Origin of the sequence: Microbacterium lacticum (assembly GCF_006716815.1) — a bacterium.
Classification (GTDB): Bacteria; Actinomycetota; Actinomycetes; order Actinomycetales; family Microbacteriaceae; genus Microbacterium; species Microbacterium lacticum.
Window position 1 is genome coordinate 115344 of record NZ_VFPS01000003.1, and the last position, 230686, is coordinate 346029.

The following is a 230686-nucleotide window of genomic DNA, read 5'->3' on the forward strand; positions in this document are numbered from 1 at the left end:
AGATCCTCGGGTACCTGTCCCTCCACGGTGACGGCATCACCGTGGAGACGACCGACGAGCAGACGGTGATCGGCTATGCGGATTCCGGTGGCGCGCCCCGCCGCGTCCGGATGAACAGAGCACTGGTGAGGCGAGCATGAGGACCCCCGACGAGCAGGCGGTCGCGAGCGCGATCATCCACCTGATGCGCGACGTCGTGTATCGCGAGGCTTCGGCGCACGAGACCGTGTGGGCGACTTTGCAGCGTCATCGAGGTCGCGTCGCCGACCACTTCGCCGCGATCGGCATCGACGTCGTCGTCGACGAGACCGAGGGCTACGCCTATCTGTTGACACGCGAGACCGAAGACGGCGAGGAGTCGCTGCCGCGCCTTGTCCGCCGGCGGAGCCTCACATACAACGTCAGCCTTCTCCTCGTGCTGCTGCGTCGCCGCATGGTCGAGTTCGAGTCGGCCGGCGGGGACGGCAAGCTCGTGCTCACGCGCGACCAGCTTGTCGAGATGCTGCGGGTGCTCCAGCAGTCGTCGAGCAACGAGGCGCGCATCATCGACCAGGCCGACCGGACCATCGCCCAGGTCGCCGAACTCGGCTTTCTCCGCGAACTCCGCGGCCAGGCCGGCGCATGGGAGGTGCGCCGCATCCTCAAGGCGTACGTCGACGCGCAGACCCTGTCTGACTTCGCCGGCCGATTGAGCGTCTACGCCGGGGCGACGGCCGAGGCATCCGGCACCGCCGAAGGAGATGGCGCGTGACCAGCACCCTCTTCTCGGCCCTCGACGCGCCCGCCGAGTCCCATCAGCGCACCGGCTACCGGCTGCAGACCGTGGAGGTCTTCAACTGGGGCACGTTCGACAAACACGTGTGGAACCTGCGCCTCGACTCTCAGACATCGCTGCTGACCGGCGACATCGGCAGCGGCAAGTCGACGCTCGTGGATGCCGTGACGACACTCCTCCTGCCGGCGCACCGTATCGCCTACAACAAGGCCGCCGGCGCCGATGTCAAAGAGCGGACGCTCCGCAGCTATGTCGAAGGCCACTACAAGTCGGAGCGCAATGAGGCGACCGGCGCTTCGAGGCCGGTCGGGCTGCGTGACCACCGGTCATACTCCGTGATCCTCGGGGTCTTCGCGAACGAAGGCTACGGCGAGCAGATCACCATTGCGCAGGTGTTCCATCAGAAGGACCGCACCGGTCAGCCGGATCGGTTCTTCGTGACCGCGTCGGCGGCGCTGTCGATCGATCCCGACTTCACCGCCTTCGGGAGCGACCTGAAGGCGCTGCGTTCACGGCTGCGCGCCGGCGGCGCCGACATCGACAACACGTTCCCCGACTACCACCGGCGGGTCCGCCGGCTGCTCGGCATCCGCTCCGAGCAGGCGATGGAGCTGTTCCACCAGACTGTGTCGATGAAGTCGGTCGGCAACCTCAACGACTTCGTCCGTGACCACATGCTCGAACCGGTCGACGCCGCACCGAAGGTCAAGGCGATCGTCGACCATTTCGAGAACCTCGTGAAGGCGCATGAAGCCGTTCGCACGGCGATTGATCAGCTCGCCGTGCTCGCACCGCTCGTGGCCGCCGGGGATCGATATGACGACGCCGCGGCACGCCATGCGGGACTCACCGACCAGCGCAGCGCCGTGGTGCCCTATCTTGCCGAGCGGGTGCGCGAGCTGCTCGACGGCGAGATCGGCGTGCGCGAGGGTGAGGTCACGGCACTCGAGTCCCAGCGGGCCGACGTCGATCGCCGTCGTGCCGATCTCGTGCCGATACGCGACCGACTCAAACTCGAGCGGGCCGGCGTGGGCGGCGATCGGCTGAAGGAGCTCGACGTCGAGATCCCCCGCGCCGGTCTCGAACGCGACAGCCGCGCCGATCGGCGGCGAAAGTACGACGCGCTGCTTCAGGGGGCTCAGCTCGCGCCGGTGGAGGATGCCGCGGACTTCCTCTCTCGCAGCGAAGAGGCGCAGTTGCTCCGGGGGCGACTCGACGAACGCCTGGGCGCTTTGAAGGACCGGCGTGACCCCCTCTTCGTGCAGCGCACCGACCTCCGCCGGTCACGAACGGCTGCGCAGGAGGAGATCGATCGCCTGCGCGACGGACGCAGCAACGTCGGGCGTGATCTCGATCGAGTGCGCGCAGCATTGTGTGACGCGTTGGATCTGGATACCGACGAACTTCCGTTCGCCGGTGAGCTGCTCGATGTCCGCGAGACTCATGCACAGTGGCGTGGCGCCGCGGAGCGCGTTCTGCGCGGCTTCGCGCTGTCGCTCCTCGTGTCGCAGGAGCATTACGCGGCCGTGTCGGAGTGGGTGAACGATCACCGGCTCGGCGCACGTCTGGTGTACCTGCGCGTGCCCGAGCGGCGCGTGCGCAGCATCCCCACCGCGCGGTCCGGGAGGCGACTCATCGACGTGATCGACGTGGAGTCGGGAGCGTTCGCGGATTACCTCGTCGCGGAACTCGCCTCGCGTGCTGATCATGTGCTCGCGGAGTCCGTCGAGGAGCTCCGGCGCGAGGAGCGCGCCGTGACGCGCGAGGGACTCGTGCGCGATCGCGATCGCCACGAGAAGGACGACCGCCGCAGCGCTCTGGACCCGCGTGCATGGGTGCTCGGCCGCGCCACCGAGCAGAAGATCGCGGCACTCACCGAAGAGCGCGACCGGCACGACGACGACCTGGCGCGCATTGACCGGGAGTTCGAGGTCGTGGATGCCGATGCCGCCGCCCTTGCCGGTCTCGGCCGTGCCCTGACCGGTCTCGAGCAGTACGGGGCCTGGCGCGAGATCGACACGGCCGAGGCTTCCGCCCAGCTGACCGCGCTGGAGACAGAGCGCGAGCGCCTCGTCGCCGGGTCATCCGCGCTCGTCGAGATCGATCGTCAGCTCGCGGAGATCGACGAGCAGGATGCCGGGCTGCGCGCAGAAGCCGACGCGGCGACCCAGCGACTCGGTGCTGCGCGCGCTGACGTTGTCGCGATGCGCGCGCGTGATGACGCCGAACGGACAGCACTCGAGGCCCTGGGCCCCGACATCGTCGCGCGAGCGCGTGAGCACTATCCCGCGCTCGCCGATCGCGTCACCCGCGCAGAGGTGCGCACCGTCGAGGACTGCGACCGGCTTCGGGCGAGCCTCACCGGCGCGCTGACGGCGGCGATCGAGGCGGCGCAGCGAGAGATGAACGGTTACACCACGGGCATCCAGCAACAGATGAGCGAGTTCCTGCGGCGGTGGCCCGACCAGCGGTCCGAGCTCGACGCGAGTGTGCGTGCGATCGCTGGCTTCCGCGAGCTCCACACGCGCGTGCTTCGGGACGATCTGCCGCGCTACGAGGAGGAGTTCCGTCACCAGCTCAACACGAATGCCGTACGCGAACTCGCTCAGTTCAACGCATGGCTGCGGCGCCAGGCCGACGAGATCCGCGGGCGCGTCGACGTCATCAACGAGGCGCTTGCCGCGATCGACTACAACCCTGGTCGCATCATCGTGCTCGTCGCCGAGCCGACCGTGAACCAGGAGGTTCGGCAGTTCCGCGCCGACCTGCGCGACGCGACGGCAGACCTCCTCGCCGAGGCGGGAGACGGCACCGCGGAGGCGCGGTTCGAGCAGATCCGGCTGCTCATCGAGCGGTTACAGGGGCGTGTCGGCCACGCCGACAGCGACCGCGCGTGGATCCGGCGGGTCACCGACGTGCGCAATTGGTTCACGTTCGCAGCGAGTGAGCAGGACCGGCAGACGGGCGAGGAGTTCGAGCACTACACCGATTCCGACGGCAAGTCCGGCGGGCAGAAGGAGAAGCTCGCTTACACGATCCTCGCGGCCTCCCTCGCGTACCAGTTCGGGTTGGAGTGGGGTGTGGAGAAGTCCCGTGACTTCCGCTTCGCCGTCATCGACGAGGCGTTCGGTCGTGGATCGGATGCCTCGACGCGCTACGCCCTCGAGCTGTTCGCCAAACTCGGGCTGCAGTTGCTGATCGTCACGCCACTGCAGAAGGTGCACGTCATCGAGCGGTACGTCAGCGCGATCGCATTCGTCGACAACCCGACCGGGGCGGCCTCCCGCGTGCAGACGCTGACGATCGAGGAGTTCCGCGAACGACAGCGCAGCCGCGGATGAGCGACCCTTCGCGCTGGACGACGCCGGCCGGGATCGCTGCGAAGGTGCGTCGAGGGTGGGACGACGGATCGCTGCTGCGCGCTTTCGTGTCGGGAGATCCGTGCCCAGTGATCGAGGTGCCGCTGCGTGGACCGGTGGCAGCCGACCTCGGCGAGCATTTCGACCGCGCGCGGGCGTGGGCCGACGGCATCCGCGCAGCTTCGCAGGGCGGTCGCGCCTATGAGGTGGTGTCGGGCCGGATCGGCGGAAGACTGGCAGGGGCGACCGAACTGCCCGCGCGCGCCGTCGTCGAGACGTATGACCGAGCGTGGCGTCTGCTCGGAGCGGCGACCGAGGCGGCTGCCTTCCGGTCACTCGTCGAGGCGGCCCATACCGAGCCGCGGGCGCGCGAGTGGGCGCTTCGGGCGCCCATCGCGGCCATCGCGCTCGCTGACGAGTGGCTGACGGTGCTGGCGGCGCTGCGCTGGTTGGATGCCCGTCGAGACTCTGGCCTGTACTTGCGACAGGTCACCGCGCCGGGGGTCGACACGAAGTTCATCGAGCGTCACCGCGGCGTCCTCGCCGCGATGCTGGGAGTGCCCGCCCGTGGGTTTACCGCTGCGCTCGGGTACGCGACGAAACCATCGACGGTGCGAATGCGGTTCGCGCCAGGCGTGCTGGCGATGCCCTCTGGGCTCTCCGAGGCGGTCCTGCGCACCGACGAACTGCGCAGACTCCGCGTGCGTCCGCGGCGCGCGCTGATCGTGGAGAACGAGATCACCTACCTGAGCGTCCCCGTCCCCGACGACGGCGTCGTGCTGTGGGGCAAGGGGTACGACGCGGATGAACCGGCCTCCCTGGATTGGTTGGCCGGGATCGACGTGGACTACTGGGGTGATCTGGACACGCACGGATTCGGCATCCTGCATCGCGTGCGCGCGTGGCTGCCGCACGCGCGGTCGGTGCTGATGGATCGCGAGACGCTGCTCGCCCACGAGGACCGCTGGGGCGAGGAGCCTTCCCCGACTGCCGCGGCGCTGACAACCCTGGATGCTGCGGAGACGGCTCTCTACACGGATCTCGTCACAGACCGGTACGGCGTCCGGGTCCGGCTGGAGCAGGAGCGCATCGACTGGGACTGGGCGCTATCGCACCTGGTCACAGGCGACTGACAGTCGCCGGTAGTGGACAAGTCGCGTAACTAAGCGCAAGCAAGAGCGTGGACATTTCGCATCGGCTTCGCGAATGAATCCGGAGTCCTCGTGGACATCTCCGAGCGGTTCCTACAAGAAGGACGGATCTCTGACCCTGACCGCGGGCGGCGATGCGCTGAAGAGCGATCAGACCGACGATGCGGCGAAGGGGTACGTGTGGATCGCCGGGGGCACGATCACCGCGTCGGCGGGCGACGACGGCGTCGACGCGCAGACCGATGCCGTCATCAGCGGAGGCGCGATCAGTCTCGCGACCGACGACGACGGCATCCATTCGGAGACGATCCTGGTCATCGCCGGAGGCGAGATCGACATCACCCGTTCGAACGAAGGCATCGAGTCGGCCGACATCCGCATCGCCGGCGGCCGGTCGAACGTCGTCTCGTCGGATGACGGGGTGAACGCGTCGGGCAACAGCACATCGGACATGGGCGGCGGCATGCAGGACACCGGTGAGAAGCTCACGATCTCGGACGGGGTGCTGACGATCGATGCGCAGGGCGACGGTCTGGACTCGAACGGGACGATCCAGATGACCGGGGGCGAGGTGACGGTGTTCGGCCCCACCGCGAACGACAACGGGGCGCTCGACTCGAACGGCGGGATCACCGTGTCGGGCGGCACCCTCGTCGCGATCGGCAGCAGCGGGATGGCCGAGACGCCGGACGAGTCTTCCGCCCAGGGCTGGCTGGCCGCCACGGTGAGCGGCTCCGCGGGCTCGACGGTGCAGATCACGGATGCCTCGGGGGCGGTGATCGCCTCGTACGCCGCGACCAAGACCTTCGCGTCGGTCGTCTTCTCGTCGCCGGCGATCGCGACCTCGCAGTCGTACACCGTGACCGTCGACGGCGTCGCGACGACGGTCACGGCCGGCGAGGCGGCGGGCGGAATGGGTGGCGGCATGGGCGGCGGCCCGCGCTGACGGCCGCGGGTCGGAGTTCGGGATCGCCGGCCGGACCGGGGACGGGTGGTGCGGCGAGGCATCCCTGTTCGCGACGCGTCGGCGGTTCCGCAGGCGGCGCCGTGCGGCTACCCTCGAGGCAACATCGACGGAGAGGCTCGAGATGAGGCCGCTGCGGTATTCGATAGGCGTCACACTCGACGGCTGCGTGCACCACGAGGCGGGCGTCGCGCCCGACGAAGAGCTGATGGGGTTCTGGACCGACGAGATCGCGCGCGCCGACGCGCAGCTCTACGGCCGCGTCACCTACGAGATGATGCAGTCCGCCTGGCGGCGATCCGAGACCGGCGTGTGGCCGGAATGGATGGATGCCTGGGAGGTGCCTTTCGCCGAGGCGCTCGACGCGGCGAAGAAATACGTCGTGTCGAGCACCCTCGCGGAGGTCGACTGGAACGCCGAGCTCGTCGTCGGAGACCTCGGTGACGCCGTGCGCCGGCTGAAGTCGGAGCCCGGCGGCGCCCTCTCGGTCGGCGGGGTGACGCTTCCTCTCGCTCTCGCCGACCTGGGGCTCATCGACGAGTACCTGTTCGTCGTGCATCCGCTGATCGCCGGTCACGGCCCGCGGCTGCTCGACGGGCTGCATGAGCGGATGAGGCTCGACCTCGTCGCGCGCCGTGAGTTCGGCTCCGGCGCCGTCGCGCAGCTCTACCGTCCGCGCCCGCCACGCTGACGTCGCCCCCGCCGCCTTCCCCCCTTCTGGGCGGGCGTTGTCCCAGTTTGGGCGGGGCTTGTCCCAGTTATGGCTGCTTCTGAGAGTGAGAAACAGCCACAAGTGGGACATGGGTGCGGGGGCCGGGGTGGATGCCAGTGCGTCCCGCCGCACCCACCGGCGCCCGCCGCACAGCCCACCCGCACCCACCCGCCGCCCGCCGCCGCGGTCAGGCGGGGAAACGGGACTCGACGGGCGGGCGCCAGACCAGAACGGCGACGATCACGATCATGATGAGCCACACGCTGAAGACGAAGACCGCGACGGGAACCGTGTAGGTGAAGGCGGCCCACGGCTCGTGCAGCTCGCTCTTGCCGGTGAGCACGTCGATCTCGACCTCGATGCCGGCTGAGAACGCGGCGGCCGCGGCGAACACGAAGTAGTGGCCGTACCCGTAGCCGATCGAGGCGCGGAGCCCGCCGATCTCGGTGTGGTGCGGCGGCCAGAAGTAGATCCACCAGAGCGCCGCAGTGACGACGAGGGTGAGCGCCGCCATGCCGACCAGCGGCGCCAGGATGTCGGACTCGTGCAGCGCCTCGATGATCGCGTTCGCCGACGCCAGCAGGCTCTCGCCCAGAACGATGAGGGTGAACAGTCCGTACCGTTCGGTGATGTGATGCGGATGCCAGGGCGTCGCCCGGTGCGTTCGTCGATGAGCGGGATGGAGAGCTCGGCGACGATGAGCACGACGATCGCGAAGGGGAGGGCCCGGGCGGGCAGCAGCAGCGCCAGCAGCCGCAGCACGTGCCCCGCCGAGAGCGCGTGGTGCAGCTGCACCGACGCGTTGCTCACGGCCACGACGAAGACGAGATCGAAGAACAGCTCGAGGCTGGATGCGGCTCGTGCGGCTCGTGCGGATCGCGCGGCCGCATCGGCGTGAGGCGCAGCCGCGGGCGCGGAGAGGTCGACGTGCTCATGCGCGTCAGGGTAGCGGGTGGTGTGGTGCCCCGGCGGGCGGTAGAGGTGTCAGCGGGCGCCGAGGTCGCGGGAGATCGCGCGCGCGGCGTCGCGCAGCTCGCGCAGGATCGCGTCGGGCAGGGGGAAGGCGTCGGCGGCGGCGAGCACGCCGAGCGCCGCGATGACGCGTCCGTCCTGGTCGGCGACGGGCACGGCGGCGGCGGCATCGCCGAGCACGGCCTCCTCGATCGAGGTCGCCAGCCCCGTGCGGCGCACGTCGCTCAGCTGATCGCGCAGCATCGTGGCATCCGTCACCGTCGCATCGGTCAGATCCGCCAGCTCGCCCGCGAGCACCTGCCCGCGCACGTCGTCGTCGTGGGCGAGCAGCACCTTGCCGAGGGCCGACGCGTGCGCCGGCAGGGTGAGCCCGGTCTCGGGCATCTGCTCCGATCCGTCGGGGCGACGGTCGTGATGGATGACGAGGACGTCGGTGCCGAGCAGCACGCCCAGGTGCGACGCGAGCCCCGTGCGCTGGGAGAGCTCGTACATGCGCCGCAGCGACCGCGCGTGCACGTCGAGCGTGTCGAGGTACACGCTCGACAGCCTCAGCAGCGCCGGGCCGAGGACGTAGCGATTGCCGCCCGGCTCCTGCGCGACGAGGCCGTGCGCCTGCAGCGACTTGACGAGTCCGTGCACGGTCGACGGCGGCAGCTCGAGCGCCGCGGCCAGCTCGCTGATGCCCAGCCGCCGGGCGCCCTGCAGCAGATTCATGATGCGCGCGGCGCGATCGATCGACTGGATCATCGGTGGCCTCCTCGCATCACACGGGCATCCCTCTTGCGTCTGCGTCGCGATCGTCGCGACCATTGACAGCGTAGCGGCGGCGCGGGAGGATTCGATATAGACGAATGGCAATCGACAATGTCGAATGCGCGTCGGTGCGAAGCCGCGCACGATCACGACTCGAAGAGGAGAACCGCGCATGAAGAAGCTCATCAATTCCCCGGACACGGTGCTCGCCGATGCGCTGCGCGGTGTCGCCGCCGCTCACCCTGAGCTGTCCGTCGATCTCGAGAATCGCCTCGTCGTCTCGACGGCGCCCCGCGAGGGTCGCGTCGCGGTGATCTCGGGCGGCGGCTCGGGTCACGAACCGCTCCACAGCGGCTTCGTCGGCGCGGGTATGCTCGACGCGGCATGTGCCGGAGAGGTGTTCACCTCGCCCACCCCCGACCAGATGCTCGCCGCGGCCCAGCAGGTCGATTCGGGCGCCGGCGTGCTCTTCATCGTGAAGAACTACACCGGCGACGTGCTGAACTTCGAGATGGCGGCCGAGCTCGCCGGCGACGATAACATCCAGACGGCCTCGGTCGTCGTCGCCGACGACGTCGCCGTGCAGGATTCGACATATACCGCCGGACGCCGCGGCGTCGGCACCACCGTGATTGTCGAGAAGATCGCCGGCGCGGCCGCCGCCGAGGGCAAAAGCCTCGCCGAGGTCGCCGCCATCGCCGAGAAGGTGTCGTCGGCCGGCCGGTCGATGGGCGTCGCACTGACCAGCTGCACGGTGCCCGCCGTCGGGCATCCGAGCTTCGACCTGCCCGATGACGAGATGGAGGTCGGCGTCGGCATCCACGGCGAGCCCGGCCGCAAGCGCGTGCCCCTCGAGAACGCGCACGACATCGCCCACGACCTCGTCACTGCGATCGCCGACGACGCCGACTTCACCGGCGCACCCGTGATCGCCCTCCTCAGCGGCCTCGGCGGAACGCCCCTGATCGAGCTGTACGTCATCTACGCCGACATCGCGGCGGCGCTGGCGGAGCGCGGCATCGAGGTCGCGCGCGTGCTCGTCGGCGACTACATCACGAGCCTCGACATGGCCGGCTGCTCGCTCACCCTCGTGCGAGCCGACGACGAGATGCTGCGCCTGTGGGATGCCCCGGTCAACACCACGGCGCTCCGGTGGGGAGTGTGACGATGGCCGACGAGATCACCTCCGCCGAGCTCGAGACGTGGCTGCGCGCCAGCGCCGCCGAGCTGAAGGCGCACGCCGACGAGCTGACCGCCCTCGATTCCGCGATCGGCGACGCCGACCACGGCACCAACATGGCGCGCGGTTTCGTGGCCGTGCTCGACAAGCTCGACGCGGCGGGCGACGACGTTCCCGGCATCCAACCGCTGCTGAAGTCGGTCGGGATGACGCTGATCTCCAAGGTCGGCGGCGCGAGCGGTTCGCTGTACGGCACGCTCTTCCTCGACATGGGGAAGGCCGCCCCGGCCGCGACCGAGGTGAGCGTCACCGACTTCGCGGCGATCGTGGCGGCGGGCGTGGCCGGCGTCGTCGGTCGCGGGCACGCGGTGGTCGGCGACAAGACCATGATCGACGCGCTCGACCCGGCGGTGACGGCGCTGACGGATGCCGCGGCCTCGGGCGCCTCGGCGGCGGAGGCGACGCGGGCGGCGGCCGAGGCGGCGACCCTCGGTCGCGACTCGACCGAGCCGCTCGTCGCGCGCAAGGGCCGGGCGTCGTACCTCGGTGAGCGCAGCGCCGGACACCTCGACCCCGGGGCGGCATCGTCGGCGATCCTTCTGCAGACCCTCGCCGACACGCTCGCGGGCGGGGCGGGGGATGCGGCCGACGCGGGGGATGCCGCGTGATCGGGTTCGTCGTCGTCTCGCACAGCGAGCCCCTCGCCGTCGCAGCGGTCGATCTGGCGATGCAGATGATCCACGGCGACGCGCCGCCCGTGCGGGTCGCCGCGGGTGCCGACGGCGGGTTCGGGACGGATGCCGTCGCCATCGCCGCGGCGATCGACGAGCTGGCGGAGATCGACGGCGTGCTGATCCTGACCGACCTCGGGTCGGCGGTGCTGAGCTCGGAGCTCGCGCTCGAGCTCCGCGAGAGCACGCAGCCCGTGCGCATCAGCGGGGGCCCGTTCGTCGAGGGGGCGACCGCGGGGATCGTGCGCGCGGCCACCGGGGGAACCCTCGACGAGGTCGCCGCGGAGGCGGCCGGGGCGCTCGCCGCGAAGCAGCCGCACGGGGAGGAGCCGCGCGGAGAGGAGCCGCCCAGGGGCGATGCGCCCGCACCCGACGCTTCCGGGGCCGGGGCGCCCGCGCCCGAGGCATCCCCCACCGGCGACGTCGTCGAGCGGGACGTGACCGTCGTCAACCCGGTCGGGCTGCACTCGCGCCCGGCGTCGGTCATCGTGAAGGCCGCGAGCGGGTGGGGCACCGTGCCGACCGTCACCGACCTGACGAACGGCAAGGGCCCGGCGCCGGCGAACAGCATGATCGCGCTGCTCGCGCTCGGCGCGACGAAGGACCACGTGCTGCGCCTGCGCGCCGAAGGGCCGGATGCCGCCGCCGCCGTCGACGCGCTCGCCGCTCTCATCGAGGACGGCTTCGGCGAGACCTGAACGGACGAGCGCGAGCGGTCGCTCACGTAGCATCGGCACCATGACCACACCCGACCGCTCGACGTTCCGATCGCGCCGACCCCGCGTCAACGCGATCGTCGCCCTCATCATCGCCGTGGCAGGGCTGGCGCTCGGCGCGCTGTTTCTCGGCGTGACGGAGCGAGACGATGCGGTGCTGTGGCCCGCCGTCGTATTCCTGGTGCTCAGTCTGGTGAGCGCGGTGATCGGCATTCTCGGCTTCCGCGTCGCGCGCGGTGGGGAGGGGGCCGCGGCGCTCGCCGCGCCGATCCGAGTGCTCTCGGTGCTCGCTTTCGTCATCGGTGCGGGCGGGGCCGTGCTCGGCGTCGCCTCGGGCGTCTCGCAGGGTTCTTTCGCCGCGGTCAGCGTCGGGTTCCTGCCGTTCCTGCTGAGCCTCAGCATCATGCTGCAGGGCGCGCTGCTCTACGGCGCCGCCGAGCACAGCGCCTGACCCCGCACGCCCCGCGCCCGCCCCAGGGGCCTGCACGGCCCGGCGTCCGTTCAGGCCCGCTCGGTACACTCTCCTGTGCCCGAAATCCCCTCCATCGACCCCGCCGAGCTCGAGATCGCGCTGCGCGTGATCGCCGCGACCGCCGACCTCGACCCGGAGGACCCGGACTACATCGCCCTCCGCCGCGCCACGGGCAAGATGTACAAGGACGTCAAGCGGATGGCGCGCAAGGACAAGCGCCAGCGCATCGCCGACGCCGACCGCGCCGTCGTCGCCGCGACCGCGACGGGCGCTCCCGACCGCATCGACGACGAGACGCGGGGCATCCCGCTCGCCACCCGGGCCACGACTCCGCACGCCGGCGAGCTCATCAAGCCGCGCGCCTGCTACATATGCAAGCAGCCGTATACGCTCGTCGACGCCTTCTATCATCAACTCTGCCCCGAGTGCGCGGCGATGAGCCACGAGAAGCGGGACGCGCGCACCGACCTGACTGGCAAGCGCGCGCTGCTGACCGGAGGACGCGCCAAGATCGGCATGTACATCGCCCTGCGGCTCCTCCGCGACGGCGCGCACACGACGATCACGACGCGCTTCCCCCGCGATGCGGTCCGCCGCTTCTCCGCGCTGCCCGACTCGGCCGACTGGATCCACCGGCTGAAGATCGTCGGCATCGACCTGCGCGATCCGGCGCAGGTCATCGGACTCGCCGACGCGGTGGCGGCCGACGGCCCGCTCGACATCCTCATCAACAACGCCGCGCAGACGGTGCGGCGTTCGACCGGCGCCTACAAGCCGCTGGTGGATGCCGAGCTGGCGCCGCTCCCGCAGGGCCCGCTCCCCGAGCTCCTCACCTTCGGGCACACGAACGACGCGCACCCGCTGGCCCTCGCGCAGTCGGTGTCTTCGCACCCGATTCTGGCTGAGGCCGCTCGCGACGCAGACACGCTCACCGCCGAGGCGATGGCCGCCGGATCGTCGTCGCTCGAGCGACTCGCCGCGGGCACGGCGATCGACGCGGGCGGGCTCGTGCCCGACGAGAACCACATCAACAGCTGGACGCAGCACGTCGATCAGGTCGAGCCGCTCGAGATGCTCGAAGTGCAGCTCGCGAACATGACCGCGCCCTTCCTGCTCGTGAGCCGGCTGCGGCCGGCGATGGCCGCGTCGCCCGCGCGACGGAAGTACATCGTCAACGTCTCGGCGATGGAGGGCGTCTTCGGCCGTGGGTACAAGGGCCCGGGGCATCCGCACACCAATATGGCGAAGGCCGCGCTGAACATGCTGACGCGCACGAGCGCGCGCGAGATGTTCGAGACCGACGGCATCCTCATGACCGCCGTCGACACCGGCTGGATCACCGACGAGCGCCCGCACTTCACGAAGGTGCGCCTCGCGGAGGAGGGGTTCCACGCGCCGCTCGACCTCGTCGACGGCGCCGCGCGCGTCTACGACCCGATCGTGCGCGGTGAGGCCGGTGAAGACCTGTTCGGCATCTTCCTGAAGGACTACCGCAAGAGCTCCTGGTGACGCCGGCGTCACTCCCCTTCGACCAGGGGTGATGCGAGGATCTCGGCGACCTCGGTGATCGCCCGAGAACGGCGTCGCGGTGCCGACCCGTGCGCCTCAACTGAGCCGTCGCCGACCAACCTCGGATCCTCACGAGGCTCCTCCGCGGGCAGGAAGTAGGCGGCGGCCAACGGGGCGACCTCGAGGGTGGATGCCTCGGCGCGGGTGACCCAGCGGAGCTCCTCGATCTCGGCGGCCGTCACCGGCGTCTGTGCGCCGATGTCGACCCGGAAGACGTCGGCGACGACCGCGAAGCCGGGCTCGTTGGCCGCCGCGGCGGTGAACTCGCCGAGCGGCGTCAGGTCGCCCGGTTCGACCTCGAGACCCAGCTCTTCCGCGAGCTCGCGGATGAGCGTCTCTGCGGGAGTCTCGCCCGGTTCGGGTTTGCCGCCCGGCTGCATGAACGCCGTCGTGCCGGTCTTGCGCACGAGGAGCAGACGCTCCGCGCCGCCGGCAGGCCCCGCGCCGTCGGCATCGGCCGCCGCGGCGACCGAGGTGATGACCGAGGCGGAGACGCGGATCTCCCGCGGCCCGTCAGTGGATCGAGGCATCCGCGGCCGTCACCCGCCAGGCGTGGAATCGCACCGCGAGACCCTCGCGGGTGGGCGCCGCGAGAAACGGACCGCGGAGTCATCGACGGCGACGGGCGCGTGGGTCCACGCGCCGGCGCTCCACGGAATGTCGTGGGGAGTCGTTGAGGTCATGACTTCATCGTGGCATCCCGCCCCGCCCGGCCGCGCCGTCCGGACCGGTGCGTAGGGTGGAGAGCATGCCCGCATCGCTTTCGCGGCCGCTCGTCCGCCGCGCGCCCGAAGAGGTCGGCATCCCGTCGGCCGCCCTCCTCGCCCTCGCCGCGCGCCTGCAGGACGAGGGCCTCGACCCTCATGCGCTGCTCGTCGCACGCGCCGGCGACGTGGTGTTCGAGACGGCGTGGGCGCCGTACGCGCTCGACCGCCCGGCGCTCGTCTACTCGGCATCCAAGACCTATACGTCGCTTGCGATCGGCTTCCTCGCCGACGAGGGGCGGCTCGGTCTCGACGACTCCGCCGGCGACCTGCTCGGCGAGCCCAACCCGCACGGCATCACGGTGCGCCACCTGCTCACGATGAACACGGGGCACGACTCCGCGCAGATCGGCTCCGTCGGCGCCGACCCGCGGAACCTTCTGCGCATCGCGCCGGCCCACGAGCCGGGCACGTTCTTCGCGTACAACTCGCCCGCCACCCACGCGCTGTCGGCGATCGTCACCGCCGTCACGGGCGAGCCGCTCACCGCGTACCTGCGGCCGCGGCTGCTCGACCCGCTGGGCATCGGCGACCGGTGGATGAGCGCCGTCGGCGGCATGGAGCACGGGACATCCGGCTACCACCTCACCGTCGACGACCTCGCCCGCACCGCCACCATGCTCGGCGCGGGCGGCGTGTGGCAGGGCCGGCAGGTCGCGCCGGCCTGGTACGTCGAGGAGATGAGCCGTCCGTGGTCGACGACGGCCGCCTTCGACGGGCCGCCCGCCGGTGAGGGCGAAGTGAACGACTGGAGCCTCGGCTACGGCTACCAGGTGTGGCGCGGGCGGCACGGATTCCGCCTCGACGGCGCCGCCGGGCAGTTCGGCCTCGTGCTGCCCGAGCACGATCTCGTCATCGCCTACCAGGGCGCGACGCTCGACACGCAGGCGACGCTGCGCGCGTTCTGGGCGTTCGTCGACGCCGTCGAGGTCGCGGCAGCGGCCGGTGGTGCCGACGGGATCGGTGAGGCGGTCGACGGGGCGCCGGCGCTGTCGGCGCCGCACGACACGTGGGATGCCCGTGACCTGCTCACGATCATGGCCGAGGCCCCGTTCGACGCGGCCGGTCTCGCCCTCGTCGACGCGGGCGACGGCTGGACGCTGACGTTGCCGACCGTGGGTGAGCTCCCCGTCGGCACCGCGTGGCAGGAGGTCGCGGTCGACGCGGATGCCGATGTGGTTGCCGGTGCTCCCGGCGTCGGCGACCCGGCGACCCGGCTGGCGCTCGCGACGCGTGGAGAGGCCCGCGGCGACGGGTCGGTGCTCGTGCACGTCGTCGACACGACGTCGCCGCACCGCGCGATCGTCGTGCGGGAGGCGGATGGCACGCTCCGTGCGGGCTGGCACATCCCACCGCTCGGCGGCGGCTGGGCTGCGCTGCGCGTGCCGGCATCCGTCATCGCTGAGGACGACGCCAACACCGCCGCCGCACGAGGAGAACCTCGCAGAGAACCGTGAGCTGCTCGCCGCCGAGACGGCCCAGACGGACGGCGTCGTCGCGATCGCCGGCGCCGCGCGGCTGCTCGCCGACCTGGCCGACTGCATCGTCGTCGAGGACTCCGCCAACGGCATCGCCGCGGGGCTCGCCGCGGGCATGCGCGTGATCGGCGTCGGTCCGCACGCCGCCGAGGGCGAGCCGACGTGGCTCGTGACTGATGCCTCAGGCATCCACGTCGCCCCCGCCGCGGACGGACGGATCGCGGTCACGATCGGCTGATGCCGGGCGCCGGGTGGGCGCGCCGTCTGCCGCAGGCGCCGGGCGAACCCGCCGGCGCTCAGTGCTCCGCGGCGGCCGCGTGGCCCTCGGAGAAGCTGAGGTTCTTGCCGAACGCCTTGCCGATGACGAGGACGATCCCGACGATCACGAGCCCGAGCGCGAGGCCGGCGATCGCCGAGACGAGGGTGTCGCCGATCCAGACGACGACGGGCCCGGCGGGCTCGAGGAAGTGCTCCACGGCGTGCAGCACGTCGAGCGGCGCGTGCCAGCCGACCTCGGTGAGGTTCGCAATCACGAGGTGACCGCCGACCCACAGCATCGCGATGGTGCCGATGATCGAGATCACCCGGAAGACGCCCGGCATCGAGCGCACGATGCGCATGCCGGTGTGGCGCACCCGCGGCGAGTCGCCGCGCGCCATCCGCAGGCCGATGTCGTCGAGCTTGACGAGCAGCGCGACCGTGCCGTAGACGAGAGCGGTCATCGCCAGGGCGATCACCGCGAGCACGGCCAGCCGCGACCAGAAGTCGAGTTCCGGGTCGATGTTCGACAGCCCGATCAGCATGATCTCGGTCGAGAGGATGAGGTCGGTGCGCACGGCGCCGAGCACGAGGCGCTTCTCGTCGCGTCCGCCCTCGTCGTGACCGCCGTGATGGAAGCCGAACCACTCGAGCACCTTCTCGGCGCCCTCGAAGCACAGGTAGGCGCCGCCGACGATGAGCAGCCACGGCAGCACCCACGGCGCGAACGCGGTGAGCAGCATCGCGAGCGGAATGATGATGAGGAACTTGTTCGCGAGCGAGCCGAGGGCGATCCGGCCGACGACGGGCAGCTCTCGGGCGGGGGACAGCCCCTGCACGTACTGCGGCGAGACCGCGGCGTCGTCGATGACCACCCCCGCCGATTTGGCGGATGCCTTGAGCGCGGCGCTCAGGATGTCGTCGACAACGGCGAGCAGACCCACAGACATAGGAGCCACAGTACTACCGGGCGTGCCGGCGGTCTCGATTCGACTCCGTTCGAATCGATTCGATACAGTGGTGTCGCAGCGCCCTGTCCGGGGCGCTTTCGTCGTTCCCCCGAAGAGTCCCCCATGCCCCGCACCCTCACCACCGGCAGCCCGTGGCGCGTCATCCTGGCGTTCTCGGTCCCGCTGCTGATCGGCAACGTCGTGCAACAGCTCTACCAGTTCGTCGACGCGATCGTGGTCGGGCGGCTGCTCGGCGTCGACGCCCTCGCCGCCGTCGGCGCCACGGGCGCGCTGCTGTTCCTGCTGCTCGGGTTCACCTGGGGTCTGACGAGCGGTTTCGCGATTCCGACGGCGCAGGCCTACGGGGCGAGAGACTTCGCCGCGGTGCGCCGCTCCGTCGCGACGGGCGCCGTGCTGTCCGCCGCGACGACCGTCGTGCTGACGGTGTTCGCGCCGATGCTCGCCGGCCCGCTGCTGGCACTGCTCCAGACCCCCACCGAGCTCCTGCCGGGGGCGACCGTGTTCGCGCAGATCAGCTTCCTCGGCACGGGCGCGATCGTGGCCTTCAACTTCCTCGCGTCGATCATCCGCGCGATCGGCGACTCGCGCACGCCGCTCATCTTCCTGACGATCTCATGCCTGCTCAACGCCGGTCTCGTCATCGTCATGGTCGGCCCGCTCGGCTGGGGCATCGCCGGCGCCGCCCTCGCGACCGTCGTCGCCCAGGCCGTCTCGGTGCTGCTGTGCCTCGAGTACGTCCGCCGCCGCGTGCCCGTGCTGCACGTGCGCCGCTTCGACTGGCGCGTCACGCGCGCCGACCTCGCCGAGCACCTGCGCCTCGGCCTGCCGATGGGGTTCCAGGCATCCATCATCGCGATCGGCACGCTCACCGTGCAGGTCGCGCTGAACACCCTCGGCGCCGAGGCGGTCGCCGCCTACACCACCGCGTCGCGCGTCGACGGCCTTGCGGTGGCGCTGCTGCAGTCGCTCGGCCTCGCGGCATCCATGTACGCGGCGCAGAACCTCGGCGCGCGCCGGCCCGATCGCATCCGCCGCGGCGTCCGCCAGGCGCTGCTCATGGCGACGGTCGCGGGGCTCGTGCTCGGCGCGCTGCTGATCACGTTCGGCGGCGATCTGGTGCGGCTGTTCGTCGGCGACGGCTCGGAGCGGGTCGTCGACCTCGCGACGCTCATGCTGCACATCAACGGACTCTTCTACTGGGTGCTCGCGGTGCTGTTCATCCTGCGCGGTTCGCTGCAGGGGCTCGGATCGACCGTCATCCCGACCGTCACGGGGCTCATCGAGCTCGTCATGCGCGTCGGTGCGGCGCTCATCCTCGGACACCTCATCGGGTTCGAGGGCGTCGTGTGGTCGAACCCGCTCGCCTGGATCGGCGCGTGCGTCGTGCTCGTCCCCGCGTTCCTGCGCGCGAACCGCCGGCTCGCCGCGCTGCCGGTAGACCCGATCGAGGTCACCGAGACGACCGCGATCCCGATCGTCGGCCCCACCGACGGGTCGATGGTGGTGGATGCCGTGGTCACGGCCTCGATGCCGATCATCGCGCCGCAGGACACCGGTCGCGGCCGCGGGCGACGCCGCGGCGAGTCCGCGCGCGGGACGGGGCGGAGCCGGAAGGTCGGGACGCGGGAGTAGCCTCTCGTACAGGCGAAAGGGGCTCCCATGAAAGCCGTTCTGAACGACACCGTCATCGCCGAGGCTCCCCGACCGCGCCTGGAGCTATCCGCACCCGTACCCGTCCGGAATAGATCGGGTCGGCAAGGACTTCTCCGACTATGTCGCGTTCTGGAAGGAGATCCGTGTCATCGAATGAGCAGGCGCCCACCGCTCTCGCCGGGCTGACGCAGCTGCCCGACCCGAAATTCATCATGGTCGGCGACGGCCTGCGCATCGCGACCTATTCGTGGGGCGATGAGGCAGACCCCGTGGTCGTCGTCGTGCACGGGTTCGCCTCGAGCACGAAGGACAACTGGGTCGCGACCGGATGGGTGCGCGACCTGCTCCGCGCCGGCTATCGGGTGATCGGTCTCGACCAGCGCGGGCACGGAGCGAGCGACAAGCCGCACGAGCCGGGCGACTACTCGATCCCTCAGCTCGCCGGCGACGTCGAGTCGGTGCTCGACACGTACCTCGTCGACGACGCGCGCTACGTCGGGTACTCGCTCGGCGCGCGGGTCGGCTGGGAGGTCGTGCAGGACATCCCCGTGCGCATCCCGCGCGCCGTGCTCGGGGGTGTGCCCGACGGCATCCCGCTCGCACGCCTCGACATGGACCAGGTGGTCGCGCTCATCGAACACGGCACGCCGGTGACCGACCCCGTGACGCAGAACTACATCCGGCTGGCCGAGCGGGTGGCGGGCAACGACCTGCGCGCCCTGCTCGCGATCGCCGGGGGCATGCGCGAGTCGAAGACCGTCGATCCCGATGCCCGGCACGCCCCGCAGCAGCCCGTGCTGTTCGCGACCGGATCCCTCGACGCGATCATCGACGGCTCGCGGGCGCTCGCCGCCGCGACCCCGCAGGCGCGCTTCCTCGAGATCCCCGACCGCCACCACTTCAATGCCCCCGGATCGCGGGTCTTCCGCCAGGCCGCGATCGAGTTCCTCGGGGAGTGACTCCCGCCGGCCCGCGCCCTAGGCTGACGGCATGATCCGGGTCGCGACCATCGGCACGAGCAGTATCACGGAGCGCTTCGCCGGCGCCGTGGCGGAGGTCGACGGCATCCGCGTCGACGTCGTCTTCTCGCGGAGCGCCGAGCGGGGCGCCGCCTTCGCCGACCGCATCGGCGCGCCGCGGGCGAGCGACGACCTCGATGCCCTGCTGCGCTCGGGCGAGATCGACGCCGTGTACGTCGGGTCGCCCAACGGCGCGCACGCGGCGCAGGCGCAGGATGCCATCGACGCGGGCGTCCACGTCTTCCTCGAGAAGCCCGCGACGCCCGGCTCCGCCGAGTTCGCCGACCTCGTCGCCGCGGCCCGCGCGCGCGGCGTCGTCGTGTTCGAGGGCATGCGCAACGTGTACGACCCCGGCATGGCCCGGGTCGCCGAGCTGCTGCCGCACATCGGGCCGGTGCGGCTCGTGTCGTTCGGGCAGTCGCAGTATTCCGCACGCTACGACCTCGTGCTCGCGGGCGAGACGCCGAACATCTTCGACCCCTCGCTCGCCGGCGGCGCCCTGTTCGACCTCGGCGTCTATCCGCTCAGCGCACTCATCCACCTGTTCGGCGCTCCGACGTCGGTCAGCGGGTCGACCGTCACGATCGCGACCGGCGCCGACGGGGCGGGGGCCGCGGTGCTCGCCTACCCCGACATGGTCGGGCAGGTCTCGTTCTCGAAGATCGGGGTCTCACACCGGCCGAACGAGATCCAGGGCGAGTGGGGCACGATCGAGATCGACGAGATCACCGCGCCGCGCGAGATCGCCCTGAGCCTGCGCGCCCGCGGCGGGGAGCCCGGATCGCACACCGCCGACCGTGTCGAGGGCGCCGCGAACAACATGGTCTACGAGGTCGCGCGGTTCGCGGCGCTCGTGCGGGGAGAGGCCGATCCGACCCCCGACCAGGAGCGCACGCTCGCCGTGCTCCGCGCGGTCGAGGCGATCCGCGGCAGCGGGTGAGAAGGCGGCGCGTGGCATCCGGTCAAGACCTCGACACCCTCGCGCGTCTCCGGCGTGTGCGCGACCGGATGGACCGCGACGACGCTCGCCCGCTCGACATCGAATCGCTGGCTCGGTCGGTGCACCTGTCGGCCGGTCACCTCTCGCGTCAGTTCCGCCTCGCCTACGGCGAATCGCCGTACTCCTATCTCATGACGCGGCGCATCGAACGGGCGATGACGCTGCTGCGCTCGACGCCGGCGACGGTCACCGAGGTATGCTTCGCGGTGGGATGCCAGTCGCTCGGATTCGAGGTGCGACGCGATGTCGGCTACGACGACATGCGGTGGATCACCGTCGGACCGGCGGGTCAGCCCGATACCGCGATCGTGCTGCATCCGGTCAGTGTCGGCTACGACGTGTCGGATGACGAGAAGCAGACGCTCCTCGAACTCGTCGCCAGGACTATGGACTGCGCGACGCCGCCGTCCGCGACCCCGCGGGAAACCTCCTGCGCATCCAGCAGCGCACGACGCACGAACAGAGGGAGAGCTGACATGGCCGACACCGAGAGCGGATTCAGCGCCGACGAGCGCGCCGCGATGAAGCAGCGCGCCGAAGAGCTGCGCACGACCAAAGGTCTCAAGGGCGCGGCCAAGCTCGCCAAGGAGTTCGAGGCGTGCGTCGCCGCGATCGACGCGCTCGAGGGCACCGACAAGGCCGTCGCCACCGCCCTCCACCGCATCGTCCTCGAGGTCGCGCCGCAGCTCGAGCCGAAGACCTGGTACGGGTTCCCGTCCTATGCGCAGGGCGGCAAGGTCGTCGTGTTCTACCAGCCCGCCTCGAAGTTCGACTCCCGCTACGGCACGGTCGGCTTCCAGGAGGACGCGCACCTCGACGACGGGCCGATGTGGCCCACCTCGTTCGCCGTGATCGAGGTGACGGATGACGTGGAGAAGGGCCTCCGCGACCTCGTCGCCCGCGCTGCGGGCTGAGCGGGCCCCGCGCCGGGGGCTGAGCGCCGCGGGCTGAGCGCCGCCCACGCGACCCCCTCCGCCGCGGCCGATTCGGGATCACGACCTAGACTGGAGGGGTTCCCTTCCGCCTGCCTGGATGAGCCCCACGTGACCGACGCGCCGACCCGCACCTTCGAGGTACGCCATCTGCAGCTCGCGCGCGCGTTCCTCGCCGCGATGGCGGCGATCATGATCACCTTCTCGGCCGACCACTCCGCGGCGGTCGGGCTCGCCGTCTTCAGCGGGTTCGCGATCGCGACCTCGCTCGTCTTCTTCGCCGCCGCGTGGCTCGTCTTCGCCGCGGGAGAGCGCGCCCCGGCGGTGCTGCTCGGCGTCGTCACCCTCGTGACCGGCATGATCACGGGCCTGCCGCCGCTCCGCACCACGACGATGTTCTTCGTCGTCGTCATCGTGTGGGCCGCGGCGTCAGGGCTCATCGAGCTGATCGCCGGCCTCCGCGCCCGGCGCACCGGCGACCCGTACGCGCGCGACGCGATCCTGATCGGCGCGGTGACCCTCGCCCTCGCGGTCGCGCTGCTGCTCGTCAACCCGGCCTACAGCCTGGAGTACTTCATCAAGGAGGCCGGCGCGAGCTTCACCCTCACCGGCATCACGATCGGGGTGGGGCTGTTCGGCGGCTACGCCGCGATCGTCGCGGTGTTCCTCGGCATCGCCGGATTCTCGCAGCGGCGCACCGCCCCCGCGGGCCCGGCGCAGCCGGCATCCACCCCGACCACACCGACAGCGGAGCCCGGCGACGCGCCGGTGCGCCCCGCAGGAGAGACCCGCATGACCGACCCCCGCCCCACCCGTCGCGACCTGATGAAGCCGGTGCAGCTGCTCGGCTTCGGCTTCGCCGCGGCGGCGTTCGGCGGGCTCATCACGCTCGTGTCGATGGGGTTCTTCCAAGACCTCGACGGCGACGAGCGCATGCACGTCATCGTCGTCTCGCTCATCGTCGCGGGCATCGCGTTCATCGCGACGCTCGTGATCATCGCCCTGCTGATGCTCGCGGTCGATCCCGCACAGGTCGTGAAGCCCGTCGACCGGGCCGTGCTGCTGCCCGAGTCGGAGGATGCCGGCGACGCGGGCGACGCGGATGCCGAGGCATCCGACCCCCGCCCCTGACCCGGCCGCCTCAGCGTTCGGCGACGGCCGCCCCTCCGCGACTCGCGCCCCAACTGCAAGGCCGTCGAAGCGACACGCCGCTGAAAGGGCCGCCGCCGCGGCGTGTCGCTCACGATCCCTTGCAGTTGCGGCGCGCGCGGGCCACGGTGGACCGGCGGGTCAGAGCTCGTAGACGAGGCGGTCGGCGAGGCCCGTGTAGGTCGCGGGCGTCAGCGCGACCAGGCGCGCCTTGGCATCCGCGCCGATGTCGAGGCCCTCGACGAACTCGGCCAGCTCCGGCCCGCCCACGCGCCGGCCACGGGTGAGGTCCTTGAGCAGCGCGTAGGGGTCGGTGATCTGCGAGCGCCCGGCGACGATCTCGGCGCGCACGACGGTCTGGATCGCCTCGGCGAGCACCTCCCAGTTCGCGTCGAGGTCGGCCAGCAGCACGTCGCGTGCGAGCAGGATCTCGGTGAGGCCCCGCTGCAGGTTGTCGAGCGCGAGCAGCGAGTGCCCGAACGCGACGCCGATGTTGCGCTGCGTGGTCGAGTCGGTGAGGTCGCGCTGCAGGCGCGAGGTCACGAGGGTGGATGCCAGGGTCGCGAACAGTCCGCCCGCGATCTCGAGGTTCGCCTCGGCGTTCTCGAACCGGATCGGGTTGATCTTGTGCGGCATCGTCGACGATCCGGTCGCGCCCGCGACGGGGATCTGCGCGAAGAAGCCCATCGAGATGTAGGTCCAGACATCCGTCGCGAGGTTGTGCAGGATGCCCCCCGCGTGCCGCGCCCGGTCGTACAGCTCGACCTGCCAGTCATGCGACTCGATCTGCGTCGTGAGCACGTTGAAGTGGATGCCGAGGCCCTCGATGAACGTGCGGGAGAGCTCGGGCCAGTCGACGTCGGGAGCGGCGACGACGTGCGCCGACCAGGTGCCGGTGGCGCCGGAGAACTTCGCGAGATATTCGCCGGCCTCGATCTGATCGGCGACGCGGCCGAGGCGCCACGCGAACACGGCGAGCTCCTTGCCCATCGTCGACGGGGTCGCGGGCTGACCGTGCGTGCGGGAGAGCATCGCGGCGTCGCGGTGCTCGCGGGCGAGGTCTGAGAGCGCGGCGATCACGGCGCGCAGCTTCGGCAGCCAGACGTTCTCGACGGCGCGCTTGACGGTGAGGGCGTACGAGGCGGAGTTGATATCCTCGCTCGTGCAGGCGAAGTGGGTGAGCTCGGCGATCGCGTCGAGACCGAGGGATGCCAGTCGGTCGCGCACGAGGTATTCGACGGCCTTGACGTCGTGGCGGGTGACCGCCTCCTTCTCGGCGAGCCAGTCGATCTCGGCCTGACCGAAGTCGCGGTACAGGGCGCGCAGGCTCTCCTTCTGGGCATCCGTCAGCGCCGTCGCCCCGAACAGACCGCGGTCGGCGAGGAGGATGATCCACTCGACCTCCACCTCGACGCGCGCCCGGTTGAGGCCCGCCTCGGAGAGGTAGTCGGCCAGGCCCGAGACGGCGGCGCGGTAGCGCCCGTCGAGCGGGCTCAGCGGCTGCGGCGGCAGGGAAGGAGTGGTCACGAGGCTCCGATCGTGGCGGGTGCGCGGGTCGCGCAGCGGGTGCGTCGCCGTCGTCAGATGTTCGGGCGGATCGCGGGTTCGAGCTGCCGGAAGAGCGCCCGGCTGGCACTCTCGATCATAGCGAGCACGTCGTCGAACATCCCCGGGCCGGCGTAGTACGGGTCGGGCACGTCGACGGTGCCGCCCGCGGTCTCGTCGAACGCCATCAGCAGCGCCAGCTTGTCGGCATCGTCGGGTGTGCGCGCCCAACTGGAGAGGATCCGCTCGTGCGAGCGGTCGAGGGCGACGATGAGGTCGTTGCGGTCGAAGTCTTCGAGGGTGAACTGGCGCGCGCGGTGCCGTTCGCCGTCGTACCCGCGGCGGTGGAGCGCCTCGATCGTGCGCACGTCCGCGCGCTCGCCGACGTGCCAGTCGCCGGTGCCCGAGCTCGTCGAGACGACGTGCGAGCCGAGCCCGGCGCGCTCGGCGAAGTCGCGGAAGACGATCTCCGCCATCGGCGAGCGGCAGATGTTGCCCGTGCACACGAAAGCGACGCGATAGGGCGAGTCGCTGCGGGGCACCACCCCATTGTGTCGCTCCCACGCCGTCACCGCCTCCTCCCCAGACGGGTTCTCGCGCGATCCCTCCACCGATCGGCCCTCCCGGCGCCCGCGCACGCCCCCGGCCGGGCAGGGTCGAGACATGGATGCCACCTCGCCCGCCCCCTCCGTCGACTCACCCGACGTCGCGCAGCGCCAGGTCGCCCTCGGCGCGGCGCGGCGCATCGTGCAGAACGCGCTCGCCGATGCGATCGCGCTGCGCGGGCGCGTGATGATGCTCGCGGATGCCACCGACTGGCGCGCCCGCGGCGCCGAGGGCTACCGGGCCGGAGTCGCCGCGCTGCAGAGCGACCTCGATCGCCTGGTGCAGGCCGTCGCGGCATCCGACGACGACCTCGCCGCCGCGCAGCGCGAGACGTGGTCGGCCGCGCCCTTCACCCCGATGGGGTGGTGACGCGTGGCATCCGACGACCTCGACATCCGCAGCGGCGGCATCGTCGCGGTCGACACCGAGACCCTGCGCGCCGCCGCCGCGCGGCTCGTGGCCGAAGGCGTCGCGTGCGAGGAGCTGCGCGCGAGCCTCGACCGGGCGCGCCGGCTCGTGAGCGCGGAGGGGGTGTGGTTCGCACCGCCCACGGGGGCGGCCATCGACGCGGGCGAGCGCAGTCGCCGCCTCGCGCACGATCTGCAGGCGATGGCGAACACCTACGAGGTCGCCGAGCTGGCCTCGGCGGCGGCGATCGCCGAGGCGGCGGGCGACGCCGACCTCGCCGCGAGCCTGCGCGGACGGGCGGCGGAGATCCTCGTCGCCGATCCCGCGGCGATCGCGAAGCTCGCGGCCCTGGCGGTGCACTGGCGCGGCCAGAACGTGACCGCCCTCATCGGGCAGTACTCGGCGCCGGGCATCCCAGGCGCGCCCTCCCCGTTCGACGCGGGCGGGTTGATGGTCGTGGCGACGACGCTCATCTCGATCATCGGCCGCGGCACGGTGGAGCAGGGTGCGCGGCTCGGCGGCGCAGGCGATCCGGTGCGCATCGCGCGACGGGGTGAGGGGCGCACGACGGCGCCGACGTCGCTGACGCAGGTCGTCGACCGCATCCCGCAGGGCGAGAACCGGGTGCGGGTCGAGCGGTACACGCTGCCGAGCGGCGAGCGGCAGTTCATGGTCTACGCGACCGGAACGGCGGGCCTCGGCGTGCGCGAGGTCGCGAACTGGCGCGCCAACACCGACCTCTACCTGGGTCGCGGACGCGCCGCCTCGTTCGAGGCGACGATGGCCGCGCTCGCCGACGCCGGCGCGCGGCCGGGTGACACGGTGAACGTGGCCGGCTATTCGCAGGGCGCGGCGGTGGCCTCGTTCATCGCCCTCGACGACACCTACGACGTGCCGATGCTGATCACGTTCGGCGACCCCGTGCAGGCCGACGTCGGCGCCGACACGCTGAGCGTGGCCGTGCGTCACAACGACGACCCGGTATCGGCGCTCGCCGACGGCGGGTTCGCCGCGGGCGTCGGGGCGGAGGGCAGTTTCGTCGCGTCGCGCGAGACGCCGGGGACGGCGTGGACCGGCCAGGGTCCGATCGGCTCGCACCTGCTCGACACCTACCGCGAGACCGCGGGGATGCTCGACACCTCCTCCGACCCCCGTATGGACGGGGTGCGCGAGCGGTGGCAGGCGCTCGCGCAGGCGACCTCGGTGGAGGTATTCGTCTACGAGGCGACCCGCGGCACGGGCGAGTCGGTCGACGTGGGCGCGCCGACCGTGCCGGGGGCGCCCGCGGTGCCGGGCGTCGGTGGTGCGCCGGCGGCGCCCTGGCCGCGGAGCGGGGGCGGTGTCAGCTCCGGCGCGTCTGCGGACGCAGGATGATGCCGAACACCCAGTTGATGAGCGAGATGATCAGCGCCGCCACCACGCCGAGCCAGAAGCTGCCGAGCGAGAGGCCCCAGCCCCACCACTGCGTGAACCACGCGGTGATCCACTTGGTGGTTCAGTCTTCCACGGCGGAGGCGTCGTCGGCAGGAGGAATGCGAACGTCAGGGAGAGCGAGAGGCGCTTGTTTCCGTCGAACGGGGGATGATTCTGCGCGAGAGAGCTACCGATCCGGTATCACCCGGGTGGATGCTTCGCCCTCGTAGACTGCTCGCGTGAGTGACCTCCCCGTGCGCATCCGTCCCGAGATCGCGGCGCTGCCCGCCTACAAGCAGGGCAGGCAGGCCGGCGCCGACGCGTTCAAGCTCTCGAGCAACGAGAACCCGTTCGATCCGCTCCCGGGTGTCGTGCAGGCGGTGCAGGCGGCACACGGCTTCAATCGCTATCCGGATGCCACGGCCGCGCGCCTGCGCGCGCGCCTCGCCGAGCGGTTCGGCACGACCGACGACCACGTGCACGTCGCGGCGGGCTCGGTGTCGATCCTGTTCCAGCTCGCTCAGGCGACGAGCGGCGCGGGCGACGAGATCCTCTTCTCGTGGCGGTCATTCGAGGCGTACCCGAGCCTCGCCACCGTCGCCGGATCGACCGCGGTCACCGTGCCGAACGACGCCGACGGCCGGCACGACCTCGACGCGATGGCGGACGCCGTCACCGACCGTACCCGCATGATCATCGTCTGCACGCCGAACAATCCGACCGGGCCCGTGGTCACGCAGGCGGGGTTCGACGCGTTCCTCGCCCGTGTCCCCGCCGACGTGCTGATCGTGCTCGACGAGGCGTACGCCGAGTTCGTCACCGACCCCGACGCCGTCGACGGTGCGCGCGTGCTGGCGGCCGGGCATCCGAACGTCGTCGTGCTGCGCACGTTCTCGAAGGCGTACGGGCTCGCCGGGCTGCGGGTGGGCTACGCCGTCGGCGACCCGCGCGTGCTCGCCGCGGCGCGGTCGACGGGCATCCCGCTGTCGGTGACGGCCGCCGCCGAAGAGGCCGCCCTCGCGAGCCTCGACGCCGAGGATGAGCTGCGGGAGCGCGTCGCCGAGCTCGCCGTGCGTCGTGATGAGCTGGCCGCGCGGCTGCGCGAGACCGGCTGGGATGTCCCCGAGGCGCAGGGCAACTTCGTGTGGCTGCCCGCGGGCGACCGCGCCCTCGAGGTGGCGGAGGCCTTCGAGGCGGCGGGGCTCATCGTGCGCCCCTTCGCCGGCGACGGCGTGCGCATCTCGATCGGCGAGGCCGAATCGCTGGGGCACATCGTCCGCGTCGCAGCATCCGTCGCCCCGCGCTGACCCCCGCGCACCCCCAAAACGACCCACCCCGGTTGTGCCGGGTCGACGGCGGTTCGAGGCATCCGTTGTGCTCGTCATGCAGACCCGCGCATACCTGCGGGTCTACCGTGGATACATGACCCCGCCTGACGACCCGGCACTCGTGCGCGTTCTGGCCTCCGACGGGACGTTCGCGCCGACGCCCGAAGCGGAGCGCTACCTCCCCCTGATCGACGCGCTCACCGACAGCGACCTCGAGACGTTCTACCGCGACATGGTGACCGTGCGCGCGTTCGACCGGCAGGCCACCAACCTGCAGCGCCAGGGCCAGCTCGCCCTCTGGCCGCCCTCCTTCGGCCAGGAGGCCGCGCAGGTCGGCTCGGTGCGCGCGACGCGCCCGCAGGACCACATCTTCCCGAGCTACCGCGAACACGTCGTGGCGACCACCCGCGGCGTCGACCCGATCGACATCATCCGCGTGATGCGCGGGCTCACGCACGGCGGCTGGGACCCGACCGACCCGAAGAACGGCAACACGCACATCTACACCCTCGTGCTCGGCTCGCAGACCCTGCACGCCACCGGCTACGCGATGGGCCTCGCCTTCGACGGCAAGTGCGGCACCGGCGATCCCGAGCGCGACACCGCCGTCATCGTCTACTACGGCGACGGCGCCTCGAGCCAGGGCGACGTGCACGAGGCGATGGTGTTCGCGAACACCTACCGCACGCCCGAGGTGTTCTTCCTGCAGAACAACCAGTGGGCGATCTCGGTGCCCGTCGCCATCCAGTCGCGCGCCCCGCTCTACCGGCGCGCCGAAGGCTACGGCATGCCCTCGACCCTCGTCGACGGCAACGACGTGCTCGCCAGCTACGCCGTCTCGAAGCTCGCCCTCGACGAGGCGCGCACGGGCGAGGGCCCCCGTGCCATCGAGGCGATGACCTACCGCATGGGCGCCCACACCACGAGCGACGACCCCACGAAGTACCGCACCTCCGACGAGGAGCAGTCGTGGGCCCGACGCGACCCGATCGTGCGGATGCGCGTCTACCTCGAAGGACGGGGCGCCTCGGGCGCGTTCTTCGACGACGTGGATGCCCAGGCCGCCGCCGCTGCCGACGACGTGCGCGTCCGCACCAACGAGCTTGGCGGGCTCGAGGCATCCACGATGTTCGCGCACGTCTACAGCGATCCGCACCCGCTCATGCAGGAGCAGGAGCGCTGGCTCGCCGATTACGAGGCCTCGTTCGAAGGGGGTGCCGCGTGAGCATTTCGACCAGCGACACGACGAGCGCGTCGACCAGCGGCGCGACCGGCGGCGCGACGCAGACCGCCCCCGCCGCGGAGGCCGCGGTCGTGGCCATGCCCTTCGCGAAGGCCCTCAACGCGGGCCTGCGCGCGGCGATGGCCGCCGACGATCACGTGCTCATGATGGGCGAGGACATCGGCAAGCTCGGCGGCGTCTTCCGCGTCACCGAGGGGCTGCAGGCCGAGTTCGGCGACCGCCGCGTGCTCGACACGCCGCTCGCGGAGTCGGGCATCGTCGGCACAGCGATCGGCCTCGCGATGGCGGGCTTCCGCCCCGTCGTCGAGATCCAGTTCGACGGGTTCGTGTTCCCCGCGTTCGACCAGATCACCACGCAGCTGGCGAAGATGACGAACCGGCTCGAGGGCGCGGCATCCCTGCCCGTCGTCATCCGCATTCCCTATGGCGGCCACATCGGCGCGATCGAGCACCACCAGGAGAGCCCCGAGACCTACTTCGCGCACACGCCCGGCCTGCGGGTGGTCAGCCCGTCGACGCCGAACGACGCGTACTGGATGATCCAGGATGCCATCGCGTCGAACGATCCCGTGATCTTCCTCGAGCCCAAGGCCAAGTACTGGATGAAAGGCGAGGTCGACCCGAGCCAGCGCGCCCTGCCGCTGCACGCGTCGCGGATCGTGCGTCGCGGCACCGACGTGACCCTCGTCGGTCACGGCGCGATGGTCGCGACGCTGCTGCAGGCGGCCGCGCTCGCCGAGAGCGAGGGCACCTCGTGCGAGGTCGTCGACGTGCGCTCGCTGTCGCCGATCGACTACGCGCCGATCCTCGACTCGGTGCGCCGCACCGGGCGGATGGTCTACGCGCAGGAGGCCCCGGGCAACGTGTCGGTGGGCTCGGAGGTCGCCGCGACGGTCATGGAGCGCGCCTTCTTCGCCCTCGAATCGCCCGTCATCCGGGTGTCGGGCTTCGACGTGCCCTTCCCGCCCGCGAAGCTCGAGGGCACGTACCTGCCCGACGCCGACCGCATCCTCGAGGCCGTCGACCGCTCCCTCGCCTACTGACCGTCCCACCCCGACCATGCCCCCACGCGCCCCCGCCTCTTCGGCGAGAACAGGGTGGCGGCGTGGCATCCCTGAGGAGAGCGCCATGAGCACGCAGACCTTCCACCTGCCCGACGTCGGCGAGGGCCTGACCGAGGCCGAGATCGTCCAGTGGCGGGTCGCTCCGGGCGACGCCGTCGAGGTCAACGACGTGCTCGTCGAGATCGAGACCGCCAAGTCGCTCGTCGAGCTGCCGTCGCCGTTCGCGGGCACGGTCGGCGAGCTGCTCGCCCCCGAGGGCGACACGGTCACCGTGGGCGCCCCGATCATCACGATCGCGGGCGGTGCCGGTGCGCCAGGCGGCGCGGGCGGCGCGGGCGACGCGGCCGGCGGAGCCGCGCAGCAGGATGCCTCGGTGGGCCTGTCGGCGCACGGCGAGCCGGCCTCCCCGCCCGAGCCCGAGGGCGAAGGTGCGGTGCTCGTCGGCTACGGCACGGGCGGCGCGGTCGCCTCGCGCCGCACCCCGCGCGCGGCGCGCGGCGCCGCCGGCCGGAGCGCCGCCGTCAAGGCGTCGGTAGGCGTGGTCGCCAAGCCCCCGGTGCGCAAGCTCGCGCGCGACCTGGGCGTCGATCTGGCGCAGGTGACCCCGAGCGGACCGGCGGGCGAGGTCACGCGCGACGACGTCGTGACGCACGCCGAGCAGGCGAGCGTCTTCCGCAACATCGCGACCCCGGCGGCCCCCGCCGTGCGCGAGCACACGATCCCCGTCTCGCACGCCCCGGCATCCGTGTCGGCGCCGTCCGCACCGCCCGCCGGAGATCGCGAGGAGACGATCCCGGTCAAGGGCGTGCGCAAGGCGACCTCGTCGGCCATGGTGCGCTCGGCGTACACCGCGCCGCACGTGTCGGTGTGGACCGACGTGGATGCCACGCGCACGATGGAGCTCGTCAAGCGGCTCAAGGCGTCGCCCGACTTCGCCGACATCAAGGTGTCGCCGCTGCTGATCGTGGCGCGCGCGGTGATCTGGGCGGCGCGCCGCACGCCGCTGGTCGGCGCCGCGTGGATCGACAACGAGGACGGCTCGGCCGAGATCCGTGTGCGCAACTACGTGAACCTCGGCATCGCCGCGGCCACCCCGCGGGGGCTCCTCGTGCCGAACATCAAGGACGCGCAGGACCTCAGCCTGCGCGAGCTGGCGCGCGCGCTCGAGAAGCTCACGCTCACGGCGCGCGAGGGCAAGACCTCGCCCGCCGACCAGCAGGGCGGCACGATCACGATCACCAACATCGGCGTCTTCGGCATGGATGCCGGCACCCCGATCATCAACCCGGGGGAGTCGGGGATCGTCGCGATGGGCACGATCCGGCAGAAGCCGTGGGTCGTCGACGGCGAGGTGCGCCCGCGCTACGTGACGACGGTGTCGGGCTCCTTCGATCACCGCGTCATCGACGGCGACGGCATGAGCCGGTTCATCGCCGACGTGGCATCCATTCTCGAAGAGCCGGCGCTGCTGCTCGACTGATCACCGGGCCCGATCAGGGCGCCTGGAAGCTCGCGGGCTGAGCGCCGCGCGCGGGCGACCGCCCTGTACCAGCGGCGCGGACGCCCCGGATCAGGCGGTCAGGTGCTCGATGAGGATCTGCGTGCCGAGGCCGATCAGCACCAGGCCGCCGAGGATCTCGGCGGGGCGGCGGAACCGCGTGCCGATGCGGTAGCCGATCAGCACCGCGACGAACGAGAGCACGAAGGTCACGAGGCCGATCGCGGTGATCGCGACCCACACATCGATGTCGAGGAACGCGAACGAGACCCCGACGGCGAGGGCGTCGATGCTCGTCGCGATCGCGAGCAGCACCACCTCGCGCGCGCTGTACGCCTCGGTGTCGTGCACGTGGCCCGGGTGCTCCGCGTCGGCCGGCGGGTCGGGCGTGAGCGCCTCCCAGATCATCTTGCCGCCGACGAGGGCGAGCAGGCCGAACGAGATCCAGTGGTCGAACGGGGCGATCGCCTCGGCGAACGTCGAACCGAGCAGCCAGCCGAGGAGCGGCATGACCGCCTGCGCGACACCGAACGCCAGGCCGAACACGAGCGCGGTGCGCAGCACGTGCGAACGCAGCTGCAGCCCCTTGCCGAGGGCGACGGCGAACGCGTCGGCCGACACTCCGAGCGCGAGCAGCAGCAGGGTCCAGGGGGATATGGCGGATCCTTCATCGATGGGGGTGGGGGTGGTCCACGACGTCGTCGAGCGTGGGATGCCGCAGATCAGCCTGCTGCTTCGCGCGCCCCGATCTCAAGCGGAGAGCGGGATTGTCAGCATTTCGGGCATCCGAACAGCGGCGCGGCCACGGTCGCGCGGCCGCGGTCGTCGGCCGGTGTCGGCGGTCGAGGATGCGACGGGTGGAGGCCTCGGGGGAGAGGTCCAGGCGTCGCAGCAGCTGCGCGTTGAGCGCCACGACCACCGTCGACAGCGACATCAGCACCGCGCCGACCGCCATCGGCAGCACGAACCCGACGGGAGCGAGGACGCCCGCCGCGAGCGGCACCGAGATCAGGTTGTACCCCGCCGCCCACCACAGGTTCTGCCGCATCTTGCGGTACGTCGCCCGCGACAGCTCGATCACCGACAGCACCGAGCGCGGGTCGGAGCTCGCCAGGATGATCCCCGCCGACGCGATCGCGACGTCGGTGCCCGCCCCGATCGCGATCCCGACGTCCGCCTGGGCGAGCGCGGGCGCATCGTTCACGCCATCTCCGACCATCGCGACCCGCCGGCCCTCGTGCTGCAGCTCGGCGATGCGCGCCGACTTGTCCTCGGGGCGCACGCCGGCGAACACCCGGTCGATGCCCAGCGCGCCTGCGACCGTCCGGGCGACGGCCTCGGCGTCGCCCGTGATCATGACGACCTCGATCCCGAGCGCGTGCAGGGCCTCCACCGCCTCGTGCGACTCCGGCCGCACCGCGTCGGCGAGGGCGAGCGCCCCCACCACGTCGCCGTCGACCGCGACGTGCAGGATGATCGCGCCGTCGCGCCGCCACGCGTCCGCGGCATCCATCTCCACAGCTCCGATGTCGGACAGCAGACGCGGCCCGCCGACCCGCACCTCGCGCCCGTCGACCGTCGCGGTGACGCCGACCGCCGGTGCCGAGCGGAAGTCCGAGGCATCCGGCACGGCCAGGACGCGATCGTCCGCAGCGCGCACGATCGCGCGGGCGAGGGGATGCTCGCTGTCGGTCTCGGCCGCCGCGGCGAGGGCGAGCACCTCGTTGGCGGTGCGACCGGCGGCCGGTGCGATCTCGGTCACGGCGGGCGTCCCGGTCGTGAGGGTGCCGGTCTTGTCGAAGACGACGACGTCGACGGTGCGCATGCTCTCCAGGGCGCCGCGGTCCTTCACGAGCACGCCGCCGCGCGCCGCGCGCTCGGTCGCGATCGAGACGACGAGCGGGATCGCCAGGCCGAGCGCATGCGGGCAGGCGATCACCAGCACGGTGATCGTGCGGACGACCGCCGCGTCGGGGTCTCCGACGAGGGTCCAGACGGCGGCGGTGATCGCCGCCGCACCGAGCGCGAACCAGAACAGCCACGCCGCGGCGCGGTCGGCGATCAGCTGCGCGCGCGAGGTGGAGTTCTGCGCCTCGCTGACGAGCCGGCGGATGCCTGCGAGCGTCGTGTCATCGCCCGTCGCGGTGACCTCGACGCGGAGCCCCGAGTCGGTGGCGACCGTCCCCGCCGTGACCGCGTCGCCGACACCGCGGGAGACCGGGCGCGACTCGCCCGTGACCATCGACTCGTCGACATCGGCCCGCCCGTCGACGACGCGCCCGTCGGCGGGCACGCTGCCGCCCGGGCGGACGACGACCACGTCTCCGACACGGAGGTCCGACGGGGCGACGCGCACGACCGTATCGCCCTCCACGCGCTCGGCCTCGTCGGGCAGCAGCGCCGCGAGCGAATCGAGCGCCGACATCGTCTGCGCGAGGGAGCGCATCTCGATCCAGTGTCCGAGCAGCATGATGACGATGAGGAGTGCGAGCTCCCACCAGAACTCGAGCTCGTGATGCAGGATGCCGAGGGTCGCGCCCCACGACGAGAGGAACGCCACGGTGGTCGCGAGCGCGATGAGCATCATCATCCCGGGGCGCCGCGTGCGCAGCTCGGCGGCGGCGCCGGTGAGGAACGGCCACCCGCCCCACACGTACATCACGGTGCCGAGGACGGGCGAGACCCACAGCAGGCCCGCCGGGACGGTGTAGCCGAGGATCATCGCGAACATCGGCGAGAGCGCCACGACGGGCACGGCGAGGATCAGGTTGATCCAGAAGAGCTTGCGGAAGCGGGCGACGTGCCCCGCGTGGTCGTGGCCGCCGTGGCCGCCGTGGCCGGCGTGCCCGGCGTGGCTCGCGTCGTGCTGCCCAGCGTGGCCGCCGTGCCCGGTCTGGCCGCCGTGGTCCATCGGCGCGTCGTGGTCGTGGTCGTGTGTCGGCATCGTCATCGTCTCTCCTGCAGGGTTGTCGAGGCCCGATGCAAGCAACGGTATACCCCCGGGGAGTATTCCGCTGCGCGACCCGACGTCGACTCCGCGCTCACTCCTGCCGTGCGATTTGAGAACGATTATCAATAACGTCTAGACTGTCTTCATGACCTCGCGATTCCTCCCCGCCGCCGCGCTGGTCGCGGCCTCCGTGCTCGCACTCGCCGGCTGCGCCGGTGGCGCCACAGGCGAGCAGACCGGCGACGGCAAGCTGCAGGTCGTGGCCTCGACCAACGTCTACGGCGACATCGCCGCGGCGATCGCCGGCGACCTCGTCGAGGTGCAGTCGATCATCACGTCGGTGGCCCAGGATCCGCACTCCTACGAGGCATCCGCCCGCGATCAGCTCACCGTCTCGCGCGCCTCCCTCATCATCGAGAACGGCGGCGGTTACGACGCATTCATGGACGCGATGATCGAGGGGACGGGCACGGAGGCCCCCGTCATCACGGCGGTCGAGTTCTCGCACGACTGGCCCGGCAACGCCGGCCACGGCGCGGCCGACCACGACGACGCCACCGACGACGCCACCCCCGAATCCGACGCCACCGACGATCACGATCACGACGGCCACGACCACATCGAGGGCTTCAACGAGCACGTCTGGTACGACCCGCACACCATCGCGCACGTCGCGGAGGACATCGCGCACGAGCTCGGCGAGCTGGATGCCGCGAACGCGGCCACCTACCAGGCGAACTACGAGACGTTCGCCGCGGGGATCGACGGCATCGAGACGAGCCTCGACGAGCTCAAGACGCGGGTCGGCGGCCAGAAGGTGTTCGTCACCGAACCCGTGCCGCTGTACCTCACCGCCGCCGCGGGCCTCGAGAACGCGACGCCCGCCGCCTTCAGCCAAGCGGTCGAGGAGGGGCAGGATGTCCCGCCCGCGACCCTGCTCGAGGCGGTGCGCATCCTGACCTCGGGCGAGGTGCGCGTGCTCATCGTCAACGCGCAGACCGGCGGGGCCGAGACCGACGAGGTCGTGGCCAGGGCCAAGGGCGCAGGCATCCCGGTGCTCGAGTTCACCGAGCTCGTGCCCGACGGCGACACCTACCTGACCTGGATGCAGGCGAACGTGGCCGCGCTCGCGGATACGCTGTCCCGGTGACCATCGACGCCGCCCCCGAAGGCCCCAGCGCCGCGTCGCAGGGGAGCCCGGCGACCCCGCCGGTGCTGCAGATCAGTGGTGCCGCACTCCGCCGCGGCGACCGCACCCTGTGGGAGGGCCTCGACCTCACCGTCGCGCCGGGCGAGCTGATCGCCGTCCTCGGGCCGAGCGGCTCGGGCAAGACGACGCTGCTCCGCGCCATCCTCGGGCTCGAGCCGCTCAGCGCGGGCACGATCACCGCGCTCGGCGAACCCGTGCGACCCGGCGGCCACGGCCGCAAGGGCAACCGTCACATCGGGTACCTGCCGCAGGCCCGCCCGCTGCCCCGCGACACCGCGATGCGCGGCCGCGACCTCGTCGCCCTCGGCGTCGACGGGCACCGGTTCGGCCTGCCGATCACCCGACGCGCCGACCGCGAGCGCATCGACGCCCTCATCGACGCCGTCGGAGCGCGCAGCTTCGCGAACGAGCCGGTCGGGGTGCTCTCGGGCGGCGAGCAGCAGCGGCTGCGCGTCGGGCAGGCGCTCGCCGACGATCCGCGCCTGCTGCTGTGCGACGAACCGCTCACGAGCCTCGACCTCGCCAACCAGCAGGCCGTCGTACGCCTCATCGACCAGCACCGCCGCACGGGCGCCGGCGTGCTCCTGGTGACCCACGACATCAACCCGGTGCTCGACAAGGTCGACCGCATCCTCTACATCGCGAACGGCCGGTTCATGCTCGGCACCCCGAAAGATGTGCTCACCTCGCCGGTGCTCACCGACCTCTACGGGGCGCCCGTGTTCGTGCTGCGCGCCGGCGACCGGCTGGTCGTCGTGGGTGCGCCCGACGCCGAGGCATCCCACCACCACCACGACAACGAGGAGCACGCGTGAACTGGTCGGACATCGGCGACGCGATGTTCGGCGGACTGCCGGACTACGCCGAGATCCTCGCGCTCGTATCGAACTCGGTCTGGGCGGGGGCCGTGCTCGGCCTCGTCGGCGGGCTCATCGGCGTGTTCGTGATGCAGCGCGACATGGCGTTCGCGGTGCACGGCATCAGCGAGCTGTCGTTCGCCGGTGCCGCGGCGGCGCTCCTCGTCGGCGTCGACGTCGTCACCGGCTCGATCGTGGGCTCGCTCATCGCCGCCGCGCTCATCGGCGTGCTCGGCGCGAAGGCGCGCGACCGCAACTCGATCATCGGGGTGCTCATGCCGTTCGGCCTGGGCCTCGGCATCCTCTTCCTCTCCCTCTACAACGGGCGCAGCGCCAACCGGTTCAGCCTGCTCACCGGGCAGGTCGTGTCGGTGCAGAACGTGCAGCTGGGCTGGCTGATCGTGATCTGCGCGTTCGTGCTGGTCGCCCTGCTGCTGATCTGGCGCCCCCTCGCCTTCGACTCGCTCGACCCGCAGTCGGCGGCCGCGCGGGGCGTTCCCACCGTCGCGGTCTCGCTCGGGTTCATGCTGCTGCTCGGACTCGTCGTCGCCGTCGCGGTGCACATCATCGGGGCGCTCCTGGTCATGTCGCTCGTCGTCACCACGGCGGCCGCCGCCGCGCGCATCACGAGCGGCACCATCGCGCTGCCGCTCCTCTCGGCCGCCTTCGGTCTGGTCTCGGCGGTCGGAGGCATCCTGCTCGCCGTCATGGGCACCCTGCCGGTGAGCCCGTACATCACGACCCTCTCGTTCCTCGTCTATCTCGTCTGCCGCATCGCCGGCTCGCGGCGCGGCCGCGTGTCGCGCGCATGAGCCGGGGCGCCCAGCCCGCTCCAAGACGGTCTCGCTAGGATCTCGGCATGGCCCAGCGCAACACCTGGCAGCGCGATCGCGTGCGCGAGGCCCTCGGCGACGCCGCAGGGTTCGTCAGCGCGCAGGACCTGCACGCGACGCTGCGCCAGGGAGGCAGCGGCATCGGTCTCGCGACCGTCTACCGCACCCTCGCGACCCTCGCCGCCAGCGGCGAGGCCGACCAGCTGCAGAGCCCCGAGGGCGAGGCCATCTACCGGGCCTGCTCGAGCACCGGCCACCACCACCACCTGATCTGCCGTTCGTGCGGCCGCGCCGTCGAGATCGAGGCGCGCGAGGTCGAGGCCTGGGCGCAGCGCACCGCCGCCGCGCACGGCTTCACCCAGGCCGAGCACGTCGTCGACATCTTCGGCCTGTGCGAGACGTGCACCGCCGCGCAGGCCGCGCCCGCCACGACCGCCGCCGCCGTCACTGCCGCTGCCGCTGCCGACCCGCAGGGCGCCGCCGCGACGGCCGCCGCCCCCGCAGAGATCCGTGACTGAGCAGAGCCTCGCCCCGCGCACCGCGCGGCTGGAGCGCGACCCTCGCCTGCGGCGGGGCGGGCTCCTCGTCGCCGGCGCGCTCGTGGTGGTCGCGCTCGTCGTGCTCGCCCTCGTCTCGCCCGGGCCGGCGCTCCCGACCCGCCTGCAGGACGGCCTGACCCTCTCGATCAGCGTGCTGATCGAGTCGATGCCGTTCGTGATCCTCGGCGTGCTGCTCTCGATCGTCGTGCAGGTGTGGGTGCCGCCGGGGATGATCGAGCGGTGGATGCCCCGCCGCGCGTGGGCCCGCCGCATGGCGCTGTCGCTGCTCGGCATGTTCGTGCCGGTGTGCGAGTGCGGCAACGTGCCGTTCGCGCGCGGCCTCATGATGCGCGGATTCACCGTGCCCGAGACCCTCACCTTCCTGATCGCCGCCCCGATCGTGAATCCCATCGTCATCATCACGACGCACCAGGCGTTCGGCTTCGACGACGGCATCCTCGTCGTACGACTGCTGGGCGGCTTCGCGGTCGCGAACCTCATCGGCTGGCTCTACAGCAAGCACCCCGACCCCGACGCGCTCGTCACCGAGCGCTTCGCCGCCACCTGCGCGATCGCGAACGACCCGGATGCCACGGCGCACACCGACCGCGGTCGCCGCAGCCTCGCCCAGTTCGTCGTCGAACTGCGCGCCGTGATGCCGGCCCTCATCATCGGTTCGGCGCTCGCCGGCGCCGTGCAGGTGCTGGTGCCGCGCTCGGCGCTGCTCGCGATCGGCTCGAACCCGGCGCTGTCGATCGTCGCGATGATCGCGCTCGCGATGATCGTCTCGATCTGCTCGAACGTCGACTCGTTCTTCGCGCTCTCGTTCGCCTCGACGTTCACGCCCGGCTCGATCGTGGCGTTCCTCCTCGTCGGGCCCCTCGTCGACGTGAAGATGCTGGCGCTCTTGCGCACCACCTTCCGCACCAAGGTGCTCGTGGGCCTCGTCGTGATCGTCGTGCTGTTCGCCGTCGCCGTCGGATCGGTGGTGAACCTCTTTGTCTGAGTCGGTGCTGTCGGAGTCGCGTTCGTCTCGGTCGTCCGCCTCCGCGGTCACGTGGGGCGGCGCGCACCGCGACGCCCCACGTGTCACGGGGGCGCGCCTGCTCGGCGTGGGTCTCGCGGCGGGGCTCTCGGCCGTCACGATCGCGCTGTGGCTGAGCGGCAGCCTCGGCCTCTACATCAACCCGGATTCGACGTGGTTCGCGGTGTCGATGGCGCTCATCGCGCTGGTCGGCTGCGCCGCGAGCTTCGCCCTCCCGCGCGGCGCCGAGAACGACCACGGGCACGATCACGGCCACGCGCCCGCGCCGGGCGGCGCGGACGGACTCGGCGGTCACGACCACGGCGACGCGCACGCGCACGACCACGGCGCGGCGCACGACCACGATCACGGCGCGCCGCACGACCACGATCACGGCGCGCCGCGCGGGTTCTGGGGCGGTGCCGCGACCCTCACCGGAGGCATCCTCGCCACCGGCGTCGTGGCCGCGATCGTGCTGACCCCGCCCGCGACGCTGTCGGCGGAGTTGGCGATGCAGCGCGACATCGGCACGCCGCCGCTGTTCCAGGGTGCCGACACGGTCGCGCTCGCCGCGACCGGCGACACCGCGAGCTTCGGCGTCGGCGAGTGGGCGAGCGTGTTCGCGACGGCGACCAACCCCGAGGCGTTCGACGGCAACGAGGTCACCCTCACCGGATTCGCGACGCCGGCCGACGGGGGATTCGCGCTCACCCGGCTCGTCATCACGCACTGCGTCATCGACGCGCAGCCGGCGAGCGTGACGATCGCCTCCTCCGACGGCGTCGAGACGGGCCAGTGGGTCACCGTGACCGGCACGATCCGCGACGACGACGGGCGGCTCGCCGTGCATCCGTCGTCGATCGAGGCGATCGACCCGCCGAAGGACCCGTATGAGTACTGACGCGGGAACCCGGCGCGCGCGCACCCGCCGCCGGCGCTCGCGGGCGTTTCTCGTCGCGTTCGCCGCGGTGATCGCGGTGCTCGGGATCGTCGGCCTCGCCGGCGCCGCGGTGACGACGGCGCAGGGCCCGCGCGTGACGCGCGTGAGCGTCGATCCGGATGCCGCGGTCAGCGCCGCCGGGTCGCGGCTGATCTTCACCACGACGCAGTCGCTCGCCGAGGTCTCGCCCGACCAGGTGTCCGTGAGCCCCGCGACCGCGTTCACCGTGGACACGTCGGGGCGGAGCGTCGGCGTGCGCTTCGCGATGCCGCTGTGGGACGACACCGAGTACACCGTGACGATCGCCGACGTGACCGGTGTCGGCGGCGGGGCATCCACGACCATCACGAAGAGCTTTCTGACGCCACCGCTGCAGTCGTACATCCTGCAGCGAGGCTCGGACGGCGACACGATCTTCCGCACCGACCTCGCCGGCGACGCCGCGGTGCCGGTGTTCACCGACGCGCAGATCGAGGACTTCCGGGCGACCGCCGGCTATCTCGTCGTCTCGACGATGGATGCCGACGGGCATTCGCACCTGGTCGTCACCGACCTCGACGGGCAGAACCAGCGTGAGCTGACGCTCCCCGGTGAGGGCATTCTGTCGAATCTGCAGAGCGCCGACCGCGGCAACCTCGTCGGGTACACGTTCAGCGATGCCGACGTCGGCGCGCCGGGCGCCCGGGCGAGCATCCTCTTCACGGCGTCGCTGGCCGAAGCGCAGCAGGGTGACGAGCCCACGCAGGTCACGCGCACCGGCGGCGACTCGCGCGTCGACGACTGGCGGTTCGTGCCGGGCACCGACAGCCTCCTCACGCTGACGTACGACGGCGCGCTGACTCTCGTCTCGCCCTCGGGCGGCGCCCCCGTCGCGCTGGGCAACGCGGTCGCGATCACGGGCATCGCCCGTGGCTCGACCACGGTCGTCGTAGAGCGGGTCGACGGCCCCGTCGCGATCGACCTCGCGACGGCGCAGGAGGCGGCGCTGGCGCCGACCGACAAGGCACTCGGTCGGGTCAACAGCGTCATCCCCCTCGCCGACGGGCAGACGCTGCGGGTGCTCGCGCAGCTCGACGGCTTCACCGTGCGCTCGACGACGGTGCACCTCGTCGACGAGCAGGGCGCGGCCCGCCCGGTGTTCTCGGTCGAGCCGGGCGACACCCTCATCGAGACCTGCGTGTCGCCGAGCGGGCGCTACGCCGCGTTCCTCGTCGCGCCCGAAGCGGCCGACAACCCCTACGACGGTCACCAGCTGCCGCTGCCCGAGAAGCTCCAGACCCACGTGGTGTCGCTCGCCGACGGCCGCGAGCAGGTCGCGCTCGCCGGCTTCGACATCTCGTGGTGCCAGACCCCGCCGCGCCTGTGACCGGGCGGGTGGGGGGCGGCCCGGACGGGGCTGCCGGTCGGGGCGGCGCTGCCAGGGGGTCCGCCGCCAGCGGTCGGAGCAGTGGGGCGGGTGTTGACCCGGCGGTCGCACCCGACAACACAGGCACCACCGGTCCGACGGTTGGTGAGCCGCTCGTGCCGGCGACCCGCGAGGCGCTCGCCGGTCTGCCGGTCGACGTCGCGCCGCGCCTGCTCGGCGGGGTGCTCGAGGTGACCTCCGGCGGCGAGACCGTGGCCGTGCGGCTCACCGAGGTGGAGGCCTACCACGGAGCCGGCACCGGCGACCGGCCCGACCCCGGGTCGCACGCCCGGATGGGCCCGACCGCCCGGAACGCCACCATGTGGGGTGAGCCCGGGCATCTGTACGTGTACCTCAGCCACGGCATCCACTCGTGCGTCAACGTGGTGTGCGGACCCGAGGGGACGGCGGGCGGAATCCTGCTGCGCGCCGGCGAGGTGATCGACGGCGTGGATGCTGCGGAGCGCCGCCGCCCCGCCGCGCGCGTGCGCCGAGATCTCGCCCGCGGCCCCGGCCGGCTGGGCGATGCGGTGGGCCTTCGCCATCCCGTGCACGACGGCATCGACGCGGTGACCGGGGTCGAGCAGGCGCGCGCCGTCGCGCGGCTGTGGCTGCCGGCATCCGTCGACCCGCGCGTCGTCAGCGGACCGCGCGTGGGTGTCGCCGGCGTCGCGGGGACGGATGCCTTCCCCTGGCGCTTCTGGATCGACGGCGACCCCACGGTGTCGCCTTTCCGCTGGGGCCGCGGCGCCGGCCCGGCGGCCGATGCGCAGCCCGGGGCTCAGCCCGGCGCCCGCAGGGCGGGCGGGGCATCCGTGCTAGACTGACTCTTTGTCTGCGCGCAGAAGACTCTCCCTCGAGTGCGCAGTTCGTATCCCACCACCGAAATCCACCGGTGATCGGGGTGCAGACAAGGGATCTTGGGTGGGGCCGTCCGGCCTCACGGTACAGAAGGAGTAACCACCATGGCAGCAGTGTGCCAGGTGACTGGAGCGGTTCCCGGCTTCGGTCACAACATCTCGCACTCGCACCGCCGGACGAAGCGCCGCTTCGACCCGAACGTGCAGAAGAAGACCTACTACGTTCCTTCGCTTGGTCGCAAGATCACGCTGAACGTCTCGGCTAAGGGCATCAAGGTCATCGACGCCCGCGGCATCGAGTCGGTCGTGAAGGACCTCATCGCGAAGGGTGTGAAGCTCTAATGGCGAAGAAGGCTCAGGACGTCCGTCCGATCATCAAGCTCCGTTCGACCGCCGGCACGGGGTACACCTACGTGACGCGCAAGAACCGTCGCAACAACCCCGACCGCATCGTGCTGAAGAAGTACGACCCGATGATCCGCAAGCACGTCGAATTCCGAGAGGAGCGCTGATCTCATGGCCAAGAAGAGCAAGATCGCGCGCAACCACCAGCGCGAAGAGGTCGTCGCCCGCTACGCCGAGAAGCGTGCCGAGCTGAAGAAGACCCTCGTCGACCCGAACGCGACCGACGAGGCCCGCGAGGCCGCCCGCGTCGGCCTGCAGAAGCTGCCCCGCAACGCGTCGCCCGTGCGCCTGCGTGGCCGCGACGCCATCGACGGTCGCCCCCGCGGCTACCTGTCGAAGTTCGGCATCTCGCGTGTCCGCTTCCGCGACATGGCGCACAAGGGCGAGCTGCCCGGCGTCACCAAGTCGAGCTGGTAAGCACCACAGCACACAGAGGCCCGTCCCCGCGAGGGGGCGGGCCTCTCTGCATGCGCCGGCCCGAGCCGCGATGCCAGGGCCACAGACGTCACACAAACCACACCAGACACGCGACACGCCGGTGAACATGACGGGAGAAGGCCGGAAATCCGCGGATTTCCGCGGTTCGTGGGTATATTCGGGACCGGTCCATCCGACCGACCCGGGCGATCGCCCGGTCCGATGTAACTGAAGTCGGCACACGCTGCCGTCTGGAGGAAACCCCATGGCTATCACCAAGACCGAGCTCGTCGCCAGCATCGCCAGCGCGACGGGCGAGAGCCAGGCCACCGTCGGCCGCGTCGTAGACGGTCTGTTCTCGGCTGTCGCCGAGGCCGTCGCCAAGGGCGAGAAGGTCACCATCCCCGGCTTCCTCTCGTTCGAGACGGTCAACACCGCCGCTCGCACGGGCCGGAACCCCCAGACCGGCGCCGAGATCGCCATCCCGGCCGGCAAGCGCGTCAAGGTGACCGCCGGCTCGAAGCTCAAGGCTGCCGCGAAGTAACCCGCACCAGCTGACGAAGGGGGATGCCACGTGGCATCCCCCCTTCGTCGTCTCTGGCTGTCCGCCCGAGCAGGCCCGCGTAGGCTGGACGGGTGCCCACCCGTGCCTACCGGGTCGCAGGTCTTGCGATCCTCCTGATCGCCGCGCTCGCCGCGATGATCATCGGGCTCCTCTACGGCGGGGGCGCGGATGCCCCGCTGATCGCCGATCCCGGGCCGCTCGTGCGCTGGGGGCTTCCGACCGCGACGCTCGCGGTGAACCTCTCCGCCGCCGGCATGGTCGGCTCGCTCGTGCTCGCCCTCTTCGCACTGCGCGCCGGCAGCCGCCCGTTCGACACGGCGCTCGATGTGGCCTCGGCCGCCGCGGCGATCTTCACCGTCTCGAGCGCCGTCGTCGCCTTCCTGACCTTCGTCAACATCTTCAACGCCGCCCCCAGCGCGGGCGCCGAGTTCGGGCAGCAGCTCGGCCGCTTCCTCGTCGACACCGAGGTCGGTCGCGCCTGGGCGCTGACGACGATCGCCGGCGCCGTCCTCACGGTGCTCACCTTCGCCGTGCGCGGCTGGACGCCGACGCTCCTCGTCACCGCGCTCGCGGTGGCCGCCCTCATCCCGATGGCCACGCAGGGCCACGCGGGCGACGAGGCCGGCCACAACACGGCCGTCGTCTCGCTCTCGCTGCACATCATCGGCGCGGCGGTCTGGCTCGGCGGGGTGGTGCTGCTCGTGGCGCTCCGCCCGCGCCTCGACCGCGCCGAGCTCGCCGACGTGCTCGCCCGCTACTCGTCGATCGCCCTCGCCGCGTTCGTCGTGGTCGCCCTCTCCGGCGTCGCGCGCGCGATCGTCGGCGTCGTCGCGTGGCAGAACCTGTTCTCGCCGTACGGCGCGATCCTCGCCGTGAAGGTCATCGCCCTGATCGCGATCGGCGTGCTCGGCGCCGCGTACCGCCTGCGACTCATCGCCCGCATCAGAACGGATGCCGAACCGTCCAGCGCCCGCGCCGCCGGACGGTTCTGGGGGCTCATCGCGCTCGAGCTGGCCTTCATGGGCATCGCGTCGGGCGCCGCCGTCGCCCTCTCGCGGACGCCCCCGCCGGTGGACACGAAACTGCCCGCCGTGCCGAGCCCCGCCGAGGTGCTCACCGGGGCGCCGCTGCCGCCCGAGCTCACCCCGATCCGCTGGATCACGAGCTGGGACATCGACGTGCTGTGGGCCTTCGCCGTCGGGTTCGGCGTGTTCTTCTACCTGGCCGGGGTGTGGCGGCTGCGTCGCCGCGGCGACCGCTGGCCGCTCCACCGCACCGTGCTGTGGCTCGGCGGCCTGGCGCTGCTCCTCTGGGTCACGAGCGGCTCGGTCAACGCGTACCAGGACTACCTGTTCAGCATGCACATGGTCGGGCACATGCTGCTGTCGATGGCGATCCCGATGATGCTCGTCTTCGGGGCTCCGGTGACCCTGGCATCCCGCGCCATCGTCAAGCGTTCGGACGGCACCCGCGGCGGTCGGGAGTGGATCCTCTGGGCCGTGCACACGCCGTTCTCGCGCGTCATCACGCACCCACTGTTCGCCGCGGCGATGTTCATCGGCTCGCTCTGGGCGTTCTACTACACCGACCTCTTCCGCTGGAGCCTCTACGACCACCTCGGGCACGAGTGGATGGTCGCGCACTTCCTCATCTCGGGATACCTGTTCGTGCAGTCGCTCGTCGGCATCGACCCGGTGCCGTATCGCCTGCCGTATCCGTTCCGCCTGCTGACCCTCATCGGCGTCATGGCGATGCACGCGTTCTTCGGCATCTCCATCATGATGTCGACCGGCCTGTTCGTCGCGGAGTGGTTCGGGTCGATGGGGCGCACGTGGGGCGATCCGCCGCTCGTCGATCAGTACGCCGGCGGCGGCGTGGCGTGGTCGATCGGCGAGATCCCGACGCTGATCCTCGCGATCACGGTCGCGATCCAGTGGAGCCGGTCGGATGACCGTGCCCAGCGCCGCTCCGACCGTCAGGCCGAGCGCACCGGCGACGCCGAGCTCGAGGAGTACAACGCGCGCCTGCAGGCGCTCGCCGACCGCGACGCCCGCGCGCGGCGCTGACCCGCGGGAGTGGGCGGCGGGGGGCCCGGGCGGCGGGCGGGGCGCGGGCGGCCGCCGGGTCAGCTGCCGTCGGTGATCGTGATGGCTGCCGTGCCGTCGGGCAGGATCGTCACGGTGCCCGCCACGTAGAAGGGCACGGCCTCGTCGAGGTGACGCACGCTGCCGTCGAAGATCGACTGGATGTCGACCTGGATCTGCGCGACGGCCTGCACGCGCTGGATGGCCCAGTTCGCGCCGTCCGGTACGAGCGAGACGACGGGCTGCTGCACCATCGCCCACACGGGCGCCTCTTCGATGCGGTTGCGGACCACCAGGCCGAACGGGCATCCCGTCGGCTGCAGCACCTGCTGCGTCGCGCACGCGGTGAGGAAGTCTTCGACCTGCTGCTGCACCGCCGCCTCGAACTCGGGCGTCGGCTCGGTCTGCAGGTCGACCGGGATGCTCGCCTGCGGCTTGTCGGAGAGCACGGCGACCCCGCGCGAGGTCGACACCGGGGTATCGACCTCGATCGAGTACAGCCCCGGCGAGAAGACGAGAAGCGACACCGGCTCGAGCGGGTCGGCGTCGACACCGGCGACCTGCCGGGTGTCGAGGTCGAAGCCGTTCACCGTGAACCGGGTCGCGCCGCGCAGCGTCAGTTCGATCGCGGCGAGCGGGCTGGTCGAGAAGCGCCAGGTGGGGGCGACGCCGACCCAGCCGGCGCGCTCGACGCGGAACGCGGTCGTTCCCTCGTGCGGACCGGCCTGGTAGTGCACCGTCACCGTCGTGACGCCGTCGGCACCCTCGTCGGTGCCGACGACCGTGGCGTCGGTGAGCGGGGCGAGGGCCGCGGCGCGCAGGAGCGCCTGATTCGACTCGGAGGGCAGGCCCGCTGCCAACAGCTGCGCCGAATCCACGGCGACGCCGGGCAGGGCGAGGGCGTCGGCGGCCTGCTTGCCGGCGAGCAGGTCGAGGTAGCGGGTGACGAACGCCGACGGGCTGTAGAGATCGCGGTAGAGCACCGCCCCGGTCGCGCCCAGCGCGCCGACGAGCAGCACCCCGACCACCGCGAGTGCGGTCAGGTCGCGCCCGAGTGTGCGGCGCCGCCGCGAACCGCCGCGCGTGCGCGTGCCCGTGGCCGGAGCCTGTGCCCGTGCCCGTGCCCGTGCCCGTGCCTGTGCCCGTGCCGGAGGCCGTGGCTGTGGCGACCGCGACGTGCGCCGAGGCGCCCAGGCGCGGCGAGGCATCCACCTGCCCGTGCTCTGCGCCGCTCTCCACCCGCCCAGTCTAGGAAAGCCGGCCTGAGAGGACGCGGCATTTCCCTCTACCATGGAACGAATGAGCCTGCCGCCCCTCTCTGCCGAGCAGGAGGAGCTGTTCCGGCTCATCGAAGACACCCGCGAGCACGTGTTCGTCACGGGGCGCGCCGGGACCGGCAAGTCGACGCTGCTGCAGCACCTGGCCTGGAACACCGAGAAGCAGATCGCGGTGTGCGCGCCGACCGGCGTCGCGGCGCTCAACGTCGAGGGGCAGACGATCCACTCGCTGTTCCGACTGCCGATCGGGCTGATCGCCGACAGCGAGCTCGAGCAGTCGGAGCCCGCCCGCAAGATCCTGAACGCGATCGACACGCTCGTCATCGACGAGATCTCGATGGTGAACGCCGACGTGATGGATGCCATCGACCGCTCGCTCCGTCAGGCGCGGCGCCGGCGCTCCGAGCCGTTCGGCGGGGTGCAGATCGTCATGTTCGGCGACCCGTACCAGCTGGCCCCGGTGCCGCCGCGCGGCGACGAGCGCAAGTACGTCGACGACCACTACCGCTCGTTCTGGTTCTTCGACGCCCAGGTGTGGGCGGGGCCGCGGCCCGACGCCGCCGGGTCGCTGGGCGGAGCCATCCGCTCCGACGGGCTGCTCGACCTCGGGCGGGTGGGGGCGCCGCTGAACATCCGCGAGCTGCGCGAGATCCACCGCCAGGCCGACGACGGGTTCAAGGCGATGCTCAACGCCGTGCGCTACGGCGTCGTGACGGCCGACATCGCCGGTCAGCTGAACGCCGCGGGTGCGCGGCCGGTGCCCGAGCCGGTCGAGGGGGAGCACCCGATCATCACGCTCGCGACGCGCAACGACATCGTGAACCGCATCAACCAGCGGCACCTCGACGCCCTGACCGGGCCCGTGCAGACGGCGCGGGCGGAGGTGTCGGGCGACTTCGGCCGCGGCGAGAGCGGCTACCCCGCCGACGCCGAGCTGCAGCTAAAGGTCGGGGCGCAGGTGATGTTCCTGCGCAACGACATCGCCGGGTACGGCGCGCCCGGCGGCGGCGGCCCGCGCTGGGTCAACGGCTCGATCGGCACGGTGACGCGTATCGCCGGGGGCACCGTGCGCGTCGAGCTCGACGGCGAGGAGCACGACGTCGAGCCGGCGGTGTGGGAGAGGTTCCGCTACGCGTACGATCCCGCGACCCGCAAGCTCACCCGCGACATCGTCGCCGAGTTCACCCAGTTTCCGCTGCGGCTCGCGTGGGCGGTCACGATCCACAAGTCGCAGGGCAAGACGTACGACCGCGCCGTGATCGACCTCGGCTCGGGCGCGTTCGCGCCGGGTCAGACCTACGTCGCGCTGTCACGGCTGACCTCGCTGGACGGCCTCTACCTGACGCGTCCGCTGCGCCCGAGCGACATCCTCGTCGACGCCGACGTCCGCCGCTTCATGGCCGGCGTGCGCGCGTCGGGGTTCTGACCCGGGGCATCCCCCGCGTGGGCGCGGGTCAGGCGACGGTGGCGGTGGATGCCTCGGCCTTGGCCGCGGCGAGGTCGACGAACAGGTCGGTGTTGAACTGGTACGCCAGGAGCACCTCGTCGATGACGCGCTCGGCCTCGACGGCATCCCACGGCGCGGCGTCGAGCTGCTCGCGGTAGACGTCCTTGAACGCGGCCGGGTCGGCGATCTCGTCGAAGACGTAGAACCCGATGCCGTTGGAGCCGAGCTCGAACTGGCGCGCCATGATCTTGCCGATGAACTGGCCGCCCGAGAGGTCGCCGAGGTAGCGGGTGTAGTGGTGTGCGACGAAGCCCCCGGGCCAGGTCGAGGCGACCTCCTCGATGCGCGCGACGTAGCGCTCGGTGGTCGGCAGCGGGGTGATGCGGCTGCGCCAGTCGTCGCCGATCAGGTAGGCGAGGTCGGCCTCGAGGGCCGGGAGGCGCGTCAGCTTCTCGGTGATGAACGGGGCCGCGATTGGGTCATCCCGCATCGCGTCGGCCGCCGCCTCGAGCGTCTCGTAGATGAACCAGTGCTGCGCGACGAGGGCGACGTAGTCGTCGCGGGTGCCGTTTCCGCGCATGAGATCGCTCATGAAACCGGCGCCTTCGCTGCCGGAATGGGCGTTGCGCGAGCGCTCGCGCAGGGCGGTCGAGAACGGGACGAGCTCAGCCATGACCGTCAGCATAGCTGAAACTAAGGCTCAACTAACCTGAAGGTTTCGAAGGAGAACGCCCAGGGTCGCCGAGGGGCCCGGGGTCGGCGGCCGGGGCGGCCCCCGGCGCACGGATCAGCGCACGAGGTCAGTCGTGCGGACGGGGCTCCACGCCGAGCCGCGCGCAGGCGGCGTCGTAAAGGGCGACGATCTCTCGGCGCACCTCGCGGCGTTCGGTGATCTCGCCGCCGGGCCACGGCACGCGGATGACGTCTTCGGCGCCGTCGGCGGTGATCACATGCCACTGGCCGGCGGCGCCGTCGAAGGTCGTCATCGTCGAGGAGATCACGTCGGGCAGCGGCGAGAAGGCGCGGGCGATCAGCAGGTTGTCGTCGGTGTGGTCATCGTTCATGTGGACGAGCACGCCCGCGAGGGCGGCGTCGTCGAAAGTGTGCGGCATCCGCTCAGCCTATGCACCCCGCCGGCGGCGGGACCGCGCCGGGCACCCCGGATGCACGGTCGCGGCGCGGGCATGATCTACGCTGGTGAGGACTATCGGGGGTGAGGATGGCGGGCTCTTTGCGCGTGCGGCGGTGGACCGCTGCGGCGTGTGCGGCGATCGTCGTTCTGTCGTTGGTGGCGTGTGCGCCCGAGGCATCCGAAGGTCTCGATCTGCCGACTCAGGTCGACGCCTCCTTCTCCGACGAGGCGCAGGCGCAGCTGCAGGGAGCGGTCGATCTCGCGGTCGCCGCATCGGGCTCGACGGGCGCGATCGTCGGCGTCTGGGCGCCGTGGGCGGGCACGTGGCTGAAGGGCGTCGGCACGGTTGCGCCCGAGGGCAAGGACACGAGCACGAGCAACACGTTCAAGGCGGGCGCGGTCACGCGCGCGATGACCTGCGATGTGCTCTACGGCCTGGTCGAGCAGGGCACGGTCGCCCTCTCCGACAGCGTCACCAAGTACGTTCCGGGGCTGCCTGGCCACGAGGCGGTCACCCTCGGCCAGCTGTGCGATTCGACGAGCGGATTCGGGACGTACAGCGACCGCCTGAACGGCCGCTTCATGGCGAACCCGACGCGCACATGGAGCCCGCGCGAGCTCGTCGCCTACGGCACGGGGTCGTCTGCGGCGACGCAGCCGGGCGCGGCGTTCGCCGACTCCGACACCGGGTACGTGCTGCTCGGCCTCGCGCTGGAGCACGCCAGTCGCAAGTCGGCCGCGGAGCTGCTCGACGCGTTCGTCTTCACGCCGACCGAGATGGATGCCACGGCGCTGCCCGCACCCGACGCGAGCGCGTCGTCGGCCGGCGTCCAGCTCTCCGGCCTCTGGTCTCCGAACGCCGAGGACGGCAGCGTCGCGTGCGCCGCGCCGGTCGACATCACCGACCTGTCGCCGAGCGCCGGGTTCACCGCGTGGGGTGTCGTCTCCGACCTCACCGACCTCGGCCGGTACACGCAGGCGCTCGCCACCGGCGCGCGGCCCTACGACACCGACGCGCGGTTCGAGAACCCGATGCCGGCGGCGGCGGATGCCCCGTCGTGGTTCACCGCCAAGGGCGGCACCTACCAGGCGGGGAGCCTCGTCGGCCAGTACGGCTCGATCCCCGGCTACCTCACGGCGGCATTCGCCGATCGCAACACCGGCATGACCGTCGTCGCCGTGCTCAACAACTCGCGCGCATCGAACACGCTGGTGCGGAGCCTCGCCTGGCAGCTGGCGGCGATCGCGTCGAAGCTGCCGGCGGCGCCCGGCGAGACCGCGCCCGACGCCGGTCTGCCCTGGACGGCCGAGGACATGGGCGCTCAGGTCGCCGCGGCCGCCGTCTGCCCGCTGCCGTGATGACCGGCCCCCGCGCGGGGGCGAGCGCGTCGCCGGCGCCCGCGGTGATGCTCGTCGTCGCGGGGCTCGTGTGTCAGGAGGTCGGCGCCTCGATCGCCGTGCTGCTGTTCCCCGAGGCGGGGCCGCTCGGGATGGTGCTGCTGCGGCTCGGCTTCTCGGCGCTGATCCTGCTCGCCGTGACGCGCCCGCGTCTGGGCGGGCACTCGCGGCGTGACTGGGGTGCCGTGGGCGTGTTCGGATTCGTGCTGGCGGCGATGAACGGCCTGTTTTACCTCGCGCTCGAGCGGCTGCCGCTCGGCGTGACGGTCACTATCGAGGTGCTCGGCCCGCTCGCCCTCGCGATCGCGACGGGGCGGCGCGTGTGGTCGCTCGTCTGGGCCGCGCTCGCGCGCGATCAGCTCGCCAATGCGCTGATCGAAGCAACTCTCCCCGAGCTTCCTGAGGCATATCGTCCGGCGGCATACACGGTCGCGTTCGACGCAACACCGCTTCCCGAATTCGCTCGTGGAGTCGGAAGGAGCCGAAAGAACGCTCTCGGCCCGAACGAGAAGCTCTCGAGCGAACCTGAAGCCGGGTTCTACGTGCGGCACACGGAGGATCACGCGGACGATGGGTCGCAGCCCATGACGAAGGTGAAGTACGCCTTCGAGCTCGACATCCTCGTCGGTATGCACCCCGACCCGCATCGCACAAAAGAGACGCCGATGCTGGCACTCGGGATCGCGCATCACAAGCCGGGGGAGATGCCCGGGGCAAATGCCCTCAAGGTGCTGGAGGGAACGCTGAAGCGAGGGCACGTGATCAAGGAGTACATCGCCGACCGCGCGTACCTCCCCGGCGCGAAGGTCGAGGATCTTCATCGGCACCTGTTCGACCACGGCATCGCAGTCGTCATGGACTACAAGAGGAACGAGTTCGGTATCCAGGCGCAGCACGAAGGCATGATTCTGGTCGATGGCCGCTGGTACTCGCCGTCGATGCTGGAGGAGCTCCGCAACCTCGGCGCCGAATGGGCGGCAGCACGGGAGCGACACGACAGCCTCATCAGCCGCGGTAAGCCCAGCACGATGCCCGACTTCACCGACCGTTTCGAGCTCCGCGCGATGTACGAGTTCCGCCCGAAGGAGAAGCCTGACAAGTTGGGCAACACGCCCATGGTGTGCCCGGCCGCGCGCCCGAACTCCACAGTGTGGTGTCCGCTGAAGGCCTTCCTTCCGGCCGGCGCCAAGTTTCCGATCCAGGGCGTCCCGGTCAGCCCAGGAAAAGCCTGCACGAACAAGAGCAGCATCGCTCTGCCGCGTGACGCCGACGGCGGAAGGGCACTGAAGTACCGGCAGGACTTCGCCTACGGCACCAGGGAGTGGCAGCTCCACTACGGTCGCCGCAATCTCGTCGAGTCGTTCAACTGGAGCATCAAGGGCGAGAGCGGGATCAACCTGCACGTCGCGAGCAATCGTCGCGTCCGCGGCGCGACCTCGAAGTACCTCTTCGCTGCGGTCGGCGTGGCGGTCGCCAACCTCGGCAAGATCCAGAAGTTCGTCCACCAGAAGGAGCGTGACGAGATCGACGAGGTGCTGGAAAAGGTAGGCATGGCTCCTATGGTCCGCAGCGGAAAGTCCGGGAGGTACCACCAGCTGGTGCACCGGCGGCGGGTGGAGGCCCAGATCCGGGAAGCCCATGAGCTGGCTTCCTGATCCAAATGCATGCACGGCGCGGCGGCGAACCGCGTCGTGCATGTGAGGATCGTGCGATGAAGGTGTTCGAGTCAGTCGCAACGATGGCGCTACCCGACCCGCGTGTCTGGGTGTGCGGCGACTTCCACGGGAAACGTCGGCTGGCTGCAGACCCTCCTGCCGGCCCTGCACCGCTACGACCGCGGCATCACCACGATCCTCCACGCAGGCGATTGGTGGATGGATTCGCGCGCCGTCGACTATTGGAGCCGCCGCAGCGGTATCGAGAGGATTCTCGTGACGCTCGGGAATCACGAGCCCTACAACGAGTACACGCCGCTGTTGGAGGCTCACCCCGGTCGGGCCATCCGCGTATCCCAGTTCGTGTGGCTACTCCCGCGGCCGTGGCGACTCGAGATTCACGGCCGGGAAATCCTGAGCCTCGGAGGAGCGGCCTCCGTCGACCGCAAGTGGCGCACGCCGGGCAAAGACTGGTGGGATGACGAACGGATCCTCGACGAGCACGTAGTCGCCGCGTCCGCGCGATCGGCCGACGTGATGGTCACGCACGAGAGCCCCGATGACACACCAGTTGCGCAAGTTGCCGCACTTCTGCGTTGCAACCCCAACGGCTTTCCCGACGATGCGCTCGAGGAATCAGCAGCGTCGCGCGCCCAGGTGGACAAGGTCTGGACTGCGGTAAACCCGAAGCTTCTCTTCCACGGACACATGCACGTCGCGGGGTCCGGAACGACTGCCGACGGGCACACGGTCGTAAGCCTTGGCCGAGATGCGGCGGAGGGGAACGCCGCGCTGCTCGATCTCGTCGATATGTCGGTGGACATCCCGTCGCTGCGCGTGTTGCGCGGATGGTGACTGTGGGCTCCGGGACCCTGCACTCCGGCCTTGATAACGCCGCTCGATCCTGCTTCGTCACGGGCGTTACGACGAAGAAGCAGGTGCACGCCATCGGGAGCCGTTGCGTGCGATTTGCGCGAAGGTGGTGGCGTTCGCGCGTATCGCGGCCTCCTCATCGAGGAACCGCCCTGAGACACGTCAGTCCCCTTACGGGTGTGTGAATAAGGCTCCCGGGCCAAAGAACGCGGCGCTGCATCACTCGAAGTCGATGAGTCTCATCGGCGCGCGAACTCAATCGAGGCCGAAAGTTGACAAGAACGAGGGGATGTACGTACCCTGTGTGTACAAGAAGGAGATTCCGATGTCTGAGTCTGCAGTCGATACTCGACTCGCCAAAAATCAAAGAATCAACCTGCGCGCCACGGACCGTCAAGAGTCGTTGCTCCGTCGTGCCGCCGAGGCTACTGATCACACGTTGACCGAGTTCATCCTTGGAAGCGCCGTGGAACATGCGGAGAGAGTCATGGCTGATCGCCGTTGGTTCATCGCAACCGAAGACCAGTTCGAGGAGTTTAAGCGGCTCCTTGATGCACCCCTGCCGTCGACGACGAAGTTCGAGAAGTTGTTTGCTCGACCGTCTGTGTTCTCGGACAAGGCGTGACGAGTTTCTCCGCGCCCCGCAAGCTTGAGAAGAGCGACGACCGAAGCGCGTTTCACAGCGGCGCGAACGAGCTCGACGACTGGTTCACACGCTTCGCTTGGGAGAACCAAGCGGCAAACAATGCGACAACATACGTTGCGCGCCATGGTGATCGGGTGGCTGGATTTTATTCGATCACCATGGCTGCCGTTGCCGTCGGCGACGCTCCCGCACGACTTGCTGAGCGTCGACCGTCCCAAATCCCGTGCATCCTCCTAGCGCGGCTCGCTGTGGACGAGGAATTCAAGGGAGCCGGCCTAGGGTGGGGGCTGCTCCGCGACGCGCTCATACGGTCTTTTCACATCAGCGGAAGTATTGGCGCGGCCGCCGTCCTGATCCACTGTCGTGACGAAAGCGCGAAGAGCTTCTACCTCCACCATGGCGACTTCCTTCAGTCCCCGATCGAGGACTTGCACCTCATGATCCCGATGAAGGAACTTCGGCGGTTCGCGGAGTGATCATTGACTTCGCCACCGTGAACTGTTCCGCCCATTCTTCGATGTGCCAATAACGGACCAGTGGTTCACCGGCTCTTCGGACTTTAGGTGGGGGTGGGTGATGTGCGGGGCCGCGTGGTGACGGGGTGGGGCGGGTCGAGGCCCCGAGGATCGGTAGCGATCAAGCTTCCTTTCCGTTCGGAGACCTCGACCCGTGCCCGATGCTACGGGGTGCGCCGCTGCGTGCCCGTCTTCTGCTGTCTACTGTGATCGCTGCGATGTGCTCGTCGGCCTCGGCGGGCTGCACGTGGTGGCTGTCGAGCGCTGCCGCGACGGCGTGCTCCTGATCGACGTCGAGTCCCCGCCGGGGCCGGTCGGGTGCCCGGGGTGCGGGCAGGTCGCCGAGTCGCGGGGCCGGAAGGCGCTCGTGCTGGTCGATGCGCCGATGAGCGCCGCTGCGGTGCGGGTCCGGTGGCGCAAGCGCAGGTTCCGGTGCGCTGATGAGGCGTGCCCGAGGGAGTCGTTCACCGAGCAGAACGCTCTGGTCGCCGCGCCTCGCGCCAAGCTCACGGCCCGAGCGGTGATCTGGGCGGTGGGGCAGATGCGGAGGGAGAACGCGTCGGTGCAGGGCGTCGCCCGCCAGCTCGGGGTGTCGTGGCGCACGGTCTGGCGACACGTCAGGCCGGTGCTCGAGACGCGCGCCGCGGACGGGTCCCGCTTCGACGGGGTCACCACGCTCGGCGTCGACGAGCACCTCTGGCACCACGTGTCCACCAGACCCGTCGCCGATGGCGGGCGGGGTCCGAAGGAACTGACCGGGATGGTCGACCTGTCGCGCGATGCGTCCGGGCGGGTGAGGGCCCGCCTGCTGGACCTCGTGCCCGGGCGCAGCGCGAAGGCCTACGCCGACTGGCTGCAAGAGCGCGGGCAGGAGTTCCGCGACGGGGTGCAGGTCGCGACGCTGGACCCGTTCGCCGGCTACAAGAAGGCCCTCGACGACGAGCTCGACGATACCGTCGCGGTGCTCGACGCGTTCCACGTCGTCAAGCTCGGCACCACCGCGGTCGATGAGGTCCGCCGCCGCGTCCAGCAAGACACCCTCGGGCACCGCGGACGCAGAGGTGATGCGCTCTACGGGATCCGCAACATCCTCCGCGCCGGGCAGGAACGACTCACCGACCGGCAGAAGGCCCGGCTCGATGCCGCGTTCACGCAGCGCGAGGAGCACGTCGAGGTCGACGTCGCCTGGCAGGCCGCGCAGCAACTCCGCGACGCCTACCGGCATGCCGACCTCGCCACCGGGCGCAAGATCGCCGAGCACGTGCTCGAATCGCTCCCGACCTGCCCGATCCCCGAGATCGCCCGACTCGGCCGCACCCTGCGTCAGTGGCGGGCCGCGTTCCTGTCCTACTGGGATACCGACCGGTCATCCAACGGCGGCACCGAGGCCGTGAACGGCCTCATCGAACTCGCCCGCCGCGTCGCCCGCGGCTTCCGCAACTACGACAACTACCGACTCCGCATGCTCCTCATCGCCGGCGGCCTCGACCCCACCACCCCCACCTAAAGTCCGAAGAGCCGGTTCACCTAGGACCAAACTGACTGGATCCCACAGCCAGGCTGCACTGTCTGATTCGGTGACGATGCTGGCGACGTGCTCAGCCGCCTTGTCGAGGTTTCGATCGATCAGCGCGCAGCTCGCCAGATTGATTTCACGTATCGTCGCTCCGATGCTGCCCTCCGAAGGCTGGAAGTTCTCGAGGCTTGAACGGGCGCGGGCGGCGTTGATGGGAATCAGGCAGAACGCGTAGGCCATCGCGAAGTGCGTCGCCTGCGGTTGGGCCTCGTGGAATCTCTGCGCCATCTGTAGGGCGGTTTCGTATTGCCGCCCCTCCAGGAGTCGTGCAAGAGCGGCGATCGAAGAGTCACCCAACTCGCGCTGCTCGAATTCTTCGTCCACACGCCCGATTAGCTTGGCTCGCAGAGCGCTATTCAGCATCTCGGCCGTGACGGCTCGCTCCTGCAGCAGCGCAAGGGGCACGCCAGCCGCGCTTGCTGTTTCGCTGGGATTGGAGTTCAACATCTGCTCCCATTGGAGCGAGGTCGCGCGCCACTCGGGCACGTAGGTCAGAGTGAACCTTTCCGTGACCCAGTGCGTGACATCCTTCCCGCCGGGCAAGACCAAGTCCCTCGGTTCGCGTTCGACGTGGAGATAATCGGCTCTTCGGACTTTAGGTGGGGGTGGTGGGGTCGAGGCCGCCGGCGATGAGGAGCATGCGGAGTCGGTAGTTGTCGTAGTTGCGGAAGCCGCGGGCGACGCGGCGGGCGAGTTCGATGAGGCCGTTCACGGCCTCGGTGCCGCCGTTGGATGACCGGTCGGTATCCCAGTAGGACAGGAACGCGGCCCGCCACTGACGCAGGGTGCGGCCGAGTCGGGCGATCTCGGGGATCGGGCAGGTCGGGAGCGATTCGAGCACGTGCTCGGCGATCTTGCGCCCGGTGGCGAGGTCGGCATGCCGGTAGGCGTCGCGGAGTTGCTGCGCGGCCTGCCAGGCGACGTCGACCTCGACGTGCTCCTCGCGCTGCGTGAACGCGGCATCGAGCCGGGCCTTCTGCCGGTCGGTGAGTCGTTCCTGCCCGGCGCGGAGGATGTTGCGGATCCCGTAGAGCGCATCACCTCTGCGTCCGCGGTGCCCGAGGGTGTCTTGCTGGACGCGGCGGCGGACCTCATCGACCGCGGTGGTGCCGAGCTTGACGACGTGGAACGCGTCGAGCACCGCGACGGTATCGTCGAGCTCGTCGTCGAGGGCCTTCTTGTAGCCGGCGAACGGGTCCAGCGTCGCGACCTGCACCCCGTCGCGGAACTCCTGCCCGCGCTCTTGCAGCCAGTCGGCGTAGGCCTTCGCGCTGCGCCCGGGCACGAGGTCCAGCAGGCGGGCCCTCACCCGCCCGGACGCATCGCGCGACAGGTCGACCATCCCGGTCAGTTCCTTCGGACCCCGCCCGCCATCGGCGACGGGTCTGGTGGACACGTGGTGCCAGAGGTGCTCGTCGACGCCGAGCGTGGTGACCCCGTCGAAGCGGGACCCGTCCGCGGCGCGCGTCTCGAGCACCGGCCTGACGTGTCGCCAGACCGTGCGCCACGACACCCCGAGCTGGCGGGCGACGCCCTGCACCGACGCGTTCTCCCTCCGCATCTGCCCCACCGCCCAGATCACCGCTCGGGCCGTGAGCTTGGCGCGAGGCGCGGCGACCAGAGCGTTCTGCTCGGTGAACGACTCCCTCGGGCACGCCTCATCAGCGCACCGGAACCTGCGCTTGCGCCACCGGACCCGCACCGCAGCGGCGCTCATCGGCGCATCGACCAGCACGAGCGCCTTCCGGCCCCGCGACTCGGCGACCTGCCCGCACCCCGGGCACCCGACCGGCCCCGGCGGGGACTCGACGTCGATCAGGAGCACGCCGTCGCGGCAGCGCTCGACAGCCACCACGTGCAGCCCGCCGAGGCCGACGAGCACATCGCAGCGATCACAGTAGACAGCAGAAGACGGGCACGCAGCGGCGCACCCCGTAGCATCGGGCACGGGTCGAGGTCTCCGAACGGAAAGGAAGCTTGATCGCTACCGATCCTCGGGGCCTCGACCCGCCCCACCCCGTCACCACGCGGCCCCGCACATCACCCACCCCCACCTAAAGTCCGAAGAGCCAGATAATCATCCACTCGCCAGCTCACGATGTGTGCAATGGCGGCGTTGCGGATCCACTTCTCCGCTGTCGCGCCTAAATCTCCGGCTAGAGCGACGGAGGCGATGTGCGGAGGAAGCTCGTTCTTGTGACGCGCAAGGGAGGGGTCCGCTTGCAACAGGGCGACCCACGGTGCAAGGACATCTGGGACCTCCACTCGTTCGATGTCCTCAGCCACAGATGCGGCCCAGAACATGGCAGCGTCACGCACAATCAACTTCACGAGGTCGCGGGCCAGGCCTGTACGAACGACCGCGTCTGCGCTGAGCCCACGCTCACCGAGCCGTGCCAACGAGGTTGTGATTGAGATTGATCTCCACCACGGATCTGACGTCGGTGGTGTGAGCAGGAGGTCCCGTGCCGTCCGAAGAAGCGCACTAGTTGACCATGTCTCACTCGGCTGTTCGAACTGAAGGCTAAGCCGTTCCCGGCCCGCGTCAAACTTCGCCGCCATCTCGCGGGAGTTCTTCGCGGCTACCATTTCGTCAAGCGCTAGGTGTACTGACCCAGATCGTTGTTGACGTAGGAGAGACCTCCGGGGTCGAGTTGGAGCTGTCTAAGTTCTTCAGCTCAAACGCACGGAGGTCTCTCTTGTCTCACGCTAATGCCCGGCTGACTCCGGCCGGCCGGTTGATCATGGTTCAGCGCATCCAGTCGGGGCGTGCGGTCGCGCATGTTGCCGCGGAAATGGGGATCTCCCGCACGACCGCGTGGCGGTGGTGGCGCAGGTTCCGGGAGTGCGGCCCGGCGGGCCTGATCGATCGTTCCAGCGTCGCCCGCTCCCACCCTCGCCAGACCAAAGCGTGCGTGGAGGCGAGGGTGCGGATCATGCGGCACCTCACTCGGCGTGGGCCGGTGTTCATCGCTGACAAGCTCGGCTTGCAGGCCTCAACGGTCGGTAGGGTGTTGCGCCGCCACCACGTGCCGTTGCTGCGGGAGCTGGACCCGGTCACGGGGTCCGTGATCCGCGCGACCCGCCGATCCGCGCAGCGTTACGAGCATGATCATCCCGGGTCCCTGATCCACGTTGATGTGAAGAAACTCGGCCGTATCCCCGACGGCGGCGGATGGCGTCTGCATGGCCGCGGGCAACGTCCTGCGCGCAAGCGGGGCCTGGGTTACGACTACGTGCACACCGTCATCGACGACCATTCCCGAGTTGCTTACGCGGAGATCCACGACGACGAGAAAGGCACCACCGCGGCGGGCGTCCTCGACCGCGCGATCGCGTTCTACGCGCGCCTCGGCGTCACAGTCGAACGCGTCATCAGCGACAACGCGTTCGCTTACCGCCACTCGGCCGCGTTCAAGGCCGTGGTCGACGCGCACGGCATCCGACAGCGGTTCATCAAACCGCACTGCCCCTGGACCAACGGGAAAGTCGAACGCCTCAACCGCACCCTCGCCACCGAGTGGGCCTACGCCCGCCCCTGGAGCTCGAACGACGACCGAAAAGCAGGGTTGACGACCTGGCTCGACTACTACAACCTAGACAGGCACCACCTCGGCATCGGAGGCAAAACCCCCATCGACCGAATCAACAACGGTCGAGGTCAGTACACCTAGGCTCAAAAGGTGCACACGAGGCGTGCGGCGGTTGTCTACAACCCGGTCAAGGTCCCGCTTGATCGGGCCCGACGCGCCGTGCAGGAACAGGAGCGTGTGCACGGGTGGGGCGAGTCACGCTGGTACGAGACCAGCAGCGATGACTCCGGGCGGCGGGCGGCCGAGGAGGCGCTTGCGGGCGATCCGACGGTGGTGATCGTCGCGGGCGGTGACGGCACCGTTCGCACGGTCGCCGAAGCTGTCTACGAGACGGGCACGCCGCTGGCGTTGCTGCCCGCGGGCACCGGGAACCTCCTGGCTCGCAACCTCGGTCTGCCGCTGAATGATGTCGAGGGCTCTGTCGCCGCCGCGTTCACCGGGGAGACCCGGGGCGTCGATGTCGCGGTCGCCGAGCTCGAGGACGAGGACGGGACGCGGCGCACCCGGACGTTCCTGGTGATGGCCGGCATCGGGCTGGATGCGGAGATGGCGGAGAACACCAACGCGCTGGCGAAGAAGCGCCTCGGCTGGATGGCCTACGTGGCCCCGATCGCCCGGTCCGTGATCGCGAATCAGCTGTTCCACCTGGATTACCGGGTCGATGGCGGTCGGACCCGGTCGGCGCATGCGCACACGGTCATCGTCGGCAACTGCGGCACCTTGACCGGCAACATGCTGCTGATCCCCACCGCGAAGGTCGACGACGGGCTGCTGGACGTGGTCATGCTGCGCCCCAAGGGCAGGTTCGGGTGGGCCGGGATCGGCACCCGTCTCACTCTCCAAGGAGTCGCGCATCGCTCCCGGCTCGGCCGCCGCATGATCCGTCTCGCCCCGGACCTCCAGGCGCTCGCGTACGCGCAGGGGCGGCGGTTTGAGGCCCACTTCGAGACCCCGCACGGAATCGAACTCGACGGCGACAGCTTCGGCCTGGTCGTGCGGGCGCGAATCACTGTCCGGCCCGGCGCACTCCAGATCTGCATCGGCGACGGCGGGGATTGAACGACTCGCTTCGGTTCGGGTGCTACTTCGTCTTGTCCTCGTCGCGGCCGACGGCGCCCTGGATCTTCTGCCCTGCGTCGTGCAGGGCATCCTGCACGGTGTCGGTGACGTCGCTGACCTTCGTCTCCACCGCATCGACGGCCTTCTCGGTCACGTTTTTCGTGCCTTCCGCAGCACGCTTGATGCTGTCTCCGACGGTCATCTTGACCTGCTTTCTCCTGGCCCGCTCAACACGAGCGGGTAAACGTTCGTTGCGGCGGTGGTCTCGCCCCGGTTGCCCTCGAACGCATGGACCTCCAGCGGGAACCCCACCTGATCGACCAGCAGGCCGACGAGGATCTGCGGATCGACGCGCCGCTCCTTGCTCATCCCGACCTTGCGGAGCGCGTCCTCGTGCTCCGCCTCGAAATACAGCGTGGTCACGTCATACATCACCACCTGCAGCGCCCCGGCCGCCGTCACCTTCCGCAGCGCCGCGTCCGCGAGCTGCGATCGCCAGTCCTCCTCGACGCAACGCGCGAGGGTCCGCCAGATCGTGCGCAACGACGGCGACTTCACACCGATCTCCGCGAGCACCCGGATCGTGTCAGCCTTGCTGGTCGGCTCGATGATCCGCGCCAGCACGAGACGCTTGAAGCTGTCGGTCCCGACCGAGTCGAACCCGACCTCGCGGTAAGCGTGCTCGAGAACATCCCAGAGGACACGGGCCTGGGAGCCGACGATCTCCGGTGTCGCGGTCACCTTCTGCGGCGCGAGCCGGTCCAGATCGAACGCGAGCTGCCCGGCCTGGATCTTCGTGCGGGCGACCTCGAGGAGGAACTCGAGATCCTCGGGCGTGTGAGCGGAGCCGATGTGCTCGACGATCTTCTGCACGCCGTACTGCTTCGACGCGATCTGCACCGCTGTCGCGCCCGACGCGGTGCGCACCTTCCGGATGAACAGGCCCACGCAACACGAGTCTAGAACCCCGGTTTAGTGCGCCAGGCGGGCACTAAGGCAGCGCGAGATCCGCGGAAAATCAAGGATCTCAGGCCGTCCGGGAACCAAGTCGAGCAAAGATGGCACGAGTCAGGTCTGAGGGTGTTTCGGGGCTGAGGACGCCGGGGTGGGATACTCGGGAGCGCCAGAACGCGACAGAAAGGCCCCCGTGGGAACCGCCAGCTTCGAACCGACCGTGCACTACACCTCGAGCACCGTGGCGCAGATCCACGTCTCCGGTGAGATCGACGAGGTCTTCGCGTCGACCGAGGAGGGGCTGCGCGGCCGCGTCGTCGAGGCGATCCGCCTGCTGGCGGCCTCGGCCGGCGAGCCCGTGACCGCGATGGTCGTCGACGGCGAGGTGCGCTGGCCCCTGATCGTGCACCCCGACGGCAGCTTCATCGAGGCGACCGCGCTCGCCGAGACCGAAGACGGCGAGCCCGCCTCGGCCCCGCGCCCGCTCCGCACCGGCGAGGTGCCCGTGGTGACCGGTGGCCCGGCGCCCGAACCCGCCGCAGAGCCCGAGGGTGATCTCACCGCAGATGTCGCCGGGTCGGACGAGACCCGCGATGAGGCGGCGGTGGTGATGGATGCCCCCGAGGCACCCGAGCCCGAAGCCGTCGCCGCCGAGGCGCCGGCGGCGCAGCTCGCGCAGGTTCCTGCCGTGCCCGCGCCCGAGGCGCCCGCCGTCGAGGCCCCCGCCGCCGGCACTCCCGGCGTCGAGACGCCCGTCCCCGAGGCATCCACCCCCGCCGCGCCCCTGCGCAGCACCACGCCGCGCACCGCGACGGCCCGCCGCGACACCGTCCGCGAGGGCGTGCGCCGCGACCCCGTGCAGCGGGCGACGCCGACCGTCGAGGACCTCCTCGGTTCGCGCGCCGACCGCGTGAAGCCGCGCGCCACGGAGGGCTGGCAGGGCGCGATCCGGCGGGCGACCGGCGGCGCCGTCTCGCCGCGACCCGGCAAGGCAGAGCAGTCCCGCATCGACCGCGAGCGGCTCGTGCAGCGCCGGCTCGACGGTCCGCGCACGATCGTGATCCTGAACCCCAAGGGCGGGGCGCACAAGACGACCTCGACGCTGCTGCTCGCGGCGACGTTCGGCACGCAGCGCGGCGGCGCGACCCTCGCGTGGGACAACAACGAGACCCGTGGCACGCTCGGCTGGCGGGCGCAGAACGCGCCGCACCACCGCACCGCGGTCGACCTCCTCGAGCACCTCGACTCGTTCGCCGAGCCGAGCCAGGCGAGCCTCGCCGCGCTCGACACCTACGTGCGCACGCAGGTCGACGCGCGCTTCGATGTGCTCGCCTCCGATGAGGATGCCGCGGCGTCGTCGTCCATCGACGCGGCCGCCTTCGACCGGCTGCACGGTGTGCTCTCGCGGTACTACCGGCTGCTGATCGTCGACACCGGCAACAACATGCGCGCCTCGAACTGGGTCGCCGCGGTGTCGGCCGCCGACCAGCTCGTGATCGTCTCGACCGTGCGTGAGGACACCGCCGCCTCGGCGGCGTGGCTGCTCGACGGACTGCGCGAGAAGGGCTTCGACCAGAAGATCGCCGAGGCCGTCACGATCCTCGCGGCGCCCTCGGCCAAGCCCGACCGCAAGCTCGCGGAGCGCCTCGAGCGCCACTTCGCGCAGGTGACCGCCGACGTCGTGCACGTGCCCTTCGACGCCGCGCTCGTCGACGGCGGCCCGATCGACTTCGACGCGCTGTCGCCCGAGACGCGCGATGCCTGGCTCACGGTCGCGGCATCCATCGCCCAGCGCCTCTGACGGGCGCGCCCGGCGCCCGGCCGCGCGCGTCAGGTGCGGATGACGATGTTCTCGGACTCTTCGCCCGCGAGCAGGTGGTCGATCTGACGGCGGACGAGCGCGGCGATCCGCGGGTGCATGGCGCTCGAGGCGCCGCCGACGTGCGGCGAGATCAGCACGCCCGGCGATGACCAGAGCGGATGCCCCGCCGGCAGCGGCTCCGGGTCGGTGACGTCCAGCGCCGCACGGATGCGGCCGGCCGCGGTGTGCCGCACGAGTGCGTCGGTGTCGATGAGCGGGCCGCGCCCGACGTTGACGACGAGGGCGCCGTCGGGAAGTGCGGCGAGCTCGGCCTCGCCGATGATGTGCCGCGTGGCATCCCCGCCGGGGAGGGTGAGGATCACGATCTCGGCGCTCGGCAGCAGCTCCGCCAGCTCGTCGATGCCGTGCACGGACACGCCGTCCTCGACGCGCGCGTGCGAGGCGACGGGCACGAGGTCGACCTCGAACGGGGCGAGCCGGCGGGCGACGGCCTTGCCCACGCCGCCGTAGCCGAGCAGCAGCACGCGCCGGTCGGCGAGGCTCTGCGCGTAGGTCGGCGCCCAGCGTCCCGCGGCGGTGTCGCGGGCGAAGTCGTCGAGGTGCCGCTGCACCGCGAGGGTGAGGCCGACGGCGAGCTCGGCGGTCGAGGTCTCGTGCACGGTGGCGGCGTTGGCGAACACGACGCCGGGCGGCAGCTTCGCCTCGATGCCCTCGTATCCGATCGACTCGCCCTGCACGAGCCGGGTCTCGACGCCGGCGAGGTGCCCGAACCCGCTCGTGCCGGACATGTACGGCGGCACGACGATGTCGAGGTGCGCGCGCGGCGCCGGGGCATCCATCTCCCACACGATCACCTCGACGCCGTCGGGGAGCGGTTCGAGGTCGCGGGCGAGCTCGGCGGTGGGCACGGAGACGGCGAGGGTCATGCTCTCGACCGTACCCGCCCGGCCAGTGCGGGGCTCGGTCCCGCACCCCTGCGCCCCTGCGGAGATCTGCACAACTGCGGATGCCTGTGCGTGAGGGATCCGCAGAACGGCAGATCTCCGCGGTTGCGCGGTCCCGCGTTACGCGAGAGGCCGCGGGTCAGGCCGCGGCGGCGAGCGACGCGATCGCGGAGGTGAAGAAGGCCAGGCCGTCGACGCCCGAGCGCATGGCGGCGGGGGTGTTCGGGCCGAAACCGGGCTCGACGGCGTGCTCAGGGTGCGGCATGAGGCCGACCACGTTGCCGCGCGCGTTCGTGAGACCGGCGATGTCGTCGAGCGAGCCGTTCGGGTTGACGCCGACGTAGCGGAAGGCCACGAGCCCGTCGCCCTCGATGCGGGCGAGCGTCTCGGCCGAGCAGATGTAGCCGCCGTCGGCGTTCTTCAGCGGGATCGTGATCTCCTGCCCGGGCGTGAACTGCGAGGTCCAGGCGGTCGACGCGTTCTCGACGCGCAGCCGCTGGTCGCGGCGGATGAACTGCTGGTGGGCGTTGCGGATCAGCCCACCGGGCAGCAGGTGCGCCTCGACGAGCATCTGGAAGCCGTTGCAGATGCCGAGGACGGGCATGCCCTTGTGCGCGGCATCCTTCACCTCGGTCATGATCGGCGCGAGCGCGGCGATCGCGCCGGCGCGCAGGTAGTCGCCGTAGCTGAACCCGCCCGGCAGCACGAGGGCATCGACCCCTTCGAGGTCGTGCGCGCCGTGCCAGAGGGCGACCGGCTCGGCTCCGGCGAGGCGGATCGCGCGGCGGGCGTCGCCGTCGTCGAGCGACCCGGGGAAGGTGATGACCCCGATCCGGGCGGTCACCGCGCGGCCCCGCTGGATGCCTCGGAGGAGGCCTCGCCGGCGGCCTCGTCCGCGACCTCGATGCCGACGACGTCCTCGATCACGGCGTTGGAGAGGATCTCCTCGGCGATGGTCTTCACCGCGGCGAGGGTCTCGTCGGAGGCATCCGCCACCGTCAGCTCGAACCGCTTGCCGATGCGGACACCCTCGAACCCGTCGTATCCGAGCCGGGCGAGCGCCCCGGCGACGGCCTTTCCCTGCGGATCGAGCAGCTCGGCCTTGGGCATGACGTCGACGACGATGGTGGGCATTCGAGGCTCCAGGAGTCGCGGGATGAGGGTGCGGCCAGTCTATCCGCCTCGGCCTGTGACCGAATCGTGACCACCTGTCATGGGAGCGCTCCCTTGCCATTTTGGGAGCGATCCCATAGCGTGTTGGTCATCTGGTGAGAGCGCTCCCAAACCGCTGGACGAACAGCGGCAGGCGCCACCGCCGGACGAAGCACTCTCGCACCCACACACGGGCGGCAACTTCTTCTCCAACGCGGCGAAGGTGATCAACGACCCGGCGGTGAACTTCTGGGTCGCCCTGTGGAACTCGATCATCAGCTCGGGTCTCATCGCGCTGTCGGTCGTGTTCTTCTCCACCCTCGCCGGGTGGGCGTTCGCGAAGCTGAAGTTCCGCGGATCGAGCTGGCTGCTCGTGTTCGTCATCGCGACCATGGCGGTGCCCACGCAGCTCGGCGTCGTGCCGCTGTACATCCTCTTCAGCGACCTCGGCTGGACCGGCCAGCTCGGCGCGATCATCGTGCCCGCCCTGGTCAGCGCGTTCGGCGTGTTCTGGATGACCCAGTACCTGCGCCAGGCGGTGCCCGACGAGCTCATCGAGGCCGCGCGCGTCGACGGGGCGACCTCGTTCCGCACCTTCCTCACGGTGGGGCTGCCCGCCGCGCGGCCCGCCGCCGCGATGCTGGCGCTGTTCACCTTCGTGTCGGCGTGGAACAACTTCTTCTGGCCGTTCATCGTGCTCGACCGGCAGAACCCGACGCTCCCCGTCGCGCTGTCGCTCCTCCAGTCGAACTACTTCGTCGACTACTCGATCGTGCTCGCCGGCGTGCTGCTGGCGACGATCCCGCTGCTGATCCTGTTCGTCTTCGCCGGCCGCCAGCTGGTCAGTGGCATCATGCAAGGTGCGGTCAAGGGCTGACGCCCGACCGCTCCCGGAAGGACCATCATGAGTGAGAACCCCCGCGCCTTCGCGCCCGGATTCCTGTTCGGCGCCGCCACCGCGGCCTACCAGATCGAGGGCGCCGCCTTCGAAGACGGGCGCACCGCCTCGATCTGGGACACGTTCAGCCGCGAGCCCGGCGCCGTGCTCCACGGCGACAACGGCGACGTGGCGTGCGACCACTACCACCACTACCCGGCCGACGTCGCGCTGATGAAGGAGCTCGGGCTCGACACCTACCGCTTCTCGGTGTCGTGGGCGCGCGTGCGCCCCGACGGCGGGGCCGTCAACCAGAAGGGCCTCGACTTCTACAAGCGGCTCGTCGACGAGCTGCGCGCGGCGGACATCCTGCCCTGGCTGACCCTGTACCACTGGGATCTGCCGCAGGCGATCGAGGACCGCGGCGGCTGGACGGTGCGCTCCACCGCCGAGCAGTTCACCGAGTACGCCCTGTCGGTGCACGACGCGCTCGGCGACCGCGTGCAGAACTGGACGACCCTCAACGAGCCGTGGTGCTCGTCGTTCCTGAGCTACACCGCCGGCATCCACGCCCCCGGACGCACGAGCGTCACCGACGGCGTGCTCGCCGCCCACCACCTGCTGCTCGGCCACGGGCAGACGGTGGGCGAACTGCGCGCGCGCGACGCGTCGCTCGATCTCGGCATCACCCTGAACCTCACGGTCGCCGAGCCCGTCGACCCCGCCGTTCCGGGCGACGTCGACGCCGCCCGCCGCATCGACGGTCAGTTCAACCGCTGGTTCCTCGACCCGATCTTCCGCGGCGCCTACCCGACCGACATCGTCGAAGACATCCGCGCCGTCTCGCCCGCCGCGATCGCCGCTCTCGACGAGGCGACCCTCCCCGGCGACCTCGAGGCCATCGCCACGCCGCTCGATGCGCTCGGCGTTAACTACTACCACGGGGAGTTCGTCGGCGGATCACCCGACCCGCACGCGCCCGCCTCGGGCGACGCGCCCACGACGCGCGAGATCACCTCGCCGTTCCCCTCGCACGAGCGGATCTTCTGGCACGACCGGGGTCTGCCGCGCACCAACATGAACTGGGAGGTCGACCCCGCCGGCCTCACCACGCTGCTCGAGCGGGTGTGGCGCGAGTACGCGCAGCCCGCCGGCACCGTGCTGTACGTCACCGAGAACGGCGCGTCGTACGACGATGTGGTGGATGCCTCGGGATCGGATGCTGCCGACGGGTCGGGCGCCGCGGCGCGGCGCGTGCACGACGTCGAGCGCACCGTGTTCCTGCGGGCGCACCTCGGCGCGATCCGCGACGCGCAGGACGCCGGCGTCGACGTGCGCGGCTACTTCTACTGGTCGCTCATGGACAACTTCGAGTGGGCGTGGGGTTACGGCAAGCGGTTCGGCATCGTGCACGTCGACTACGACACCCAGGAGCGGACGCTGAAGGACAGCGCGCTGGAGTATCGTCGGGTGATCGCCGCGCGCGCCATCGATGTGGCCCCGGCATCCCCCGTCGGCGAAGCCGCCGCCGCTCAGAGATAGGCCTGCCTACGTGACCATCGAGACGCCGCGTGCGGCAGCGACGATCGAAGAGGTCGCGGCGGCCGCCGGAGTGTCGCGCTCGACGGTGTCGCGGGTCGTGAACGGGTCGACGGCGGTCAGCCCGGCTGCGCTCGAGGCCGTGCAGCGGGCGATCGCCGAGCTCAGCTACGTGCCCAACCGGGCGGCGCGTTCGCTCGCCTCGCGGGCGACGATGGCGATCGCGCTGGTCGTGCCCGAAGACACCACCCGGTTCTTCGGCGATCCGTTTTTCGCGGCGGTGGTCTCGGGCATCAACGCGCGGCTCAGCCGGTCGGACTACGTGCTGAACCTCATCATCGCGAGCGACGATCCCCGCGACAAGACGGCGGCGTATGTGCGCAGCGGCGCGGTCGACGGGGCGATCGTCGTGTCGCACCACACGAGTGACACTTTCATCGACCGCATCGCCACGTCGGTGCCGGTGGTCTACGGCGGTCGGCCCGCGCGGGCGCGCGAGAACGACTACTACGTCGACGTCGACAACACCGCCGGGGCTTACGACGCGACGAAGTACCTGATCGACAAGGGTTTCCGGCGGATCGCGCACATCTCTGGACCGGTCTCGATGCCCGCCGGGATCGACCGTCTCGCCGGGTTCCGCTCGGCCCTCGCCGACGCCGGCATGGTGCCCGTCGCCGTCGAGGACGGCAACTTCACCGCCGACGGCGGGTCGGCGGCGATGGCGCGGATTCTCGAGTCCGCGGCCTCCTTCGACGCGCTCTTCATCGCGAGCGACCTCATGGCGCGCGGCGCTCTGGCCGTGCTCGGCCGGGCGGGCATCCGCGTGCCCACCGACGTCGCGATCATCGGGTTCTACGATTCGCCGGTCGCCACGGCGGTGCAGCCGAACCTCACGACCGTGCGCCAGCCCTCGCACCAGCAGGGCCAGCAGATGGCCGAGGTGCTGCTGCGGCTGCTCGCCGGAGGCACGCCCGAGCACGTGACCGTGCTCGACACCGAGCTCGTGGTGCGCGCCTCGGCCTGAGGGGCGGGGCGGGCTGGGAGGGCGCGCGGCGCGGACTGTTCGCCATTCAGTCTCCCGGGGCGGGTGTTACGGAACGTTCCGCGGAAACACGCGGTTCGTGCGGCGCGCCGCGGCCGCGGAGACTGAATTGTGCACGGGTTCCGCCCGGAACCGACCCGGATGCCTCAGGCGAGGGCCGCGCGCAGCTCGTTGTTCCAGGGGTCGACGAACGTCACGGCGCGGCCGTCGTCGCGCACGGCGACGCCGTGGTCGCGGAGGCGCTCGGTGAGGGCGCCGAGGCCATCGGCATCCGGCAGCGCCAGTTCGACGCGACCGAGGCCGAGCGCGGGCATCCGCGGCCCCGCACCGCGGGAGTTCCAGACGTTCATCGCCATGTGATGGTGGTAGCCGCCGGCGCTGACGAACAGGGCCGATCCGGGCATGGAGGCCGTGGTCTCGAACCCGAGCGCGTCGACGTAGAACGCGCGGGCGGTGGCCACGTCGCCGACCGACAGGTGCACGTGGGCGATCGCCGCGGCGTCGCCGGCCGTCGCGCCGTCGGCGGCCGCTTCGCTGAGGTGCCGGCGGCCGGCTCCCGCTACAGAAACCAGCATCCGCGCTAGAAGAATCCTGTCGCGGATGCTGGTTGTTGTCGCGCCTCCGGCGAGGGGCCGCGGAGTCGCAGCAAGGTCGGGTCCCACGGTGCATCTGACCCAGGGATGCCTCGCGCGCGAGCGGCTCGCGCGCGAGGCATCCGGGTCGGTTCTGGCGGGTTACTCCGGGTCGCCGCCGAGCTGGCCGATGGGCACGATGGGGCCGCCGTCGTCGGCGCCGGTCTTGCGCCAGCGGGCGATCGCGTTGCCGCCGTGGTAGATCACGAGCGCGGCGACCGTGCCGAGGACGATGGCCGAGAACGTGAGCGAGCCGATGCCCATCGTGAACCCGGCGATCGCGATCACGAACGACACGGCGACCGTGTACTGGTTGACCGGGCGCGAGAAGTCGACCTGGTTGTCGACCCAGATCTTGATGCCGATCACGCCGATGAGGCCGTACAGCGCGGTCGTCGCACCGCCGATGACGCCCGCCGGGATCGTGTTGATCACGGCGCCGATGGCGGGGGAGAACGACAGCAGCACGGCGATCGCGCCGGCCACCCAGTACGCCGCCGTCGAGTAGACGCGGGTCGCCGCCATGACGCCGATGTTCTCGCCGTACGTGGTCGTCGCCGAGCCGCCGAACAGGCCCGCGAGGGTGCTCGCGACGCCGTCGGCGGTGAGCGCGCGGCCGGTGCTCGCGTTGATGGTGGGGTCGCCGGTCATCGTGGCGACGCCGCGCACGTGCCCGACGTTCTCGGCGACGAGCACGAGGATCACCGGGAGGAAGATCGGCAGCAGGCTCCACGAGGTCGGATCGCCGAAGGCGGGCAGGTGGAACTCCGGGAGCCCGAGCAGGGGCGCCGCGGCGACCGCGTCGAAGTTCACCGCGCCGGTGATCGCGGCGAATACGTATCCGACGACGACGCCGAGGAAGATCGAGATGCGCCCGAGGAATCCGCGGAACAGCACGCTGAACAGGATGATCGCGACGAGGGTGACCGTGGCCACGAGCGGCTGGAGCGTGAAGTTGTTCCACGCGGCGGGGGCGAGGTTCAGACCGATCAGGGCGACGATGGCGCCGGCGACGACCGGCGGCATGAGCTTCTCGATCCAGCGGGTGCCGACCTTCTGCACGAGCAGGCCGACGAGCGCGAGCAGCACGCCGGTGACCGCGACGCTGACCATCGCCTGCGTGATCTGTTCGGTCGTCTCGAGCGTCTTGCCGCCGTTGTAGGCCTGGATCGGGGCGATGAACGCGAACGACGACCCGAGGTAGCTCGGCAGCTTGTTGCGCGTGATCACCAGGAACAGAATCGTGCCGACGCCCGAGAAGAACAGCGTCGTCGAGACGGGGAATCCCGTCAGGATCGGCACGAGGAACGTGGCGCCGAACATCGCGACCACGTGCTGCGCGCCGATCGCGATGGTACCGGGCCAGCTCAGGCGCTCGTTGGGCTTGACGACGGCGCCGGGTTCGACGGTGCGGCCGTCGCCGTGCAGGGTCCAGATGGGCATGCGGGTGCTCCTCGATCTGACAGGTTTGTTGCGGGATGCCGGTGGTGCCGGATGCCGGGGCGCTGCCGGGCGCCGACGATGAACGCGACGCCGACAGCGACGGTGGATGCCTGCGCTCAGATTAGCGCTGACGACACGCTACCTGGGAGATCGCTGGGTGCCGTCGGGTAGGTGTTGTGGACGTACGGCGTCTCGGGTGGCATCCAGCGCGGCGTCGAGGTTGTCGAAACGGAGCTGCCCGACCCGCAGGAAAAGAAAGTCGACGACGGCGAGCTGCGCCATCCTGCTCGCGAGGGCAGCCGCGCGCAGTGTCGTTTCGCGTGCGGGCGTGCGCAGGAACAGATCGCACGCACCGGCGAGTGCTGATTCACCATCGCCAGTGACAGCCACTGTGAGGGCTCCAGTGCGAGTGGCGACCTCCACAGCGTGCACGACATCGCGTGTGCCGCCGCTGAACGAGAACGCGACGACGACGGTATGTTCATCGGCGAGGGCTGCGTGGACGAGCTGCATGTGGATGTCGGGTGATGTCAGGCAGTTGAGGCCGATGCGCTGCAATTTTTGAGCGAGGTCGCTGGCGGCGAGGGCCGACGCGCCGACGCCGAAGGCGACCACTCGTGCTCCCGCAGAGATGCGCTGTGCGGTCTGTTCCAGGGCCTCGAGATCGAGCAGCCGCGCGGTCTGCTCGATCGTGCGCGCCTCATGGAAGGCGACCTTCGACACCATGTCGGCCAGGGAGTCCGAAGGATTCAGACGGCCTTCGGCGATATCGGACCGTTCGAGATCGGCGGCGTGCCGCGAGAGTTCCTGCGCCAACTGCAGGCGGAGGGCGGGAAAGCCGGTGTAGCCGAGCGTCTTCGCGAAGCGCACGACGGATGCCTGTGACACGCCCGCGCGCTCAGCCAGCTCGACGACCGTGGTGTCGACCACGGAATCGGGGTCACGGAGCACGACGGTGGCCACCGCCGCTTCGGCGGGCCGTAGCCGAGCGATCACGGTGTGGATCGCCTCAATGACGTCGCCGTCCATATCGCCTCCCGGATAGCGTCAGCTTCTCACGGTGACTGAAAAAGTTCTTCACAAATACCCTAGCTTGTGAAAGAGTAATTCTTGCCGAGGTCGGCTTCGCTCTCGGTAACGCGGCGACGACATCACAAGGAGGAACGCGTGTCCGCTTCGCGCCCGATATCGATCACCGAACAGCAGAACCCGCGCACACGACGCCTCGATGCGATGGGAATCGACGAGTTCCTCACGACGATGAACGACGAAGACGCCGGCGTCGCCGATGCCGTGCGCGCTCAGATTCCGCAGATCGCTCGTGCGGTCGAACTGGTGGTGAGCGCCTTGCATGGCGGCGGGCGCTTGATCTACCAGGGAGCCGGCACGAGTGGGCGTCTCGGCGTGCTCGACGCCTCTGAGTGCCCGCCGACGTTCGGCACCGACCCTGCACAGATCATCGGGGTGCTCGCAGGCGGACGGGAGGCGATGTTCGCGGCCGTGGAGCGGGCAGAGGACTCCGACGAGCTCGCCGTCGCCGACCTCGTCGCGCTCGGTCTCGACGAGCGCGACGTCGTGGTCGGCATCGCCGCTTCGGGTCGCACGCCTTATGTCCTCGGCGGACTCGATTACGCGCGACGGGTGGGCGCGGCGACTGTATCGCTCGCCTGCAACACCGGCGCCGAGATCAGCCGGCATGCCGACGTGGCGATCGAGATCGACAACGGCCCCGAGGTGCTCACGGGCTCGACCCGGCTCAAAGCGGGCACGAGCCAGAAGCTCGTGCTCAATATGATCTCCACGGCCGCCATGGTGCGGCTCGGCAAGGTCTACGGCAACCTCATGGTCGATGTGCGCCCGACCAACGAGAAGCTCGTTGACCGCGCCGCCCGCATCGTGCAGGCCGCTACGGACTGCGACAGGGCCACCGCCGAACGAGCGCTCGCCGCCGCGGGCAATCACGCCAAGACGGCGATCGTCTCGATCCTGTGCGGCATAGACGCGGCCGCCGCGCGCGAACGCCTCTCGGTTGCGCAGGGGTTCGTACGCGACGCCATCGACGGAGAGCGCCCGAGCCCCCTCTCCTCAACTGCTCATCACTGACCCGCATCCCGAAAATCGAAGGAAATCACTGTGGATTACCCCCAACTCAGTCGCGACATCCTCCCGCTCGTCGGGGGCACCGCGAACATCTCCTCGTTCACCAACTGCATGACGCGTCTTCGTCTCGAGGTCATCGACCCCGAAAGCGTCGACCTTGATGCTCTCAAGGCCCTCGACGGGGTCATGGGGGTCGTTTCCGGCGACCAGCTGCAGGTCGTCGTCGGTCCGGGTCATGCACAGCGGCTGCGCGACGCCTTCGCGGTGGAGAGCGGAATGTCGGGCTCGGCACCACTGGATGACGACGAGGCGCCGCTGAGCGCGGCCGACGACCTCCGCCAGCTGCAGACGAAGAACAACCAGAAAGTGAAGTCTCGGCAGAAGACCGGCGTGCACTCGCTGTTCCGGCACATCGGCAACATCTTCATCCCGATCATCCCCGGTTTCATCGCGTGCGGACTCATCGTCGCGATCGCGAACGTCTGGAAAATCATCGATCCCGGAGTCGTCCAGAACCCGTGGTTCCTCGCGTTCGCCGCTCTCGGCTCGATCGTCGTGGGGTCGCTGAACCTGCTCGTCGGCTACAACACCGCGAAGGAGTTCGGCGGCACCCCCGTGCTCGGTCTCATCGCGGGTGGGATCTCGTACATGCCCGCGCTTGCAGGAATCGCGGCGACGACGGCTGCCGACGGCACGGTGATCCCCGCACAACCGCTCGTGCTGCCACTGTTCGGCGAACTGAAGCCGGCGCTCGGCGGCATCGTCGGCGTGATCGTCACGGCCTGGCTCTTCACCGTGATCGAGAAGTGGGTGCGCAAGCGAGTCCCCGCGTGGGCTGACCTGTTCGTCGTGCCCGTCGTCACGGTCCTCGTCGGCGCAGCGGTCTGCATCTTCGTCATCATGCCCATTGCGGGGCTTCTCATGCAGGGCATCAACTGGCTGCTCATCGACTTCGCCCTCGAACGGGGCGGAGTGATCGGCGGATACCTGCTGTCGTCGCTGTTCCTGCCGCTGGTCATGCTCGGCATTCATCAGGGACTCACCCCGATCCATGCTCAGCTGATCGCCGACCACGGCTACACCCAGCTGCTCCCCGTGCTCGCGATGGCCGGCGCGGGCGAGGTCGGTATGGCGATCGCGATCTACATCAAGACGAAGAGCACGCGCTTGAAGAGCATCATCCGAGCGGCACTGCCCATCGGCGTGCTCGGGGTGGGCGAGCCGCTCATCTACGGAGTGTCGTTGCCGCTCTTCTATCCGCTCATCACGGCCTGTCTCGGTGGAGGTTTCGGCGGCGCCTTCGTGGCCTACGGCATCCAAGCCACTGGCGGCTTCGGAGCCGGAGCCCTCGGGCTCTCGGGGGTGCTCATGACAGCGGTCATCACGAACGGGCAATGGCTCTGGTACGTGGGAGGGTTGCTGATCGCATACACCATGGGGTTCCTCCTGACCTACCTTTTCGGGTTCAAGGAGCACATGGTCGCAAGGCTGAGCTGATGCTGTTCTCGCTCTACCCGACGGATACACCCGAGGTGCGCCGCGCGGTCGTCTCGCAGGCCGTCGCACTCGCGGACCGGCCCTTGCTGTTCACCTCCCTACACCTTCCGGAAAGTGCCGATCTCGACGGGTACGGCGCCGAGCTCACCGCGCTGCACCGTGAACACGGGGTGAGTTTCTGCGCCGACATCTCCCCACTCGCGCTCGAGCGTCTGGGGTCGGGAGTCGGCGGCACGGCGCGCCTGCGCGAGTGGGGAGTGACGACGCTGCGCATCGACTTCGGCTTCGCGCCGCATGAGATCCGCGAGATTGCGGCCGCGTCGCGGTGTGCCATCGCGGTGAATGCGAGCACAGCGACCGCGTCGCTGCTCGACGAGCTCGAAAGTGTGCGGCCCATCGGCTGGCACAACTTCTACCCTCGGCCCGAAACGGGCATCACCACGGCCTTCTATGTGAGCCAGAACGAGTTGTTTCGTGAGAGAGGGCTGCCGCTCTACGCTTTCGTGCCGGGCGAGGTGTCGTTCAGGGCGCCGCTCCACCTAGGCCTGCCGATGCTCGAAGAGCACCGGCACCGCACGGCGTGGCGCAATTACCTGCACCTCCGTCGGCTCGATCCGCATGTCGAGATTGTCTGCGCCGAGGCCACACTGCTGCCCGAACACCTGCGATGGATCGCGCGAGTCGAGCAGTCGGGAGAGATTACGGTCCCCCTCGCAGGGCTCGACGACGCAGGTGCATTCCTGCGCGAGAGCGTCTGGCGCCTGCGGATCGAGGACGCCGCCGCTTCGTTCCGCCTCGAAGGGACGCGCGGCGAGATCCCTCCCTCAGCCCCGCGCAACGCTGACCGGCGCGAGGTGGGGTCGCTGCAGATGGACCTCGATCGTCTCGGACGCTACCGCGGAGAAGTGCACCTCATGCGGCAGAATCTGCCGCTCACCGGCATGCAGGGGCACGTCGGAGAGATCGCGGCGCCCTACCGCGGCATTGTCGCCGACCTGCGCCCTGGCGATGTCCTGCGCTTCGAGTGAAGCCCACCTACCGTCAGGCCGTCAGGCGCTCGAGCAGCTCGCGGTAATTGTCGGCGGTGCGCTCGACGATCTCGGTGGGCAGCTCGGGCGGGGTGCCGGCGCCGTCCCAGTGCGCCGCGAGCCAATCGCGCACGATCTGCTTATCGAAGCTCGCCATGCGCTCGGCCGGGGTGGTGCCCGTTGCCCACGCCTCGGCATCCCAGTACCGCGATGAGTCGCTCGTGAGCACTTCGTCGGCGAGCGTGAGCACGCCGTCGGCGTCGAGCCCGAACTCGAACTTCGTGTCGGCGAGGATCAGGCCGTGGGCCTCGGCGGTCGCCGCCGCGCGGCGGTAGATCGCGAGCGAGGCGTCGCGCAGCTGCGCGGCGCGCTCGGGCCCGACGAGCTCCTCGGTCTGTGCGAACGAGATGTTCTCGTCGTGCTCGCCGAGCGGCGCCTTGTAGGCGGGCGTGAAGATCGGCTCGGGCAGACGGTCGCCGTCGCCGAGCCCGGCGGGCAGTGCGATGCCGCAGACGGTGCCGGATGCCTGGTATTCCTTCCAGCCCGACCCGGTGAGGTACCCGCGCACGACGCACTCGATCGGCAGCATGTCGAGGGTGCGGGCCACCATCGCGCGGCCCGCGACGGCCTGCGGGATGAGGTCGACCAGGTCGTCGGCGGTGTTCGCCTGCCCGTCGGGGCCGAGGGTCAGCGCGTGCGTCGCGGCGAGGTGGTTGGGAATGCGCGGGCCGCCGTCGGCGCCCGAGAGCTGGTCGAACCACCACAGGCTCAGCGTCGTCAGCAGTTCGCCCTTGCCGGGGATGCCGGGGGAGAGCACGTGGTCGAACGCGCTCACGCGGTCGCTGGCCACCACCAGTATCCGCCCCTCTGTCGTGGCCGATGCCGCTGCCGCCGAATCGGCCGGGCGGTAAAGGTCGCGCACCTTTCCCGAGTACACGTGGGTCCAGCCGGGCAGGTCCGAGGCATCCGTCACCGCTCCATTATCGCGGGCGGCGCGACGCCGCGCCGGCACATCACAGACGCATAGGTGGCCCACAGTGCGGTGAGGGGATTCGGCGTCATGCTGGCCCCATGATCCCCGAGCCCGAGAACACGCCCGACGGCCCGCGTTATGTGGGCCGCACCCTTCCCCGCCCCGATGACGAGGTCGTCGATCAGGGGGCGGGTTTCGATCTAACCACCCTCGTCTCACGCCGCGCGATGTTCAGCATCGCGGGGCTCGGGGTGGGCGCCGCGGCCCTGGCCGACTGCAGTGCGGTCACCGCAGCGGATGCCTCGCCTTCCGCCACGGCGAGCGCGACACCGCTCTCGACGCCGAGGCCGACGGCCACGCCGACCCCCACCCCCACGGTGTCGTACGCCCTGCCCGCGGCCGAGATCCCCGACGAGACCGCCGGGCCCTACCCCGGCGACGGCTCGAACGGACCCGATGTGCTCGAGCAGTCGGGCATCGTCCGCTCCGATCTGCGCAGCTCGATCGGCGGCGGCACGACCGCCGAGGGTGCGCCGCTGCAGTTCACCCTGCGCATCACCGACATGGCGAACGGCGACGCGCCCTTCGCCGGGGTGGCCGTGTACGCCTGGCACTGCAACGCGCAGGGCGAGTACTCGATGTACTCCTCGGGCATCGAGAACGAGACCTACCTGCGCGGCGTGCAGGTGACCGACGCCGACGGGCAGGTGACGTTCACCTCGATCGTGCCGGCCTGCTATTCCGGCCGGTGGCCGCACATCCACTTCGAGGTCTACCCGTCGGTCGACACGATCACCGACTCGGCGAACGCCATCGCCACCTCGCAGATCGCGATGCCCGAGAGCATGCTCGCGAGCGTCTACGCCCTGCCCGCCTACGACGGATCGACCCGCAACCTGTCGCAGATCACGCTCGCGAGCGACAACGTGTTCGGCGACGACGGCGGCGCCCTGCAGGTCGCGACCGTCACCGGCGACGCGACGAACGGCTACACCGCGATGCTCGTGGCGCGGGTCGACACGACCACGGCACCCACCGGCGGATCCGCCCCCGGCGGCGGGGGCCCCGGCGGTCGCTGAGCGCCGCCTTCACGCAGCCCCCGACGCCCGCAGCCCCACCCGCATTCCCCCGCGGGTGGGGCTGTTGCGTGGCATCCGTCGCCGTGTATAGTCCATCTGGACTAATCGACACGGAGTAATCATGACGGATGCCGCACGCCTCACCCCGCTGGGGGTCATGGTGCTCGCCATGCTGCGCGAAGACGAGATGCACCCGTACGAGATGATCCGGCTCATGCGGCAGCGTCACGACGACCGCATCGTGCCGCTGACGAACGGCACGATGTACCACACCGTCGGCCGGCTCGAGCGCTGCGGCCTGCTGACCGAGGTCGGCGTCGACCGCGACGGCAACCGTCCCGAACGCACCACGTATGCGCTGACGGATGCCGGGGAGCGCGCCATCGTCGACTGGGTGCGCCGCGAACTGCCCGTGCTCGGCCACCCCGTCGAGTACCGCGTCGCACTCTCCGAGGCGCACAACCTCGACCGCGATGAGACGGTCGCGCTGCTGCGCCGCCGACTCGAGGCGCTCGATGACTCGCTCGAGATGCACCGGAAGGGTCTCGCGAAGGCGCGGACCACCGGCATCGTCGAGCAGTACCTCGTCGAGGTCGACCGCGAACACGCGCTGCTGCGCGCCGACCGTGACTGGCTCTCGGCGTTCATCGATCGACTCGTCCACCCCGATTTCGTCTGGGGCACCCACGTCACAGACGACCGTTATCTGGCACAGAGAGAGGCCGCACGGCAATGACCGATCCTTCCCGCACTCCCGCGACCGACGCGGGCGCCCCCGCGGGCGCGCACACCGCCGCCGGCGCGCCCGGCACCGCCCACAACCCGTGGCCTGCCCTGTGGGCGCTCGTCATCGGGTTCTTCATGATCCTGGTCGACACGACCATCGTCTCGGTGGCGAACCCCGCCATCAAGGCGGCCCTCGACCCCGACACCGCCAACCTCGACAACGTCGTGTGGGTCACCTCGGCGTATCTCCTCGCCTACGCCGTGCCGCTGCTGATCACCGGACGCCTGGGCGACCGTTTCGGCCCGAAGAAGATCTACCTCATCGGGCTCGCGATCTTCACCCTCGCCTCCCTCGGCTGCGGACTGTCGTCGACGCTCGAGATGCTCATCGTGTTCCGCGCGGTGCAGGGCTTCGGGGCATCCCTCATGACGCCGCAGACGATGGCCGTCATCACCCGCACCTTCCCGCCGAACCAGCGCGGCGCGGCGATGGGCCTCTGGGGCGCGACCTCGGGCGTCGCGATGCTCGTCGGCCCGCTCGCGGGCGGCCTGCTCGTCGACGGGCTCGGCTGGGAGTGGATCTTCTTCGTCAACCTGCCCGTCGGGATCATCGGCTTCGTGCTGGCCTGGATGCTCGTGCCGAACCTCGAGACGCACCGCCACCGCTTCGACATGGTCGGCGTGTTGCTGAGCGCAGTGGGACTCTTCCTCGTCGTGTTCGGTCTGCAGGAGGGCGAGCACTACGACTGGGCGCCGTGGGTGTGGGCGATGATCGTGGGCGGCGTGCTCGTCATGGCGCTGTTCATCTGGCAGCAGTCGCGCACGAAGAGCGAACCGCTCGTGCCGCTCGCGCTCTTCCGCGACCGCAACTTCTCGGTCGCGAACATCGGCATCGCGACCGTCGGCTTCGCCGTGACCGCCATGTCGCTGCCGATGATGTTCTTCTACCAGCTCGCCCGCGGGCTCACCCCGACCGAGTCGGCGCTGCTGCTGATCCCGATGGCCGTGTTCGCCGGTGTGCTCGCCCCGATCGCCGGACGCGTGCTCGACCGCGTCGACCCGCGGCTGCTGCTCGTGCCCGGGCTGCTGCTGAGCGCGATCTCGATCTTCTGGTACTCCGCGCTGATGCACCCCGACACCCCGATCTGGATGTTCCTCCTGCCCTCGGCGCTCATGGGCATCGCGCAGGCCGGGATGTGGGGGCCGCTCGCGACCACCGCGACCCGCAACCTGCAGCCGCGCCAGGCCGGCGCCGGCTCGGGCATCTACAACACGACCCGCACGATCGGGTCGGTGCTCGGCTCGGCCGCCATCGCCGCGCTCATGCAGGGCCGGCTCGAGGCGAACCTGCCCGGTGCCGCCGAGGCCGGAGGCGACTTCGCCGCCGGTCAGCTGCCCGACATGGTCGTCGGAGGATTCTCGGATGCCATGGCGCAGACCATGCTCCTCCCCGGCATCGTGCTCCTGGTCGGCGTCGTCGCGGTGCTGTTCATGCAGCGGCCCGCGCACCTCGGGGAGCGCTGAGGGGCGCTGGCAGGGGCTCGCGCCGGCCGCGTCTCGCGGGTGCCGCCGGCGGCCGGCTGGTGTGGCCGCCGGCGGGCTCGCTGGATTCGCAAAATCGCCACAGAATCGGATGCCTCGGCATCCATTCTCCGAATCTGTTGCTGATCTCCGATTCTGGTGAGGGCCGGCGCGGGGCTTACTCGGCGGCGGTGCGGGCGACGACGGCGGCGATGTCGGTCCGGAAGTGCGCGCCGTCGAGGGTGATCTCGTCGAGCGCGGCGTACGCGCGCTCGCGCGCCTGCGCGAAGGTGTCGCCCGTCGCGATGACGTTGAGCACGCGGCCGCCGGTCGAGATGAGGTCGCCGCCGGGGGCATCCGGCCCCGCGGTCGCCGCGTGCGCGAGGTGCACGCCGGGGGTGGCGGCCGCGGCATCCAAGCCGCCGATCGTGCGGCCCGTCACGGGCGCCTCGGGGTAGCCCTCGCTCGCGAGCACGACCGTGATCGCGGCGATGTCGGCGAAGGTCGGCTCGGGCTCGTCTTCGAGGGTGCCGGATGCCGCGGACATCAGGAGTCGCGACAGCGGGCTCGTCAGGCGGGCGAGCACGACCTGCGTCTCGGGATCGCCGAAGCGCGCGTTGAACTCGATGACCTTGATCTCGGTCGCCTCGCCCTCGCCGGTGAGGATGAGGCCGGCGTAGAGCAGTCCGATGAAGGGGGTGCCCTCGGCATCCAGCTGTCGGATGACGGGTTCGGCCACCTCTGCGGTGACGCGCTCGATGAACGCGCGTTCGCTGCCGAATCGCTCGGCGAGCCACGGCAGCGGCGAGTATGCGCCCATGCCGCCGGTGTTGGGGCCGGCGTCGCCGTCGTAGGCGCGCTTGAAGTCCTGCGCCGGCGACAGCGCGCGGACGGTGTCGCCGTCGCTCACGAAGAAGAGCGAGACCTCGGGGCCGGAGAGGAACTCCTCGACGAGCACGGGGCCCGTGGGGAGGAACGCGTCGGCGTGGGCGAGCGCGGCGGTGCGGTCGTCGGTCACGATGACGCCCTTGCCCGCCGCGAGCCCGTCGGCCTTGACGACGTAGGGCGCGCCGTAGGCGTCGATCGCCGCCTCGACCTCGGGGCGGGTGGCGGCGCGGGTCGCCCGCCCGGTGGGCACGCCCGCGGCATCCATGATGCGCTTCGCGAAGGCCTTCGATCCCTCGAGCGCCGCGGCGGCCTTGCCTGGGCCGAAGACCGGGATGCCGCGCTCGCGGAGCGCGTCAGCGACCCCCGCGACCAGCGGCGCCTCGGGGCCGATGATGACGAGGTCGATCTGCTCGTCGTTCGCGTACTCGGTGACGGCCGCGGGAGAGTTCGCGTCGAGCGTCGACACGAGCGTCGCGTCGGCGGCGATGCCGGCATTGCCCGGCGCCGCGAAGAGCTCGTGGCCGCCCTCGGCCTTCAGAGCGAGGAGCAGGGCGTGCTCGCGGGCACCGGAACCGAGGACGAGAATGCGCACGCCGCCAGCCTACCGAGCGGCCGGGGGCGGGCGTCGGGGTGTTCGGGCGTCGGGCGGCTCGGTTGCCGGGGTCGGGCGGTGGGGGCATCGCCCCGATCTGTACCGTTTGCAGGATCGATCGACGAGTCGGCGGGGCGGACCTGCGGAATTCCGCGGATCGAGGCGCGTGGGAGGGACAGCGATCCTGCAAACGGTACGCGCGGGGCGGGGGAAGGCGGTTCGCCATTCAGTCTGCGCGCGGGTGAGGGGGACGCGACGTCGCGGAATGACGGGGCGCGGCGGGCGCGCGCGGTGCGGGGAGACTGGATTGCGGACGCACTACCGTGGATGCCATGGCGCGGAAGATCTCCACCGAGGACGGGCGCGCGGCGCTCGCCGCGGTGGCGGCGGCGCGCGAAGCCGCGGGCGGCAGCGGTGACGGCGGGCTGGCCCTGCCCCGCGCCCAGACGGCGACGGCGGTGCGGTATCTCCTGCAGCTGCTCGCCGAGAAGGCCCCGGGCAACACGGTCGAGGTGCGTGTGCCGCCGTTCGGCGCCGTGCAGGTGATCGAGGGGCCCCGCCACACCCGCGGCACCCCGCCGAACGTGGTCGAGACCGATGCGGCCACCTGGATCGACCTCGCCACGGGCGCCGAGGCCTGGCCGGATGCCGTCGCCGCGGGCCGCATCGCGGCATCGGGCACCCGCGCCGACCTCGCCGCCCTGCTGCCGCTCCGTCCCTAGGTGTACTGACCCGGATCGTTGTTGACGTAGGAGAGACCTCCGTAGTCGAGTTGGAGCTGTCTAGGTTCCCTCGAGTCCACGGAGGTCTCTCGTGTCCCACGCTAACGCCCGGCTGACTCCGGCCGGCAGGTTGATCATGGTCCAGCGCATCGGGTCGGGGCGTGCGGTCGCGCACGTCGCGGCGGAGATGGGGATCTCCCGCACGACCGCGTGGCGGTGGTGGCGTCGGTTCCGGGAGCACGGCACAGCGGGGTTGGTGGATCGTTCCAGCGTCGCCCACGGGCATCCGCGGCGGACGGGGGCGTGCGTGGAGGCGCGGGTGCGGATCATGCGTCACCTCACGCGCCGCGGCCCGGTGTTCATCGCAGACAAGCTCGGCTTGCAGGCCTCGACGGTCGGTCGGGTGCTGCGCAGACACGGGGTGTCGCTGCTGAGGGGGCTGGACCCGGTCACCGGGACCGTGATCCGCGCGTCTCGACGGTCGGCGAAGCGTTACGAGCACGACCATCCCGGATCGCTGATCCATGTCGATGTGAAGAAGCTCGGCCGGATCCCCGATGGCGGTGGGTGGCGCCTCCACGGCCGCGGGCAGTGCCCTGCGAAGGCGTCACCGCGGCCGGGGTCCTCGAACGCGTGATCACGTTCTACGCGCGCCTGGGCGTGAGGGTCGAACGGGTCATCAGCGACAACGCGTTCGCCTACCGCCACTCCGCCGCGTTCAAAGCCGTGATCGACACGCACGCCATCAAGCAGCGCTTCATCAAGCCGCACTGCCCCTGGACCAACGGGAAAGTGGAACGCCTGAACCGCACTCTCGCCACCGAGTGGGCCTATGCCCGCCCCTGGACCTCCAACGACGACCGCAGAGCAGGCTTGACGACCTGGCTCGACCACTACAACCTAGACAGAGCCCACCTCGGCATCGGCGGCAAGACCCCCATCGACCGAATCAACAACGGTCGAGGCCAGTACACCTCGGCCCCGCGAACACGCCGATCACCGCGCAGCCGCAGCGCGCGGGCCTGGTGCCGAACGCCACGAACGGCGTGCCGCCGATCGTGCCGCCGCTGCTGGCGTCGGCCGCGGCCCTCAGTATCGTGATCGTGTCGGTGCTGAGCATGATGCGCGTGCTGCCGTGGCAGCGCCGGCTGGGCTGATCGCGCGAGACGGGCGGCCGCCGAGGTGACCGGCCGGTGGGACAATGGAGGGATGACCGAGCGCGCTCAGCACCAGATCGAGACCGCGCACGTGCGCCGGAGCCCCCGGTACGCGATCTTCTTCGTGCTCGGCGCGATCCTCGGCATCCTCGCCGCGCTCATCCTCACATTCGCCTTCGACGGCACCGAGGAGAAGAGCGCGTCGACACAGGTCATCTACTCGACCTCGCAGGTCTTCGGATTCCTGTGCCTCGTGTGCATCCCGATCGGCATGGCCGTGCTCGGCGCGGTCGCGCTCATCCTCGACCGCCGGCTGTCGCGCCGCCAGCACGAGGTGCGCCTCGACCACGAGCGCGTCGAGGTCGACTACCCCGACGACGACACGACGGTCTGACGCCGGAAGACCGGGCACCGAAACACCCGGGCGCCGAAAGACCGCCCGTCAGGCGATGTCGGCGATGACCGGCGCGATCGCCGCGTCGAAGGCCACCACGTCGCTGCGCAGCGAATCGGTGACGGCGACGGTGAGGGCGCCGATCCACCACACGCCGCGCTGCGTCAGCGGCAGCACCTGCACGTTCAGCTCGAACGAGTGCGCCCGGCGGCCCGCGTGCCGCTCGTGCTGGGCGATCGTGCTCGCGTACGCGCGGTAGGCCGACCCGCCCGACCGGGCGTCGGCGTGCGCGCGGGCGTGATAGCGCTCCGACGCCGCGCGGGCGTAGGCCACGGCATCCTCGCCGTACGGCGTAATCGCGGCGATCAGCGGGTCGAAGCCCTCGGTGGGCAGTGCCACCAGCATCTCGAAGCCGGGCACCAGCTCGAGCGGCACCGGCGACGTGTGCGCCTGCGGCTCGACCGTCATCTCCCAGTACGTGCGCCAGAGGCGATCGAGCGTCGCGGTGTCGTCGTACTCGCTGGATGCCGCGGGCGGCATATTCCGCAGATGCGGCAGCTCCTCGGGCGAGCGGATCCCGAGCACCTGCCGCAGGTACAGCGCGACGAGCACCGGCATGCCGGCGTCTTCGCGCACGACCCATTCCGGTGTCTCCGCTGCCATGCCGCCATCCTAGGCACCGCGCTCCTCGCGCCGCCCCTGCTCGCCCGCGCCGGCGCCCCGTCCCCCCACCCGGAGACGGCCGGCGGCACCCGCGCGGGCCGGTAGGCTGTTCGCGTGGCCCCGTCCCCACAGAACCCCTACACCGCAGCCGGCGTCGATACGGCGGCGGGCGACCTCGCCGTCGAACTGATGAAGTCGGCTGTGCGCCGCACGCACGGCCCCGAGGTCATCGGTGGCGTCGGTGGCTTCGCAGGCCTCTTCGACGCCTCCGCGCTGCGCGCCTACACGAAGCCTCTGCTCGCCACCTCGACCGACGGCGTCGGCACGAAGGTCGCGATCGCGCAGACGATCGACAAGCACGACACGATCGGGCAAGACCTCGTCGGCATGGTCGTCGATGACATCGTCGTCGTGGGCGCGAAGCCCTTCTTCATGACCGACTACATCGCCTGCGGCAAGGTCTTCCCCGAGCGCATCGCCGACATTGTGCGCGGCATCGCGACCGGCTGCGAGCTCACCGGCACCGCCCTCCTCGGCGGCGAGACGGCCGAGCACCCGGGCCTCCTCGGCATCAACGACTACGACGTCGCGGGCGCCGCGACCGGGGTGGTCGAGGCGGATCACGTGCTCGGCGCCGAGCGCGTCGAATCGGGCGATGTCGTGCTGGCCCTGGCATCCAGCGGTCCGCACTCCAACGGCTACTCGCTCATCCGGCACATCGTGAGCGGAAACGGCATCACCTACGGGGCGGATGCCGCGGACTTCGGCCGCACGTGGGGCGAGGAGCTCCTCGAGCCCACGCGCCTGTACACGCTGCCCCTGCTGCGTCTGCTCTCGCAGGTGCCCGGCGCCGTGCACGCGCTCAGCCACGTCACCGGCGGGGGCATCGCGGCGAACCTCGCGCGCGTGCTCCCGGTCGGCACCTGGGTCGACGTCGACCGGTCGACCTGGTCGCCGCCGCCCGTCTTCCGCGTGCTCGCCGACCTCGGCTCGCTCGAGCTCGCGCAGACCGAAGGCACCTGGAACCTCGGGGTCGGCTTCGTCGCGGTGGTCTCGGCAGATCAGGCAGATGCCGCCGCGGCGGCCCTGAACGCCGACGGCATCGCCACCTGGCAGGTCGGGGTCGTCCGCACCGGGCCGGTGCCGCAGGACTCCCACGGAGATTTCGAGCAGGGCGCGAAGGGCGTCGACGGGGGCGCCGTGCGCCTCGTCGGGGCTTACGCAGAAACGGACTGAGCAACAACACATGTGCGGAATCGTCGGCGTCGCCTCACAGGGGAACGTCAACCAGGAGATCTACGACGCCCTCCTTCTGCTGCAGCACCGCGGGCAGGACTCGACCGGCATCGCCACGGCGGAGCCGAACGGCGTGTTCCACCTGTTCAAGGCGAAGGGGCAGGTGCGCGAGGCGTTCCGCACCCGCGACATGCGGGCGCTCCTCGGCAGCATCGGCCTCGGCCACGTACGCTACGCCACGAAGGGCACCGCGTCGAGCGAAGAAGAGGCGCAGCCCTTCTACGTGAACGCGCCGTACGGCATCGTGCTCGTGCACAACGGCAACCTCACGAACACGCGCGAGCTCACCGACGAGCTCTTCCGCAAGGATCGCCGCCACCTCAACACCTCGAGCGACACCGAGCTGCTCGTCAACGTGCTCGCCAACGAGCTGCAGGCATCCATCTCGGGTCTCGATCTCGACCCGCCGCAGATCTTCCAGGCCGTCTCACGCGTGCACGAGCGGGTCGAGGGGTCGTACGCGTCGATCGCCCTGATCGCCGGCTACGGACTGCTCGCCTTCCGCGACCCGTTCGGCATCCGCCCGCTGATCCTCGGCACGCGCCGCCACGACGACGGCCACGATGAGTGGATCGTCGCCTCCGAGTCGCTCGTGCTCGAGAACGCCGGCTTCGAGGTCGTCCGCGACGTCGAGCCCGGCGAGGCGGTGTTCATCGACCTCGACGGCGCCCTGCACACGCAGCAGTGCGCCGCGAACCTGAAGCTCGTGCCGTGCTCGTTCGAGTACGTCTACCTCGCCCGACCCGACTCGGTGATGAACGGCATCTCGGTCTACGAGGCGCGGCTCCGGATGGGCGACCGGCTCGCCGACACGATCGCGAAGTACACGCCCGCGGGTGCGATCGACGTGGTCATGCCGATCCCCGACTCGTCGCGGCCCGCCGCGATGCAGGTGGCCCGCAAGCTCGGTATCGAGTACCGCGAGGGCTTCTACAAGAACCGCTACGTCGGCCGCACGTTCATCATGCCGGGCCAGGCGGTGCGCAAGAAGAGTGTGCGCCAGAAGCTCAACGCCATGTCGAGCGAGTTCAAGGGCAAGAACGTGCTGCTCATCGACGACTCCATCGTGCGTGGCACGACGTCGAAGGAGATCATCCAGATGGCGCGGGATGCCGGTGCCGAGAGTGTCACCTTCGCGTCGGCCGCGCCCCCCGTGCGCTACCCGCACGTGTACGGCATCAACATGCCCTCGCGCCACGAGCTCGTCGCTTACGGCCGCACGATTCCCGAGATCGCCGCCGAGCTCGGCGCCGACTACTTGGTCTACCAGGAGATCGGCGACCTGAAGGCGGCGATCCTCGAGGGCGCGACGGGCGTCGACGACCTCGATCTGAGCTGCTTCGACGGTCGCTACGTCACCGGCACCGTGACCGAGGAGTACCTCGCCTGGGTCGAGGGTTCGCAGGAGAGCTGACCGCCCGACCCCCGCTCCGGCGGCGATAGGCTGGATCGAGTGCCAGACCCGCGCCCCCTCTCCCTCTGGCGCGGCAGACTCCTCGCCTTCACCGGCATCGTGCTGGTCGCCTTCTCGCTGCGCTCGGCGGTCGCCTCGATCTCGCCGATCCTCGCCGAGATCGAGGCCGACTTCGCGGTGCCGTCGTGGATCCTCGGGCTGATCGGAGCCGCGCCGCCGGTGTGCTTCGCGGTGTTCGGCATCGTGACGCCCGCCCTCGAGCGGCGCTTCGGCCTGGAACGTCTCGCGGTCGCCGCGATGGTCGTCGCCACCGGCGCGATGGTCGCGCGCGCCCTGGCATCCGATGCCCTCGCCCTTCTTCTCGGCACGGCGGTGCTGTTCGCCGCGATCGGCGTCGGCAACGTCGTGCTGCCGCCGCTCATCAAGAAGTACTTCCCCGACCGCGTCGGCACGATGACGGGGCTGTACTCGTCGCTGCTCGCCGTCGCCGCGTTCGTGCCGCCGCTCGTGGCGGTGCCGGTGGCGGATGCCGCGGGCTGGCGCTTCTCGCTCGGCATGTGGGCGGTGTTCGCGCTCGCCGCGATCGTGCCGTGGGTGGCGCAGCTGGTCGTGGATGCCCGCGAGCGCGCGGCGGGTCGGGCCGCGGCGGCGCGCGGGCTCGACGGGAACGGCGCCGGCGATGCGGTCGGCGCCGACGTCGAGATCGACGAGCCGACGCCGCGCGTGCTCGGGCGGCTGCCCCGCATCCCGCTGGCGTGGGCGCTGGCGGTGACGTTCGCGATCTCGTCGGCGAGCGTCTACGCGTGCTTCGCGTGGCTGCCGGTGGTGCTCGTCGAGATGGCGGGCGTCTCGCACGCGGCCGCGGGCGCGCTGCTGTCGCTGTTCGGCGCGATGGGGCTGCCGTGGTCGATCCTCGTGCCGATGGCCGTCACGCGCTGGAACCGGGTCGGCGTCGTGTACGTCGTCGCACTGGTCGCGGGTGTCGCCGGTGTGCTCGGCATGGTGCTCGCCCCGACCGCGGCGACGGTGCTGTGGGTCGTGCTGCTCGGCACGCCGCAGGGGCTCTTCCCCGCGGTGCTCGTGATGATCCAGCGTCGCTCGCGCACGCACGAGGGCGCGGTGGCGCTGTCGAGCTTCAGCCAGAGCATCGGCTACGCGATCGCGGCGATCTTCCCGCTGGCGTTCGCGGTGCTGCACGAGACCACGGGCGGCTGGCAGGCGCCGCTGGTGCTGCTCAGCGTGCTGTTCCTGTTCGCGATCCCGGCGGGGTACGTGGTCACCCACACCCGCACGATCGAGGAGGAGTGGGAGAAGCGCACCGGCCGCACGTGGTGACGCGGACGCGCGCGGATGTCGCGCGGGCGCGGCGGGAAGCCGACGTGGGGGAGATCAGGCCGTTTCGACCTTGTCGTCCTCGTCTTCGTCGGCCCACTTGTCGACGTACGGGTCCTCGTCGTGGTGACCGAGTTCCTTTTCGAGCGCGGAGTAGTTCACGTTGTACGTGTCGTACTTGAGTTCGCGAGCGATCTTGGTGTGCTTCGCCTTCTGACGGCCACGCCCCATGCGAGACCCCCTCATTTCTGAGTCACGGGCGGTGCGGCTGCGTTTCGCACACTCACCCGATGCATTCACGATGCGTTTCGAACCGGCCCGAGGCCGGGAAGAGTAGCATTCAGGATAACACGGTGGCCTCCGACCCCTCGCGGTTCGTGACGACCTGGTTCGCGACGACGCTGTTCGCGACGGCCGGACATGCGGGCGAGTGGTCACATCGATCGAGCGGAGTATGTGATGTCGGATGCCGAGGCCGGCGCAGATGCCCAGGCCGGCATGGATGCCGAGGCCGGCGCTGATTCAGAAGCCGTCGCCGTCCCGCGTCGCGCGGTGATCGTCGGGGTCATCCCCGATCAGCCGCAGCGGGTGCTGACCGAGGCGGCGCGCTATGCGCGGCTGTTCGGGGCGCCGCTGATCGTGGCGCACGTCGACGTGACCCGGTTCGTCACGTATGAAGACCCGGACGGCTACGTGCACACCGCGCCGATCGACCTCGACAACTCGGCGGGGGAGGCGCAGCTCGCGCGCGTGCGCGAAGCGGCGGTCGCCGCCCTCGGCGGGGCGGGCATCGAGTGGACGACGGCGCAGCTCGTCGGCGATCCCGCGCTGGCGCTGAAGCAGCTCGCCGAGCGGGCCGAGGCCCGGCTGATCGTCGTGGGCACCCGCCGTCGCGGCTTCGGCGAGACGGTGCGCGAGTTTTTCACCGGCTCGGTCGCGGCGCGGCTCGCGCACCGCCAGTCGCGCCCGATCCTCGTGGTGCCGCTCGACGACCCCGTGCAGGGCAGCGACGACCCCTGGGCCGAGACCTGGCCCCAGGCCTGAGCGGAGACCTCGCTCCGGGGTATCCCCCCTTCTTGCGTCGATGACGCGGGACGACCAGCGTCGCCCGGTATCACCTCGTGACGATCCCGCCTCCTCAGGACAGGCCGACCACCGCTGCCGGCCGGGGGGAGCAGGTGCGCGGCATGTGCCAGGACATGCTCGCGAGCGGCACCGCCGGACCTGTCGCCCTGGCGCTCGCCGGCGGGGTGGTGGGCTCGTACGAGCCGGTCGCCTCCGGCGATGGCACGAGCGTCGTCTATGCGAAGAGCACGCGCAGCTACCAGGGCATCCTCGGCGGCGCGGGCGCGATCATCGGCGGGTCGCTCGGCGGGGCGCCCGGCGCCGCGATCGGCGGGGCGATCGGCGGAGTCATCGGCACGATCGTAGACGACTGCAAAGACTGACCGGGCGGGTCTGGCTGGGCGGCCGCGTGGGGGACGTTCACATGGGCCGTGCTGTGCCCGATAGCGGCGCCGTCATCGCGAATCGATGCGTGCCGGTCCTACGAGCGTCGATCGCCCGAGCGGGGTCTGGAGGTTTCTCGTTGTCTTGGGTGCACGCTTGCGGACCGGCTTCCGCGCAGTCGCGCCATCAGTTGCAGGTTCGACTAGCTCACCTGGTTCGACGCCGCGGCTAGCAGGCGCACGGTTGCGCGCGCGATGTCGGCTGGCCTGTGGCTGATCGTGAGCAGCCGCGAGAGTTCTTCGTCAAGGTGCGGGCCGAAGGCGGCACTGGCGTACGCGGCTTGCAGCGCATCCAGCGCGACTGCGACCTGCGCGCCCAGAGCATGAGCCGGATACGCTCCGGGCGACCACCCATCAAAGAACTGCGGATATAGACGCTGCGCGACTGCCGCTGCCGCGCCCCCGTAACCTCCGGCGACGAGCAGCAGACGTCCGGACTGTATGGTCAGACGTGCCTCTTCGATCACGCCGGGTTCCGCGCCGACGTAGCCAGCGAGGCGCCCCCCAACAATCAGACGGGCTGTTGTTACGCTCGCGACATACTCGCGCATCGCGGTCAACGCGTTGCCCGCGTCTTGACTCCAAGAGCCGTCTAGGTGTTCTTCCCACGGTGGTTGTGAGCAGCGTGGCGTGACGGGATGAGGTGAGGACCTCCGGTATCGATGTGGGTTACCACACTCACTCGATCCACGGAGGTCCTCGTGTCATACGTTACCCACGCTCGCGCCGCGCTCACCGTCGATGGGCGGATCAAGATCGCTCGGCTGGTGATCGAGGACGGCTGGACGCAGGCTCGTGTCGCGGAGCGGTTCCAGGTCGCCCGTGGCACGGTCTCCAAGTGGGTCGCCCGGTATCGTGCCGGCGGACGCGCGGCGATGCAGGATCGCTCCTCACGGCCGGCGAGCTCGCCATCGCGGACGCCGCAGCGTATGGAGCGGCGGATCATCGGGTTGCGGGTGACCCGACGTTGGGGCCCGCATCGGATCGCGTACCACCTGCTGCTGCCGCAATCCACGGTCTCGAAGGTGCTGAAGCGGTACCGGGTGCCGCTGCTGGGGCAGGTCGACAAGAACACCGGTGTTCGGGTGCGCAAGCCGAAGCCGGTCCGGTACGAGCGACAGGCGCCGGGCGAGCTGGTGCACGTGGACGTGAAGAAGCTCGGCCGGATCCCTGACGGTGGCGGCTGGCGCACGCTGGGACGTGCCACGGGCCGCAAACGCCGCTCCGGGGTCGGCTACTCGTATCTGCATTCCGCGATCGACGACCACGCCCGACTGGTCTACTCCGAGATCCTCCCCGACGAACGCAAGGACACCGCCGGCGGGTTCTGGCAGCGCGCCAGCGCGTTCTTCGCCGGGCACGGCATCACCGTGCAGCGGGTGATGACCGATAACGGCTCCTGCTACCGGTCCAAGGTGTTCAACGAGGCGCTCGGCGAGAACGTGAAGCACAAATACACGCGGCCCTATCGGCCGCAGACCAACGGGAAGATCGAGCGATTCCACCGCACCCTCGCCGACGAATGGGCCTACGCCCGCCACTACGACTCAGACCAGCAGCGAGCCGCCAGCTACGACGCCTGGCTGCACCACTACAATCACCATCGACCCCACACCGGCATCGGAGGCCGAGCACCCATCGACCGCGTCCACAACGTCAGTGGGAAGAACATCTAGGGCACGTGCGATCGGTACCGTCTTGAGCGACTCGGAAACCAACGTCAGTCTGCCGACGTCACCGAAGTTCCTGTCTGCCGCGATCAGCTCGTCTACCGTGAGCTTCCGGTACTCGGATTCGGCGAGCGTGATCTCAAGCGCGGATCGTCCGCTGCTGAAACGTTGGGCCTCTTCGATCAGGATCTCGGTGTAGCCACCGGGATTGAGGTGACCGCCGTATACGACGGTTCCTCCCGCGAGCATGATCGCTCTACCCACTTCGGCGACGACCAGTCGGCAGTGTTGCTCAGTGAGACCCAGACGTGAGAGATCGGCGCTCTCAGAGACTGACAAGGCGACTTTCTGGCCCGAGAGAGCGTCTCGCGAGATGAGGGTGGGCTCGCTCATGTCCTGAGTGCTCCACCGCGCGCAGCGAACGTCCGGGGCGTCAAGATGTCGACGTCGACGTCGTAGCCTGCCACCGCGCACAACTGCAGCAGCACCTCTCGCTCGGCCGGCCCGAGCGGCGGATCGGGGTGAATGACCCACAGGTGCTTGTCATCTGGCTGCGTCTCTTGATGTGAAGCGAGCCAGGGGGTGATCGTGGTCGGCTCAGGCGATTGCGCCGGAAGCCAATCGAACCCGTCCTCAGAGAGATAGGACGTCTGCGCGTGCCAGAGAGTGTTCTTGAGCGCCTCGTCGACGAGCCTGTTGAGGGCGAGGGCGACACCCTGATCAGGGTCGGCGAGGTCACAGACCACCGAGGGGACGTGGTCCATCAGAAAGGAGCCCCGCTCCTCACCGGCAGTGAGCGCGTACATGCAGACGACCGGCATGCCGCTGTGCTTCGCGGCGTGGACCTCACGTTGCGTCCATTCTCGCGCGGCGTAGACGTCGGTGCGGATCATCAGCAACGCGCTGCTGCCAGCGGCGTCCTCAAGCGTCCTCTCCCAGTCACCGCCAGGTTGGATGTCTTGCGCGTCGAAGAAGGCCGACAGGTGAGACCGCTGGATGTGGTCGCGCACACGCTCGAACATCGCGGGGCCGGAGCGCGAAGCTTCCTCCGAAGAACGGTGCTTCGTGTGGCTCACGAACACCGTCAGCCGTGCGGGGAGGTTCGCTTCATGCTGAATCTGTTGAGTGATCGCCTGCGCTAGCTCGCGCCCGAACAAGCCGGCATCCGCGTTCACGTCAGCGGGCAGGGTCTGGATGCCGCCGAGGATCTGACTGACGGTGCTGGTGCCCCATTGCAGGCCTTTCGCGACGACGGGGTAGACGCCTACGCCAGCCCTCTGGTTCAGCTCGGCGATCTCGCGAAGATAGGTGTTCCATGGTTTGGCCGCCTCGGCCGCTGCACGGAGCAAGTTCGTGTCGATGATTGGGACGATCGCGTTGAACTGTGCGGTCGGGAGTCCCTCGCCGAGCGGCGTCGCAATGCCCAAGGGCCGTGGCGGCCCTCCGTCCTCCCAGGGATCGCTGCGCGCATACACCTCGACGGCGCCGCCGGCCAGTCCTGAGAACGCCGGGCTATGGAAGTGCTCATGTAGCTCCGCGAATCGCTCGGCGCCGATCGCGTCATCGGGGTGCCAGACGACGAACACGTCAAGGATCGGCGGGATCGGCACGCGCACTCCTCTCGAAACGCCTGCTCATCGGGGCGATGTCGGTGGTCAAAAGTAGACTATCCCTGGAAGGGAGGAGCCCGAGATGAGCGCCCAACACAACATTTTCATCAGCCACCGTCACGAAGACGATGCGCTGGTCGGAGATCTCAAGAAGATGCTCGCCGGCAGCGGAGCCGAGATCCGGGACTCGTCGATCACGAGCGAGACCCCGAACAACGCGAAGAGCCCCGATTACATCAGGACGCTCTTGGCGGACCAGATCCGATGGGCGGGAAAGATTATCGTCATCATCTCCCCCGACACGAAGAACCATGAGTGGGTCGACTGGGAGATCGAGTACGCCCGCAAGTTCCCGGACAAGCGGATCGTAGGGGTCTGGGCACCAGGCACGACGCACCACGACATGCCCGAGTCGCTCGAAGACTACGCGAACGCGATCGTCAACTGGGATGCCCAGGCGATCATCGACGCTCTTGACGGCAAGGACAACTGGACAGAACCCAGTGGTGCTCCCGCGCCCGTGCAGTCGATTCCCCGCGCTGCCTGCTGAACAGGGAGGTCGAGCGTGAAGCTGTTCAGCTACATCGTGCGCTACGACGTCGGGTTCGCGCCAAACCCCTTTCACGGTGTCTGCTCGCTTGCCACGTGCAAGCAGGACATCCGCAAGGTCGCCCAGGTCGACGACTGGATTGTCGGCACCGGCTCCCGACCGAACGGCAAAGCAGGCAACCTCGTCTATGCGATGCGCGTCTCAGAGATCGTGAGCTTCCAAGAGTATTGGCGCGATGAACGGTTCGCCGAGAAGCGGCCAAACCTTCGAGGCAGCCGCATGCAGCACTTCGGCGACAACATCTACCACCGCGATCACGCCGGAGATTGGATCCAGGAGAACTCCCGCCACAGCAAGGACGACGGCTCTCTGGAGGCGCGTCACATGCTGCGCGACACGAAGAGCGAGCGGGTGATCCTCGGAGACGAGTTCGTGTACTTCGGCGGAGACGGCCCGGTCATCCCCGAATCGCTGCGCATCGACTACGGCTTCGACCTCGTGCACTCGGCACCTGCATACCGCAGCAACTTCACGGACGAGCACGTCGCAGCGATCATCGAGTGGGTGCGATCGCTCGAGCAGGGGGTGCAGGGACGCCCGCACGACTGGCCACGACGCCGGCAACCAGCAGCATAAGCCCCCCGAGCGCTCTCACCTAGAACATGGGCTCGAGGACGCGAGCACGCAAGAACTCATCGCCCAGCACCTCGTTCTGAGGAAGGTGACCGTTGATCCCCCACTTGGGTGGGAAGAAGAGCGTCATCGGCTCCGGCGTGGAGACGTAGCGCGACTTGATCCGGCTTCTCGCACTGGCAAGCTCCGGAACCGCTTCACGGCAGTACTTATCCGTCTCGCAGAAGAGATTCTGAGCGTCAATCGCCTGGATCGGCCGGCCCCAGAGACCGCTGAACTCAAGTTCCAGGCGGGCGAACTCACCCTCCTGGTTGTCGACCATCCACATGATCACCTCTTGCGGTGTGAGGCCGCCCAGGTCGGAGAAAACCTTTCTGATGCCGCGCAGCGCGCCCGGACCAGGCTTCGTGAAATCGTTCTCAGAGAAGTTCACGTGCTCCGAGTAGTTCAGGTCAATCGCCATCTGATAAGACATGAAATCCCCCATCAAGGGGAAAGTGTGGAGCAGGTCGTAGACCTCCTCCAGCGACTCAGCCTCAAGAATCCGCTCGGCAAGGCACGACCGCACGAACATGTCCCGGAATAACTCCACATGGTTCAGATGCTTGGTCTTGCGACCGTAGGCGTCCGTGGCGCAGAGGATGAACGCCCCCGTGTAGAGGCCGCCGTTGCGGTCCTTCGCTTCGGTGAGCGCCCCCTCGAACACACCGGTCTCCAGATCTGCGATCCGAGGCGACCGCCCAAGTATCTCGACGACGGTCTCCCACGTACCGACATTGCTGAAGTTTCGGAACGCGACGATCTGGAACAGGCGATCTGCAGGACTTGAGTCGTCATCGCAGTAGGCGACGTCGCGGATGAGGTACTGGCTGACACGGTCAGCAGCCCGATAGACGTTGCAGAACTTGTACTCCTGGAGAATCCGGTCCTGCGTCCACGGCCCCGGGGCTCCAGCGACGCGCGCCTCAAACACATGCTGCCGCTCAGCGGCGAACTTCCAGTAGAGCTCGTAGACCCCGTCCCGGGGAGTTGGTGCTCTCATAACCCGTGCCTGTCTCCGTCCTACGCTGCCTACGGCCATCCGCCTCTCGTGGCGCGATGTATGTCCGACCCGTCGTCCACTGCTTCGCTCCATCATCTCCCCCCGGACGCGTCGCAGCCCGCCGGAACCGCCGTCATGACCGTCCCGCATCCCGGCAGCGCGTCGACTCCATCCGGGTCAGACGCCGCGACCGCAAGCATGAGGCGTAACGCGGTCGCCGTCAGGCGCTCTGCCAGTGCGAGCTTCTCCATCCACTCGCCCTGCGGGTGGAGTTGGAGGAAAACGTCCAGCTCGTCGAACGCCGCCGAGGCCTCTGCGGCCTCCGCATGAACGGTCCCGACCTCGCCGACAACGTCACGCGCCCGCATGAGTTCCTCGAAGCCGTCCGGACCGTCGCTGAACCGCTCACCGCCATTCGTGAAGAGCTTCTCGGCGACGTCGGTCGACTGGTCCGCGAGGAATGTCTCATATTTGACCGCGTACACGAGGAGATCGACCACAGTGTCCAGAAGTGTCTCTCTCCCCGCCGCAGCGCCGCCTACCACCTGATCGATACGATCCATCTTGCGGGCGAGGTTGGCTGCGATGCTGATTAGCTCTCCGCGCCTTTTCCACGAGTTGCCGTAGGCGACATCCTTCGACCGATGCAGATCGATGACGGACTCGCGCAGGTCGGCCCAATTCACCGCGGAAACGGGTGAGGACAATAGCTGGGCGGAGTCTCGAAACAGTTGCTCGTGGAGCGCGAAGGCGATATCGCTGTGGCCGAGCTCGTCAACGAGTTCACGTTGCCGCGCATCGTCGGCACCCGCTGCGATCGCCCACTTGATCGCGATCGCTTGAAGGAACTGACGCAGTAACGGGTCGGGGAACTCAGCGATCTCCGCGTGACAGTCCTCCCCGGAAGCGAGTCGAGCTTCGAGGTCAAACCAGCGATCGAGCACATCCGCGAAGTCCTCCCACGGAGTCCTGAACTGGGCGCCCGCCCACGCTTCCTCATAGCCGGTGGCGCTACCAAACCCGGTGAGCGCACGGTCAGCTTGCTCATTCCGCTCGTCGTAGAGATGAAGGGATGAGATGAAGAACGACACGTGACCAACTCGTGCACCGAGCCAGAAGGCCATCATCTCGTGCAGCACACTCCACTCGAACGTGTTGATGCCGGAGAATCCCCACAGGATGTCGTTGGAACGCACGGTCACGTTGAGGTAGACGCTGCCATTCCTGACGAGGAAGTGCAGCCAGTTGTTGCAGGGCACATCGAGCGTGTCCACGAAGTCGCGCGCCGGATCGAACAGGACAGCTACCGCCCGGCGAGACTCAGGGTCCGAACGGAGGAGCTTGCGGATCTCATCCACCTGATCGACTCCACCCCAGTCGCGCAACCGTGGCCCATAGCCACCACGCCATGTAACCTTGTCGTCCGAGAACTGCAGCGCGCGGCCGAGATAGCGGGCCAGATAGTCCATATCATTGCGGCCAGCGAGCACCCACATCGTCTCGGCGATGGTCGCGAACACATCGTTGCGACGACCCGGTACGGGATGAAACGTTCCGTTGGCTGCGCCAACGTAACAGTACGTGCGAGACGCTCGTGAGTAGGCAGTCCGCGAACCGTCACCGGTTGCCCACTCGAACGGATCTCGGCAAGCTCGGCGATGAAGGCCCGCGCAGCATTGCGATAAACCATTTGACCCTCCCCGGAGTTGCTTCTTGAAACCGAGTATCCCGCGCCTCGCGGAGAATCCTGGCGCAGAAGAATCACGGGGTCGGCTGTTTCGTGGAAATATCTCGGTCACGACACGCACGCGATCCTGCATTCCGCATATCCAAGTCCACTTGGGTACACCCCGCGGAGATACTCGCGACTGTCCCTTGTAAGAGCAATGCCCGTTTAGGGATCGAACAACGTGCGAGGAAGGTCGCGGATGGTGAGGCTCGGTGTCGCCTAACTGTGATGTCCAGGCAGGTTGTTGAGTCTGCTGATGGGTGCGGCTCCGACTGCGGAGTGGTGCCTGTGATGATTGTAGGTGTGTAGCCAGGCGGGTAGCGCGGCTCGGCGTTCGGATTCTGATCCGTAGAAGCGTGCGTAGGCCCAGCCGTCGGCGAGGGTGCGGTGGAACCGCTCGATCTTGCCATTGGTCTGTGGACGATAGGGGCGGGTGCGCTTGTGTCGGACGCCGAGCAGGGTGCAGGCATCTCGCCATGCGTAGGAGCGATAGGCCGACCCGTTGTCGGGCTCTTCGGACATTCGGTGGGGGTCATGGGGTGAGGCCGCCGGCGGCGAGGAGCATGCGGAGCCGGTAGTTGTCGCGGTTGCGGTAGCCGCGGGCGAGGCGGCGGTGGAGCTCGATGATCCCGTTCACCGCCTCAGTGCCGCCGTTCGATGATCGTCCGGTCGTGAAGTAGGCCAGGAACGCGGCTCGCCAGCGGCGGAGGGTGCGGCCGAGGCGGGCGATCTCGGGGATCGGGCAGGTGTGGAATGTGTCGACGACCTTCTCGGCGATCCGCCGCCCCTCGGCGAGGTCCTTCTGGTGGTAGGCGGAACGCAGTTGCTGGGCGCACTGCCATGCGACGAACACCTCGTCGTGCGCGGGGTCGGCCTCGATCGCTGCCGCGAGCCTGGTCCGCTGCTTCTCGGTGAGGTTCTCGGCGCCGGCGCGGAGGATGGTCTGGATCCCGTAGAGCGGATCGCCCTTCCGGCCGCGGTGACCGAGGGTGTCCTGCTGGACACGTCGGCGGACCTCGTCGACGGCGGCGGTGCCGAGCTTGACGACGTGGAACGCGTCGAGCACCGCGACGGCGTCCTCGAGCTTGTCGTCGATCGCGGTCTTGTATCCGGCGAACGGGTCCAACGCCGCGACCTTCACGTTGTTCCGGAACGCGTCGCCGCGCTCGTCGAGCCAGGCCGCGTAGGCCTTCCCCGATCTGCCCGGCACGAGGTCGAGCAGCCGGGCACGGGTGCGACCGTGCTCATCCCGGGTCAGGTCGACCATCCCGGTCAGCTCCTTCGGGCCGCGCTTGCGGGAGTCGACGTGATGCCAGATGTGCTCGTCGACGCCGAGGGTGGTGACGTTCTCGAACCGGGACTCGTCGGCAGCCAGCTTGACGAGTTCGGGCTCAACGGCCCGCCACACCGTCTTCCACGACGTGCCCAGCTGTCGGGCCAGGCCCGCGATCGTGGCGTGCTCGCGGCGCAGCTGCCCGATCGCCCACGTCACCGCGCGCATGGTGATCGACCCGCGCGCGGCGACCAGGGTCGGGACCTGCTCCACGAACGTCCTCCTCATGCAGTCGGGATCATCACAACGCCACACCCGCTGCCGCCAGATCAGTCGCACCCGCGTCGCGCCGGGCACGTCGTGAAGAACGCGGCGGCGGCGACCCCGACCGACAGCGAGCACCCCGCACGACGGGCAACCGGCCGGCGCCGCGGGGCTCGAGACCGTCACCACCAGCAGCCCGTCCAGACGCTCGACCGCCTCGACATGGACGCCGTCGAGACCGAGCAGCAGATCGCAGCGGGAGCACGGGCAAGCGGCAGAGCGCGCATCAGCGCACCCCGAACTATGGTGAGACACGTCGAGGTCCTCGGTTGGAGCAGCAGTTGGCGCTACTGATCCTCGGGGACCTCGACCCCTACCCGCCCGAACTCACCCGGCGAGCCTCACCCCCACCGGAAGTCCGAAGAGCCCGTTGTCGGATAAGACGCGCTCGACTGTGACGCCGCGATCTGCGAACCAGGCGGCAGCGCGTTCAAGGACACCGATCGCCGTGACGGCTTTCTCGTCGGCGCAGATCTCGGCGTAGGCAACGCGGGAGTAGTCATCGATAACGGTATGGACGAATGCGGTGCCGATGTTCGGGTGACCTTTGCTGGTTCTTCCCGTGCGGAGAGCCGTCGTCGCCTTGTGTTTGTCTCCTTGCTGCTTGCCGACGAACCGCCAGCCACCACCATCGGGGATGCTGCCGAATTTGGTCACGTCGACGTGAATCATCGATCCGGGATGGGGATGCTCGTATCGGCGGATGGGTTCGCCGGTAACCCGATCGATATGACTGAGTCTGTTGATCCGCGCGCGCACCAGTACCGCATGAACAGTCGAGGTCGGGAGGCCGAGCTCCGCGGCGATCTGCGCCGGGCCGAGCCGGCGTCGCCACCGTGCCTTCACGATCCGTTTGACCAGCTCGGGAGGGGTCTTGGTCGGCATCGATCGCGGCCGGCTGGATCTGTCGAGCATCCCTGCTGCCCCCTCGACGCGGAACCTGACGGCCCACTTCCGCGCCGTAGGCGGCGAGGTCATGAACATCTTCGCCGCGACAGTGGCGGACCAATGCTCTTCGACAATGAGCTTGGCCAGCCGCAAACGAGCGCGCGGGGTCAGAGCAGCGTTAGCGTGGGACATGAAGGCCTCCTGTGTTGCGTGAGCGGTTTCTAAACAGCTCCACTCTCGCAACCGGAGGCCTTCACCCCTCAGAAATCACGAGCGATTCACGCAACAACGTCCCTGGACATCACAGCTAACCCTCGCAGAATCGGAGTCGGGGACGCGAGGCCCTCCACTGCTGTGGGCCGTATCCGTTGCCGGGGTGCTGTCGATGTTCCCCATCGCGCTCGCATCGCCCAGCCTCTGCGGGATCGGCTGCTACTTGCCGGGCTTTATCCGGTACGACGCACTCGCGTCACCAGGACGTCGTCGGGACTATACAGAAACCGTGCCCGGAACGAGGCCAGGGAGGACTGCGGTTCGAAATCGGAGGCGAGCTGGCCGGCCAGGCGTTCAACGAGCCCGGCGCCGCCGTAGCAGGTCGGGGTGTGGAGCGGCCAGTACGCGGTGAATGACTTGTCGCTTTTTGTACCCGCGCGCGAACGGCGGGTCCTTCGTCAGGTCGAATCTCTCGAAGCGCTCACCCGTCTGCACCAGATCAACCCCCCGCTGCATCACCCCGTAGGTCTGGCTCCGAGCATCGTCGCAACGCCCGGCCTCATCGAGGAGGCCGTTGATCGGCGCCGGGATCAGCGGCGCAGGGCCCGCGCCAGGTCGCGGAGCGTGTCGTCGAGCGAACGAGCGAGGTCGTCGACGACGGATGCCGCGAGCGAGCCGCCGCGCGCCAGGTGGGTGCGCAGGTCGGTGCGCACGGACGTGCGGAAGTCGGTGACGATCGCCTCGGCGCGGCGCACCTGCTCCCGTGCATCTGCGCGGGAGGCCGATCGCGCGTCGGCGCGCGCCACGTCGTCTGACTGCGCCCGCTCCTTCGCCGCGCCCTGTTCGGCCTGTGCGGCGGCGGCGAGGTCGGCGCGCAGGCTCTTCATGGCCTCGCGCACGCTGCCGCGCACCTCGTCGGCGATGAGGCGCACGCTGTCGGCGAGCCCGGCCTCGATGCCCTCGAGGTCACCCGCGCGCGCGACGACTTCGGCGTGCCCGGCCTCGGTGATCGCGTAGATCGTCTTGCGACCCTCGACGCTCTTGGTGACCAGCCCCTCCTCCTCGAGCTTCGCCAGCCGCGGATAGATCGTGCCAGCGCTCGGCGTGTACGTGCCGCCGGTGCGGTCGGAGAGCGCCTGCATCAGGTCGTATCCGTGCCGCGGTGACTCGTCGAGCAGGTTCAGCAGGTACAGGCGCAGGTCGCCGTGAGAGAAGACGGGAGGCATGCTCACGCCTCCCGATCGGTGTCGAGGCGATCGGTGTCCGGGCGCTCGCCGTCGGGGCGCTCGGTGCCGAACCCGTCGCCGTCGAGGCGGTCCGGGTCGGCGGCGGCCTCGACCGACGCGCCACCCGAGGCATCCTCGACGGAGACCTCCTGCAGGGCGGGCTCGTCGACGTGCGGAGCCACCTCGTCGAACGAGTTGTGCTCGACGGATGCCGCGCGGCGCAGCACCATGATCGCGCCGGAGACCGAGTTGACGCGCACGTCGACGAAGCTGCCGCTGAGCTCGCCGTCGGAGTCGACCCAGTTGGTCGGCCCCGAGCCCGACCGCTTGATGCCGTCGACGAGCACCCGGCCGCTCACCGAGCGCAGCACGTAGTTGGCGGCGTGCCCCTCGTCGAGGCGCACGGTGCTCTTGCCCGACACGGTGTTGAGGTTCACCGTGTCGACGCGCCCGGTCGAGTCGACGAGCAGGTCGCCCGACACCGTGTCGATCGTGGCCTTGCGGATGCTGCCGGTCGCGGCGACCTCGCCCGAGACCGAGTTGGCGGTCAGCGCACCGTCGAGGCTGCGGACCTGCACGTCGCCCGACACCGCGTTGACCGACAGGTCGCCGACGAGACCGTCGACGATGAGGTCGCCCGACACCGTGTTCAGGCGCGCACCCGACCGCAGACCCGACACGAGGGCGCTCGCCGAGACGACGCCCAGGTTCAGGGCGATCCCGCGCGGCACCGCGACGCTCACCTCGGCCTTGGGGCCGGCGGCGCCGAAGTTGCGGAACACCTCGAGGAAGTTGTCCCAGCGCAGCTGCGCGTGGTCGATCTCGACGACGTCGCCGGATGCCTCGATGCGGAGGTCTTTGCCGGTCACCGCGTGCACCTCGATGCGCACGCCCGGTTCGTCGTGGGCGACGACGTCCACCTGGCCGCCGACGAGGCCGATCTTGAGCTTGCGGATGTCTTCGAGGTCGATCACGCGGGACTCGCCCGGCTTGATGAGCCACTTCTCGATCGTCATGGTCTGTCTCCTGCGTTGCGCGAATCGAGATATATCGCGTTGATCCGATCAAACACGATATATCTCGACTTTGTCAACACCCCGCTTTCCAAGCCCGCGACCGAGCGCCGCGAACGCGAGGTTGACATTGACGCGGCGTCAACCTTTACCGTGGCATCCATGAACGAATGGTCGACCCACGAGGTCGCGCGTCTCGCCGGAACGACGAGCCGCACGCTCCGCCATTACGACGCGATCGGGCTGCTGAGCCCCACCCGCGTCGGGGCGAACGGCTACCGCTACTACGACAGCGACGCCCTCGTGCGCCTGCAGCGCATCCTGCTGATGCGGGAGCTCGGACTCGGGCTGCCGCAGATCGCCGATGTGCTCGCGCGGCCGGCGACGGTCGACGAGGCGCTCGTGCAGCACCTCGCCTGGCCGCGAGAGGAGCAGGGCCGCCTCGGCCGGCAGATCGCCTCGGTGGAATCGACCCTCGAGACACGGAAGAATGGAGAAGAGCCCGTGGCAGAGCAGATGTTCGACGGGTTCGATCACACCGCCCATCGGCGCGAGGTCGCCGAGCGCTGGGGAGAGCAGGCCGCGGCCGACTCCGACCGGTGGTGGCAGGGACTCGACGAGGCCCTGAAGGGCGACGGGAAGGCCCAGACCGCGGCGCTCGGCGCCGCGTGGACAGATGCCGCGACGCGGGCGATCGCGCCGGACGGCGCCGAGGCGCACGAGCTCGCCGCCCGCCACGTGGCGTGGCTGCGCGGCATCCCGGGCACCCCGGCCGCCGACCCCGACGGCGACGCCGCCGGGTACGTGCGCGGGCTCGGCGAGCTGTACGTCGCCGACCCCCGCTTCGCGGCGAACTACGGCGGACAGGCGGGCGCGGAGTTCGTGCGCGACGCCCTCGCCGCCTACGCCGACGCCCACCTGTGATCGGCGGCTGCGCCATGGGCGCACCCGCACACACGACGACGCCCCTGCGGAGTGATCCGCAGGGGCGTCGCCCTTGTGTTCTCGGGACGAGGCGTTACGCCTTGCCGCCCCGCACGACTCGCAGCAGGAACGCGATCAGCGCGATCACGCCGACGATCAGCGCGACCCACAGCAGCCAGCTCAGAGCGGTGTTCATGCCGCCGACGATGGCGAGCACGATGGCGACGACGATGATGATCAGAAGAGCAATGTTCATGGGGAGGCTCCTTTTTCCTTCGGGGGGAGGTCATGGGAACGCCATGACGCCACGGCCACAATGGGCCACCGTGGCTCCCCGAAAATACCCTCGATCGGCAATCGTGCGGACCCCCTTGCCAGGCGGCCCCGCGGTGCGATAAGGCCGAAGTATGCCCCAGAACCGCACCCCCTCCTCGCTCAAAGATCCGCACCTCTACGAAGAGCTCCGGAAGGATGGCGCCTCGAAGCAGAAGGCCGCCCGCATCTCCAATGCCGTCGCCCGCGACGGCGCGAAGGCGGTCGGTCACCGCGGCGGCGAGGCGGGGTCGTACGACGACTGGACGGTGTCCGAACTGCGCGCCCGCGCGAAGGAGCTCGGCCTCTCGGGCTACTCCGGCAAGCGCAAGGCGGAGCTCATCGACATGCTGCGGCACTCCTGACGTGCCGCGGCTGCGAAAAGTCCGCCCGGGGGTCGACCTCGGGTACCGGCGGGTGCGCGCCGGTGAGGCGTTCCGATACACCGACGCCGACGGTGCGGCCCTTCCCGCCGACGAACGCGAACGGGTCGTCGCCCTCGTCATCCCGCCCGCGTGGAGCGAGGTCTGGATCAGCGCGGCACCCAACGGGCACATCCAGGCCACCGGCATCGACGACGCCGGCCGGCTGCAGTACCTGTACCACCCCGACTGGGCGGCCGGGCGCGACAAGGGCAAGTACGCCCGCGCGCTGCAGCTGGCGGGGTCGCTGCCGCGCGCGCGAGGGCGGGTCACCACGTCGCTGCGCCGCGCCGACCTCGACCGCGAGCGCGTGCTGGCGGTCGCCTTCCGCATGCTCGACCTCGCCGCCCCGCGGGTCGGCAGCGAGCGCTACCTCGTCACCCACGGCAGTCGGGGCCTCACGACCCTTCGCCGACGGGATGCCGCGACCGCGGCATCCCTCGTCAGCCTGCGTTTCCGCGGCAAGAGCGGAAAGATGCAGCACCTCGAGATCGACGACGCCGAGCTCGCAGAGGTGGTGCTGCTGCTCTCGGCGGGCCGCCCCGCCTCGCCGCTGCTCGCCTACGAGCGCGGGCGGCGCCGCGTGCCGCTACATCCGAAGGACGTCAACGCCTACGTCCGCACGATGACCGGGGGAGCGTTCACCGCGAAGGACTTCCGCACCCTGCGCGGCACGATCCTCGCCGCCGACGCCCTCGCGCGCATCGGTCCTGCCTCGACGAAGACCGACCGCAAGCGCGCCGAGGTGCTCGCGGTGAAGGCCGCCGCCGAGGCGCTCGGCAACACCCCGACCGTCGCGAAGAGCTCGTACATCGACCCCCGCGTGTTCGCCCGCTACCGCAAGGGGGTGCTGCTCGACACGTCGGTGTCGCCCGAATCGGCGATCCGCACCCTGCTCCTCGGCTGATCGCGCCCTATCCTGCCCACATGGTGCAGCGCGCGTGGTTCTCCCCGGCCGTGCTCCTCCTCGTCATCGCGGGCGGCGCGATCGGGGTCGCGGTGCGCGCGGTGATCGTCGTGCCGCTCGGCGACGTGGCGAACCCGCTGGTCGTGCCGGTGGTGACTCTGGCGGTGAACCTCCTCGGCGCCTTCACGCTCGGCGTGATCGTCGGGCGCCTCGATGACCATCACCCGCGGCTGCGCGCGTTTCTCGGCACCGGCGTGATGGGCGGATTCACGACCTACAGCGCGTTCGCGGTGCAGTCGGTGACCGTCTCGAGCGCCTCGCCGCTCATCGGGCTGCTGCTCATCGCGGTGTCGCTGTTCGGCGGCCTCGTGGCCGCCGTGACCGGGCTCGGCGTGGGGCGCGGCCCCACCCGCCGCCCGGGCGCCGAGTCGCCGGAGAGCGCCGAATGAACGCCCTGGAGTGGGGCGCGCTCATCGTGGGCGGCGGCATCGGTGCGGGCGCGCGCTACCTGCTCGACGGCGCCATCATGCGCGGGAGGAAGGATGCCTTTCCCCTCGGCATCCTCGTCGTGAACATCGTCGGATCGTTCCTGCTGGGCCTTCTCACCGGCGTTCCGCAGGTGTCGCCGCCGTGGCTCGCGATCATCGGTACCGGCGTGCTCGGGGGATTCACGACCTTCAGCACCGTCGCCGTCGAGACGGTGCTGCTCGCGCAGCGCCGCCGCCGCGACTGGGCGTGGGTAAATCTCCTCGGCACGTTCCTCGTCTGCCTCGTGGCCGCCGCGGTCGGCCTCACGATCGGCGGGCTCTTCCCGCGCTGAGCGGGTCCGTCGGCACGCCGACGCGTGCGACAATGGCATCCGATACATCTCTGTATCGAACCTCGCGCCCGCCACCCCGCAAAGGCTATCCGTGTCGCATCTCGCCGTCTTGAGTCTGAAGAACCGGGCGCTCATCGCCCTCGTCACGATCGTCGCGGCGATCTTCGGCGGGCTGGCCCTCACGAACCTCAAGCAGGAGCTCATCCCGTCGATCGAGTTCCCGCAGCTGTCGATCCTCTCCACCTACCCGGGCGCCTCGCCCGAGGTCGTGAACAACGACGTGTCGACGCCCGTCGAGACCGCGATCCAGGGCATCCCCGGGCTCGAATCGACCACGGCGACGAGCACCACCAACGCGTCGATCATCCAGGCATCGTTCACCTACGGCACCGACCTCGCGGCCGCCGAGCAGAAGATCCAGCAGGCGATCAACCGCATCAAGTCGACCCTTCCCGACGGCGTCGAGCCGAACGTCGTCTCGTTCTCGATCGACGATCTGCCGGTCATCGCGCTCGCCGTCACCGGCTACAGCGACGAGAAGACGATCCAGGCCCAGCTCGAGGCGAGCGCGATCCCCGACCTCGAAGACGTGAAGGGTGTCAGCGCCGCGTCGATCGTCGGCGGGCAGGGGCAGCGCGTGACGATCACGCCCGACCAGGCGAAGCTCGCCGCCGCCGGCTTCACGCAGACCGCGATCACCGACGCGCTCGACCAGAACGGCGTGCTCTTCCCCAGCGGATCGGTCACCGAGGGCGACCAGACCCTCACCGTACAGACCGGCGCCAAGATCACGAGCGTCGAGGAGATCGCGGCCCTGCCGCTCGTGCCCACCTCGGCGGCGCAGATCGCCGGCGGCGCCCGCACGATCGGGGATGTCTCCGCCGTCGCGCTCGCGCAGGACCCGGTCACCTCGATCTCCCGCGTGAACGGCGAGCCTGCGCTCACGATCTCGATCACGAAGCTGCCCGCCGCCAACACCGTCGACGTCAGCCGCGCGGTGACCGCGCTGCTGCCGCAGCTGCAGGACGCGATCGGCGACGACGCGCAGTTCACCGTCGTGTTCGATCAGGCGCCGTACATCGAGCAGTCGATCGAGGCGCTCGCGCAGGAGGGCCTGCTCGGCCTCGTCTTCGCGGTGCTCGTGATCTTCGTGTTCCTGCTGTCGGTGCGCTCGACCCTCGTCGCGGCGATCTCGATCCCGACGAGCGTGCTGATCACCTTCGTCGGCATCCAGGCGTTCGGCTACTCGCTGAACATCCTCACCCTCGGCGCGCTCACGATCGCGATCGGACGCGTCGTGGATGACTCGATCGTCGTCATCGAGAACATCAAACGCCACTACGTCGGCGACGCCGACAAGGGGGCGGCGATCCGGCTCGCGGTGCGCGAGGTGGCAGCCGCCATCACGGCATCCACCATCACGACCGTCGCGGTGTTCCTGCCGATCGCGTTCATCGGCGACATGACCGGCGAGCTCTTCCGCCCGTTCGCCCTCACCGTCGCGATCGCGATGACCGCGTCGCTGTTCGTCGCGCTCACGATCGTGCCGGTGCTCGCGTACTGGTTCTTGAAGCCCGGCGCTTCGGTGCGCGACGCCGACGGCAACGAGATCGACCCCGAAGACCCCGCCGCGCCGCCCTCGCGCCTGCAGCGCGGCTACCTGCCGGTGCTCGGCTGGACGCTGAACCACTCGTGGGTTACCCTGCTGATCGCCGTCGTCGTGCTGGGCGGCACGGTCGCCCTGGCCCCGCTCATGAAGACGAACTTCCTCGGCGACAGCGGCCAGAACACGTTCACCGTGACGCAGGAACTCGCCCCCGCCGCCTCGCTCGACGCCGAGGACGCCGCGGCGCAGAAGGTCGAGGCGGTGCTCACCGGCATCGACGGCGTCGAGACCGTGCAGACCTCGATCGGGTCGAGCGGCTCGGCGATCCGCGACGCCTTCTCGGGCGGCGGCGCCGGCATCACCTACTCGATCACCACCGACGCGAGCGCCGACCAGGTCGCCGTGCGCGAGAACGTGCAGGACGCGCTCGCCGATCTCGACGACGTCGGCACCGTGACGGTCGCCTCGGGACAGGGCGGATTCGCCTCGAGCGACATCGAGGTCGATGTGACCGCCCCCTCCGCCGACGCGCTGCAGACCGCCACGGATGCCGTGGTCGCGGGCCTCACCGGACGCGACGGCGTCGGCCAGGTCACCTCGAACCTGTCGGCCTCGCTGCCGTACGTGGCCGTGTCGGTCGACCGCACCAAGGCAGCCTCGCTCGGGTTGTCGGAGGTCGCCGTCGGCGCGCTCGTGTCGAACACGATGCAGCCGCGCCAGGTCGGCACGGTCGAGATCGACGGCACCACGCTGACGGTCTACCTGCAGGCCGCGTCGGTGCCGAAGACGATCGACGAGCTGAAGGCGCTGCCGATCGCGTCGGGCGCGGGCCTCATCCGCCTCGACGAGGTCGCCACCGTGCAGCAGAGCGAGGGCCCCACCTCGATCACGACGCAGCGCGGGCAGCGCACCGCGACCGTCACCGTGACCCCGTCGACCGACGACCTGAACGCTGCGTCGGCGACGGTGCGGACCGCGATCCAGGACGTCGACCTGCCCACCGGCGCTGACGCGAAGATCGGCGGCGTGCTCACGCAGCAGCAGGATGCCTTCGGTCAGCTCGGCCTCGCGATGCTCGCCGCGATCCTCATCGTCTACATCGTCATGGTCGCCGCGTTCAAGTCGCTCCGTCAGCCGCTGCTGCTGCTCGTCTCGGTGCCGTTCGCGGCGACCGGTGCGATCCTGCTGCAGATCGCGACGGGCGTGCCGCTGGGCGTGGCATCCCTCATCGGCGTGCTCATGCTGATCGGCATCGTCGTGACGAACGCGATCGTGCTCGTCGACCTCGTGAACCAGTACCGCACCAAGGGGCTCTCGGCGCACGACGCGACCATCGCCGGCTCGTCGCGACGCCTGCGGCCGATCCTCATGACCGCGCTCGCGACGATCTTCGCCCTGACCCCGATGGCGCTCGGCATCACCGGGCACGGCGGGTTCATCTCGCAGCCGCTCGCGATCGTCGTGATCGGCGGACTGGTGTCGTCGACCGTGCTGACCCTGCTCGTGCTGCCGACGCTCTACAACCTCGTCGAGGGCGCGCACGAGCGCCGCCTCAACCGCCGGATCGCGGGGGATGCTGGGGCGTCGGGTTGGGGTGCTGGTACTGAGGCGGGTGCGGGCGGCGAGGCGGGTGCGGGTTCGGCCTCGCCCGATGCAGCCGAGCATCCGCGTCGCGCGCGCCGCGGCCGGGACTCGCGCGGCTGACGTCGAACCCGGGACGGATCAGCCGCGCTCGCGGCGCGGGCGGGTGAGCCAGGGCCGCAGCATCCGCGTGACCCACGGCAGCACCCAGAACACCATGATCGGCGTGAAGATCAGCGTGCTGACGCCGACGCGCAGCGCCAGCGGCCAGTCGGCGAACGTCGGCACCATGAGCAGCAGCCAGCTGCCGACGAGGTTCACCGGGAAGAAGCCCAGCCAGATCGTGACGGCCTGCTTCCACGCCGGGGGAGCCGCGGGGATCGGCAGGGCGACCGGGCCGGTCTCGACGGGGGCGAGGATGTCCGCCGCCGCGAACGCCTCCACGGACGACGCGAGCGGCGCGTCGAACCAGCCCTCGATGCCGGTGCGTCGCTCGATGCGCACCTCGCGGGCGAACACCCGGCCCGAATCGAGCCACCAGCTGCGCTGATCCGATCGCTCCCACGCCTCGAGCGTCTCGAGGTCGCGGAACCGGTAGAGCATGTACCAGAGGTCGCTCTGCTCGCCGGTGCGCACCCAGCCCGAGCCGAGGTAGCCGTCGAAGCGCGCCGCGAGGTCGGTGCCCGCCTGCATCCAACTCGTCGCCTCGACCGACCGCGCGGGGTCGATCCGGCGTTCGATCGCCACCGTGATGGGGTGGGTGGGGGTGGCCTCGGCCTCTAGCATGTGACCATTGTGCACGGTCATTGTTGCACGCAGGTTTCAGGATGCCTCGCATTGGGCGCACCAGCTGGGCAATTCGGAGAATCGAGCGGAAGTGGTCGTGCAGGGACGGTTCCCAGGCGCGCCGGGTAGACTGGCCGTGTCGGCTCTGGACACCGCGCAAGCGCGGGTGGGTGCCACACCCTTGTGAGTTCAGCGGGGCCGATGGTGAGCGTCGATCGACGCTTATGAACCATCACGTGAATGGCCCCCGGCCGACGAGTGTCCGGGTAACTCCTCGTCGCGATCACCGCGACCGCGCCAGTGTGCGCCCGCGGAGTGCTGTTCTCACATGAGAAACCCAGAAGGACACCATGCCCAAGAACAAGAAGCCCGCCGGCGGCAGCCGCGCGCAGAGTTTCGAGCCGCGCTACGGCGCGAAGAAGACGTCATACCAGGACGCCAAGCGCCGCCCCGGCCAGTCATCCGCCGGCAAGCCCGGAAGCAAGAGCCCCAGCCATCGCGGCTACCGCCCCGAGGCGGAGGAAGCGGCCCCGAAGAAGCAGCGCTGGTCCGCGCAGGAGCGCGCCGGCCGCAACGAGGCCCGTGGCATCCGCTCGCAGGCGCAGGGCGACCGCCCCCGCCGCGACGACCGCTCGGACCGCCCCGCCCGCTCGGACCGCCCCGCCCGCTCGTACGACGACCGTCCGGTGCGCTCGTACGACGACCGCCCGGTTCGTAACGTCGGAGAATCGGGCCGTCGGGGCTCGGATCGGGCCCGTTTCGACGGCGGAGACCGGAATGTCCGACGTTACGAACGCGACGACCGCCGGCCGCAGGGCGAGCGGCGCAGCTACGGTGACGCCCGTCCGTCGTTCCGCGACGACCGCCCCCGTTATGAACGCGACGATCGCCCGCGCCGCGACGACCGGCAGCGCGATGACCGCGCGCGCGGAGGCCGGGACGACCGGCCGACCTACGGCGGCAACCGCTCGGACTGGAAGCAGGACGAGAAGGATGCCGCGAAGCGGCAGGCCTTCGAGCGGCACGCCGACACGGTGCACGAGAAGCTGCAGGCCGAGGCGATCCAGGCCGAGGAGGTCGCGGGGGTGACCTTCGCCGGGCTGGGGCTCGGCGACAACATCGTCCGCGCGCTCGAGGACCTCGGCGCTGCCTCGCCGTTCCCGATTCAGGCGGCGACGATCACGCCGATCCTCGAGGGCAAGGACGTGCTCGCCCGCGGCCGCACCGGCTCGGGCAAGACGATCGCCTTCGGCGCTCCGCTCGTCGAGTCGGTGCTGCGCAGCCAGGCCGGCAAGCGCCGCGAGTTCGGCCGCAGCCCCCAGGCGCTCATCCTCGCGCCGACCCGTGAACTGGCGCTGCAGATCGATCGCACGGTCCAGCCGATCGCCCGCAGCGTCGGCCTGTTCACGACGCAGATCTACGGCGGCGTGCCGCAGGCGCGCCAGGTCGGCGCGCTGAAGAAGGGCGTCGACATCATCATCGGCACCCCCGGCCGCATCGAAGACCTGCAGGAGCAGGGCAAGCTCGACCTCTCCGAGATCCGCATCGTCGTGCTCGACGAGGCCGACCACATGTCGGAGCTCGGATTCCTCGAGCCGATGCAGCGGATCCTCCGCCTCGTCGAGCCGGATGCCCAGAAGCTGCTCTTCTCCGCGACGCTCGACCGTGAGGTCGCGGCGCTCGTCGACGAGTTCCTCGTCGACCCGGCGGTGTACGAGGTCGCCGGCGAGGACCAGGATTCGGGCACGATCGAGCACCGCGTGCTCGTGATCGACCACCGCGACAAGGCGGAGATCCTCACGAACCTCGTCGACCGCGACGGCAAGACCCTCGTGTTCGCGCGTACCCGCGCCTACGCCGAGATGCTCGCCGAGCAGTTCGACGACGCCGGCATCCACGCGGTCGCCCTGCACGGCGACCTGAACCAGGCCAAGCGCACCCGCAACCTCGAGCGCCTCACCTCGGGCCGCGTCAACGTGCTCGTCGCGACGGATGTCGCGGCGCGCGGCATCCACGTCGACGACATCGACCTCGTCATCCAGGCGGATGCCCCGGACGAGTACAAGACGTACCTGCACCGGTCGGGGCGCACCGGCCGCGCGGGCCGCAGCGGCACCGTCGTGACCCTCATCACGCGGCAGCGCCGGCGGAAGATGACCGAGATGCTCGATCGCGCCGAGATCGACGCGCCGTTCGACGATGTGCGCCCCGGCGACGACTTGCTCGAGGCGCTGCGCAGCGCCGAGTGAAGCGTCGGTCGGGCGCGAGAGCCCGGCCGGTCGGCGGCGGCTGACTCAGAACAGACGCGCAGCCTGATCGGGGGCGGAGGCGAAAGCCACCGCCCCCTTTCTCGTGCCCCGCGCGGTCGCGCTCGTGCCCCACGCGGTGCCGCCAGAGCCGCCGAAGCCGCGCGTCCCACCCGCGTGCGCCCCACCCGCGTGCGTCCCACCCGCGTGCGCCCCACCCGCGTGCGTCCCACCCGCGTGCCCGCCGTCCGCCGCGAGGCTCGCCGCCCCGCGGGACGTCGTCCGCACCGGACCCGGACGCGACGCCCGCGTCTCGACCTCCTCCTCCGCACCACCGGTGAGCCGATGCCGGCGCAGCAGCGGACGCACGCGCGCCGCGAGCCGCGCGCGGTAGCCGGCCGGGGCGTATGCGGATGCGCCCGGATACAGGCCGCGGTACGCGGGCACGAGCTCAGGATGCTCGCGTTCGAGCCACTCCCAGAACCACTCCCGCGCCCCGGGCCGCAGGTGCAGGGCGCCGAACACCACGCGCCGGGCGCCGGCGGCCGCGATCCGCGCGAGCGCGTCGTCGAGCACCGGCACCGAGTCGGTCAGGTGCGGCACGATCGGCATGAGGAAGACCGTGACCGCGAACCCCGCCTCGGCCGCGGCGCGCACCGTGTCGAGCCGCGCCTGGAACGTCGGGGCGCCCGACTCGAGGGTCTGGCGCAGCCGCTCGTCGGGCATCGCGATCGACATGGCGATCGAGACGGGCACGGATGCCGAGGCATCCGCGAGCAGCGGCAGGTCGCGTCGCAGCAGGGTGCCCTTGGTGAGGATCGAGAACGGCGTGCCGCTCGTCGCGAGTGCGTCGATGATCTCGGGCATGAGGCGGTACCGGCCCTCGGCGCGCTGGTACGGATCGGTGTTGGTGCCGAGGGCGACCGACTCGCGCTGCCAGCCGGGCGCCGCGAGCTCACGGCGGAGCACCTCGGCGACGTTCACCTTGACGACGATCTGCTCGTCGAAATCGCGACCCGCATCGAGGTCGAGGTAGGTGTGCGTGTTGCGCGCGAAGCAGTACGAGCACGCGTGGCTGCAGCCGCGGTAGGGGTTCACGGTCCAGTCGAACGGCATGGCGGAGGCGCCGGGGACGTGGTTCAGGGCGGAGCGCGCCGCGACCTCGTGGAAGGTCATGCCCGCGAATTCGGGGGTCGTCACGCTGCGCACGAGGCCGTCGAGCGTCTCGAGCCCGGGCAGCGCCGACTCGTCCCGCTCTCCGATCGTTTGTCCACTCCAGCGCATGTCGGTAGTAGAACATAGATTCGATGCCATGGCAAGCAGAGCAGACGATCAGCGAAGTCACGGCAGAATGGGCGGGTGCCGCAGCCCGAGCAGCCCACGACCCGCCGCGCGCGACGCGATGCGGGTCGTCGTGGCCGCCGCCGCACGCTGCAGCTCGGCGCCGCCGCCGCGCTGCTCGTCGTCGGGATCGTCGTCGCGATCGCCGTCGCCACGGGAGGCGTCGGAGGCGCGGGCGGCAACGGCGGCAGCGCTGGCGGTGCGGATGCCTCCGGTTCGGGAGCCACGGGCGGCGCCCCCGCCGACGCCGTCGCGCTGCCCGCCGGGTCGGGCGCGGGTGCGGGCGCGGCCACCGGACTTCCCGCGCCGGCGCAGACATCGGTCGCCGCCGCGACCTGCGCCGATCCTGCGGTCGCCGCCGCGCTCGCGGGGGGATCCGACGCCGACGTGCTCGCCGCGTTCGGGGGCGCCGCCGCGTTCCGCGCGGCCGTCGCCGGCGGCGCGGCGCCGTGCGTCGACCTCTCCGACTCGCGGCGGGTGTGGGTGATCGTCGACAAGCAGCGCCCGCTCGCGCCGATCGACTTCGAGCCGGCGGAGGTCACCGCGCCCGCGAACATGCCGCGGACCGTCGACGGACGGCTGCAGCCCGCGGCATCCGATGCGCTCAGTGCGCTCGTCGCCGCCGCATCGGCGGAGGGGGCGGGCTCGATCGGGCTGAACAGCGCCTACCGGTCGTACGCCTCGCAGACCCGCACCTACAACGGCTACGTCGACTCGATGGGGCGCGAGGAGGCCGACCTGCAGAGCGCCCGGCCCGGGTTCAGCGAGCACCAGACCGGCCTCGCCACCGACGTCGCGGCGTGCGACGGCGGATGCGCGGCGATCGAGTCGTTCGGTGGCACGCCGCAGGGCGCCTGGGTGGCCGCGAACGCATGGCGGTTCGGGTTCGTCGTGCGCTACGAAGACGGGTACACGCCGATCACCGGGTACGAGTGGGAGCCGTGGCACCTGCGCTACATCGGTCCGGGGCTCGCCCAGGTCTATCACGACGGCGGATTCCACACCCTCGAGGACTTCTTCGGCCTCCCGGCGGCCCCGACGTACTGAGGCGCGCCCACGTCCCGACTCCGCGCCACGCACGCGACGCCCTCGCGCCGACACCCTCGCGCCGACCGGCACCGAGGCATCCACCCCGCGCTGCCTGCACGCGGTGCAACCCAGTACCATGGATGCTGAGATGGCATGCCACCGGCATCCCGCACCTCGACCGACTTCGATACTCGATCGACACTCAACGAAGAGAGGCAGGCGCACCATGGAGCGCAATATCTACGACGAAGACCACGAGGCGTTCCGCGACGTCGTCAAGGAGTTCGTCAAGCGCTACGCCACGGAGGAGAAGCGCAAGCAGTGGGAGGCGGACGGCGAGATCGACCGCGCCACGATGCTCGCCGCGGGCGAGGCCGGCATCATCGGGCTCTCCGTGCCGGAGGAGTTCGGCGGCGCGGGCATGCTGCAGGACTACCGCTTCCGCGCGATCGTGCTCGAAGAGGTCATCAAGGCCGGCCAGGGCTCGCTCGCGGGCGCCCTCGGCATCCAGGACGACCTCGCCGTGCCGTACATCGTGCACATGGGCACGCAGGAGCAGAAGGAGAAGTGGCTGCCAGGCATGGCGACCGGCGAGATCCTCGGCGCCCTCGCGATGACCGAGCCCGGTGCCGGGTCCGACCTCCGCGGCATCAAGACGACCGCCAAGAAGGTCGACGGCGGCTACCTCGTCAACGGCGCGAAGACGTTCATCTCGTCGGGCAAGACCGCCGACATCGTCGTCACCTTCGTCAAGACCGGTGAGGGCAACCGGCCCGATGCCTTCAGCCTGCTGATCCTCGAAGACGGCATGGAGGGCTTCGAGCACGGCAAGAAGCTCGAGAAGATGGGCTTCCACGGGTGGGACACCGCCGAGCTCAGCTTCACCGACGTGTTCGTGCCCGAGGCGAACCTCATCGGCGGCAAGGAGGGCCTCGGCTTCATCCAGCTCATGATGAACCTGCCGCTCGAGCGCCTGTCGATCGGCGTCGCGGCGGCTGCCGCCGGTGAGGCCGCGTTCGACTGGACCCGCGACTACGTGATCAGCCGTGAGGCGTTCGGCGAGCGCGTCGCCGACTTCCAGAACACCCGCTTCCGCCTCGCCGACATGGCGACGACGGTCGACGTGATGTGGGCCTACATCGACCGCGCGATGGAGCTCTACAAGGACCAGAAGCTCACCGCCGAAGAGGCCGCGAAAGTCAAGTTCTGGGCCACCGACCGCGAGGCGGAGCTGCTCGACGTCGGCGTGCAGCTGCACGGCGGCTACGGCTACATCACCGAGTATCCGATCGCGCGCGCCTACCTGGATGCCCGTGTGCACCGCATCTACGGCGGCACCAACGAGATCATGCGCGACCTCGTCGCGCGCCAGATCGTCGGCAAGCGCTGACGCGGGCGCCGCACAGCCGCCCGCCCCGCCTCACCGAAGCGCGAGGCTCACGCACAGCAGGGTGAGTGCGAGACCCTGGATGACCGCGCGCAGCACGATCACCGAATCCCAGCGCTCCTGCAGCGCGCGGGCATCCCGCGGCACGTCGCCGGCGTAGGCGGCGGCGCTGAGCCTTTTGTTGATCGGCGCCGAGATGCGCGCGAAGATGCCCAGCCACGCGAGCAGCAGCACCAGCGCGAGCGTCGCCGCCACGCCGCTCGCCCAGGCGTGCTGGAGGAAGGCCAGCACCGCGGCGACCGCCGATCCGGCGACGCCGACGATCGCGGCGACGGGCAGTCGGCGGTCACCGTAGGCGTGGCCGCGGCCGACGACCTGCTGGCCGATCGGGCAGTTCCAGGGAGGCCTGTATCCCGCAGGGATGCCTTACGGGGATACTGCGCTCTGGACAGGTAGCGGCGTATCGAGTTTGGTCCCGGGGATTTTCGTCGGAGACCACACCGTGTCGGGATCAACGGTGCGCCCGATCCGGGGAGCCGTCAGCTCGTCTGTAGGGATGTCGATGTGTTATTCAGGTAGTCGAAGTGGAACTGTCTGCGGAAACGTGATTGATCAGGAGTAGTGCCCCTTAACGTGGTGTAGCGCGCGGTGGCTGCCGGCCCCGTCTTGGACGTGGGCGCGGTCACCGTGTGATCCTTCGAGGAAACTCTCACATCCCACTCGAAAGGCATCATCACGATGACCGCACCTCATATTGTCGACCCTGCTGGCCTGCTTGGCGAAGCCCTCGCGGACGCGTCTCCGGATCTGATGCGCAGCCTGCTGCAGACGATGATCAACGCGCTCCTGTCCGCCGATGCTGACGCTGTGGTCGGCGCCGAGTGGGGCAAGCCCTCACCGGACCGTGCCGCGCAGCGCAACGGCTACCGCCACCGCGACCTCGACACCCGCGTCGGCACGATCGACGTCGCGATCCCGAAGCTCCGGCAGGGCACCTACTTCCCGGAATGGCTCCTCGAGCGCCGCAAGCGCGCCGAGACTGCGCTGATCACGGTCGTCGCGGACTGCTACCTCGCCGGTGTCTCGACGCGGCGGATGGACAAGCTGGTGAAGACTCTCGGGATCCACTCGCTGTCGAAGTCGCAGGTCTCCCGGATGGCCGCGGACCTCGACGAACACGTCGACCAGTTCCGCCACCGGCCCCTCGGCGATGCGGGCCCGTTCACGTTCGTCGCCGCCGATGCGCTGACCATGAAAGTCCGTGAAGGCGGCCGCGTGATCAACGCCGTGGTACTGGTCGCCACAGGGGTGAACGCCGACGGGCGCCGGGAAGTGCTCGGCCTGCGGGTCGCGACGTCGGAGACCGGTGCTGCCTGGAACTCGTTCTTCGCCGACCTCGTCGCTCGCGGTCTGGGCGGGGTGCGCCTCGTCACCTCCGACGCTCACGCCGGTCTCGTGGAGGCGATCGCGGCGAACCTGCCCGGCGCGGTCTGGCAACGCTCACTCGTCAAGATGGGTAGTGGCGGGATCGTCCCGCTGGTTCATCCTCACCGTCGGGAGAGGACCTTGGCAGCGTGACCTTCGAGGTCCAGCGGCAGACCTGTCCCTCCCGGCGGTGGCGGATTCCGACTGGCTAGTTGTGATGTCCAGGGACGTTGTTGCGTGAATCGCTCGTGATTTCTGAGGGGTGAAGGCCTCCGGTTGCGAGAGTGGAGCTGTTTAGAAACCGCTCACGCAACACAGGAGGCCTTCATGTCCCACGCTAACGCTGCTCTGACCCCGCGCGCTCGTTTGCGGCTGGCCAAGCTCATTGTCGAAGAGCATTGGTCCGCCACTGTCGCGGCGAAGATGTTCATGACCTCGCCGCCTACGGCGCGGAAGTGGGCCGTCAGGTTCCGCGTCGAGGGGGCAGCAGGGATGCTCGACAGATCCAGCCGGCCGCGATCGATGCCGACCAAGACCCCTCCCGAGCTGGTCAAACGGATCGTGAAGGCACGGTGGCGACGCCGGCTCGGCCCGGCGCAGATCGCCGCGGAGCTCGGCCTCCCGACCTCGACTGTTCATGCGGTACTGGTGCGCGCGCGGATCAACAGACTCAGTCATATCGATCGGGTTACCGGCGAACCCATCCGCCGATACGAGCATCCCCATCCCGGATCGATGATTCACGTCGACGTGACCAAATTCGGCAGCATCCCCGATGGTGGTGGCTGGCGGTTCGTCGGCAAGCAGCAAGGAGACAAACACAAGGCGACGACGGCTCTCCGCACGGGAAGAACCAGCAAAGGTCACCCGAACATCGGCACCGCATTCGTCCATACCGTTATCGATGACTACTCCCGCGTTGCCTACGCCGAGATCTGCGCCGACGAGAAAGCCGTCACGGCGATCGGTGTCCTTGAACGCGCTGCCGCCTGGTTCGCAGATCGCGGCGTCACAGTCGAGCGCGTCTTATCCGACAACGGGTCGGCCTATCGCTCCTACGCATGGCGAGATGCCTGCACCCTGCTCGGCGTCCGACACAAGCGCACCCGCCCCTATCGTCCACAGACCAATGGCAAGATCGAGCGGTTCCACCGCACCCTCGCCGACGGCTGGGCCTACGCACGCTTCTACGGATCAGAATCCGAACGCCGAGCCGCGCTACCCGCCTGGCTACACACCTACAATCATCACAGGCACCACTCCGCAGTCGGAGCCGCACCCATCAGCAGACTCAACAACCTGCCTGGACATCACACCTAGACCGATCATTCCGGCGGCGACGCCCAGCCCGTGCCGGCGTAACACCGCACCGATCTGCCGGTACCGGCCGCGACGACCCTCACCCATCACATCCCCCGTTCTTCCCGGTCAGCGGGTCCGGTCGAGGATGAACTGGACACGCTCGTCCGGTGGCAGTGCGGGGACGGTGACCACGGGGAACGGCAGCTCCCGATACACCTGCCCGATCAGCTCGTGGAGGCGCTGCTGCGCAGCCGCGTCCTCGGTGCGCGCGTAATCGGGAGCCAACGGCAGCAGGTCCAGCAGGAACACGGTCGCGTACCGCGCCTGGGCGACCGCGTCCCGCAGCGCGGGGTCGGGGTCGATGCCGAGGAACCGGTAGTAGGCCAGCGAGTCCGGCAGGGCCCGGTCCAGGAACACCGTCTGCGCCGGGTCCAGGTCACGCTCCTGCTGGATCTGCATCGCCACGACCGCGCGCTGGAACTGCGCCTGCCGGTCCCGGATCTGCCGGATGCTGCGCCCGCTGATCCGTTGCAGGTCGATGTAGTGGCGGGCATGCTCGATCGTCGTCGCATACCCCCGGGCGTGCAACAGGTTCACCGTCGTGGTCTTCCCCGAGCTCGGACCCCCGGTCAGCACATGCCAGCCGGACCCGTGAGCGGGGTGAGGGTGCCGAACGCCGGTCATGCCCCCACCCTACACCCCATACCCCTAGTGGGTATGCTAGATTGGGGTGAGGAGGTACGAGATGGCACACGGGTATGTGGACAACAAGCCGACGCTGCTGGCGCGGCTGAGCCGCGCGGAGGGGCAGGTCCGCGGGATCGCGCGGATGATCGACGAGGACGTCTACTGCATCGACGTGCTGACCCAGGTGTCGGCGGCGACGAAGGCGCTGGAGTCCGTCGCGCTGGCGCTGCTGGAAGACCACCTCGCGCATTGCGTCGCGCAGGCGACCGCGGAAGGCGGCCCGGTTGCGGAGGAGAAGCTCCGTGAGGCCAACGCCGCCATCGCCCGCCTCGTGCGCTCCTAAGACACCCTCTACTCACATTCACACAAGGCTCTTGAAGGGAGCACATCATGACCGGACAGGGATTCCAGGACCTCGGCCTGCAGGCGACCAGCACCGGCGGTGGCTGCGCCTGTTGCAGCCCCACCTCCCACGCCACGGCAGCCACCGACACCGGCGCACCGGCGCAGCAGACGGCGGCGGGCGAGACCGTGTCGGCGCAGTTCCTGGTGGAGGGGATGACCTGCGCGCACTGCGTGCGTAGCGTCACCGAGGAGGTCTCCGCGATCGACGGTGTCTCCGACGTCGCGGTCGATCTGCACGCCGGTGGCGTGTCCACGGTGACGGTGTCCAGCGCGACGCCGGTGGATGCGGAGCGGGTGCGGGCGGCGGTGGAGGAGGCCGGGTACAGCCTCGCCGCAGCCTCATGAGCACGCTGGACGTCGATCTCGACATCACCGGGATGACCTGCGCGTCGTGCGCGACGCGGGTCGAGCGGAAGCTGAACAAGCTGCCCGGGGTGGCGGCGACGGTCAACTTCGCCACCGAGAAGGCCCGCGTGCACTCGGAGGCCCCGGTGCCGGTGGAGGAGCTGATCGCGGCGGTCGAGCAGGCCGGGTACGGAGCGAGCCTCCCAGCCCCGCCTGTGCCCGACACGGCTGAGCAGACCATCCCGCGGGACGATGAGCTGGCGTCGCTGCGGCAGCGGCTGATCGTCTCGGCGGTGCTGGCGGTGCCGGTCGCGGTGCTGTCGATGATCCCCGCCCTGCAGTTCACCTACTGGCAGTGGCTCACGCTCACCCTGGCCGCGCCGGTGGTGGTGTGGGGGGCGTGGCCGTTCCACCGCGCCGCGGCGATCAATGCCCGGCACGGGGCGGCGACGATGGACACTCTGATCAGCGTCGGGGTGCTGGCCGCGTTCGGCTGGTCGCTGTACGCGCTGTTCTTCGGCGGTGCGGGGATGCCGGGAATGCGGATGAGCGTCACCTTCGTCGGCACCCCGCAGGCCGGTGGCCACGAGGTGTACCTGGAGGTCGCCGCGCTGGTGACCGTGTTCATCCTCCTCGGCCGCTACCTCGAGGTTCGTGCCAAGCGGCAGTCCGGCGAGGCCCTGCGCGCCCTGCTGGAGCTCGGCGCCAAGGACGCAGTGATCCTCCGCGAAGGCACTGAGCAGCGCGTCCCCGTCGCACAGCTCGTTCCGGGTGATGTCGTGGTGGTGCGGCCGGGTGAGAAGATCCCCGCCGACGGCCTCGTCACCGAGGGAATGTCCGCGGTGGACGAGTCGATGCTGACCGGCGAGTCCGTGCCGGTCGAAGTCGCCCCCGGCTCCCGCGTGGTCGGCGCGACTGTGAACACCGGCGGGCGCCTGCTCGTGCAGATCACCCGCGTCGGCGCCGACACCGAGCTGGCCCGGATGGCGCGGCTGGTCGAGGAGGCGCAGACCGGCAAGGCCCAGGTGCAGCGCCTCGCCGACCGGGTGTCGGCCGTCTTCGTCCCCATCGTCATTGTCCTCGCCCTGGCCGCGTTCGCCGGGTGGCTGATCGCGGGGGCGCCCTTGGAGGTCGCCTTCACCGCCGCGGTGACCACCCTGATCATCGCCTGCCCGTGCGCGCTGGGGCTGGCGACGCCGACCGCTCTGCTGGTCGGCACCGGCCGCGGCGCCCAGCTGGGCATCCTCATCCGCGGACCCCAGGTGCTCGAGCAGACCCGCCGCATCGACACCGTCGTGCTCGACAAGACCGGCACCATCACCGCCGGCACCATGACCGTCACCGGCATCCACCCCGCTCCCGGCACCGATGAGGCGGAGCTGATCCGGTTCGCCGCGGCGCTCGAGCACGGCTCCGAGCACCCCATCGGCCGCGCCATCACCGCCGCAGCCGACGGCCCGACGGATGCCGTGGAGTCATTCGCCGCCGAGGCCGGTCAAGGCGTGCAGGGCATCGTCGACGGCCGGATGGTCGCCGCGGGCCGCGCCTCCTGGATCACCACCCAGTGGTCCCTCCCCATCCCCTCAGGCCTCGCCGCGACCATCGCGGCGGACGAGGCGGCGGGGGCGACGGTGACGGTGGTGGCGTGGGACGGGCAGGTGCGCGGGGCGATCAGCGTCGCCGACACCATCAAACCCACCAGCCGTGAGGCGGTCGCACGGCTCCGGGAGCTCGGGTTGACCCCGATCCTGCTCACCGGCGACAACCCCGGCGCCGCCCGCGCGATCGCCAACCAGGCCGGGATCGAGGACGTCCGCGCCGGGGTCACCCCGCAGGGCAAGCTCGACACCATCCGCGACCTGCAGGCCGCGGGCCGGGTGGTCGCGATGGTCGGCGACGGCGTCAACGACGCCGCAGCCCTCGCCGCCGCCGACCTCGGGATCGCGATGGGCACCGGCACCGACGCGGCCATCACCGCCGCGGACCTGACCATCGTCTCCGGCGACCTGATGCTGGTCCCGGACGCGATCCGGCTGGCCCGCCGCACCCTGGGCACGATCAAGGGGAACCTGTTCTGGGCGTTCGCGTACAACGTCGCCGCGATCCCGGTCGCGATGCTCGCCCTGCTCAACCCCATCCTCGCCGCCGCGGCAATGGCGTTCAGCAGCGTGTTCGTCGTCACCAACAGCCTCCGCCTGCGCCGCTTTCGCCCCCTGCCCACCCCAACCCGTGCCGGCGCCCCCGCCACCCGAGAGCCCGCGCCCGTCCAGGCCTAACCATCGCTCGAGAAGGAGACACACCATGTCCCACGACCACGACCACGACCACGACCACGACCACGACCACTCCGGGCACGACCACACGCACGGGCACGACCATGGAGGACACGAGCATGGTGCGCACGAGCATGGTGCGCACGAGCATCACCATCACGAGCCGCCGGCGGGGGCGACGAACCTGGTGACCTGTCCGGTGATGCCCGGCAACCAGGTCGACCCGGCCTGGGCCGAGCAGCGCGGCCTGTTCCGCGACTACCAGGGCAGCCGGTACTGGTTCTGCTGCGCCGAGTGCGGGCCGCTGTTCGACGCCGACCCGGCCCGCTACGCGCACGCCGCCTGACCGGCCAGATAACCCGGTCGGAGATAGAGGGTGGACACGGCGGTCGGGCTGGTGCAGGCGTACCTGCGGGTCAACGGCTACTTCACCGTCGCCGAATACCCGTGCTGGACGCCACCGGTCCCGGCGGTCCCCGCACCATCACCGACCTGGACATCCTCGCCGTACGGCTGCACCGCGCACCGGGAGCGTCCGGGACCGTCGACGCACCGCTGGACCCGGCCCTGGGTGCCGGGGGCGGAGCGGACATGATCGTCGGCGAGGTCAAGGAAGGCCGCCCGCACCCCAACCCGGCGATGCGGGACCCGGCCGTGCTGGAAGCCGCGTTCACCCGGTTCGGGTGCTGCGCCCCGACCGATGCCGCCCGGCTGGTCGCCGAACTGCTGGAAACGGGACGGACGGTGGCGCCGGAAGCGCGCACGATCCGCACGGTCGTGTTCGGCAACCCCACCTCCCCGCCCGGGGCGGGGGCGCCGTGGCACACCGTCCCGTTCGCCCGGGTGCTGCGCTACCTCGAAGACCACCTGAGCGCGCACTGGGGCATCCTCGGCCGCACCCAGATCAAGGACGACACCCTCGCCCTGCTGGCCCTGCGGGAGAAGGCCCACCGCGCCGCGACCGGCGCCTCCCGCCAGGGCACGGACCGGTGGGCGGGTCATGGCGGGGAGCGTGTGCACACGCAGGGGGAGCCGGTGTGGGTGCGCACCCGTGACGGGCGCGCCCCTTATGCGATGGTGCTGCCGGGTCCCGCCGGGCCCCCGGGGTGCCGACGGTGGTGTTCGAGGCGGGATCGGCGGCGACCCGCTCCACCTGGGCGTCGGTGCAGACCCGGGTCGCCGCGTTCACGCGGGCCGTGGTGTATGACCGGGCGGGGCTGGGTCGGTCCGTCCCGGATAGTGCAGGGCGCACCCTGGACCGGATGGCCGACGACCTGAACGATCTGCTGGACGGCCTCGAGCCGAGCAGCGGGTTCGTGCAGGTGGGGCATTCCGCGGGCGGGCCGATGGTGCTGGTGGATCCGACCGACGAGGCAGCGACCCAGCAGTTCGGTGTGCCGTTCCGGGTCGGGGAGAAGATCGTGATCGCCGTGGAGTGGGTGCTGGCACGGGTGGGGTTGCTGGAGCGGTTCTTCCGGTTCCTCGGGGAGGGGATGCCCGAGGATGTGCGGGCGGATCTTCACCGGGAGGCGTTCCGGCCCGCGGTGGTGGTCACCCAGGGTCGGCAGGCGCGCACGTTCCTCACCGAGCTGCACGCCTGGCGCGGCGACCCGCCGGTGCTGCCCGATGTCCCGGTCACCGTCATCTCCGGCAGTCTCGCGGACGGGATGCCGCGACGGGTCCGGGATGCCGCGACCGCCGCCGGGCGGTATCGGGCCGCACAGTCCCGGCAGGGCCGGCACGTGGTCGCTGCCCGCTCCGGCCACTACATCCCCGCCACAGAATCGGACCTGATCGCTGCGGAGATCCGCCGCCTCGTCCTCCCGCCCGTCGGATAGCCCCGGGTTGTCTGGCGGGCATGCATGGTCAGGCCACGGCAGGGGGGCGTCGCCGCCGGGCGATCGCACCGGTGAGGGCGAGACCACCCAGCCCACCCCACAGGGTGACAGTGGAAACGCCTTGCCCGATGAGGACGGCGGGGGTGAGCCCGGCGCGCAGGTCGGTGTCGGCGATCATCGCCCCGGCCTGTCCGGCGGGCAGACCGGTGAGGGTGCTGCCGTCGGGGCGGATGATCTGGCTGGTGCCGACGGTGGAGACGTTCACCACGGTGCGGCCGGTCTCCGCCGCGCGGATTCTGGCGACCGCGAGCTGCTGCAGGTTCTCGTCCGTGCCGCGGAAGTCGGCATTGTTGGTCTGGAACACCAGCAGCTCCGCGCCGGCGGTGACGCTCTCGGCGATGACTTCGTCGTAGATCACGTCGAAGCAGATCGCCAACCCCACCGGCACGCTGCCGACGGTGACCACGGGCAGGTCGGTGCCGTGCGCGTAGTCGCGTTGCAGCAGCCCGACCAGGTCGGGAGCGAGCAGGGTGTAGAACGCCCGGTCGGGCACGTACTCGCCGAACGGCACCGGGTGGCGTTTCGCGTGCGTCTGCGTCTGCTCCCGCCGCGGCGTGGCACCGGTGGTGGCCGGGTCCCACAGGAACGACGTGTTGTAGATGTTGCCACCCGACGTGGTGGCCGCGTTCGCCAGCAGCGGGGCCCCTGCCCGGGTGCTGATGCCGCTGAGGTACTCCGCCAGCCACGGGGTCTGGAACGGGTCAGCATCCAGCCCTTCCGGCCACACCACCAGATCCACATCCGCGTCGAGCACCGGGCCGGTCGCGTCTCCCTGCGCCCGGGCGATCGCCCCCACGGTGCGCTGGTCGAAGTACCCGGACGGGCCGTTGCCTTGCACCGCCCCGACCCGCATCGTCCCGGCCGGTGTGGTGGGAAACGCCGGGACGAGGACCAACACCAGGGCGGTCACGGCGGGTACGGCAGCGGGCAGCGGGCGACGCCACAAGCCGGTCCGGATGGCTTCGATCGCGGCGGCGACGGTGAAAACCATCAGGAAGGTGAGCCCGCTCACCCCGACCCAGGACACCGTCTGAACGAGGGGGCTGTCGGCTTGGGTGATCCCGAGCCGCGCCCACGGCAGCCCCCCGTACGGCCAGGCGCCCAGCAGCACCTCCCGGCCCGTCCACAACGCGGCCACCAGGCCCGGCAGCAGCAGCAGGCGTCCGACCGGGCCGGGGACGGCGCGCGGCACCCACCGGTACGCGAGTGCCAGCGGGATGATCTCGACCGCGGTCAGGGTCCCTTCCACCACGGTCAGTGCCGCCCACGGCACCGGCCCGAGATACCGGGTCGTCCAGGACACCAGCAGCCCGAAGAACAGCAACCCGAACGCCGCCCCGACCGCCACCGCCCCCCACACGCTCCGGCCGATCAGGGCGAGAAGCAGCAGCCCGGTCGCGGCGAACGCGGCCGGCCAGAACCCCACCTCCGGGTAGGCGAGATCCATCAGCACCGCCGCGGCCGCCGCGACCGGCAACGCCACCGCCAACGGCATCACCGCCCGGGCACGGCGGTTCGGCGGGGTGGGTTGGGGGTGCCCGTGCGGGTCCTGGAGGGTCGTCGGGGTGGCGGTCATGGCCGGTCCGCGATGGTGCGGGCGATCACGGCGGCGTCCCGGGACACCCCGGCGAGGGTGTCCGCTCCGGGGCGGCTGTGGGCGGGGATCCCGGCGACGAACAAGCCCGGCAGCCCGGTCATCGCCGGGCGGGACCGGGCTGCGGTCGCCTCGGCGGGGAGCCAGTCGTCGCCGGGGTCGTACCCGGTGGCGAGGATCACCGAGTCCGGGGCGAGGGTGGGAATGCTGAAGCTTTGGTTGACTCTGGGACTGCTTTGATTTGAAGGATCGGGGCGGGAAGGATGAAGTCAGGCCGGTGAAGTTTTCGGAGGAGTTCAAGCGCGACGCGGTCGCTCTGGTGCTCACGCAGGGAATGTCGCAGAAGCAGGTCTGCGCGGATATGGGGATCTCGAAGTCGGCGTTGCAGGCGTGGGTGCGTAACGTCGAGCTGGCCGGCCGCGGGATCGCGCCGGCGGCGTCGAGCGATCGGGACGGGCAGCGTGAGCAGGCGAAGATGCTCAAGCGGATCCGCGAGTTGGAGATGGAGAACGAGATCCTCCGGAAGGCCGCGGCGTATCTTTCGCAAGCGAACCTTCGGATCGGTGCTGCGTCCCCAAAATAGTGTTCCCGCTCGTCCGTGAACTGGCTGCGGCCGGCGCCCCCGTGAGGGTGTCGGTCGCGGTGGCGTGCAGGGTCCTCGGCTTCTCCAAGCAGGCGTACTACCAGTGGCTGGCCAATCCGGTCAGCGATCGCGACTGGGACGAGGCGCATCTGATCAACGCTGCCCGGGACGTGTGGGATGAGGACCGTTGTCAGGGGTACCGGCTCATCTCCGACGAACTCGTCGACGACGGCTGGCAGGTGTCTGAGCGTCGCGTGTGGCGGGTGTGCTCGCAGGAGGGCATGTTCTCGGCCGCGCACCGCCGCAAGGGCTCTCGGAAGCATCGCCGGCCGGGTCCTGCCGTGCATGACGACCATGTCAGACGTGACTTCACCGCCGACCGGCCCAACGAGTTGTGGCTCACCGACATCACCGAACACCGAACCGGTGAGGGCAAGGTGTACTTGTGCGCGGTCAAGGACGTGTTCAGCAACCGGATCGTGGGCTACTCGATCAGCGACCGGATGAAGGCCCGACTGGCCGTTGACGCGCTCACCGACGCGTTCCACCGGCGCGGTAAGCCAGCCGGGGTGACGGTGCATTCCGATAGAGGCAGTCAATTTCGAAGCCGTAGATTCCGGCGTGCCCTTCGACACTTCGGGCTGCGCGGATCGATGGGCAGAGTCGGCGCGTGCGCGGACAACGCGGCCATGGAGAACTGGTTCAGTCTGCTGCAGAAGAACGTCCTCAACCAGCAGCAGTGGACCACCCGTGACGAGCTTCGCCTCGCGATCGTGTACTGGATCGAGGCACGCTACCACCGATGCCGCCGTCAACGAAGACTCGGGAAGTTGACGCCCATCGAGTTCGAGACCATCATGAAACACCCCGCCTGCCTGGCGGGATAAGGAAACGAGTCAACCAAAGGCTCAGCATTCCCATCGCACCGAAGATCGCGATCCCGCCCTCCCAGATGTAGAGCACCCGCCACAGGTCCGCGCCAGGGAAGAAGTAGTCGCCCGGATGGGTGAGCACATGGTAGATCCGGGCGCCGAGGATCCCGAACGGCACCGCCCACATCGCCACATCCACCACGACCCCGGCCGGGTGCCCGACCGGCCGCAACCGACGGCCGGTGATCAGCACCGCCAGCACGATCCCGGCCAGGATCGCCAGCGCGTAGAACCGGATCTGGAACGGCCCGACCTGCACGAAGCTGATCCCCGGGCTCGGGATCAGCGCCGGAGCCACAATGAGGAGTGCGTCCATCAGGGCCTCACCCTCGCCGGGAGCCACGCCAGCGGGTCCACCGCTTCGCCTCCGGTGCGGATCTCGAAGTGCAGGTGTGCGCCGAAGCTGCGTCCACTGTCCCCGACCCGGCCGACCAGTTGCCCCACCCGCACGGTCTGTCCCGGGGTCAGGGCGAGGGACCCTTCCCGCATGTGCGCGTACGCGCTTTCCACGACCTGCCCGTCGATCTCGTGCCGGATCACCACGTACACCCCGTACGCGCCGCCCTGCTCCGTCTGGGGTGTGACACTTCTTGTAGACGGTCGTTACCAGGAAGGAACGACAGGCAGAGATGTCTACGAATCGCAGGAAGTTCACTGAGGAGTTCAAGGCCGACGCGGTCCAGCTCGTCGTGCAGGGCGGCCGCCCGATCGCGCAGGTCGCGCGGGAGTTGGAGATCAACGAGAGCTCGCTCGGGTACTGGGTGAAGGCGTATCGGGCCCAGCACCCCGACCCGGAGACGGCGCCGCCACCGGTGGAGGCCGCGCGGATCGCACGGTTGGAAGCGGAGAACCGGCGGCTCGCGGAGGAGAACGCGTTCTTGAAAAAAGCCGCGGCCTTCTTCGCGAAGGAGCAGCGGTGAGCGAGAAGTTCACGCTGATGCACGCGGAGAAGGCCACCTTCACGATCGAGCTGATGGCGCGCCTGCTCAGCGTCTCACGCGCCGGCTACTACGCGTGGGCGAAGCGGCGGGACACGATCCCGCCGACCACGGCGCGGAGGGTGTGGCTGTCTGGTGTGATCACGCAGATCCACGACGACTCGCACGGGGTGAACGGGTTCCGGCGGGTGCTCGCCGAATTGTCTCGCCGCGGGATCGCCGCGTCGGAGGGTCTGGTCCGCAAGATCATGCGGGAGGCGGGGATCTTCGGGATCCAGCCCCGCTCCAAGAAGCGCACCACGATCCCCGCCGACGACGTGGTGACCCGCCCCGATCTGCTCAAGCGGGACTTCACCGCCGACCGGCCCGGGGTCCGCTTCGTCGGCGACATCACCTACCTGCGCACCGGGGAAGGGTGGCTGTATCTGGCGACGGTGATCGACCTGTTCAACCGTGAGGTCGTGGGCTGGTCGATGGCTGAGCACATGCGCACCGAGCTGATCGGCGACGCCCTCACGATGGCCCATACCCACGGGCGCATCGAGTCGGGCGCTCTGTTCCACTCGGACCGCGGAAGCCAGTACACCTCTGACGAGTACGCCAAGCTCGCGGGCCGTTTCGGGGTGCGGTTGTCGGTGGGAAGGACCGGGGTGTGCTGGGACAACTCGGTCGCCGAATCGTGGTTCTCGATGCTCAAGAACGAGATGTACTACCGGCAGTCCTTCGCGACCCGGCGGCGAGCGAGATTCGCCGTGATGCAGTACATAGAGGTGTTCTACAACCGCCGCCGGCTGCACTCCACCCTCGGCTACCGCACCCCCGCCGAGACCCGGGCCGCCTACTACGCCCAGACCGCAACCGCGGCCTGAAATCCACAAAGAGATCGTCTACGAAGCTTGACACAGCCCAGTGGCGGTGGTGACCACCCCGTCGGCGATCGCCTGGATCGGGGTGCCGATCCCGGGGGTCATGTCCAGTCCGGCATGGAAATTTGAGCAGGACGGGCATGGCGGGGTGCGGTACCCGAACGTGCTGCTGATCGGCACTCCCACGGTGAACGGCCACTGCACCGCCGATGCCGGGTCGTTGGTGAACGTGTCCGCGGTGTGCGCGTACGACTCGGTCCCGACGGGGGGGTCACCGCCACCGTGTAGTCCCCGCGCACCATCACCGTCCCGGTGACGGTGTCGGGGGTGGTGAACGACTGGGCGCGCACCGGGGTGCGGGTCGCCTCGACGGCGAACACCGGCTCCGGCGTCAACGGGATCAGCAACGGCAGTCCGGCGATCGACGCGTCCGTGAGTATCACCGCGCCGGCGAGCATCCGGGATCGGGTGAGCGTGCGGCGCGGCGCGTGTCGAGGTGTCCGGGCGGCACGGGTGGGCCGACGGCGTCGATCGCGTCGCGTCTGGACGGGTGGGGAAGACAGGGCGGCTCTCGCCGCACGGCGCGTCCCGGTACCGGGAGTCGGGGAGGAGGGGGCGGGTTCGGGCATACAAGACTTTCCTGGATGAGGGGGACGATGAAGGTGCGCACGGTCGCCACCGCCGTCACACGGTCCAACCGGGAGCCGCGGCCCGGAGTGCACGGCGAGAATCCGGGATCGGATCACCCATGGCGCTGCCGCAGACGGGTCGCGCTCGCCTGCGGGCCGCACATCGTGGACCGTCGGCGACATCACGCGCCGGCGGCGGCTCAGGCGGCGGGCGCGGGCGGGGTGCTGATCAGGTGCGGCTGATCGACAGCACGATCAGGGAGGGTCGCAGAAGAGGCGACCCGGACGTGAACGAGCCCGGCCTGCCCGGGAGGGATCGCAGCCACGCCAGCAGCGACATCCACCCGTCCCGGGCCGGGAGCACCAGGATGAGCAGGGTCAGCAACGCGAGCAGACACGTCACGGCAGCGAAAGCATGAGACGTCCCGCAGACCGTCTCATCGCACGAGGGGGTCGCCACCCCGCTGACCAGGACATCAGCGGCGGCATCGGGGGCCGCAACGACTGCGGAGGTGGACACGACAGTGCCCGCCTGGCCCTCTTCCAGACTCAGTGAATGCATCGCAAGCAGCCCCGCGATGATCGCGGTCACCGCGGCCAGGTAGAACCACAGGGCACGCCGGGACCCGAGTGCCCGCCGTCGTGCCACCACCTGGTTCACCGTCGACGCCCCTTCCTCGATCACGCCCAGCATACCCCGGGCGGGTAGCCATCCCCGAAGCGATACCCATCCTGGATACCCCGGATGGGTATATGCTGAGTGGTAGGGGGCACCCGCTCCGTGCGTGGTGTTCTGACCGTGTCGCGGAGGCAGGGCACCGCTACCCTGGACGGGAAGGAGGTCGGTCGTGAACGTGATTCGCTCGCACGCGCGTCTGACCCCCGGGGTGCGACGGCTCCTGCTGGCCGCTCCGATCGCCCTGGCGATCATCACCGGGCTGCTGTCCATGCACATCCTGACCGGTTCCCACCAGCCCGCCCTGGCATCAGAGACCAGCGCGATGAGCACGCACAGCCAGGTCGGCTCCGCACCAGCCGCCGCCGACGATACGCCGATGACCGCAGCTGCGGCGGAGGGCGCTGGGGGGCATTGCCAGGACGGGTGCGGCAGCCCTGCGGGGATGCCGGATCACTCGATGCTGATGATGATGTGCGTGCTGGCGCTGCTGGCCGCGGTGATCGTCCTGCTCGCCCCGACGTCCCGTGCCCTTCTCGCATACGCCGTAGCCCGCTCGCGCTCCCATACCCGGACTCTGCTGGCCGGATTGCCGCATCCCCGCCCGCCTTCACTGCTTGTCCTGTCCATCAGTCGCACCTGATTCCGCCTGAACCCCGGCGACCCTTGCCGGGGATGCTGCACTCTGCCCTCCCGGGCACTGAATCAGACCCTCACCGACTGAATAGACAAGGACACCCCTGATGCGTTTTCGTACTCTCACGCTGACCGCTGGCGCCCTGGCCACCGTGCTCGTGCTCGCTGGCTGCGCCCCCACCGACGGCACCATGCCCGGCATGGACCACGGCTCCGGGGGGATGACCAGCACCGCCCCGTCCCAGTCCGCCGCCGCGTTCAACGCCGCGGACGAGATGTTCGTGACGATGATGATCCCGCACCACCAGCAGGCCATCGAGATGGCCGATCAGATCCTCGCGAAAGACGGCATCGACGAGCGGGTCGTCTCCCTCGCCGAGCAGATCAAGGCCGCACAGGACCCGGAGATCCAGACCATGAAGGGCTGGCTTCAGGAGTGGGGCGTCCCGTACGACGACTCCATGTCCGGGATGGAGGGCATGGACATGGGCGGCGGGATGATGTCGGAGGACGACATGGCCGCTTTGGATGCCGCGACCGGGGTCGAGGCGACCCGCCTGTTCCTGAACGGCATGATCGCTCACCATCAGGGCGCCGTGACGATGGCGCAGTCGGTGCTCACCGACGGGCAGAACACGGACGTGGCCGCCCTCGCGCAGCAGATCATCGACGGGCAGACCGCCGAGATCACCACGATGCAGGACATCCTCGCCAGCCTCTGACCCGGTACCCCTCGGACCGGACCCGCGCTCCCGATGCCGGTCCCGTCCGAGGCCCCACCCTCGACCCCTGTGCGGTCACCGGTATCCGGCGTACCCGCACGGAAAGGCTCTCCGTTCATGATCTCTCCCACCACCCGCAGACTGGCGATCACGGCCACCGTCACCGTCGCGCTGCTGCTCACGGGCTGCAGCACCACCCCTGCGGAGCCCGATGCCCCCGCGAGCACCGCGGCCGGGTTCGGGCATGTGCACGGCATCGTCGACGCCGGTGACGGCACCGTGCTGCTGGGCACCCACACCGGCCTGTACACGCTGGGCGAGGACGGCACCGTCACCGGCCCGGTCGGTGGCATCGACCTGGACGCGATGGGACTGACCGCTACCGGTGACACCCTCTACGCGTCCGGGCACCCCGGCCCGTCCACCCCGGCGGAGCTCGGCGCCCCCAACCTCGGCATCATCCGCAGCCTCGACGCCGGCGCCTCGTGGGAACCGGTCGCGTTCACCGGGGAAGAGGACTTCCACGTCCTCACCGTCACCGGCGACGGCACCCTGTACGGGATCGGATCCTCCCGCCCGCTGCTGCGCACCAGCAGCGACGGCGGGCAGAGTTGGGCGGACGGTGCCGAGCTGCCCGCCGTCGACCTGGCCGCCGCGACCGACGGCACCCTGTACGCCGCCACCCAGGACGGGCTGCAGCACAGCACCGACGGTGGCGCCACCTTCACCCCGGCGCCGGACGCGCCAGTGCTGTACCTGGTGGAGACCGACCCAACCGGTGGGGTGGTCGGAGTGGACACCGACGGGACGTTGCGACGCCTAGTCGGCACCGGCTGGGAGAACGTCGGCACCACCACGGGAACCGTCCAAGCCCTCGGGGTCACCGGGGACGGTGCGGTCGTCCTGGTCGATGACCGCGGCGTGGTCTGGATCCGCGACACCACCGCCACCGTTCTCATCCCGGCGGCAACACCATGACCCCCGTCATTCGCACCTGGCGCGACCCGAGCGGCCGCGGATCGGAAGGAGACCGACCATGACCCCCACACCGGCACCCCCCGCGTGGGCGCACCGCACCACTGATGCCACCGTCGAGCAGTTGGCGGCGGTGGATGCGTGGTGGCGGGCGGCGAACTATCTGAGCATCGGCCAGATCTACCTGCAGGGTAACCCGCTGCTGCGCCACCGCCTCAGCCGGGACGATATCAAGCCGCGGCTGCTGGGCCATTGGGGCACCACCCCGGGCCTGAACTTCCTCTACGCCCACCTGAACCGTGCCATCCGCGACCGCGACCTGAACACCCTGTACGTGACCGGGCCCGGGCACGGCGGACCCGGCATGGTCGCCAACGCCTACCTGGACGGCACCTACACCGAACGCTACCCGGGCATCGACCGCACCGAAGAGGGGCTGCGGGCGTTGTTCCGGCAGTTCTCCTTCCCCGGCGGGATCCCCTCGCACGCGTCCCCGGAGACGCCGGGGTCGATCAACGAGGGCGGCGAGCTCGGCTACTCCCTGGTGCACGCCTACGGGGCGGCGTTCGACAACCCGGATCTGCTGGTCGCCTGTGTGATCGGCGACGGGGAGGCGGAGACCGGGCCGTTGGCGACCGCGTGGCACGGCAACAAGTTCCTCAACCCCGCCGCGGACGGGGTGGTGCTGCCGATCCTGCACCTGAACGGGTACAAGATCGCCAACCCGACGGTGCTGTCCCGCATCCCCGAGGACGAGCTGGTCGCGCTGCTGCGCGGCTACGGCCACGAGCCGTTCGTGGTCACCGTCGGCTTCGACGGCGAGGACCCGCGGGAGCCCCACGCCCGGTTCGCCGGCGTGCTGGACGAGGTGCTGGACCGGATCGCGGACATCAAGACCGCCGCGGCGGCCGGCACCCTGGAGGGCCGGCCGGCGTGGCCGGCGATCGTGCTGCGCAGCCCGAAAGGCTGGACCTGCCCGCCGGTGATCGACGGGCTCCCCGTGGAGGGCACCTGGCGGTCCCACCAGGTGCCGCTCGCCGAGGTCCGCGACAATCCCGAGCACCTGCGGATCCTCGAGGACTGGCTGGCGTCCTACCGCCCGCACGAGCTGTTCGACGTGATCGGCGCCCCACGCCCGACCACGGTCGCGATCGCCCCGGACGGGGATCGGCGGATGAGCGCGAACCCGGCCGGCAACGGCGGACAACTCACCGTCCCGCTGCGGCTCCCGGACTTCCGCGAGCACGCCCACCCCGTCGACCCCGCCGCGCGCGGGGCGTCGACCGGCGAAGCGACCCGGACATTGGGGGATTGGCTGGCGGGGGTGATCCGGGACAACCCGGACAACTTCCGCATCTTCGGCCCGGACGAGACCGCCTCCAACCGACTCGCCCCACCCGTCTACCAGGCCACCGGCAAGCAGTGGAACGCGGCCGTGGAGCCCGTCGACGAGCACCTGGCCCCGACCGGGCGGGTGATGGAGGTGCTCAGCGAGCACCAGTGCCAGGGCTGGCTCGAGGGCTACGTCCTGACCGGCCGACACGGCCTGTTCAACTGCTACGAGGCATTCACCCACATCGTCGACTCGATGTTCAACCAGCACGCCAAATGGCTCGAAGCGGCCCGGGAGGTGTCGTGGCGGGACCCGATCCCGAGCTTCAACTACCTGCTCTCCAGCCACGTCTGGCGGCAGGACCACAACGGGTTCTCCCACCAGGACCCCGGGTTCATCGACCTCGCCCTGAACAAGAGCCCCGACATCGTCCGCGTCTACCTCCCGTTCGACGCGAACACACTGCTGTCCACCTACGACCACTGCCTCCGCTCCACCGGGTACCTCAACGTCGTCGTCGCCGGGAAGCAGCCCGCCCCGCAGTGGCTCACGATGGACGAGGCGATCGAGCACTGCACCCGCGGGCTGGGCATCCTGCCGTGGGCGGGCACCGAAACCGAAGGCACCGAGCCGGATGTGGTGCTCGCCGCCGCCGGCGACGTCCCCACCCTCGAGACCCTCGCGGCGGCGGCGCTGCTGCGCGAGCACGTCCCCGACCTGAGAGTGCGGGTGGTGAACGTAGTCGACCTGACCCGGCTGCAATCCGAGGACCAGCACCCGCACGGGCTGCCGGACCGGGAGTTCGATGCGATCTTCACCCCCGACAAGCCGGTGATCTTCGCCTACCACGGCTACCCGTGGCTGATCCACCGACTCACCTACAACCGCGCCGGACACCAGAACCTGCACGTGCACGGCTTCCAGGAGCGCGGCACCACCACGACCCCGTTCGACATGGTCATGCTCAACGACCTCGACCGGTACCGGCTGGCGATCGACGTCCTCGACCACGTCCCGGGCCTCGCCGCCCGCCACGCGGAGCTGCGGCAGGAGCTGCAGGACGCCCGCCTGCATGCCCGCGCCCACACCCGTGAGCACGGCACCGACATCCCCGCCGTCGCCGACTGGCACTGGCCCCACCCCGACACCACCGACCCCGCCATCGGGAAGGAACCGAAATGAGTGACACCAGAACCGTGACCCTGCAGGTCAGCGGCATGATCCGCGCGACCTCCAAGAACGTCACCGAAGCCCACCTGGGCCGACAACCCGGGGTGATCGCCGTGGACGCGAACCCGGTCTCGCAGACCGCGACCGTCACCTACGACCCCGAGACCACCTCGGTAGCGCACCTGCAGCAGTGGGTCATCGACTGCGGGTATCACTGCGCCGGCCAGTCCGTCCCCGACCATATCTGCGACCCCGCGCACGTCCCGCACGACGAGGGTGCGCACGACCACAGCGCCCACCACGGCCCCGCAGCTGAGGGCGCACAAGAACCGCACGCGAGTCACGACGCGCACGAGGGCCACACGGATGCCACGGGTCACGCCAGCCACGCGGGCCATGAGGGTCCTGCGGGCTATCACGACGACCCCGTCCACGATCACGCCGCTGGCCACGACCACACGCACGCCCCGTCGGCGACGGCGGATGACGGTGAGCAAGCCGGTCACCACGTCGAGCACGCCGGTCACACCGCGGCCGCGGGTGGGCACGATCATGGTGCAGCGTCGGGTCACAGTGCGCAGGAGATGATGGGCCACGGTGGGCACCACGGCGGGATGTCGATGGACGCGATGATCCGCGACATGCGCAACCGGTTCCTGGTCACGCTGATCCTGTCGATCCCGATCACCCTATGGTCTCCGATCGGGCGGGAGGTGATCGGATTCGAGGTGCCGGCCCCGTTCGGGCTGCGCGATGACGTGTTCATGCTGATCCTGTCGCTGCCGGTGATCTTCTACTCCGCGTGGATCTTCTTCGACGGCGCCTACCGGGCGCTGCGCGCGAAGACCCTCGACATGATGGTGCTCGTCGCGGTCGGAGTCGGCGCCGGCTGGCTGTACTCCCTCGCGGTCACCCTCACCGGCGGCGGTGAAGTGTTCTACGAAGCCGCCACGGTGCTTGCCACCTTCGTGCTGCTGGGGCATTGGGTGGAGATGCGCGCCCGCGGCGGCGCGAACGACGCCATCCGCACCCTGCTGGAGCTCGCGCCCTCGCAGGCGGTCGTGATCCGTGACGGGCAGGAGGTCGAGATCCCCACCAGCGAGGTCGTCCCGGGGGATCTGATGCTGGTGCGGCCGGGGGCGAAGATCCCCACCGACGGTGTCGTGGAATCCGGAGAGTCCGAGGTGGACGAGTCGATGGTCACCGGCGAGTCCATGCCGGTGGACAAAGCGCCCGGGTCGGAGGTGATCGGAGCGACCGTGAACACCGTCGGCACCCTCCGCGTCACAGCCACCAAAGTCGGGTCGGACACGGCGTTGGCGCAGATCGTGAAGCTCGTGCAGGAGGCGCAGAACTCCAAAGCCCCCGGGCAGCGCCTCGCTGACCGGGCAGCGTTCTGGCTGGTCCTGGTCGCCCTGATCGGCGGCACCCTCACCTTCCTGGTGTGGCTGCTCGCCGGCGCTGCGGTGCCGATGGCGATCCTGTTCGCCATCACCGTCGTCGTCATCACCTGCCCCGACGCCCTCGGATTGGCGACGCCGACCGCGATCATGGTCGGCACCGGGCTCGGTGCCAAGCGCGGTGTGTTGTTCAAGAACGCCGCCGGGATCGAAACCGCCGCCCGCATCGACACGGTCGTGTTCGACAAGACCGGCACCCTCACCAAGGGGGAGCCGGAGGTCACCGACTACATCCCCGTCGGCGGCGACGACCTCGAGACCCTCTCCCTCGCGGTCGCGTTGGAGCGGGAATCCGAGCATCCTCTGGCGAAAGCGATCGTGAATTACGCCGACGCCCGCGGCATCCCCCGTCGCACCGCGACCGCGTTCCGAAACGTCACCGGGCAGGGCGCGATCGCCACCGTCGACGGTCGACAGGTCGTCCTCGGCAACCCGCGCCTTCTCACCGGGGAGGGGATCGACATCAGCGGGGTGCAGGCCGCTCAGCAGGACCTGGCTGGGTCCGGCCGCACCGCGATCCTGTTCGCCGTGGACGGGCAAGTCGCCGGGATCATCGGTCTCGCCGACGCGCCCCGGGACACCGCAAAGACCGCGATCGACGCTCTCCACGAGCAGGGCGTCGAGGTCGCGATGCTCACCGGGGACAACAAGCCCACCGCCGACCGGATCGCCGCTCTCCTCGGCATCGACACCGTGATCGCGGATGTGCTCCCCGAGGACAAGTCCGCGAAGGTCGCCGAGCTGCAGAAGACGGGCAAGAAGGTCGCGATGGTCGGCGACGGCGTCAACGACGCCCCCGCCCTCGCCCAGGCCGACCTCGGCATCGCGATCGGCGCCGGCACCGACGTCGCCATCGAGACCGCCGACGTGGTCCTGATGCGCTCGGACCCGCTCGATGTTGCGATCGCACTCAAGATCGGCAAGGGCACACTGCGAAAGATGCGGCAGAACCTGGGCTGGGCCATCGGATACAACGCCGCCGCCCTCCCCATCGCCGCCGGCGTGTTCTACCCGGCGTTCGGGATCATGCTGTCCCCGGAGATCGCCGCCCTGTCGATGTCCGGTTCCTCCGTGATCGTCGCCGTCAACGCCCTCCTCCTCAAGCGGCTCCGCCTGCCCGCCCAGGCGCCCGCTGCGACGACCATGCAGGAGGAGCCCGAACATGCCTGACCGTCCGCTCTCTCCCACACCGTCCTCCCCGATGCTGCTGACCCGACGAGGTGTGCTCGGACTCGGACTGGGCGCCGTCGCGGCAGCCGTGCTCGCCTCCTGCACCCCTGCGCCGCAATGGGTGACACCCACCGGCGCAGCGGTGTCCGGCACGGAGAAGAACCGCGGCGGCACCGGCCGAGTCACCACCGTCGACCTCACCGCCGCCCCCACCACGCTCGACCTGGCCGGTACCGCCGCCGCCACCTGGGCGTTCGGAGGTATCCCGGCCCCGGTAATCCGGCTCACCGCAGGCGACACGCTGAAAGCGACCGTCCGCAACCAGCTCGACGCGGACACCTCCGTGCACTGGCACGGACTCGCCCTCCGCAACGACATGGATGGGGTCCCTCCGGTCACCCAAGCCCCCATCGCCCCGGGCGGACAGTTCGCATACGAGTTCGTCACCCCGCATCCGGGCACCTACTGGTTCCACCCCCACGTCGGCCCGCAACTGGACCACGGCCTCTACGGTGCGCTCATCATCGACGACCCGGACGAGAAGGTGACGTGGGACGACGAATGGGTGCTGATCCTCGACGACTGGCTCGACGGCGTCACCGCCACCCCGGACCAGGTCCTCACCGACCTCTCGAAGGGCATGGGAGACATGGGCGGGATGGGCGACATGTTCATGCGGATGGGGAACCTGCTGATGGGTGCCACCTCCGACCTGCTCGGCGGCGACGCCGGCGACGTCTACTACCCGCACTACCTCATCAACGGCAAATCCAAAGCCGACCCCGCCCAATTCACCGGCACTCCTGGTGCCCGGGTGCGGATCCGTGTCATCAACGCCGGTAGCGACACCGCGTTCCGGTTCGCGATCGGCGGCCACACCCTGACGATCACCCACACCGACGGGTTCCCGGTGGATCCTGTCGAGGTCGACAGTGTCCTGATCGGGATGGGCGAACGCTACGACCTGCAGGTCACCCTGGACGATGGGGTGTTCCCTGTCGTCGCCGACGCGGAAGGCAAGCAGGATCGCGCGTTCGCGCTCGTTCGCACCGCCGCTGGCACGGCTCCGGCCAGCGACGTCCCCGTCGCCGAGCTCGGCACCGGCAGGGTTGGCACCGCTGCCGGGCTGAGCGCGACCGCCTCCGTCACCCTGCACCAGGCATCCCCCGACCGGGTCGTGCACCTCGCGCTGACCGGGGGGATGGAGGCGTACGACTGGGGGATCAATGGGCGCCGGTTCGACATGAACGACCCGTTGCGGGACGCGCACGCGATCAGTAGTGGGGAGCGGGTGCAGTTGCGGATCCGCAATGACACCGAGATGTGGCATCCGTTCCACCTGCACGGCCACACCTACCAGCACGCGAACGGCGGCCCCCGGAAGGACACCTCCATCATCCTCCCGGGCCAGACCCTGACAGTCGACTTCGACGCCGACAACCCCGGCCAGTGGGTCGCGCACTGCCACAACATCTACCACGCCGAGACCGGCATGACCACGGTGCTCGGATACCAGTCATGAACCGCGCGTTCACCCCCAGCACGGGAGGATGATCGCGCGGGCGATCGGACGGCGGCGGCGGACGTCAAGTCTAAGTGGACTTCCTACTCTTATGTAGGGATCTGCCATTTCGCGCGGAATCCTGCTGTGTCAAGCTGCGTGGAGTCGCTCGGGCTCGGCTTTGGCATCGTCGGTCGGCTTGGGGAGGTTGATGCCGACGATGTCGGCGGGTGCGGGCGTGTGGGGCGGTCGACGGAATCGCTCGGGATGCTTGTCGTAGTACGCCTGCTGGGTCGCGTCGCGTCGGTTCCAGGCGTGGTGCCAGGTGCCGTCGTGGACCTCGTTCGGGCTGAACAGGGCGATGCCGGAGTGCTTGTGGTTCTGGTTGTACCAGGGGACGTACCACTCGACGTAGGCGCGCGCCTGTTCGATGGTCGCGAAGGTGCCGGGATAGTTCGGCCGGTACTTCATTGTCCGGAACTCCGATTCGGAGAACGGGTTGTCGTTGCTCACCCGGGGCCGGTTGTGTGTCTGCGTGACGCCGAGCTCACTGAGGAAGTCCTTGAGCGCTCCGGAGCGCATCGCAGGGCCGGAGTCAGCGTGGACGGCGTCGGGTATCCCATGCCGACCGAACGCGTCCTCGAACATCTCGACGGCGAGGTCGTCGACTTCGCGTTCCTCGACGCGGCAGCCGACGAGCTTGCGGGAGAAGATATCGATGATCGAGTACGCCTTGAACGCGACGCCGCGCCACGGGGTGCGCAGGTCGGTGATGTCCCAGCTCCAGACCTGTCCCGGACGGACTGCAGGACCTGCCGGGTCAGTCCCGTCAGCAGCCCGTTCGTTGCCTACCATGGAGCGGTGACTGCTGAGCGTTGCCGATCCACCGACGATCCTGCCGAACCCCTTTCCGATGCCGAGCTGCTCATCGGCCTGGTGGTCTCACCATCCCTGAGTGCGGTGCTCGGCCCCGAGGTCACCACCTCGGTGCGCAAGATTTTGGTGCAGCGGTATCCGGGAGTGCGCTGGCAACTGAAGATGGCCGAAGACCGGCTGGTCGGTCCACCCGCCGAGACCTTGGACCTGCTGGAGGCGGCCCGAAACCGCGTGCTGGAGGAGAACTGGGATTTGGCCGTGGTGCTCACCGAGATCCCCCTGAAGACCGGCCGACGTCCGGTGCTCACCCAGCTCAGCCCCGTGCACGGGGTGGGACTGGTCTCCGTCCCAGCCCTGGGAGCCGTGCACGTGCGGCAGAAGGTGCAAGAGACCACCGTGCACGTGGTCGGGCAACTCCTGGGCTACGACGCCGAAGACCTCAACGCCCAGCGGGATCTTGCTCGAAGAGCCCACCAGCTGTCCACCGATCTCGACGAACGCCTGGACGACAACGTCGTGCAGTTCACGGCCCGAGTGCTGAGCGGCAACGTGCGGTTGCTGCTGGGCATGATCCGCGCCAACCAGCCTTGGGCCTTCGTGGCCCGGCTCTCCCGGGCGATGGTCGTGGCAGCGGCCACCGGCATGGTGACATTGGTGGCCTCGGACCTATGGGTACTGGCCATGACCTACGGGCCGGTGCGCCTGGTCCTGCTGGCGGTGATGGCGATCGGGGCGGTGAGTGCCACCCTGATCCTGGGAGCCGACTTGTGGGAGCGCCCACGGCGGCGAGCCCAACGTGAGCAGGTGATCCTGTTCAATTTGGCCACCACCGCGACCGTGGCCATCGGGGTTGTGGTGTTCTACCTCGTCTTATTCATCCTGTCCTGGGTCGGCGCGCTGCTGCTCATCGACGAGCAGGCACTGGCCGGTATCGCCGGTCACCCAGTGAACGCTTTGGACTACGCGAAGATCAGCTGGCTCACCGCCAGCCTGGCCACCGTGGGCGGAGCAATAGGAGCTGGACTGGAGGACGAAGATGTGGTGCGCGCCGCTGCCTACACCCGGTCCAGCACCTGACACAGCCCCAGCACAGAAGAAACTGAAACATCTACGCGTTGATGCCACGTTGAATCGCCCTGGGTTTCGTTCCGTTCCTTTATCGAGAGGATGGGAACATGCCCGCGAAGTATCCGCAATCGTTCAAGGACCGTGCGGTCCGGATGGTGCTGGACAGGCTCGAGGCCGATGAGGGGCCTTGACCCCGGATCGTGGACACGGTGTCCTTGATTTCGCCATCAGTCATGGGCTTCTCCGTTTTCGGCCTCGTCGTTCCTCACCCTGCGGCGAGCAGCTCTGTTGGCGTCGAGTTGTCGCTCTATGTCGTCTCGGATCGCGCGCGCGCGCTCAGCCTCGGCGCGAAGCCGCGGCGCATCGCTGTCACTATCTGGGAGCTGGTTGTAGCTAATCCGGTCATCTTCCTCCTCGGCCGCGTGCTCCATGCGCCCGGCCCATTCGTCGCGAGCGTTGACGACGATCGCGTAGTCCTCAGCGTCGGCCAGGTCGAGTAACACGGGGTCGAACGACTGCGCAGGCTTCTTGTTCACATCACTCCCCCATCGGTCGACCCTGGGGCAGTTCTCGAGCCCGGACGGGTGGGAACGGCTTGCCGTTGTCGTACTTCGCTTCCAGCCGCTCGACTTCCTTCATCGCGGCTCCACTGAGGAACTGCGACAGGCTGCGCACGCCCTCGTAGGGGATCGTGTGCATGATCGCGCCGCGGATGCGGTCGGTGTCCTCCTGCTCCTGGTAGAACGACACCTTTGGCGGGTACTTGGTGCGCTTCTTCGGCGCAGCCGCCTGCGCCTATGTGACGCTTTCTGCGGGCCTGGCTTGTGCGGCGGGCGCGGGTGCGGCGGTTCGAGCCTCCTGGGCCGGCTCAGGCGCCGGAGGCGCGGCCACGCCGATGATGGCGAGGATGGTGACGATGTCGAACAGGGCGGTGGCGAGGGTATCCATGGGTGATCCTTTCCGTGCGAGGGGTCAGCGGGCGTTTGCGACGGGCGCGTCGTAGCGGGGGAGCTCGATGGCCTCGGATCTGTCGAGCATGCGCGCCACGAGCTGCTTCATCGGCCAGTGGTGCATGAACCGGGCGGTGAGCACGCGCATCCGCAGCATGAACCGGCTGCGCGGCAGGAAGCCGTCGGCGCCGCCGGGAGGAAGCGTGTGCGCGGCCTTCACGAGCGGGCGCATGATCTCCTCGTAGCGCCGGACCGCCGCGGTGTGGTCGACTCCGCCGCCGTCGGATGCCGGGCCGCGGTCGCATGCCCGGGCGCCGTCGGATGCCGGGGCGGCGTCGAGTGCGACCTCGCGGGCGAGTTCCCCCGCGAGCACGTACGCGCCGACGAGCGCGAGACTCGTGCCCATGCCGGTGAGCGGCGAGCCGCAGTACCCGGCGTCGCCCAGGAGCGCGACGCGTCCCGTCGTCCAGGCATCCATGTGCACCTGACTCACCGTGTCGAGGTGGAACTCCGGGTCGGCGTCGGCGGCGGCGAGAAGCTCGGGCGCACGCCACCCCATGCCCGCGACGACCGTGTCGGCGGCGACGCTTCTGGCTCGGCACGTCGCGCCGGTCGACGTCGACCCCGTCGGCGGCGAACGCCAGCATCGCCTTCGCGGTGCCGCCCCGCTCGGGGCGCAGCCCAGCATGCGACCGGGCTGGTTGCACATCTCGAACCAGTCGTCGAGCGGGCCGGCGTCGGGCACGGTGCAGTCGCCGAGATGGAGCCCGAGGTGGGTGACGAAACCGGACTCCGGTCCGAAGGCGAGCGCGCGCACGCCGGAATGGATGCCATCGGCGCCGACCACCAGGTCGTAGGTGCGGACGGCGCCGCTCCGGAAGGTGACCTCGACGCCGTCAGGTGTCTCGTCGAGCGCGCTGATGCGGTCGCCGTAGACGATGTCGGTCTGCCCGGCGATGAGCTCGTGCAGGATGACGGTGAGGTCGCCTTTCATGATCTCGAGCTCGGTGACGGGGCTGCCGTCGCCGGTGAAGAGGTCGGCCGGCATGGTCGCAAGCTCTCGACCGTCGCGGTCGACGTAGCGGAGGCCCTTCTCGGGCACGAGCAGTTCGCGGACGCGCGGCAGGATCCCCATCCGCTCGGCGACGATCTCGCCGAGTCCGTGCAGGTCGACGGCCTGGCCGCCGAGCCGCAGCGTCGTCGCCTGTTCGACGATCGTCGATCGGATGCCGTGGGTGCCGAGCCAGTAGGCGAGGGCCGGACCGGCGATTCCGCCGGCTCACGCGTCCCCAGCTCGTGCCGCACGGCCTGCGCTACACCGAGTGGGCTGTGCAGGCGTTGGCGCCGCTGGGCCTCGACCTTCGGTAGATGATGCACATCTGCGTGCTGATCTTCAGCCACACGAAGGGGCTCGCGAACGACATCGCCGCGGAGTCGGAGCAGCAGCAGGACACCGGTCTCACCGCGGACGAGTTCATGTCGACCCGCGCCGGCGACATGGCGGCGCTGATCACGTCGGAGAACCTGCCGATGCTCTCGGCGCTCGTGCGCAGCGACGACTTCGACCTCGACCTCGATGAGCTGTTCGAGTTCGGTCTGCAGCGTCTGCTCGACGGTCTCGAAGGATGGCTCGCCGCGCGCGGGTGACGGCGGTTCGTGCGCTGAGGTCGGCGTCTCGTCGGGCGTGAATGCCCCGCGCCGCCGCGGGCCGCGTCAGTCGGTCGCCGCGGCCGCGGATGCCCCGGTCGCCCCGGTCGCCGCAGCCCCCGCCTCGGCCACCCCGACCGTCGCCGGCCGACGCCGCGCGAGCCGGGCGACGCCCGCAGCGCGCAGCCGGTCGGCGATGACGATGCCGAGGGCGACGGCGCCGAGCTCCGACGCGAACAGCGCGACGACGTAGAGCACGACCACCCAGACCGGGAAGGCCTGCATGTTGGCTGCGGTGACGGTCCACACGGCGTAGAACGTGGCGAGCAGCGTCGCCCCGACGTAGTACAGCCAGCGCGACCAGCGACGGTAGAGCGTCACCAGGAACGGCAGCTCGATGAACGCCGCGAACATCACGTTGGTGATCACGATCGCGGGCCCGGTCGTCGACAGCGGGGTCGCGACGAGCCCCGAGATGAGTCCGGTGAGCAGGGCCGCCCCGGGGCGCTCGATGAGCCGCATCGCGATCACGAAACCGATCACCCACGCCCCCGCCACGAGCGCCGACACCGGCGGCAGGGTCGCGTAGGTCGCGGTCGAGAACGCCGTCGCGGGGATGATCAGAAGCCCCGTCGCCACCCCGATCGCGGCGCAGGTCAGCAGGTACGCGGTCGTCACGCGGCCCATCAGTGCGCCCCCTCCGCCGCGGGGCGGGCTTGCTCCGACTTCGGGGCGGGCGAGGCCGCGCCGACGCGCCAGTACCCGACGAAGCTGATCCGATCCTTGCCGAGACCCTGCGCGACGAGGTGCCGCCGTGCGGCGGTCGGCAGCGACTGCTCCCCGACGATGAAGGCGTGCGTGTCGGATGCCGGTGCCGCGAGCTCCTCGAGCGCGGCGTGCGCCAGCGAACCGGGCTTCGCCGAGGCATCCCGCACCAGCCAGCGCACCTCGATGCCCGCCGGCGCGTCGAAGGGGAGGATGTCGTCGGCCGACGGCGCCTCGATGATCGCGAGGCCCGTCGCCGACGGCGGCACCGAGGCGCAGATGCCGGCCACAGCCGGCGCCCCGGTCTCGTCGGCGACGAGCAGCACCTTCTCGACGCCGTTCTCGGGATTGAAACCGAGCCCCTCGTCGATCACGACGACCGACTCGCCCGGCGCGGCGGCCTCGGCCCAGCGCGAGGCCGGGCCCGCCGTCGGTCCGCTACCGTGCAGCACGAAGTCGACGTCGATCTCGGCGCCGCCACTCGGGCCGGCCGCGCGGAAGGCGCGCACCGTGTAGTTGCGCATGACGGGGCGTACCCCGTCGGGGATGCGCAGGTACTTCAGGTAGCCGAAGATCTTGTTCGCCTTCGCGGGGATGCGCTCGAGGGCCTCGTCGCCGCCCTCGCCGCTGTGCGGCAGGAACAGGCGGAACCACTGGTCGAACCCCAGCGGTGCGAACCGGTCGATCTCACCGCCGCCGAGCGTGATGCGGATCCAGTGCGGGCTCAGCCGCTCGGTGCGCAGCACCTCGAGGCGCACGAGCTCTTGCGAGGCGGGCTTGACGAGTCGGGAGAACCGGGCCATGCGGGTGTCCTTTCGAGGCGGATAACGCGGCGGGGTCGGAGCGGGTCAGCGGCGGTCGTGGAGGGTCAGGGGAGAGGGTCAGCGGCGGGTGAACGGCGGGTCGGCGCGGGTCAGAGGGTCCACGGGAAGAAGGCGATGAGGATGCCCGCGCTCACGACCCAGAACGCGGCGACGAACACGGTGTCGCGCACCCGCCACGGCACGAGGTGCCGCTCGGTGCGGTCGGGGTGGGCGCCGAAGGCGCGGGCATCCATCGCGAGCGCCACGCGTTCGGCGTGCCGGATCGCCCCCGCCAGGAGCGGCACGATGTAGCCCCACCAGCGGGCGAGGGCCGCGAACGGGCCGCGGCCGCCGCGCGCACCGCGCACCCGGTGCGCCTGCCGGATCACCTCGAACTCGTGGCCGAACCGCGGCACGAACCGGAACGCCGCCAGCGCCGTGTAGCCGATCCGATACGGCACGCGCAGCTGCTGCACCGCGGCGCGTACGAGGTCTGGTCCGGTGCTCGTGAGCCCCGCGATGAGGGCGAGCGCGATGATCGCCACGAGGCGGAGGCCCGTCGCGAGACCCACCGCGAGGGCGCCGCCGTAGAGGCTCCAGCCGCCGATCTGCAGGATCGTCACCGAGGTGTCGACGCGCGAGGCATCCGTCCAGAGCGCCATGCCGAGCCCGATCACGGCCGCGCCGAGCGGCAGCGCGACGACGAGCAGCAGACCGAGCCGCGCGGTCAGGCGCGCCCCGGCGAGGAGCACCGCGTAGGCGAGCACGATGAAGGCGAGGGGTGTCGCGAGGTCGCGCACGAACACCAGAACGAGCATCGCGGGCAGCGGCGCGGCGAGCTTCGCGAGCGGGTTCAGCCCGTACAGGAAGCGCCCCGACGGGGCCGCGGTGGCGTACGGGTCGATCGCGACGGCGCTCATGAGGCGCCCCCGGTCGCGCTTCCGTCGGAGGTTCCGGCCGTGATCCCGCCTGCGATTCCGGCCGCGCCCGCGAGGTCGGCGAGGCGCGTGACGGCGGCGAGCGACGGATGCCTCGTCAGACCCGCGAACGCACGACGCAGCGGCGGGAGTCGGAGGCCCGCCGTGCGCAGCAGCGCCTCGTCGGCGAAGACATCGGGCGTCGGGGCGTCCGCGACGATGCGCCCGTCGCCGACGATCACCGTGCGGTGCGCGTACTCGGTGACCAGCTGCATGTCGTGCGTGACGACGAGCACCGTCGTGCCGTCGCGGTTGAGTCCCTGCAGCAGGGTCAGCAGCTCGTCGGCGCGGGCGCGGTCCTGGCCGAACGTCGGCTCGTCGAGGGCGAGCACGGGCGCTCCCGCGACGAGCGCGGTGCCCACCGAGAGGCGCCGCTTCTGGCCGCCGGAGAGGAGGAACGGATGCACGTCGGCCTGGTCCTCGAGCCCGAACCGGCGGAGCACGTCGAACGCGCGCTCGCGCACCTCGGCCTCGGGCAGCCTCTGCAGCCGCAGGCCGTGCGCGAGCTCGTCGTAGACGGTGTGCGCGATGAACTGGTGCTCGGGGTTCTGGAACACGAACCCGATCCGCCGCGACAGGGTGCGGAGGTCGGTGCGGGCGATGTCGGTGCCGCCGACGCTGACCTGGCCGCGCGGCACGGGCACGACCCCGGCGATCGACTGCAGCAAGGTCGTCTTTCCGGCGCCGTTCGCGCCGACGATCGCGACGAACTCGCCGGCGGCGACGTCGAGGTCGACGCCGTGCAGGATCTCGGTCTTGCCGCGCCGGGTGCGCAGGCCCCGCACCCGGATGAGCGGTTCGGCATTCCGTCTCCGCGCGTCGCCGGGGGCGGAATCCGGCTGAGTCGGGGTTTCGGGAGGAGAGGAGACCGAATTGTGAACGGCGTCGGGGGATGCCTCCGCCGCTGGTGCCTGGGCGGGCGCGGCTGCCGGTGGCGGGGCGGGCGCGGCCGCCGGTGGCGGGGCATCCATCGTCTCGAGCGCGGCGTGCAGCTCGGCGGGATCGAGCGGGAGCGGATCGAGAGGCCAGCCCGCGTCGCGCAGGCGCAGCGCGGCGAGGGTCGAGACGGGCAGCCAGACGCCCATCGCGTGCAGCTCGTCGGCCCGCCCGCGCAGCACCTCGTCGACCGAGCCGTCGGCGACCGTGCGCCCCGCGTGGTCGAGCACCACCACGCGATCGGTGATCGCGGTCGCGGCGTCGAGGTTGTGCTCGACCAGCACGATCGCCCGGTCATACGCGGCGACGAGCTCCCCGAGCGCCGCGTAGACCTCCTCGATGCCCCGCGGGTCGAGGTTCGCGGTCGGCTCGTCGAGCACGAGCAGGGGCGATCCCATCGCGAGGGCGCAGGCGATCGCGAGGCGTTGCCGGCCGCCGCCGGAGAGACAGTCGGGGTTCTCGGTGCGCCGCTCCCACAGGCCCACCCGGCGCAGGGCGTCTTCGGCGCGGGCGAGCACCTCGTCGACCGGCAGGCGCAGATTCTCGGGGCCGAACGCCACCTCGTCGAGGAGGGTTCCGGTCACCAGCTGCGCATCCGGGTCCTGGAACACCATCGCCACACGCGTGCTCAACTCGGCGACGGGGGTCACCGCGGTGTCGAGCCCGTCGATGAGCACCGAGCCCTCGAGCGTCGCGGGCACGGCGTGCGGGATCAGGCCGTCGAGCGCGAGCGCGAGCGTCGACTTGCCGGCGCCGCTCGGTCCGAGCAGCAGCACGACCTCGCCGCGCGCGACGTCGAAGGTCGCCGCGGCGGGGGCGGCGTGCGTCGCGCCGTCGTGGCGGATGCCGAGATCGCGCACCCGGACGAGGGGCGTCGGGGTCTCGCCGAGGGGTTCCGCGGCGGCCGCTCCGAAGACGGCAGAGGTCACGGGAATTCCCAGCGGTCAGGACAGTGGAGTCATCCCAGGTTAGCCGAACCTAACTTCCGCGGCCAGTCGCGGGCGCGCCGGTGCTCACGCCGCGTCACGGACGCAGGAGAAATCACGAACGCAGGATGCCTGGGCGCCGAGCCGTCCTGCGTCGGTGATTTGTCCTGCCTCGGTGATGTGGCGACCGGCTCGAAGCGGCGGCCAGGTCAGCGCGCCGCGCCCTGCCGGGCGACGCCGGCTCGGCGAAGCGAGGCGCCGATCGCGAGGCCGATCGCCGTCCAGGCGATCGGGCCGCACACCGACAGCGCGAGGTACGTGATCTGCGCCCACAGCGGCAGCGCGCTCAGGTGCGCCGCGAAGAGCACCACGACGGCGACGATCACGCCGATGATGAATGCCGAGATGAAGAAGCGCCACGCGCCCCACGCGCGGTACCGGGTGAGGGCGGCCACGCCCTCCTGGATCGCACCGAAGAGGAGCGCCGTGCCGAGGAACCGCATCGTCCACGCCGGGTTGAAGGCGCTCGAGACGAGCGCGGCGAGCATGTGCGTGAGGATCGCTACGAGCGGCAGGCGCAGCACCTCCTGCGCGATAATGCCGGGCAGCACGTGCGCACCGAGCAGCAACCCGTAGGCGAACAGCACCGTCGCGAGAACGACGGGGGTCAGCAGTCCCGCGATGCCGCCGACGATGCCCGTCGCGACGCCGATCGCCGCGCACACCAGCAGAACGCGCGTCGAGAGGATCGGGTGTCGGGCCACGCTCCCAGCGTACCGGGGCGGAAACCCGCTCCGACCGTGATAAACCAGCCCTGCGCCATGAACCCCACGCAGCCAACGGGCGCGCGGCGCTCCCGTCAGGGCCGGCGCCGCCGCTGGCTGAGGCGCACCGCGGGCAGCGGCGGGGCGGGAAGGCGCTCGTCGCCGTGACCGACGACGTGCCCGAATCGGGTCGGAGCGGCCCCGGGCGCACCCTCGGCCCCCCAGGCATCCCGAGCGGTGACGATCTCCTCGTGCGTCCGCGCGACGAAGTTCCACCACATCACGATGTCGGCCTCGAACGGCTCGCCGCCGAGCACGAACAGCGTCGCATCGCGCTCCGCGGTCACCTCGACGCGGTCGCGATGGATGCCGAGGTACAGCAGGCTCTGGTCGGCGAGCGGGAGGGATGCCTCGGCATCCGTGTGCACCTGCGGTTCGCCGCTCATCCCCACGAGCGCGTATTCCCATGCGGGCTCGAGCGGCAGCGTGATGGATGCCCCGGCCGGAATATTCACCTCGACGCCGGCGATCGGGGTGTACATCGTCGCGGGGGAGGAGGCGCCGCCGAACGCGCCGACGACGACCGTCGCCCGGGCGCCGCCGCCGAGATCGACGACGGGGAGATCCTCGTGCCGCTCGAACGCCTGCGCCCCGTCGCGCCGGCTCTCGGGCAGCGCGACCCAGAGCTGCAGCGCGTCGAGGGGCACCGCGTCGTCGCCCACCGAGTACTCCGAGTGCGCGATGCCGGCACCGCTCGTCATGAGGTTCAGCACTCCGCGTCGCACGATCACGTCGCTGCCGAGCACGTCGCGGTGGCGCGGACCGGCGTCGAGCCGGGTCATCCCCGCCCGTCTCCGACGCCCTCGTCGCCGGGCTGCTTCTCGTCGGTGGGGGCGGACTCGGCGACCTCGACGTCGCGCGGACGCCACTCGATCTTCAGGCCCGGCACGTCGTGCGACTTCAGGTACTTGATCACGAACGGGCACACCGGGATCACCGTGTTGCCGCGGCGCGCCTCGTCGGCCATCGCCTCGCCCACGAGGGTCGTCCCGAGACCGCGCCCGCCGAAGGCCGGGTCGATCTCGGTGTGCGGGTAGATGACGCGCCCGGGCGAGGCCAGCACGAACTCGGTGTACCCGGCCACTCCGCCGTCGACCGTGATCTCGTACCGCTCCTTCTCGTCGCTGCGCACGACCTGGACATCCGACATGGCGCTTCCTCTCCAGCGGGCCGGGGCCGTTCCCCCGGCTCGTCACCTCCAACGTAGGCGGGGCGGCCCCTGTTCCGCCAGAACCGCCGCTCGTCGCGGCATCCGTGCCGCTCGTCGCATCGCGGCGGCACGAGGCATCCATCTCACCTCCGCCCTCCTTAGCGTGGACGCGCGCGACGATGCGCCTATCCCGGGAGGATCCGATGACAGCACCCTCTTCGCGCGCCCGAGACGGCGCGCTCGCCGACGACGAGCCCGAGATCGTCAGCGATCCGAACCTTCCGCCGACGTCGCTGACGCCCGAGCAGGATGCCCGTGACAACCGCTGGACGCCGACGAAGATCGTGATCTGTATCGCGATCGCCCTGCTCGGCGGTCTCGCGTGGACGATGCTCGCGATCGTGCGCGGTGAGACCGTCAACGCGATCTGGTTCGTGTTCGCCGCGGTCTGCACGTACCTGATCGGCTACCGGTTCTACTCCAAGGTCATCGAGCGCTACATCACGCGCCCGAACGACAAGCGGGCGACTCCCGCCGAGGTGAAGTCCGACGGCAAGGACTACGTGCCCACCGACCGCCGCATCCTCTTCGGCCACCACTTCGCCGCGATCGCCGGTGCCGGACCGCTCGTCGGCCCTGTGCTCGCCGCGCAGATGGGCTACTTGCCCGGCACGATCTGGATCATCGTCGGCGCTGTGCTCGCCGGTGCCGTGCAGGACTACACGGTGCTGTTCTTCTCGATGCGCCGCGGCGGCCGCACGATCGGCCAGATGGCCCGCCAGGAGCTCGGCCGGATCGGCGGCACCGCGGCGATGATCGCGTCGCTGCTGATCATGCTCATCATCGTGGCGATCCTCGCGCTCGTCGTCGTCAACGCTCTCGGCGAGAGCCCGTGGGGCGTGTTCTCGGTCGCCATGACGATCCCGATCGCGCTGTTCATGGGCGTGTACCTCCGGTACCTCCGCCCCGGAAAGGTCACCGAGGTCTCGATCATCGGCTTCGTGCTGCTGATGGCCGCCATCATCGGCGGCGGCTGGGTCGCCGGCACCGAGTGGGGCCAGGCGCTGTTCCACCTCGACAAGACCACGATCGCGTGGGGCATCATCATCTACGGCTTCATCGCCGCGATCCTGCCCGTGTGGCTGCTGCTCGCGCCCCGCGACTATCTGTCGACGTTCATGAAGATCGGCGTCATCGTGATGCTCGCCGGGGCGATCCTCATCGCCCGCCCCGAGATCACGGTGCCCGCCCTCACCGAGTTCGGCAAGACCGGTCTCGGACCGGTGTTCGCCGGGCCGCTCTTCCCGTTCCTGTTCGTGACGATCGCCTGCGGCGCCCTGTCGGGATTCCACGCGCTCATCTCGTCGGGCACGACCCCGAAGCTCATCGAGAAGGAGCGGCAGACCCGCTTCATCGGCTACGGCGGCATGCTCATGGAGTCGTTCGTCGCGATCATGGCGCTCGTCGCCGCCCTCTCGATCGATCAGGGCATCTACTTCGCGATGAACTCCCCCGCCGCCCTCACCGGCGGCACGGTCGAAGGCGCGGTCGCGTTCGTGAACTCGCTCGGGCTCACGGGTTCGCCACTGACCGCCGACATGCTGACGACGACCGCCGCGAACGTCGGCGAGGAGTCGATCGTCTCGCGCACCGGTGGCGCCCCGACCCTCGCCCTCGGCCTCGCGCACATCATGCAGCAGGTGCTCGGCGGCCAGGGGCTGATGGCCTTCTGGTACCACTTCGCGATCATGTTCGAGGCCCTCTTCATCCTGACCGCGGTGGATGCCGGCACGCGCGTCGCGCGCTTCATGCTGCAGGACTCGATCGGGGCCTGGTTCCCCAAGTTCCGCGACGTGACGTGGCGCCCGGGAGTCTGGATCTGCACGGCGATCATGGTCGCCGGCTGGGGGTACATCCTGATCCTCGGCGTCACCGACCCGCTCGGCGGCATCAACACGTTCTTCCCGCTGTTCGGCATCGCCAACCAGCTGCTCGCCGCGATCGCGCTCGCCGTGGTGATGGCGATCGTCGCCAAGCGCGGGCCGAGCTACGTGAAGTGGCTGTGGATCATCGCGGTTCCGATGGTCTTCACCGCCGTCGTGACGATCACGGCGTCGTGCTACAAGATCTTCTCGCCGGTGCCGGCGATCGGATACTGGGCGAACCACTTCAAGTACCGCGCCGCGCAGGATGCCGGTGACGGCAGCCTCGGCAGCCCCGAGGTGGTCGGCGCGGTCATCCGCAACACCGCCGTGCAGGGGACGCTGTCGATCATCTTCGTGACCCTCGCGATCATCGTGATCATCGCCTCGATCGTCGTGACGATCACCGCGATCCGGCGGGGCGGCGGGGAGAACACCGAAGACGCGCCCGTGGCCTCGCGCCGCTACGCGCCGGCCGGTCTCATCCCGACCGCCTCCGAGCGCGAGCTCGAGAAGGAGTGGGAGCCGATCCTCGCCGAGGAGCGGCACGAGCTCGCCCGGCGGGGGCACGGGCATCCGGGTCGTGTGAGGAGAGGTTGACGATGAGCGCCGTTCACAACGTCGGAGATTCTGTCGCGGAGACGTGTTCCGAGCCCCTGATCGGGGGGGCGGGCGCCGATTCTCCGACGTTGTGGACGCGCGCCTGGCGGCAGACGGCGCGGGCGGCAGGCGCCGTCCGCTGGTACATGACGAGCCTGATGGGCGACAGCGCCTATGCGACCTATGTCGCGCACCAGCGGCGCCATCACCCCGACGCCCCGCCCGTCACCGAGCGGCAGTTCTGGCGCGACCGAATGGACGACCAGGACCGCAACCCCGGAGCCCGCTGCTGCTGAGCGGTCCGTACTCGAATGGCGTCGCCGACAGGCGGCGCCATTCGCGGCTCCGCCGGGGCCGGTCGACGAGGGGTCCCGTTCAGAACGTCGGAGATCCGGTCGTGGGGACCCGGTTTGGGCCTCTCATCGGGGCGCGGGAGGCGGATTCTCCGACGTTGTGGACACGGGCCGGCGATGACCCCGGCGCCGGCCGCGGGGACAGGCCCCGCGACAGCCCCGCGACGGCGGGCCGGCGCGGAGCCCGATGCGTAAGCTCGGATCATGACCGAAGCCACCGCCTGGGCGGCCGTGCTCGGCGCCGCCAGCGGCGCGCTCATCACGGTGCTGCTCGTGCTCGCGCGGCGGCTGGCGAGGGGCGGGGGAGACCTCGGCAGCGACGCGGAGCAGGCCGCCTACCGGGCGCTCCACGAGGCCGGGCTCGCCGCGACGCACCTGCGGGGCGGGCTCGCCGGCGGCGACCTCGACCGCGCGGCGCGGCACCTGCGCTCCCTCCTCGGCTCGGCGACGGTCGCGCTCGTGCACGAGGGGCGCGTCGTCGCGCTCGACGGCGAGACGAGCGACGCGGTGCAGGATGCCGCGGTGAGCCTCGCGGCGCGAGTCGCCGACTCGGGGCGCCGGCAGGTGACCGGCGGCACCGACGGCGAGGGGAAGGGGATCGTCGGCGCGCCGATCGTCGTCGATGGCCGGGTGGTGGGGGCGCTCGTCGCGGTCGCCGACCCGATGCGCGCCGCGCTCGTCCGCGCCGTCGGAGAGGTCGCCGACTGGTGCGCGGCGCAGCTCGCCCTCGGCGAGCTCGACGCCTCCCGCGCGGCGCTCGCCGAGGCGGAACTGCGGTCGCTGCGGGCGCAGATCTCGCCGCACTTCATCTACAACGCGTTGACGGCGATCGCCTCGTTCATCACGACCGAGCCGGCCCGCGCGCGGGAGCTCGTGCTCGAGTTCGCCGACTTCACGCGCTACTCCTTCCGCCGGCAGGGCGAGTTCACGACGCTCGCCGAGGAGCTCCGCAGCATCCACTCGTATCTCGAACTCGAGCGGGCGCGCTTCGGCGACCGGCTGCAGGTGGTGCTGCGCATCGCGCCCGAGACGCTCGCGACGGTCATCCCGTTCCTGTCGGTGCAGCCGATCGTCGAGAATGCGGTGCGGCACGGCCTCGAGCCGGGCGAGCGCGGCGGCGGCATCCGCATCGAGGCCCGCGACGACGCGACCCACACCGAGATCCTCGTCGAAGACGACGGTGTCGGCATGGACCCCGAGGCGCTGCGCACCCTGCTCAACACCGAGGCCGACGGCGCTCACGTCGGCATCCGCAATGTCGACCTGCGCCTGCGGCAGCTCTACGGTCCGGCGGGCGGGCTCGTCGTCGAGACCAACGTCGGCGCGGGGACGCTCGTGCGGATGCGCGTTCCCAAGTCGCAGCCGCAGCACGACCTGGCCCTGCACACCGGCGGGGTGCGCACATGATCGACGTGCTGGCCGCGGATGACGAGGCGCCGGCGCTGGCCGAGCTCGCGCACCTGCTGCGTGCCGATCCGCGCGTGGGCGAGATCGTCACGGCGTCGTCGGGCGCCGACGCGCTGCGCCGGCTGAGCGTGCGACCGGTCGACGCCGCCTTCCTCGACATCCACATGCCCGGCCTCGACGGCATCGCCCTGGTCGCCGCGATGCACCGGCTCATGGTGCCGCCCGCGGTCGTCTTCGTCACGGCCGACGACAGCCGCGCCGTCGACGCGTTCGAGGTGCGCGCCGTCGACTACCTGTTGAAGCCCGTGCGGGCCCAGCGCCTGCGCGACGCCCTCGACCGGATCGTCGAGCTGCGCAGCGCCGCACCCGACGACGACGAGGTCGTGCCGGTCACGCTCGGGTCGTCGGTGCGGTTCGTCCGGCGGCGCGACGTGCAGTGGGTGCACGCCGAGGGCGACTACTCCCGCCTGCACACCGACGACGGCGCGCACCTCGTGCGCCTGCCCATCTCCGAGCTCGACGAGCGGTGGTCGCCGCACGGGTTCGTGCGCGTACACCGCTCCTATCTCGTGCGGATCGCCGCGATCACCGAGGCGCGCCTCACCGGCGGAGAGCCGGTCGTGGTCGTCGCGGACGCCCCGCCGCTGTCGATCCCGGTCAGCCGGCGGATGCTGCCCGCCGTTCGGGAGAGCCTCGTCCGCGCCCGCGAGGCCGGCCGGTGAGCGACGCCCCGCGCCGGGTGCGGGTGTCGGCGGACGTCCGCGGCGACCGCCCGGCGCGCGCTCGCGGCGCCCCTCGCGGCTCGCAGCCGGGCACCGGCGCGCTCCGCGTTCCGGGCGGGGCCGGTGCGGGCTTCGACGAGGTCGACGCGGTGTATGCCACGGCGCTCCGCCGCACGCAGCTGCGCCTCGCCCTCGGCACCGTCGCGGGCTTCGTCGTCGTGATGGTCGCCGTCACCGTCGCGATCGTCCTCATCCCGGAGCTCGGCGTCGTCTCGGTCGGGGGAGTGCCGCTGTCGTGGCTGCTGCACGCCTTCGCGTTCTATCCCGTGATCGTGCTGTTCGCGGTGCTGTACACGCGCGCCGCCGCGCGCAACGAGCGCCGCTACCTCGCGCTCCGGGAGCGCGAGTGAACGCCGCGCTCGACCTCCTCGCGGTCGTGATGGTGATCGTCGCGACGGTGCTCATCGGGGCGTACGGCCTGCGCGTCTCGCGTACGACGAGCGACTTCTTCGTGGCATCCCGCACCGTCCGCCCCGTGTGGAACGCGTCGGCGATCAGCGGCGAGTACCTGTCCGCGGGCACGTTCCTGGGGCTCTCCGGCCTCGTGCTGCTCGACGGGGTGCGCGGGTTCTGGTTCCCGATCGGGTACGCCGCGGGGTACCTGCTCGTGCTCGTGTTCGTCGCCGCGCCGCTGCGCCGGAGCGGCGCGTACACGATCCCCGACTTCATCGAGGCGCGGCTCGAGTCGCCGCTCGCGCGCCGCGTCACGAGCGTCGCGGTGCTCATCATCGGATGGCTGTACATCGTGCCGCAGCTGCACGGAGCGGGCATCACGCTCGACGTCGTCGCCGACGTGCCGCCCTGGGTGGGCGGAGTCGTGGTGGCCGTGCTCGTCGCGGCGCTCGTCGCCGCGGGCGGGATGCGCTCGATCACCTTCGTGCAGGGCTTCCAGTACTGGCTGAAGCTCACGGCGCTCCTGGTGCCGGTCGTCGCGATCGTGTTCGCGCTGCGCGGCGCGCCGACCGAGATCGAACCCGCCGTGGCGTTCCCCGCCGAAGCCGGCCCGAGCGGCATCGACGCCTATGCGACCGGGTCGCTCCTGCTCGCGCTCCTCCTCGGCACGATGGGGCTGCCGCACGTGCTCGTCCGCTTCTACACGAGCCCCGACGGCGCGTCGGCGCGGCAGACCACCGTGCTCGTCGTGGTCATGGTCAGCGCGTTCTACGCCGTCTCGAGCGCGATGGGCCTCCTCTCCCGCATCGCGGCGCCCGACCTCGCGCACCCCGGGGCCGCCGACACCGTCGTGCTCGTGCTGCCCTCGCGGATCTTCCCGGGGCTCGTCGGCGAGCTGCTCACCGCCCTCATCGTCGCGGGGGCGTTCGCGGCGTTCCTCGCGACCTCGGCCGGCCTCGTCGTGGCGCTCGCGGGCGTCGTCAGCCAAGACGTGTTCGGGGGAACCGTGCGCTCCTTCCGCGTCTCGGCGCTCCTGTGCACCGCGGTGCCGCTCGTCATCGCGCTCGTCACCGCGCCCGCCGGGCTCGGGTCGAGCGTCGGGGCGGTGTTCGTCTTCGCGGCATCCTGCCTCTCGCCCATCGTGCTGCTCGGAGTGTGGTGGCGGCGCCTCACCGCGCGCGGAGCGGTCGCCGGGATGGTCGTCGGCGGCGGGGCGTGCGCGCTGTCGCTCCTCGTCTACACCGCCGTCGGCGGCGTGGGGCTCGCGGCGCCCTACCTCGCCGAGCCGGCGGCATGGACGATCCCGCTCGCCACGGTCGTCACGGTCGTCGTCTCGCTCACCGACCGCACGGGTCCGCCGGCGCGCACCGATCGCTACCTCGCGCGGCTGCACGTGCCGGAGCGCGGGTAGGGCGGGCGTCGGCGATACCGGGCCTCGTTCGGTCGCCGGCCCGACCCGCGCCGTCGCCCCAGGCAGCGCAACCCCGGCGCCGGCGGCCGGGCCGGGGCATCCGCCTGGCAGACTCGAGGGATGAGTTCGTCGATCCTCCTGACCCAGGCCGTGCCGCCGGGAGCATCGGCGGATGCCGCGTATGACGGTTTCGTCACCTGGGCGGCCGGTCGCGGGCTGACGCTGTACCCGGCCCAGGACGAGGCGGTGATCGAACTCGTCTCGGGGGCGAACGTGATCCTGTCGACCCCGACCGGAACCGGCAAGTCGCTCGTCGCGATCGCGGCGCACGCCGCGAGCCTTGCCGGAGGTGGCCGCTCGTACTACACGGCGCCCATCAAGGCGCTCGTGAGCGAGAAGTTCTTCGCGCTTGTGGAGATCTTCGGCGCCGAGAACGTCGGCATGGTGACGGGCGACTCGTCGGTCAATCCCGACGCGCCGATCGTCTGCTGCACGGCCGAGATCCTCGCCAACATCGCGCTGCGGCAGGGGGCGGACGCCACAGTCGACCAGGTCGTCATGGACGAGTTCCACTTCTACGGCGACCCCGACCGAGGGTGGGCGTGGCAGGTGCCACTGCTACTTCTGCCGCGCGCGCAGTTCCTGCTGATGTCGGCGACGCTCGGCGATGTCACCGACATCGCCGACGATCTGGCGCGGCGGACGGGACGCGCCGTCGCCCAGGTGACGGGCGTCGAGCGACCCGTGCCGCTGCACTTCTCGTACGAGCGGAGACCCGTGCACGAAGTGCTCACGATGCTCGTCGACGAGCAGGAAGTCCCCGTCTACATCGTCCACTTCGCGCAGGCGGCGGCTCTCGAGCGGGCGCAGGCCCTGGCATCGGTGACCCTCACGACTCGGGCGGAGCGCGACGAGATCGCGGCGGCGATCGGCGGATTCCGGTTCACGACGGGGTTCGGCGCGACGCTGTCGCGCCTCGTGCGGGCCGGCATCGGCGTGCACCATGCCGGGATGCTGCCGCGCTACCGCCGGCTCGTCGAGACCCTCGCGCAGCGCGGGCTGCTGAAGGTGATCTGCGGCACCGACACGCTCGGCGTCGGCATCAACGTGCCGATCCGCACCGTCGTGATCACGGCGCTGTCGAAGTACGACGGGACGAAGATGCGCCAGCTGACGGCGCGCGAGTTCCACCAGGTCGCCGGGCGCGCGGGGCGGGCCGGCTACGACCCGTACGGCAACGTCGTCGTGATGGCGCCGGAGTGGGAGATCGACAACGCCGTCGCTCTCGCCAAGGCGGGTGATGACCCGGCCAAGCGCAAGAAGATCGTCCGCAAGAAGGCGCCGACGGGCGTCGTCAATTGGGGTGAGGGGTCGTACGAGCGACTCATCGCCGCGGCGCCCGAGCCGCTCATGCCGCAGCTGAAGCTGTCCGCCGCGATGCTCATCAACGTCATCGGCCGCGGCGGCGATGTGTTGGGGAACGTCCGTTCGCTCGTGTTCGACAACCACGAGCCGCGGGCGCGGAGGTACGAGCTCGCGCGCCGCGCGATCGCGATCTTCCGCACGCTCGTCGACGCCGGCATCGTCACGACGGGGGAGGGCATCCACCTCACCGTTGACCTGCAGCCCAACTTCGCGCTCAACCAGCCGCTGTCGCCGTTCGCTCTCGCCGCCATCTCGCTGCTCACGCCGGAGGACGACGTCGCCGGCAGTGGGGTCGGGACGGGGCACTACGCGCTCGATGTCGTCAGTATCATCGAGTCGACGCTCGACGACCCGCGCGCGATCCTGTCGCAGCAGGAGTACAAGGCGCGCGGCGAGGCCGTGGCCGCGATGAAGCGCGACGGCATCGAGTACGACGAGCGCATGGCGCTGCTCGAGGAGGTCACCTGGCCCAAGCCGCTTGCAGACCTGCTCGCCCAATCGTTCGAGGTGTTCGCGTCGAGCCAGCCCTGGGTGCGTGACTTCGAGCTGAGCCCCAAGTCGGTCGTGCGCGACATGTTCGAGCGTGCGATGTCGTTCGCCGAGTTCGTCTCCTTCTACCAGCTGCAGCGCAGTGAGGGACTCGTGCTGCGCTACCTGTCCGACGCCTACCGTGCGATTCGCCAGACCGTTCCCGCCGAAGCCCGCACCGACGACCTCCTGGACATCATCGAGTGGCTCGGCGAACTCGTGCGTCAGGTCGACTCGAGCCTCGTCGACGAGTGGTCCGCGCTCATCGACCCGTCCGCGCACCTGCCCGAAGACGATGCGGCCGTCGTCCCGCCGGCACCCCCGTCGATCCTCACCAATCGGCGCGCATTCACGGTGCTCGTGCGCAACGAACTGTTCCGCCGCGTGCAGCTCGCCGCGCTCCAGGACGACGACGCCCTCGTCGCCCTCGACCCCGATATCGACTGGCCAGACGTCCTCGACCGCTACTACGACGAGCACGACGAGATCCTCACCGGCGGGCCCGCGCGCTCGCCCCGCATGATCGCGATCGATGAGGCGGATGCCGCCGCCGAGCGCGGCGTGTGGCGCGTCGAGCAGACGATCGACGACCCGGCGGGCGACCACGACTGGCGCATCCGCGCGGAGGTCGACCTGCAGGCATCCGTCGACGAGGGCGCCGCGATCGTGCGTGTCACCGAGGTCGTGCGGCTCTAACTGTACTGACCTCGACCGTTGTTGATTCGGTCGATGGGGGTTTTGCCTCCGATGCCGAGGTGGTGCCTGTCTAGGTTGTAGTGGTCGAGCCAGGTCGTCAACCCTGCTTTTCGGTCGTCGTTCGAGCTCCAGGGGCGGGCGTAGGCCCACTCGGTGGCGAGGGTGCGGTTGAGGCGTTCGACTTTCCCGTTGGTCCAGGGGCAGTGCGGTTTGATGAACCGCTGTCGGATGCCGTGCGCGTCGACCACGGCCTTGAACGCGGCCGAGTGGCGGTAAGCGAACGCGTTGTCGCTGATGACGCGTTCGACTGTGACGCCGAGGCGCGCGTAGAACGCGATCGCGCGGTCGAGGACGCCCGCCGCGGTGGTGCCTTTCTCGTCGTCGTGGATCTCCGCGTAAGCAACTCGGGAATGGTCGTCGATGACGGTGTGCACGTAGTCGTAACCCAGGCCCCGCTTGCGCGCAGGACGTTGCCCGCGGCCATGCAGACGCCATCCGCCGCCGTCGGGGATACGGCCGAGTTTCTTCACATCAACGTGGATCAGGGACCCGGGATGATCATGCTCGTAACGCTGCGCGGATCGGCGGGTCGCGCGGATCACGGACCCCGTGACCGGGTCCAGCTCCCGCAGCAACGGCACGTGGTGGCGGCGCAACACCCTACCGACCGTTGAGGCCTGCAAGCCGAGCTTGTCAGCGATGAACACCGGCCCACGCCGAGTGAGGTGCCGCATGATCCGCACCCTCGCCTCCACGCACGCTTTGGTCTGGCGAGGGTGGGAGCGGGCGACGCTGGAACGATCGATCAGGCCCGCCGGGCCGCACTCCCGGAACCTGCGCCACCACCGCCACGCGGTCGTGCGGGAGATCCCCATTTCCGCGGCAACATGCGCGACCGCACGCCCCGACTGGATGCGCTGAACCATGATCAACCGGCCGGCCGGAGTCAGCCGGGCATTAGCGTGAGACAAGAGAGACCTCCGTGCGTTTGAGCTGAAGAACTTAGACAGCTCCAACTCGACCCCGGAGGTCTCTCCTACGTCAACAACGATCTGGGTCAGTACATCTAACCGCGGTCGGTGGTGCGAGCGGGTGCCGCTTCCGTGCCGGCCTGACCGGGCGGGGCGTTCGGTGGCGGCGACGTCGGAGGCGCCGGTTAGCCTGGAGTGGTGAGCGACTCGACCTTCTCCGATCCGTACGCGGACGTGCCGTGGGACGTCGACGAGCTTCTACCGCCCGATGAGTACGACGCTCCGCCGCCGCCTGAGTTCGACGGCTACGCCGGCGCCCTGGCGCGCGCCACGGCATCCGCCGGCCCCGCCGCGACGGCATACGCCTCACCCACCCCTGCCGCGCCCCGCACACGCGAAGGGCGCGACCACACGGGCGATGATCCGCGCGCGGTGCTGAAGGAGGTCTTCGGCTACGACGACTTCCGCGGTGACCAGGCCGAGATCGTCGCGCAGGTGGTCGGCGGCGGCGATGCCGTGGTGCTCATGCCGACCGGTGGCGGCAAGTCGATCACCTACCAGGTGCCGGCACTCGTCCGCCCCGGCACGGGGCTGGTGATCAGCCCGCTCATCGCCCTCATGCACGACCAGGTCGACGCGCTCACCGCCAACGGCGTGGGCGCCGCCTACCTCAACTCGACGCAATCGGCCGCCGAGCGCGCGAGCGTCGAGCAGGCCTACCTCGCAGGTGAGCTCGACCTGCTCTACGTCGCGCCCGAGCGCCTCAGCGGCGCCGCCACGACCGCGCTCCTGCAGCGCGGGCAGCTCAGCGTCATCGCGATCGACGAAGCCCACTGCGTCAGCCAGTGGGGTCACGACTTCCGTCCCGACTATCTCGCCCTCGGCGACCTCGCCGAGCGCTTCCCCGGCGTCCCGCGCATGGCGCTCACCGCCACGGCCACGCGTGCGACACATCAGGAGATCACCGAGCGGCTCCACCTCGGCGCGGCGAAGCACTTCGTCACGAGCTTCGACCGGCCCAACATCCAGTACCGCATCGCGCCGAAGGTCGACCCGCGCCGCCAGCTGCTGGACTTCATCCGGTCGCAACCCGAGGGGGCGGCGGGCATCGTCTACGCGCTCAGCCGCAAGTCGGTCGAGCAGACCGCCGAGTTCCTGCGCACGCAGGGCATCGACGCGCTGCCGTACCACGCCGGGTTGGATGCCGTGGTCCGCGCCCACCACCAGGGACGCTTCCTGCGCGAGGACGGCGTCGTCATGGTCGCGACGGTCGCGTTCGGCATGGGCATCGACAAGCCCGACGTCCGCTTCGTCGCGCACATCGACCTGCCGAAATCCGTCGAGGGCTACTACCAGGAGACCGGTCGCGCCGGCCGCGACGGCGAGCCCGCCGTCGCATGGATGGCGTATGGGCTCGGTGATGTCGTGCAGCAGCGCCGCCTCATCGACCAGTCCCCGGGTGACCGCACCTACAAGCTGCGGCTCGGCCAGCACCTCGATGCGATGCTCGCCCTCTGCGAGACGGTCTCGTGTCGCCGCCAGAACCTGCTCGCGTACTTCGGCCAGGCATCCGAACCGTGCGGCAACTGCGACACCTGTCTGCAGCCCGCCGACACGTGGGATGGTCTCGTCCCCGCGCAGAAGCTGCTGTCGACGATCGTGCGCCTGCAGCGCGAGCGCAACCAGGCGTTCGGTGCAGGGCACCTCGTCGACATCCTGCGAGGTGCGTCGACCGAGCGGATCCGTCAGCAGGGACACGACAAGCTCGCCACCTACGGACTCGGCGCCGACCTCACCGATCAGGACTGGCGCAGCGTCATCCGGCAGCTGCTCGCCCGCGGCATCATCGTGGCGCGCGGCGAATACGGCGTGCTCGCTATCGGCGACGAGGGTGCCGCCGTGCTCCGTGGCGAGGCGGCGGTGCCGCTGCGCCGCGACGTGCTCGGCCGCGGTGGCGGCGGGTCTCGCGCGCGCAAGGCGGCGGCGACCGAGTCCGTCGCTGAGGGCGATCGCGACCTGTTCGAGGCCCTGCGCGCGTGGCGCGCGGCGGTTGCGAAGGAGCAGGGGGTTCCCGCGTACATCGTGTTCGGGGATGCCACGCTCCGCGCCCTCGCCGATCAGCGCCCGGCCTCGGTTGCAGCGCTCGAAGGCATCACCGGCATCGGCGCGAAGAAGCGCGAAGCCTACGGTGAGGCCGTCCTCGCGGTCATCGCCGGGGCGTGAGGCCGGGGCATCCGCACGCCCTCATCGCGGTCATCCCCGCGGTGCCGGGTCGCCCTCCGCTACGTTCGCGTCACGGGTGCTCTACCTCGCTTCGGGGCCCCAGGCAACCCCTTTGACGCGTGGTTCCTGGGAGCGTTTGCTGTCTCTCGCGGGGCCGACGTTGTAGAGGCCCTGCCAGAAGGACATCGAGCAACATCATGAGATCGGAGCGGTCATGAAAGCAGTGGTGTACGAGGGGCCCCGTCAGGTCAGCACGAAGGACGTCCCGGACGCGAAGATCGAGCGGCCCACGGATGTGCTGGTCAGGATAACGACGACGAACATCTGCGGCTCGGACCTCCACATGTACGAGGGGCGTACCTCCTTCGAGGTGGGCCGGACGCTCGGTCACGAGAACATGGGAGAGGTCGTCGAGGTCGGCAGCGGCGTGGAGAAGGTCAAGGTCGGCGATCGGGTTGTGCTGCCGTTCAACATCTCGTGCGGATTCTGTAAGAACTGCGAACGCGGCCTGACCAACTACTGTCTCACCACGCAACCCGAACCATCACTCGCCGGTGCAGCGTATGGGTTCGCCGACATGGGTCCCTACGGCGGTGGCCAAGCGGAACTGCTGCGCGTCCCTTTCGGTGACCACAACGCGCTGCGCCTGGGAGAGGATGCCGAGGAGAGGGAGAACGACTACGTCATGCTCTCCGACATCTTCCCCACCGGCTACCACGCCACAGAGATGGCCGGCGTGATCCCCGGAGACAGCGTCGTGATCGCCGGGGCGGGTCCGGTCGGGCTGATGGCCGCCCTGTCCGCGACGATCAAGGGCGCCGCGAAAGTGATGGTGGTCGATCGCCACCCGGACCGGCTCGCGCTGGCCGAGCAGATCGGCGCGATCGCCATCGATGACTCCAAGGTCGACCCCGTGCAAGCCGTTCTCGACGAAACGATGGGGCTCGGAGCTGACCGCGGCTGCGAATGCGTGGGCTACCAGGCCCACGATCCCCAAGGCAACGAGGACCCGGCCATCACCCTGAACATGCTGATCAACTCGGTCCGCTTCACCGGAGGCATCGGCACCGTCGGCATGTTCGTCCCCCAGGATCCTGGAGGTAAGGACGATCTCGCCAAGCAGGGAAAGGTGGTCATCGACTTCGGCACGCATTGGTTCAAGGGCCAGACCATGGGAAGTGGTCAGTGCCCGGTCAAGCGGTACAACCGCCAGCTGCGGGACTTGATCGCGGCCGGCAAGGCGACCCCTTCGTGGATCGTCTCCCACGAGATATCGCTGGACCAGGCCGCCGATGCCTACAAGAACTTCGACGCCCGGTCAAAGGGGTGGACCAAGGTCCTCATCAAGCCCGGCATGTCGACCGAGAAGAAGGTGAGCTGATATGGCCGAGACGCTGCAGGGCAGGAGAGTCGCCATCCTCGCCACCGACGGGGTCGAGCGAGTCGAGCTCGAGAAGCCCCGCGAGGCACTGGAGCAGGCTGGTGCACAGACCGAGGTTCTGTCGATCCATGGCGGTGAGATTCAGGCCCGGGAGAACGATCTGGATGCAGCAGGCACGTTCACCGTTGACGGGTTGGTCGCGGACGCCTCGGCGACCGACTATGACGCTCTGCTTCTCCCGGGCGGAACGGTGAACCCCGACCAACTTCGGGTTGACCCCGACGCCGTCTCGTTCGTCCGCCAGTTCGTCGAAAGCGGCAAGCCCGTGGCGGCGATCTGCCACGGACCGTGGACATTGATCGAGGCCGGCGTGGTGGAAGGTCGCACCTTGACGTCCTTCCCGAGCATCCGCACGGACCTGCGCAACGCCGGCGCGGACGTCGTCGACCAGGATGTCGTGGTGGACGGGAACCTGATCACCAGTCGTTCGCCCGACGACCTGCCTGTGTTCTGCAGTACGATCGTGTCCAGATTCGCAAGCAACTCGACCGAGGAAGAGGTGACGTCATGAGCGTGACGAAGGGACTGCTGGTGCGGGTGGAGGCTCTGCCCGGCAAGGAGGACGAGGTCCAGGAATTCCTCAACGTCGGGCGCGGGCTCGTCGAGGAAGAACCGGCCACCACGGCGTGGTTCGCGATCCGTCTCGGCCCGTCCTCATTCGGGATTTTCGACGTGTTCCCCGATGACGCCGGCCGCGACGCGCACCTGTCGGGAGCAGTTGCTGCCGCTCTCGGTGAGCAGACCGGCAAGCTGTTCTCCGCGCCCACGATCGAGAAGCTGGACGTCCTGGCCTCCAAGCTCCCCGCCTGAGACCACGATCTCGTCGAGCATCACCGGTACCTCACCTTTGTTGGCGTCGTCAACGCGGGTGGGGTACCGGTGATTGCGTTCACCTGCGTGATGGTCAGGTCATGCCGTCACGATGAGGAGCCGCCTGTGGCTGCCTGCAATGCGTCGGCGAGGTATCGCGCGGAAGCGCCGACGCCCTCGTTGGCGACGTGCGCGGGCGTGCCGGCTGCAACCACGGTCCCGCCGGCGTCGCCCGCGCCGGGTCCCAGATCGATCACGTGGTCGGCCACCGCGATGACACGCATGTCCAGCTCCGCGGCGACGACCGTGTTGCCGGCATCGACGAGCGTCTGCAGATGCGCGACCAGACGATCCGTGTCGGCGCAGTGGAGGCCCGACGTCGGCTCGTCCAAGACGTACAGCGTGTCTCCGCGCTGGGCACTCTGCAACTCGGTCGCGAGCTTGACGCGTTGCGCCTCACCTCCGGAGAGTTCGGTCGCCGGTTGACCCAGCCGGAGGTAATCGAGTCCGACATCCGACAAAGCGGTCAGCGATCGGGTGATCTCCTCATCGCCCGCGAAGAAGAGGTTCGCTTCCTCGACGCTCATCGACAGTACGTCTGCGATGGTGCGTCCCCTCCACGTGATCTCGAGCGTCGAGGCCTTGTATCGCGTGCCATGACAGTCGGGGCATTCGGTGTACACGGAAGGCAGGAAGAGGAGCTCGACCATCACCCATCCCTCCCCCTCGCAGGTCGGGCAGCGGCCGCCGGCGACATTGAAGGAGAACCGGCCAGGCTTGTACCCGCGCGAACGAGCTTCCGGGGTATCTGCAAATCGACGGCGGACATGGTCGAACAGCCCGGTATAGGTGGCGACGTTGGACCGCGGCGTCCGGCCGATGGGCCGCTGGTCGATGACGATCAGCCGGCGTACGTCGGTGACGGGCCCGGCAATGCGTCCATCAAGACGTTCAGGGGCATCCGCGAGGAGTGACTCGTCGCTGACCGGCTCGTCATCGGCCGGGACGGCTCGGCCGAGGCGATCGCCGAGCAGCGACGGAAGCGCTTGACTGACCAGACTCGACTTGCCGGACCCGGACACGCCCGTGACCGCGGTGAAGACACCCAAGGGGATATCCACCGTGACGTCGTGCAGGTTGTTCCGCGTCACGTTCTCCAGGCGTAGCCAACTGCGTGCCTCACGGGGTGTGCGAAGAGGGAGGCCGCGTCCGCCGAAGAGGTATCCGCGTGTCACCGACTCCTCGACCTCGACGAGCCCGTCGGGCGGGCCGCTGTAGAGCACTCGGCCGCCGTGTTCGCCCGCCCCGGGGCCGATGTCGACGAGCCAGTCCGCGTGCCGCATCACAGCCACGGAGTGTTCGACGATGAACAGGCTGTTCCCTCGCTCCTTGAGCCCGTCCAGGATCCCGAGGAGCGCTGCCACGTCCTGCGGGTGCAGGCCCGCCGACGGTTCGTCGAGGACGTAGACCACCCCGAAAAGATCAGAGCTGAGTTGCGTCGCCAGCCGGAGCCGCTGGAGCTCGCCGCCCGACAGCGTCGGCGTCGTCCGGCTCAACGACAGGTAGCCCAGCCCCAGATCCACCAGTGGACGAAGCCGCTGCAGCACGCCCGAGGCGAGCTGGACCGCCGCGGCACGCTTCTCTGGAGAAGCGGCCTCGTGCTCCTCGTCGCGAGTTACGACTCCCGAGAGGATCGTGGCAAGTTCCCGAAGCGGCAGTTGGGACAGCTCGGCGATGTCCCGCCCTTCGAACGTGACGGACAGCGCCTCGGGCTTCAGCCGCTTGCCATTGCAGGCCGGGCAGACGGTGGCGGTGAGGAACTGCGCGACGCGGCGCTTCATCGATGCGCTCTTCGTGTTCGCGAATGTGTCCAGAATGTACCGACGAGCCCCGACGAACGTCCCCGAGTAGCTCGGCTCGACTCCTGCTTTGATCGCAGCTTTGGACTCAGAGAGGGTGAGCCGGGAGTGGACCGGAACGAAGGGGGTCTCATCGGTGTACAGGATCCAGTCCCGGTCCTTCTTGGGCAGGTCCCGCCACGGCACATCGACGTCGTAACCGAGAGCAACCAGCACGTCGCGCAGCTGGTGGCCGTGCCACGCGGTCGGCCAGGAAGCGATGGCGCGTTCGCGGATGGTGAGCGATGGGTCCGGCACCATCTGCTGCTCGTTCACCGTGTACACGCGCCCGATGCCGTGGCATTCCGGGCAGGCCCCTTCGACGGTGTTCGCGGAGAAGTCCTCCGCATACAACATCGGCTGCCCGTCCGGGTAGTCCCCGGCTCTGGAGTACAGCATCCGTATCAAGCTCGACAACGTGGTGATGCTGCCCACGGTCGATCGGGCGTTGCCACCACCGCGCTGCTGCTGCAGCGCGACCGCAGGCGGCATCCCCGTGATCGAGTCGACATCGGGCACTCCCGCCTGATCGATCAGACGGCGGGCGTACGGTGCCACCGATTCGAGATAGCGTCGCTGGGACTCGGCATACAGCGTCCCGAACGCCAGCGAGGACTTTCCCGAGCCGGACACTCCGGTGAACACGACCGTCGCATCGCGCGGCACCGCGAGGTCGACATCCTGCAGATTGTGTTCGCGGGCGCCGAGAACGCGAACGTCGGGCTGCACGGAGAGCGTCGGAGACACGATCGCAGAGGGTTCAGCCATGGTCGAATGTTAGCCGAGGATAGAACGGTCGGGCGGGCTGCGCCCTGCTTCCCTGCGCACCCGACTGCACCTCGGGGATCGCATCGGTCAGGATGGTCGAGGCGGCTACCGAGAAGCCCGTCCGTCGTGCGCAGCCCTGAAGGAGAAGACGTGCAAAGAGGGGGGTGATCGCATCGCGGCACCGAGCTCCGCCAGATGCTGCAGCGCGTGCATCGACGGCCGATCCTCGCGCTGGTCCTCACCTGCAACGGTCTTCTGCTCGGCGTCCAGCTATGGATCTTCGCGTGGGCGCCCGTGTCCGGACACGGGCTGGACGTCGCACTCGGCTATCTCCTGCTGCCCTTGATCATGGTCGTCGTCGGCCGCGTCATCCACCGCGAGCACCTCCCAAGGCTGCGGGTCGCAGCAGTCGCGGCCGCCGCGATCGGTGTCATCCTAGTGAGCGCCGCCGCCCTCCTGCTGTATCTCCGCGCCAGCGAACTCCTGCCTTTCGGGCTTTTCGGACTCCTCACCTATGTCGAACCCGTGCTCCTCGCAGTGGTCTCGATCACCATCCTCGGCGAATCGCTCACGCCCGTCGACCTCCTCACATACGGGCCGATCGCTGTCGCGCTCTGCCTGCTCGGCATCGAGAACGCCACCGCACGGCGCTTCCCGGTCGCGCCCCCGGGCTGAGGGCAATCCACGTCGTGGCTGCATCCGCCCGCGACACTGATGGTGACACTGGGTCTCACTCCGAATGGGTGTGGGTGTCATACAACGCAGCTTGCACACACGTGTGCAGTTGTTTGTAGGTCATGAGCAGGTCAATTGCGGCGGGGTTGTGGTCGACCTACCGTCGGGAGTGATCTCCTCTGCCCACCTGTGAAAGGTACGCCGATGACCGACGCCGCTGTCCGCTCGAAGAAGCCCGCCACGAATAAGCACACTCCCGCCGGCGGTGCGCCCGCGGCCGCGCACACCGCCGAAGAGGCGCACGAGCCGCGGATCGACGTCGACGCGGTCACCGATCTGCTGCTCGGCACCTGGTCGCAGACGCGGCGCGAAGCGCGCGAGATGATCAAGGATCCCGCGTTCTGGCGCATCGACGGGCAGCCGATGCCCGAGCACCGCGAGCGCGTGCTCAACCAGCTTCACCTGCTCGTCGAGCACGGCGGCTCGCGCCGCGCGTTCCCCGAGGAGTACGGCGGCCTGAACGACAACGGCGCGAACCTCGCCGGTTTCATGGAGCTCGTGCTCGCCGACCCGAGCCTGCAGATCAAGTCGGGCGTGCAGTGGGGCCTGTTCGGCTCGGCCATCTTCCAGCTCGGCACGAGGAAGCACCACGACGAGTGGTTGCGCGGAGTCATCGACCTGACGATCCCGGGCGCCTTCGGCATGACCGAGATCGGGCACGGCTCGGATGTCGCCGCAATCGGCACGACCGCGACGTACGACCCCGACACCGAGGAGTTCGTCATCCATACGCCGTTCCGCGCGGCGACGAAGGAGTACCTCGGCAACGCGGCGCTGCACGGCAAGGCGGCGACGGTGTTCGCTCAGCTGATCACGGGCGGCGTGAACTACGGAGTGCACTGCTTCTTCGTGCCGCTCCGCGACGACGAGGGCGGCATGCTGCCCGGGGTCACGAGCGAGGATGACGGCGTCAAGGGCGGCCTGAACGGCATCGACAACGGCCGGCTCGCCTTCGACCACGTGCGCATCCCGCGGTTCAACCTGCTCGACCGCTATGGCCAGGTGGCCTCCGACGGCACGTATACGAGCGACATCGCCAGCCCCGGCCGCCGCTTCTTCACGATGCTCGGCGCGCTCGTGCAGGGCCGCGTGTCGCTCGACGGTGCCGCGACCGAGGCCACGGCCCTCGCGCTGTACATCGCGCTGACGTATGCCAACCAGCGTCGTCAGTTCGACTCGGGCGCCGGTACCGACGAGGTGGTGCTGCTCGACTACGGCAAGCACCAGCGCCGCCTGCTGCCCCTGCTCGCGCAGAACTACGCACAGTTCTTCTCCAACGACGAGCTGCTGCGCAAGTTCGACGGAGTGTTCTCGGGTCGCACCGACACCCCCGAAGAGCGCGAGGATCTTGAGACCCTGGCCGCCGCGCTGAAGCCGCTGAGCACGTGGAACGCGCTGTCGACCATCCAAGAGGCACGCGAGGCGTGCGGCGGATCGGGCTTCATCGCCGAGAACCGTTTCGTCGGCCTGCACCAGGACCTCGACGTCTACGTCACCTTCGAAGGCGACAACAACATCCTGCTGCAGCTGGTCGGCAAGCGCCTGCTGGCCGACTTCGCGAAGCAGTTCAAGGGGGCGGATGCCGCCAAGTTGGCATCCTTCGCCGCGAAGCAGACTGCGGGCAGGGTGTTCCACGGCGCGGGGCTCCGCCGGCTCGGCCAGGCCGTCACCGACTTCGGCTCCACGGCCCGCTCGGTCGAGCTCGGCCTGCGCGCCGAACAGCAGCACGAGCTGCTCGCGGGACGCGTCGAGCAGATGGTCGCCGACATCGCGACGCGCCTGCGGCCCGCTTCGAAGGCGTCGCCGGCCGAAGCTGCCGCGATCTTCAATGCCAACCAGGCTGAGTTGATCGAGGCGGCGCGCGCGCACGGCGAGCTGTTGCAGTGGGAGGCGTTCAGTGACGGCGTGAACCGCATCGCCGAGACGGATGCCGACACCGCACAGGTGCTCACGTGGCTGCGCGACCTGTTCGGCATGCACCTGATCGAGAAGCACCTCGCCTGGTATCTGATCAACGGCCGCCTGTCGACGCAGCGCGCGGCGTCGGTCTCGCGCTACATCGACCGGCTCGCGCTGCGTCTGCGCCCGCACGCGCAGGACCTCGTGGATGCCTACGGCTTCGCCCCCGAGCACGTCCGCGCGCCCATCGCCTCGGGTGCCGAGCGCGCCCGTCAGGACGAGGCGCGCGCCTACTATGCCACGCTCGCCGCGTCGGGTGAGGCGCCCGTGTCGGAGAAGTCGCTCAAGAAGAAGTAGTCGCTCCCGCGCTGCTCGCCTCGCGCCCGAACGCTCCTGCGCTCGGGGCGCGATGTCGTCCGTGGCGGTGTCGTCCGCGAAGGCGCTATAGGTGAACGTGCCGGCGTATCGGTGGATGATTGAGCCGGCGATGTGGGTGCTGCGCACCGAACCCGAGCTCGTCGTGAAGAGCCGCTGGGTCGCGCCCGAGCGGCTCACCGCCGCGGGGTTCACGTTCGCGCACACCGACCTCGCGGAGGCGCTGCGGACGAGTGCCCAGGGCGGGAGCACCGGAAGCTCGGGTACCGGGAGCGCGAGCGTCGGGAGTGTCGGGGCACGTCGATAGCCTGGTCTGATGGACGACCTGCGCCCCGACCTCATCCGCGGCCCCGACGGTCTCGCGCGCTGCGGCTGGGTCGGCGATGACGCGGAGTACCGGCGCTACCACGACGAGGAGTGGGGCCGGGCGCTGCACGGCGACCGGGCGCTCTACGAGAAGATGTCGCTCGAGGGGTTCCAGGCGGGGCTGTCGTGGATCACGATCCTGCGGAAGCGCCCCCGCTTCCGCGAGGTGTTCGCCGGATTCGAGCCCGAGACGGTCGCCGCGTTCGACGAGGCCGACGTCGAGCGCCTGATGGCGGATGCCGGGATCATCCGCAACCGAGCCAAGATCCTCACGACGATCGGAAATGCCCGGCTCGTCGCGGCGATGACGCCGGGAGAGTTCGACGCCTTCATGTGGTCCTTCGCGCCGGAACCCCGCTCGGCGGCCGACCGGCCGGTCGCGTTCGCCGATGTGCCCGCGGTGACCGCGGCATCCGATGCGCTCTCGAAGGCGCTCAAGAGGCGGGGCTTCCGCTTCGTCGGATCGACCACGATGTACGCGCTCATGCAGTCGGCCGGGATGGTCGACGATCACCTCGTCGGCTGCCACCGCGCGGGCTGACTCGCCGCACTGTCGCGATGCGGCGAGTCGGCGCCGTCCCCGGGATCACGCGGCGTTCGGGACGATCACGAGGCGCTGGCTCGTCGTCGCCGCTTCGGCCCAGGCGGCCGTGACCTGCGAGAGTGGCACGGCGCGCACGTCGAGGTCGTAGGAACCGGTGGTCACCTCGGCGGCGAGGTCGGCCAGCTCGGCGACGATGTCGCGTGGCGAGACCGATCCCTGTCCGCTGCCGACCAGGTGCAGGTTGCACGCCCGCAGCGCGGCGGAGGGAATGGGTGACGACGCTCCCGATGCAGAGCGCCGCGGGGCGGCTGCGCGACGGTCAGTCCGAGCTCGAGGCGAACCTGCAGCGCCTGCGTCAGCTGGTCGCCCAGCTCGTGCAGGACGGCTTCACCACGACGCGCGCCTCCGGCGCCTTCGACGCCTCGTACACCGAGTTCACCACGGGTGCGACCAAGACCGTGCAGGGCATCGAGGGCATGGCGTCGTTCCTCGAGAAGGCCGCACAGGCCCTGCAGTCCACCGACGAGCAGCTCGCCAGCCAGCTCGGCCAGTGACCCCCGGCCGGGCTCGCCCGGCTGGCGACGGCGGTCCCGCGGATCATGATCCGCGGGGCCGCCGTCTCGCGTGGGCTCGACCGCGCCGCGTGACGGCTCAGGCGCGCGAGTGGCCGAGCACCTTCACGATGATGCCGCGGCGGCGCAGCTCGGCGATCGCGTGGGTCTCCTCCGGCACCGTACGGCCGAGGGCGTGCTTGTCGGCCACCACGACGACGTCGCCGCTCGTGAGACGGCCGAACAGGCGCGTCAGGCGCTCCGACCAGCTCTCCCCGGTCTCGGGCGCGGGGTGACGGAAGCCCTCGATCGGCACGCCGAACTCCGCGAGGGCGTCGCGCTGGGCGATCACCGAGGGCAGGTCGTCGCGGGCCACGACGAGCCCGACGAGCCGCGAGCCGGCCGGGCGTGCCGCCCACCAGTCGGAGTCGGAGACGATCACCGGCACCGCTTCGGTCGTCGCCGGGAGCGCGATGGATTCGGCGTAGTCGGCCGGGGCGCGGCCCGAGGCATCCATCTGGGCGTTCATCTCGCTCCTTCGTCGAGCTCCCATTCTCACAGGTCGCGCGGCTCGCCGCGGGTCAGTCGTCTCCCCGCAGCCGCAGCTCGATGCTCAGCTGGTCGGCGTCGAGCTCGGCGAGGGTGTGCCGCAGTGCGCGGGTGCTGAACGCGCCGCCCGAGCTGAGCGTCGTCAGCCGCGCGCGCATCGCCTCGATGAGCGCGAGGCGCAGCTCGAGCATGTCCTGCGCGAACGCGGTCGTCTCCTCGGTGGGCGGCGTCGTGTAGCGCATGCCCATCCGCTCGATGAGCTCCGGGTCGAACGCGGTGCCGTCCCGTCGCTGCAGCTCGGGGGCGGTGAGGGCGGATGCCGCGGCCTCGCGCAGCTCGGCATCGAGAGGGTTTGGGGAGTCAAAGGCGCCGGCGACTCAGAGGAGGCCGAGCTCGCGCACGGCGTCGCGCTCGGCGACGAGTTCGGCGACGGAGGCGTCGATGCGGGAGCGAGCGCGATCGTCGAGGTCGAGCCCCTCCACGATCCGGTATCCCGAGCCGTCGCTCGTGACGGGGAACGACGAGTACAGCCCCTCGGGCACCCCGTATTCGCCCCGCGAGAGCACGGCGGCGCTCGTCCCGTCGGTGCCGGCCACGCTGTCGCGCAGGTGCGAGATCGCGGCGTTCGCGGCCGAGGCCGCCGACGATGATCCGCGCACCGAGATGATCTCGGCCCCGCGCTTCGCGACCCGCGGCACGAACTCGTCGTCCAGCCAGGTCGCGGCGGCCTCCGCGCCGCCGAGCCGCTCGGCGAGCACCTCCCGGGCGGGGCGTCCCGCGACCGTCGCGTGGTCGACGTCGGGGAACTGGGTCGCGGAGTGATTGCCCCAGATCGCGATGCCGCGGATGTCGGTGACCGAGGCATCCGTCGCCTGCGCGAGCTGCGCGAGAGCGCGATCGTGATCGAGGCGGGTGAGCGCGGCGAAGCGGTCGCCGGGGATGTCCGGGGCGGATGCCGCAGCGATGAGCGCGTTCGTGTTGGCGGGGTTTCCCACGACGACGACGCGGATGTCGCTCGCCGCGACCTCGTTCAGCGCCGCGCCCTGCGGGCCGAAGATGCCGGCGTTGGCGGCGAGGAGGTCGGCCCGCTCCATGCCGGCGGTGCGGGGGCGCGCCCCGACGAGGAGGGCGAGGTTCGCGCCGTCGAACGCGGTGCGGGCGTCGTCGGTGATGTCGACGCTCTGCAGGAGCGGGAACGCGCAGTCCTGCAGTTCGAGAGCGGCGCCCTCGGCCGACCTCAGGCCCTGCGGGATCTCGAGCAGTCGCAGGCGGACGGAGCGGTCCGGGCCGAGCAGGGCGCCCGAGGCGATGCGGAACAGCAGTGCGTAGCCGATCTGGCCGCCCGCACCCGTGACGGTGATGGTCGTGGCATCCATGTTCCGAGCCTAGGTGTACTGACCTCGACCGTTGTTGATTCGGTCGATGGGGGTTTTGCCTCCGATGCCGAGGTGGTGCCTGTCTAGGTTGTAGTAGTCGAGCCAGGTCGTCAACCCTGCTTTTCGGTCGTCGTTCGAGCTCCAGGGGCGGGCGTAGGCCCACTCGGTGGCGAGGGTGCGGTTGAGGCGTTCGACTTTCCCGTTGGTCCAGGGGCAGTGCGGTTTGATGAACCGCTGTCGGATGCCGTGCGCGTCGACCACGGCCTTGAACGCGGCCGAGTGGCGGTAAGCGAACGCGTTGTCGCTGATGACGCGTTCGACTGTGACGCCGAGGCGCGCGTAGAACGCGATCGCGCGGTCGAGGACGCCCGCCGCGGTGGTGCCTTTCTCGTCGTCGTGGATCTCCGCGTAAGCAACTCGGGAATGGTCGTCGATGACGGTGTGCACGTAGTCGTAACCCAGGCCCCGCTTGCGCGCAGGACGTTGCCCGCGGCCATGCAGACGCCATCCGCCGCCGTCGGGGATACGGCCGAGTTTCTTCACATCAACGTGGATCAGGGACCCGGGATGATCATGCTCGTAACGCTGCGCGGATCGGCGGGTCGCGCGGATCACGGACCCCGTGACCGGGTCCAGCTCCCGCAGCAACGGCACGTGGTGGCGGCGCAACACCCTACCGACCGTTGAGGCCTGCAAGCCGAGCTTGTCAGCGATGAACACCGGCCCACGCCGAGTGAGGTGCCGCATGATCCGCACCCTCGCCTCCACGCACGCTTTGGTCTGGCGAGGGTGGGAGCGGGCGACGCTGGAACGATCGATCAGGCCCGCCGGGCCGCACTCCCGGAACCTGCGCCACCACCGCCACGCGGTCGTGCGGGAGATCCCCATTTCCGCGGCAACATGCGCGACCGCACGCCCCGACTGGATGCGCTGAACCATGATCAACCGGCCGGCCGGAGTCAGCCGGGCATTAGCGTGAGACAAGAGAGACCTCCGTGCGTTTGAGCTGAAGAACTTAGACAGCTCCAACTCGACCCCGGAGGTCTCTCCTACGTCAACAACGATCTGGGTCAGTACACCTAGGGCCCGGGCGGGATCGGAGGGAGAGCGCGCATCAGGGCGCGGCAACGAGGGCGGGGATGCCGATGGCGATGGCGGTGGCGACGCGGCGGCATCCCGGGCGGCCTCCCGGGCGGCATCTGGGGGCGGCGGGCGCCACGCGATACGGTGAGGGCATGACGTTCAACAGCAACGCCGACGTGAGCGGCAGCGGCGCGAAGCGGCGGGGGCCCGGCGGCGGCGTGATCGCGGGCGGCGTCGGCGGCCTCGGCGCGATCGCCGTGATCCTGCTGCAGATCTTCACGGGGGCCGACTTCTCGAGCCTGCTCGGCGGGATGGGCGGGGGCACGGAGGCGGGACCCGAGACCGACATCGCCAACTGCGAGACCGGAGCGGACGCGAACGCGAGCATCGACTGCCGTCTCGCGGGCGGATCGAAGTCGATCAACACCTATTGGGCGAGCCAGGTGCAGGGCTACCGTGCGCCGCAGCTGATCATCGTCGACGAGTCGACGCCCACCGCGTGCGGCACGGCATCCAATGCCACCGGCCCGTTCTACTGCCCGCCGGAGGAGACCGTCTACATCGACCCGACGTTCTTCCAGGTGCTCGAGCAGCAGTTCGGCGACGAGGCCGGCCCGCTCGCACAGCTCTACGTGCTCGCGCACGAATACGGGCACCACATCCAGCAGATCACCGGCATCTTCGACCAGTACCCGTCGAACGGCGCCGGCCCGTACAGCAACGGCGTGCGCTCCGAGCTGCAGGCCGACTGCTTCGCCGGCGCCTGGGTGCAGGGCGCGGCCGACCAGAAGGACGACAAGGGCGTCGCCTACCTGCAGCGGCCGAGCGACGATCAGATCCGGGATGCCCTCGATGCGGCCGCCGCCGTCGGCGACGACCACATCCAGGCCAAGTCGGGGCAGGTGAACCCGGAGAGCTGGACGCACGGATCGAGCGAGCAGCGCCAGCGCTGGTTCACGCAGGGCCTCAACGGCGGTCCCGGCGCGTGCGACACGTTCTCGGTCGGAAACAACCTGTGAGCGGCTCCGCCGGAGCCCCGGCTCACCTCGACGAGATCCTCTACCCGCCGATCGAGCCGTACGAGACCGGATTCCTGCTCGCGGGTGACGGGCAGCGCGTCTACTGGGAGCAGTCCGGCAACCCCGACGGCAAGCCGGTCGTCTTCCTGCACGGCGGCCCGGGCGGGGGGACCTCGCCATGGCATCGCCGCTTCTTCGACCCCGAGGCCTACCGCATCGTGCTGTTCGACCAGCGCGGCTGCGGCCGCTCGACGCCGCACGTGAGCGCGCCCGACGCCGACCTGCGCTACAACACCACGTGGCACCTCGTCGCCGACATGGAGCTGCTGCGCAAGAACCTCGGCATCGACCGGTGGCAGGTGTTCGGCGGGTCGTGGGGGTCGACCCTCGCGCTCGCCTACGCGGGGAGCTACCCCGACGCCGTCACCGAGCTCGTGCTGCGCGGAATCTTCACCCTGCGCCGGTATGAGCTGGAGTGGTTCTACGAGGGTGGGGCGTCGGCGATCTACCCCGATCTGTGGGAGGACTACCTCGCTCCGATCCCGGTGCTCGAGCGCTCGCGCCTGATCGAGGCCTACCACCGCCGGCTGACCGACCCCGATCCGGCCGTGCACCTGCCCGCCGCCCGCGCCTGGACGACGTGGGAGGCCGCGACCCTCAGCCTCCTCCCCGACCCCGATCGGGTCGCCTCGATGGCCGAACCCGACACGGCCGTCGCGTTCGCCCGCATCGAGAACCACTACTTCCTGCACGGCGGGTGGCTCCGCGAGGGCCAGCTCATCGACGAGGTCGGCGCGATCCGTGGCATCCCCGCGGTCATCGTGCAGGGCCGCTACGACGTCTGCACGCCCATGATGACGGCGTGGGACCTGCACCGCGCGTGGCCCGAGGCGGAGTTCGTGGTCGTGCCGGATGCCTCGCACTCGGCCGCCGAGCCCGGGATCGCTCGCGCGCTGCGGGCCGCGACCGATCGCTTCGCCGGCGCAGAGAACTCCCTGCTAGACTGAAGGTTCTTGCCGCGCGGCATCCGACCGCGTGCTTGCGTCGTAGAGCGCTTCCCTCGCCGCCCGGTCCGACCGGATGCCGGCTGACATTCCCCATACGGCGACCCTGTGCGCATATCCCGCAGAGGCCACCGATCCGGGCATCCTGCCCAGAAACATTCCTATGTCTGACACCACTTTCCGCACGCTCGGCGTGCCCACCCCCCTGCTCGACGTCCTCGCGAAGGACGGCAAGACCGAGCCGTTCCCCATCCAGTCCGACACCCTGCCCGACACCCTCGCCGGCCGCGACGTGCTCGGCCGCGGCAAGACGGGCTCGGGCAAGACCCTCGCCTTCTCGATCCCGATGGCCGCGCGCCTCGGCGGCGCCCTCGCGGGCGGTTCGCGCCGTGCCGGTCGCATCCTCGGTCTCGTCCTGGCCCCCACTCGCGAGCTCGCGACGCAGATCAACGCGACGCTCGAGCCCCTGGCATCCGCCTACGGGCTGAAGACCACCACGATCTTCGGCGGCGTGAGCCAGAACCGCCAGGTCGCGGCGCTGAAGGACGGCGTCGACATCGTCGTCGCCTGCCCCGGCCGCCTCGAAGACCTCATGAAGCAGGGCTTCGTGAAGCTGGATGCCGTGGAGATCACCGTCATCGACGAGGCCGACCACATGGCCGACCTGGGCTTCCTGCCCGTGGTCACCCGCATTCTCGACAAGACGCCGCAGGGCGGTCAGCGACTGCTGTTCAGCGCGACGCTGGACAACGGCGTCGACAAGCTCGTCAACCGGTTCCTGCAGAACGAGGTGCTGCACTCGGTCGACGAGGCGAACTCGCCGGTCGCCGCGATGACGCACCACGTGTTCTACACCGAGGGTGTGGATGCCAAGAAGGAGCTCGTGCGCACGCTCGCGTCGGGCACCGGCCGGCGCATCCTGTTCATGCGCACGAAGCACCACGCCAAGAAGCTCGCCCAGCAGCTGACGGCGCAGGGGATCCCCGCGGTCGACCTGCACGGCAACCTGTCGCAGCCCGCGCGCGACCGCAACCTCGCGGCGTTCGCTTCGGGCGCGGCGAAGGTGCTCGTCGCGACCGACGTCGCCGCGCGCGGCGTGCACGTCGACGATGTCGAGCTGGTCATCCACGTCGACCCGCCGATGGAGCACAAGGCGTACCTGCACCGCTCGGGGCGCACCGCCCGTGCCGGCGCCGAGGGCTCGGTCGTGACGATCGTGCTGCCCGGTCAGGAGAAGGACGTGAAGGACCTCTTGCGCAAGGCCGCGATCACGGTGACCCCGGTGAAGGTCTCGGCGACCTCGCCCGAGGTGACCGCGCTCGTCGGCGAGGTCGCGGCCTATGTCGCGCCGGCGCCGAAGTCGGAGCAGCCCGGCCGAGGCCAGGGCGGCGGCGGACGCAGCCAGGGCGCGAACGCGCAGCGCAAGCGCGCCGCGCGTGACGCGGGCCAGGGCGCTGCGCACGGCGGCTCGGGCCAGGGCGGTCAGGGCGGCTCCGGTCAGGGCGGTCGTGGTGGACGCGGTGGCCGTGCGGGTCAGGGCGGTCAGTCGGGTCAGGGCGGCCAGGGTGCCGGCCGGTCCGGTCAGGGCGGGCAGCAGCGCACCGACCGTTCGGGTCGTCCCGCGGCCGAGCGCCAGGGTCGCCCCGCCGGCGACGCCGCGCGCGGCGGTCGCGACCAGCGTCCGGCCCGCGAGCAGGGCGCCGCACAGGCATCCGGCAACCCCCGCACCTCGGGTCGGCGTGCCTCGCACGGCGGAAGCGCGGGCGGCAAGCTCATGGTCGGCTCCGTCGTGCGCCAGAACGGCGGCCAGCGCCGCTCCTCCGGTCGCTGACCCCCGCGCGCGCGGCGCCCCACGGGGCCCGCGCCGCACGGCTCACCCGCGCGCTTACCGCGCGGGGTCCCGCCCCGCGCGTTCACAACGTCGGAGTTTCGCGCTACGCGCGCGCCGCCTCCCGCGTGATTCCGCGGCTTCTGGCCCGGGTCGACGCCGATTCTCCGACGTTGCGAACGGCGGCGGTCTCGCACGGCGGACGGGCGGGTGGTCGGTCCCCGTCGCCGGCGGGGCGAGCCCGGTAGCACGCCCCGACCGCCCGCCCGTTCACAACGTCGGAGAATCTGGCTTCGGGCGGGAGAGTGCCCGCGTGATTCCGGGGTTCGGGCCAGGGCCGCACTCGAATCTCCGACGTTGTGAACGGCGGGGCGCCCGTGCGGGCCACCGGCCCGGCGGGTCAGGCCTGGCGGATCAGGTCGGCGGCGCGCTCGCCGATCACGATCGCGGGGGCGTTCGTGTGGCCGCGGATGATGGTCGGCATGACGGAGGCGTCCGCGACGCGTAGCCCGCGCACGCCCCGCACCCGCAGCTGCGGGTCGACGACGGATGCCTCGTCGAGGCCCATCCGCGCGGTGCCGACCGGGTGGTAGAGCGTGTGCGAGTAGCGGCGCAGGGATGCTTCGGCGCGCTCGGCGGCGGTCATCGAGGCGCCGCCCGGCGGCTGCACCCAGTCGTCCGAGGTGACGGCGTCGAGCGCGCGCGTCGCGATCAGGCGCTCGCACTCGGCGAGCCCGGCGAGGAGCGTCCGGGCGTCGTGGCCGTCCGGATCGCTCAGGTATCCGGGGTCGATGACGGCGGCGTCGGTCGGATCGGATGACGCGAGCCGGATCGTTCCGCGGCTCCGCGGACGCAGCAGGATCGCGCCGACGGTGATGCCCTCGGCCGGCAGGGGCACGAGCCCCTCGCCGACGTACGGCGCCGCGGCGAAGATGATCTCGATGTCGGGCAGTCCGTCCGCCGCGCCGCTCTCATCGGCGACCCCGGTGCGCACGAACCCGTACGCCTCGGCCACGTTCGAGGTGAGCATCCCGCGGCGCCGGGTAAGGTACGCGGCCAGCTGCGCCGGCTTCTCGGCACCGTACAGGGTGCCGCCGCGCGCGCCCGGCGCGAGCCCGGCGACGAGGTGGTCCTGCAGGTTCTCGCCGACGCCCGGAGCATCGACGATCGTCGTGATGCCGTGGGAGGCCAGGTGGTCGGCCGGTCCGATGCCGCTCAGCATCAGCAGCTGCGGAGTGTTGATCGCGCCGCCGCAGAGGATCACCTCGCGGCGTGCCCGCGCATGCCGGGTGATCCCGTCGATCTCGACGTAGACCCCGGTCGAGCGCGGTCCGTCGCCGCGCGATTCCTCCGTGGCGTCCATCGCGCCGCCTGCGTCGGCAGCATCCCCGCCGCCACCCGCCTCGAACGTCACGCGCCGGACGAGCGCGTCGGTCACGATGCGGAGGTTCCGTCGGCGGCGCGCCGGCCGCAGGTACGCGTCGGCGGTGGAGGCGCGTGCGCCGCGGCGCTGCGTCACCATCGTCTCGGAGAAGCCCTGACCGGCGGGCAGATTCGCTTCGGTGACCGGATGGCCGAGCTCCCGCGCCGCGTCGAGGAACGCCGCCGTGTGCGGTCGCGGATCGCGCTGCCGCTCGACCGCCTGCGGGCCGCCGCGGCCGAGGGACGCATCGGTGGCATCCGCGGTGTCTTCGACGCGCCGGAAGTAGGGGGCGAGCGAGGCCCACGACCAGTCCGCGCCGGCGACGCCGGCCCATTCGTCGTAGTCGGCGGCGAACCCGCGCACCCACATCATCGCGTTGAGCGACGACGATCCGCCGAGGGTCTTGCCGCGCGGCCAGTAGACCGTGCGCCCGTCGAGGTGCGGCTGCGGCGCGGTGTCGTAGTTCCAGTCGTAGCGCCCGCGGAAGAGCTTCGAGAACGCGGCGGGAACGTGCAGTTCGAGCGCACGATCGACCGGCCCGGCCTCGAGCAGCAGCACCGAGACGGCGGGGTCCTCGCTCAGCCGCGCGGCGAGCGCCGCCCCCGCCGAGCCGGCCCCGACGATGACGTAGTCGGCTTCGAGGTCGCCGCCGCGATGGATGCCAGGACGCGCTCCCGAACCCACGCCGCCGCTCACGCCCCGAAGGCCTTGACGAGCACGACCGCCATCGCCGCCCCGTTGCCGTCGATGCGGAACCGGGTGAAGCCCTCGCACACCGCGGCGCCGGTGCGCGACGTGACGAACCACGGCGGCTTCGGCAGGACGGACAGTCCGTAGCCGCGGAGCGCGGACGTCGCCGAGCGCGGGAACGGGCGGAACGGCCCCCGCACGACGGTGCGCTCGACCTGGTCGAGCAGGAACGCGTTGTGCACGATGCCGATGCCGCTCGGGGCGTCGTCGAGCGTGCCGCCGGGGTACGCGCCCCAGGTCGCCGTGGGGGTGAGGAATCCGAACGCCGTCCACGCGTTGACGGCGACCGTGCCGTAGTGCAGGTCGGCGACGGCGCGCTCGAATCCGGCGCGGAGCGCGGACTGCGTCGCCGGATCGATCAGCACGTTGGCGCCGAGCGTTCCGGTGAGCCGGTCGTTCGCGTGTGCGACCGCGGTGTCGAGGAACTCCTGCCCCGTCCCGGGGAGCGCCACGACGCCGAGGACGGGGGAGAAGTACTCGGTCGTCTCGAGCGGCTCCGCCTCGCCCGGCGAGGTCTCCACGAGCGTCCGACTGCCGTCGCCGCAGCGCGCGGCGTCGGGGTACGCGTCGCGCGCGGCATCCATCTTGCTCTCGCTGTTCGGGTACCAGACCGGCCGCTCGGGCGCGCGGTCGTACGCGGCGCGGAGCTCTTCGAGGAAATCCGCGCGCTGCGGCCAGTCGCTGCTGAGCAGCACGACCTGGCCGGCGATGCAGTTGTGTCCGCTGTTGTGCAGGCGCATCGTCACGACGTGCTCGGCCTGGTAGCGCAGGTCGGCCGCCGACCACTCCCCGGGAACGATGATGATGGGCGAGACGCCGCCGAGCTCCGCCGTGATCGGCACGGACAGCCCCGGCACGATCGCGCGGAAGGTTGCCTCCGACCCGGTGATGTGCACGTGCGAGATCCCCGGATGCCCCGTGAGGGAGCCGCCCACGTCGCCGCCGCCGGTCACGATGCGCAGGAACCCGGGCTCGATGAGAGGGGCGAGGGCGCGCTCGAAGACGCCGACGAGCGCGTTCTGCGTGGGGTTGAGCTTCAGGATCGCGACGCGGTTGAACGCCATCAGCTCGTACAGGACGTCGAGGTAGGGGATCGAGGTGATGTTGCCCGCGCCGAGCACGATCCCGACCCCGCCGGGCGCCGAGGGATACCGTTGCCCGAGCCCCGCCGCACGGCGGGCCGCCTCGGCGGTGACGCCCGGTTCGAGCCACACCTCGGTCGAGTACCCCGACAGGAGCAGGCGGTCGGTCGCGGTCAGCGGCGAGGTGTGCACGACGGTGCGTCCGCCCGGCGCCGTGCCGGTGCGGACGCCGGCGATCGGCGAGCGGCCCGCGGCGAGCGCGCCGAGGGTGTCGGCGTACGCGTCGACGGCGACGAGGGCGGCGTACGGCCCCGACAGCCATTCCTCGCCGCGCAGGGGATGCCCGGGCGCGAGCCCCTTCGATTCGGACGCCGTGTACGCCCACTCCTCGGCGACGGCCGCGGTGGTCGCGTGCACGCGGCGGAGCAGCGCGCGGCGCTGGCCGAGGGTGAGCAGGCTCCAGGCGCGGGCGCCGGTCTCCAGCTGCGTGATCGCCTGATCGAGGGTCGCGTGCTCCGTCGTCGTCGCCATGACACTCTCCTTCGAATGGATGCCCGTGGGCTCAGCCTACGGCCGGAGTGGCACGCGATCCCAGCGGGAGCGCTCCTCGATGTCAGCGGGGCGGCAGGGCGTCAGATCAGCGCGAGTTCGCGCAGCTTCGCCTCGACGTCGGCGTTGGTGGGCTCGACGTGGTGCGAGGCATCCGGGTAGACGACGACGGGGATGTTCGTGCGGCCCGAGATCTCGCGCGCCACGTCGGCGGCGGCAGGGTCGGCGACGAGGTCGACGTAGGTGTAGGCGATGCCGAGCTCGTCGAGCTGCTTCTTCGTGCGGATGCAGTCGCGGCACCAGTCGGCGCCGAACATCGTGATGGTCTGGTCGGAGGTCGAAGTCATGACTCCAGCGTACGTCCGCTCGGCTGGGCGACGGCCGGGGCCGCGGCGGCGGCCGCGATGCGCTTGGGGGCGTAGACCCAGAGCGCGTGGTAGACGAAGCGCACGACGAAGGCGGCGACGAGGGTGATCGCGGCGGCCAGCACGCTCGGGATGTGCGCGCCCTGGACGAGCACCGCGAGCAGCGGGATGCGGATGATCGCCTCGACGTTGTTGAACGCGAACGACTTGATGAAGCGGGTGCGCATGCGCCCGGAGCCGGCGCGCATGTCGGAGAAGACGAGGTACTCGAGCAGCAGGAAGTTTCCGATGATCGTCACCTCGCTCGCGATGATCGCGGCGGGGATGTAGTCCATGCCGAGGCGGATGAGGCCCCACATGATGACGAGGTTCGCGATGGCGCCGATGCCGCCGACGAGCGCGAAGGCCGACATGCGGCCGAAGCGCAGCATCGCCAGCTGCGTGAGGAAGCGGATGCCCTGCGTGAAGGTGGCCTTCGACTCGCCGGCGTACCGGGTGGCGAACGCGAACGGCACCTCGCCGATGCGCAGCTGGCGGCGCGCGAGGATCTCGAGCAGGATCTTGAACCCGCGGGGGCGGAGCGCATCGAGGTCGAGGGCGTCGCGGTCGACGAGGAAGAACCCGGTCATCGGGTCGGTGCAGCCGTGGAGCTTGCGCGGGAACATCGACTTGGTGAGCGCAGTGGAGGCGCGGGAGACCGCCGTACGGGTGGCGTTCGCCAGACCGCCGGCGGTGCCGCCCGCGACGTAGCGCGAGGCCACGACGATGTCGACGTCGCCGACCGCGGCGCGGTCGAGCATGCGCGGGATGTCCTCGGGGGGATGCTGCAGGTCGCCGTCCATGACCAGGCACCAGCGCGAGTCGGCCGCGCGCAGCCCCTCGAGCACGGCGCCGCCGAGGCCGGCGACGGGAGCGTCGCGGCGGATCAGACGCACCGGGAAGTCGACGGTGCCCGAGACGACGCGGATGATGTCGGGGGTGTCGTCGGTGGAGTCGTCCACGAACAGCACTTCGAAGTCGCGCCCGTCGAGCGACGCTCCGAGTCTGCGGAGGAGTTCCGCGACATTCGGGCCTTCGTTGAAGGTCGGAACGATGACGGTCAGTTCCATGGGTCGCTCGCAAATCGCCGGCGGAAAAGGTCGTCTCAGCGTAGCGGGGCGTCCTGTGGCGCCGCCTGTGTGTGATCTGTCAGTTCGTTATGCGCCACCCAGGTGTCATCTGCCGTTCAGCCGATGAGGCTGCTCGCGCCACAAACGCCCGTGCCGAGCCGCTCGTCGCGCGTTCGTCAACGGAACTCGTCGCCCTCGGCGACTCCGCGCACGCGCATCGCCCGTCCCGCGATCGCCACGATCCGGAAGGCGGTCGCTTCCGGCGGTGTGGAGATATCCAGCGGCAGGATCGCGACCGGGATCTCCGTCCCTCCGACGGTCAGCACGCCGCCGCCGCGCCCGTTCGTGATCACCGAGTAGCTGCGGGGGCGACGGGCCTTGCCGACGACCGGCGCCGCTTCGCCGTCGACGCGGGGGAAGAGGAGCCGAAGCTGTCGACGCGTGGCGTCGTCGATGTCGTCGGGGTGGAGTTTCGGCAGCAGTCCGATCATCTGACCGACGAAGAGGTCGACGGCGTCGCCGGTCACCGGTGGCTGCTCATCGTGTGTTCAGGCGGACGCCGGGCGTTCGGAGTAGTCGTGCAGCGTCTCGGCCGTCACGACTTCGAGAGCGCGGCGCAGCTGCGTGCTCGAGGTGTGCGCCGTGTACGGGAAATACACCACCTCGACGCCGACCGCGGCGAACTCGAGTTCGAGCCGGTTGCCCTTCTCCGTGCCGCGCCAGTCGTCGCCCTTGAAGAAGTGCGTGAAGCCCACCTCGCGCCACACGTCGAGCTTGTCGGGCACCGTCTCGATGTGCACGTGGTCGACGAAGCGGATGCCTCGCACGATCTCTGCCCGCTCCGCCGTCGGAACGAAGGGCGCGACGCCCTTGACGGCGCGGAGCATCTCGTCGCTCACGACGCCGGCGATGAGCACGTCGCACTGATCCTTGGCGTGCCGAAGGATGTTCAGGTGCCCCACGTGGAACAGGTCGAACGCCCCCGCGGCATAGCCGATACGTACCGTCATGGTGCCCCCCCAGCAGCTGACGTCATCGCAACGCCCCCCGGCGTCGCTCACCGAACCCCCACAGTCCGATGCGGAAATGGTACACCCTCAACCGCGGGGCGCATCTCCGCTCGAGGCTTGCGTCAGTCTCCGTGGTGACGAGTTCGGTTCGCGACGGTTCGGAAGCTGTCGACGTGCTGCGCCGCCCCCAGGTCCCATTCGCGCCCGGACAAGTCGGGGACACCGGTCGTTCGCGCGGCGACCTCCCACGCGCTCTCGATGTCTTCGGCTCCGAGTGCACCGGTATACGTGTGCACCCACTCCGCGCCCACCTCATCAGCGAGCGCACGATTGACCTCGTTGTCGGGGACGAGGACGGCACGGCCCAGCGACAGGGCGGCAAGCGCCGTGCCGCTGTTGTGCATGTGGCGGTACGGAAGCACGATCAACTGCGACGAGGTGATGGTCTGCGCGAGCTCCACCTCGGAGAGGAAGCGTGGATCGATGGTCACCCGTTCGTCCTCGCCTGCCCTTGTGGTGATCGCGTCGAGAAGGTCGGCTGAAGAGGGGTGTCCCGCGATGTGCAGCGAGACTCCGGGCCGTCGCCAAGCGGTGAAGGCGTCGACGAGGTCCTCGACGCCTTTGTACCGCCGGATGAGCCCGACGTAAGCGACCCGTCCCGGGATCGCCTCGGACTGCGGGAACCGCGCGAACCAATCGCGGTAGTGCCCATGAAGGATCGTCGACGATTCGATCCCGTCTCTCGGTGGCGTCTGATCGTTCAGGTGAAGATCGAGCACCGTGCGCGCGTCGACGCGGTCGAGCAGCCAGCCGTCGATCGCGGCCATTTCGCTCGGACGCTCGAGATTGTGGAGGGTGCGCACGATCGGGGTCCGCGTGAGGTTCCAACGGAGGATCACGGCCGCCGTGAGAGCGCGCCGCGTTGCTCGCCCGATCGGGCGGTGACCGCCGACGAGCAGCTCCGGCCAGTGCACGTGCGCGAGGTCGTACCGACCGAGAATCGCTGAGCGAAAGTTGAACGTGCGCACCGTGACGTCGGGGCGTCGTGCGAGGGAGCGATGCAGCTGCGTGATGTACGGGTTCGTGGTCTCCTTCGGCGTGCCGAACGATTCCAGAACGATGATCGGCCGCTCTCTGCGGCGCGGTCTCCCGTCAGGACGGGGGTTACCGGTCGGATCGGCGACCATCGCGTACCACCTGGTGACCTCCGCGGGGAGTCTGTCCGGTGTCCATCGCTGAGTCGGAACGCCGCCGGCTGCGGCTGCTCGCACGACGGCGCGCGCAACATTGCGGGGGATATCGCCCTCCAACGAGGCGATGTGGGCGTTGGGTTCCGCGAGGAGGGGAGGCCCACCCAGCGGCAGGCACACGACGGGACAGCCGATCGAACTCGCCTCGGCTGCCACCCAACCTGCCTGATCATGCATCGACGGGAACAGGAACACCGTGGCGCGGCTCATGTGGTCGAGGAGGATGTCACGCGGCACCTCGCCGAAGAATCTGACGCGCTCCGAGAGTCCACGGCGCGCGATCATGCGTTCGAGACGACGCTGTTGGTGGCCGCTGCCGAAGATATGCAGGCGCCAGCCATCCAGCTCGGGACGGACGAGCGCGTCGATCGCGAGCGCCGCTCCCTTCCAAGCGACCAGCCGACCGGCGAACATCGCGACGCGGTCATCGATGTGCGCAGAGCGCGCGGGCACGTCGGACAGGCTCGCGTTGGGCTCGACGACCGTCGTCGCTCCCAATGCGCGGAAATGCGCCTCTACCTGCGGGTTCTGCGCGACCACGAGACGGGCGCGGCGTGCGGTCGGATCCCCGCCGAGGGCGCGGAGGGGGCGAGTGATGACGGCGCGGGCGAGCTCGGTGACCGTGCCGCGCACACCCAGCCACCTCGCTAGGCGGCGGATCGGCAGCGTGCTCGACCCCCCGACCGGACCCCAGACGATCGGCACCTCCCGCAGCGAAGTGATCCCCGCGGGCATCCAGTCGTTCGCGAACGTGATGTGGTGGGCGACGTCGAAGTGTTCAGCACCATGCAGCTCACGCGCCAAGCGGCCGGCACCGCGTTGCCAAAGGGGGTAGAACCAGTAGAGATCCCATGCACGACGCTTCCACGCGACCGCCCGCGGTGGGTCGTAGAAATGCACGCGAAGCCGGGCGCTCAGGGCAGGATCGGCATCGAGCGCGGCGCGGATGGCGTCCGTGAACCTGGGCCGCGTGATCACGTGGACCGTGTGCCGCTGAGCCGCCGCGACAGCGAACGCCCACCCCGCCGAGGCCTCCGGACCCATGTCCGGACCGCACGCGTATGCACTCATCAGCACGCGGCGTGGTGCGGCGTCTGCCGTGTCGAACTCTGTCACCGTGGAGCCCCCAACCCTCGTGCCTCGCGAGCCTAGCCGACCGCCGTTGTGGACGAGTTCGCGCTGTCGCGGCATACTGTGAGCGGGGATAGGCGGCGCACGTCTTGGGGATGACGCGCCGCCGAGGGGGATATTCGATGACGGAGAACTCGTCGACCGCGCCGATCGGCGCCGGTCAAGACGGAGGCCGCCCGCGGGTGGTGATGCCCGTGCACAACGCGGCGACCTACGTGCGCGAGGCGATCACGAGCGTGCTCGACGACCTGCCCGCGGGCGGAGAGCTCGTCATCGTCGACGACGGTTCGACGGACGGCTCCGGTGAGTTCGCGCGGGCTTACGCGCTGCGGGATGCGCGCGTGACGGTGATCCGTCACGACAGCCCCGTGGGGGTCTCGCGTGCACTGAATGCCGGAATCAAACACGCCGGATGCCCCGACTTCGTCGCCGTCGCCGAGCACGACGATGTGGTGGTCCGAGGCGGGTTCTCCGCGCATGTCGACGCCCTGCGTGCCGACGCCGGACTGGGAGCGGTCTCCGGGGAGGGGCGGTACCTCGGCCCGAGCGGACGCGTGGCTGGTCGAGTGGCGGTGGGCCCGTCGTCGCGACGGGAGTTCGAGGAGCTTCGCGAGGCTGGACGCGAGATTCTGATTCCGCACCCCGCGATCACCTACCGACGCGATGCGGTCGTCGACTCGGGTCTCTACGACGCAGCGTTCGACGCCGCGCAAGACCTCGAACTCATCAATCGGATGGTCTACGAGCACGGTTGGGAGGTGCGTCTGCTGCCCGGACCCCACGTCCTGTACCGGATCCATGGCTCATCGATGTCCTTCTCGCACATCGAAGGACAACGAATGATGACCCGATACATGGTCTACCGCAACGCGGCCCAGCTCGCGGGCGAACCCTTCACGGACTACCAACAGTGGCGACGCGACAACGTCCCCGATCGACGCACCCGGTGGCGGTGGTACCGCAAGGACACCGGCGCCTTGAAGTTTCGTCAAGCCGGCTTGGCATGGTTGAACCGCCGACCGTTCGCCCTCGTCGGCAATCTCGCGGCGGCATCCGTTCTCCACCCGAAATGGGTGCTCATGAAGCTGCGAGTCGTTCGTGGACGGTGAAGGTCTGCAGGCCGTGGCTCCCATGGCCGCGCCGGCGCGGGACGACGATCTGGCGGTGATGATCGCCGTGCCCACCCTGCGCCGTCCGCGCGAGCTGGCTCGGCTGCTCGACCGTCTGCCTGCCACGATCGAGGCCGCGATCGAGCAGGGCTCGTGTGCACGCGTCGACGTGGTGGTCATCGACAACGACCCATCGGGGTCCGCGGCGGACGTCGTGCGATCGGCGTCACTGCCGGTGCGGTACGCCCCCGAGCCGCAGCCGGGGCTCTCGGTTGTGCGTAACCGGGCACTGGATGAGAGTGCGTGCCACGACATGCTCGTGTTCATCGACGACGATGAGACCCCGGCTGCCGAGGGGTGGCTCGCGCGGTTGCTCGACACGCAACGTGTGACGGGGGCGGGGGTCGTCGCCGGCCCGGTGCGCACCGTCATCGAGGGAGAGTGGGATCCCTGGATCGTGGCGGGTGGCTTTTACGCGCGCGCACACCGCTCGGGCTTGCAGACCCGAGACCGGATCGCCGGCGCCGCGACGAACAATCTGCTGCTCGACGTGGCGGCGGTCCGCCGTGCGGGTGTGCGATTCGATTCACGCTTCGGAGCCACAGGGGGAGAGGATTCGTTCTTCACCGCGCAGTTGGGCGCCGCGGGCGTGGAGATGGTGTGGTGCGCGGACGCGATCGTGGAAGATCACCTCCTCTCCGCGCGTCAGACACGCGCTCACGCTCTCGTCAGGAGTCGTGGCATGGCCGCCGCCGGAGTGCGTGTCTCACTGGCGCTCGCCGAGGGAGCACCCGCGCGGCGCGCCCGCGTGCGGGCGCGTGGTCTGTGCGCCGCTTTGATGCGCATCGCCGTGGGGTCGGCGCGGGGTCTTGGCGCCCGGGTGAGCGGATCGACCCGCCTCGACGCAATCGGGGCGCGAGACATCGCACGAGGTGTCGGGCAGTTGGAAGGGGTCATCGGCCGCAATCGCGCGCTCTATGGACTCGACGTCGGCGGGGCGCCCGCCGTCCGGGAGGAGACATCATGACGACCGTCCGTGGGGCGCGGCCAGGGCTGGAAGAGACGCTCGGCCGCCTGCGTGCAGCGCAGAAGGGGCACGCTCGCGGAGCACCCGCCTACTCCGTATACGTCAATCGCCGAATCGGTCGGCTCCTGGCCGCTTTCGCCTTCCGTGCGGGGTTGTCGCCTAACCAGGTGACCGCGCTCAGCGCGCTGCACACCTTCGCCGGCATCGCGCTCATCGCGACTGTGCCGAACGACCCCTGGGTCGGTTTCGCGGCTGCTGCGCTTCTCGCGCTCGGCTACGCCTGGGACTCGGCTGACGGACAGGTGGCACGGCTCTCCGGCGGCGGGAGCATTGCCGGAGAGTGGCTCGACCACTTCGTCGACGCGATCAAGATATCCACGCTCCATCTCGCCGTCGCGATCGGGTTGTATCGCTTCGCGCCGGAGATTCCGCGAGTGTGGCTACTGGTTCCGCTCGCCTTCTCGGCGGTGGCGACGACCACCTTCTTCGGCATGCTCTTGAACGATCTGCTCAAGGGGGCGCGCGGAGTGCCGTCGACCCACGCGCGCGGCGGCGGCACGTTCACCCGGTCGATGATGCTCCTCCCCACCGACTTCGGCGTCGTGTGCCTCGTGTTCGTCCTCTGGGGCGCCCCGATTCTCTTCTTGTGGGCGTACGGCACGTTGTTCGTGTTCGCTGCGTTGTTCCTCGTGGCCGCGGCCGCGAAGTGGTTCCGTGAGATGCAGCGTGTCGGCTGAGGGTGGGCGGCGGCCGCTGGCGATCGTCGCCGTCAACTACGGATCGTCTGGCCTGCTCGAGCGGAACCTCGTTCGCAGTGCGGCGCGCGCAGCCCCCGCATCCGTCGTCGTGGTCGACAATCCGACATCGTCGGAGGAACGAACTCGAGTGCAGGCGCTGGCCGCCGAGCACGGCTGGCTTCTGGTCGAGCCCGAGGAGAACCTCGGGTTCGGCGGTGGCGCTAACGCGGGTGCGCAACGCGCGATCGACGCAGGCGCGCGAGATCTGCTTCTCCTCAACCCGGACGCCACCCTCGGCGAGGGGTGCGTGCCGCTCCTGCGCGCGGCCGATCCGATGCACGACGCCGTATGTGCTCCACAGATCGTGACCAGCGGCGGCGCGGTCTGGTTCGACGGAGCCGACCTGTACTTGGACGACGGCATCACGCGCGGACGCGCCAAACGCCGGCAGTACCCCGCATCCGAGCGGTGGGAGTGGCTCACGGGTGCGTGTCTATGGGTCCCGGTGGAGATCTGGACCGCAACCGGCGGGTTCGATCCCGAGTATTTTTTGTATTGGGAGGACGTCGATTTCTCGCGCCGCGTCGTGGAGGCGGGCGGGATGCTCCGGGTGGTCTCCGCGGCGCGGGCGGTCCATGACGAAGGCGGCACCCAAGGGCGAGCGGCCGACGACCGGACGAAATCCGAGATGTACTACTACTTCAACATCCGCAACCGGATGCTGTTCGCCACCCAGCACCTCGGGCAGTCGGGCGTGCGACGGTGGGCTCGCACGGCAGGGGCATCTGCCCGCGAGATCCTCCTGCGCGGTGGCCGGCGGCAGTTCTTGTTCTCGCTGGCGCCGTGGCGCGGGGGTTTCCGCGGGCTCCGCGACGCCCGGCGCATTGCCAGACGAAATCGGATCGAGCCGCGGGCCTATGATGTCCGCGCGGCAGAGGGGGAGGTCGCTCATGACCAGCGATGAGACACAGGCGGACGAGCAGGCGACGGGCCAGAGCGATCGACGGCGATCGAGGGGCACGATCGCCGTAGTCGTCGTCGCGCTCCTTGTGGCGGGAGCCGTGTACGCCGGCGTAGCGGCATCCACGGGCCGGGCGACGGCCACTCCCATCGACGCCGTTACGGCAAGCGTGCCAGGTGATGCGTCGAGCTCTCCCGCAGCGTCGGCATCTCCCGGCGCCACGCCGACGGATGGGCCCGATGACGGCGATGGGTCGGACTCCGACAGGACCACGCTGCCGCCAGTCGGGCTCGATGAATCCGCCACCGTCGCCGACGGCGTTCAGGTTCGTGTTGCCCAGATCGAATCCGTGACCGGAGAGGCCGTTCTGCCGGGCGAGATCGGGGGGCCGGCGCTGCGCATCACGGTCGAGGTCCGCAACGACAGCGACGCGACGATCGACCTGCGAACCGCGACCGTGACTGCTGCGTACGGCGATCCGGTGCAGCCCGCCAATCCCATTTCGAAGCCCGAAGGCAAGGCGTTCGAGAACGAAGTCTCGCCTGGCCAGTCGGCGACGGGGGTCTTCGTCTTCGAGGTGCCCGCGGACCAGCGCGGCTACGTGCGCGTCGACGTCGATCTCAGCGTCGATCAGCCGATCGTGGCGTTCGAGGGAGCCGTCGGGTAACAAAAACGTTGCTCACCGCGCGAATCTTCGCGTAGGATGACGCCGACCCGACTGGGAAGGGTCGCAGTCGTCGATCGGTGATGGGGATCATCGCGGCGAATCACTGGGGGAATCGTAGTGTCGACTATTTCGATGACGCGTCGCGCCTTTGCATCTGTTGTTGTGGGGGCAACGATCGTCGCGTCGATCGTGCTCGTTCCATCGATCGCGAACGCGGCGCCGGCGTCGCCGGCCGATCCGCCGTTGCCGGACACGGTGACCGCCGATGCACTGCCCACACTCCAGCTCGACAACGGGGTGGTGTGGACACAGACCATCGTGGGAAACACCGTCTACGCGGCGGGCCAGTTCTCCAACGTGCGCCCGGCGGGAGCGGCAGCGGGGCAGGATCTCACCGACCGCGGCAACATCGTCGCCTACAACCTCACCACGGGTGAGCTGGTGACCTCGTTCTCGCCCTCGTTCAACAACCGCATCAACGAGGTCGTGGCCTCGCCCGATGGCACCAAGCTCTACGTGACCGGGTCGTTCACGCAGGTGAACGGACAGAACCGCACTCGTTTCGCGGTGATCGATCTGACGACCGGCGCGCTCCTTCCCGGAACGGTGAGCCTGAACAACATCGGTAAGTCGGTCTACGCGACCTCTGACGGGGTTTACGTCGGCGGATACTTCACGGCCGTGGGGACGGCGCAGCGGATGCGGGTGGCCAAGCTGAACGCCGCGGGAACGGCGGTGCTGCCGTTCTCGGTGCCCGTCGACAACGGGCAGGTGCAGAGCATCGTCGCCGACCCCTCGGGAACTCAGGTCGTGATCTCCGGAAACTTCACCACCGTCGGCGGCGGCGACAACCCCGGTTACGGTCTGTACCGCGCCGATGGCCAGTCCGGTGTCGGCCTCCCGCTGGGCGTCAACAGCGAGATCCGCAACGCCGGCGAGAACTCGGGCGTCATGGCGCTCGCCACGGATGGCACGAAGTTCTACGGAGTGGGCTGGCACTACGGAGCGGGCGGAAACCTCGAGGGGTCGTTCGCGGGGAGCTGGGCAGACGGGTCGCGTGTGTGGATCGAGGACTGCCACGGCGACACCTACGACATCGCGATCGGAGGACAGGTCGCCTACTCCGCCAGCCACAAGCACTACTGCGGCAACAGCGGGGGCTTCCCGCAGACCGACCCATGGAGCTTCAACCACGCGACCGCGTGGTCGACGGACGTGCGCGGAGTCAACACCGCCGACATCTACGGATACCCCGACCACCCCGGCACGCCCCGTCCGCAGCTCCTGAACTGGTACCCGCAGACCACGCCGGGCACGTTCACCGGTCAATCGCAGGCAGTATGGTCCGTTGCCGCGAATGACAAGTACGTCGTCTACGGTGGCGAATTCCCCAGCGTCAACGGCACGCGCCAGTACGGGCTCGTGCGGTTCACCGTGCGCTCGCAGGCGCCGAACAAGCAGGGTCCGCGGCTGTCAGGGACAAACTGGGATCCGTCGGTCATCTCGTTCTCGGCCGGCGCGGTGCGCCTCTCGTACCAGACGAACTGGGACCGAGACGACTACTCCCTGACGTACCGGGTGTATCGCGATTCCGAATCGTCTGCTCCCATCTCGGAGAGCACGCTCGGCGCGCCGTTCTGGAAGCCCACGACGCAGATCGTGAACGACCAGGGTCTCGCGCCGGGCAGCACCCATCGATATCGTGTGACGGCGACCGACCCCTCGGGCAATGTGGCGAAGTCGTCGTGGATCACAGTCGTCGTGTCGAGTCAGGCCGCGTCTCCCTACGTCGACGCGGTTCTGAACGATGGTGCCGCCAACTACTGGCGGCTGGGCGAGCCGACCGGAACGGCCGTCAACGACTGGGCGGGCTCCGACACGCTGACGCTGAGCGGTGACTACGCACGGGGCGCAGCCGGCGCCATCGCCGGCGATGCGAACGCGTCCACGACGTTCACCGGCGGATACGCCGGTGCATCCACCGCTCAGCAGGCGCCGGACACCTTCGCCGTCGAAGCATGGTTCAAGACGACGACACCCACCGGCGGAAAGATCGTCGGATTCGGCAACGGCACGACCGGGCAGTCGAGCACCTACGACCGTCACGTCTACATGGACGACTCCGGTCGGGTCTGGTTCGGCGTGTACCCGGGCGGCGTGCGCACCGTCAACAGCTCGGGCAGCTACAACGACGGCCAATGGCACCACGTCGTCGCAAACCTCGGTTCTGGCGGCATGAGCCTCTACATCGACGGCAAGCGTGTCGGCCAGCGGGCCGACGTCACGAGCGCGCAGAGCTATTCCGGCTTCTGGCGCATCGGCGAAGACAACCTGTCCGGGTGGCCGAGCTCCCCCTCGACGTCCAGCTTCAGAGGCGACGTCGATGACGTGGCCGTGTACTCGTCACCGCTGAGCGCGGCGCAGGCGCGAGCTCACTATGCCGCAGGCGGCGGCACGGTCGTCAACGTGACACCACCCAGCGATGCGTACGGCGCTCTCGTGTTCAACTCCGACCCTGAGTTCTACTGGCGATTCGATGAGGCAGGCGGCGCCACGGCAGTGGACTCCTCAGCTCAGCAGGTTTCCGGGGTATTCTCCGGAGACTACGTTCGCGGTTCGGCGGGGGCACTGCCGGGTGGCGTGGGCTCTGCGCTAACCTTCCGCAAGACCACATGCGACTGGTGGCAGCTAGGGTGCACCTCGACCAACGGCGGGTCGATCGCCACGTCCGTCTCGTACACGAACCCGACGTCGTACTCGGTCGAGACCTGGTTCAAGACGACCTCGACGCAGGGGGGTCGTCTCGTCGGGTTCAGCAGCAACCAGACCGGCGACTCGAGCAGCTACGATCGTCACGTCTACATGCAAGACGACGGCAAGCTCGTCTTCGGTACGTGGACGGGGCAGACGAACACGATCATGACCCCGCAGGCCTACAACGATGGCCAGTGGCACTATGTGGCCGCGACGCAGGGGTCGGATGGGATGAGGTTGTACGTCGACGGGGTCGCGCAGGGCACGAACCCCCAGACCGCTGCCCAGGACTACACCGGATACTGGCGGATCGGCGGCGATACGACGTGGGGCTCGAGCTCCTCGAACCTGATCGCGACGTTCGACGAGACGGCGGTATACGGCCGAGTGCTCACGCCTGCCGAGATCGGCGCCCACTACGGTGTCGGCAAAGGTCAGGCGCTTCCCAACCAGGCGCCGGTCGCCTCGTTCGAAGCATCCGTGGCCGACCTCACGGTCGCCGTCGACGCGGGCGCGTCGATCGATTCCGACGGGACGATCGCCTCGTACGCGTGGGATTTCGGCGACGCGCAGATCGGTGCAGGTAAGACGGCCGGCCACGTCTATGCGTACCCTGGCACGTACACCGTGACGCTGACCGTCACCGATGACGACGGCGCGACGGCGACGACGACGCGGCAGGTGGAGGCGGTCGCACCCAACGCAGCGCCGACTGCGGCGTTCACGACGAGCGCCAATGGCCTCGCGTTCGCCGTCGACGGTGCCGGCTCGTCCGATGGGGACGGCACGATCGCGTCCTACGCCTGGACGTTCGGCGACGGTGGTTCGGCTACCGGTGCGACGGCGTCGCACACCTACACCACGGGCGGAACATATGTCGTCACCCTCACGGTCACCGACGACGACGGAGCGACGAACGCGGCGACGCAGTTTGTGACGGTGACGCCGGCGAATGTGGTTCCGGTGGCGTCGTTTGTGTCGGTGGTGGATCGGTTGGCGGTGTCGGTTGATGGTTCGGGGTCGTCGGATCCGGATGGCACGGTGGTGTCGTTCGGGTGGGATTTCGGTGACGGTGTGACTGCGACCGGTGCGACGGCGTCGCACACGTATGGTGCTCCGGGGACGTATGCGGTGACGTTGACGGTGACGGATGATCGTGGGGCGACCGCGACGCAGACGTCGCAGGTGGCGGTGGCGGATACGCCGGCACCGGCGGGGCCGTTGTTCGCGGATGCGTTCGGTCGGCTGTTGGCGTCGGGTTGGGGTTCGGCGGATGCCGGGGGTGCGTGGACGTTGCGTACTGGGGCCACGCGGTTCTCGGTCGGTGACGGGGTCGGTAAGGCTGTGTTGCCGGGTGCGTCGACGGTCAATGCCGACACCCCGGTGATCAACAGTGTGTCGACGCGGTTCTCGGCGACGTTCTCGGTCGACAAGATCAACGACGCGATGTATGTCGGCGCGATCACGCGTCGGGTCGGCGACGACCAGTACACGGTGCGGGTGCGGGTGGCTGCAGATGGTTCTGCGCGGTTGCACGTGTTGCGCGGTGCGAGCACGGCTGTGGGTGCTGCGGTGGAGAGCGGTGTCGTGATCACACCGGGCGCGAAGTATCGTCTGGTGGCCGACACGAAGACGGTCGCGGGGGTCACGACGATCTCCGCGAAGATCTGGAAGGACGGGACGGCGGAGCCGGCGGGGTGGCAGATCGAACGATCGAACAATGCCGCGGGTCTGCAGGTCGCTGGGTCGGCGGGCATCTACGCCTACGTTCCCAACGCCGCAGCCAACGTCCCGGTCACCTTCGCCTTCGACGACATCACCATCACGGATCCCACCGCGACGCCGCAGCCTCCGGCCAACGCGAACCCGGTGGCGGCGTTCACGCCGACGGTGATCGGGCTCGGAGTGTCGGTCGATGGTGCCGCATCATCCGATTCGGATGGCACGATCGCCTCGTATGCGTGGGACTTCGGCGACGGTGGTTCGGCTACCGGTGCGACGGCGTCGCACACCTACACCACGGGTGGCACGTACCAGGTGATCCTCACGGTCACCGACAACAAGGGTGCGACCGGCACCAAGACCATTCCCGTGACCGTATCGTCGACGCCCGTCGATCCGCCGGCGAATGTGGTTCCGGTGGCGTCGTTTGTGTCGGTGGTGGATCGGTTGGCGGTGTCGGTTGATGGTTCGGGGTCGTCGGATCCGGATGGCACGGTGGTGTCGTTCGGGTGGGATTTCGGTGACGGTGTGACTGCGACCGGTGCGACGGCGTCGCACACGTATGGTGCTCCGGGGACGTATGCGGTGACGTTGACGGTGACGGATGATCGTGGGGCGACCGCGACGCAGACGTCGCAGGTGGCGGTGGCGGATACGCCGGCACCGGCGGGGCCGTTGTTCGCGGATGCGTTCGGTCGGCTGTTGGCGTCGGGTTGGGGTTCGGCGGATGCCGGGGGTGCGTGGACGTTGCGTACTGGGGCCACGCGGTTCTCGGTCGGTGACGGGGTCGGTAAGGCTGTGTTGCCGGGTGCGTCGACGGTCAATGCCGACACCCCGGTGATCAACAGTGTGTCGACGCGGTTCTCGGCGACGTTCTCGGTCGACAAGATCAACGACGCGATGTATGTCGGCGCGATCACGCGTCGGGTCGGCGACGACCAGTACACGGTGCGGGTGCGGGTGGCTGCAGATGGTTCTGCGCGGTTGCACGTGTTGCGCGGTGCGAGCACGGCTGTGGGTGCTGCGGTGGAGAGCGGTGTCGTGATCACACCGGGCGCGAAGTATCGTCTGGTGGCCGACACGAAGACGGTCGCGGGGGTCACGACGATCTCCGCGAAGATCTGGAAGGACGGGACGGCGGAGCCGGCGGGGTGGCAGATCGAACGATCGAACAATGCCGCGGGTCTGCAGGTCGCTGGGTCGGCGGGCATCTACGCCTACGTTCCCAACGCCGCAGCCAACGTCCCGGTCACCTTCGCCTTCGACGACATCACCATCACGGATCCCACCGCGACGCCGCAGCCTCCGGCCAACGCGAACCCGGTGGCGGCGTTCACGCCGACGGTGATCGGGCTCGGAGTGTCGGTCGATGGTGCCGCATCATCCGATTCGGATGGCACGATCGCCTCGTATGCGTGGGACTTCGGCGACGGTGGTTCGGCTACCGGTGCGACGGCGTCGCACACCTACACCACGGGTGGCACGTACCAGGTGATCCTCACGGTCACCGACAACAAGGGTGCGACCGGCACCAAGACCATTCCCGTGACCGTATCGTCGACGCCCGTCGATCCGCCGGCGAATGTGGTTCCGGTGGCGTCGTTTGTGTCGGTGGTGGATCGGTTGGCGGTGTCGGTTGATGGTTCGGGGTCGTCGGATCCGGATGGCACGGTGGTGTCGTTCGGGTGGGATTTCGGTGACGGTGTGACTGCGACCGGTGCGACGGCGTCGCACACGTATGGTGCTCCGGGGACGTATGCGGTGACGTTGACGGTGACGGATGATCGTGGGGCGACCGCGACGCAGACGTCGCAGGTGGCGGTGGCGGATACGCCGGCACCGGCGGGGCCGTTGTTCGCGGATGCGTTCGGTCGGCTGTTGGCGTCGGGTTGGGGTTCGGCGGATGCCGGGGGTGCGTGGACGTTGCGTACTGGGGCCACGCGGTTCTCGGTCGGTGACGGGGTCGGTAAGGCTGTGTTGCCGGGTGCGTCGACGGTCAATGCCGACACCCCGGTGATCAACAGTGTGTCGACGCGGTTCTCGGCGACGTTCTCGGTCGACAAGATCAACGACGCGATGTATGTCGGCGCGATCACGCGTCGGGTCGGCGACGACCAGTACACGGTGCGGGTGCGGGTGGCTGCAGATGGTTCTGCGCGGTTGCACGTGTTGCGCGGTGCGAGCACGGCTGTGGGTGCTGCGGTGGAGAGCGGTGTCGTGATCACACCGGGCGCGAAGTATCGTCTGGTGGCCGACACGAAGACGGTCGCGGGGGTCACGACGATCTCCGCGAAGATCTGGAAGGACGGGACGGCGGAGCCGGCGGGGTGGCAGATCGAACGATCGAACAATGCCGCGGGTCTGCAGGTCGCTGGGTCGGCGGGCATCTACGCCTACGTTCCCAACGCCGCAGCCAACGTCCCGGTCACCTTCGCCTTCGACGACATCACCATCACGGACGCGCCTTAGCATGACGACGAGATCGGGCGCGGGTGGCCGGGCAGGGGGTCCGATGAAAGTCGTGCAACTCTACGAGGTGGCACGCACGGCCCACCTGGAACGGATCGACGGCGACGACGAGGTGACCCTCCTCTATCGCGAGAAGAGATACGACTTCGATGAAGCGGTTGCAGGGCGTGCGAAACCGCTGCGAGCTGGGTTCATATCGAGCTGTCGTTTCGCGATTCGGAATGATATCGACATCATCGAAGTTAATGAGCCACTTGTTACGCGCGCAGCGGTGCGGAGTCTCGCCTTCGTCTGGGCGGCCCGCGTTCGCGCGAAGCTGCGAAGCCGACCCCGGCCGATCGTGGTCGCGTACGCGATCGCGAACGTACCGAGCTCAGTCCTGCGGGAGCACCTCCCCTTCAAAGCGCGAATGAAGTTCGAGCTGCGTCGGCCGCTGGCGAGTCTGGTCTGGGCGTCGCTTGATCGAATCGCGTATGGCACGGCTGACGCAGAACGGCTGTACGCGAGTGAGTTCCCGGCGCGGCGCCGGGCGGACTCTCGACTCATCGAAGCGCTTCCCGTCGCCGTGCCTGCGCCGGATCGAGAAGACGTCGACGAGCGGTCAACGGTGCTGTTCCTCGGCGATCTCTCAAGGCGCAAAGGCTTTCCTGACGTGATGGCTGCATGGCCCGCGGTGCGTGCCGAGCTCCCTACGATGCGGCTCTCCATCGTGGGTCGAGGAGTCGGTGCGGAGGAAGCCATCAAGCGGGCCACCCACGACGATCGGATGACGGTGGTCATCGATCCGCCGCGCGAGCATGTGTTCGCCGAGCTCGAGAAGGCTCGTGTGCTGGTCCTCCCCTCCCGCCGAATGCCGCTGTGGCGCGAACAAGTAGGTTTACCGGCTCTTCGGACTTTAGGTGGGGGTGGTGGGGTCGAGGCCGCCGGCGATGAGGAGCATGCGGAGTCGGTAGTTGTCGTAGTTGCGGAAGCCGCGGGCGACGCGGCGGGCGAGTTCGATGAGGCCGTTCACGGCCTCGGTGCCGCCGTTGGATGACCGGTCGGTATCCCAGTAGGACAGGAACGCGGCCCGCCACTGACGCAGGGTGCGGCCGAGTCGGGCGATCTCGGGGATCGGGCAGGTCGGGAGCGATTCGAGCACGTGCTCGGCGATCTTGCGCCCGGTGGCGAGGTCGGCATGCCGGTAGGCGTCGCGGAGTTGCTGCGCGGCCTGCCAGGCGACGTCGACCTCGACGTGCTCCTCGCGCTGCGTGAACGCGGCATCGAGCCGGGCCTTCTGCCGGTCGGTGAGTCGTTCCTGCCCGGCGCGGAGGATGTTGCGGATCCCGTAGAGCGCATCACCTCTGCGTCCGCGGTGCCCGAGGGTGTCTTGCTGGACGCGGCGGCGGACCTCATCGACCGCGGTGGTGCCGAGCTTGACGACGTGGAACGCGTCGAGCACCGCGACGGTATCGTCGAGCTCGTCGTCGAGGGCCTTCTTGTAGCCGGCGAACGGGTCCAGCGTCGCGACCTGCACCCCGTCGCGGAACTCCTGCCCGCGCTCTTGCAGCCAGTCGGCGTAGGCCTTCGCGCTGCGCCCGGGCACGAGGTCCAGCAGGCGGGCCCTCACCCGCCCGGACGCATCGCGCGACAGGTCGACCATCCCGGTCAGTTCCTTCGGACCCCGCCCGCCATCGGCGACGGGTCTGGTGGACACGTGGTGCCAGAGGTGCTCGTCGACGCCGAGCGTGGTGACCCCGTCGAAGCGGGACCCGTCCGCGGCGCGCGTCTCGAGCACCGGCCTGACGTGTCGCCAGACCGTGCGCCACGACACCCCGAGCTGGCGGGCGACGCCCTGCACCGACGCGTTCTCCCTCCGCATCTGCCCCACCGCCCAGATCACCGCTCGGGCCGTGAGCTTGGCGCGAGGCGCGGCGACCAGAGCGTTCTGCTCGGTGAACGACTCCCTCGGGCACGCCTCATCAGCGCACCGGAACCTGCGCTTGCGCCACCGGACCCGCACCGCAGCGGCGCTCATCGGCGCATCGACCAGCACGAGCGCCTTCCGGCCCCGCGACTCGGCGACCTGCCCGCACCCCGGGCACCCGACCGGCCCCGGCGGGGACTCGACGTCGATCAGGAGCACGCCGTCGCGGCAGCGCTCGACAGCCACCACGTGCAGCCCGCCGAGGCCGACGAGCACATCGCAGCGATCACAGTAGACAGCAGAAGACGGGCACGCAGCGGCGCACCCCGTAGCATCGGGCACGGGTCGAGGTCTCCGAACGGAAAGGAAGCTTGATCGCTACCGATCCTCGGGGCCTCGACCCGCCCCACCCCGTCACCACGCGGCCCCGCACATCACCCACCCCCACCTAAAGTCCGAAGAGCCACACAACCGGCTCTTCGGACATTCGGTGGGGGTCATGGGGTGAGGCCGCCGGCGGCGAGGAGCATGCGGAGCCGGTAGTTGTCGCGGTTGCGGTAGCCGCGGGCGAGGCGGCGGTGGAGCTCGATGATCCCGTTCACCGCCTCAGTGCCGCCGTTCGATGATCGTCCGGTCGTGAAGTAGGCCAGGAACGCGGCTCGCCAGCGGCGGAGGGTGCGGCCGAGGCGGGCGATCTCGGGGATCGGGCAGGTGTGGAATGTGTCGACGACCTTCTCGGCGATCCGCCGCCCCTCGGCGAGGTCCTTCTGGTGGTAGGCGGAACGCAGTTGCTGGGCGCACTGCCATGCGACGAACACCTCGTCGTGCGCGGGGTCGGCCTCGATCGCTGCCGCGAGCCTGGTCCGCTGCTTCTCGGTGAGGTTCTCGGCGCCGGCGCGGAGGATGGTCTGGATCCCGTAGAGCGGATCGCCCTTCCGGCCGCGGTGACCGAGGGTGTCCTGCTGGACACGTCGGCGGACCTCGTCGACGGCGGCGGTGCCGAGCTTGACGACGTGGAACGCGTCGAGCACCGCGACGGCGTCCTCGAGCTTGTCGTCGATCGCGGTCTTGTATCCGGCGAACGGGTCCAACGCCGCGACCTTCACGTTGTTCCGGAACGCGTCGCCGCGCTCGTCGAGCCAGGCCGCGTAGGCCTTCCCCGATCTGCCCGGCACGAGGTCGAGCAGCCGGGCACGGGTGCGACCGTGCTCATCCCGGGTCAGGTCGACCATCCCGGTCAGCTCCTTCGGGCCGCGCTTGCGGGAGTCGACGTGATGCCAGATGTGCTCGTCGACGCCGAGGGTGGTGACGTTCTCGAACCGGGACTCGTCGGCAGCCAGCTTGACGAGTTCGGGCTCAACGGCCCGCCACACCGTCTTCCACGACGTGCCCAGCTGTCGGGCCAGGCCCGCGATCGTGGCGTGCTCGCGGCGCAGCTGCCCGATCGCCCACGTCACCGCGCGCATGGTGATCGACCCGCGCGCGGCGACCAGGGTCGGGACCTGCTCCACGAACGTCCTCCTCATGCAGTCGGGATCATCACAACGCCACACCCGCTGCCGCCAGATCAGTCGCACCCGCGTCGCGCCGGGCACGTCGTGAAGAACGCGGCGGCGGCGACCCCGACCGACAGCGAGCACCCCGCACGACGGGCAACCGGCCGGCGCCGCGGGGCTCGAGACCGTCACCACCAGCAGCCCGTCCAGACGCTCGACCGCCTCGACATGGACGCCGTCGAGACCGAGCAGCAGATCGCAGCGGGAGCACGGGCAAGCGGCAGAGCGCGCATCAGCGCACCCCGAACTATGGTGAGACACGTCGAGGTCCTCGGTTGGAGCAGCAGTTGGCGCTACTGATCCTCGGGGACCTCGACCCCTACCCGCCCGAACTCACCCGGCGAGCCTCACCCCCACCGGAAGTCCGAAGAGCCACACAACCGGCCCCGGGTGAGCAACGACAACCCGTTCTCCGAATCGGAGTTCCGGACAATGAAGTACCGGCCGAACTACCCCGGCACCTTCGCGACCATCGAACAGGCGCGCGCCTACGTCGAGTGGTACGTCCCCTGGTACAACCAGAACCACAAGCACTCCGGCATCGCCCTGTTCAGCCCGAACGAGGTCCACGACGGCACCTGGCACCACGCCTGGAACCGACGCGACGCGACCCAGCAGGCGTACTACGACAAGCATCCCGAGCGATTCCGTCGACCGCCCCACACGCCCGCACCCGCCGACATCGTCGGCATCAACCGGCTCTTCGGAATCAAGGGTGTAGCGAGGGTCTGAAACCTCCGGCCTCGAGCAGGCTCCTGGCTGTGTAGTTCGCGAGGTTGCGGAAGCCGAGCGCGGAGCCGCGGAGATGCTCGAGTCGGCCGTTGATCGCCTCTGTCGGACCGTTGCTCGTGCCGGGCAGGTCGAAGAACGCGAGGACGTCCGCGGCGCGCTGCTTCAACGTCCGACCGAGCCGGCGAATCTCGGCCAGCATCGCGGGGACGCCACTGCTGACGGAATCGATCACCGACCGCATCATCTCCTTCGCCTTCTTCTTGTCGGGTTCGCGGTAGGCGGCGACGATGCGCTGGTAGATGCCCCAGGTCGCTTCGACCTCGACGTGCTCCTCGACCGCGAACACCGCGTCCAGCCGTGCAGTCTGCTTCTCGGTGAGGAAGCTCACGCCGGTGTGGAGGGTGCGGCGGACCCCGTAGAGCGGGTCCCCGGCGTGACCGCGGTGCCCGAGAGTGTCCTGCTGAACCCTCTGCCGGGTCCGGTCCAGGGCGTCACCGGCGAGCCGGACGACATGGAACGGATCCATCACCGGGACCGCGTCGGGGAGTTCCTCGGACGCGGCGGTCTTGAACCCACTGAACCCATCCATCGCGACCACTTCGATCTGCTTCGACCACTCCTTGGGCCGGGCGGCGAGCCACTGCTTGAACACCGCCTTCGACCGACCCTCGACCATCTCCAGCAGCCGTGCGGGACCTGTCTTGTTGCGGGCGGGCGTGAGGTCGATGATCACGGTCACGTACTTGTCACCGAACCGTGCGTGACGCCAGACGTGCTCGTCGACGCCGATCGTGGTGACGCCGTCGAACCTGGCCGGATCGTCGATCAGCCGCCGCTTGCCCTCGGCGAGGATCGCGGTGTTCGCGGTGTGCCACGACACCCCCAGGCCTGCCGCGGCGCGGGAGACGGTGAGGTGGTCGACCACGATCGCCTTCAGCGCCCACCCGACCCCGCCGCGGGAGATCTTCGCCCGCGGCGCCGCCGCGTTCGTCGTGTCCTGCCGCCAGGTGCGGCGGCAGTGGCCGCACCGGTAGCGGCGTACCCGCACCAGCAGCGTCGTGGGCCGGTGACCGAACGGCTCGTGCGCGAGCGGACGCGTCACGGTGTCGCGCGGCACGCCCTCGGCGCCACACTTCCGACACCACGGGTCATCGTCAACGACGCGGCACTCGAGTACCGCCCGGTCGGGCTCGATCAACTGGCCGATGGCTTCGAGGCCGAGCTCATCGAGACGGCAGAACGTGGTGAGGTCAGGGGTCGCGAACGTAGGGTGGCGCAAGTCGAGGTCTTCCGGCAGATGGGCAGTGTGAGAACTTCCATCCTGGAAGACCTCGACGTCTATCCGCGAACCAGCCGCCGACCCTCGACTACACCCTCAACTGCGAAGAGCCCATCAACCTCCCCAAGCCGACCGACGATGCCAAAGCCGAGCCCGAGCGACTCCACGCAGCTTGACACAGCCCGGATTCCGCGGAAGTGGTCGCGGCTGGTTGAGGGTGGTTTCAGCGGAGCCGCCGGCACGGAACCGGCACGGAACCAGCCTGTCAGTACTTCCACTCAACGTACGTCGACATTGTCTTCTCGCAACTTCATCGACGATAGGGAGTGCAACCAGCTAGTCATACGAATGACAGAAACGCGCGCCAAAGTGACGGGTACGTGGTCTCCTGATCGACATCCACAAGAAGCGCTTCTGATCCTTCGGCGCGAAGGGACGCTGCTTCGCCCCCAGGTCGCTTGACCGCGCACATAGGGCGGTTGGGATGCATACTTGCGAACATCGCGAACTCAGATCGAATGCCTTCCATGCCTCCGATGAACGCGGCTCCTTGCGGTTCGGTGTCATCCAGCATGCGCGTACGCATCAGTTCCAAACTTGAGTCCCAATGTCCTGGCTCCGGGCTGTCCCCTTCGTGGGCATCCGTCCAAATCAGCTGACCTACGCCGTCGGCTTCGAATCGTCGCGTCGCAGTCGGGAGAACATCCGTGAATAGAAGTGATTGGTAGATGATGATCGAAGGTTCATCCGCAGGGGGAAACTCCGCAGCAACGTACAACAGAAGCGGCGCGAGCGTTGGATGCGCGGCGGTTACGATCCGGTAATTCTGAGTCAGGCACGCACGCGCGAATGCAACTACGGCGTCAGTGATCTCCAGCGCGTCGAAGTCGCCGTCCCATCGTCCAGGGTCGGGAATGCTGCCCGACAAGAAGATCGTTCCGGCGCTTTCGTCACCGTCTCGCATGGGGGTCAGCTCAATGGCCATCGATCCACCATCCCCCAACTGCGTTTTCTGGAATGACGCGCATGCTTCGAGTATGGGACACCCACTCCAGGTGTCTCCTCAACTCAGTCGGCAGCGCCCGCGCGCTGTGGACAAGCACCCCGGGCAAATCTGCGTTCGCCTGAACAGATGTTTCGTCGACCGCCTGCAGATCAACCGCAGTTGGCAGCCTAGGCGACGTCCCCACCACAGAGAGCCCTGCCGGCGTACCGATAAGCAGTTTCCAGTCCCGCAACGAGACACAACTGTCAACGCCAGCAGCAACGGCCGCCTCGCGCACACTCTCTAAGAGCAGTCGCCGCCGCCTGACCAGTCCGCGCGCGTGAGCTGATTCGATAGCCTCGAGCAGGCGATCGAGGCCAGCGTCTGTGAGGATTGAGTAGCCATGGTAGTCCGTAGTCACTTCGTCGTCACCTAGGAAATGACGGGGAAGGCCACCACTGCCAGGCACCTCGCGAACATCGCCTGGCCAGCGCACAATAAGAATTCCCATCGCATGACTCAGGGCGTAGTCGACCTCGTCAAATACCCAATCAGAGCTGTGCGCGTCGAATGTCTCTAGCAGCAGCAGGAAGGCATGATCTTCTAGCGCGCGGCCAATCTCCTGCTGAAAGTCTGTCCCTTCGCGGATTGCAAACCGGTCGATGAAAGGCTGGAACTTGAAGTGGCTGAGATGACCATGCAATTGTTCTGCTACCCCGAGTCCGTCAGTGCGTCGATGGCTAATAAAAACCCGCCGCTGCTGTTCCTCGATACCCAGTTCTTCGAGTAGCACGCGCACCAGGCGTTGGAGCGACGCGTCATCTTGCCAGGCAATACCGTTCGCAAAAGTCAACTGCTCAGGAACTAGCTGGCTGAAGAGGGCCAGATCCTCGACCACCGGGAAGATCGTGGTGCCGGACTCCAACTCTTCGCGAATGCCTTCACGAACGGAGCTATCGGACTTGCTACCCGTGTCACAGAGGCAGACACAGATATGCGGTATCCCCTGCGGCAGATCGCTGTCAGCCACCGCGACCGAAACAGACCGGTGAAGACCTATCGATTCCAGCTCTTGCGCGACAGCTTGGCGGAGCGATGCCACATCTGCGCCTCGCCCTCGATGCACTACTCGGATTCCGTACGTAGCGGCCATCTCGCTCCTAGCAGCTAATCATCAGCTAGCATTGCGCTGCCGGAGCGCACGCGAGTTGTCCACAAGGTGCCCCTTGGAACTTCGCGCCTGAAATGCGGCCTCAATATCGTCTCGGAGCCCCGCTAACGTCGTGGGGTACGAGCGATAGCTCGCGTACGATGCTGCCGCGTTACTAGCGACCCAGTTGTCCTTCACTCGATCGGGCAGCGTCGCCCTGTTGTTCATCGAGGGGAGCGGGATGACAAGCAAGCCGCTTCGCTTATTCACCGTGTCGTTACGGAGACTAGAAGAAATCTCCCAGTCTACAAACTTGCGACCCCAAGTTCCCGTGCCGAGAAGGACAATAGTTACCGTCGAGTCAGCGAGATACTTCTCACGTATGCGCCGTTTGATGTAGTCGGTGTCTACGCTCGCGACAAAGTCGTCATCCTCCGTGACTCCAACCGAGCGCGGGATGAATTCGGAACCGAAGTCCGTAACAAAAGTCTCGACCTCTGTCAGGTCAGCGACGTGATACGAGATGAAGCACTTGTGGCGCGTGTAATCGATCTTTTTCTGCGACGCACGTTCGGCCAGGACTTGTACCTGTTGCATCTGGAACTTCGTTGTCATGAATCCTCTTTCCGGATGGCATCGAGACGTCGGCGGCCCGTGATTCCAGCAGTTCACGGATACAAGCACATTAGCGTGGCTCGTGATACCGGTCGACACTTGCCTGTGCTCACACACGAGGGTCACGCAGCGGGTCGCACGAGGCTCACCTTACCCTCCAGTCCTCCTCAGCGAGCGGAGCGTCGTTCAGCTCGTCCCGTCGAGAGCGCCAATCAGGTAGGAACTGCTCCATGAGGGCGACGAAGCGGTCGTTGTGGGTGCGTTCGTGGAGGTGAGTCAGCTCGTGGACGACGATGTACTCCAGGCACCGGGGGTTCTTCTTCGCCAATTCGGGATTGAGCCAGATCGTCCTTGAACTTGCGATGCAAGTGCCCCACTTGGTCTTCATGCGGCGCACCACGATCTTGTTGGCTTTGGCCCCGATAATCGGCTGCCACTTGGCGAGCAGCTCCGGGATCGCAGCTTTCAGCTCACGTCGATACCAGCGGTCGAGGGTCGCTCGCTTCTCGTCTCCGTCCGATCCCTCGGGGGTAACGACCCAGAGAGTTTGACCTTTGATCTCGACATGGTGGTTGCCGGACGTACGCGAGACGTCGAGCCGATATCGCTGCCCCCAAACATAATGAGTCTCGCCGGATTCCATTTCGCGCTTGGGCTGGCGGTCGGCTTCCTGCAGCTCCTCCCGCTGTCGTTTGATCCAGGGCAGGCGCTGCACGATAGCGAGCCGGATCGTGTCCTCACTTGCGGCTTGAGGGGCTGCCACCCGCACTCGGCCAACCGGCGGGTAGACCGATATATGCATGTTCTTGATGTCCTTGTAAACAACGTCGACGCCAAGGCCTGCGACCGTGAGGTAAGCGCTAGCGGAACTCATCGTGCTGCCCAAGAAGCGTCAAGAGGTCATCGATCGTCGCGAGCGGGAACCCAGCCGGCAACGCGTCGTGGAGGACGCGCGCGAGTGCCTTGCGCTTCATACGGTGTGAGACCCAGTCGTGCTCCTTCTGGCTCTGAACGGTGCGGTACACATTCTCGACTTCGATGACGATGCCCGTCGGCCATGGGAAGTCCACAAGGGATCGGCGTGCGGGCGTTGATGCCCACCCTGGGTAGGTCTCCGTGGACGCGCCCGTGCCCACCTGGGCGGCGAGCGCAACCAGATCCTTGAGGTACTCTGCGTAAGCCGCAGCATCCTGCTTCTGTTTGTCGATGAGGTCGTCGAGCAGCTTCGACATGCTGTCGTAGTACTTCGGGTTCATCGCCCGCTCGTCGACGATCGTGCGGCGGACGTTGTTAATGATCGTCTCGGCTGCAGCCTTGGGGTTGTTCTTGATGCCGTCGGGCAGTGCGTTAAGCGCGCTCACGCCCTTCTCGACGATGAGCTGCACGAGGCCCTGATCGAGGGTGGCGACCTTCTCGACCGGGTCGGCCTGGATGTAAGTGTCGAGGAGCGCGCGCATGCCTGCCTCGAATTGCTTCACGTCGATGTTTTCGCCGGCACCGACTTCGACCTCGTTACGTACAGCGACGTAGTGCGCCACCTCGTCCTTGATCGACTTCGCCTCAGCCAGGGTGTACCCAGCGACTTCCATCTCGTTGGCGAGCGCTCCGAACGCGCGCACGAGTGCCGCGACGCCCTTGTACAGCTCGACTCGCTTGGGCTCGTTGGCCTTGATCTGCTCGGCGTCGCCTGGCTCGGATGAGACGAAGAAGTGCTGGTACTCCAGCGTCTCTTTCGGCGGTTTGACCGGCTCGCAGAGCGCCCGGATCCTCTCCAGCGCCTCGTTCAGGTCAGCGCGAGCCTGCTCGATTCGGTCCTTGAGAAGACCTTCGACGTCCTCCTTGGCATAGTCCTCGAACGCGCCGGAGGTGTAGTCGGTGATCGCCTTGTCGAAGGACTGGAACAAGTCGCGGTAGTCGATGACGTAGCCGTAGGTCTTGTCGTCGCCGTCGAGCCGGTTGACGCGGCAGATGGCTTGGAACAGGCCGTGATCTTGCATCTTCTTGTCGATGTAGAGGTAGGTCGCGCTCGGCGCGTCGAACCCGGTCAGCAGCTTGTCGACGACGATCAGCAGCTGCATTTGCCCGGGCTCGTAGATGAAGCGCTTCTTGACCTCCTTCTCGAACTCCTCGATCCGACCGACCGCCTCATCGGCGGGCACGCCGAAGTAGTCGGCGAGCATCTTGCGGTAGATCTCGTACTTGCGCAGTTCCTCGGTGTCGCCCTCGCCGGCGTCCTCCTTGGAGATCGCGGTGGCGTTGGGGACGTAGCTGGAGACGATCGCGCACTTACCCTTGAATCCGGCCTGCGAGAACAGCTCGTAGAACTTGCACGCCTGGTAGACGCTGTCGCCGACGAGCATCGCGTTGCCGCGTCCCGACACCAGCCGCGGCTGGGTGGCGAAGTCGAGCAGGACGTCCTGGACGATCATCTCCGCGCGCGCCTTGGCTGAGAAGACCTTCTGCATGGTCCCCCACTTCCGCTTCAGGCGCGCCTTCGACAGATCGGTGAGCCCCTTGGTCTTGGTGTCAAACCAGGTGTCGACCTGCTTCGAGCCCTTCAGCTCCTGCTCGATGTTGCGCGCCTCATAGCGCAGGTCGAGGACGACGCCGTCGCGCACGGCCTCGTCGAACTTGTAAGTGTGGATGAACGACCCGAACGTCTCGATGCTCGTCGCCTTGTCCGCCTTCAATAGGGGCGTGCCGGTGAAACCGATGAACATCGCGTCGGGCAGGAGTTGCTTCATCGCGCGGTGCATTTTGCCACTCTGGGTGCGGTGGGCTTCGTCGACGAATACGAAGAGATTGCCTTTCGCAAAGAAGCCTGCGGGGATCTTCGCGTGGAAGTCGGCGAGGAACGCCTCGCTGTCCTTATCGACCTCGGCATCATCGTCGGAACCACGGAACTTATGCATGAGCGAGCAGATGAGCCAGGGGTGGGTCTGATTGAGCTGGCCGATGAGGTCCGCGCCCGAGGTTGTGCGGTAGATCTTCTCGTTGACTCCGCCGAAGACCTTCTCGATCTGTTCGTCGAGTTCGGTTCGGTCGGTGATGATCAGCACTCTGGCGTCGTCCTGGTGCTCGCGAATCCACTTGGCCAGCCACACCATCGTGAGGCTCTTCCCTGAGCCCTGGGTATGCCAGATGATGCCGCCCTCCCGGTCGGCAACCCGCTCTTGGGCGGCCTTGACGCCGAAGAACTGGTTGTGACGGGCGGTCTTCTTCACCCCTGCGTCGAAGACGATGAAGTCGTGGATGAGTTCGAGGAGCCGCCCCTTAGAGCACATCTGAATCAGTGAGCGATCCAGCGGGTTCGGCTCGTCGACGGGCTCTTTCCACTCAAGCCAGTACTTCTCAGGCGTCTCGATCACGTCGTACCGAAGACCCTCGACATCGTTGCCTGCGAACAGGAGCTGGACGGTGGTGAAGAACGGGCGGACGAAGTGCTGGTTCTGGTTGCCGATGTTCTGACGGATGCCTTCGCTGACGCTCACGAAGGAACGCTTCAGTTCGACGACGCCGAGGGCGATGCCGTTGACGTAGAGCACGATGTCGGGGCGCTTGGTCTGCTCACCCTTGATCGTGACTTCCTCGGCGACGACGAAGTCGTTGGCCAGCGGGTTCGTCCAGTCGATTGGCCAGACAGTCTCCGTGACCTCACCGACGTCGCGCTTGACCTTCACGCCGTAGCGGAGAAGTTCGTAGAACCTGCGGTTCCCGTCGTAGAGCTTCTGCCCCACGCCGAGCGAGGCCGCCGTTAGGAGCTGGGAGACAGCGCGGTTGCGGATCTCCTCGTCGTACCCACGGCTGGCGAGGCTGGCGCGCAGACGGGCCTCGTCGATGTTGGAGTTGTCCTGGTCCGCGCGGTTGCCACCGTACGTGTAGCCGAGCTGCTCACGGAACAGCCTAACGACACGGTTCTGCGTCTTACGTTCGATCTGACCGACGGTGCTCACGCTGCAACCTCCGACACCAGCCGGGTCCGCCCCGTCAGCAACTCTTGCATCATCCCCTGCTTAATGTTCCTGGCCGATTCAAGACGCCGTGTCAGCGTCCCGATCTCGGCATCAACGTCGCGGAGGACTCCCGAGACTGCGCGCTGCTCTTCAATCCCTGGCATCAAGACGCGAAGCTTCTTGATGATCGTCAGGTTCAGCCCTCCACGGCCGCCGTCACCAGCCGACTCCCCCCGGAGCTCGTCGTATCGGGTATCCAGGTTGTAGTACAGGAACTCGGGGTCATGTGTGCCGCTCGGCAATATGCCAGCGATCGACTGGTTGGTCGCAAGTTCGACCTCGGACACGGCGACTGTGCCGCGGGTCTTTCCTTGGCCCGCAAGCGCCATGAGCACAGTTCCCACCGGAAGGAGCTGCGCGGCGGACTCGCGAAGGCCGTCGTCGGTAATGCGCCCGTCCACCTCGGTGATTCTCTTCTTGTGGATCTCTCCGGAACTCATCCAGCGAATCTTTCCGCCCCAGTACCGCGGAACGGAGGTCGATGGTGTCCCGCCAGCCCTGACCTGGGCGAGGTCACCGACCGACCGCGTCTGCCAATCGCCGCTGAAGCCGGGGAGGCGGGTGCGGCCGGTCAGGAGTTCCTGCATCAGCCCCTGCTTGATGTCCCGCTTCTTCGAGAGCAGCCGCTCGATCGAGGCAATGAGCGTGTCGACATCTCCCAGGGCGTCGGCAATGGTGCGCTGCTCGCGCTTGCCGGGCAGCTGGATCTGTAGCGGAATGATGTGCTTGTTGTTGATCTGCGGAACGGACGTCACGTCCGCGATGTCCCAGAGCCCACGGTAGGACAGCCAGTAGAACAGGTACTCCGTCTCTAGCTCATGAGTGGGTGTCAGAGCCATGACATTCGTATCCATGAACCCTGGCTCATTGAGGATGCGCACGCGGTTCAGTGCGATCGCGCCCCCTCGCTTCGCGATCAGAACGCTGCCTGGCGGCACGACCGGCACCTCGTCGGAGATGTACGGGGTCTCCGCGCTTGTCAAATACTTAGTCGACTTCCCAAGCTGGTCGACCTTGAAGTAGGGGCTTCCAGCGGCCCCGAAACTGAAGCCCGACGGGCTTTGCCCACTTGTCAACTTGACTAGGTCACCCAGGCGTCGCACGCTCGAAGCGCTCATACGGCACCCACCCCAATCGCCGCAAGGTGTTCCGCGGCCTTGGCGCTCAGGGCTTCGAACGCGGCGTCGAGATCGCTTACTGTCGCCTCGTATCGGTCGGCGAGGACACGCAATCGCGTCGTGAACTTCTGCACCGCCGCCACAAGTTCGCTCGCGATGCCAGCCGCGATGGCGGCACCCCACTTGTCGTCGATAACGAGGGCCTTGACATCGTCGGTGGTGAGCTCGCCGTACTGGGCGAGGGCCATCTCGTCGAGCTTGGCGGCGGCGTCCTTGACAGCCTTCTTGGCGGCGGACTCGTTGGCGTAGAGCTTCGTGAGGGCGTTCAATGCCGCGATCTCCGCGGCGTCAGCGTTCTCCGGCTTGGCGACCTTCAGCCGGTTCTTGACAGTTGTCGCGGTGATCCGATCGTCCTCGACGGCGTCCCATAGCGGGCCGTCCTCGACAGCGTGCTCCTCGGTGTACTCATCGATTGCTTGGCCGGCGGCTTCAAGGTCGGCGGCGATCTTCTCCAACTCTTCTTTCTCGGCCGCGAAGTAGCGTTCGATGACGAGACCCGGCGGGATGAGGTCCATGACCCAACGCTTGGCGTTTGCTCCGGTCCCGAAAACCAGATGGGCGTCATCGTACTTGGTCTTGTTGTTCTTGTCTTTCCAGGTGCGCGCGGCGCGGGGCTTGGCCGCCGCGTCCCAGCCTTCGCCGACGATGAGGGCGACGTCGTCGTGCATCGAAGTGTTCCAATAGCTCATGAATTGCTCGTAGACGGCGTACTCATCGAGCAGGCGGTGCGTGCGGAACGCATCGAGCAGCGACTCGCCCAACTCGGTGGCAAGGTCATTCGGCCGCGTCGTACTGTCGATGCCTTCGAGCGCCGCGCGGCTGGCCTGCCACCAGTCGTCAACCTGGCCGGAGGTCCCTGCGTTGAGGGTTGGGTATTGCTTGGAGCCCATCACGGCCGATTCGATGCCGCTCGTGCCGTCGATCAGCTCCGAGTACCCCTCACGCAGGGGCCTGAAGAGTTCCTCGCGCAGGCCCGGGAACGCGTCCCAGTAGAGCTGGAGGTCATCGAGGTCGCGGTCGGGGACGCCGCCCTGGAGGTGGGCGCGCAAGTCCTGGATATCCTCAGGCTCCGACGCGTCGATGTAGCGCGGGATGTTGAGGTTGAAGTCGTTCTTCGGGTCTTCGATCTCGCTGTTCGGCACGAAGCGGGAGTATCGGGCAATGTCGGCCTCGCGCACGTAGGCATCGACGATCTTGTGCATGTCGCGCGGGCGCAGTCGGTTCTTCGCACCGTCCTTCTCGAACCCCTTGGACGCGTCGATCATGAAGATGCCGGTGCGGTTGGCGGCGTCCTTCTTATCGAGCACGAGGAGGCAGGCGGGGATGCCAGTGCCATAGAAGAGGTTCGCGGGCAGGCCGATGATCGCCTTGATGTAGCCGCGCTTGATGAGGGCCTTGCGGATCGTGGCCTCGGCGTTGCCTCGGAAAAGCACGCCGTGGGGCATGACGGTGACGCCGCGGGCGGTGGACTTCAGCGACCTCACCATGTGCAGGAGGAACGCGTAGTCGCCGTTCTTGTCGGGCGGGGTCGCGAACCCGTCGAACCGGCCGAAGTCCTTCTCCCAACCATTCGTCCACGTCTTGACGGAGAACGGCGGGTTGGCGACCAGGTAGTCGAACGTCATCAGGTGCTCGCCGACGAGAAACTGCGGCTTGGTGAGTGTGTTCCCCTGGCGGATGTCATGAGTCTCATTGCCGTGGAGAATCATGTTCATCCGCGCCAGCGCCCACGTCACGTTGTCGTTCTCCTGGCCGTAGATCGTCAGGCCGTTCGGGGCGGCATTGGCGGCCTTGATCAGCAATGAACCCGAGCCGCAGGTCGGGTCGTAGAGAGTCGCCGCCTTCGGTGTACTCGCTGGGATCTGGAGCAGCTGCGCCATGACGCGCGACACCTCGGCAGGCGTGTAGAACTGACCTTTGCTCTTGCCGGCCTGGGTAGCGAAGTGCCGCATCAGGTACTCGTAGGCGTCGCCGAGAAGGTCATCGCCCTCGGCCCGGGAGCCAGTAAAGTCCATCTCCTGGAAGATCGCGATGAGGTTGGAGACCTTGTCGACGAGGTCCTTGCCGGAACCGAGCTTGGTCGGGTCGTCGAAGTCGGCGTTGTTGACGACGCCCTGGAGGTTATTCGCGTCCGCCAGCTTGCGGACGGCCACGTTGACCTTGTCACCGACGTCGGACTTGCCCTTGAGCGAGATGAGGTAATCGAACGACGCGTCGGCGGGCACCTCGATGAGGGCGAACGGATCGGCCTTCGCCTTGTCGGACACGTACTTCACGAAGAGCATCGTGAGGACGTAATCCTTGTACTGGCTGGCATCCATCGAGCCGCGCAACTCGTCGGCGCTGCTCCACAGCGAGCTGTAGAGGTCGGACTTCTTCATCGCCATCAGAGCACAGCCATCCCATCTATCTCCCGGCACCATGTCGCCAGGTCAGCCTTCGAAGCAGGCCGCGGACCTTGCTCAGCCTGCCTTGAGCGTGTCGGCGAGCCCAATCGCCTCGCGGTTGGGAGCGTCGCCGAGGAGCGCCCGGACCGCAGCGAAGCGAGGACCGGACGCACCGCAGCGCGGCGCACCCAGCCGCACAGCCGGCCGGAGGCCGGCCTTGAACGAGTAAAGAAAGTCCTCACAGCTCGGCTCATGCGCTTGACCGGCGGACGCGGGTGGCCTTGGCCTTCACATCTTCGGGCTTGATCGGGCGGGTCTCGAAGCGCTCGTGCCATGCGTCGAAGACAGGGAGAAGATCGGGCTCGCGGCGCTTCAAAGCGGTGCTCATGAACCCGGAGAGGTCGTCGATTGGGCGAGTGATCCGTTCGTCGGCCGGATTTCGCACGAAGCCCATCTGCTTGGGGGCGTTCTCACCGAAGAGGGCGACGAACTCGTCGGAGACGATGCTGCGCATGCGGGTACGGAGGCTCAGCTGTTCGTCCAGTTCCGGACTGATGCCCTTGAAATCGCTGTCGACCACCGCGATGAACGGCTCAAGGACAATATCGATCAGGGGCTCAGGCTTGAGCAGCTCGCGCACCGACTGTACGTGCTGCTCGTTGTACCGGTGCCGTAGGGCGCTCGGGGACACACGTTGCCACTTGGCGAGCATCGACAGCTCGGGACGCGGATCCGCGACTACCTGGCTGTAGGCCGTCAGCAACGCGCGAACATCCGCTGAGCGGTCTGCCAATTCGGTGCTGACGCCGGCGACGCGCTGGAGCCACTCTTCTGTCGTGTCCTCGGGAAGGTCTGTGGCCGTCGGTGTCCAACGAGGCGGTACCGAGCGCTCGAAGTCTGCGGCGGGGTCTGTCTGGACCCTCGTGAGGTTGGCAAGGAGCCCGGCGACAGGTGCCGGTATCTGTAGCTGATTCAGATTCTTGCCCACCCGATCAGAGTACGGCATCTCGTGTTGCAAAGTACTTACGCAAAGTACAGGGGCAAAGTACTGTGACAAACGTAAGGCAACCATCTCTAGTTGAAAGGCGCCAGCGATGGCACTTCAGTCAGGAATCCCGGTTAGCTTCGAGGCGTACTTCCCGGTCGGCGCGTTCGCGATCGGGGAGGTCACCCCGGTCATCAAGTGGGAAGACGGGCAGCCCCACGGGCGGGACCTCGACAAGAACACCGGTCACCCTCTATGGCAGGTCCGCGTGATCGACGCTGATCCCGATGCGCGGAAGGGACAGAACGAGATCACGGTGAAGCTCGCGAGCGTCCTCGAACCGCAGCTTCCCCCTGAGGCGAACGGCCTCCCGTTCCGGCCAGTGGTCTTCGACGGGCTCTTCGTGACCCCGTACATCCAGGAGACCGGCGGACGTCCCCGTGTCGCGTTCTCGCTCCGCGCCAGGGAGATGAAGGCCCCTAGTAAGCCGAGGGGCGGTGAATGATGACGTGGTCATGGCGTCTCGAGCGCGCGTACTGGGCGACGGAGATTCCAGTCCTCGTGCAGCGCGGCTGGTGGCTGCTGGTGCTCATCGTGGTGCTCACGGTGTTCAACGCGATCCCGTTCATCGGACAGCTCATCAACTGGCTACTCGTTGTCGCGATCGGAATCGTGGTGGTTCGCCGAGCGATCGCGAGTCGTCGCTTCGCCACGCTGGAGCGCGACCTCTGGCAGTCCCAGATGGCGAACTGGATAACCGGAGTCTGGCCATCCCTCGCGGTGCAGCTCGGACTAGAGGTCAGGACTTACAGCGGGCAGAAGCTCGTCACGGGCGCGGGTCGGCCGACATGGCATGGGGACACGTGCATACTGCCGGTTTCGATACCGGCTGGACTGGCTCGTGAAGACCTCGTCGCAGCGTCGGGCCGCATCGCTCAGGCGTTCAACGCTGTCCGGGTCACCGTCACGGGCGCGCATCTCGGCGAGCTCGCCCTGCGTATCGACTACGTCGACGCTCTCGCCGAGCCCTTCAGCTTTCCGTTGGGCGGCACTTGGGACGGAGCATCCGTTCTCATGGGCGTCAAGGATGGGGGAGAGGAGTGGTGTCTGCCGCTTGGCCCTCACACGCTGGTCGCCGGGTCCTCGGGTAGCGGTAAGGCCTCCCTGGTCTGGGGCCTCCTCCTCGGTCTTGTGCAGCCGATCCACTCCGGCCTTGTCGAGGTCTGGGGTATCGATCGCAAGGGCGGCATGGAACTCGCGATGGGCCGCGACGCACTCGCGCTGCTCAGCCGCCTGCTGGAAGGTGCGGCTCGAGCAGGGATCATCGTCGCGAATCCTGTCCGCCTGGCTCGCCGACCCCGGCCCGAACGGCCGGAGAGTGTTCGGTCGCGAGCGCTGAACACGGCCGAGGTCAGGGTGATGCTCGACTTCGTAGGCGAAGGGCCGCATCGCGACTACCTCGCAGCGTTGGTCTACACCGGGATGCGCACGGGAGAGGCCAGTGCATTGCGAGTGAGTGACGTCGATCTCGATCACGGCGTCATCAATGTGCGGCGGAGCTTCTCGCAGGCGGGAGGCGGCAAGGTGAGAGAACAGTCGCCACAGAGCCACAAGCAGCGCACCGTTCCGCTTCCGGCTGCGCTGCGCCCGATCCTGGTGCGACGCCTGGACGAGCTCGGCCGGAATGAGCTGGTGTTCACCGGTGCTCGGGGCGGCCGGCTCAATCCCTCGAATGTTCGGCGGGCCGTCGACTGGGATGGGCTGCGATCCAGGCTCGAGCGTCCGGATCTGCGCATCCATGACCTTCGCCACACACTCGCGACGCTGCTGTTCGACGCAGGGGCGGCCGCGAACGACGTCCAGGCCATCCTCGGGCACTCATCGATGCAGGTGACCGAGAAATACAGCCGTGCGCGGTCGGATGCCGCCGTGCGAGCGAACGGTGCACTTGACCGCCTGCTGGGCGGAACCCGAGTAGTAGCGACCGAAGGCGAGACACGATGAACACGAACGTTGGCCCCTACCGGTACACGAGTCTCACGGCCGCGATCAGCGATCGGACCTCGCCGCTTCGACAGTTGCTGACCGAGGAGTTCCCGAACACGCGTCTGATCCAGGCCGAGTATCGCGCTGCGCGGCCGACCCTCCGGGTCGAAGGCGGGTCGTCGAACCCGGGCACACTGGGCGGCGCTTTCGACTACGCCACGCGGTTCCGGCTGGATCACTCCTACAGCGCTGACCTCGCACGGTTGGCTTTCCTTGGCGACGAGGATGGCCTCGCCAACATCGACGCAATGATCGTGGCAGCTCAGGTCGCGCAGTCGATCGGGGATCGCTCAACTGTCTTCCGGGCGTCGTGGGCGCTGTCGCTGCTCACAGAGGTATACAGGATCGGGCTTGCCGGGGGATCGCCGCTGGCTGCGCTGCGTAAGGACGCCACATTTGATGCCATGCACCTGCTTGAGCTGGCCTCGGAGGACGCGCTGCGTCAACTGGACTCTCTCGTCACGCTTGCCGAGACGGCACTGATTCCAAACATCGCGGGGCCGTTCCGCATCGGGCCGATCTTCGACGGGTCTACGTTGTGCGCTGCGGACGCCGACATCATTGCGGGTGATCTGCTCTTGGATCTCAAGACGAGGCTCGGCGACAAGGTCAAGCGGGAGGGAGGACGATCGGACACCTTGCGGATCCAGGACCTTTTGCAATTGGTCGGATACGTCCTGTTCGACCGTTCTAACACCTACGGCGTCGGCCGAGTGGGCATCTACTCCGCCAGGTTTGGACGCATGGTCGTGTGGGGCCTCGACGAGCTACTCGAGAAGCTCGCGGGGAAGCCCATCAATCTCAGCGAGCTGCGGGAGCGGGTCTGGGTGGTTCTTGGAGGAGACTCCGATGGCGAGTGAGAGGCGGCCCACGGACTTAGTTGGCGAAATGAAGCAGACGCTGATGGTCGGTGCGCTCGAGGACTATCGAACGTTGTTGCTCGGTAATCATGAGACCGCCGTGTCGGTCGCCGAGGCTGCGTACTTTGATCAGATGATCGAGCTCGTCGATGGGATGCTCCGCGACCTGAACGCGGACGGCTGATAGAGACGCTGCCATGGTGCAGATCGAGTTCCGCGAACGGATCGTCGGCAGCGCCGTGCGCCGCGTGATTGGAACGCTGACCGTGATTGTGGAACTCAACACCTACACGGTGTCCGGCAGCCTTCCGCTGGAGGATCTCCCGATTCTCGACCGCGCGATGCCCGGTGGGCGTTTGTGGCTCCACGACGATCCATCGCGATGGGCACGCAAGTGCCACCGGCTGTTCCGCGGAGGATACGTCGTCGCGGTTCGAGTGAACCTGTCTGGCCTCTGACCTACCTTGGCACTGCTTCGCTGAGTCGCTCCACGAGCGCGGCCCCCGACGGCTCCCGGTATCGGTGGGCCAGCGGTTCGAGCATCTCCTTCAGTCGATCCGGACGTAGCAGAGTCCCTCGTTGAATCGCCTGCGCGACGGCATCGGACACGTGGGCGAGGTCTTCCCGCGATTCGACGAGGTCTGCGATCGTCCGTTCGACGGTCATGGTCGGCATACCGTCGACGAACACGGTGTCTTTGACCTCCAGCGACCTGATCCGGATTCGGACCCCGTCAATCCTCGTGGTCCGTCGAGTGGCTGCGACGAACTCGGATGCTCCAGGGAGCCAGTCGCCGACCTCATGCAGCGCCGCTGCCGACCTTCCCGCCGCGATCAAGGATGTCGTGCCCCCGAGAGCGAGCCAGTGAATTCTGATGGGGTCGATCTCGAGCATGGCAGCCGGTGCGCCGACCATCCGATAGACGCCCTGCGCGAGACGCTCGAGGGCACCGGAAGTCGTCAGGCTTGAGAGCGTCTTGCGAGAGATGCCGGCGTTGGCCGCCTGCGCGGTCGTGACCATGCCCCAGCGCTCTGCGGCGATCGCGCCGAGCTTTGCGATGGTGGAACCGGACATACAGCATTTGTACCCGAAAACAGGAACAAACGCTCCGGCTGAGTTTCGAACGCTACCCGAGGCGTGCGTCAGCCATCACGAAAGGCCTGATGACTCGATTGATCAGGACCCAGATCTTGCGACGTTCCTTCTCTGTCGGATCGTGGCGTTGGTTGAACATGTCGAGCAAGAACTTGTAGTCGTTGTCTCCGTTCGAGCGGTTGTACTCGTTCGGAGGAAACGCCCCGTTCTGCCAGAGGTCAGCAAGAACTGCCCGCGAAAAGTGCTCAGTGGTGAGGATCACGGGTCGTCCGGAGTTGAACGACGCGCGGAGATCGAACAGCCGGCGGAGGACAGCGACGCTGACGTTCAGCTCCTCGACCTCGAATAGGTTGACGCAGCTGCTTCCGATTGGAAACAGAGTCTCGCGCGTCCGCTCGTTGTGAATGGTGTAGAGGTACACCAGATTGGTCTTGCCGCAGACGCAGATGCCCGTACCTCGAGGGTCCTCCTCGACTCCCACGACCTGCCACTCCTCGACGGCTTGCGCCCAACGCTTGGCAACAGAGGCGTCGAGGACGGCGCTCCGTAGCGTCTCAAAGTTGTGCGTGCTCATGGGCTCTCCTGGTGGAGAACCTAGCGGATGGGCGCTTGATGGTGCGGTCCAACCGGCACAATACCGGCACAACGCCTCCGACGGCCCACTTCAGAGCGTCGCGCGTCTCGCTATCCTCGCTCAGTCACCGGGCCCTTCGACAGGCTCAGGGACCCAAAAGGGGCGACGCGGAAACTGCCCCTCACCAGGGAAAAGCGAAACCCCCGCGAATAGAAGCTTCGCGAGGGTTCCTGGGACCGTTGTAACGACGGTCCGTGTGGCTCCGACGGGCGTCGATCCCGTGACCTCACGATTTTCAGTCGTGCGCTCTACCAACTGAGCTACAGAGCCGCGCGGCGTGCGTGAAACGAACTGCCGCGTCCTAGACGAAAGGCCCTCTGAAGACAAAGGGCCCGTCGCTCGGAGCGACCCTGACGGGACTTGAACCCGCGACCTCCGCCGTGACAGGGCGGCACGCTAACCAACTGCGCTACAGGGCCATGCTTGTTAAATTGTCTGCCGGTGGAGTGACCCCAACGGGATTCGAACCCGTGCTACCGCCGTGAAAGGGCGGCGTCCTAGGCCGCTAAACGATGGGGCCGAGCGAACCCGGAGGCTCATTCTTACCGACGCTCAAGCATAAGAGATAGCGGGCCAATTCGGAAATCGAGGGCGTGGGGTGCGCGCTGCGCGCGTGAAGAGGGGGAGGATGCCAGGGGTGCTGACCCGCGCGCCGACCGTGAGACACCTGTGCCTCCGGTGCGAATGTTGTTAGTGTGGCTCGTGGTGTCAGAGTGACCTCAGCACGCCCGGCGGTGGTATCGCGGGCACGACGAAAGGCGGAACGTGGTGACGGACGAAGCCGGATCTGCAGAGGACTGCGGCTGCGCGCCGACCCCGCGTGAGCTGAACGCCCTCCGCGGCCCCCTCTCGCGCCGCGGCGCGATCGGCCTCGGCGCCATCGGACTCGGCGCCCTGGGCGCGATCGGTCTCGGCGTCGGCTTCGGCGGCACCGCCGCCTTCGCCGCCGACTATCCGTCGTGGGACGACGTGCAGCGCGCCAAAGACAACGAATCCGCCAAGGCCGCCGAAGTCACCCGCATCGAGGGACTCATCGCGAGCCTGCAGGCCGACGTCGCCGCCAAGCAGGCCGAGGCCGAGCGCCTCGCCGCCGAGTTCACCGCCGCCCAGATCGAATACGAGACCGCCTTCGACGAGGCCACCTCGTTGCAGGCTCAGGCCGACGCCGAAACGGCGCGCGCCGCCGAAACCGCCCGCAAGCTCGGCCGCCTCGCTGCTCAGCAGTACCGCTCCGGCGGCGACGACGCCGCCCTCGACCTCTTCTTCTCCGGCTCCGCCGCCTCCGCTGACGATCTGCTCGCCAAGCTCGGCACGATGGATCGCCTCGTCGAGGCCAACCAGGGCGTCTACGCCGACGCCGTGGGCGCGCGCAACAACGCGGTGAACCTCAGCAACCAGGCCCAGATCGCCCGCGACGAGCGCGATCGGCTGCAGAAGATCGCCGAGGAGAAGGCCACCGCCGCTCAGGATGCCGCGATCGCGGCGCAGGCGGCGCTCGACACCCAGAACGCCAACCTCGACACCCTGCAGGCCCAGCTCGCCGCGCTGAAAGACACGACCGCGACCACGGTCGCCCAGTATCAGATCGGCGTCGAAGAGCGCCGCAAGGCCGAAGAGGCGCGCCTGGCCGCCGAGGCCGCCGCGCGCGCCGAAGAGGCGCGCCGCGCCGCCGAGGAAGCCGCCAACAACGCCAACAACGGCGGTGGCGGTGGTGGCGGTGGAGGCGGCGGAGGCGGAGGCGGCAGCAGCTCCGGATCGGGTGGTCAGACGGGTTCGGGCGGATGGGTGCGCCCCGCGTCGGGCTACATCAGCTCGTGGTTCGGCGACCGCGGCAGCATCTGCGGCGCCAACGGCTGCACCTCGAGCGGCCACCGCGGCATCGACTTCGCGGCCGGATGCTGGTCGCCGATCTACGCCGCCGCGTCGGGCACCGTCATCTTCGCCTCGTACACCCCCGACTGGGGCAACTACATCAAGATCGACAACGGCGGCGGCATCGTCACAGCCTACGCACACATCGTGACCGGCGGCTTCAACGTCGGCTACGGACAATGGGTCAACGCCGGCGACGTCATCGCCTACGTGGGAAGGACCGGCCTCGCCGATGGCTGCCACCTGCACTTCGAGGTCTGGCAGGGCGTCCGCATCGACCCGGCGCCCGTGCTCTACGACCACGGCATCAACGTCTACTGACGGCCCCGCGGCGGCAAACCGCGGCCGAAGGCCATACGGCGAAAACAACGAAGAGCGGATGCCTGGGCATCCGCTCTTCGGCTCTGAACAGGTCGCTCAGATGGTCTTCGGGGCGTGGCCCTCGCCCTGCGTCGCGGTCTGCGCGCCCTCGGCCTGGAAGCGCTCGAACGCCTCGCCGACCAGGCGCTCGGCCTCGGCCGCGTCGCCCCACTGGTCGATCTTGACCCATTTGTTGGGCTCGAGGTCCTTGTAGTGCTCGAAGAAGTGCGTGATCTCGCCCTTGGTCCACTCGTCGAGATCGCCCACGTCCTGGATGTGCTTCCAGCGCGGGTCCTTCGCGAGCACCGCGACGACCTTGTCGTCGCCGCCGGCCTGGTCGACCATCTTCAGCACGCCGACGGGGCGCACTTTCGCCATGATGCCGGGGTAGAGATCGCGGTCGAGCAGCAGCAGCACGTCGAGCGGGTCGCCGTCTTCGCCGAGGGTGTCTTCGAAGAAGCCGTAGTTGGCGGGGTAGCCCATCGGGGTGAACAGCACGCGGTCGAGGAAAACGCGGCCCGTGCCGTGGTCGACCTCGTACTTCACGCGGCTGCCGCGCGGGATCTCGATGACGGCGTCGTATGCGCCCATGCTGGTGCTCCTTCGAACGATCTGGTGGATGCCGCGTCCCAGCCTAGTCGTACTGACCGGGATCGTTGTTGACGTAGGAGAGACCTCCGTAGTCGAGTTGGAGCTGTGTAGGTTCCCTCGAGTCCACGGAGGTCTCTCGTGTCCCACGCTAACGCCCGGCTGACTCCGGCCGGCAGGTTGATCATGGTCCAGCGCATCGGGTCGGGGCGTGCGGTCGCGCATGTCGCGGCGGAGATGGGGATCTCCCGCACGACCGCGTGGCGGTGGTGGCGTCGGTTCCGGGAGCACGGCACAGCGGGGTTGGTGGATCGTTCCAGCGTCGCCCACGGGCATCCGCGGCGGACGGGGGCGTGCGTGGAGGCGCGGGTGCGGATCATGCGTCACCTCACGCGCCGCGGCCCGGTGTTCATCGCAGACAAGCTCGGCTTGCAGGCCTCGACGGTCGGTCGGGTGCTGCGCAGACACGGGGTGTCGCTGCTGAGGGGGCTGGACCCGGTCACCGGGACCGTGATCCGCGCGTCTCGACGGTCGGCGAAGCGTTACGAGCACGACCATCCCGGATCGCTGATCCATGTCGATGTGAAGAAGCTCGGCCGGATCCCCGATGGCGGTGGGTGGCGCCTCCACTCCCGGGTCGCTTACGCGGAGATCCACGACGACGAGAAAGGCGTCACCGCAGGCTGCCGAGCCCGCTGAGCCGAATCCGATAGCCGATGCGATCGCGGCGCTTACCGTCGCGGCACGGCAGACGCGCGTGCGAGGCGCTGGCACGGCGCACGCAACTGTCGAGCCGGTCGACTTCGGTGAGATCGCCTGCCACGTCATCACGACCGTGGCCGCGAACGTCGGCGGCGTCGAGGAGCTGCTGGCCGGACGCCCCGGATCGTGGGAAGCCGACTACGTGCGCCAGATCGTGCAGAGCACCGCGGGCGACGATCCGGACGAGCTGCTGCGCTACCGCACCGAGCCGGTGCGGCTCGCGTTCGACGCCGAGGACGTGTTCTACGACCTCGGGCTGGCCGACCTGTACGAGCAGGAGGCCGCCGAGGCCGGGAGCCGAGAGGACGCCATCGACGAGGAGCTGTTCAACGCCGTGGCGACGCCCGAGGAGCGCGCACGGATCGCGGAGATTCAGGCGGCGATGCCGAGCTGGGCAGAGGGTGGCGACGGCGACCGTGAGCTGTCGGTGTCGCTCATGCAGGAGGCGAGCACGATCACCGAGGCGATCGCCGCGCGCGCCGAGGCCGCGGGCGAGCCGCTGATCGCCGCCCTGACGTCCGCTCGGACCGTGACGGCGACCGTGGAGAAGCTGTGGGAGCAAGACCTGGCCGCGTACACCCAGGCGTACCTCGCGGCCGCGCGTCGCTACCTCACCGACCGCGGCGTGACGTGCGGGGTCGAGCTGGCGACGATTCCCACCGGGGAACTGGCGACCTGGGACGCTCTCACCGACCAGGTGCACGAGTACGCGCGGGCGAACGCCCCGCTGCCGATGACCGGCGAGGCCCCCGACCACAGCGACGGCTCGCCGGCCGACGCGCTGCGCCGCGCCGGCCTCACCTACACCGACCGAGCGCGTCAGGCATGAGTGTCGGACACCCCGAACAGCTACGAGAACACCTACGCGGCCGCGAGATCAGCTACCCTCACGGAAGCGGCATAACCGAAATGACACCGTGTCCACGATCCGGGGTCAAGGCCCCCCGGTGTCCGTGCTATTAGTGTCACTGTAAGTCTGACAGGAGGAGATAGAACTATGGCGAAAATCATCGGCGTATCGAAGTTTGAACGGCTCTTTCGGGAGGCAGCCGGCCTGGACGTGGACAAGAACGACCTGGCGCGGCTGAACGATTTCGTGCGGCAGAAGGTCTACGATCTGTTGCTGGCGGCGCAGGCCACGGCCAAGGACAACCAGCGAGACGTCATCCAGCTGCACGACCTGCCGCTGACGCTCGGCTTCAAGGAGAGCATGCGGGCCTTCGACGGGCTGGACACCGCACTGGAGCTTCAGCCTATCCTGGATCAGCTGGTAGCCCTGCCCCCGCTCGACCTGGCCTACAGCTATGAGATGGAAGCGGAGTTGCCGCGCCTGGTCGGCGGGCTGACGGTGGCGCTGGCACGTGCCTTCAAAATCCTCGATCCTAAGGTCAAAAACCCGCAGAGCGTGCACTGGGAGCGGGCCATGGCTATCTTTGACCTGCTCTTTTAGCGTGCCGGACAAGACCTCGATTCGGGTTGCGCGTGGCAGGTCCAGCACTGCGTCAGCGGGAGGCCTGGCCGCAGCAGATTCGGCAACCATGAATCACTGCTGCGCCGCCTGCAATCGCTCGCGCAGCGGCTGCATCTACAGACGCTTCCTCAACAGCCTGAAGGCGGCGAAAAAGTCTCTCAGTGATGAAATGCTGCATGGACCTGCGCCTTGCTGCCACAGTCGAATCGGGAACTCTCATCCCCGTTTTGCGGGTTGTCCGCCGGTTTCTGGCCAGCTTCAGGATTCATTGTCATGCGCCGCAGTTGTTGTGCTTTGTTGCTGAATGCGACGCGGTGCAACAATTCTAGACCTGACCCTCTGCGCCGCAGTCGAATCGGGCTCCCCGCTCACCCCTCGATCGTCTCAGGGATCAGCTACAGAAAGATCAGCCCAACGTGGGTTGTATCGACAAGGCGTCCGCGTACGTAATGGGAGTGGCCCAGTAACGATCGTTTCTGGGCCGCGCCCTCTTCGCCAAGCTGGTCGTGAGTCATTCATGATCAGTGAGGGAGTTGGCGGGTATGTCGATCAGTCCGGGGTTCTCGACGGAGCAGATCCGTGAGTTCGTGCATCGGTACGAGATCCAGCCGTATGGACAAAAGGCGTTCTGGCTTGAGGAGCAGGGAGTCTCGTATGACCGGCTCCGGCGGTGGCGGTCGGCGGTGTTCGACGGTGATCTCGACCGTGGACTGATCCCGCGAGAAGGTGGAGTGGTGACCCCACCAGAGAAGCGCACCGGCATCGAGCGGCAACGCGCCCGTGAACGCGCCGCGCAGGAGGCGGAGGTCGCCCGGCTGACAGCCCGCGTGCGTGAACTCGAGCAGACTATCGAGACCCTGGGAAAAGCTATCGGGCTCTTGCATCAGATGAGCGAGCAAGAGCCCGCCGTGAACCAGCCGACGAACGATCCATCCGATTCCTCGACGCCGAGAACGACCTCGTCGGACAGTTGACAGCGGCCGTTGGGTCGCAGCGTCGCGCACTCGAGATCGCCGGCGTCGCGAGGTCGACATGGCACTACCGGACGCGTCCTCGGGAGCGCGTCGCGGATCCCGTCCCGCAGAAGGAGCGGGCATACCCGTCACGCATCAGCGAGACCGACCGCGCCGTCATCGCCGGCAGGATCACGGCGGGCTGGGCCGAAGGGCACGCGGTCGATCACTCGTTCGCGTCCGCGTGGGATGACGGGGTGATGCTCGCCTCACGCCGCTCGTGGTGGCGCATCGCGGCCGAGATCGAGGATCAGTCCGCCCGCCCCGTCGCCCCAACCCGGCGCAGCAACAGCGACCGGCCACCACGAGAAGCGCCTGTGCTGGAAGCGACCGGTCCGGGACAGGTCTGGAGCTGGGACATCACCGACCTGCGCACCCCGTGGCGCGGCGTCGCGTTCAAGGCGTACTCGATCATCGATATCTTCTCCCGCAAGCTCGTCGGCTGCCGCGTCGAGGAACGCGAAGTCGACGACCTCGCCGTCGAGATGTTCGAGGACGCGTTCGGTCGGCATGGGATACCCGACGCCGTCCACGCTGACTCCGGCCCTGCGATGCGCTCCGGAGCGCTCAAGGACTTCCTCAGTGAGCTCGGCGTCACGCAGACACACAACCGGCCCCGGGTGAGCAACGACAACCCGTTCTCCGAATCGGAGTTCCGGACAATGAAGTACCGGCCGAACTACCCCGGCACCTTCGCGACCATCGAACAGGCGCGCGCCTACGTCGAGTGGTACGTCCCCTGGTACAACCAGAACCACAAGCACTCCGGCATCGCCCTGTTCAGCCCGAACGAGGTCCACGACGGCACCTGGCACCACGCCTGGAACCGACGCGACGCGACCCAGCAGGCGTACTACGACAAGCATCCCGAGCGATTCCGTCGACCGCCCCACACGCCCGCACCCGCCGACATCGTCGGCATCAACCTCCCCAAGCCGACCGACGATGCCAAAGCCGAGCCCGAGCGACTCCACGCAGCTTGACACAGCCCGGCGGCGGGCTGTTCGTCCGTAACTCTGTGCCAGAACTGCGCCCGGTTCTGGGCGTTGGAATTATCGGGACTGAGTTTCGGGACGGCACTCAGAAACGTGCCGAGAATCCACCGTCGGTGTGGAGGAGCTGGCCGCTAATCCACCGGCCTTCGTCGGATAGCAGGAATGCGGTGACTCCGGCGATGTCCTTTGGTGTTCCGGTTCGGCCCAGTGGGTGGTACGCCGTCATTGTCGTGCGTGTCTCGTCGTCCATCCACCCTGTGTCTATCGGGCCGGGGTTGACGACGTTGGCGGATATCAGTCGCGGGCCGAGTTCACGGGCGGCGGAGATGACGATCCGATCGAGTGCGCCCTTGGATGCGCCGTAGGGCAGATTTCCGGTCGTGTGATCGCTTGTGAACGCGACGATCGCGCCGCCGGCCGGACCAACTTGACGAGCAAACGAGGCGATGAGTAAGAGCGACGCCCGAGCGTTGACAGCGACGTGCTCGTCGAAGCTCTCGGCCGTGGTGTCGAGGATGCCGGTTTCGACGTCGTGGGCGTGACTCAACACGAGAGCTGAAAGCGGTCCCCGATCGCGCACGATTTGCTCGATGAGGGCGGTCGGCGCCGTGGCGTCTGACAGATCGCACGGGTAGTCGCCCGTGTCGAGGTCGCTGGTGACGACCTCCCACCCGTCTGCGGAGAGTCTGGGAACGATTCCGGCGGCGATGCTGTTGGCGCGGGCAGCTCCGGTGATAAGCGCGAGGGGCATGTGTTCACGGTAGTGGCGCTCGTTTGTAGGTTCCCGCAATAGCTCGAAACTGATCGTTTCCGGGAAGCCTCGGTCGGCGGCGGCGGCGGCGTCGACACGCCGACGATTCCCGTCCCGAAACTCAGGCCCGAAACCGAATCAGCCCGAAACCCCAACTAGTACGTTTTCGGGAGGTGCGGTAGAATGGGTGAAGACGCTAGAGAGCGAGAGGGGCGAGACGTGGCCACTTCGACTGTCACCACGACCACCGAGGCTGAGCGCGAGCGGCGCGTGGCCGAGGGCATCCACAGCGGCGAGATGGAGGGCCTGCACGTGAGCGAGGCCGGCCAGGCCGACGCGGGGGAGTACATCGCCGGCCGCATCGACTCTGACGAGCTGGTAGCTCGCGCTCGCGCCCGCTATGGCATCGCCTGAGTTCGTCGATCCGTACCTCGATCCCGAGACGGGACTGCTGCGGAACAAGTTCGGCGCACGCACGAAGGTCGCCCTCGATGAAGCTGAGGGCGACCTTTCGTTTGCCCGGATGATGCAGCTCATGGACCGGCCGCCGAAGGCAACCGGTGACCTCGACGAGCTGCGCGCGATCCACCGGCACCTGTTCCAGGACGTCTACGAGTGGGCGGGGGAGCTGCGCACCGTCGACATCAAGAAGAACGTCGAGGGTGCCGAGCACTTCCTACCCGTGTCGATGATCGACCGGGCCGCCGGCTTCGCGGCAGCCGAGCTGCGCGAGGACAGCAACCTGCACGGCATGGACCGCGCTCGCTTCATCGAGCGGCTGTCTTACCATTACGACGCGTTCAACTACGTGCACTCGTTCCGGGAGGGCAATGGCCGGACGCAACGAGTGTTCTGGAACCGGATCGCCCGCGACGCCGGATGGCAGCTCGACTGGCGTCAGGTGCACGGGTCGACCAACGACGCGGCATGCCGTGCTGCGTCCGAGCGTCGCGACTTCGGACCGTTGCGGAGCATGTTCGATCAGATCGTCACCAGGGCCACACCGGCCGGCCAGCGAGACGCCGCCTGGCACGCCGCGGAACGTGCGCGGCTGTCGTTCCCCACGAGCGCTACGCGCGCCGCGCAGAGCGGCCCGCAGGGCTCGCCAGGAGCACCCCAAGCACGGGCCGGCTACATGCCCGGAGGCCGATCCGGGATCGAACGAGGGGAGGGGCGATGAGTAACGTCGTCGGTTACGCGCGGGTGTCTCGTCACGATCAGAACCCGGCAGCTCAGGAGGCCGAGCTGCGCGCGGCCGGCGCCGGCCGCGTGTTCGTCGACCACGGCGAGTCCAGCCGCGTGAAGGACCGCCCGCAGTGGCTCGCATGCTTGGACTATCTGCGCCCCGGTGACACGCTCATGGTGCGCCGGCTCGACCGTCTCGCCGGTAGCGAGAAGATGGCCATTGAGACGATCACCGATCTGCATGAGCGGGGCGTGAACATCAAGAGCCTCACCGAGCCGGATATCGACACGACGACCCCGATGGGGCGTGCTCTGTTCGGGATCGTCGCCGTGTTCGCTCAGCTCCGTGTCGACACGATCAGAGAGAACACCGTGCGGGGCCTGGCCCATGAACGCGCTGAGGGGCGCGTGGGAGGCCGCCCCTCGGTGATGACACCAGAACGCACCGCCGCGGCCGCGCGGATGCGGGAGCAGGGCGACAGCATCATGCAGATCGCGACCGTGCTCGGCGTCGGCAAGTCATCGGTCGCGCGGGCTCTCGCGAAGCACGACGAGAGCCAACCCGTGGCAGCGTCCTAACTGCTGCTGGGCCTGCTCCAGACAGAGGACGCTTACCGACCTCGTAGGCGTGCGCTGTTGGATACTGCCAGGTAGGTGGCGACACCTAGTGCGGTCGCGATGCTGACGGCAACGATGATGGGGAAGTTCCCATTGACCCAGAGTGCGGCGAAGAGGAAGAACGCGGCGACGAACAAGCCAGACATCACGGGCGCGAGCGCGGTGCTGAGCCTCGATTTCATACCCCCATCGTATTCTTTGGCGCCGCGGTTGGCGAGGGTTCCGCTTGGTCAACGCGCTGATCGGCCGTGTCGTCGCTGAGCCAGTCTGCGACTTCGGAGGTGAGGTAGCGGATCGTGCGCGGCGTGAGGGTGATGTAGGCGGGGCCGCGGCCCTCGTCGCGGAGTCGTTTGAGGTCGCGCA

At 69.3% G+C, this 230686-nt stretch carries 204 protein-coding genes, 3 tRNA genes and 17 pseudogenes (2 of these 224 only partly in view); 135 read left to right on the forward strand and 89 right to left on the reverse strand.

Translation table 11 applies throughout. From position 1 onward, the window contains the following. The 6 genes from FHX68_RS09250 to FHX68_RS09275 all read left to right on the forward strand — a co-directional run. Positions 1-140 carry the 3' portion of a DUF3375 domain-containing protein gene (locus FHX68_RS09250; RefSeq protein WP_141380975.1) on the forward strand. The gene continues 1285 nt to the left of window position 1, outside the view, so the window shows 140 of its 1425 coding nt (coding positions 1286-1425); its start codon lies off the left edge, out of view; its stop codon occupies positions 138-140. Continuing rightward, positions 137-751, forward strand: a complete 615-nt coding sequence (locus FHX68_RS09255) for a DUF4194 domain-containing protein (RefSeq protein ID WP_141380976.1) — start codon at positions 137-139, stop codon at positions 749-751. The genes FHX68_RS09250 and FHX68_RS09255 overlap by 4 nt, the downstream gene beginning before the upstream one ends. Further along, a complete protein-coding gene (locus FHX68_RS09260; RefSeq protein WP_141380977.1) occupies positions 748-4116 on the forward strand; it encodes an ATP-binding protein in 3369 nt (1122 codons plus the stop codon). The genes FHX68_RS09255 and FHX68_RS09260 overlap by 4 nt, the downstream gene beginning before the upstream one ends. After that, positions 4113-5267 carry a Wadjet anti-phage system protein JetD domain-containing protein gene (locus FHX68_RS09265; protein ID WP_141380978.1) on the forward strand — a complete coding sequence of 385 codons (1155 nt, stop codon included), beginning with the start codon at positions 4113-4115 and terminating at the stop codon, positions 5265-5267. Before FHX68_RS09260 ends, FHX68_RS09265 begins: the two co-directional genes overlap by 4 nt. A gap of 73 nt (positions 5268-5340) precedes the next feature. Further along, positions 5341-6231, forward strand: coding sequence for a carbohydrate-binding domain-containing protein (locus tag FHX68_RS09270; protein ID WP_141380979.1), 891 nt, complete (start codon positions 5341-5343; stop codon positions 6229-6231). Between the two features lie 142 nt (positions 6232-6373). Beyond that, positions 6374-6940, forward strand: coding sequence for a dihydrofolate reductase family protein (locus FHX68_RS09275; RefSeq protein WP_141380980.1), 567 nt, complete (start codon positions 6374-6376; stop codon positions 6938-6940). A gap of 208 nt (positions 6941-7148) precedes the next feature. Here FHX68_RS09275 and FHX68_RS09280 read toward each other — a convergent pair. Together FHX68_RS09280 and FHX68_RS09285 are read right to left on the reverse strand one after the other, a co-directional pair. Beyond that, a pseudogene (locus tag FHX68_RS09280) lies at positions 7149-7628 on the reverse strand (low temperature requirement protein A); the annotation flags it as partial. Positions 7629-7945: 317 nt separating this feature from the next. Then, positions 7946-8680 (reverse strand): IclR family transcriptional regulator, encoded by a 735-nt coding sequence (locus FHX68_RS09285; RefSeq protein ID WP_307723063.1) that lies wholly within the window; start codon positions 8678-8680, stop codon positions 7946-7948. A 178-nt stretch (positions 8681-8858) separates the two neighbouring features. Between FHX68_RS09285 and dhaK the strand changes: the two genes are divergently transcribed. From dhaK to FHX68_RS09310, 5 genes are all read left to right on the forward strand, one after another. Continuing rightward, the gene (gene dhaK, locus FHX68_RS09290; protein WP_141380982.1) at positions 8859-9851 is read left to right on the forward strand and encodes a dihydroxyacetone kinase subunit DhaK; all 993 of its coding nucleotides are present in this window, start codon (positions 8859-8861) and stop codon (positions 9849-9851) included. A gap of 2 nt (positions 9852-9853) precedes the next feature. Next, positions 9854-10534: a dihydroxyacetone kinase subunit DhaL gene (gene dhaL / locus FHX68_RS09295; RefSeq protein ID WP_141380983.1), complete on the forward strand. Its 681-nt coding sequence runs from the start codon at positions 9854-9856 to the stop codon at positions 10532-10534. After that, on the forward strand, positions 10531-11295 hold the full coding sequence (locus tag FHX68_RS09300; RefSeq protein ID WP_141380984.1) for an HPr family phosphocarrier protein: 765 nt from the start codon (positions 10531-10533) through the stop codon (positions 11293-11295). Before dhaL ends, FHX68_RS09300 begins: the two co-directional genes overlap by 4 nt. A gap of 40 nt (positions 11296-11335) precedes the next feature. Then, positions 11336-11764 carry a hypothetical protein gene (locus FHX68_RS09305; protein ID WP_141380985.1) on the forward strand — a complete coding sequence of 143 codons (429 nt, stop codon included), beginning with the start codon at positions 11336-11338 and terminating at the stop codon, positions 11762-11764. A 75-nt stretch (positions 11765-11839) separates the two neighbouring features. Then, positions 11840-13294 (forward strand): SDR family oxidoreductase, encoded by a 1455-nt coding sequence (locus FHX68_RS09310; RefSeq protein ID WP_141380986.1) that lies wholly within the window; start codon positions 11840-11842, stop codon positions 13292-13294. 146 nt (positions 13295-13440) lie between these two features. Here the strand turns inward: FHX68_RS09310 and FHX68_RS09315 are convergent. Next, a pseudogene (locus FHX68_RS09315) lies at positions 13441-13884 on the reverse strand (NUDIX hydrolase); the annotation flags it as partial. A 218-nt stretch (positions 13885-14102) separates the two neighbouring features. Between FHX68_RS09315 and FHX68_RS09320 the strand changes: the two are divergent. Continuing rightward, positions 14103-15575, forward strand: coding sequence for a serine hydrolase domain-containing protein (locus tag FHX68_RS09320; protein ID WP_229661560.1), 1473 nt, complete (start codon positions 14103-14105; stop codon positions 15573-15575). 317 nt (positions 15576-15892) lie between these two features. Here FHX68_RS09320 and FHX68_RS09325 read toward each other — a convergent pair whose 3' ends face one another. Next, on the reverse strand, positions 15893-16804 hold the full coding sequence (locus tag FHX68_RS09325) for a DUF808 domain-containing protein (protein ID WP_141380988.1): 912 nt from the start codon (positions 16802-16804) through the stop codon (positions 15893-15895). Between the two features lie 123 nt (positions 16805-16927). Between FHX68_RS09325 and FHX68_RS09330 the strand changes: the two genes are divergently transcribed. From FHX68_RS09330 to FHX68_RS16275, 6 genes and pseudogenes are all read left to right on the forward strand, one after another. Beyond that, a complete protein-coding gene (locus tag FHX68_RS09330; protein WP_141380989.1) occupies positions 16928-18457 on the forward strand; it encodes an MATE family efflux transporter in 1530 nt (509 codons plus the stop codon). A 64-nt stretch (positions 18458-18521) separates the two neighbouring features. Beyond that, positions 18522-18635: pseudogene (locus FHX68_RS16365) on the forward strand (DUF427 domain-containing protein); the annotation flags it as partial. A 55-nt stretch (positions 18636-18690) separates the two neighbouring features. Then, positions 18691-19437, forward strand: a complete 747-nt coding sequence (locus FHX68_RS09340) for an alpha/beta fold hydrolase (RefSeq protein WP_229661563.1) — start codon at positions 18691-18693, stop codon at positions 19435-19437. Between the two features lie 31 nt (positions 19438-19468). Further along, positions 19469-20437, forward strand: a complete 969-nt coding sequence (locus FHX68_RS09345; RefSeq protein WP_141380619.1) for a Gfo/Idh/MocA family protein — start codon at positions 19469-19471, stop codon at positions 20435-20437. Positions 20438-20505: 68 nt separating this feature from the next. Further along, positions 20506-20724, forward strand: a pseudogene (locus FHX68_RS15560) (helix-turn-helix transcriptional regulator); the annotation flags it as partial. Between the two features lie 816 nt (positions 20725-21540). Continuing rightward, positions 21541-22560 carry a hypothetical protein gene (locus FHX68_RS16275; protein ID WP_307723057.1) on the forward strand — a complete coding sequence of 340 codons (1020 nt, stop codon included), beginning with the start codon at positions 21541-21543 and terminating at the stop codon, positions 22558-22560. Positions 22561-22719: 159 nt separating this feature from the next. On the opposite strand, the gene purB is transcribed toward FHX68_RS16275, so the two are convergent. Further along, the gene (gene purB / locus FHX68_RS09370; protein WP_174799139.1) at positions 22720-24105 is read right to left on the reverse strand and encodes an adenylosuccinate lyase; all 1386 of its coding nucleotides are present in this window, start codon (positions 24103-24105) and stop codon (positions 22720-22722) included. A gap of 53 nt (positions 24106-24158) precedes the next feature. Next, the gene (locus FHX68_RS09375; protein ID WP_373288713.1) at positions 24159-24665 is read right to left on the reverse strand and encodes a low molecular weight protein-tyrosine-phosphatase; all 507 of its coding nucleotides are present in this window, start codon (positions 24663-24665) and stop codon (positions 24159-24161) included. A 121-nt stretch (positions 24666-24786) separates the two neighbouring features. Between FHX68_RS09375 and FHX68_RS09380 the strand changes: the two genes are divergently transcribed. The 6 genes from FHX68_RS09380 to FHX68_RS09410 all read left to right on the forward strand — a co-directional run bounded on the left by FHX68_RS09380 (position 24787) and on the right by FHX68_RS09410 (position 31665). Continuing rightward, positions 24787-25098, forward strand: a complete 312-nt coding sequence (locus tag FHX68_RS09380; RefSeq protein WP_141380622.1) for a hypothetical protein — start codon at positions 24787-24789, stop codon at positions 25096-25098. Positions 25099-25101: 3 nt separating this feature from the next. Beyond that, positions 25102-26511 carry an alpha/beta hydrolase family protein gene (locus FHX68_RS09385; protein WP_141380623.1) on the forward strand — a complete coding sequence of 470 codons (1410 nt, stop codon included), beginning with the start codon at positions 25102-25104 and terminating at the stop codon, positions 26509-26511. 278 nt (positions 26512-26789) lie between these two features. Continuing rightward, positions 26790-27857 (forward strand): histidinol-phosphate transaminase, encoded by a 1068-nt coding sequence (locus tag FHX68_RS09395; protein ID WP_141380624.1) that lies wholly within the window; start codon positions 26790-26792, stop codon positions 27855-27857. Between the two features lie 115 nt (positions 27858-27972). Then, a complete protein-coding gene (locus FHX68_RS09400; RefSeq protein ID WP_141380625.1) occupies positions 27973-29103 on the forward strand; it encodes a thiamine pyrophosphate-dependent enzyme in 1131 nt (376 codons plus the stop codon). A 95-nt stretch (positions 29104-29198) separates the two neighbouring features. Next, positions 29199-30164 carry an alpha-ketoacid dehydrogenase subunit beta gene (locus FHX68_RS09405; RefSeq protein WP_141380647.1) on the forward strand — a complete coding sequence of 322 codons (966 nt, stop codon included), beginning with the start codon at positions 29199-29201 and terminating at the stop codon, positions 30162-30164. Between the two features lie 85 nt (positions 30165-30249). Next, complete coding sequence (locus tag FHX68_RS09410) at positions 30250-31665, forward strand: dihydrolipoamide acetyltransferase family protein (RefSeq protein ID WP_141380626.1); 1416 nt, start codon at positions 30250-30252, stop codon at positions 31663-31665. Between the two features lie 90 nt (positions 31666-31755). Here the strand turns inward: FHX68_RS09410 and FHX68_RS09415 are convergent, their stop codons facing one another. Both FHX68_RS09415 and FHX68_RS09420 read right to left on the reverse strand, forming a co-directional pair. Then, complete coding sequence (locus FHX68_RS09415) at positions 31756-32304, reverse strand: manganese efflux pump MntP (protein WP_244926849.1); 549 nt, start codon at positions 32302-32304, stop codon at positions 31756-31758. Between the two features lie 46 nt (positions 32305-32350). Further along, positions 32351-34633, reverse strand: coding sequence for a heavy metal translocating P-type ATPase (locus tag FHX68_RS09420; protein WP_141380628.1), 2283 nt, complete (start codon positions 34631-34633; stop codon positions 32351-32353). A 145-nt stretch (positions 34634-34778) separates the two neighbouring features. Between FHX68_RS09420 and FHX68_RS09425 the strand changes: the two genes are divergently transcribed. The 13 genes from FHX68_RS09425 (at position 34779) to FHX68_RS09485 (ending at position 45754) form a co-directional block, all read left to right on the forward strand. Beyond that, a complete protein-coding gene (locus tag FHX68_RS09425) occupies positions 34779-35783 on the forward strand; it encodes a metal ABC transporter solute-binding protein, Zn/Mn family (RefSeq protein WP_141380629.1) in 1005 nt (334 codons plus the stop codon). 2 nt (positions 35784-35785) lie between these two features. Further along, entirely contained in the window at positions 35786-36658 is an 873-nt protein-coding gene (locus FHX68_RS09430; protein WP_141380648.1) for a metal ABC transporter ATP-binding protein, read from the forward strand. Continuing rightward, positions 36655-37512 carry a metal ABC transporter permease gene (locus FHX68_RS09435; RefSeq protein ID WP_141380630.1) on the forward strand — a complete coding sequence of 286 codons (858 nt, stop codon included), beginning with the start codon at positions 36655-36657 and terminating at the stop codon, positions 37510-37512. Before FHX68_RS09430 ends, FHX68_RS09435 begins: the two co-directional genes overlap by 4 nt. A gap of 47 nt (positions 37513-37559) precedes the next feature. Further along, the gene (locus FHX68_RS09440; protein WP_141380631.1) at positions 37560-38051 is read left to right on the forward strand and encodes a Fur family transcriptional regulator; all 492 of its coding nucleotides are present in this window, start codon (positions 37560-37562) and stop codon (positions 38049-38051) included. Next, complete coding sequence (locus tag FHX68_RS09445) at positions 38044-39078, forward strand: permease (RefSeq protein ID WP_229661579.1); 1035 nt, start codon at positions 38044-38046, stop codon at positions 39076-39078. The genes FHX68_RS09440 and FHX68_RS09445 overlap by 8 nt, the downstream gene beginning before the upstream one ends. A 97-nt stretch (positions 39079-39175) precedes the next feature. Further along, a complete protein-coding gene (locus FHX68_RS09450) occupies positions 39176-39997 on the forward strand; it encodes a TIGR03943 family putative permease subunit (RefSeq protein ID WP_141380650.1) in 822 nt (273 codons plus the stop codon). Further along, entirely contained in the window at positions 39987-41402 is a 1416-nt protein-coding gene (locus FHX68_RS09455) for a hypothetical protein (RefSeq protein ID WP_141380632.1), read from the forward strand. Before FHX68_RS09450 ends, FHX68_RS09455 begins: the two co-directional genes overlap by 11 nt. A 155-nt stretch (positions 41403-41557) precedes the next feature. Further along, on the forward strand, positions 41558-42268 hold the full coding sequence (locus tag FHX68_RS09460; RefSeq protein WP_141380633.1) for a DNA-3-methyladenine glycosylase: 711 nt from the start codon (positions 41558-41560) through the stop codon (positions 42266-42268). 138 nt (positions 42269-42406) lie between these two features. Continuing rightward, positions 42407-42643: a 50S ribosomal protein L28 gene (gene rpmB / locus FHX68_RS09465; RefSeq protein WP_005051771.1), complete on the forward strand. Its 237-nt coding sequence runs from the start codon at positions 42407-42409 to the stop codon at positions 42641-42643. Next, complete coding sequence (gene rpmG, locus FHX68_RS09470; protein ID WP_141380634.1) at positions 42643-42813, forward strand: 50S ribosomal protein L33; 171 nt, start codon at positions 42643-42645, stop codon at positions 42811-42813. The genes rpmB and rpmG overlap by 1 nt, the downstream gene beginning before the upstream one ends. A gap of 4 nt (positions 42814-42817) precedes the next feature. Next, on the forward strand, positions 42818-43123 hold the full coding sequence (gene rpsN, locus FHX68_RS09475) for a 30S ribosomal protein S14 (RefSeq protein ID WP_141380635.1): 306 nt from the start codon (positions 42818-42820) through the stop codon (positions 43121-43123). A 265-nt stretch (positions 43124-43388) separates the two neighbouring features. Further along, positions 43389-43667, forward strand: coding sequence for an HU family DNA-binding protein (locus FHX68_RS09480; RefSeq protein WP_141380636.1), 279 nt, complete (start codon positions 43389-43391; stop codon positions 43665-43667). A gap of 92 nt (positions 43668-43759) precedes the next feature. Then, positions 43760-45754, forward strand: coding sequence for a bifunctional copper resistance protein CopD/cytochrome c oxidase assembly protein (locus tag FHX68_RS09485; protein WP_141380637.1), 1995 nt, complete (start codon positions 43760-43762; stop codon positions 45752-45754). A 59-nt stretch (positions 45755-45813) separates the two neighbouring features. Here the strand turns inward: FHX68_RS09485 and FHX68_RS09490 are convergent, their stop codons facing one another. Next, a complete protein-coding gene (locus FHX68_RS09490; RefSeq protein ID WP_342353564.1) occupies positions 45814-46791 on the reverse strand; it encodes a hypothetical protein in 978 nt (325 codons plus the stop codon). 280 nt (positions 46792-47071) lie between these two features. Here FHX68_RS09490 and FHX68_RS09495 point away from each other — a divergent pair, with 280 nt between their 5' ends. After that, positions 47072-48475 (forward strand): ATP-dependent DNA helicase, encoded by a 1404-nt coding sequence (locus FHX68_RS09495; RefSeq protein ID WP_174799142.1) that lies wholly within the window; start codon positions 47072-47074, stop codon positions 48473-48475. A 28-nt stretch (positions 48476-48503) separates the two neighbouring features. Here FHX68_RS09495 and FHX68_RS09500 read toward each other — a convergent pair whose 3' ends face one another. Together FHX68_RS09500 and FHX68_RS09505 are read right to left on the reverse strand one after the other, a co-directional pair. Continuing rightward, positions 48504-49169 carry a biliverdin-producing heme oxygenase gene (locus FHX68_RS09500; protein ID WP_141380639.1) on the reverse strand — a complete coding sequence of 222 codons (666 nt, stop codon included), beginning with the start codon at positions 49167-49169 and terminating at the stop codon, positions 48504-48506. Positions 49170-49296: 127 nt separating this feature from the next. Continuing rightward, positions 49297-49608, reverse strand: a complete 312-nt coding sequence (locus FHX68_RS09505) for a DUF2470 domain-containing protein (RefSeq protein ID WP_141380640.1) — start codon at positions 49606-49608, stop codon at positions 49297-49299. A gap of 176 nt (positions 49609-49784) precedes the next feature. Here FHX68_RS09505 and FHX68_RS09510 point away from each other — a divergent pair, with 176 nt between their 5' ends. The 6 genes from FHX68_RS09510 (at position 49785) to FHX68_RS09535 (ending at position 56222) form a co-directional block, all read left to right on the forward strand. Next, positions 49785-50987, forward strand: coding sequence for a serine hydrolase domain-containing protein (locus FHX68_RS09510; protein WP_244926850.1), 1203 nt, complete (start codon positions 49785-49787; stop codon positions 50985-50987). Between the two features lie 47 nt (positions 50988-51034). Further along, the gene (locus tag FHX68_RS15910; protein WP_229661580.1) at positions 51035-52681 is read left to right on the forward strand and encodes an EamA family transporter; all 1647 of its coding nucleotides are present in this window, start codon (positions 51035-51037) and stop codon (positions 52679-52681) included. 102 nt (positions 52682-52783) lie between these two features. Beyond that, on the forward strand, positions 52784-53536 hold the full coding sequence (locus tag FHX68_RS09520) for a metallophosphoesterase family protein (RefSeq protein WP_141380642.1): 753 nt from the start codon (positions 52784-52786) through the stop codon (positions 53534-53536). A gap of 343 nt (positions 53537-53879) precedes the next feature. Continuing rightward, positions 53880-54179, forward strand: a complete 300-nt coding sequence (locus tag FHX68_RS09525) for a type II toxin-antitoxin system TacA family antitoxin (protein WP_141380643.1) — start codon at positions 53880-53882, stop codon at positions 54177-54179. Next, positions 54176-54676, forward strand: coding sequence for a GNAT family N-acetyltransferase (locus FHX68_RS09530; protein WP_141380644.1), 501 nt, complete (start codon positions 54176-54178; stop codon positions 54674-54676). The genes FHX68_RS09525 and FHX68_RS09530 overlap by 4 nt, the downstream gene beginning before the upstream one ends. 193 nt (positions 54677-54869) lie before the next feature. Further along, the gene (locus FHX68_RS09535; RefSeq protein ID WP_425325858.1) at positions 54870-56222 is read left to right on the forward strand and encodes an ISL3 family transposase; all 1353 of its coding nucleotides are present in this window, start codon (positions 54870-54872) and stop codon (positions 56220-56222) included. A gap of 664 nt (positions 56223-56886) precedes the next feature. On the opposite strand, the gene FHX68_RS09540 is transcribed toward FHX68_RS09535, so the two are convergent. Next, entirely contained in the window at positions 56887-58239 is a 1353-nt protein-coding gene (locus FHX68_RS09540; RefSeq protein WP_425325858.1) for an ISL3 family transposase, read from the reverse strand. 751 nt (positions 58240-58990) lie between these two features. Between FHX68_RS09540 and FHX68_RS09545 the strand changes: the two genes are divergently transcribed. Continuing rightward, on the forward strand, positions 58991-59965 hold the full coding sequence (locus tag FHX68_RS09545) for an IS481 family transposase (protein WP_141920038.1): 975 nt from the start codon (positions 58991-58993) through the stop codon (positions 59963-59965). A gap of 9 nt (positions 59966-59974) precedes the next feature. Further along, entirely contained in the window at positions 59975-60943 is a 969-nt protein-coding gene (locus tag FHX68_RS09550) for a diacylglycerol/lipid kinase family protein (protein ID WP_141381647.1), read from the forward strand. Positions 60944-60965: 22 nt separating this feature from the next. On the opposite strand, the gene FHX68_RS09555 is transcribed toward FHX68_RS09550, so the two are convergent. Together FHX68_RS09555 and FHX68_RS15220 are read right to left on the reverse strand one after the other, a co-directional pair. Further along, positions 60966-61145 carry a hypothetical protein gene (locus tag FHX68_RS09555; RefSeq protein WP_141381646.1) on the reverse strand — a complete coding sequence of 60 codons (180 nt, stop codon included), beginning with the start codon at positions 61143-61145 and terminating at the stop codon, positions 60966-60968. A 59-nt stretch (positions 61146-61204) separates the two neighbouring features. Further along, a pseudogene (locus FHX68_RS15220) lies at positions 61205-61891 on the reverse strand (IS1634 family transposase); the annotation flags it as partial. Between the two features lie 199 nt (positions 61892-62090). Here FHX68_RS15220 and FHX68_RS09570 point away from each other — a divergent pair. Next, on the forward strand, positions 62091-63698 hold the full coding sequence (locus FHX68_RS09570; RefSeq protein WP_141381007.1) for a MinD/ParA family ATP-binding protein: 1608 nt from the start codon (positions 62091-62093) through the stop codon (positions 63696-63698). A gap of 29 nt (positions 63699-63727) precedes the next feature. On the opposite strand, the gene FHX68_RS09575 is transcribed toward FHX68_RS09570, so the two are convergent. From FHX68_RS09575 to purS, 3 genes are all read right to left on the reverse strand, one after another. Then, complete coding sequence (locus tag FHX68_RS09575; protein ID WP_141381008.1) at positions 63728-64645, reverse strand: 2-hydroxyacid dehydrogenase; 918 nt, start codon at positions 64643-64645, stop codon at positions 63728-63730. A 157-nt stretch (positions 64646-64802) separates the two neighbouring features. Continuing rightward, positions 64803-65507 (reverse strand): phosphoribosylformylglycinamidine synthase subunit PurQ, encoded by a 705-nt coding sequence (gene purQ, locus FHX68_RS09580; protein WP_141381009.1) that lies wholly within the window; start codon positions 65505-65507, stop codon positions 64803-64805. Beyond that, entirely contained in the window at positions 65504-65797 is a 294-nt protein-coding gene (gene purS, locus FHX68_RS09585) for a phosphoribosylformylglycinamidine synthase subunit PurS (RefSeq protein ID WP_141381010.1), read from the reverse strand. Before purS ends, purQ begins: the two co-directional genes overlap by 4 nt. A gap of 211 nt (positions 65798-66008) precedes the next feature. On the opposite strand from purS, the pseudogene FHX68_RS09590 reads away from it, so the two are divergent. The 3 genes and pseudogenes from FHX68_RS09590 to FHX68_RS09600 form a co-directional block, all read left to right on the forward strand. After that, positions 66009-66692: pseudogene (locus FHX68_RS09590) on the forward strand (carbohydrate ABC transporter permease); the annotation flags it as partial. 27 nt (positions 66693-66719) lie between these two features. Then, positions 66720-68234, forward strand: coding sequence for a GH1 family beta-glucosidase (locus FHX68_RS09595; protein ID WP_141381011.1), 1515 nt, complete (start codon positions 66720-66722; stop codon positions 68232-68234). Between the two features lie 10 nt (positions 68235-68244). Beyond that, positions 68245-69258, forward strand: coding sequence for a LacI family DNA-binding transcriptional regulator (locus FHX68_RS09600; protein ID WP_141381012.1), 1014 nt, complete (start codon positions 68245-68247; stop codon positions 69256-69258). A 164-nt stretch (positions 69259-69422) separates the two neighbouring features. Here FHX68_RS09600 and FHX68_RS09605 read toward each other — a convergent pair. The 3 genes and pseudogenes from FHX68_RS09605 to FHX68_RS09615 all read right to left on the reverse strand — a co-directional run. Beyond that, positions 69423-69824, reverse strand: a pseudogene (locus FHX68_RS09605) (VOC family protein); the annotation flags it as partial. A 186-nt stretch (positions 69825-70010) separates the two neighbouring features. Next, the gene (locus FHX68_RS09610) at positions 70011-71351 is read right to left on the reverse strand and encodes a uracil-xanthine permease family protein (protein WP_141381014.1); all 1341 of its coding nucleotides are present in this window, start codon (positions 71349-71351) and stop codon (positions 70011-70013) included. A 138-nt stretch (positions 71352-71489) separates the two neighbouring features. Then, the gene (locus FHX68_RS09615; RefSeq protein ID WP_141381015.1) at positions 71490-72380 is read right to left on the reverse strand and encodes a MurR/RpiR family transcriptional regulator; all 891 of its coding nucleotides are present in this window, start codon (positions 72378-72380) and stop codon (positions 71490-71492) included. A 138-nt stretch (positions 72381-72518) separates the two neighbouring features. Between FHX68_RS09615 and murQ the strand changes: the two genes are divergently transcribed. Genes murQ through FHX68_RS09630 form a run of 3 tightly spaced genes read left to right on the forward strand, consistent with a single transcriptional unit; the run spans position 72519 to position 75976 of the window. Next, positions 72519-73454: an N-acetylmuramic acid 6-phosphate etherase gene (murQ, locus tag FHX68_RS09620; RefSeq protein WP_229661590.1), complete on the forward strand. Its 936-nt coding sequence runs from the start codon at positions 72519-72521 to the stop codon at positions 73452-73454. Positions 73455-73484: 30 nt separating this feature from the next. Then, the gene (locus FHX68_RS09625) at positions 73485-74948 is read left to right on the forward strand and encodes a PTS transporter subunit EIIC (RefSeq protein WP_141381016.1); all 1464 of its coding nucleotides are present in this window, start codon (positions 73485-73487) and stop codon (positions 74946-74948) included. Then, complete coding sequence (locus FHX68_RS09630) at positions 74948-75976, forward strand: MupG family TIM beta-alpha barrel fold protein (RefSeq protein ID WP_170214263.1); 1029 nt, start codon at positions 74948-74950, stop codon at positions 75974-75976. The genes FHX68_RS09625 and FHX68_RS09630 overlap by 1 nt, the downstream gene beginning before the upstream one ends. Before the next feature lie 13 nt (positions 75977-75989). Here FHX68_RS09630 and FHX68_RS09635 read toward each other — a convergent pair whose 3' ends face one another. Next, entirely contained in the window at positions 75990-76949 is a 960-nt protein-coding gene (locus tag FHX68_RS09635) for a phosphoribosylaminoimidazolesuccinocarboxamide synthase (RefSeq protein ID WP_141381018.1), read from the reverse strand. A gap of 98 nt (positions 76950-77047) precedes the next feature. Between FHX68_RS09635 and FHX68_RS09640 the strand changes: the two genes are divergently transcribed. The 3 genes from FHX68_RS09640 (at position 77048) to FHX68_RS09650 (ending at position 80278) form a co-directional block, all read left to right on the forward strand. Continuing rightward, the gene (locus FHX68_RS09640; protein ID WP_141381019.1) at positions 77048-78028 is read left to right on the forward strand and encodes an intradiol ring-cleavage dioxygenase; all 981 of its coding nucleotides are present in this window, start codon (positions 77048-77050) and stop codon (positions 78026-78028) included. A 121-nt stretch (positions 78029-78149) separates the two neighbouring features. After that, entirely contained in the window at positions 78150-78764 is a 615-nt protein-coding gene (locus FHX68_RS09645) for a PadR family transcriptional regulator (protein WP_141381020.1), read from the forward strand. Then, on the forward strand, positions 78761-80278 hold the full coding sequence (locus FHX68_RS09650) for a DHA2 family efflux MFS transporter permease subunit (protein WP_141381021.1): 1518 nt from the start codon (positions 78761-78763) through the stop codon (positions 80276-80278). The genes FHX68_RS09645 and FHX68_RS09650 overlap by 4 nt, the downstream gene beginning before the upstream one ends. Positions 80279-80453: 175 nt before the next feature. Here the strand turns inward: FHX68_RS09650 and purD are convergent, their stop codons facing one another. Then, positions 80454-81755 carry a phosphoribosylamine--glycine ligase gene (purD, locus tag FHX68_RS09655; protein WP_141381022.1) on the reverse strand — a complete coding sequence of 434 codons (1302 nt, stop codon included), beginning with the start codon at positions 81753-81755 and terminating at the stop codon, positions 80454-80456. 332 nt (positions 81756-82087) lie between these two features. On the opposite strand from purD, the gene FHX68_RS09660 reads away from it, so the two are divergent. The 3 genes and pseudogenes from FHX68_RS09660 to FHX68_RS09670 all read left to right on the forward strand — a co-directional run bounded on the left by FHX68_RS09660 (position 82088) and on the right by FHX68_RS09670 (position 84028). Further along, the gene (locus FHX68_RS09660; protein WP_141381023.1) at positions 82088-82477 is read left to right on the forward strand and encodes a sterol carrier family protein; all 390 of its coding nucleotides are present in this window, start codon (positions 82088-82090) and stop codon (positions 82475-82477) included. Between the two features lie 91 nt (positions 82478-82568). After that, positions 82569-83431, forward strand: a pseudogene (locus FHX68_RS09665) (IS481 family transposase); the annotation flags it as partial. A gap of 255 nt (positions 83432-83686) precedes the next feature. After that, positions 83687-84028 (forward strand): potassium transporter Trk, encoded by a 342-nt coding sequence (locus tag FHX68_RS09670; RefSeq protein WP_141381493.1) that lies wholly within the window; start codon positions 83687-83689, stop codon positions 84026-84028. 48 nt (positions 84029-84076) lie between these two features. On the opposite strand, the gene FHX68_RS09675 is transcribed toward FHX68_RS09670, so the two are convergent. After that, a complete protein-coding gene (locus FHX68_RS09675; protein WP_141381494.1) occupies positions 84077-84691 on the reverse strand; it encodes a zinc-binding alcohol dehydrogenase in 615 nt (204 codons plus the stop codon). A gap of 114 nt (positions 84692-84805) precedes the next feature. Here FHX68_RS09675 and purM point away from each other — a divergent pair, with 114 nt between their 5' ends. The 3 genes from purM to FHX68_RS09690 are packed head-to-tail and all read left to right on the forward strand — an operon-like array spanning position 84806 to position 88736. Beyond that, a complete protein-coding gene (gene purM / locus FHX68_RS09680; RefSeq protein ID WP_141381495.1) occupies positions 84806-85927 on the forward strand; it encodes a phosphoribosylformylglycinamidine cyclo-ligase in 1122 nt (373 codons plus the stop codon). A gap of 10 nt (positions 85928-85937) precedes the next feature. Further along, positions 85938-87401 carry an amidophosphoribosyltransferase gene (gene purF / locus FHX68_RS09685; RefSeq protein WP_141381496.1) on the forward strand — a complete coding sequence of 488 codons (1464 nt, stop codon included), beginning with the start codon at positions 85938-85940 and terminating at the stop codon, positions 87399-87401. 39 nt (positions 87402-87440) lie between these two features. Continuing rightward, the gene (locus tag FHX68_RS09690) at positions 87441-88736 is read left to right on the forward strand and encodes an MFS transporter (protein WP_141381497.1); all 1296 of its coding nucleotides are present in this window, start codon (positions 87441-87443) and stop codon (positions 88734-88736) included. 54 nt (positions 88737-88790) lie between these two features. Here FHX68_RS09690 and FHX68_RS09695 read toward each other — a convergent pair whose 3' ends face one another. Then, complete coding sequence (locus FHX68_RS09695; protein ID WP_141381498.1) at positions 88791-88964, reverse strand: DUF3073 domain-containing protein; 174 nt, start codon at positions 88962-88964, stop codon at positions 88791-88793. A gap of 267 nt (positions 88965-89231) precedes the next feature. Here FHX68_RS09695 and FHX68_RS09700 point away from each other — a divergent pair, with 267 nt between their 5' ends. Both FHX68_RS09700 and FHX68_RS09705 read left to right on the forward strand, forming a co-directional pair. Continuing rightward, entirely contained in the window at positions 89232-89777 is a 546-nt protein-coding gene (locus FHX68_RS09700; RefSeq protein WP_141381501.1) for a universal stress protein, read from the forward strand. 77 nt (positions 89778-89854) lie between these two features. After that, entirely contained in the window at positions 89855-90181 is a 327-nt protein-coding gene (locus FHX68_RS09705; protein WP_141381499.1) for a hypothetical protein, read from the forward strand. A 203-nt stretch (positions 90182-90384) separates the two neighbouring features. On the opposite strand, the pseudogene FHX68_RS09710 reads toward FHX68_RS09705, so the two are convergent. After that, a pseudogene (locus FHX68_RS09710) lies at positions 90385-90807 on the reverse strand (hypothetical protein); the annotation flags it as partial. Positions 90808-90903: 96 nt separating this feature from the next. On the opposite strand from FHX68_RS09710, the gene FHX68_RS09715 reads away from it, so the two are divergent. Beyond that, entirely contained in the window at positions 90904-91917 is a 1014-nt protein-coding gene (locus FHX68_RS09715; protein ID WP_141920135.1) for an IS481 family transposase, read from the forward strand. Positions 91918-91971: 54 nt separating this feature from the next. On the opposite strand, the pseudogene FHX68_RS15915 reads toward FHX68_RS09715, so the two are convergent. Continuing rightward, positions 91972-92304, reverse strand: a pseudogene (locus FHX68_RS15915) (hypothetical protein); the annotation flags it as partial. Further along, positions 92301-93521: a toll/interleukin-1 receptor domain-containing protein gene (locus FHX68_RS09720; protein WP_211345079.1), complete on the reverse strand. Its 1221-nt coding sequence runs from the start codon at positions 93519-93521 to the stop codon at positions 92301-92303. The gene FHX68_RS09720 and the pseudogene FHX68_RS15915, both read right to left, overlap by 4 nt. Positions 93522-93603: 82 nt before the next feature. Here FHX68_RS09720 and FHX68_RS09725 point away from each other — a divergent pair, with 82 nt between their 5' ends. After that, positions 93604-94071: a TIR domain-containing protein gene (locus tag FHX68_RS09725; protein ID WP_141381561.1), complete on the forward strand. Its 468-nt coding sequence runs from the start codon at positions 93604-93606 to the stop codon at positions 94069-94071. Positions 94072-94086: 15 nt separating this feature from the next. Next, complete coding sequence (locus FHX68_RS09730) at positions 94087-94707, forward strand: Nmad2 family putative nucleotide modification protein (protein WP_141381562.1); 621 nt, start codon at positions 94087-94089, stop codon at positions 94705-94707. Positions 94708-94726: 19 nt separating this feature from the next. Here the strand turns inward: FHX68_RS09730 and FHX68_RS09735 are convergent, their stop codons facing one another. From FHX68_RS09735 to FHX68_RS09765, 7 genes and pseudogenes are all read right to left on the reverse strand, one after another. After that, positions 94727-95746, reverse strand: coding sequence for a nucleotide kinase domain-containing protein (locus tag FHX68_RS09735; protein ID WP_170214309.1), 1020 nt, complete (start codon positions 95744-95746; stop codon positions 94727-94729). Between the two features lie 92 nt (positions 95747-95838). Further along, the gene (locus tag FHX68_RS09740) at positions 95839-97566 is read right to left on the reverse strand and encodes a thymidylate synthase (RefSeq protein WP_141381563.1); all 1728 of its coding nucleotides are present in this window, start codon (positions 97564-97566) and stop codon (positions 95839-95841) included. A gap of 128 nt (positions 97567-97694) precedes the next feature. Continuing rightward, a pseudogene (locus FHX68_RS09745) lies at positions 97695-97982 on the reverse strand (integrase core domain-containing protein); the annotation flags it as partial. A gap of 25 nt (positions 97983-98007) precedes the next feature. Next, the gene (locus FHX68_RS09750; RefSeq protein WP_425325860.1) at positions 98008-99327 is read right to left on the reverse strand and encodes an ISL3 family transposase; all 1320 of its coding nucleotides are present in this window, start codon (positions 99325-99327) and stop codon (positions 98008-98010) included. 111 nt (positions 99328-99438) lie between these two features. Further along, a pseudogene (locus tag FHX68_RS09755) lies at positions 99439-100152 on the reverse strand (leucine zipper domain-containing protein); the annotation flags it as partial. 611 nt (positions 100153-100763) lie between these two features. Next, positions 100764-101399: a PadR family transcriptional regulator gene (locus tag FHX68_RS09760; protein WP_141381218.1), complete on the reverse strand. Its 636-nt coding sequence runs from the start codon at positions 101397-101399 to the stop codon at positions 100764-100766. A gap of 212 nt (positions 101400-101611) precedes the next feature. Further along, positions 101612-102415 (reverse strand): annotated as a pseudogene (locus FHX68_RS09765) (DUF4097 family beta strand repeat-containing protein); the annotation flags it as partial. A gap of 159 nt (positions 102416-102574) precedes the next feature. Between FHX68_RS09765 and FHX68_RS09770 the strand changes: the two are divergent. Further along, positions 102575-103336: a MerR family transcriptional regulator gene (locus FHX68_RS09770; protein ID WP_141381219.1), complete on the forward strand. Its 762-nt coding sequence runs from the start codon at positions 102575-102577 to the stop codon at positions 103334-103336. Positions 103337-103430: 94 nt separating this feature from the next. On the opposite strand, the gene FHX68_RS09775 is transcribed toward FHX68_RS09770, so the two are convergent. Next, positions 103431-103592: a DUF2207 domain-containing protein gene (locus tag FHX68_RS09775; protein ID WP_141381220.1), complete on the reverse strand. Its 162-nt coding sequence runs from the start codon at positions 103590-103592 to the stop codon at positions 103431-103433. 151 nt (positions 103593-103743) lie between these two features. Here FHX68_RS09775 and FHX68_RS09780 point away from each other — a divergent pair, with 151 nt between their 5' ends. From FHX68_RS09780 to FHX68_RS09800, 5 genes are all read left to right on the forward strand, one after another. Further along, entirely contained in the window at positions 103744-104013 is a 270-nt protein-coding gene (locus FHX68_RS09780) for a DUF7218 family protein (protein WP_141381221.1), read from the forward strand. 1 nt (position 104014) lies between these two features. Beyond that, positions 104015-104977, forward strand: a complete 963-nt coding sequence (locus FHX68_RS09785; RefSeq protein WP_141381222.1) for a DNA topoisomerase IB — start codon at positions 104015-104017, stop codon at positions 104975-104977. Between the two features lie 20 nt (positions 104978-104997). Continuing rightward, on the forward strand, positions 104998-105426 hold the full coding sequence (locus tag FHX68_RS09790) for a fluoride efflux transporter FluC (protein ID WP_141381223.1): 429 nt from the start codon (positions 104998-105000) through the stop codon (positions 105424-105426). Beyond that, complete coding sequence (gene crcB / locus FHX68_RS09795; protein WP_141381224.1) at positions 105423-105797, forward strand: fluoride efflux transporter CrcB; 375 nt, start codon at positions 105423-105425, stop codon at positions 105795-105797. Before FHX68_RS09790 ends, crcB begins: the two co-directional genes overlap by 4 nt. A gap of 91 nt (positions 105798-105888) precedes the next feature. Next, positions 105889-109107, forward strand: a complete 3219-nt coding sequence (locus tag FHX68_RS09800) for an efflux RND transporter permease subunit (protein ID WP_141381225.1) — start codon at positions 105889-105891, stop codon at positions 109105-109107. Positions 109108-109125: 18 nt separating this feature from the next. Here the strand turns inward: FHX68_RS09800 and FHX68_RS09805 are convergent, their stop codons facing one another. Further along, positions 109126-109770, reverse strand: a complete 645-nt coding sequence (locus tag FHX68_RS09805) for a putative antibiotic biosynthesis monooxygenase (protein WP_141381226.1) — start codon at positions 109768-109770, stop codon at positions 109126-109128. Between the two features lie 350 nt (positions 109771-110120). On the opposite strand from FHX68_RS09805, the gene FHX68_RS09810 reads away from it, so the two are divergent. After that, positions 110121-112019, forward strand: coding sequence for a DEAD/DEAH box helicase (locus tag FHX68_RS09810; protein ID WP_141381227.1), 1899 nt, complete (start codon positions 110121-110123; stop codon positions 112017-112019). Between the two features lie 45 nt (positions 112020-112064). Here the strand turns inward: FHX68_RS09810 and FHX68_RS09815 are convergent, their stop codons facing one another. After that, positions 112065-113300 (reverse strand): Rv2578c family radical SAM protein, encoded by a 1236-nt coding sequence (locus tag FHX68_RS09815; RefSeq protein WP_211345080.1) that lies wholly within the window; start codon positions 113298-113300, stop codon positions 112065-112067. A 75-nt stretch (positions 113301-113375) separates the two neighbouring features. Between FHX68_RS09815 and FHX68_RS09820 the strand changes: the two genes are divergently transcribed. Continuing rightward, positions 113376-114404 (forward strand): M15 family metallopeptidase, encoded by a 1029-nt coding sequence (locus tag FHX68_RS09820; RefSeq protein ID WP_229661612.1) that lies wholly within the window; start codon positions 113376-113378, stop codon positions 114402-114404. A gap of 208 nt (positions 114405-114612) precedes the next feature. Further along, positions 114613-115776 carry an acyl-CoA dehydrogenase family protein gene (locus tag FHX68_RS09825; protein WP_141381229.1) on the forward strand — a complete coding sequence of 388 codons (1164 nt, stop codon included), beginning with the start codon at positions 114613-114615 and terminating at the stop codon, positions 115774-115776. Between the two features lie 30 nt (positions 115777-115806). Here FHX68_RS09825 and FHX68_RS09830 read toward each other — a convergent pair whose 3' ends face one another. Beyond that, positions 115807-116064: a hypothetical protein gene (locus FHX68_RS09830; protein ID WP_196324869.1), complete on the reverse strand. Its 258-nt coding sequence runs from the start codon at positions 116062-116064 to the stop codon at positions 115807-115809. Between the two features lie 447 nt (positions 116065-116511). On the opposite strand from FHX68_RS09830, the pseudogene FHX68_RS09835 reads away from it, so the two are divergent. Next, a pseudogene (locus tag FHX68_RS09835) lies at positions 116512-117273 on the forward strand (IS256 family transposase); the annotation flags it as partial. A 252-nt stretch (positions 117274-117525) separates the two neighbouring features. Then, the gene (locus FHX68_RS09840) at positions 117526-118518 is read left to right on the forward strand and encodes an IS481 family transposase (RefSeq protein ID WP_141920186.1); all 993 of its coding nucleotides are present in this window, start codon (positions 117526-117528) and stop codon (positions 118516-118518) included. 108 nt (positions 118519-118626) lie between these two features. Here the strand turns inward: FHX68_RS09840 and FHX68_RS09850 are convergent, their stop codons facing one another. After that, positions 118627-119184, reverse strand: coding sequence for an AAA family ATPase (locus tag FHX68_RS09850; RefSeq protein ID WP_141381487.1), 558 nt, complete (start codon positions 119182-119184; stop codon positions 118627-118629). 61 nt (positions 119185-119245) lie between these two features. Here FHX68_RS09850 and FHX68_RS09855 point away from each other — a divergent pair, with 61 nt between their 5' ends. The 6 genes from FHX68_RS09855 (at position 119246) to FHX68_RS09875 (ending at position 124048) form a co-directional block, all read left to right on the forward strand. Further along, the gene (locus FHX68_RS09855; protein ID WP_141381488.1) at positions 119246-119530 is read left to right on the forward strand and encodes a metal-sensitive transcriptional regulator; all 285 of its coding nucleotides are present in this window, start codon (positions 119246-119248) and stop codon (positions 119528-119530) included. A gap of 47 nt (positions 119531-119577) precedes the next feature. After that, on the forward strand, positions 119578-119937 hold the full coding sequence (locus tag FHX68_RS09860) for a heavy-metal-associated domain-containing protein (RefSeq protein WP_051498747.1): 360 nt from the start codon (positions 119578-119580) through the stop codon (positions 119935-119937). Beyond that, positions 119934-122213, forward strand: a complete 2280-nt coding sequence (locus FHX68_RS09865; RefSeq protein ID WP_141381489.1) for a heavy metal translocating P-type ATPase — start codon at positions 119934-119936, stop codon at positions 122211-122213. Before FHX68_RS09860 ends, FHX68_RS09865 begins: the two co-directional genes overlap by 4 nt. 25 nt (positions 122214-122238) lie before the next feature. Beyond that, the gene (locus tag FHX68_RS09870; protein WP_141381490.1) at positions 122239-122556 is read left to right on the forward strand and encodes a YHS domain-containing protein; all 318 of its coding nucleotides are present in this window, start codon (positions 122239-122241) and stop codon (positions 122554-122556) included. Between the two features lie 101 nt (positions 122557-122657). Beyond that, positions 122658-123488, forward strand: a complete 831-nt coding sequence (locus FHX68_RS15920) for a hypothetical protein (protein WP_229661649.1) — start codon at positions 122658-122660, stop codon at positions 123486-123488. Beyond that, a complete protein-coding gene (locus FHX68_RS09875) occupies positions 123473-124048 on the forward strand; it encodes an alpha/beta hydrolase (RefSeq protein WP_342353565.1) in 576 nt (191 codons plus the stop codon). Before FHX68_RS15920 ends, FHX68_RS09875 begins: the two co-directional genes overlap by 16 nt. A gap of 28 nt (positions 124049-124076) precedes the next feature. Here FHX68_RS09875 and lnt read toward each other — a convergent pair whose 3' ends face one another. Both lnt and FHX68_RS09885 read right to left on the reverse strand, forming a co-directional pair. Then, positions 124077-125684: an apolipoprotein N-acyltransferase gene (gene lnt / locus FHX68_RS09880; protein ID WP_141381491.1), complete on the reverse strand. Its 1608-nt coding sequence runs from the start codon at positions 125682-125684 to the stop codon at positions 124077-124079. Then, the gene (locus FHX68_RS09885; protein WP_188757045.1) at positions 125681-125884 is read right to left on the reverse strand and encodes a hypothetical protein; all 204 of its coding nucleotides are present in this window, start codon (positions 125882-125884) and stop codon (positions 125681-125683) included. Before FHX68_RS09885 ends, lnt begins: the two co-directional genes overlap by 4 nt. Before the next feature lie 59 nt (positions 125885-125943). Between FHX68_RS09885 and FHX68_RS09890 the strand changes: the two genes are divergently transcribed. Beyond that, a protein-coding gene (locus FHX68_RS09890) for an IS3 family transposase (protein WP_425325863.1) occupies positions 125944-127172 on the forward strand; the annotation gives its coding sequence in 2 pieces (ribosomal slippage) (positions 125944-126243 and positions 126246-127172; 1227 coding nt in all). Here the strand turns inward: FHX68_RS09890 and FHX68_RS09895 are convergent. Both FHX68_RS09895 and FHX68_RS09900 read right to left on the reverse strand, forming a co-directional pair. Beyond that, the gene (locus tag FHX68_RS09895; protein WP_244926851.1) at positions 127141-127533 is read right to left on the reverse strand and encodes a prolipoprotein diacylglyceryl transferase family protein; all 393 of its coding nucleotides are present in this window, start codon (positions 127531-127533) and stop codon (positions 127141-127143) included. The two genes, FHX68_RS09890 and FHX68_RS09895, sit on opposite strands and share 32 nt — an antisense overlap. Continuing rightward, a pseudogene (locus FHX68_RS09900) lies at positions 127533-127775 on the reverse strand (M23 family metallopeptidase); the annotation flags it as partial. The pseudogene FHX68_RS09900 and the gene FHX68_RS09895, both read right to left, overlap by 1 nt. Positions 127776-127846: 71 nt before the next feature. On the opposite strand from FHX68_RS09900, the gene FHX68_RS09905 reads away from it, so the two are divergent. After that, positions 127847-129024 (forward strand): IS3 family transposase gene (locus FHX68_RS09905; protein WP_141920053.1). Its coding sequence is split into 2 segments (ribosomal slippage): positions 127847-128105 and positions 128105-129024, totalling 1179 coding nucleotides; the frame shifts between segments, so codons are not numbered across the junction. A gap of 855 nt (positions 129025-129879) precedes the next feature. Here FHX68_RS09905 and FHX68_RS09910 read toward each other — a convergent pair. Further along, the gene (locus tag FHX68_RS09910) at positions 129880-130344 is read right to left on the reverse strand and encodes a DUF6153 family protein (RefSeq protein ID WP_141381437.1); all 465 of its coding nucleotides are present in this window, start codon (positions 130342-130344) and stop codon (positions 129880-129882) included. A 154-nt stretch (positions 130345-130498) separates the two neighbouring features. On the opposite strand from FHX68_RS09910, the gene FHX68_RS09915 reads away from it, so the two are divergent. The 6 genes from FHX68_RS09915 to FHX68_RS09940 all read left to right on the forward strand — a co-directional run bounded on the left by FHX68_RS09915 (position 130499) and on the right by FHX68_RS09940 (position 139314). Further along, positions 130499-130969, forward strand: a complete 471-nt coding sequence (locus tag FHX68_RS09915) for a DUF6153 family protein (RefSeq protein WP_141381438.1) — start codon at positions 130499-130501, stop codon at positions 130967-130969. 100 nt (positions 130970-131069) lie between these two features. Further along, complete coding sequence (locus FHX68_RS09920) at positions 131070-131684, forward strand: DUF305 domain-containing protein (protein ID WP_141381439.1); 615 nt, start codon at positions 131070-131072, stop codon at positions 131682-131684. Between the two features lie 117 nt (positions 131685-131801). Next, positions 131802-132662 carry a F510_1955 family glycosylhydrolase gene (locus FHX68_RS09925; RefSeq protein WP_141381440.1) on the forward strand — a complete coding sequence of 287 codons (861 nt, stop codon included), beginning with the start codon at positions 131802-131804 and terminating at the stop codon, positions 132660-132662. Positions 132663-132720: 58 nt separating this feature from the next. Then, entirely contained in the window at positions 132721-135174 is a 2454-nt protein-coding gene (locus FHX68_RS09930; protein WP_141381441.1) for a phosphoketolase family protein, read from the forward strand. Then, a complete protein-coding gene (locus tag FHX68_RS09935; RefSeq protein ID WP_141381442.1) occupies positions 135171-137792 on the forward strand; it encodes a heavy metal translocating P-type ATPase in 2622 nt (873 codons plus the stop codon). The genes FHX68_RS09930 and FHX68_RS09935 overlap by 4 nt, the downstream gene beginning before the upstream one ends. Beyond that, positions 137785-139314: a multicopper oxidase family protein gene (locus tag FHX68_RS09940; RefSeq protein WP_141381443.1), complete on the forward strand. Its 1530-nt coding sequence runs from the start codon at positions 137785-137787 to the stop codon at positions 139312-139314. Before FHX68_RS09935 ends, FHX68_RS09940 begins: the two co-directional genes overlap by 8 nt. Before the next feature lie 129 nt (positions 139315-139443). Here FHX68_RS09940 and FHX68_RS09945 read toward each other — a convergent pair whose 3' ends face one another. After that, positions 139444-140148 carry a DDE-type integrase/transposase/recombinase gene (locus tag FHX68_RS09945; RefSeq protein WP_141920192.1) on the reverse strand — a complete coding sequence of 235 codons (705 nt, stop codon included), beginning with the start codon at positions 140146-140148 and terminating at the stop codon, positions 139444-139446. 6 nt (positions 140149-140154) lie between these two features. On the opposite strand from FHX68_RS09945, the gene FHX68_RS09950 reads away from it, so the two are divergent. Next, positions 140155-141246 carry a hypothetical protein gene (locus FHX68_RS09950; RefSeq protein ID WP_141381114.1) on the forward strand — a complete coding sequence of 364 codons (1092 nt, stop codon included), beginning with the start codon at positions 140155-140157 and terminating at the stop codon, positions 141244-141246. Between the two features lie 218 nt (positions 141247-141464). Here the strand turns inward: FHX68_RS09950 and FHX68_RS09955 are convergent, their stop codons facing one another. The 4 genes from FHX68_RS09955 to FHX68_RS09965 are packed head-to-tail and all read right to left on the reverse strand — an operon-like array spanning position 141465 to position 143457. Next, the gene (locus FHX68_RS09955; RefSeq protein ID WP_141381113.1) at positions 141465-141773 is read right to left on the reverse strand and encodes a hypothetical protein; all 309 of its coding nucleotides are present in this window, start codon (positions 141771-141773) and stop codon (positions 141465-141467) included. Position 141774: 1 nt separating this feature from the next. Further along, entirely contained in the window at positions 141775-141987 is a 213-nt protein-coding gene (locus FHX68_RS09960) for a ParB family protein (RefSeq protein ID WP_170214269.1), read from the reverse strand. A gap of 45 nt (positions 141988-142032) precedes the next feature. Continuing rightward, positions 142033-142185, reverse strand: coding sequence for a hypothetical protein (locus FHX68_RS15225; RefSeq protein WP_170214268.1), 153 nt, complete (start codon positions 142183-142185; stop codon positions 142033-142035). Between the two features lie 24 nt (positions 142186-142209). Beyond that, a complete protein-coding gene (locus tag FHX68_RS09965) occupies positions 142210-143457 on the reverse strand; it encodes an FAD-dependent monooxygenase (protein WP_141381112.1) in 1248 nt (415 codons plus the stop codon). 113 nt (positions 143458-143570) lie between these two features. On the opposite strand from FHX68_RS09965, the gene FHX68_RS09970 reads away from it, so the two are divergent. After that, positions 143571-143834, forward strand: a complete 264-nt coding sequence (locus FHX68_RS09970; RefSeq protein ID WP_170219060.1) for a TetR/AcrR family transcriptional regulator C-terminal domain-containing protein — start codon at positions 143571-143573, stop codon at positions 143832-143834. 66 nt (positions 143835-143900) lie between these two features. Here the strand turns inward: FHX68_RS09970 and FHX68_RS09975 are convergent, their stop codons facing one another. The 7 genes from FHX68_RS09975 to FHX68_RS10005 all read right to left on the reverse strand — a co-directional run bounded on the left by FHX68_RS09975 (position 143901) and on the right by FHX68_RS10005 (position 150215). Then, a complete protein-coding gene (locus tag FHX68_RS09975; protein WP_141381110.1) occupies positions 143901-144521 on the reverse strand; it encodes an ECF transporter S component in 621 nt (206 codons plus the stop codon). Next, on the reverse strand, positions 144521-145402 hold the full coding sequence (locus FHX68_RS09980; RefSeq protein ID WP_141381109.1) for a siderophore-interacting protein: 882 nt from the start codon (positions 145400-145402) through the stop codon (positions 144521-144523). Before FHX68_RS09980 ends, FHX68_RS09975 begins: the two co-directional genes overlap by 1 nt. 110 nt (positions 145403-145512) lie before the next feature. Next, entirely contained in the window at positions 145513-146322 is an 810-nt protein-coding gene (locus FHX68_RS09985) for an energy-coupling factor transporter transmembrane component T family protein (RefSeq protein WP_141381108.1), read from the reverse strand. After that, entirely contained in the window at positions 146319-148244 is a 1926-nt protein-coding gene (locus FHX68_RS09990) for an ABC transporter ATP-binding protein (RefSeq protein WP_141381107.1), read from the reverse strand. The genes FHX68_RS09985 and FHX68_RS09990 overlap by 4 nt, the downstream gene beginning before the upstream one ends. Before the next feature lie 206 nt (positions 148245-148450). Then, entirely contained in the window at positions 148451-149005 is a 555-nt protein-coding gene (locus tag FHX68_RS09995; protein ID WP_141381106.1) for an ECF transporter S component, read from the reverse strand. A gap of 95 nt (positions 149006-149100) precedes the next feature. Continuing rightward, a complete protein-coding gene (locus FHX68_RS10000; protein WP_141381105.1) occupies positions 149101-149847 on the reverse strand; it encodes a pirin family protein in 747 nt (248 codons plus the stop codon). Next, positions 149844-150215 carry a GNAT family N-acetyltransferase gene (locus FHX68_RS10005; protein ID WP_141381104.1) on the reverse strand — a complete coding sequence of 124 codons (372 nt, stop codon included), beginning with the start codon at positions 150213-150215 and terminating at the stop codon, positions 149844-149846. Before FHX68_RS10005 ends, FHX68_RS10000 begins: the two co-directional genes overlap by 4 nt. 203 nt (positions 150216-150418) lie before the next feature. On the opposite strand from FHX68_RS10005, the gene FHX68_RS10010 reads away from it, so the two are divergent. The 7 genes from FHX68_RS10010 (at position 150419) to FHX68_RS10040 (ending at position 159732) form a co-directional block, all read left to right on the forward strand. After that, complete coding sequence (locus tag FHX68_RS10010; protein WP_141381103.1) at positions 150419-152737, forward strand: carbon starvation CstA family protein; 2319 nt, start codon at positions 150419-150421, stop codon at positions 152735-152737. Between the two features lie 2 nt (positions 152738-152739). Further along, complete coding sequence (locus tag FHX68_RS15925) at positions 152740-153033, forward strand: YbdD/YjiX family protein (protein ID WP_141381102.1); 294 nt, start codon at positions 152740-152742, stop codon at positions 153031-153033. 261 nt (positions 153034-153294) lie between these two features. Then, positions 153295-154497 (forward strand): sensor histidine kinase, encoded by a 1203-nt coding sequence (locus FHX68_RS10020; RefSeq protein WP_141381101.1) that lies wholly within the window; start codon positions 153295-153297, stop codon positions 154495-154497. Continuing rightward, positions 154494-155219 (forward strand): LytR/AlgR family response regulator transcription factor, encoded by a 726-nt coding sequence (locus FHX68_RS10025; RefSeq protein ID WP_141381100.1) that lies wholly within the window; start codon positions 154494-154496, stop codon positions 155217-155219. Before FHX68_RS10020 ends, FHX68_RS10025 begins: the two co-directional genes overlap by 4 nt. Beyond that, the gene (locus tag FHX68_RS10030; RefSeq protein ID WP_141381099.1) at positions 155216-155629 is read left to right on the forward strand and encodes a heavy metal transporter; all 414 of its coding nucleotides are present in this window, start codon (positions 155216-155218) and stop codon (positions 155627-155629) included. Before FHX68_RS10025 ends, FHX68_RS10030 begins: the two co-directional genes overlap by 4 nt. Continuing rightward, positions 155626-157083: a sodium/solute symporter gene (locus tag FHX68_RS10035; protein WP_141381098.1), complete on the forward strand. Its 1458-nt coding sequence runs from the start codon at positions 155626-155628 to the stop codon at positions 157081-157083. The genes FHX68_RS10030 and FHX68_RS10035 overlap by 4 nt, the downstream gene beginning before the upstream one ends. A gap of 120 nt (positions 157084-157203) precedes the next feature. Beyond that, positions 157204-159732, forward strand: coding sequence for a DEAD/DEAH box helicase (locus tag FHX68_RS10040; RefSeq protein WP_141381097.1), 2529 nt, complete (start codon positions 157204-157206; stop codon positions 159730-159732). On the opposite strand, the gene FHX68_RS10045 is transcribed toward FHX68_RS10040, so the two are convergent. Then, the gene (locus FHX68_RS10045; RefSeq protein WP_141920194.1) at positions 159729-160703 is read right to left on the reverse strand and encodes an IS481 family transposase; all 975 of its coding nucleotides are present in this window, start codon (positions 160701-160703) and stop codon (positions 159729-159731) included. The genes FHX68_RS10040 and FHX68_RS10045 overlap by 4 nt on opposite strands. A gap of 198 nt (positions 160704-160901) precedes the next feature. On the opposite strand from FHX68_RS10045, the gene recQ reads away from it, so the two are divergent. From recQ to FHX68_RS10065, 4 genes are all read left to right on the forward strand, one after another. Beyond that, positions 160902-162926: a DNA helicase RecQ gene (recQ, locus tag FHX68_RS10050; RefSeq protein ID WP_141381530.1), complete on the forward strand. Its 2025-nt coding sequence runs from the start codon at positions 160902-160904 to the stop codon at positions 162924-162926. 214 nt (positions 162927-163140) lie between these two features. Beyond that, positions 163141-164307: a glutathione-independent formaldehyde dehydrogenase gene (locus FHX68_RS10055; protein WP_141381531.1), complete on the forward strand. Its 1167-nt coding sequence runs from the start codon at positions 163141-163143 to the stop codon at positions 164305-164307. Position 164308: 1 nt separating this feature from the next. Then, complete coding sequence (locus FHX68_RS10060; protein ID WP_141381532.1) at positions 164309-164878, forward strand: type 1 glutamine amidotransferase domain-containing protein; 570 nt, start codon at positions 164309-164311, stop codon at positions 164876-164878. After that, complete coding sequence (locus FHX68_RS10065; RefSeq protein WP_141381533.1) at positions 164875-165177, forward strand: putative quinol monooxygenase; 303 nt, start codon at positions 164875-164877, stop codon at positions 165175-165177. Before FHX68_RS10060 ends, FHX68_RS10065 begins: the two co-directional genes overlap by 4 nt. A gap of 107 nt (positions 165178-165284) precedes the next feature. Here FHX68_RS10065 and FHX68_RS10070 read toward each other — a convergent pair whose 3' ends face one another. Next, positions 165285-167843 carry an excinuclease ABC subunit UvrA gene (locus FHX68_RS10070; RefSeq protein ID WP_141920196.1) on the reverse strand — a complete coding sequence of 853 codons (2559 nt, stop codon included), beginning with the start codon at positions 167841-167843 and terminating at the stop codon, positions 165285-165287. A 195-nt stretch (positions 167844-168038) separates the two neighbouring features. Here FHX68_RS10070 and FHX68_RS10075 point away from each other — a divergent pair, with 195 nt between their 5' ends. From FHX68_RS10075 to FHX68_RS10095, 5 genes are all read left to right on the forward strand, one after another. After that, entirely contained in the window at positions 168039-168518 is a 480-nt protein-coding gene (locus FHX68_RS10075; RefSeq protein ID WP_141381535.1) for an EamA family transporter, read from the forward strand. Positions 168519-168722: 204 nt separating this feature from the next. Then, positions 168723-170834, forward strand: a complete 2112-nt coding sequence (locus FHX68_RS10080) for an acyl-CoA dehydrogenase family protein (protein ID WP_141381536.1) — start codon at positions 168723-168725, stop codon at positions 170832-170834. A gap of 91 nt (positions 170835-170925) precedes the next feature. After that, complete coding sequence (locus FHX68_RS10085; RefSeq protein ID WP_373288723.1) at positions 170926-171159, forward strand: DUF1731 domain-containing protein; 234 nt, start codon at positions 170926-170928, stop codon at positions 171157-171159. Positions 171160-171168: 9 nt separating this feature from the next. Further along, positions 171169-171759 (forward strand): DNA-3-methyladenine glycosylase I, encoded by a 591-nt coding sequence (locus FHX68_RS10090; RefSeq protein ID WP_141381537.1) that lies wholly within the window; start codon positions 171169-171171, stop codon positions 171757-171759. Between the two features lie 275 nt (positions 171760-172034). Then, positions 172035-172316 carry a WXG100 family type VII secretion target gene (locus tag FHX68_RS10095; RefSeq protein WP_229661652.1) on the forward strand — a complete coding sequence of 94 codons (282 nt, stop codon included), beginning with the start codon at positions 172035-172037 and terminating at the stop codon, positions 172314-172316. A 97-nt stretch (positions 172317-172413) separates the two neighbouring features. On the opposite strand, the gene FHX68_RS10100 is transcribed toward FHX68_RS10095, so the two are convergent. From FHX68_RS10100 to FHX68_RS10115, 4 genes are all read right to left on the reverse strand, one after another. Further along, entirely contained in the window at positions 172414-172842 is a 429-nt protein-coding gene (locus FHX68_RS10100) for a recombinase family protein (protein WP_141381538.1), read from the reverse strand. 52 nt (positions 172843-172894) lie between these two features. Next, a complete protein-coding gene (locus FHX68_RS10105) occupies positions 172895-173110 on the reverse strand; it encodes a hypothetical protein (RefSeq protein WP_170219061.1) in 216 nt (71 codons plus the stop codon). Between the two features lie 129 nt (positions 173111-173239). Next, positions 173240-174238, reverse strand: a complete 999-nt coding sequence (locus tag FHX68_RS10110) for a malate dehydrogenase (RefSeq protein WP_141381540.1) — start codon at positions 174236-174238, stop codon at positions 173240-173242. Between the two features lie 9 nt (positions 174239-174247). Next, positions 174248-175222 carry an IS481 family transposase gene (locus FHX68_RS10115; protein ID WP_141920038.1) on the reverse strand — a complete coding sequence of 325 codons (975 nt, stop codon included), beginning with the start codon at positions 175220-175222 and terminating at the stop codon, positions 174248-174250. Between the two features lie 251 nt (positions 175223-175473). Here FHX68_RS10115 and ypfJ point away from each other — a divergent pair, with 251 nt between their 5' ends. The 3 genes from ypfJ (at position 175474) to FHX68_RS10130 (ending at position 179175) form a co-directional block, all read left to right on the forward strand. Further along, positions 175474-176340: a KPN_02809 family neutral zinc metallopeptidase gene (gene ypfJ / locus FHX68_RS10120; RefSeq protein ID WP_141381001.1), complete on the forward strand. Its 867-nt coding sequence runs from the start codon at positions 175474-175476 to the stop codon at positions 176338-176340. After that, positions 176337-177347 carry a prolyl aminopeptidase gene (gene pip / locus FHX68_RS10125; protein WP_174799167.1) on the forward strand — a complete coding sequence of 337 codons (1011 nt, stop codon included), beginning with the start codon at positions 176337-176339 and terminating at the stop codon, positions 177345-177347. Before ypfJ ends, pip begins: the two co-directional genes overlap by 4 nt. Positions 177348-177507: 160 nt before the next feature. After that, positions 177508-179175 (forward strand): DEAD/DEAH box helicase, encoded by a 1668-nt coding sequence (locus tag FHX68_RS10130; protein ID WP_141381000.1) that lies wholly within the window; start codon positions 177508-177510, stop codon positions 179173-179175. Between the two features lie 397 nt (positions 179176-179572). Here the strand turns inward: FHX68_RS10130 and FHX68_RS10135 are convergent, their stop codons facing one another. The 7 genes from FHX68_RS10135 to FHX68_RS10165 all read right to left on the reverse strand — a co-directional run bounded on the left by FHX68_RS10135 (position 179573) and on the right by FHX68_RS10165 (position 187826). Next, positions 179573-181291, reverse strand: coding sequence for a GMC family oxidoreductase (locus tag FHX68_RS10135; RefSeq protein WP_229661585.1), 1719 nt, complete (start codon positions 181289-181291; stop codon positions 179573-179575). Next, positions 181288-182958: an aldehyde dehydrogenase family protein gene (locus FHX68_RS10140; protein WP_141380999.1), complete on the reverse strand. Its 1671-nt coding sequence runs from the start codon at positions 182956-182958 to the stop codon at positions 181288-181290. The genes FHX68_RS10135 and FHX68_RS10140 overlap by 4 nt, the downstream gene beginning before the upstream one ends. Before the next feature lie 101 nt (positions 182959-183059). Continuing rightward, the gene (locus FHX68_RS10145; protein ID WP_141380998.1) at positions 183060-183323 is read right to left on the reverse strand and encodes a glutaredoxin family protein; all 264 of its coding nucleotides are present in this window, start codon (positions 183321-183323) and stop codon (positions 183060-183062) included. Beyond that, on the reverse strand, positions 183320-184450 hold the full coding sequence (locus FHX68_RS10150) for a glycosyltransferase (protein WP_141380997.1): 1131 nt from the start codon (positions 184448-184450) through the stop codon (positions 183320-183322). The genes FHX68_RS10145 and FHX68_RS10150 overlap by 4 nt, the downstream gene beginning before the upstream one ends. A 176-nt stretch (positions 184451-184626) precedes the next feature. Further along, positions 184627-184977, reverse strand: coding sequence for a hypothetical protein (locus FHX68_RS10155; protein ID WP_141380996.1), 351 nt, complete (start codon positions 184975-184977; stop codon positions 184627-184629). A gap of 21 nt (positions 184978-184998) precedes the next feature. Beyond that, entirely contained in the window at positions 184999-185460 is a 462-nt protein-coding gene (locus FHX68_RS10160) for an FAD synthase family protein (RefSeq protein WP_141380995.1), read from the reverse strand. Between the two features lie 122 nt (positions 185461-185582). Beyond that, positions 185583-187826, reverse strand: a complete 2244-nt coding sequence (locus tag FHX68_RS10165) for a glycosyltransferase (protein ID WP_244926852.1) — start codon at positions 187824-187826, stop codon at positions 185583-185585. A 137-nt stretch (positions 187827-187963) separates the two neighbouring features. On the opposite strand from FHX68_RS10165, the gene FHX68_RS10170 reads away from it, so the two are divergent. The 7 genes and pseudogenes from FHX68_RS10170 to FHX68_RS16160 form a co-directional block, all read left to right on the forward strand. After that, the gene (locus FHX68_RS10170; protein WP_170214262.1) at positions 187964-188950 is read left to right on the forward strand and encodes a glycosyltransferase family 2 protein; all 987 of its coding nucleotides are present in this window, start codon (positions 187964-187966) and stop codon (positions 188948-188950) included. After that, positions 188940-189977, forward strand: coding sequence for a glycosyltransferase family 2 protein (locus FHX68_RS10175; RefSeq protein ID WP_229661587.1), 1038 nt, complete (start codon positions 188940-188942; stop codon positions 189975-189977). The genes FHX68_RS10170 and FHX68_RS10175 overlap by 11 nt, the downstream gene beginning before the upstream one ends. Beyond that, positions 189974-190714 (forward strand): CDP-alcohol phosphatidyltransferase family protein, encoded by a 741-nt coding sequence (locus tag FHX68_RS10180; protein ID WP_141380993.1) that lies wholly within the window; start codon positions 189974-189976, stop codon positions 190712-190714. Before FHX68_RS10175 ends, FHX68_RS10180 begins: the two co-directional genes overlap by 4 nt. Then, a complete protein-coding gene (locus FHX68_RS10185; protein ID WP_229661588.1) occupies positions 190704-191678 on the forward strand; it encodes a glycosyltransferase family 2 protein in 975 nt (324 codons plus the stop codon). The genes FHX68_RS10180 and FHX68_RS10185 overlap by 11 nt, the downstream gene beginning before the upstream one ends. Continuing rightward, positions 191632-192342: a DUF4352 domain-containing protein gene (locus FHX68_RS10190; protein ID WP_141380992.1), complete on the forward strand. Its 711-nt coding sequence runs from the start codon at positions 191632-191634 to the stop codon at positions 192340-192342. The genes FHX68_RS10185 and FHX68_RS10190 overlap by 47 nt, the downstream gene beginning before the upstream one ends. 162 nt (positions 192343-192504) lie before the next feature. Beyond that, entirely contained in the window at positions 192505-199287 is a 6783-nt protein-coding gene (locus FHX68_RS15930; RefSeq protein WP_244926853.1) for a PKD domain-containing protein, read from the forward strand. Positions 199288-199696: 409 nt separating this feature from the next. Further along, positions 199697-200155: pseudogene (locus tag FHX68_RS16160) on the forward strand (glycosyltransferase family 4 protein); the annotation flags it as partial. A 27-nt stretch (positions 200156-200182) separates the two neighbouring features. Here FHX68_RS16160 and FHX68_RS10215 read toward each other — a convergent pair. Continuing rightward, positions 200183-201535, reverse strand: a complete 1353-nt coding sequence (locus FHX68_RS10215) for an ISL3 family transposase (protein ID WP_425325858.1) — start codon at positions 201533-201535, stop codon at positions 200183-200185. Positions 201536-201690: 155 nt separating this feature from the next. Next, positions 201691-203010, reverse strand: coding sequence for an ISL3 family transposase (locus FHX68_RS10220; RefSeq protein ID WP_425325860.1), 1320 nt, complete (start codon positions 203008-203010; stop codon positions 201691-201693). Between the two features lie 129 nt (positions 203011-203139). Between FHX68_RS10220 and FHX68_RS10225 the strand changes: the two genes are divergently transcribed. Further along, on the forward strand, positions 203140-203481 hold the full coding sequence (locus tag FHX68_RS10225) for an integrase core domain-containing protein (protein ID WP_141920201.1): 342 nt from the start codon (positions 203140-203142) through the stop codon (positions 203479-203481). Here the strand turns inward: FHX68_RS10225 and FHX68_RS10230 are convergent. From FHX68_RS10230 to FHX68_RS10270, 9 genes are all read right to left on the reverse strand, one after another. Further along, entirely contained in the window at positions 203459-204760 is a 1302-nt protein-coding gene (locus tag FHX68_RS10230; RefSeq protein ID WP_141920072.1) for an ISL3 family transposase, read from the reverse strand. The genes FHX68_RS10225 and FHX68_RS10230 overlap by 23 nt on opposite strands. A gap of 340 nt (positions 204761-205100) precedes the next feature. Further along, positions 205101-205745, reverse strand: a complete 645-nt coding sequence (locus FHX68_RS10235) for a Thoeris type III anti-phage system protein ThcA (protein ID WP_141381149.1) — start codon at positions 205743-205745, stop codon at positions 205101-205103. After that, the gene (locus FHX68_RS10240; protein ID WP_170214272.1) at positions 205735-206847 is read right to left on the reverse strand and encodes a Thoeris type III anti-phage system protein ThcB4; all 1113 of its coding nucleotides are present in this window, start codon (positions 206845-206847) and stop codon (positions 205735-205737) included. Before FHX68_RS10240 ends, FHX68_RS10235 begins: the two co-directional genes overlap by 11 nt. 72 nt (positions 206848-206919) lie before the next feature. Continuing rightward, positions 206920-207510, reverse strand: coding sequence for a TIR domain-containing protein (locus FHX68_RS10245; protein WP_229661607.1), 591 nt, complete (start codon positions 207508-207510; stop codon positions 206920-206922). Positions 207511-207655: 145 nt separating this feature from the next. Then, positions 207656-208384 (reverse strand): M48 family metallopeptidase, encoded by a 729-nt coding sequence (locus FHX68_RS10250; RefSeq protein ID WP_141381147.1) that lies wholly within the window; start codon positions 208382-208384, stop codon positions 207656-207658. Continuing rightward, positions 208371-211463, reverse strand: a complete 3093-nt coding sequence (locus FHX68_RS10255) for a type I restriction endonuclease subunit R (RefSeq protein WP_141381146.1) — start codon at positions 211461-211463, stop codon at positions 208371-208373. The genes FHX68_RS10250 and FHX68_RS10255 overlap by 14 nt, the downstream gene beginning before the upstream one ends. Next, positions 211460-212641 carry a restriction endonuclease subunit S gene (locus tag FHX68_RS10260; RefSeq protein WP_141381145.1) on the reverse strand — a complete coding sequence of 394 codons (1182 nt, stop codon included), beginning with the start codon at positions 212639-212641 and terminating at the stop codon, positions 211460-211462. Before FHX68_RS10260 ends, FHX68_RS10255 begins: the two co-directional genes overlap by 4 nt. Further along, complete coding sequence (locus FHX68_RS10265; RefSeq protein WP_141381144.1) at positions 212638-215088, reverse strand: type I restriction-modification system subunit M; 2451 nt, start codon at positions 215086-215088, stop codon at positions 212638-212640. The genes FHX68_RS10260 and FHX68_RS10265 overlap by 4 nt, the downstream gene beginning before the upstream one ends. Before the next feature lie 250 nt (positions 215089-215338). After that, on the reverse strand, positions 215339-216076 hold the full coding sequence (locus FHX68_RS10270; RefSeq protein WP_141381143.1) for a hypothetical protein: 738 nt from the start codon (positions 216074-216076) through the stop codon (positions 215339-215341). A gap of 106 nt (positions 216077-216182) precedes the next feature. On the opposite strand from FHX68_RS10270, the gene FHX68_RS10275 reads away from it, so the two are divergent. The 5 genes from FHX68_RS10275 to FHX68_RS10290 are packed head-to-tail and all read left to right on the forward strand — an operon-like array spanning position 216183 to position 219437. Further along, a complete protein-coding gene (locus tag FHX68_RS10275; protein ID WP_141381142.1) occupies positions 216183-216578 on the forward strand; it encodes a plasmid replication, integration and excision activator in 396 nt (131 codons plus the stop codon). Further along, positions 216578-218077, forward strand: a complete 1500-nt coding sequence (locus tag FHX68_RS10280; RefSeq protein ID WP_170219062.1) for a tyrosine-type recombinase/integrase — start codon at positions 216578-216580, stop codon at positions 218075-218077. The genes FHX68_RS10275 and FHX68_RS10280 overlap by 1 nt, the downstream gene beginning before the upstream one ends. Next, complete coding sequence (locus FHX68_RS10285) at positions 218074-218979, forward strand: hypothetical protein (protein WP_141381140.1); 906 nt, start codon at positions 218074-218076, stop codon at positions 218977-218979. The genes FHX68_RS10280 and FHX68_RS10285 overlap by 4 nt, the downstream gene beginning before the upstream one ends. Positions 218980-219007: 28 nt before the next feature. Then, on the forward strand, positions 219008-219163 hold the full coding sequence (locus FHX68_RS15230; protein WP_170214271.1) for a hypothetical protein: 156 nt from the start codon (positions 219008-219010) through the stop codon (positions 219161-219163). A gap of 13 nt (positions 219164-219176) precedes the next feature. After that, entirely contained in the window at positions 219177-219437 is a 261-nt protein-coding gene (locus tag FHX68_RS10290) for a hypothetical protein (RefSeq protein WP_141381139.1), read from the forward strand. A gap of 1 nt (position 219438) precedes the next feature. On the opposite strand, the gene FHX68_RS10295 is transcribed toward FHX68_RS10290, so the two are convergent. From FHX68_RS10295 to FHX68_RS10315, 5 genes are all read right to left on the reverse strand, one after another. After that, positions 219439-220053, reverse strand: coding sequence for a type IV toxin-antitoxin system AbiEi family antitoxin domain-containing protein (locus FHX68_RS10295; protein ID WP_141381138.1), 615 nt, complete (start codon positions 220051-220053; stop codon positions 219439-219441). A 52-nt stretch (positions 220054-220105) separates the two neighbouring features. Beyond that, positions 220106-220648 (reverse strand): hypothetical protein, encoded by a 543-nt coding sequence (locus FHX68_RS10300; RefSeq protein ID WP_141381137.1) that lies wholly within the window; start codon positions 220646-220648, stop codon positions 220106-220108. Between the two features lie 257 nt (positions 220649-220905). Further along, positions 220906-220978: transfer RNA gene (locus tag FHX68_RS10305), tRNA-Phe, on the reverse strand. 75 nt (positions 220979-221053) lie between these two features. Continuing rightward, positions 221054-221127, reverse strand: a tRNA-Asp gene (locus FHX68_RS10310). 28 nt (positions 221128-221155) lie between these two features. Then, positions 221156-221228 (reverse strand) — tRNA-Glu (locus tag FHX68_RS10315). A gap of 245 nt (positions 221229-221473) precedes the next feature. On the opposite strand from FHX68_RS10315, the gene FHX68_RS10320 reads away from it, so the two are divergent. Continuing rightward, entirely contained in the window at positions 221474-222901 is a 1428-nt protein-coding gene (locus tag FHX68_RS10320; RefSeq protein ID WP_174799178.1) for a M23 family metallopeptidase, read from the forward strand. A gap of 96 nt (positions 222902-222997) precedes the next feature. Here the strand turns inward: FHX68_RS10320 and FHX68_RS10325 are convergent, their stop codons facing one another. Continuing rightward, on the reverse strand, positions 222998-223531 hold the full coding sequence (locus tag FHX68_RS10325; protein ID WP_141381135.1) for an inorganic diphosphatase: 534 nt from the start codon (positions 223529-223531) through the stop codon (positions 222998-223000). A 138-nt stretch (positions 223532-223669) separates the two neighbouring features. On the opposite strand from FHX68_RS10325, the pseudogene FHX68_RS10330 reads away from it, so the two are divergent. The 5 genes and pseudogenes from FHX68_RS10330 to FHX68_RS10350 form a co-directional block, all read left to right on the forward strand. Next, a pseudogene (locus tag FHX68_RS10330) lies at positions 223670-224209 on the forward strand (helix-turn-helix domain-containing protein); the annotation flags it as partial. Positions 224210-224285: 76 nt separating this feature from the next. Beyond that, complete coding sequence (locus tag FHX68_RS10335; RefSeq protein ID WP_141381657.1) at positions 224286-225119, forward strand: hypothetical protein; 834 nt, start codon at positions 224286-224288, stop codon at positions 225117-225119. Positions 225120-225287: 168 nt separating this feature from the next. After that, complete coding sequence (locus FHX68_RS10340; protein WP_058954393.1) at positions 225288-225740, forward strand: DUF1931 family protein; 453 nt, start codon at positions 225288-225290, stop codon at positions 225738-225740. A gap of 563 nt (positions 225741-226303) precedes the next feature. Continuing rightward, positions 226304-226735 (forward strand): hypothetical protein, encoded by a 432-nt coding sequence (locus FHX68_RS10345; protein WP_141381664.1) that lies wholly within the window; start codon positions 226304-226306, stop codon positions 226733-226735. Next, complete coding sequence (locus FHX68_RS10350; protein ID WP_141920125.1) at positions 226732-227757, forward strand: DDE-type integrase/transposase/recombinase; 1026 nt, start codon at positions 226732-226734, stop codon at positions 227755-227757. Before FHX68_RS10345 ends, FHX68_RS10350 begins: the two co-directional genes overlap by 4 nt. Positions 227758-227854: 97 nt before the next feature. Here FHX68_RS10350 and FHX68_RS10355 read toward each other — a convergent pair whose 3' ends face one another. Further along, positions 227855-228520: an SDR family oxidoreductase gene (locus tag FHX68_RS10355; protein WP_141381528.1), complete on the reverse strand. Its 666-nt coding sequence runs from the start codon at positions 228518-228520 to the stop codon at positions 227855-227857. Positions 228521-228739: 219 nt separating this feature from the next. Between FHX68_RS10355 and FHX68_RS10360 the strand changes: the two genes are divergently transcribed. From FHX68_RS10360 to FHX68_RS10370, 3 genes are read left to right on the forward strand one after another with little or no spacing between them, the layout of a single operon-like run. Beyond that, positions 228740-228934, forward strand: coding sequence for an antitoxin VbhA family protein (locus FHX68_RS10360; protein ID WP_141381527.1), 195 nt, complete (start codon positions 228740-228742; stop codon positions 228932-228934). Continuing rightward, positions 228921-229700 (forward strand): Fic/DOC family protein, encoded by a 780-nt coding sequence (locus FHX68_RS10365; RefSeq protein ID WP_141381526.1) that lies wholly within the window; start codon positions 228921-228923, stop codon positions 229698-229700. Before FHX68_RS10360 ends, FHX68_RS10365 begins: the two co-directional genes overlap by 14 nt. Further along, positions 229697-230284: a recombinase family protein gene (locus FHX68_RS10370; RefSeq protein WP_141381525.1), complete on the forward strand. Its 588-nt coding sequence runs from the start codon at positions 229697-229699 to the stop codon at positions 230282-230284. The genes FHX68_RS10365 and FHX68_RS10370 overlap by 4 nt, the downstream gene beginning before the upstream one ends. A gap of 32 nt (positions 230285-230316) precedes the next feature. On the opposite strand, the gene FHX68_RS15235 is transcribed toward FHX68_RS10370, so the two are convergent. Further along, positions 230317-230505, reverse strand: a complete 189-nt coding sequence (locus tag FHX68_RS15235) for a hypothetical protein (protein WP_170219063.1) — start codon at positions 230503-230505, stop codon at positions 230317-230319. Further along, positions 230502-230686, reverse strand: the 3' portion of a protein-coding gene (locus FHX68_RS10375; protein WP_141381524.1) for a helix-turn-helix transcriptional regulator. Its footprint extends 43 nt past the window's final position; 185 of the gene's 228 nt are visible here — the last part of the coding sequence; its start codon lies beyond the right edge, outside the window — the gene reads right to left on this strand; it ends in the stop codon at positions 230502-230504. Before FHX68_RS10375 ends, FHX68_RS15235 begins: the two co-directional genes overlap by 4 nt.

Excerpts from the sequence above, each read along its gene's own strand:
- FHX68_RS10260 (WP_141381145.1), bottom strand. The coding sequence starts at position 212,641 with ATGAGCGCTTCGAGCGTGCGACGCCTGGGTGACCTAGTCAAGTTGACA.
- FHX68_RS09725 (WP_141381561.1), top strand. The coding sequence starts at position 93,604 with ATGAGCGCCCAACACAACATTTTCATCAGCCACCGTCACGAAGACGAT.
- FHX68_RS09650 (WP_141381021.1), top strand. The coding sequence starts at position 78,761 with ATGACCGATCCTTCCCGCACTCCCGCGACCGACGCGGGCGCCCCCGCG.
- FHX68_RS09380 (WP_141380622.1), top strand. The coding sequence starts at position 24,787 with ATGGATGCCACCTCGCCCGCCCCCTCCGTCGACTCACCCGACGTCGCG.
- FHX68_RS10130 (WP_141381000.1), top strand. The coding sequence starts at position 177,508 with ATGTCTGACACCACTTTCCGCACGCTCGGCGTGCCCACCCCCCTGCTC.
- FHX68_RS09860 (WP_051498747.1), top strand. The coding sequence starts at position 119,578 with ATGACCGGACAGGGATTCCAGGACCTCGGCCTGCAGGCGACCAGCACC.
- FHX68_RS10295 (WP_141381138.1), bottom strand. The coding sequence starts at position 220,053 with ATGTCCGGTTCCACCATCGCAAAGCTCGGCGCGATCGCCGCAGAGCGC.
- FHX68_RS10250 (WP_141381147.1), bottom strand. The coding sequence starts at position 208,384 with ATGAGTTCCGCTAGCGCTTACCTCACGGTCGCAGGCCTTGGCGTCGAC.
- FHX68_RS15230 (WP_170214271.1), top strand. The coding sequence starts at position 219,008 with ATGAAGCAGACGCTGATGGTCGGTGCGCTCGAGGACTATCGAACGTTG.
- FHX68_RS10160 (WP_141380995.1), bottom strand. The coding sequence starts at position 185,460 with ATGACGGTACGTATCGGCTATGCCGCGGGGGCGTTCGACCTGTTCCAC.
- FHX68_RS09935 (WP_141381442.1), top strand. The coding sequence starts at position 135,171 with ATGAGTGACACCAGAACCGTGACCCTGCAGGTCAGCGGCATGATCCGC.
- FHX68_RS09285 (WP_307723063.1), bottom strand. The coding sequence starts at position 8,680 with ATGATCCAGTCGATCGATCGCGCCGCGCGCATCATGAATCTGCTGCAG.
- FHX68_RS10065 (WP_141381533.1), top strand. The coding sequence starts at position 164,875 with ATGAGCGTGACGAAGGGACTGCTGGTGCGGGTGGAGGCTCTGCCCGGC.
- FHX68_RS10370 (WP_141381525.1), top strand. The coding sequence starts at position 229,697 with ATGAGTAACGTCGTCGGTTACGCGCGGGTGTCTCGTCACGATCAGAAC.
- FHX68_RS15235 (WP_170219063.1), bottom strand. The coding sequence starts at position 230,505 with ATGAAATCGAGGCTCAGCACCGCGCTCGCGCCCGTGATGTCTGGCTTG.
- FHX68_RS10235 (WP_141381149.1), bottom strand. The coding sequence starts at position 205,745 with ATGGCCATTGAGCTGACCCCCATGCGAGACGGTGACGAAAGCGCCGGA.
- FHX68_RS10275 (WP_141381142.1), top strand. The coding sequence starts at position 216,183 with ATGGCACTTCAGTCAGGAATCCCGGTTAGCTTCGAGGCGTACTTCCCG.
- FHX68_RS09455 (WP_141380632.1), top strand. The coding sequence starts at position 39,987 with ATGAGTACTGACGCGGGAACCCGGCGCGCGCGCACCCGCCGCCGGCGC.
- FHX68_RS09255 (WP_141380976.1), top strand. The coding sequence starts at position 137 with ATGAGGACCCCCGACGAGCAGGCGGTCGCGAGCGCGATCATCCACCTG.
- FHX68_RS09345 (WP_141380619.1), top strand. The coding sequence starts at position 19,469 with ATGATCCGGGTCGCGACCATCGGCACGAGCAGTATCACGGAGCGCTTC.
- FHX68_RS09505 (WP_141380640.1), bottom strand. The coding sequence starts at position 49,608 with ATGCCGCACACTTTCGACGACGCCGCCCTCGCGGGCGTGCTCGTCCAC.
- FHX68_RS10020 (WP_141381101.1), top strand. The coding sequence starts at position 153,295 with ATGACCGAAGCCACCGCCTGGGCGGCCGTGCTCGGCGCCGCCAGCGGC.
- FHX68_RS10325 (WP_141381135.1), bottom strand. The coding sequence starts at position 223,531 with ATGGGCGCATACGACGCCGTCATCGAGATCCCGCGCGGCAGCCGCGTG.
- FHX68_RS09500 (WP_141380639.1), bottom strand. The coding sequence starts at position 49,169 with ATGGCTGAGCTCGTCCCGTTCTCGACCGCCCTGCGCGAGCGCTCGCGC.
- FHX68_RS10090 (WP_141381537.1), top strand. The coding sequence starts at position 171,169 with ATGGACGACCTGCGCCCCGACCTCATCCGCGGCCCCGACGGTCTCGCG.
- FHX68_RS09555 (WP_141381646.1), bottom strand. The coding sequence starts at position 61,145 with ATGACCGTCGGAGACAGCATCAAGCGTGCTGCGGAAGGCACGAAAAAC.
- FHX68_RS09525 (WP_141380643.1), top strand. The coding sequence starts at position 53,880 with ATGTCTGAGTCTGCAGTCGATACTCGACTCGCCAAAAATCAAAGAATC.
- FHX68_RS15925 (WP_141381102.1), top strand. The coding sequence starts at position 152,740 with ATGAGCGCCGTTCACAACGTCGGAGATTCTGTCGCGGAGACGTGTTCC.
- FHX68_RS09865 (WP_141381489.1), top strand. The coding sequence starts at position 119,934 with ATGAGCACGCTGGACGTCGATCTCGACATCACCGGGATGACCTGCGCG.
- FHX68_RS09440 (WP_141380631.1), top strand. The coding sequence starts at position 37,560 with ATGGCCCAGCGCAACACCTGGCAGCGCGATCGCGTGCGCGAGGCCCTC.
- FHX68_RS10180 (WP_141380993.1), top strand. The coding sequence starts at position 189,974 with ATGACGACCGTCCGTGGGGCGCGGCCAGGGCTGGAAGAGACGCTCGGC.
- FHX68_RS09340 (WP_229661563.1), top strand. The coding sequence starts at position 18,691 with ATGGTCGGCGACGGCCTGCGCATCGCGACCTATTCGTGGGGCGATGAG.
- dhaK (WP_141380982.1), top strand. The coding sequence starts at position 8,859 with ATGAAGAAGCTCATCAATTCCCCGGACACGGTGCTCGCCGATGCGCTG.
- FHX68_RS10105 (WP_170219061.1), bottom strand. The coding sequence starts at position 173,110 with ATGGGCATGCGCTACACGACGCCGCCCACCGAGGAGACGACCGCGTTC.
- FHX68_RS09985 (WP_141381108.1), bottom strand. The coding sequence starts at position 146,322 with ATGAGCGCCGTCGCGATCGACCCGTACGCCACCGCGGCCCCGTCGGGG.
- FHX68_RS09270 (WP_141380979.1), top strand. The coding sequence starts at position 5,341 with ATGAATCCGGAGTCCTCGTGGACATCTCCGAGCGGTTCCTACAAGAAG.
- dhaL (WP_141380983.1), top strand. The coding sequence starts at position 9,854 with ATGGCCGACGAGATCACCTCCGCCGAGCTCGAGACGTGGCTGCGCGCC.
- FHX68_RS09870 (WP_141381490.1), top strand. The coding sequence starts at position 122,239 with ATGTCCCACGACCACGACCACGACCACGACCACGACCACGACCACTCC.
- FHX68_RS09840 (WP_141920186.1), top strand. The coding sequence starts at position 117,526 with ATGTCCCACGCTAACGCTGCTCTGACCCCGCGCGCTCGTTTGCGGCTG.
- FHX68_RS10140 (WP_141380999.1), bottom strand. The coding sequence starts at position 182,958 with ATGGCGACGACGACGGAGCACGCGACCCTCGATCAGGCGATCACGCAG.
- FHX68_RS10080 (WP_141381536.1), top strand. The coding sequence starts at position 168,723 with ATGACCGACGCCGCTGTCCGCTCGAAGAAGCCCGCCACGAATAAGCAC.
- FHX68_RS09855 (WP_141381488.1), top strand. The coding sequence starts at position 119,246 with ATGGCACACGGGTATGTGGACAACAAGCCGACGCTGCTGGCGCGGCTG.
- FHX68_RS09760 (WP_141381218.1), bottom strand. The coding sequence starts at position 101,399 with ATGCCTCCCGTCTTCTCTCACGGCGACCTGCGCCTGTACCTGCTGAAC.
- FHX68_RS09825 (WP_141381229.1), top strand. The coding sequence starts at position 114,613 with ATGGAGCGCAATATCTACGACGAAGACCACGAGGCGTTCCGCGACGTC.
- FHX68_RS15225 (WP_170214268.1), bottom strand. The coding sequence starts at position 142,185 with ATGGATACCCTCGCCACCGCCCTGTTCGACATCGTCACCATCCTCGCC.
- FHX68_RS09975 (WP_141381110.1), bottom strand. The coding sequence starts at position 144,521 with ATGGGCCGCGTGACGACCGCGTACCTGCTGACCTGCGCCGCGATCGGG.
- FHX68_RS10290 (WP_141381139.1), top strand. The coding sequence starts at position 219,177 with ATGGTGCAGATCGAGTTCCGCGAACGGATCGTCGGCAGCGCCGTGCGC.
- FHX68_RS09595 (WP_141381011.1), top strand. The coding sequence starts at position 66,720 with ATGAGTGAGAACCCCCGCGCCTTCGCGCCCGGATTCCTGTTCGGCGCC.
- FHX68_RS09410 (WP_141380626.1), top strand. The coding sequence starts at position 30,250 with ATGAGCACGCAGACCTTCCACCTGCCCGACGTCGGCGAGGGCCTGACC.
- FHX68_RS09980 (WP_141381109.1), bottom strand. The coding sequence starts at position 145,402 with ATGGCCCGGTTCTCCCGACTCGTCAAGCCCGCCTCGCAAGAGCTCGTG.
- FHX68_RS09480 (WP_141380636.1), top strand. The coding sequence starts at position 43,389 with ATGGCTATCACCAAGACCGAGCTCGTCGCCAGCATCGCCAGCGCGACG.
- FHX68_RS09320 (WP_229661560.1), top strand. The coding sequence starts at position 14,103 with ATGCCCGCATCGCTTTCGCGGCCGCTCGTCCGCCGCGCGCCCGAAGAG.
- FHX68_RS09660 (WP_141381023.1), top strand. The coding sequence starts at position 82,088 with ATGGCGCGGAAGATCTCCACCGAGGACGGGCGCGCGGCGCTCGCCGCG.
- FHX68_RS09575 (WP_141381008.1), bottom strand. The coding sequence starts at position 64,645 with ATGACCCTCGCCGTCTCCGTGCCCACCGCCGAGCTCGCCCGCGACCTC.
- FHX68_RS10070 (WP_141920196.1), bottom strand. The coding sequence starts at position 167,843 with ATGGCTGAACCCTCTGCGATCGTGTCTCCGACGCTCTCCGTGCAGCCC.
- FHX68_RS09495 (WP_174799142.1), top strand. The coding sequence starts at position 47,072 with ATGAGCCTGCCGCCCCTCTCTGCCGAGCAGGAGGAGCTGTTCCGGCTC.
- FHX68_RS10190 (WP_141380992.1), top strand. The coding sequence starts at position 191,632 with ATGATGTCCGCGCGGCAGAGGGGGAGGTCGCTCATGACCAGCGATGAG.
- FHX68_RS09945 (WP_141920192.1), bottom strand. The coding sequence starts at position 140,148 with ATGGTAGGCAACGAACGGGCTGCTGACGGGACTGACCCGGCAGGTCCT.
- ypfJ (WP_141381001.1), top strand. The coding sequence starts at position 175,474 with ATGACGTTCAACAGCAACGCCGACGTGAGCGGCAGCGGCGCGAAGCGG.
- FHX68_RS10265 (WP_141381144.1), bottom strand. The coding sequence starts at position 215,088 with ATGGCGATGAAGAAGTCCGACCTCTACAGCTCGCTGTGGAGCAGCGCC.
- FHX68_RS09330 (WP_141380989.1), top strand. The coding sequence starts at position 16,928 with ATGCCCCGCACCCTCACCACCGGCAGCCCGTGGCGCGTCATCCTGGCG.
- FHX68_RS09815 (WP_211345080.1), bottom strand. The coding sequence starts at position 113,300 with ATGCGCTGGAGTGGACAAACGATCGGAGAGCGGGACGAGTCGGCGCTG.
- rpmB (WP_005051771.1), top strand. The coding sequence starts at position 42,407 with ATGGCAGCAGTGTGCCAGGTGACTGGAGCGGTTCCCGGCTTCGGTCAC.
- purF (WP_141381496.1), top strand. The coding sequence starts at position 85,938 with ATGTGCGGAATCGTCGGCGTCGCCTCACAGGGGAACGTCAACCAGGAG.
- FHX68_RS09810 (WP_141381227.1), top strand. The coding sequence starts at position 110,121 with ATGCCCAAGAACAAGAAGCCCGCCGGCGGCAGCCGCGCGCAGAGTTTC.
- FHX68_RS15910 (WP_229661580.1), top strand. The coding sequence starts at position 51,035 with ATGCTCGTCGTCGCGGGGCTCGTGTGTCAGGAGGTCGGCGCCTCGATC.
- FHX68_RS09850 (WP_141381487.1), bottom strand. The coding sequence starts at position 119,184 with ATGACCGGCGTTCGGCACCCTCACCCCGCTCACGGGTCCGGCTGGCAT.
- FHX68_RS10345 (WP_141381664.1), top strand. The coding sequence starts at position 226,304 with ATGTCGATCAGTCCGGGGTTCTCGACGGAGCAGATCCGTGAGTTCGTG.
- FHX68_RS09640 (WP_141381019.1), top strand. The coding sequence starts at position 77,048 with ATGATCCCCGAGCCCGAGAACACGCCCGACGGCCCGCGTTATGTGGGC.
- FHX68_RS09910 (WP_141381437.1), bottom strand. The coding sequence starts at position 130,344 with ATGCTGGGCGTGATCGAGGAAGGGGCGTCGACGGTGAACCAGGTGGTG.
- FHX68_RS09735 (WP_170214309.1), bottom strand. The coding sequence starts at position 95,746 with ATGAGAGCACCAACTCCCCGGGACGGGGTCTACGAGCTCTACTGGAAG.
- FHX68_RS10010 (WP_141381103.1), top strand. The coding sequence starts at position 150,419 with ATGACAGCACCCTCTTCGCGCGCCCGAGACGGCGCGCTCGCCGACGAC.
- FHX68_RS10365 (WP_141381526.1), top strand. The coding sequence starts at position 228,921 with ATGGCATCGCCTGAGTTCGTCGATCCGTACCTCGATCCCGAGACGGGA.
- FHX68_RS10285 (WP_141381140.1), top strand. The coding sequence starts at position 218,074 with ATGAACACGAACGTTGGCCCCTACCGGTACACGAGTCTCACGGCCGCG.
- FHX68_RS09670 (WP_141381493.1), top strand. The coding sequence starts at position 83,687 with ATGACCGAGCGCGCTCAGCACCAGATCGAGACCGCGCACGTGCGCCGG.
- FHX68_RS10300 (WP_141381137.1), bottom strand. The coding sequence starts at position 220,648 with ATGAGCACGCACAACTTTGAGACGCTACGGAGCGCCGTCCTCGACGCC.
- FHX68_RS10075 (WP_141381535.1), top strand. The coding sequence starts at position 168,039 with ATGCTGCAGCGCGTGCATCGACGGCCGATCCTCGCGCTGGTCCTCACC.
- FHX68_RS09715 (WP_141920135.1), top strand. The coding sequence starts at position 90,904 with ATGTGGGTTACCACACTCACTCGATCCACGGAGGTCCTCGTGTCATAC.
- FHX68_RS09630 (WP_170214263.1), top strand. The coding sequence starts at position 74,948 with ATGCTGTTCTCGCTCTACCCGACGGATACACCCGAGGTGCGCCGCGCG.
- FHX68_RS09930 (WP_141381441.1), top strand. The coding sequence starts at position 132,721 with ATGACCCCCACACCGGCACCCCCCGCGTGGGCGCACCGCACCACTGAT.
- FHX68_RS09940 (WP_141381443.1), top strand. The coding sequence starts at position 137,785 with ATGCCTGACCGTCCGCTCTCTCCCACACCGTCCTCCCCGATGCTGCTG.
- FHX68_RS09875 (WP_342353565.1), top strand. The coding sequence starts at position 123,473 with ATGGCCGACGACCTGAACGATCTGCTGGACGGCCTCGAGCCGAGCAGC.
- FHX68_RS09920 (WP_141381439.1), top strand. The coding sequence starts at position 131,070 with ATGCGTTTTCGTACTCTCACGCTGACCGCTGGCGCCCTGGCCACCGTG.
- FHX68_RS09925 (WP_141381440.1), top strand. The coding sequence starts at position 131,802 with ATGATCTCTCCCACCACCCGCAGACTGGCGATCACGGCCACCGTCACC.
- crcB (WP_141381224.1), top strand. The coding sequence starts at position 105,423 with ATGAACGCCCTGGAGTGGGGCGCGCTCATCGTGGGCGGCGGCATCGGT.
- lnt (WP_141381491.1), bottom strand. The coding sequence starts at position 125,684 with ATGACCGCCACCCCGACGACCCTCCAGGACCCGCACGGGCACCCCCAA.
- FHX68_RS09275 (WP_141380980.1), top strand. The coding sequence starts at position 6,374 with ATGAGGCCGCTGCGGTATTCGATAGGCGTCACACTCGACGGCTGCGTG.
- FHX68_RS10040 (WP_141381097.1), top strand. The coding sequence starts at position 157,204 with ATGAGTTCGTCGATCCTCCTGACCCAGGCCGTGCCGCCGGGAGCATCG.
- FHX68_RS09805 (WP_141381226.1), bottom strand. The coding sequence starts at position 109,770 with ATGCTAGAGGCCGAGGCCACCCCCACCCACCCCATCACGGTGGCGATC.
- FHX68_RS10025 (WP_141381100.1), top strand. The coding sequence starts at position 154,494 with ATGATCGACGTGCTGGCCGCGGATGACGAGGCGCCGGCGCTGGCCGAG.
- FHX68_RS09325 (WP_141380988.1), bottom strand. The coding sequence starts at position 16,804 with ATGTCTGTGGGTCTGCTCGCCGTTGTCGACGACATCCTGAGCGCCGCG.
- FHX68_RS09775 (WP_141381220.1), bottom strand. The coding sequence starts at position 103,592 with ATGAACATTGCTCTTCTGATCATCATCGTCGTCGCCATCGTGCTCGCC.
- FHX68_RS09400 (WP_141380625.1), top strand. The coding sequence starts at position 27,973 with ATGACCCCGCCTGACGACCCGGCACTCGTGCGCGTTCTGGCCTCCGAC.
- FHX68_RS09780 (WP_141381221.1), top strand. The coding sequence starts at position 103,744 with ATGCCCCAGAACCGCACCCCCTCCTCGCTCAAAGATCCGCACCTCTAC.
- FHX68_RS09740 (WP_141381563.1), bottom strand. The coding sequence starts at position 97,566 with ATGCAGGATCGCGTGCGTGTCGTGACCGAGATATTTCCACGAAACAGC.
- FHX68_RS10150 (WP_141380997.1), bottom strand. The coding sequence starts at position 184,450 with ATGGAACTGACCGTCATCGTTCCGACCTTCAACGAAGGCCCGAATGTC.
- FHX68_RS10145 (WP_141380998.1), bottom strand. The coding sequence starts at position 183,323 with ATGACTTCGACCTCCGACCAGACCATCACGATGTTCGGCGCCGACTGG.
- FHX68_RS10005 (WP_141381104.1), bottom strand. The coding sequence starts at position 150,215 with ATGTCGGATGTCCAGGTCGTGCGCAGCGACGAGAAGGAGCGGTACGAG.
- FHX68_RS10170 (WP_170214262.1), top strand. The coding sequence starts at position 187,964 with ATGACGGAGAACTCGTCGACCGCGCCGATCGGCGCCGGTCAAGACGGA.
- FHX68_RS10110 (WP_141381540.1), bottom strand. The coding sequence starts at position 174,238 with ATGGATGCCACGACCATCACCGTCACGGGTGCGGGCGGCCAGATCGGC.
- FHX68_RS09265 (WP_141380978.1), top strand. The coding sequence starts at position 4,113 with ATGAGCGACCCTTCGCGCTGGACGACGCCGGCCGGGATCGCTGCGAAG.
- FHX68_RS09405 (WP_141380647.1), top strand. The coding sequence starts at position 29,199 with ATGCCCTTCGCGAAGGCCCTCAACGCGGGCCTGCGCGCGGCGATGGCC.
- FHX68_RS09645 (WP_141381020.1), top strand. The coding sequence starts at position 78,150 with ATGACGGATGCCGCACGCCTCACCCCGCTGGGGGTCATGGTGCTCGCC.
- FHX68_RS10340 (WP_058954393.1), top strand. The coding sequence starts at position 225,288 with ATGGCGAAAATCATCGGCGTATCGAAGTTTGAACGGCTCTTTCGGGAG.
- FHX68_RS09420 (WP_141380628.1), bottom strand. The coding sequence starts at position 34,633 with ATGACGATGCCGACACACGACCACGACCACGACGCGCCGATGGACCAC.
- FHX68_RS10355 (WP_141381528.1), bottom strand. The coding sequence starts at position 228,520 with ATGCCCCTCGCGCTTATCACCGGAGCTGCCCGCGCCAACAGCATCGCC.
- FHX68_RS09695 (WP_141381498.1), bottom strand. The coding sequence starts at position 88,964 with ATGGGGCGTGGCCGTCAGAAGGCGAAGCACACCAAGATCGCTCGCGAA.
- FHX68_RS10000 (WP_141381105.1), bottom strand. The coding sequence starts at position 149,847 with ATGACCCGGCTCGACGCCGGTCCGCGCCACCGCGACGTGCTCGGCAGC.
- rpmG (WP_141380634.1), top strand. The coding sequence starts at position 42,643 with ATGGCGAAGAAGGCTCAGGACGTCCGTCCGATCATCAAGCTCCGTTCG.
- rpsN (WP_141380635.1), top strand. The coding sequence starts at position 42,818 with ATGGCCAAGAAGAGCAAGATCGCGCGCAACCACCAGCGCGAAGAGGTC.
- FHX68_RS09790 (WP_141381223.1), top strand. The coding sequence starts at position 104,998 with ATGGTGCAGCGCGCGTGGTTCTCCCCGGCCGTGCTCCTCCTCGTCATC.
- FHX68_RS10245 (WP_229661607.1), bottom strand. The coding sequence starts at position 207,510 with ATGACAACGAAGTTCCAGATGCAACAGGTACAAGTCCTGGCCGAACGT.
- FHX68_RS09895 (WP_244926851.1), bottom strand. The coding sequence starts at position 127,533 with ATGGACGCACTCCTCATTGTGGCTCCGGCGCTGATCCCGAGCCCGGGG.
- FHX68_RS09700 (WP_141381501.1), top strand. The coding sequence starts at position 89,232 with ATGGATGCCGAGGCCGGCGCTGATTCAGAAGCCGTCGCCGTCCCGCGT.
- FHX68_RS09305 (WP_141380985.1), top strand. The coding sequence starts at position 11,336 with ATGACCACACCCGACCGCTCGACGTTCCGATCGCGCCGACCCCGCGTC.
- FHX68_RS10055 (WP_141381531.1), top strand. The coding sequence starts at position 163,141 with ATGAAAGCAGTGGTGTACGAGGGGCCCCGTCAGGTCAGCACGAAGGAC.
- FHX68_RS09770 (WP_141381219.1), top strand. The coding sequence starts at position 102,575 with ATGAACGAATGGTCGACCCACGAGGTCGCGCGTCTCGCCGGAACGACG.
- FHX68_RS10060 (WP_141381532.1), top strand. The coding sequence starts at position 164,309 with ATGGCCGAGACGCTGCAGGGCAGGAGAGTCGCCATCCTCGCCACCGAC.
- purS (WP_141381010.1), bottom strand. The coding sequence starts at position 65,797 with ATGCCCACCATCGTCGTCGACGTCATGCCCAAGGCCGAGCTGCTCGAT.
- FHX68_RS10100 (WP_141381538.1), bottom strand. The coding sequence starts at position 172,842 with ATGAACGCCCAGATGGATGCCTCGGGCCGCGCCCCGGCCGACTACGCC.
- FHX68_RS09615 (WP_141381015.1), bottom strand. The coding sequence starts at position 72,380 with ATGGACGGCGACGTCATTGAGGCGATCCACACCGTGATCGCTCGGCTA.
- FHX68_RS09675 (WP_141381494.1), bottom strand. The coding sequence starts at position 84,691 with ATGGCAGCGGAGACACCGGAATGGGTCGTGCGCGAAGACGCCGGCATG.
- FHX68_RS09425 (WP_141380629.1), top strand. The coding sequence starts at position 34,779 with ATGACCTCGCGATTCCTCCCCGCCGCCGCGCTGGTCGCGGCCTCCGTG.
- FHX68_RS09610 (WP_141381014.1), bottom strand. The coding sequence starts at position 71,351 with ATGCCCATCTGGACCCTGCACGGCGACGGCCGCACCGTCGAACCCGGC.
- FHX68_RS10280 (WP_170219062.1), top strand. The coding sequence starts at position 216,578 with ATGACGTGGTCATGGCGTCTCGAGCGCGCGTACTGGGCGACGGAGATT.